Below are 230,686 nucleotides of genomic sequence, written 5' to 3' on the forward strand. Positions count from 1 at the left end.
TTAGTACGCCTTCATGTAGCCAAAATGCTAATTACTCATTCATTCCACGGCTTATTGATCATTCAAGTGATTTGAATTCCTGCGAATAAGTGAGTATTCGAGAGATAATCGTATCTAACTGAGGGAGCACAAGAAGAAAGCCGCCAAAAATGGCAGCTGGAACTTCAACTCTTGCAACCCGTTAGTCAAACAAAAATTTACCAAATTTCATAATATATACCTTGATTATTATGATTAGGTATATCATATTCTTCTCTAAGTAAAATTTCTCGCCTTTCCATATATGTTACATAGCGATTTAAACTCTCAATAAACCCTTTTATATCGTCCTTTAGAATTTCATAATAAGTATAATCCCATTGTTCAATATAGTGGTCTTCAATTTCTTCTAGTCTGCTTTTACCTGCCTCGCTTAAAAGCACTATATATTTATCTTGAACATCATTTACAGTCTTAATAGAAAGGGTACACCAATAAGCCTCCATCACTGAACTATCAGTAATATGAAAGGGACTTATTACTAAATCATCAATATAGTTAAGACGCTTTATAATAATGGGTAGCTGGTTAATTTGTTCTAAAGTGAAATACAAACTATTATCACGCCAATGTCCTCCAGTCAACTTCTCTAACTCAGCTGAACACTGTTTGCCAAAATCCATATTTATTACCTCCAAAACAAAAGTTCCTACTGTAATTTTAGCATCCTCTTGTTCAACTATCCTGCATCCGTTAGCTGAATAAGAAAAAGCCACCAAAATGGCAGCTGGAACTTTAACTCAAGCATCCGTTAGTGAAATAATCCGTTTATGAGTATAAGACCAATGACAATAGCCACAAGAGATAACATAAAAGCAAAACCATTTAGACTATTGGGATTAAAGATCTCAAGAAAATCTAAAATTAAAAATAACACCTTTTTTGATGTTTTGGTTTCATCTTTTTTAAATTCCTTATACCCAGAAATCAATAAGGTTATAGAAGATATAAGACCTATTAATAAGAGAACCACCCCATCCGTTAGCGACATAGAAATTTTATCCTTCTTCCTTCACATCAAATTTTCTTAGGGTTTACTATCTAATTATTAACTTTTCCTGTTGTTAATTAATCTATCCTGCTTCGTTAGCTACATAACAAAATTAAAAACGACCTGCAAAGGCAGATCGCTATTTTAGTCAACTAAAGCACCCGTTACTTTAAGAAGACTGTTCCCATTCTCTTCGTAAAATCCCCATTTTAATGGCATCAAAATATTTACCATCTACCATTCTTGCTTGTCTTATTCTTGCTTCTTCTTTCATTCCCAATTTTTCTGCAACTTTTATCATTCTTACATTTCCTGACCAAGTTGACATACCTAATCGATGTAATCCAGTGGATTTGAATAAGAAATCTATCCAAAGTTTATAAGCCTCAGTACCGTATCCACCGTTCCAGTAATTTTTATCATAAATAACGATACCAGTTTCTAACCAATTAGTGTTTCTATCTACCCAATAAGAACTTACTGTTCCAATTAATTTATCTCCTACAAAGATAATTAGTGAATTAGGAGTGTTGGTGGTAATTTCATAGTTGTTCTCCCAACTTTTTAGAAATTCTTCCTTTGTAATTTTAGGTTCAGGTATATAGGGTCCATTCCATTTCTTCGCCTCTTGTTCCTTTTCTTCAAATTTCCAATAATACAATTCATCAAGATCTTGATGAGTAGCTTCTTTCAAGGCTATTTTTTGTCCAACAATATTAATCATAAAAATTAAGTTTCCTCCTAAAAATCTGTCTCATTCCTATATAAATTTTACCATAGAATCCAAAATACCTTCTTCAACTATCCTGCCCCGTTAGTTTAAGTACATTTTTTCACAATCTATGTAATCGATTTATAATAAATGCCGTATCAGAACTGAAATGGAACGTAAAAAGCTTATTAATTATTACCGTTACAGAAGTTCTGTAACGCTCTCTTTTAGGTGAGATTTGGCATACTAAAAGTATGCATATTTTATTAGAAATACCTAAATAAACAACAAAAAGGGACAACCAAATTGTTGCGATTTGATGTCCCTTTTCTATTGATTTTTTATATTTTATACTCGAAGACAGAACCCGTTAACCTCTGATCCCTTTTTTTCATTCTTATTATCTTTTGCAAATGTGTAAATAAAACATTGAGTATTTACCGTTTCTTCTTCAACCAAACTCCCTATTCAATAAGAAATTTGTGGTCATCGCCAGGCAGTGGAGTTTCTCTTGGTGAGAAAGGGTTCAATGGTGACTTCTTTTGTCACTTCCGGTGCTTCTTGCTCATTTTTGGCGTTCATAATTAAATCCAATGCCACTGTCCCGAGTTTTTCGTAATCATGGTTAATCGAGGTAAGGCTCGGCGTCAAGATATCGGCGACAAACGTATCATCATAGCCTACAAAGGCAAATTTCTTTGGGTCGATCTGTTGATGATTGCACGCAATGAAAGCGCCGGAGGCAATCATATCATTCATACAAATAATCGCCGTTGGCAATTCCTTGTTTTCTAACAGTAGTTTCATCGCCTCTTGTCCGCTTTCTACTGAAAAACCGCTGTAGATCTGCCATTCAGGATGATATATCAGACCATTTTCCATCAGGAGCTGTCTGAACTCTTCAACCTTCATATCGGTTGAGGTGATCCCTTCCATTCCTCCCAGTAAGCCAATGTTTTGGTGGCCGATTTGGACTAAATGCTCCACAATCATCTTCATACCCAACCGCTCATTGGATTTCACTTTATAACAATCAACGCCCGCCATCTCTCCATTGACCATCAAAACAGGGATCTTTTTCATTACCTCCAACACCTCAGCAGCTTCTTCTTGAACGGTTGCTGATTTGTTAATGCGGCCGCCCATCATGATGATCCCTTCGACCTGGCGTTCCGAAAGAACCTTGAGGTAAACCGACTCCATCGTGCTGTCGTTCATGGAATTGCATAAGAAGAGCGTGTAGCCCTTTTTTTGAGCGTATTTTTCCAATTCGATGCAGAAGCTTGAAAAGAATGGATTGGTGATGTCTGGCAAAATCAGCCCGATCATCTTTGTTTCTTTTTTTGACAAACTTCTGGCAATACTGTTTGGCTGGAAATTATATTCCTGTATTTTCGCCAGCACCTTCGCTTTTGTCTTTTTGCTGACGGGATAATTGCCATTTAGGACTCTAGATACGGTCGCCGGAGATACGTTTGTAGCTTCGGCAATATCGTAGATGGTCAACGTCTTTTTATCCAATTGAATCCCTCCCTTCTTTTAAAAAATAAACCCATATATAGAAACGATTTTATCCTAACTATCTTTCTTCTAATTGTAATCGATTTTAATAGAAAAATGGTAGTTGTTAAGGTGAAAGTGGCGGCATGGGAAAAAAAACAGCAATAAAAAGTCATAGTTGAGTACTTCAACATCCTCAACTATGACCCATTGGATTATCTAAATGTAACCGTATAGGTTTCCGTCTGGAGTCCATCCTCCGATTTTACGGTGATTACAGCAGCGTCCTTTTCTTCCGTTACCTGATAAGAGGCAAATAAGTCGTTGGTTACCGCTGTCACTACAGGAGATTTCGAAGCTTTGTCCTTCACATCATACATAAAATGGTCAGATTGGAAACCCTTTAGCGGCTTTCCATCGATTATGATACTCTCAAGCGTTGCATCATCGCCAATGCTTGGTCCAGCCTTCGTGACATCTCCTTTTCCAAATACCTCGATCTCCGAAATCGCAATGCATGTATTCGGCATGGCTTTCATCACCGCACGGATCTTCGATGTAGTCACGGGTGCAAAATTCACCGTTACGTCCTTTTTCGCCTTCACCTCTAATTGGGTACCGTCAATGGCCTTCCAATTGGCTCCATCCCAGTACTCAAGCTGAAGGGATGCTGGTGGTCTCGTACCGCCGCCATCATCATAAAAATGGAAATCGAGCTTGGAAATCGTATCCTCTTGGCCAAAATCGATGGCTACCCAATCTTCAGGCCTCCAGCTGTTTGGATCCCAGTTCGTCCAGCGAACCGAAGAGATATCTCCATCGTTGACATTGGTTACTTTATCATACTGTCCGGTAAAGGAAGCAGTTGCCTTTGGAAACTCCTGCCCAGAGTTCGGAAGGTTTAATGCAACGTTCTGCAATTCTGGTTTGGTGATTTGCACAATGGCCGTTACTTTAACTGGACTGTACGGAATAGAGCCTTTGACAGTAAATTTCCCAAGATTTTCAAACTTACTTGGGTCAATCGGTTCCCAATTCACACTGACGTTTCCTTCAGTACCATTTTCAAGTGTAGCAGGAACAAATGCAGGCAGGGCCGGCGCTTTGCCTGGAACAGTTTTCACTTTAATTGGTTCCACACTTTCTACCTTACTTACGGTTACATTGGCGACTGCTGGAATCTTTGTTCCTTCAACCATGCCCCTTACGGTAAAAATGGTTTCCTTTTCATATTGTACAGGGTCAATCGCATCCCACTTCACCGCTTTTCGCACTCTTTCTCCGTCACCGTAAATCGCTGTTACCTCCTGCGGCATTTCCGGTGCTATTTTTTTCTTTGTGACGACTACATTGGCAGGTTCAATATCTACAATTCCGGCCTTATCGATTTTCCAGCTTTGGTTCTTTCCAGCATTCGCTGACCAGACCCCAACTGCAGCGTTTTCACTTGTTGACGAACCGCCAACTTCCAGTAATTGACCGTTTGCTGCGTTTATTAACGTGTATTGTCGATTGCCGGAGGTGGATAACATCCACTTTTGGCTAGCTGAGTTTTGATCGGCTTGCTCCACAGCTGACCCATTTTCTACCCCCATGACTTTTCCGCTATTGGTGTCGACAATTTTAAATAATTCTTTAGAGCTGTATCCATCGGTGACTTTTTGAATGCTCCACTGCTGGGCCGCTTTATCGCGGTCATACGTTTTTTGAACAATCTTGCCATCCTGAGTGATATCGAGGACCTTGCCGCTATTTTGATTGCTTATTTTGTATTGATCTTTGCTATTTAAGAAGCCAGCTTCCTTGTTGACCCCAGATACACCGGATACGACGAAGGTCGTGATCGATTGTGCTGGAACTTCCGCTGTTAATGTTTCATCTTTTACCTGGATGTCTGCTTTTTTCTGTAAATTATCGGTGGCAGAGGTTGTATATGGTGTTGCTGTTGCCGTCTCTTTCACCGTTTCAAATCCAGATAAGTCAAAGTCGACTGCTTTTTGTTCCGTAGATGAATTGGTATAAACGACAACCACGGAGTCATTTTTCGAATCAATCGCCGCCAGAGTATTATTGTTGTTTGAGTTGATAAACTGGTCGCCAGGACGGATAAATTTACTGTAGTTCCCCATAGCGTAGTATTTCTTATTTTTGTAGATTTTAAAATCGCTGAAATCCTTGGCAGCAAAGTCAACCTGTAGTAGACCCCAGTTGCCATTTTCATGCTCAGGTCTCATGTTTACTTCATCTTCAACTGCTTGCCAAAGCACCCATGCCTCAGGCTCGAGCTGCTGGATATCCGCCTGAATTCTTTCCGAGATGGCAAGTCCTGTCTTGATGTCCTCATGATTCTGACCGCCGACGCTAAGGTCAACCTCCGACATCCACAGTCTTTTATCCGCACCTTTGGCAATATCTCTCGCACCCGTTCTTTCTCCTGTACCGTACGTATGTACATTCAACTGTCCAATATTATTGCGGGTTTGCGAATTATACGCATCCCAATTTGCTCGGAATTTTCCTGGATTGGTTTCGTCCATTGCCGAGACAACTGTATCCAATCCTTTTTCGAACAATTGCTTTTTCACCTCATTAATCATTTTCGCTTGTGATGCCGGGTCCCAGTGTGATCCTTCCTGTCTGCCTTTTGCCCCCCAGTAGTTAGTATTCGGTTCATTTACTGGTGAAAGCGTTTTAAATTGAATGCCTGTTTCTTGCTGTAAATGGTCCACAACTCCCGTTAAATAGCTGGCAAAATTCGTGTATTGATCAGGCTTCAGGTTATCCTTATTTGCATCCCAGTTTCCGGATACGTATCCACTTTGCGTCATAAAGTATGGTGCCGAGTTTGAAAAGGCTTCAAACGTATCAGCGCCTCTAGACTTAGCTGCTTTCAGCCACCATTGCTGGTTGGCATCAGCGCTCCAGTTCCAATGGTTAGGATTTTTGGGGTCCCACCAATTCTTCGGCTCTGTCCAGCCAGCTGTGTTTCCATTGGGCGGACCAAATTCGGACGGCCGATTCCAATAACCAGGGACTGCTCCGCCAAGACGCATGTACGGAGTGGTCTCTGGTGAATCACCACCGCCAATATTATATCGAGCAATATTAAAATTAAGTCCATCCTTGCCATAAAGGGCATCGGCTAATTGATTTTTGACTTCTTCCGGCCAGCCTCCCGTAATATTAGCAAACCATACAAGGGCTGTTCCCCAGCCATCAAATGGTGCCTGTTGATAGCTTGGGTCTAATTTCACCTTCTCTGTTACAGTGTTCGATTGGGATTCTTCGGCGGCAAGTACCTTAGGTGCTGCAGGTGCAAGCAGACTAAGCGTCAGAGCTGTGGCCGAACCGCATGTTAAAATCCGTTTAGCCATTTGTTTAAAATTAGCTTTTACCATAAATGCATCCTCCTTTTACTATTCTTCTAGATTCAAAAAGCTAGATTGATAATCACCTCCTAAAGTTTAATACAGAAACCGGTTTCTTTTGAATGGGAATTAGGTTCCACCTCTTATGAAAACTCAGCTGTGTGGTGTTTTTTTTTAGATAGAAACCGGTTTCTATTTCATCAAAAATAAATGCCTAGGTTTTAGAAATTATGCCTGTTTTTTTGCTTTGCCTTTCTGAAAATAGCTTTGTCGTTTTTACCTAGATGAGATTGTGGAAACCGCTTTCTTTTCGCTCGGTACGTGGGAGGATCATGGGGATGAAAAAAAGTTCTTGCTGTCGATTTGCTTTTCGCTTGAAGAATATCGAAAGCAGAAACCGGTTTCTGTTTGATCTAAATTTAAAGATTGGGAATGTGTTTATTCTGAATACTTTTACAATTTTAAATATAAAATCATAAATGGCTACTGTCAATACGAAAGAGAATTTTTGGTCCATTTTTCCTATATCATATAGGACTAGCGGCCCCGAAGACTTTTCAGCTGGTTTCCTAGGAAAAAAATCAGGTTATTTAAAGTATTACCTGGGTCAGGCAGCAACACGTCCCGATTTCCCATACAAAAAAATAAAACAGAAGATCTCTCCCCTGTTTTCTTAATACATCAATTTTCTTTCCCCTATCTCCTTTAGACCGGCACGGATGAGCAGGAAAACAACTACCCATGAAGCTGCCATTAAAAAAGCTTGTCCATATGGAAACATTCCCGGTATTGGTGTGTCCCATAAAGCATGAATCAAAACCACTAAGATAAAGACGCGTAAAAATTTAAAACGGAATAGCATGTTAAGATTAAATGGTTGGTCTCCTTGTACTCGGCAGAATGCTGCACCAGTCAAAGCAGCCCAAGCAACATGCCCGCCTGGAGCAAAGATCCCTCGCCATAGGATTGTGTTGTAGAGTTTTGCACCATCCCCAGAAAGCAGTGCCCTTAAAGCATACCCAGCTGTTTCGAACGCTGCAAAACCTGCTCCAACTGCTGCACCAATGAGAAGGCCGTTTAGAATATATCTGTATTTTCGGTATCTAACAAAAGTAATGACTGTTATCGCTTTGGCAAGCTCCTCAGCAATTCCAATCGTAATTGGATTGATCATGTTTTTCAGAATATCAAAAAACACGAGCGCGACTAACATGGAGAGAATCCCGCCGATCATCACGACATAAATGACTCGATAAAAAGCAATATTTTGCGGAGCATTCATCTCCCAGAAGAAGGTTAACGTTGTAAAGGGAACAGCAGAAGCACCAACAATAATCAGTCCAGGTATAAAGTTCACATTTCTAAAATAGCTTACACCAATATAAAATCCTACGAAGGCAAGAAGCGCAATGATGAACACCCTTGCAAAAAGCCAAGGTTTTGGCCATGTGTCTTTCACTTCCGAAATTTTAGGTGTGGTAAGCGCAGTTCCAACGATGAACAGCCGTTCCGCTTCTAGTTCACTATGATTACGGAAAACACGCGAAAATAAGTTTTGAAATTTCGGCTCAATCGATCGTTCAAATTTTGGGACCATATCAACATAATGGGCAAACTCATAAAAAAAGCTGTTTTCATCCTCTAGTGTATTATTTTTAAAAAACTTTTCGCCGCAGTTTAAGCAGAACTTCACACCATCTGGATTGGAATAAACACAATGCAGGCATTTCAAAAAACTTCACCCCTCTTGGCTTCATTTCTACTTTATTGTTAATACTATGATGGTCAATTTATTGAAATCTTACATGAACCATTATCATTCTTATTTTAATAATCGATAAACAAATCATGTTGATCATTAACTATGAGGTCTGTTTTCAAGATTTTATGTATTGATGTTGTACAGCAAAAAACATCCTTAAAATAAGGATGCCCAATAATAGGTAAATTAATTGAACACACGTATACACCTGAATTATAGAAGCCACCTTTGCCAATAGAAAAAACAGCACCTAAGAAAGAAGTACTGCTTCATCTCCTCTATCTACTGTTTTTATTCTAATCATTCCTTTGTCGATATTGTACATTATATCCCTTTTTTTAAACGGCTTTTTTATTTGATTGAACCATTGGCAATAGCTCAAGTATTGATTGGCATAGTAATCCTTTCTGGAAGGGCTTAGTGTGTCCTTGTGTTCTTGTCCACATGTATGATCAACGCACCCCTAACTTAATGGTTGTTGGGATCCATGTGGAACGTAAAACGGTGGTACTTTAATCCATCCACGTTTGCGCATTAAATGTTTTAATCTAGCCGCGAAAGCAAATTTTTCTGTTTGAAACTGAATAAACATTAAACCGACATCTGTACGAATTGATTCGGAAGCAGCACCAGCAGCACGCATAATTAAACTAACGATTTTTAAAGATAATTCGTTTGCAATCACATCATCCGTTAATTTAACACCAAGTGGAATACTGTTAGGGTCTGATTTTGGTATATCTGCAGGGGCAGGAGGTAATGTAATTCCTTCCTTAATCATGAAATCATGAAGTCTTTCCCTTTGACTGGTGCCTAATTTCATATCTTCTTCAAGTATTGTTTTTAGTTCATCATCCGTCGTGGTATTTATACCTGCTTGAACAGATACTTTTGCTAAATCAAGTCCAGCTAAGTAAATCCAACATGCCATTACTTCTCCGACATGAAGAGGTTGGTCTTCGTCTTGAACTGTCAGTGATTTCATGGCATCCATGATTGTTTCCATTATATTTACCATGCGACTCCCTCCTAATCTGGTAGTAAACTATATATATTCTTTGTATGGAAAGATTTTTTATTCAGGGGGTACCGCCAACATTATTTCATTAAGTAAAACCTGTGAAAATTTTTCACAGGTTTTTTTGTTTTAAAATGTACTATAGTCTAATACTTCTGGGATGAATTAAGTATATCCCAGGCTTCTGTCAATATATGTTTTAAATCGAAAAGGTTCACTTCTTCAAAAAAAATATCTTTATTGTAAAAGTTATCGATCAGTGAGATTAATTGTTTACACTCCTTGGAATTACGATTAATTACATGTCCTCCTAGTTTAAGCTCGCCTTTCATAATCTGTTTGATTGTGTGAGTGAAATGTAATAACTCATATAATTTTTCAATTTTAATACTTTCGGGCTCCACTTTTTCCTCGTATTTTTGCCTATCTTGCCACTCTTTTAAATTTATTATTTTACCATCGGTCTTTTTTTCCTTATTACTCATTTTTTCACACCTCTGTATAAGTAATTTACAAAAATGACTAATAGTTCAATCTCATTAAAATAGGCAAAACTTTTTACTACTGTATGTACCGGTGCTTTCTTTATGAATAAGTGGAACTAAATGTTCAAGAAATTTTTTAGTGTAAGGAACAAAAAAGGAAGGAGACCACGTTCCCGTCGTCACCTTCCTTTTCACTTCAAATAATAAAGTTGTCTTTTGATATTCTTATCTACTTTTTGAAAAAATGTCTCCAAATCCTTTTTAGCCCCATTCTCTAATAGCTCTGACCTGGCAAGTTAAGTGCACCTGTTACCTGTGCGTTTCAGAGAATATCCCTTTTCTGAGAGCTTTTGATCAGTTTAATCTCTCCATTTTTAGGGATTAATTCACTGATGTTTTCATATTTTTCTTGATTAAGGTCCTCCACTACATATTCCTTAAAGGAGCAGCAAAAGAGTTTACGGGCCACTCTTCCTTTTTCACCAATTAGGTTGAACCATCCTTCTCCAACATAAAATGGGTTCGAAAGTAGGTTATCAATGATATAAGCTATACGTTTATTTTCTTCCCCTGGATTAAATTTTGTTTTTGAAGAAAGAGCAACGATAAAATAGTTTTTATACCTATCTAATTCTAGTAATTGAAGATAGTACTTCCCTCGTTGCTTTTGATTGAAATCCCTCAGGACTGTTTTGATACTTTTTTCGACATCTATCTCAAATTTACTGGCATCTCTCCAGGAAGATAAACGAGAATCAAAAATGGACAGTGTTAGGATATAATTTGCCGCATAATTTTTGGGGTCAAATACTTCATTCTCAACTCCGTTTTTATCCTCCGGTACAACAATAAACTTTTTATAGTCTGCAAAGAAATTTTCAATCATATCATATACCCTCTTTCATACCTTGATAGAATGTTTGAATAAAATGGCTTTACCTGTTTCTATCTGCAGTTAGTTGCATAGTGAAATAAACGTCCAGGAGTGATTTACTCATTTTCTTCTTGTATCACCGTTCTTCTTGCAATCTCTCAAAAAGACTTCTATAAGCAAGTGAATTTTAGTTGTATATATATTCTTTAATTAAAATTAAAAATCCTGCCGATTCTCTCAAAAATCAACATCTTTCACGGTTTTTAATTAAATAGTCCCATTCTAGGATTCACAATTTGTCGTAACAGGTCTTTTGGCCGAGCTGGTAATATCAAAATTGGCAAACAATTAAGTGATTTACTTTTTTTAGCCACCGTATTATGATATAAATGTGATATCACTTTTATATCACTTATATGATAAGGAGGGGTCTTATGAAAGAGAAATCCATATTTAAAATGAATGGTTTTGCAGCGTTGATTATTGCGCTTTTGTGCATTGGTTTTGGTATTTACTTAATTGCTACCGGATCAATTTCGGAGAAAATATCCGGAGGAATAGTCGTAATTTTAGGACTCATTGTTGCAACAAGTTTAACAATTGTTCAACCTAATGAAGCAAAGGTATTAACTTTCTTTGGAACCTATTTAGGTGTCATCCGGGACCAAGGATTATGGGCAACCATCCCCTTTACGTTCAAACGCAGCGTTTCCTTACGTGTGAGAAACTTTAACAGTGAGCGACTAAAAGTAAATGATTTGGAAGGAAATCCAATTGAAATTGCAGCAGTTGTTGTGTATAAAGTAAGGGATGCAGCAAAAGCATTGTATGACGTAGAAAACTATGAAAAGTTCATTCAAATTCAAAGTGAAACCGGTATTCGTCATATTGCAAGCAGATACGCTTATGATTCATTCGGTCATGCCGAAAACACATTTACCCTTCGTCAGAATAGCGATGAAGTCGCAGATGTACTTATGTATGATTTACAAAAAAGACTGGATGTTGCAGGGGTTGACGTCATCGAAGCGAGGATTATGCATCTTGCCTATTCTTCCGAAATCGCTTCTGCCATGCTTCAAAGACAACAAGCTCAAGCTGTTTTATCTGCACGTAAAGTAATTGTCGATGGTGCAGTAGGACTAGTAAAAGCTGCGATTGACCAGCTTGCAGAGCAGGAAATTGTGGACCTCGATGAAGAGAAAAAAGCGCAGATGGTCAATAACTTAATGGTCGCGATTGTATCCGAGAAAGGAACACAGCCCATTATCAATACAGGAAGCATTTATTAAGGTCGTGTTGTAAATGAGTAAAAGAAAATCATTTCCGCTTCGCATCGATCCAAAATTATATGAGGTGCTGGAAAAGTGGGCTGAAGATGAAATTAGAAGCGTAAACGCCCAAATCGAAGTCATATTAAAAGAGGCGGCCAAAAAGGCGGGAAGATTAAAAAAAGAATAGACAAAAAAAGAAAGCCTGTATCTTTGATTATTGTGTAATCATAGATACAGGCTTTCTAAGTTACGATCCCTCGAATTGAAAACAGACAAACTGCACTTGCTGCTCCTGCCAGTTATTAGTGGATTCCTTCGAATAAATAAAGAGGACAAGTAATAGTAACGGGTTCCATTACCTATCGCAAAACGTGAATTTTTACTAAAAATCTATAGTAAAATGTTAATGAAATTGCACAGCTTAATGCGGTGCTTTTTGATTGTGAAAATAATTAGCCCAGTCTCATTTGATTTGAGCTACTTAATACTTTAATTTAGAAGCTTCTTCTACTAAAGCACCCGTTTGTCTAAGTATATTTTTTCACAATCTTGTCAAGCGCGTCAGACCAGCCGTCGTACACGTACTGATCGCCGGGGTGACCGGCGAATCCGCGCAACCAGTCTTCAGGCTTTGATCGCAGGTGGAAAATCATCTCAGTGCGATCGCCGTGTGCGGTGAGGGTTAGGGTCACGACAGGGGAGTTCTCGATGGGATCATCGGGGTAGCCCCAGGTGAAAACGAGCCGTTCGAATGGTACAACATCGAGAAACACACCTCCGGTGGGATACTCCTCGCCGGTCTCGATGTTGACCATCGTGTAGCGGTAGCGTCCGCCTTCGCGAACATCGAAGGAGATGGTCTCCAGGGGTGTCGAAGGCAACCAGTCGGCAAGTTCCTTCTCCTCGGTCCAGGCGCGCCACACGAGCTCTCGGCGGGCATTCAGGGTGCGGGTAATGGTAAAATCCGGTTCAGATGTGGGCATGTTCATTGTTCCTCCTTTGTGGTCATGTCAAATATCTCTCACCATATTTTACCACAGGGTTGAAGATCTTGTTTAACTGTTCTGCCCTTTAGTTGAACAAGAAAAAAGCCTTACTTCTTATTGAAGTAAAGCACCCGATAGTTTAAGTACAATGTTTCACAAACAGTTATTCACTATGGATTTCAAAACAAAAATAACCAAATGCCAAGTCTTCATCAGTAAGCTCCAAGTCAATCTTCGCAGATTCAAATAAACAAGGTAAAATCATATCTAAAAACTTACGGTATCCTTCGAGTAAGGATTTATAAGTTTTGGGGTCATCGTATCTGCACAAGGGGGTAAGAATTTTCCCTGTTTCAAATTCATCGGATGTTACAGTATTAGCATTCCTACCTAAATTTTCTAATATATGAAATTCCTCATCTTGGAGAGTAAACTGTTCCCTACATTCCAAATAGAACATATATTCATCAAATTCACGTTGTAATTTAACCTTTTCATTTAAATAAAATGGTGTGATTCTGAGGTATTCGGTTGTAACTTTGGAACGAATAATTTTATTCAAAAGTAAATACAAATCTGAAATGGTTGGGTAGATACTGTACTTTCCATTACGATAAGAGGTAAATTCATAGACAATTCCATTGATTGTGCCTTCCCTTTTTTCCAACATACAAAGAATCACCTTTTTGTTTGCAAATTTGTAACGCCCATTAAGAAAAAGGAGATTGCCTTTTTACCAATTATTCTTTAACTATTCTGCCCCGTTAGTGGAACAAGAAAAGGCTCTACTCCTTATTGAAGTAATGCGCCCGATTACGGAATAACAATAAATAATATTTTGAGCTATAATCCTAAGATTTTAACCGTAAAAATAAGAAAATATATGAAGATATTTAGCCATACAAAAAATTTAATCATTAAGTTAGCCCATAACTTCCTACGTAAAGCAAAATAGAAGATAATAGAATAAACTAAAAGACTTATGACTATTCGATGTATTGAAACCTTTTCTATTCCCAAGTTGAATAGGTCAATGAATGTACTTATTAGTACAGTGATAATAAATACAAATAGGTAAGCCTTATATCGCTTTTCTCTTCTTTCAGATTCTTCTTTAAATTCATACATTTTGTTAACCTCATCGAATTATCATTTCTTGACTAATCAGTATTTTTATTCAATTAATGCGCCCGATTGCGGAATATTGAAAAATGCGAAAGAGCAAAAATGGCTCTTAGTTATTAAAAGAAAAGCAATAGATAGATAAAGAAATGGTAAACCTTGCAATGGAGATTCCTTAAATATCTCTTTCCTTCCTGTTTATCAATTGCATAAGGAGACGGATAAACATCATTAGAAGAAAGGTGCTTATAAATGTGTATATCCATGTCCATGTATGGTATTTAATTAATTCGGTATATCTTTCAAAAAAAAACTCAATTATCGTTAAAACAGTGGTGTACAAAATACATTGTAGAACAATGTTGAGATATCTTGAACGATAAGTCGTTTGATAAAAGTAAATACAAACAACTGGAAATAGAAGATATTCATAAAGAAGGCTGGAACTAAAATAGTTACTTAAAAATCTCACTGGATATTCGAGCATTTTCTCTTCTACAACAAGAACACCAAAAAACGTTGAAAAACAAGAGGACAATGAAAAAATTAAAATCCAATTTTTGATTGGTGGTTTTCTTAAACTAGAAAACAATAGGGTGATCCCGATTATGAGCAGTGACCACAATATTATTCTTTCCATAGATAAAATAGCCCCCTATCTTTACTTTGCTTATAAATGAGTATAACCAAAGTAAAGATCAAAGATTTTATCAATTGCATAAAACCCATTCAAAAAGACGCTTTCCGGAAAAGCGCCCGATTGCGGAAGATCAAGATATTGATTATAATTGCTGCCTTTAGCTTGTTAAACTAACGCACCCGTTACTTTAAGTGAAACACTTCACAATTTTTAAGAAAAGGTAGTAGTTACCTCATCAAAATTCCTTTCATAAATAAAGGAATATTTATTATTCTCTATTTGAACTAAACTGCTGCCTCAGCACAAAGAAAATTAGCTACCTAGATAGATCCTTTTTATCCATCAGATTCTCCTCCTTCCCTACTACATATGAAGGAAATGACTGGTTAAACTAAAGAAGACGAAATAAACAGAAAGGGGGAAAAAGCTGTGACACGGAAACTTATGGCCTTTTTCCTATTTGCCGTCCTTCTTTTCGCCGGCGGTTTTCAGACAGATGGTCAACCGCCGCCGGACCCCGTCAAGATGGGGATGGAAGAAGGATATTATGAAGGAATCCGTTCGGGGCTTGAAGACCGGCATAATTTCAGGATCTCCCGTGCTTGGCAGCAGATGCCGCGCTCCCAGCTGAGCTTGGACAACAAGAAGGAGATAGCTCGGCCCCTCATTAAAATAGGACTTCTCCGGCAGGTGTACCTCTCTTTTTCCTCTGGTGAGGAATTCTACGCCTACCTTCATGCACATCCGGAAATGAATGCGGTACAGGCGTCCAAGCGGATACTCGGGCAGAGGTTTGTAAGGGCGTACGAAAATAGCTTCCAGAAAGGTTATGAGAAATCCCTCACTGCTCCACCCGAAAAGGCGGCAAGCTACGCGGCCTTATTGAAGGCGAAAAAAAGATAAAGGGGAAAACAAAAAGGGCAACCTCAAGGATGCTCTTTAACCTGCTCTGTTAGTTGCACAAAAAAAGAAGGCCAAAGGAACCTGGGAACACCTTCTTCAAGTATTCTGCCCCGTTAGTGGAAAACAAAAAAAGCTGCCGAAGCAGCCACTGATCTTAAACTCTTGCACCCGTTAGTTGAAGTTCTTAACATATCTACTTTTTCTATTTTGACCATATACCTTGTAATTTTCTATTGATTATTATTTGACCAATATGGTGAGCATCAAATTAGTATATAGAAAAAACAGTCAGCACATACTAAATTTTTCTAATGTGTGTATATGATGACTGAATGATAAGCCTGTTCACTGATGCAACCCGAGAATTGTGATGAGTAAATTTATTTATCTGTTCACTTCAGAACGTTAAGTGCGACCTTGGCAGCTTCTGCGATAAGCGCATTGTCAAAGTTGGCATTCTGTGTATAGCGGCTGGATAGGACTGCGATGACAATGGGAGCTCTATTCGGCGGCCAAACAATCGCAATGTCATTCCGTGTTCCATAGCTTCCTGCCCCGCTCTTATCATCGACTTCCCAACCTGTTGGTGCGCCAGCACGGATCAATGCATCACCAGTGGTATTTCCCCGCATCCAATCTGTCAGGATCTTACGTTTTTCAGTAGGGAGCACGTCGCTGACTGCGAAAGCCTGAAGGCTCGTAGCAAGTGATTTTGGTGTGCTGGTGTCACGTGTATCTCCAGGAACAGCTGAGTTCAAATCCGGCTCGTAGCGATCAACCTGGGTAACGTTATCACCAATCTGCCTCAGTGTTGTTTCAAATCCCTCAGGGCCTCCCAGTTTCTCTAATAAAAGGTTCCCAGCGGTGTTGTCGCTATATCGGACAGCAGCCTCGATAACTTCCCGAAGAGTCATCCCGGTATCTACGTGAAGCTTTGTCACGGGTGAATACGAAACTATGTCCTCGCTGTTGTATGTGACTAACTCGTCGAGTTGATCAATTGAGTAATGCTGCAGCAATGCACCTGCGGCTATAGCTTTGTAAGTAGATGCGTAAGCGAACCGCTCATGAGGCCGATAGGAGACGGATCGATTTGTACCTGTATCGATAGCGTAGACTCCGAGCCGGGCGTCAAATTTGCTCTCGAGTTCTGCAAACTCACGGTGTATATGGGGTGCTGGTGTTTTCGTGACTGCCTTTTCGGGTTTAACAGAAAGGTTATTGGTGGTCATCGACCAGCCGGCGAGGGGTACAATTGCAACCACTAGCACAAGCAGGGCAAATATAAAATTATTCATACTGAAAATATCATGTGTTTTCCTCAAGATCTTAACCTCTTTCTATTAATAATAGATGTTCTGAAAATAGAATAAGCGGGTTTAATCATTATGTTTTGATTAGCACCATCGGCTATTAACCAGCAGATTCTAAAAATTGTGTATTACTTTCGGATTCAATTCCATTATTTATGCAACGAAAAATATATTTCGTTTGCTGCTTGTTTAATCATATTCAATATCATTTTCATGACCTTATGCCGCCCCGAAATGCTAGGGGAGAATTTCCTCCTTCCTCCAATTTGATTACATGTGTAATAATAGATTACACATGTAATACTACACGTGTAGTATTAATTACGTATGTAATACTACACGCGTAATAAAAAGATGTCAATATCATTTTGTAGTTGGCTGTCCATTTTCATTACGGTCAAAATATGCCCGAAAAACCCGCTGGCTGATGATATTAGCTGCACTGTGCGGCGAAGCATAACCATCTCGGTAGGCATTGGGCACAATAACGGCAATGGCAATCTCGGGATTATTGAATGGAGCATAACCAGCAAACGAAAGATTCCAAGTCTTCACTCCATTTTTATAGGATTCCGAGGTCCCGGTTTTACCTGCGGCATTGTACGGTTCGTCTTTAAAATATCCTCTCGCTGTTCCTTTGGAACCATGGGTAACCAGCCAAAAACCTTGTTGAACCCGCTTAATCATCTCCTCACTCATATCCACCTGATTCAGCACTACTGGTTCGATTTCATCGATCACGTTACCCGGTTCTTTGCCATTCTCATTGGGTTCACGAATCTCCTTTACCAATTGAGGCTTCATCCGGTATCCTCCATTGGCAATCGTTGTTATATACTGGGCAATTTGCATCGGTGTATAGGTATCTAATTGTCCGATGGCAATTTGAAAGTAGGTGCTTGTATTGGTTCCTTTAATTCCCGCCGTTTCATTATCAAAATCAATACCGGTCGGGATCCCTAAACCAAATTGGTTAAAATAGTAGCGGATGGTTTCAATTTTTTTCGGATTGATATTCAATGTGCCATTAGGGACATACTTGCCGCCCATAATTTCTATCGCGGTTTTCCACATATATACGTTTGATGAACGCTCTAATGCCTCTAATTCGTTAATTCTGTTCATGACTTGGTAAGAGGAAAAGGTTCCCGACCCTTTAAATCGCATGACTTCATCCAGCTCGATCTCCCCGAAATCCCTCACACCCGTTTGGTATCCGGTTAATACGGTCGCCCCTTTTACAACGGACCCCTGTTCAAATGCATAAGTGAAGGTTCCCGGTGTAAAATCGGTAAACTCCCGGGACTGCCTGTTATAGACTTTGCCTGACGTCGCCAGAATGCGCCCTGTTTTCGGTTCCATTGCCACAACAAAGGCAGTGTCAAGCGTATCCGTATGCGGCTTTTGGATTGCACTGACTAACTCTTCTTGCATAATTTTTTCCACTTGGGCTTGGAACTCCATATCAATGGTCAGAACAATATCCTTGCCGCTCTTACCTTCCGATACAGTCTCTGTACTCACCACATTTCCATTCGTATCTGTCACTGTTTTCACTTTTTCCTTTTGGCCCTGTAAAACTCCATCATAAAGCTCTTCAATATAGCTTTTCCCAACGCGATCATTCAGTTTGTACCCTTTAGACGTATAGTATTCTACTTTATCAGCCGGAAGGCCATCATCTGCACTCGTTACTTCCCCAAGCATATTCCAGAACGTTTCCCCGTATGTGCGGCCTCTCTTCCAATCTGTTGTGATATCCACACCCGGCAGATTTTCCAGATTTTCATTGACCTTCGCATATTCTTCGTCTGTTACATTTTCATTTTTGACCATCGTTCGGGTTAAAGCGATGGCGGAAGAAAGCTTCCGGTAGATGGCTGCCAGGTTTTTGTCCGTTGCCCGGAGATCGCTTTCTGTAAGGCGGTTCAATTTTAATTGATATAAATCTTTGTCATTCAGCTTTTCCTGTTTGTATAATTTCTCCTCCTTCTTTGTGATTAAATCCGTGCCATTGTTATGTACCAACAACCAGATATCTTTCAAATCCCGATCCGTTACTTTATTGATCTCTTTATCATTCATGACGAGAAAGGCATTTAACTTTTTGGCCAGTTCAAGCAATTCGCCCGGCTGCGGATTTTTTGGAGGTGTATAGATAATCGCCTTTTCCGGAATATTGTAGACAACTAACTTATGATTCTTATCAAATATTTTTCCACGCGGAACTGAATAGCTGACGGGTGTCACATCTGTCTGCTCTGCCTGAGCTGCATAGGCTTCCCCTTTGATAATTTGGATAACGCCAAGGCGGAGAATCAGGATAGAAAAAAGAACAAAGACCATGAAAAAGACTCCATTCAGTCTCCATCGGATTGGGTTTTTTACTATATTTTCTTTCTGCCTTTTCTGCTTCAAAACGCATCAGACCTTTCATATTGTGAAGTTTGTGTACAAAATCACTAAAATACTACACTTGTAGTATTTAGTCCAAGAAAGTCCCAAAAAGGAGAGGTAATCCTTTCTGGGGTTACTTATTAATATATTTTTTTATGATGCAGGATCTGCTTGGCAATCTCCGCTGCCTTGCTTCCTTGGGCCTGCCCATCCATATTTTGAATATTAATGGCAAAATAAAAACGATCATCACCTTTATCGACAAAGCCAATAAACCAGCCATTTACATTCTTTCCATTAATCATGCCGGTTCCCGTTTTACCATACAACCGCCCATTCTTTTGCACATCTATTAAAATTGCCTTTTTTACCTTTTTGATATTTTCCGCTTTAAAACCCCATTGATTTTCTTCTAATTGGTATAATAATTGGACTTGTTCAATGGGTGATATTTTTAAGGAAGATTCCATCCAGTAACTATCCAAATTCCCTGAAAGATCCTCATTCCCGTATTTTATCTTATGAAAATAATCTTGCAGTTGCTTTCTTCCTACCTCTCGATCGGAATTCTGGAAATACCAATTCACGGATTTGCTCAAGGCAGTCGCTAAATTTTGATTTTGATTCCATTCTGGATAGGGATAAACTTCCCCATCCCAAACCTGTTTATTGTTATTTGTTGAAATCACATTGGATTCCAATGCAAATAAGGCAGAAAATATTTTATAAGTGCTATCAGGAGATATTCTCTGTTCACTCAACTCTCGATTATAAATTTGATATTGGTTTTTAGAAGGATCAAATAAAACAAAGCTACCCTTATAGCCCTTAAAATAAGAGCCAAGATCTTCATAGACCGCATTCTTCCCGCTAAACTGATACACATCATCTGGGCTCGCAATAACGGAGGTAATAGGAGCAAGGGATAGTACAACAATTCCCAAAACTGCGCAGATGACCTTGCTTTTCCATTTCAATAATGGAGAATCGCTAGAGAAACTTGCAATGCACTGGATTCTTTGTGTGATTTGTTTTTTTGTGCCACCTATACCTGGGGCAAACTGTTCAAGGCTGCGATCATATTTTTTATCTGCAAACCGAATGATGGTATGCCCATATTCAATATATCCACTCTCATCCAAGAGATTTAAAACGGATGCATCACAGGCTAATTCCCGATCGATTCGAATCCTTTTTAAAGCATACCAAACGAACGGGTTAAACCAATAAATTGTACGAAACAACCACATGACGTAATTCACGTACAGATCCTTACTTTTATGATGGTGCAGCTCGTGCAAAAACACGTACTTTAATTCATTTAACGAGAATGCTTCTCGCGTTTTGCTTGGTAAAAAAATATAGGGTTGAAAAATCCCCACCGTGATAGGCGAGGTAATAAGAGAGGTCTCCCGAAGTCTTATGTTTCTTTTCACCCCAACCAAGTCTTTGCACGCTTCTAATAGTTCATTTAACTTTTGGTTATGAACAGCCGCAGCTGACTTTTTCATTCGATAGATTTGATAGTTTGAATAAACAGCAGCTAAAACAAAAAAAAGCACTCCGATGACCCAAACTGTAAAAAATGTTTGGTAGACGAAATCGGGCGTTGACTTATTAACCGATACCGTGAAATCATTTAATAAGCTACTATTTGACGCTTGGGGGGCATCCACTCCGTTAATCATTTCACTCTTCGATGGCGCGTCTCTATGAAAAAAAAGTAAATTTTTAAAATAGCGCGTTCCTTCTCCTAGCCGAAAATCATTCCAAGGTAAAAAGGTAGCAAGGATTGGGATGCAAAGAAAATACCAAATATGATAATGTGCTTTCACCGTCAAATGATTGTTTAATAGTTTTTTGGTGAACAGAATTATGAAAATAAGCAGGGATACCACGATTGTACTAACTAGAATCCGCAGCAGCATGGTATCCATTATTTTTCCCCTTTCTTGTCTCTCATGGATAATATTTTCTTTAATTCCGAAATATCTTCATTCGATAACTTATCATTTTCAATAAAATTTAATAGCATTGAATTTAACGTGCCGCCAAAAAACTGCTGCAGAAATGATTTACTTTTTTGCTCAACAAATTCGTGCTTTTCAACCAGTGAAGTATAAATAAACATTCGGCCAACTTTTCTTGCGTGCAAAGCTTTTTTCTTAACTAGGCGTGCCAGCATGGTATGAATAGTATTTGGTTTCCAATCACTATTATTCGATAATTTCTCCACTACCTCAGGAGTCGAAATCGGCTCAAAGTTCCATATAACCTTCATCACTTCATATTCTGCTTCTGATATTTGTGGAATCTCCTTCATGATAACCCTCCTACTTTTACAACTGTAGTATTTATTATAGCAAGATGGTCCAAAAACATAAAGTAATAGTCGTGACTTCAGCCTATGGTAAATAATCCCCCTGTGTGTTGACGATTTCTTCTAATATCATTCAACTCATTTAGATATAAAAATAGCTAATCTATAAATGATTGATTCATCTGAGTAACCAAACTGCCTGGAGTATTATAACACATCACCTTTAGTGTAATTTTACACAATTGGAACAAGAAAAAAGGCTGACGTATCAAACCTTTGTTTAACTCAAGCACCCCGGTAGTTGAAGAAGCTTTATATTTTGGAAGTCCTACTCTTTTATTACATATCCTAAGAAAATTGCAATTACTATTGAAAGCCAAAACTACGAATAAATTAATTAATTAATAAAATAAGGTCCGTAATCATTGTGCTAAAGATTTACACAGCTAATCTTCGGCTGCAAGGTTCATAAAATATGAATTTTTTTATTTTTTTAAGTCATCCTACTTATATATAGGAGGCGAAATTATGGAAAAACGTCAAGAATCTGTCATCGCCGTCCGTAAGAATGGAGATGACGATATTATTGAATTAAAGTTGTCAAACGGTCAAGTTGTTGATTACAAAGAAGCACAACAGATGGCAAAAACTGGGATGATTGTAAACGTCAATGTTTTCAAGGGTGGCGATGGAGAGGAACATCTTCGGAGCAATCCTGACGGTGATCCGACCAACAACCTTGATAATCTCCCTCAGTTCTGACGGAAATATTAAAAATGAGTCTTTTAGTAACGGGTTCTGTTATGAAGTACAAAATTCCTTTTGGCGGTTAAAATCACGGGAGAATTAACATTAGGATTAACAAGAAAATTAACAAAATAATCGGCATATAAAAATATGCTCAGGGCATATAAACTCTGAGCATTTTTCTATATATTGGCTTATTGAATTATAGCACCTTTTAGTTGAATAAGAAGAATTAACTCAATTGCTTGTTAAAAATACTTTCCCTTTAGTTATTTTAGAAAATTCAACAACATCAATAGCCTTTTTTACATCCGACAAGTCATACTTAGAATCTACCATCATCAAGCGTAACTTTTTATCAGCTATTAGCCTTATTAAATGATTAAAAGTTTCTTGCCATTTATCTGCCGAGACATTTTTATTCCAATTCCGTAAATGAAATATATTCGCATTCACTTTTGCTTGATTTACAATATCTGCCCAGTTTACTTGTATCCCTGATAAAAGACCGATGGTTATAAAGTTCCCATTAGGGTGGACACTAAAAGCCAAGTCGTTTCCAGATGAACCTCCAACGGAATCAATAGCAGCATCTGCACCCCTTCCATTTGTTAATTCCATAACTGTTTCATAAAGCGAAGCTTCAGAGGTATCTATCACATAAGTAGCACCGAGATGAAGTAAATCTTCTGTATATTTATTATTTCTAGTCACTGCAATCAATCGAAAACCTAAAATCTTTGATAATTGAGCAAAAATATGCCCAATAGAAGAACTACATGCGTTAACCAATAAAAAATCATTTGGTCTTAATTTTAAAACTTCCGTACAAACCACCCACGCTGTAACGGGATTAATATACATTTGTGATGCCGTAAAATCATCAATAGAATCAGGTATAGGAACGGCAAATTCTGCTGATGTCTTAACAAATTCTTGCCATGTACCTTCCCCGCGCAAAGGTAAAACTCGTTTACCAATAAGGCTTTTTGAAACGAAAGGACCTACATCTTCTACAATGCCAACTCCTTCATAACCAGGAGTATTAGGTAAAGAAATTCGATGAGAATACGCCCCTCTAATTGGAATTAAATCAGAAGGATTGATAGGTCGTGTCAGCATTCGAACAAGAACTTCATTTTCCTCTGGTGATTCAACACTTTTATATTCAATTTTTAACACATCTTTAGGACTACCGAATTTGTAGAATTTAATACATTTTGCATTCAAAACTATAAGGCTCCTTAATATTGTCATCTATTTTCTAAAACATTATGTGATATAATTTCTTGTTTTCCAAAAAGTGTTGACATTTAACTACCTTGTTCAACTTCTTTAATTAAATAAGAAAAATGCTTTACCACTAAATAAAGTAAAGCAATCAGTCAGTTGAAGAAAAGTACTTCTTTATAAAACGAATAGATGAATTTTACTTAACTTTTTCCTTATCATAGATATCTTCCTGCCATAACTGATAAAGATATAGAATGATGCTAGTATTGTCATTGCCAAAAGGTTTTTGAGTGGAGAGAAACTACTAGTTTCTCTTATCTCTAACTTGTTTAACATTTTAGAAAGACCCATCCCGTAAAAGAGATCGATTATTAAATTAACAATTTAAGTTATAACGCCAATTATTGCACTGCATAAAGCTTCCTGGAGGATATTCAAATTCGCATTCAGAGATAAACTGAAAGTCAAGCTTCCGACAAATTGCATTAGAAGCAGGATTTTCAATCGACGGGAATGCGTGAATGTATTTATATTTGTTCTCACTAGATGCTTCTTCTATTGCTAACTTTACTGCTTTTGTAGCTATTCCTTTCCCTTGATATGAGGGTAGAACACTCCATCCAGTTTCATATACACTTTCACTATTCCAAGTAGTTTGCCAATAACCCACAGAACCTACTGGTTCTAATTCTGGTAACAATATAATGCTGAACATACGTCCTCTATTACCAAGCTCAAGATATCGTTTATGTCGTTTCAAAATATGCTTTTTACTCTCTGGACCTCCAAGATGCTGCATCATTTCTGGAGCGTTTATACGAAAAAGTAAATCAAGGTCATTATCCTCCCAAGGCTTTATCTGAATGCTATGGTTACTTGCTTCCAAATATTCTTCATCCCCTCAATACTTATTATTTACTCTTTCTTTACGAAAGTTAAAAATCCTCTTTTTAATGATATTGTAGTTTAACTAAACTGCTTACGTTAGCTCAATAACAAAAAAGGATCGCCGTAGCAATCCCCGTTCTTTAACTCTTGCACCCGATAGTTTAAGTAGAAACCTTCACAATCTCTTATACATTTTATATAATCCAATCCCTTATATGTATTGTCCTTAAATCTTACTCATTACAAAAAGACGCCTTCTTATTAAAGAAAAGCGCACTTTAATGGAAGAACGAAAATGAAACACGGATGTAAATTAGCTTATTTTCTTGCACTAATTGTCTCTGTTCGTTGAGCTGTATAACCTCGAAAGTTGGCTTGTTTGTTTAAAAAGACTGGGCAAGACGGAATCCAAGGTCTTCTATGCAAAATGTCGGATGGCTACGACGACGACACGAAGCCCCACAACCCCTAGCCTCTTCAGCCCAGCTACCTCCTCGAAAAATTCGGTAGGAGCCGTACACTTGTTCATCATATAAATCCCAACACCACTCCCAAACATTCCCTAACATATCATACAGGCCCCATGCATTCGGTTCCTTTCTTCCTATTTCATGGATTTTGCCTCCTGAATTTTCATTATACCAGGCAATCTTATCAAGCTCTCCGTATCTATAACCAGTAGTCCCTGCTTTACATGCATATTGCCACTCTGCTTCTGAAGGAAGTCGATAGCCGTCTGATTCCCAATCACAAATAATGTTTTCACCATCATTACTTATAGAATAACACTCTTTTAGTCCAGCTTTCTGTGAAAGTAGATTACAAAAAGAAATTGCATCATTCCAAGAAATATTCACAACCGGTTTTAGCTCTCCGTCCAAAGATTTAGGTGATTTATTTGTAATAGCATAGTACAGACTCATAGTGACAGGATACCTGCCAAGAAGAAACGGTCTGATTTCAGCTTTCCATTTGCTTTTTATTCTATCGTCTCTTAAATCTATTTCTCCTCCTGGAATTTTTGCCATTGGATAGTCAATGTAACTCTTTGTTTCATTTGACACTCTACCTTCCTCCTATTGAATTTGATTTTACAAATTTCACCTCGTTTAGAGCCATTAAATCAATACAAAATTACGTTGTTTTTTTTCAGATAACTGCTTCATTAGCTTGAGTACACTTTTTCAAAATCTTCTATATATTTTAACATAAATATCCAATTTTCTTATTGAGTGTTGTTCAAGAAAATGGCCCGATTGCTGAACAAAGTTCAATCTGGACCCTTCCACTAAACTCCTCCGTTACTACAACAAGGAAAAAAGATCACCGCAGCGATCTCCATCTTTAACTCTTGCACCCATTAGCTAAAGAAGAGTTTTTCTTGAAAATAACCCACTTTTCAAATGTTTATGATAAATTAAGTTTAACAATTAATACTCTTGGAAAGGTGGTTAATAAAAGTGGAGAACTTTTATTTGTTTTTGATTATGTGTATTTTTCTCATTATTTTACCTGGTCCTGATACTGCTATTGCTACAAAAAATACCCTCACTGTTGGAAGAACAGGAGGTTTTAAAACTATGTTTGGTACTTGTTGTGCACTACTAATTCATACAATGGCTGCTGTTTTAGGTCTTTCAGCCATTATTGTGAAATCGGCTTTATTATTTTCTGTCTTCAAATACGTAGGTGCTGTGTACCTAGTTTATCTAGGAATCAAGACATTATGGGCACTAAGGTACAAGAAAGAAGCAATAACTACCGAAATAACTGCCGAAAGTAAGTATGAAAGTAAGTCTTGTTTTAAACAAGGTTTCCTTACCAACATCCTAAATCCTAAAGTTGCTATCTTTTTCTTAACCTTCTTGCCTCAGTTTGTGGATTCAGGAAGTAATACTTTTATACCGTTTCTTATAATGGGAATAACTTATACCGTATTAACCGCCGTATGGTTTTTGTTTTATATCTATTTACTTAACCAGATAAGTGCTTTTATGAAAAAACCTAAGACCCAAACGTTTATTGAAGGAATAACAGGTACTATCCTGATAGGTTTTGGTATTAAACTTGCTCTAGAAAAGGCTCATAATTAAGTTGCTTGTTAAGCCCCTTGGATTTTGATCTAGGGGTTTTTTGTTAGAAAAATATCGAATTAATTGGTCTAATCGTTCGGCCATTTTAAGAGGAAAGTGAGACTTCGAGGATATATGGACTATTAAGTGGTAGTTTAAGACAAGTACTTTATAGGAAGTTTTTTAGTCAAAGACCATAAAAAGCAATGCCAAAAATAGCATTGCTTTTCTTGAATTCTTGCACCCCGCTAGTTGCATTAGAAAATTAGTATTTCATACAAATCTCAATAATTACTTTTGCAGTTGATTTAAAATCAATTACATTCTTCTGTGACATATCATTAGTCAATATTGTTTCTCCATCCACGCATCCATATAGGCCTGATCTCAGCGTAGATGAGACAGACCGCAATGGCTGGATTCCGCCACTTGCGCTTTTGCTTACTTTAATATTCACCTTTAATTACAAAATACGAGCCCCGAATTGTTCCAGCTAGTTTAGACTTCTGCCTAGCAAACTTAAACTTCCCTTCTAACTCCTTTGGTACCTCCATTCCCTCGGAAAGCTTAAAACCAACGGCCCGCTTCTTAGGGTCATCAACCGTATACATGACGTTGACCTCAAGACCATCCTCATAAAAGACGTAGGCAAATTTGATATTTTCCACTTGAAAACGCGACGTTTCTAAAGGTTTGGCCGCAAACTCAATATCACGTTCTTCTTTCAAAATTCGGTTCACATAATCAAGGGTCTCCTGGCTTTCGCTAGCTGGTACAACCGTAAATTCATGCTTGTATTTGTTCATAAAGTAACGGGCTTCATTAGCACGTAAACCAGTAAGCGCTTCTACTACAGGTGAAGACTCTAAACCAACCGTAGACACATTTTTAAAATCAACGATATAGGACATTTCCATCTCTCCTTTTCTCTCTTTATTTCCTAACAACAGGAATCCACATTTCACCAAAAACTAAGCCATTCTTCAAGTTGTTTCTTTTGACGATACAAATTTTGGTCAAAAACTTCTACTGTATCTTCCCACACTTTGGTAATAGATATGCCGAACAATATGAGTAGTATTCCCAACAAAAATATCCCTGTTACATATTCGAATTTCTTTATCTTCTGCTCCCTTAACTGGTTCTTTACAAAAATCCTAACTGTATGCTTTCTCTAATAAATATATCAATCTTTCTTTTACTGACTCCCATTCATCATCAATAATACTATAAAATATATTGTCTTGAATGATTCCGTCTGGCTTTACTCTATGTTTACGAAAAGTTCCCTCTTTTGTTGCTCCTATTCGTTCAACAGCTTTTTGAGAACGAAAGTTTTCTCCACTAACTGAAAATTGGACACGATTTACTTTTAATTCTTCAAAACAATACTTAAGTAATAAGAATTTACATTCTGTGTTTACTTTTGTTCTCCAAACTTTTGGTGAAAGCCAAGTCCAACCTATTTCCACATTACGATTTACTTTATCAATACTACAAATTTGAGTTGTCCCTAATACTTGACCTTTCTGTTTATCCTTAACAATAAAAGGTATATGTTTCCCGTCTTTTTTATTATTAACAGCTATCATTAATATTTGCTCTATATCCTCCACTGTGGTAACTTTTCGCCAGGAATATTTCCATACTTCAGGGCTTTTTAAAGCTTCAAATAATTGTTCCTTATGCTTCACCTCGAGAGGATTAAGCGAAATTGAATTTCCTTCTAGAAATATATCTGTTTCAATAATCATAAAATTACTGTCTCCTTTTTAAACAGAATAATCTTGCGTTCATTTGAGTTAGGACGGCACCACAACACATTCCTTCGCAGTGTTTGCAAGGCAAGTTTCATTCCATCACCTCCAATATTTTAATGATTTTTACTTGCGTTCAAACTTGCGGGAACAAAAAAAAAGCCTTTAGAACGGCTTAAAGATAGCTCTTTAAGCGACTGTCTAAAGACTCGAATCTGTATGTCTTATATGTTTGTAAATGCGAAAATTCAAATAGTTCGTACTATAAGTGTACCATTTGATGAAATCTATAGCAATATTTTAAATTTGCTACTATCCAATTTTCGGAAAATAACCTTACCTATTCATAACCTTTTTCAACTCCCATTTAGTTGAACAAGAAAAGGCGGCCCCAAATGACAGCCTTGATCTTAAACAAATGCACCCGTTAGCCATCCATGCAGTGCAAAAACGGCACTGCACCACAGAGAATGAAAATGGTCCGTGCAGACTATACTGTTTTTATGCTGGCGAAGAAGGTCTTTGAACTATGGTGCCTTAGAGCCCATCCGTTAGTCTGACTCCGACGACCACGGTGTACCACCGACTGTCGCGCCCATTAAGGGTAGCACTCATGGGAGATTAATCCTTTTTCTGGTTGTTGCGCCAGCTTTTCCTTATTTTATTTTAAGTAGAAAGGTATTACTATTCGATTTACCAACCACACTCATATTTAATCATTCAAGAGGCTCAGCCTTTTTTTAAAAACTGGTTTTTCTGGGTCTGTTTTTTCATGCCCTTTTTCAGTTTTTATTTTCATGGGAGTAATAGAGTCGTTTATTGAAATTGAAATCAGATAAGGTCAGCATCGCAATAAAATGGATGTTTAAACAATTCAATAATGAAAAAAGGTATCGCTTCCGTTTTGTGGCAGGCGAACTCGCACTTTCGTATAATGAAAATAGATTGAATGCAGTTCAAAAAATAAGATGGTGAAGCTGGTATGAGAATTAATTTATCAGAGAAACAAATCGCGGAAATAAAACGATTAGTTCAAAAAGAACTTTTGATAAAAGGAATCGAACCAACAGATGAATATCTATTTATCCACTGTTTTTCGAAAGTACAGAAAGAAACCGTCTATTATCATCTGTTTAAAGAAAATGATACGTTGATAATCCGCTGCTATGCACGAGTTTTTAACAACTTTGCTCTGAGCGTGATGATCAGAAGCACAGCAAAAAATGTATTTGAATACCTGGTAAATCAAACCGGATTACAAAACACAATTTATATAGAAAACGGTATAGAATTTAAATTTTAAAAAAGAAGGACCTTAAAATTATTTGGCTTTCTAATGGATTTACTGTTTGGGCGTAGGCAGAATTACTTTAAAGTACAATTTTCGCAAAAATAAGGGGGAGAAAAAATAAACGCATTTAAATCACCTCAAAGGGTATTTTCACTTTTTTCCCAAACCCATTGCAAGCAAAGTGTAGGATAAAATACAGGGGTGCACGAGTCATTGTCCCCCTGCAAATTAATATACATTTTCTAATACAAATTTAAGCACTACTTCTGTAAAAAGTTTGTTATATCAATAAAAAATGACTATCAAATTAGCTTACAATTTGATAGTCATTTTTGGTTACATTTTAAATGTTTGCGATAGGAAATGGAACCCTTTAAAGTGATATGGTCTCCCTTTCACCTGCCCTTCTTTTTCAAATAATAAAGACTCCTTTTTATTTCCTTTTCTACTTTTTGAAAAAACATCTCCAAATTCTTGTTCGCTCCACCCTCTAACACCCGCTGACCTGCCAAAGCAAGGGCACCTGTTACCTCTGCTTCCGCTTTACAGATTAATTTCGTCGCTCCTTGTTGATCTTTAAAATAAAGATCAGCTTTACCTGCAATCTCTCCGATTTTCCCTGTTCCTCTCACCTGCAGCCGATATGAGGAAGCTGACTTATTCTCATCGAGTCGAATCTCAAGTGTAAAAAGATCTTGAATCGGACCTATTTTGATGTCCAGTTCCGCGTGGTATAAACCTTTTGACGTTTCTCTAAATGATTTACAGCCTGGGATGGAGTTCCTTAGTACCTTTTCATCCTTTAAATACTTCCATACAATGTTTCGTGGCAATCCGAATGTATAATCGTACTCCATTTTCAAAGTTACTCCCTCCAATTGACCACAGTTTAATAAATGCCGATTACCCTCCCCTTTAACTAATCAATTATTAGTATTCAAAGGGTCGATTTAATATTAATAACAGAATATAAAAAAGTAATCGATATCAATTCCTATGTAACCAAACTGTAAAATAAATCTACTAAATTGTAATACTATTCTATTTTTTCCATTCATAGTAATAGATTTAATCCCATAACTAACTAGGAGGACTAGAAAAATGAAAAAACTTTGTATGGTATTTCTATTACTTGGATCACTATTATTTGCATCCCCTGCCTTTGCCTATACCCTTAAACAAGGGGACACGCACTCGCTGTCTGATCGTTTAAAGGAAAATAAATTAACCCGCCAAGAGTTAGCAGATGTCAAACCGTACAATGATGAACATAATCTGATTTCTGTCCGTCAAACAGCCACTACAAAACCCAATACTACTAATGAATCCAAAAAAGAAGAATCTGTAAAAATAAGTCTCACAGACAATGAAATAGACCTGCTCGCTCGGTTAGTTCGAGCCGAGGCTCAGACGGAACCTTTTGAAGGAAAGATTGCGGTGGCTTGTGTGGTGCTTAATAGAATTGAAAGTAAAAAATTTCCTGACACCATAAAAGAAGTCATTTATGCCCCTGGTCAATTTCAACCTGTTAAAAACGGTGAAATCAATAAGCAGGCTGATGAGGAATCTATTAAAGCTGTAAAGGCAGCATTATCTGAACAACGCCAACTGGCACCAGGAGCTTTATTTTTCTATAATCCCGCTATCGAAACAAGTCGTTGGCTCGATTCAAGAAAAACAACAATGATAATTGGACAACATGTCTTTAAAAAATAGAAAAGAACACATACTATATTTTTGTGAAACATTTCGGCTTTATTGAAAGATTAGCATCCTAAATATCATCTTCCTTATTAAAAAAAATATCATTCACATGTAAATACTATTTTACCAACCCATATATTGCTTACAGGAAATCTTTTAGTAAACAAATCCGATTTGTAGGTGGAAAGAGATTGCATCCCGTTATTTTCATTGGTATAGATTTGTCTTTCATCAGCCTTATGATGGACAAAACTCGATGCCGGAACGGTATATTTGTCTTTCATCAGCCTTATGATGGACAAAACTCGATGCCGGAACAGTAGATTTGTCTTTCATCAGCCTTATGATGGACAAAACTCGATGCCGGAACGGTATATTTGTCTATCATCAGCCTTATGATGGACAAAACTCGATGCCGGAACGGTATATTTGTCTTTCATCAGCCTTATGATGGACAAAACTCGAAGCCGGAACAGTAGATTTGTCTTTCATCAGCCTTATGATGGACAAAACTCGATGCCGGAACAGTAGATTTGTCTTTCATCAGCCTTACGATGGACAAAACTCGATGCCGGAACAGTAGATTTGTCTTTCATCAGCCTTATGATGGACAAAACTCGATGCCGGAACAGTAGATTTGTCTTTCATCAGCCTTACGATGGACAAAACTCGATGCCGGAACGGTAGATTTGTCTTTCATCAGCCTGATGATGGACAAAACTCGATGCCGGAACGGTAGATTTGTCTTTCATCAGCCTGATGATGGACAAAACTCGATGCCGGAACGGTATATTTGTCTTTCATCAGCCTTATGATGGACAAATCTCGCCGCAGGAACCATTGATTTGTCTTTCATCAGCCTTATGATGGACAAATCTCGCCGCAGGAACGGTAAATTTGTCTTTCATCAGCCCTACGATGGACAAACTCCCTGCAAGACCGATAGATTTGTCTTTCATCAGCGTCACGATGGACAAAACTCCCTGCAAGACCGATAGATTTGTCTTTCATCAGCGTCACGATGGACAAAACTCACTGTAGAACCCATAGATTTGTCTTTCATAGGCATCTTGCTGATGGAAACATCTCTTATTCCCTTATTTGTAAAAAAAGATCCCTACTTCCAACTTGGAAATAGGGTCTTATCAAAGATTTTTTTATATGAGTAAACGATTTTTATTGTGACAGCAGCTTCTGAGCGACGATATAGCCTGATCCGCCATTGACTCCGTGTCCTGGCCAGGTTGCGGCCCCGAGCATATACACATTTGGAATAGCTGTCTGATGACCTGGCTGACCTGGTAATGGTCTAAGAAGATAGCTTTGGGCCAAATCGTGGGCGCCGCCGTAGGGATCACCTGGTCCTGAGTTTGGGTTAAACCTGGCAATCGTGTCCGGTGTGACAACATATTTTCCGATTACCGCACTTGGGATGTTTGGAATATGCCTACTTACCACATTTAATACCCGTTCCGTAAACCGCTCAGTTAAATCATGGGTCCAAGATCCATCGCCCACATCGATTAGGTTGGCCGCATCCCCACGCGGACGAATTGGCACTTCCAGCACTTGAACACGCATGATAGCCTTTCCTTTTGGTGCACGCGTTGGATCAAGGTTAGTTGAGCAGTCGACTGTAAAGGTAGGATTCGCCGGGAGCAAATCGGCTGCCCCTTGGGCAATCGCTAGAGTAAATCCGTCCAGACCATCTGTTAGGTGCGGTTGCCCAACACGGTTAAACCGTTTATCAGGCCAGTTTGGCGGTTCACTAAGTGCTAAATGAATTTGGACACATCCCCTGCCATATCGAAACTGTTTTGCTTGTGCACGAAGTGGTGGTGAAATCTCCGTATCAGCCAAGAATGAGAGATAGAGCTGGTCAGGTGTAGTTGAAGCCACGACTGCCTGCTTGGCACGATATTTTTTCCCCTTTGCGGTTCGTACGCCAATCGCTCGACCATTCTCCACTAAGATTCGCTCAACATGAGTATGTGTTAGAATCTCACCGCCTTGATCCTTTATCAGTTGCGATAAGGCCTGAACGAGTTTCTCACTGCCCCCTTCTGGTATCGGCATTCCTCCACCCATCAATGCCATCACTGTCAGTGGTACCCAAATCCCGCTTCCGACTTCATCCGGTGTGCGGCCAAGGTGTGTAACCCAGGAAGCTAGCATCGCCCGCGTCACTGGTGACTTAAGAGAACTGACCGCATTACGGGCGGTTGAAACCAGCGATGCAGCGAAAGGCGAATAGCCCGCCCCGCCGCCATCGTGTAGTAAGCGCTTTAGGATAGGTGCAGCTTCAGAGCTAGAGAGATCCATATTGAATAAACCAAAAACATCGTTGACATATGGATATAACTTTTCAAACATGCCGGCCAGTGCTGCTCCGTCACCAGGTGACAGCCGTTCCGATTCAGCGATGAGCTCTTCAAATGAACTAGGCAGGACGGCCGTTCGTCCGTCTTCCATCGATACACCGGTCGGCAAGTTCGTATTTACATAACGCAGCCCGCGTGCTTCCAGATCTTCTCTTAGATCAGCGTAAGCTGGTCCCGTTGTAAAAAGAGGATGTGCAGCAGCATACACATCATGTTTAAAACCTGGAAGTGTTAACTCTTCAGTGCGCAGAAATCCACCCGGGCGATCATTCTTTTCTAACACAAGAACGGTGCGACCCGCGCGTGTTAAATAGGCAGCAGTTATTAAAGCGTTATGGCCGCTGCCAATAATAATGACATCAAAGTTTTCCATCCTATCTCTCCTTCTATATGATCAAGCCATACATACGTAAAAAGATATTCTGATGTCTGGATACTAAGTACTAAATCTAGTACATTTTTTTAAAATTTTTAAAGCACCTCATACCTTTAGGGAGCTCCATCAAGTGCAATCAATAGAAAAGGGTTACACTCGTCAAAAACGAACGTGTAACCCTTCTTGAAGCTGCGGCTATTCTGTTGTTATCTGAAAAACCATTGGATTTAGATTTTGGTATACACTACTCTAGTCCTTCATTAAACTACCTTACTCAGGTAGCTCTTTGTAAGCTAATTTCATAATGATCTCCTGATGCTGCGGATATTTTCCCAGCAGTTCGTCCTGTGTAAACAATTCAAAGTCTCGAAATTCGAAGCCGGGTGATACCATGCAGCCAACTAGGGACCATGTATCCTTTTCCATAACGGACGATCCAAAGATTGAATTTGTCTTCACTATGATTTGCGGTACCTCACCTTTATCGAGGTCCAAGCCTAACTTCAATTCCTCGTACTCGCCATTTTCATGGATGACATGGATTGTCAGCGAACTACCGCCATGAAAGTACCATAGTTCGTCCGATTTGAGCCGATGGAAATGGGAAACTTCTTCTGACGGTAATAAAAAATATATACTCGTGTAAAGTTTACGTTCCCCTTCAAAATTAACGGATAACTCTTTATCCGTAACCAGTTCATCGGACACAAACGTACTTTTGTAATAACCGCCTTCCGGATGTGGGTTTAGGCCTAGCTTTGACACCCAGTTATGTAAGTCATTTAAAGTCATCTTAATAATCCCTCCCTTCCCCTATAATATTACATCAATCCGAAAGGAATATTTATTTCTCCAACATATAAAAATTTCAGTATCTTTTCTGGATTTCTTGTTTCAGAAATAAAAAAGGGGTACCGTAGCAACCTCCCCCATACCACATTCTCAATTCATCTTATTTCTTAGATATTCCTCGAATATGATTTTTCTTTTTTTAAAATTTAGTGTTTTTCTCATCCAAGAAAAATTTGTAAAGTTTTCCTCCTTGTAGCTGAGTGATAAACTGATTGGCATCTGACTCAGTTCTTCTATGATGTTTCAAAATGCGTCAAATACTGCTAGAAAACAAGATACAGAAACTCAGTTGAAATTATTTTGGGCTGCTGCTTCTCTCGTGCAAGTAACTGCTGAATTGATAGCAACTTTCTATCCCCAAAGCTTGGTCAATCTAATAATTCATCAGCAACATCAAATGTTAACCTAACGAAATAATAGGTTGACATTAATTAAAAATCAATTATAAAATGAATATTGGAAATAACAGATTTTAATTATAATAGGAGATGAATTATGAAAATTTTACACATTACATATGTCGCCTTATTTGTTGCTATTATGGGTGCTCTTGGCGTAGTTCCACCAATTAATCTATCCTTTACTCCTGTACCGATTACACTGCAAACCTTAGGAGTTCTTTTAGCCGGTGGAGTTCTTGGAGCGAGATTGGGAGCATGGAGCATGTCCGTTTTCTTATTGGTTGTAGCAGCAGGATTGCCATTATTGTCTGGCGGACGCGGTGGTTTTAGTGTATTCGTCGGGCCAAGCGCAGGCTATTTGCTAGCTTACCCGCTGACAGCTTTTGCGGTGGGCTATCTAATTTCCCGTTATCATACATTAAAGCTGTATAATATTTTATTAGTTAATCTTACAGTCGGAATTTTTCTCATCTATTTAATAGGGGTTCCGGTCCAAGCATTTATGATGCATATACCAGTTCTTAAAGCAGCTAAGCTATGCCTTATTTATATTCCAGGAGACGTGATCAAGGCCACTATTGCATCCATTTTAGTGTTTAGATTAAAAAAATCTCCAGCGATTCAACGTCAATTAACAAAAGCTAGCTGAGACACAGTATTTGTGTCTCTTTTTTTCTAAAATCACTCTTTAAGAAAGGAGAACATACGTGACTGCTATTATAGAATTCTATCAACAACATGCAAACGAGTTCCCTGAGAAAATTGCCATACAAACCCACTCTGAAAAAATAACCTATCGAACCTGGTCGGAACGAGTCAATCAGACAGCCAACTGGCTTCAATCTCTTTCGTTTCCAAATCATACAGTCGGTATTCTTCTGCCAAATGGGATCCCGTTTCTTCAGCTCTTTACAGGGGCTTCTGCTGCCGGTTGGACAGCGGTTCCATTAGATTTAAAATGGAACCATGCTGAATTAACAGCCCGAATAGGCATTGCTAACCCTTCTATAATCATTACTACAAATGAATTACATAATGAGGTCGTAGAACTTCATACAAATGTGTGGAGTTGGGAGGATTGTCTTTTAGAAATCATTCAATTTCCTACAATTCGTTCTAATTTAGAATTAAGTCATCTTCCTTTTTATATGGGATTCACATCTGGTACAACCGGTAAACCAAAGGCGTTTATTCGCAGCCAAACTTCATGGGCAGCAAGCTTCGATTGTTCACGTCTCGATTTTCATATTACCAAGGAGGATACAGTTTTAATTCCCGGAATCTTGGTTCACTCTCACTTTTTATATGGAGTCATCAGCACCTTGTCGATAGGTGGAACTGTACATTTATTAGAGAAATTTTCTTCTGCCAAAACCGTCTCGCTCATTGATGCGGAGCCGATTACCGTTCTTTATGTCGTTCCGACAATGGTGGCAGCACTTATAAAAGAAGGTCGGAAAATCCGAAAGAAGATAAAATTCCTTTCCTCTGGAGCCAAATGGGAGGAACATTCTAAAACAGAAATACGCAAGCTTTTTCCAAATTTAGAAATGTACGAGTTTTACGGAGCAAGTGAGCTTAGTTTTGTTTCGGTTCTTTCGGATGAAGACTCCAAACGGAAGCCAAATTCGGTTGGGAAGCCTTGTCATAATGTGGAGGTACAAGTACGTCTACTTGATGGAAGGTTGGCAGGAGCAAATGAACCAGGGAAAATTTACGTTCGAAGCAGCTTAATTTTTGCTGGTTATCTTGATGAACGCGGTGATGTTAAACACTTTCTGCAGGATGCAAATGGCTGGATGACTGTAGATGATATGGGTTACCTGGACGAAGAAGGTTACCTCTACATTTCCGGCCGCGAGAAGAACATAATCATCTATGGCGGCATTAATATTTTTCCCGAAGAGATTGAAAGAGTTATTGCTTTTCATCCATTTGTCGATGAGGTGGCTGTGATTGGGTTATACGATTCCTATTGGGGGCAAATCGTGACGGCTGTCGTAAAAGGCAATGCTACTCAAAAAGAATTGAAAAAATTATGCCGAGAACATTTATCCTCCTTTAAAATACCACGAAAATGGGTTTTTGTTGAGGAACTCCCCCATACTGTGAGCGGAAAAATAGCCAGGGCTGGGGTAAAACAATTATTGGAAGGGATGGTGAGCAGCCATTAAGCGGGCCGTAATCGTTAATGCCAAACGTTCTCCTATAGGCAAAAAGAATGGAATCCTCAAAGATTACGCGGTACATGAATTAGCTTCTCCCCTAATACGACAGCTTTCTATTGGTTTTGAGGGAATAGTGGATGATGTCATTTTAGGTAATGTCACAGGTCCTGGTGGAAATGTGGCCAGATTGTCGGCCTTAGAGGCAGGTCTTTCCCTCTCTGTACCAGGGGTCACGCTTGACCGCCAGTGCAGTGCTGGTCTCGAGGCGATTCGAATGGCTTGTTATCTGATACAAGGAGAAGCAGGACGCTGCTATCTTGCAGGCGGAGTGGAAAGTACGAGTGCTTCTCTGTTTCCAGCAAAAGCAAGATTTTCCCCCGATTTTATCGGTGACCCTGATATGTGCAAAGCAGCCGAGTATGTAGCACAAAAATACGGAATCTCAAAAGACGCACAGGATAGATATGCTCTTCTTAGCTACGAACGGAGCTGGGAAGCCTATGAACATGGTCATTTTGAAAAGGAAATCATTCCGTTTGGTCACATTGCCCATGATGAAGAATTTTTTAAAAAAAGGAACATGACGGCCCTACTTAAACGAGCAAAACCGATTTTTACAAATGAAAACGGCACGGTAACGGCAGCAAATAGCTGCGCCATCAATGATGGAGCTGCTGTTGTAACGGTTATGGAAGAGGAATTGGCATTAAGCCTAGGTTTGTTGCCCGTTCTCCGCTTTATAGACAGCCAGGTGGCTGGAGTCCATCCAAATTATCCTGGTGCCGCTCCTATACCGGCAATTAAAAAGCTTTTGGAACGAAACAATCTAAGAATTGAAGAAATTGATTTGATAGAGATAAACGAAGCCTTTGCCTCTAAAATAGTGGGTTGTTCTCAAGAGCTTTCCATCCCATATGAAAAGTTAAATGTGTCAGGAGGAGCGCTTACCATCGGACATCCTTACGGGGCATCCGGTGCGGTTTTAGTGAACAGGCTTTTTTACGAGGTACAACGGAAGAATAATGTAAAATACGTCCTGGCAGCAATCGGAAGCGGCGGCGGAATAGGCGTAGCCGTATTGTTTGAGACAATGGTGAATTAATTGAAAAAGTAGAGAAACAAATAAAAAGGAAGCGAGATGGCTTCCTTTTTTATTTAACCAATTCAATCCGAGCAACGCTTCACAGTGTGTGGAGTGTAATTGACAACACATTGGATGTTGGTGGGTTTATCCATGTCCAACGGCTCAGATTATTAAAACTTACTTAAGCAACAATTGAAGGTTAAAGTCCCAGTTTGAATGAGCTGCGTCTTATTCAGTTATGCCATTTTGCCGAAGTTACAGAAGTTTATTTTCATAGTAGTGTAAAAGCGTCTTTACTTCATACAGAAACGCAATTGTAGTTGAGAACTAAAGGAAGATTTCAGCAAATTGTTCTTCTGAAATTACTTTTATCCCATCTCTTTTTAATAATGCAGAAGTAACTCCCATCCCCTCAATTTTTTTACCATTAAATTCGCCGTTATAAATCTTTGAACTGCCGCAGGATGGGCTATTCTCCTTGAGAACCACTATAGTCGCCGTTATTTCTTTAGCTTTTTCAAGTGTAGCATATGCTCCTTTTATGTAAAGATCCGTAACATCTTTACCTGATTTATCAACTACTTTAGCCTTTCCATCCAGCACATCTTCTCCGTTTCCACCTATTATTTCAGCAGGTACTCTGGGAATTGAAAATCCCCCAAGTAATTCTGGACATATTGTAATAGCTTTATTTTCTTCTACTAGTTTTCTTATTTTATTATTTAAACAATGCGTTCCGTTATATCTCACCTCTAACCCAGCTAAGCAAGAACTCACCAATATCATTTACTAACCCCCTTATATCCTTCTTTTTAAATTTTACCAAATATCACCTTGTTCAACTAACATACCAGTTACTAAAAAAACGTCTCCACTAAATGTAGAAACACACCCGTTAACGCAATGGATCAGAGTTACACATCAATTGTTATCTACGATAAATCATTTCACTATTACCTGGTTTTGAATTAGAAAAAAGAGCTGCCCTCGCAGCCCTTTGTTAAATATAAGCACTTTAATACCCATCCAATTAGGCTCAAAAATCGGTGCTTCACCACAGAGAATGAAAATGTATTGCATCCGTCCATACTGGTTCCCAAACACTTCTATTTCAACGCTACCAAATGTTTTTTTTCTACAGCATACACATCAAGCGCGGCCTGCAATGCTTGTCCACGATTTACGTTTACCCCGTGGCGAATTAAAACGGCTTCTAATGCACCTAGCACTGAAAGAACATTTTCTCTTCGACAGCTATATCCCATCGTTCCAATCCTCCAAATTTTCCCGTGGAGCGGTCCAAAGGAGGAAGCTATTTCAATGCTAAAGGCATCGAGGAGCATTTTTCGAACCGCTTCTCCATCTACACCGCTAGGTATTTCAATACAGGTGACACACGGCAGTTTATGTTCGGCATCACCAAATAGTTTCAAGCCCATTGCCTCGAGCCCTGCGACTAACGCTGATTCGTGATATTTATGGCGGTCAAATCGCTGTTCAAGTCCTTCTGCTAAAACTAGGCGGAGCCCCTCATACAAGGCATAAATCATCGATGTGGCCTCTGTATGATGATTGAGTCTTCTTGGACCCCAATAATCTTGCAGCATGCTTAAATCAAAATAATTGCTGGCAATCGGATGTCTGCTTCGGGAATAGCGCAGGTCCTCCTCTGTCGCTATCCCGCGTTCGACCTTTTTACGAGCAGAAAGGATGCTTTCAATTCGTTCGTTAAATGTGATTGGAGCCATCCCTGATGGAACAGACAAGCATTTTTGGGTACCGCCTATGATGCCATCAATACACCATTCATCGGTTTTAACTTCCACGCCGCCAATCGAGGCGACAGCATCTACCACGAGCAATACATCCATTTCACGGCATGCTAGGCCAATTTCTTGAAGAGGCTGCATTCTTCCTGTGGACGTTTCTCCATGAACTATCGCTAAAATTTTCGGTGCTACTCTTTCTATTTCGTCGATGACCGTTTGCGGATCAAACACTTCCCCCCACGGACATTCCAGTGTATAAACTTCCGCTCCATATCTTTCACAAATCTCTACTAATAAATGACCGAATCTTCCAAAAATCGGGACGAGCACCCGGTCTCCTGGTTCGATGATGCTACAAAGAATCGCTTCATTTCCGGAACGCGAGGTGCCATCGATGGGAAAAGCCCAACGGTTCTTTGTTTGAAATACTTGACGAAGCATTTCCATTACTTGGTTCATGATATCCGTAAAAGCGGGATCAAATTGTCCTAAAATAGGTGTGCTCATGGCACGTAATACCCGGGGGTCGACTTCAACCGGTCCGGGCGTCATAATGGTGCGCATTGGTGTGTGCAGCTCTGAAAATGCCATTTCTAACAACTCCTTAATATGCTAGTTTATATAATACTTCAGTTAATAGGGCGATTCCTGTTTCTAACTCTTCCAAACTGGTAAATTCTTTTGGTGAATGGCTGATTCCATTTTGGCTTGGGACAAATAATAAGGAGGTGGCGCATTCCGTACCAAATACTTGGGCATCATGCCCAGCACCCGAGATCATTTCCTGAAAGCGGTAGTTTTTTCGCTCTGCGATTTCTCGAGCCCAGTCACACATCTCCTCATCCATCTTAACCGGTTTTACATCCATCCATTGAGTGATGGCCACTTCCATATTTAAACTTTCAGAGAATCGTTTAAACTCCGTAAAGATCTCATGGCAATACTGATCCATAATATTTTCCTGATGGTGGCGGATATCCAGGCTAAACTCTACCTCACCAGCAACCACATTCGGCACATTCGGTTTGACGTGTAACCTTCCAACCGTTGCCACTAATTGCGGGTCGGTAGCCTTCGCTTTTTCAGTTAAAAAGGAAATAAAATGGGCCGCTGTACTGACTGCATCCTTCCGATACTGCATCGGAGTCGTCCCCGCGTGATTACTTTCCCCATGGATGTGAATGGTAAAACGGCGTTGTCCGACAATATGGGTCACAATCCCAACCTGATTCTGATTTTTTTCGAGAATCATCCCTTGTTCAATATGAATCTCAACAAACCGTTCGACATCATCCCGAATAGGTGGTGTATAGTTAACGGGATCAAAACCCGCTTGTTTCATTGCTTCTAAAAATGGAATCCCCTCTGAGTCTTTAACCCCTTTGACCAGGTCAAGGGTGTAAGCACCGCTGATATTTCTCGACCCCCAAAAGGTAAGCGGAAAACGGCTTCCCTCTTCTTCACATAAAGAGACCACTTCGATCGTTTTCTTTGGGGAGCCATATGATTGAAACAGCCTTAATACAGCAATGAAACTAGCAATAATTCCATAGGCGCCATCGTATTTCCCGCCATCTACTACCGTATCAATGTGAGAGCCGGTCAAGATTGTCTTCCCGTTTGATTCCGTCCCTGGCAATCTTCCAAATAAATTACCGACACTGTCAAAATACGTATGCAAGTTCGATTGGTCCATAATTTTTTTTAATGCAAGCTGCGCCTCCAGCCAGGATGGTGTATATAAAAGTCTTGTTACTCCCCCATTCTCTGTTTTTCCAATAGTAGCAAGCCATTCAATCATTGCTCCTACCTGACCTTTTTCCAAAAAATGTCTGTCTATTTGAATGGCCACCCACTTCACTCCTCGTCATTGTTAATGTTAGGTTTCCTAATATATAACTGGTTATATTCTTAGTTTACATTCATTACAAATGAACTTCATTGGTGAAATCGTAAAAATTATCTTATTTTTTTATGCAAATTAACTAAATCATGCTAATATATATGAAAAATACACAATTTTCAGTGTTATGTTTCTACCTAAGGAGAGTTTCCCATGAACGTAAATGAAGTCCTAACGATCCCACAATTAGAAGGAATGACCATAACCGCCGGAGAATCGGGAATTTCACGTGAAGTGGAATCAGTCAATATGATGGATGCACCCGATATTATTCACTTCTTAAATCAAAGTGAATTTCTCATCACGACCGCATATCATTTCAAAGATCATCCACACAAACTGACTGAACTGGTTCAAGCCATGGCTGATCAAGGCTGTGCTGGATTAGGAATCAAGACGAAGCGCTATTTAGATAAAGTACCGGATGATGTTATCAAACTAGCAAACGAGTTAGCCTTCCCCATCATTGAACTTCCATTAGAATTATCGCTTGGGGAAATTGTCAATCATACCTTACGAGCTATTCTCGACCAACGGGCAGCTGCATTAACGCTTGCTCTTGAAACCCACAAGCACTTCACCAAAATCATTATGGAAGGTAAAGGGATTGAATTATTACTTCAAGATCTATCTCATGTGATTCATCGGCCGGTTCAATTAATTGATCAGCATTTCAAGCCGATCTATCAACGTAATAAGAACCTAATCTTTCCTTTCCTATTGGATGGTCTCAAGATTCCTTCTCGGATGACCTCGCCTATTTCCCTGTCAGTCCGATCCACTAAACAAACTTGTACCTTATTTCCTGTACACATCAGTGAAAAGAAAAAAGGCTTTCTGATGATTATGGGTGAGATTGAGAAAACCGATCATTTAACCTCATTAACCATTGAACAAGCTACCAATGTCATTTCGTTTGCACTGATGAAGGAACATGCACTAAGACAGCAAGAACGAAGTATTCGCAATGATTTCTTCCTTCATTTTTCAGATGGTACTTTTTCTTCCCAAGAGGAAATCATCGGGCGAGCAGCGGAATTTTCATTAAAAAATGATCAAAAGTATATTTGCACGGTTGGTAAAATTGACAGGGACGATCAGCATGCTACCTATACCGAGCGACTTGAAAAAGCAGATGATATTTATGAGTTTATGGAAGGAGAAATCTTGGATATGACTCCTGTCATTCACTTTTTCACACATGGTGAATCTTGTATTCTTTTATTTGAAGTTCAAGAAACGATCTCAATTCCAGGCACTTATGCAGAATCTGCCTTAATCCAAATACAAGAAAAGGTTTCCAATTACTTTGGAAATACCATTTCTTTTGGTGTTAGTAATGTAAGCCATACTTTTCTTGATGTAAAAAATGCTTACAAAGATGCGGTAGATGCTCTATCACAAGGACAACTTTCGAAGAAAACAGCCTATATCCAAACGTATCATACGAAAGACGTGATGGAATTATTGAGAATGGTACCCCAAGAGGAATTAAAGAATTTTTACACATTTGCTCTAAGCCCCTTTTCAGAGTCAAAATTAGAAGAAGAACAATCACTACTAACCACTTTATCGGTTTACTTAGAAACACACTGTCAAATATCCGAAACTGCCAAACGATTATTCGTTCACCGCAACACGGTCGTTTATCGAATTGAAAAGTGCGAGGAAATTCTCGGCAAAAGCCTAAAGGATTCCGAAACAACGATGCAAATTAGACTTGCCTTAAGGATCAGATCCTTGTTAGAAACATAAACAAAGATTTTTTCAACTCAAGCACTTAGCAGCTTGAGTTTTTTTGTTTTTATACAATTACATAATTCGAAATTTAATTTTTAGCTGCATTGAACACATGCCAGTTTTTAAAACGAGCAAGTTACATGAGAACTATCCTTTAAAATATCTAATGAAAAACAAATGTCCGGAGCTATTCCGTGGGTTTTGTCCTTCATACCGCTCATGAAAGACAATTCTCCAAAGCCTTCGCTGGATTTTGTCCTTCATACCGCTCATGAAAGACAATTCTCCAAAGCCTTCGCTGGATTTTGTCCTTCATACCGCTCATGAAAGACAATTCTCCATTGCCTTCGCTCGTTTTTGTCCTTCATGCCGCTCATGAAAGACAATTCTCCAATGCCATCGATGGATTTTGTCCATCATCCCGCTCATGAAAGACAATTCTCCAAAGCCTTAGCTCGTTTCGTCCTTCATACCGCTCATGAAAGACAATTCTCCAATGCCATCGCTGGATTTTGTCCTTCATACCGCTCATGAAAGACAATTCTCCATTGCCTTCGCTGGATTTTGTCCTTCATATCGCTCATGAAAGACAATTCTCCAATGCCATCGATGGATTTTGTCCTTCATACCGCTCATGAAAGACAATTCTCCAATGCCATCGCTGGATTTTGTCCTTCATACCGCTCATGAAAGACAATTCTCCATTGCCTTCACTGGATTTTGTCCTTCATACCGCACATGAAAGACAATTCTCCAATGCCATCGCTGGATTTTGTTCTTCATACCGCTCATGAAAGACAATTCTCCATAGCCATCGATGGATTTTGTTCTTCATACCGCTAAACAAAAACCCTAGCGCTGCGCCATCCCCTCGTGGAACAGCTCTGCCATATTTTATGTTGCTGTCAGGATCAATTTTTATCGCACCCGCGTGACCCATCGCATCGGTAAAATCATCCAGAACCTCTACTTGCTGACCATTTTCTTGATGCGTATCTATCCGTTTTTTGTCAAAAATACCAAAAAACCTCAACATCTCTTTTCTGTTGAGGTCATTACAAACATACATTTTATCCCTGATTAATAGAATGAATAAATCTCTGCAGACTTCGAATCAGACCTCCATTTCCGAAACGGATAAATTTTTGTTGGTCCTTCACTACTCCACATTCCTTTGTAAAATCTAAAAATTTCAAAATGTAGATTCGACGATAGTGAATATGTTCAATTCCAAATCCATAAAACCACTGATCAATCGTATTATAAACGCCCTTATTTAACCCATATTGTAAATGACACCATTGAAAAAATTGTAAATCTGGCAAGTTAAGATATTCACATTTTTCCAAGTAATTCCGTTTTTGGGGTTTTAAGAGAATCACTTCAGATTGAGGATTATGGCTTTGCATCATAAATATCCTCCTTTTCATTTTTATGGCTGGCCTATCAACAAAACAAAAATAAATCTAGCGATAAAATTAGACAGGATCATGACAAGCCACCCAATGTCCTGTAGCCAATTCCCTAAATAATGGCTGTTGCTCTCGGCAGCGAGCTGTCGCTGCTGGACAACGAGTATGAAATCGGCATCCCGATGGTGGATTTGTTGGAGATGGGATTTCCCCCTGAATCGAAATCCTTTCTCTTAGCCTTGTAGGATCAGCATGGGGAATCGAGTCAATTAACCCTTTTGTATAATGGTGGGCAGGATGCAAGAAAATTTCTTCACTCGTTGCAAGTTCAACCAGTTGGCCCAAATACATCACACCAATGCGATCAGAGATATGACGAACAATATTTAACCCGTGTGCAATAAATAGATAAGTTAAGTCCCTCTCACGCTGTAATTCTTGTAATAAATTGACAATTTGAGCCTGTACAGATACGTCTAAAGCGGAAACAGCTTCATCTGCTAGAACAAACTGAGGATTAAGGGCTATCGCTCTTGCGATAGCGATCCGTTGGCGCTGACCACCTGAAAATTCATGTGGGTATAAATCGTAGCCGTTTTTATTTAATCCCACTACCTCCAATAATTCCTGAACTCTCGCCTTCTTTTCTTTCATGCTAAGTGATTCATGAACTTGAAGGGGTTCTCCGATGATATCGCCCACTTTCCAACGCGGGTTGACTGAACCATACGGATCTTGATAAATGACCTGCATATCCTTCCGCATTTCACGTAATTCTTTTGCACCTAGTTTTGACAAATCGTGTTCTTGAAAAAAAACCTTACCATTTGTTGATTTCTCTAATTGTAAAAGAACACGTCCCAATGTAGACTTTCCGCTTCCCGATTCTCCGACAAGACCAAATGTCTCTCCTTTTTTAATCGTAAAGGACACTTTATCGACCGCTCTGATATAGGAAGTATGTCGATTAAATACACTCTTGCCAATCGGATAATATTTACTTAATTCTTGAATGGTAAACAAAGGTTGACGAGTAGATTCTGATGTGATTTGAACAACCTCTTTTTCTGGCAAAACCTCTGTGCTTTTATCAACCACAGGCTGTTTCCAAGCATCTGTCATGACGAGGGCCTCCGCATGCCAGCATGCTGTTTGGCGATCATTCACTTCTAACAAAGGCGGTGCTTCGACAGAACAGCGCGCGGTTGCGAACGGACAACGTGGATGAAACTGACATCCAGGTGGTAATTGAGATAGACCAGGAATAGACCCCTTAATAGAATAAAGTTTATTACTTCGATCACTATCCATCGTTGTAATCGAGTGCAGCAACCCATTGGTATAGGGATGATGCGGCAGCTCGAACAACTGCTTGACGTTTGCATGCTCCACAATACGTCCCGCATACATCACAATGATTCTGTCTGCCATTTCTGCGGCAACGCCCATATCATGCGTAATTATGAGAATCGACATTCCCAGCTCTTCTTTTAACTCTTGAAGCAGCTTTAGGATTTGGGCTTGAATGGTGACATCAAGTGCTGTCGTTGGTTCATCTGCAATCAATAAATCAGGATCACATGCCAGTGCCATGGCAATCATCGCCCGCTGCAGCATCCCTCCCGACAGCTCATTAGGATACTGTTTCATTCGCAACTCCGCATCTGTAATACCCACCTGTTTCAATAAATAGAGCGCACGCGCTTTGGCTTCCGATTTACTAGTTTGCTTATTTTCAAGGATCGTTTCAATTATCTGGTTTCCAATTGTAAAAACAGGATCAAAAGCAGCCATTGGTTCTTGAAAAATCATCGCCACTTTTTTCCCGCGAATGGACCGAAGCTTTTTTTGAGGCAGATGTGTCAGATCTATCCCATCTACTACAATACTCCCATCCGCTATCTTTCCATTTTCGTAATCAATAAGTCTCATAATCGTTTTTGAAGTCACCGTTTTGCCACTTCCGGATTCACCTACTATACAGACTGTTTCACCATGCTTTATCTGTAAAAACACATCTTGAATGGCTGTAAGGTCTCCATGATTAGTCGTGAAATCCACTTTTAAATTCTGAATATCTAGCAGCTTCTCCATCTTTTATTCTCCTTCATCTCGTTCTGCTTGTTTTCGGATCAAAAATATCCCGAAGTCTATCTCCAATAACATTAACGGAAAGAACAAAAAGAGTAATGGCCAAGCCTGGGAATGTAGAGATCCACCAGCCTACTGTTAAGTAACCTCTACCTTGGGAAAGAAGTGCCCCCCAATCAGGTATTTCTTTAATCACGCCAAGGCCTAGAAAGCTTAATCCTGAACCAACCAAAATCGATGTGCCTAGACCAATTGTCCCCATCACTAAGAGCGGTGACCAAGAATTGGGCAATATATGCCAAAGAAAAATCCGCCATTTAGGCGTCCCAATCGAGCGAGACGCATCCACATACTGACGTTTTTTAATGCTCATCATTTGTCCTCTCATCACCCGTGCATACCCGGGAATAGATGCGGCTGCTACAGCTAAGACAATATTAAACAAGCTTGGTCCGAGAACAGCAGCTATCGCTAAGGCCAAGAGGATACCGGGGATCGTCATCAAGATTTCGATAAACCTCATAAAAATGACATCGATTAAACCACCAAGATATCCAGCGAGAGCACCAATCGCACCGCCAATGAATCCACCCATCACTACTGACGCAGTACCAATCATGAGGGAATCTCTGCTCCCATAAACAACAAGACTAAACACATCTCTCCCAAAATAATCTGTCCCAAACAAGTGGGCTCTGCTAGGGGCGCTTAATATAAGTTCTGTGTTCATAAATGTCGGCGAATACGGTGCAATCCATTTAGGAAATAGGGCACATGCAATAATGAATAACATAGTAAATCCAGAAAAATAGATAAATAGGTTTGATACAGTAAAGTTTGTTTTATAGTTGGCTATATTCCATTTTGGAAGCCTCAACACTGTTTTGGTATTTGTCACTTCTCTCATTTTCAACACCCCTTTTTTGATGGTCATTTTTTACTGAGATCGGCGAACGCGTGGGTCAATAATTGAATATGAAAGATCCACCAATAGATTGATCATCACATAAACAATGGCGCTAAAGAAAACAACCCCTTGAATGACGGGCAGGTCTTTTGCCATTATGGCATCAGCCACAATTCTCCCAATTCCTTGTCTTGAAAATACGGTTTCAATCACGACGGTACCGGCCATCAGTTCCCCGATATTCAAACCGATAATGGTAATGGCCGGAATAAGAGCGTTACGAAGGGCATGACGGTACATGACCGCACGTTCTGATAGACCTTTCGCACGGAGTGTGACAATAAATGGCTCATTTATCACTTCCAGCATGCTGTTTCGCACCATCCGAATAATTAATCCTGCTCCGACAAAACCAAGTGAAAGTGATGGGAGCACGAGCGTTTTCCAACCCTCTGACCCCATCGCAGGAAACCAATTCAATGAGATTGAAAATAGTAGAATGAGTAAGATACCGGACCAAAATGTCGGCATGGAAATCCCAAATAATCCTATTAATCGAGCGATTACATCGATCCACTTATTCTGATAAATAGCTGACAACACCCCGAACCCAACCCCAATGACAATCGAAATGACCGCACTAGCAAAAGTTAAGGCGAGAGTTGCAGGAAAATGTTCTATAATCTTCGGAAGGACTGGTTCGCTATTAATGATCGATTGTCCGAAGTTTCCTTGAAGAATATGGGTAAAATAGTCGATAAATTGCATGTAAAACGGTTGATCGAGCCCCAATTCCTTGCGCAAATTTTCAACCATTTCGGGTGTTGCAACAGAGGGATCAATCATAGAGAGTACTGGATCCCCCGGAAGCAAATAGTTGATGCAAAAGACAAGGATTAAGGAGCCTATAATCGATACAAATGCAGTCGAGATTTTTAAAATCATCTTATTGACTAATGCCACATATATCAGCTCCTCTACTCTTTATTTTCCAATCGTTACATCGTTAAACAATGGATAACCTAATGCATCAAATCCAATTCCATTTACCTTCTTTGATGCAGCAACTGTATATGGGAATACATAAATAGGTAAAATCCATGCCTCTTCGATAATTTTTTGTTGGACTTTTTTATAAATGTCTTCCCGTTTTGCAGGGTCCGATTCTAACGTACCTTGTTCTAATAAGTGATCCAATTCTGGGTTTGAACCTCCACCCAACCCTTTAAATGCCGCTTCCTGTTCTGGAGTTTGTGTATGATAGATGGCTCGCAGCGCATTGGGATCGGAATTTACTTGGCTATTTCCATACAAATCATAGTCCGCGTTTTGATAAACGACTGAAGCAACATCTTTGGTAATATTTATTTCCACTGCAATTCCAATCTCTTTTAATTGTTGTTGAATGATAATGGCGATATCATTTCGTTTCTCACGGTTAGGAGATCCATCAACATAATTCAAGGTCAATCTCTTGCCGTCTTTTACTCGAATCCCATCTGCCCCTTTTTCATAACCAAGTTCATCAAGGAGTTGATTTGCCTTTTTAATATTAGGCTTTACGCTGCCTCCAAGCGATTGATCATATCCAAATATTCCTGGTGACAGTGGTGACCATGCTCTCTGATACGTGTTTAAATACAGTGTTTTAACAATCGCATCCACATCAACAGCGAGCTGCACTGCTTTACGAACCTTGACATCCTTCCATGGTTCTTTTCTTTGGTTGAAGAACAGCGTATACGGGAGCCCAATCGTATTTACTTGCAGCAATTGGGTTCTTGGATCATTTTTTAATGACAGGATATTTTGTGGCGGTACGGTTTCCGCTGCGAGAACTTGCTCACTTTGCACACTGCCAATTCGCGTTGCTTCCTCTGGGATAATTTTAAATGTAATTTTATCTATCTTAGGAGCAGCTTTGTTTTCTACGATGGAAGGAGCCCATTTGTAGTCATTATTTTTCTCCACTTGAATGTCCGCATTTTCTGTCCAACTGACAAATTTATACGGTCCCGTTCCTACTGGATTTTTACCAAACTGATCTCCATATTTCTCTGCTGCTGTTGGTGATACAATCCCTAGTAACCCTTGACTTAGATTACTTAAAAACGATGTAGAAGGGGTGGAAAGATTAATTTTGATCGTATACTCATCAATGACTTCAGATGATTCATAGGGTTGGATTAACGCTAACGCATTGGCCGCTTTTGTTTTTGGATCAATAATTCGGTCATAATTGTATTTCACCGCTTCGGCATTAAATGGTGTCCCATCGTGAAACTTCACATCCTTGCGCAACTTAAAGGTATAGCCTTTTCCATCATCCGATACGGCCCATTCCGTTGCGAGCCACGGTTGAATCGTATTGTCAGGTGCTAGCACTACTAAACTATCAAAAATGGTTCTAAAGGCACGAACAGCTACCGCTAAACCGCTGCGATGAGGATCCAGTGTATCTGGTGAAGTAGCCAAGGCATATGTAAGCTCTCCGCCTATAGGAGCCTTGCCCTCTTTTTCTCCGTTGGTATCTTCGCTGCTGCTCATACTTGCACCACTAGAGCATCCCGCTAATAGGAGGACAAGAACGGATGTAATTGCGAATAATTTAGTCCAATTTGTAAGTATCTTCATTTAGATGTACCTCCATTATTTTTTTATGGTTTCTTTTGCATAGCGATTGATTGGATATGGCAGACCAAGATTTCCGCGTAAGGTATCTGATTCATATTCCGTTCTGAAAAGTCCTCGTTTTTGAAGAATCGGAACAACATGATCGATAAAATCCGTTAAATTGCTAGGGATATTCGTACCGATAATAAATCCGTCCGCACCGCGTCCTTCAAACCATTCTTGAATACGATCCGCTACTATTTCTGGTGTACCAATAAATGGAGTTCTTGGTGTAGCTGATTGTAGTGCAACTTGACGAAGGGTTAGCTTCTTCTCTTTTGCTTCTTGTTTCATTCGATCTGTGCCGCTCTTAAAACTATTACTTCCTAAATCGCCTAATTCAGGAAAGGGTTCATCTAATGGATATTGAGAGAAATCATGGTGCTCAAAGAATCTCCCCAAATAAGCAAGTGCCTTATCGATGGTTACCAGGTTGGCTATTTCTTGATATTTTTGTTCTGCTTCTTCCTCTGTATGACCGATAATCGGTCCAATACCAGGTAAAATGAGAATTTCGTCTGGGTTTCTGCCAAAGGCTGCTGCCCTGCTCTTCACATCTTGATAAAATTTCTGGGCCTCTTCCAACGATGGATGTCCAGTGAACACTGCATCCGCTTCTTTTGCCGCCAGATTTTTTCCATCTTCCGAAGACCCCGCTTGAAAAATAATCGGGCGGCCTTGTTTGGATCGAGCAATATTCAGCGGACCTGACACTGAGAAAAATTCACCTCTATGATTCAATTCATGCAGTTTTTCAGGATCAAAAAACACACCTGTTTCTTTGTCGCGGACAAATGCATCATCTTCCCATGAATCCCACAAGCCTTTCGCGACATCTATATATTCAGCTGCGATTTTATAACGTTTTGGATGGTCTGGATGCTCTTCAATCGTCTTACTAAAGTTTAATGCTGTTTTTTCTAGAGGTGAGGTAACCACATTCCATCCTGCACGTCCTCCACTAATGTGGTCTAATGACGAAAACTGTCGTGCAACGTTGAACGGTTCACTGTAAGAAGTAGACAACGTACCCGCAAGACCAATGCGTGATGTGACAGCCGCAAGAGCCGATAGGATGGTAATAGGTTCAAATCGGTTTAAGAAGTGAGGAATGGAGTGCTTGTTAATATGCAAACCATCCGCAATAAAGACAAAATCAAATTTCCCTTCTTCCGATTTTTGGGCCTGCGCTTTATAAAATTCAAAGTTTACACTTGCGTCCGTTGGAACTTCTGGATGTCTCCATCCTGATATATTGCCTCCTACACCATGAATAATCGTTCCAAATCGTAATTTTCTTTGCTCTGACATTTCCATTTCCCCTTTCAATCTCTTATTCCGAAAACACTTATCTTATTAATCCTATGAATTTAGTTGGGATTATTCAAAAAAATATTCAACGGTTTTGTAAAAATGGAGCTAACGCTTTTTCGAGATAGCTGATCCCCACCTCGGTTACCCCTTGATAAAGGCCGTCTTGACCTATTTCAATTACGGGTACATGACGAATCCCATATTTAACATCCAATATATTGCGGTATTCATCGTGATTAGTTACATCAATGGTTTGAAATTCCACCTGTTTTTCTTCTAAAAATTGTTTAACCTCAGAGCAAAAGTGACAACCTTGTTTTGACCATACAACAACTGATAATGGATTTGACATTACAACTTCCTCCTTAATTTCGTGATTTTATTGGTAAAGCTTTTTCCGAAAATGCTTCGCTTAACAATACGTAAGATTTAAGTCTCTTCTCAAAATTTTGAACTGGCGTTACGATGATGGCTTCTTCCAAATCGTAAATATTTTGGAGGTGAAGCAGTTTTTCACTCACTGTTTCCTTTGTACCATATAGAATGTTTGCTTCCTGTAATTCAATTCGGTAGCTTTCATTCGCCTGTTTGGCAAACAGCTCTGCTTGCTCCTCGCTCCCCACCGTTACGGTCTTGCCACTCTGTAGATGCACTTTTACGATTTTCGAATTAGCTGCCAGTGCCTTTGCTTCCTCCTCTGTGTCCGCCACAATAACAGAGAGTGCAAGAATAAAAGAGATGGGCTGTGATTTTTTTCGTTTCTGCAAATGACTGAACTCATCAAATGCTTCATTAAGGATTCTCTCTTCACTATTAATGAATTGAGCAAATACAAACGAGTATCCTAATTCACCAGCAAGTTTTGCACTTGAGGAACTAGCCCCCAATAAGAAAAGTTCAGGCGGCGTGTTAGGCACAGGCTCTGCTTTAAGTCCATAAAATGGGTCATACGGTTCAATAGTGTCATAGACAAACTTTTTAAGGTCCACCAGTTTTTCCCATAGCTCTTTTGGTTTTTCAGCATATTCCTGCTGAAGTGCTTTGGTGGATAAAGGAAGTCCGCCGGGTGCTTTCCCCAACCCTAGATCCACTCTACCCGGGGATAATGATGCTAATACATTAAAAATTTCGGCTACCTTATATGGACTGTAATGCTGGAGCATCACACCACCTGAGCCAATTCGAATCTGACTTGTTTTTGCGAGAAGATAGGCTATTAACACTTCCGGAGCAGATCCTGCTAATTTCTCTGCATTATGATGTTCAGAAACCCAGAAGCGGTGATATCCCAACTCTTCTGCCTTTTGAGCTAATTCAATTGTATGGTTAAAGGCATCGAAGGCCGTTTCATTTTCAGCAATGACACTTTGATCCAGAATACTAAGTTTCAAACCCAAATGAATCCCCTCCTGGTAAACTTGTTATCTAATAAATCCAAGTTGCTAATGTTGTTAAACAGACGTGCTGAACACCCCTTTCTTAGATAACAGGAAAGGCTTTAATTTATTCAATTCAGCGTCTATTCGTGTTTTAACTTCTACATCAAGTTCATAACGATGATTTTCTAGTTTTTTTACTTGGTTATCTACAATATAGGTCCCTTTTAAAATGTGGGTTGCTCCAAGCGCCGCGAGCACTGGTTTTAGTCCATAATCAAGCATTAGGAGATGTCCGCTCGATCCTCCAATGGCAATCGGCAGGATTGTTTTATTTACCAAACTATTTTGCGGAAGAAGATCCAAATAAGTTTTTAAGACCCCGGAAAAGGATGCTTTATAAACGGGTGTTAAAATCACAATAATAGATGAATCTTCGACTTTTTTATTAGCCTCAATGATTTCTTTACTGTCAAATCTTGCTTGAATTAAATCATCTGCTGGAAGATTACGGATTTGGATAATTTCAGGAGAATGATTGACTCCTTCAAAAAATTCAACAGCATATTCCAATGCCCCATTTAATCTCGTATGTTCAGAAGGACTTCCAGAAATAATCGTTACTTTATTCATCTTCGTTACTCCCTTTCCTATGTGGATTGTTAACCATTTAAAAAGTTTCTAATAAAAATAGACTCTGTTACACTTGCCTGTTGATTTCCGCTCCAGGCGCTTCGCTTTCCGCGGGCGGTCCGGGGAGCCTCCTCGTCGCTGCGCTCCTGCGGGGTCTCCCCTGCCCCGTCCTCCCGCAGGAGTCTTCGCGCCTGGAACGTAGATCAACAGGGTGCCAAAATCAACAATAAGCTTTAACATAGCCTAAAAATAAAGACTCCTGTTTTATTAAACAGGAGCCTTTGGTAGACCAATCGGCGCTTTCTTATTTACATTTGATGGAAACTTGTTTTACTATTTAGCCATTCGGGATCCTATTAGGTACCAACTACTTCATTGGTTTGTTCCCAAATGGTGCTGGGGATCTCTCGTCGCAGCACCGGTGCCACCTCGGCTGCAAACCGATGCAATTGTTCCTGTTGCTCCGATTCCGTTAAGCCATCAACATTTATGCTAAGTACCTGATTTCCATAAGCATGATGGTAGTTTAAGATTTTCTCGATGACTTGCTCTGCACTACCAACTAAGACTGGACCATTGGCAATATTGTCTTCTAGATTTTTAAAAGGCGAGTTATTATGCTTCGCTGCGTCTGTCCCCTGAAAAGCATTGTAGTAAGGCCGGAAGCGGTTGATTGCCTCCTCGGCATTGTTGGCAATATATAGATTACTAGCACCCGATCCAACGATTGCTTTATTGGGATCGTGACCATAGTAAGCCAGCCGATCACGGTAATGATCAATTAACTCTTTATACTTGGCTTGAGGATGAAAAGTATTGGATGAGAAAATAGGATCGCCATATTTTGCGGCCAATTCAGTCGAACGCGTACTTGAAGCGCTCCCATGCCAAATTGGAATGCTTTTTTGATAAGGTCTTGGTTGTGTCGTGACATTGGTAATAGATGTTCGGTAGCGCCCCTCCCAGCTTACATTCTCCTCATTCCATAATCGCTTTAGTAATTCGTATCGTTCAGCAAGCGAATCCCATTGTTCCTCTTCCGTAATTCCGAAGAGGGGATAATGACGTGGGTCGTTGCCTTTCCCTATAATCAACTCTAACCTCCCTCCTGAAAGATGATCTAGTGTCGCAAAGTCCTCTGCCACTCGGATCGGATCTAGAACACTTAGAACTAGTACAGTCGTCAATAATCTTAGGCGTGAAGTTTTTCCAGCAATGGCCGTCAAAACAACTGCCGGTGATGAGGAAAGGAATGGTGGTCCATGACGCTCCCCTACACCAAAGGCATCAAAGCCTAATTTCTCGGCTAAAACTGCTTGATTTACTACATTTTGAAATTTCTGCTGAGCTGTCAATGATACCCCAGTTATCGCATTAGGTTCATTCATCATAAGGGTAAATAATGCAAATTTCACTTCATTAAGACCTCCAAACCAATCTAGTTCACTTCATTTTTAAGCCTGATCTGCATTCTTATATACAAAACCAATGAAAAAGACTCCTGTTAAGAACAGGAGCCTTTGGTAGTCCAATCGGCTTTTAAACTAGTAGGCAACTAAAAGTGTATTCTTATTTCACCTACTGGTTTACTTGGTATTAAAAAAACTATTGAATACACTATAAAACTTAAATAGGGTTTTTGTCAATCCATTACTTTGAATTTTTAGTAACATTTGATATGAAGAGTGGCGTTGGAAGCCTTTTTAAACTCTTTGTACATATTTTGTGCGTTCTTTCGTTTATCCTACCTTTGATTAATTATGGGACTATTGGCATCACTTAATAGAATACAGACATTCGTTAGTCCTTTATCGATAAAACTTCTTTTTTTACCAATAAAAAAGGCATTACTTTACTAATATATTTTTAATAAATACTTCATAAACTAAGTCCACTATGAATGAGGAGTGCATCTAATGAAAAAAATATGGTTCTTTTCTGTTCTTTTATTACTTCCTTTATTTTTTTATCAAACCAATACATTCGCATCGACTAAAAGTCGCGAAGCATATGAAAAAACTGGACATGTTCACTGGGAAGTCAATACAAACGAAAAATTGGTTGCTCTAACTTTTGATGATGGACCTCATCCTGTTTTTACTCCTCAAATCCTGGATATATTAGCTAAATATAATGCAAAAGCTACTTTTTTTGTAGCTGGTAATAAAGTAATAAGATTTCCTGATATTGTAAAACAGGAAGTAAAAGAAGGACACGAAATTGCCAATCACACTTTTCAACATATATACCATAATATTTCGTCAGCAAAACTTTCATCGGAATTAGAAGAAACGGATAAAGTTATTCAGAAGTTCACTGGTTTTAAACCGTCTCTTTATCGTCCCGTAGGAGGGATTTATAATGATTTAATTATTAATACAGCAATAAAAAACCGAAAAGAAGTCGTATTATGGTCATGGAATCAAGATCCTCGTGATTGGGAAAATCCTCCCGCAAATCAAATGTTTAACTATATCACAAAAGGAGTAAAGCCAGGGAATATCATTCTATTTCATGATTGGCATGGTAGTGAATTTACTCAGACATGTCAAACAGTTAAAGCATTAGGTACCATTCTAGACTTTTTACACACGGAGGGATATAAATTTGTAACTGTTTCTGAATTGCTCTATCGCTCGACACAAATCATTCCAGACACTTATGAAATTTATCCTTCCAAGAAAGAAAAAACATCTCACATTGATTTAATGTTTTAAATGCATTTTTTTCGCTTAATAAGTCTATTGTGTAGAGATATACACTTACTTATGCTAAATACCCTTACTTATTCGAGTTCTTCTCTTCCAATAAAAATAAATGATGATGGAAAGGGCCAATAAGAAGGTAATGAAATAAATACTATATGTTGACATATAATTTTCAACGGTGTGCCAATTTTCGCCTAATATTCTTCCTAGTGTGATAAAAGTAAAACTCCATATTAATGCACCCGTATAGGCGTAAACAGTAAATTTTCTAAAGGGAAAGCGATTGACAGCTCCTATATAAGCCGTTAGATGCCGTACCCCGGGAATAAAATACCCAAATAATAAAAGATAAGGTCCGAATTTCCTGAATAATTTCATGGTACTATTCATTTTTTGTTCGGAAATGTGAATTTTCGGACCAAACTTTTCGATTAAAGGCAACCCAAATCGATAACCAATGTAGTAGCTAAGCGAAATCCCCGCCGTTGCCCCAATAAAAGCACTTACTATTGAAATAATATAAGATAATTTACCCTGAAACACATTGTACCCAATATATGTAAGAAGAATCTCATCGGGTAGAGGCAGTCCTACAATACCGCCAATTAAGGCAAATATGATTCCGAAGTACCCATAATGTTCTAGAAGGTAAACAATATGATTCTGCATTTTTTCATCATCCTATTAGGTAATGTCTAACCATCAACTTTGCTTTTACTGAATTAGAAACCAACATTGGTATCCTGTTCATACTTATAGCTATTAAAATGAAATATTTGCACCTTAACCTTTATATTCGTTAAGGAGTCTTTATCTAGATAAAAGCCGTTAGATTTTTTTAATTCCCTATATTCCTTTGGATGTTTTCGATACCACTTTTCACCAACATTTAATAAATCTGTTTTATTTTTAACCCCACTTTTATAAATTTTAGTGAGTTTTCTTTTTATATCGTCTTCCATTAATTTCGTTAATTTCGATTCGGGAATATCTTTGATTTTTTCGATCAAATCTGCTGGTACATACACTTCTAGGGAAAACTTTGGGGTTGTAGTTCCCTTCTTGTATTTTACCTTCATTTTAGGAGTAGCTAGTTTCATTGCAGCTACAAGCTTTCCCTCATCTTCTACTCTTTGATCTAAAGATACCTTTTTTTCTAATAACCAATTAACATAAACAGCGTCCTTGAAAGAAAGGACTTTCTTAAATTTTTGCCGTTGAAAAATGGCATATCCATCGAAAAATACAATGGGGTAATTTCTGTCAGCCTTCCAACTTTGAGAGTCAATTTTTACATTAGGTAGTTTAGCTACCCCCATAGGCTCATAATAGGCTCTTAAAAAATCCATTAATGTCATAGGCTTGATCTCATCTTGATACACTTCGTTCTTTTCCTTTCTAAAAAGAACCGTGTATATTGCCGGATAATTAAATAATGCCTTTATATTAAATACTTCGCTAATATTTTCATCTGTTGTCATGACTCGTAAGGTATGTCGGAGCGAACGATTTCTTCCTATTTCTACTATTACTTCCTTAAAATGATTCCTGACTATTCTTTGACTTAAAACTAGTGTTTCTACGTGGCCAAAAAATAAAGGAGGCTCCGACTTTTTATAAAGGTTACCAACCGCTAAATTTAGTGTTTCTCCAGTTGCTGATGCAATAAAAATCGGGATGGGTTCAATAGGTTTACCTCCTTCTACCTTTGCTACATTCGCGAAATTTAAGGATTGAAGATACGCGATATACTCCTTCTTTTCTTCATCATAGTCCATACCAATTGCCACAACATAGGTTATATCTTGAATATTTTTTAAACCTGAACAACCGGAAAGAATCAGACAACCGGCTAAAAAAGAAATCATCCATTTCCTTTTCATGATTGATTTCCACCCCTTGTTGGATCATCTGGACTGGTTAAGGTTGTTCTTGACTTATAAAATTGCCTTGGAGCCCTAAGGAATGACTTAATCATTCCTTTTAGTTCGATTGGCGAAAGAGAGCCTAGGTATGGAGACCCAAAGGAAGATAGGGTTGAAAAGTAAAAAACCGTTAGAATAAAGCCAATAATGACCCCGAATAATCCAAATAAGGTACCCATTAAGATAATCGTGAATCTTAAGATGGTACAAGCCGTACTTAAAGTTTGATTCACCAACGTAAAAGACGAGATGTAGGTAATGGCCGCTACGACCAGCATGGTCGGTGATGTTAACCCTGCCCGAATCGCAGCATCCCCTACGATTAAGCCACCTAAAACAGCGACGGTTTGCCCAATTGCTCTTGGCAAGCGTACCCCAGCTTCATTAAATAGCTCAAACAAAAATAGAACAATAAACATTTCAAGTGGTGAAGATATGGGCAGCCCAAAACGCGAGATTGTAATAGTCGCAACGAGTAAATAGGGAACCTGTTCAATATTATAGGCAGAAAATGCGATCCATGCACCAGGTAAAAAAGCGGATATGATCAAACCTAACATCCTGATAATTCTTTCTATTGATACATAAGCATAACTTATGTAAGTGTCCTCAGGTGATTTAATCTGCAATAATATATTGACCGGTGCAAAAGAGACTGTAGGATTCCCATCAACTATGAGAGCAAACCGGCCTTGATTCAGCGCCTGAACAATAAAGTCAGGTCTACCCGTATAGTCCGTACTCGGGAAGATGGAATACGGTCTATCACGAACATATGATTCAAGTTCATGAATACTCGTCAAGATATCCAGTTCTACTTTATCTAACCTTTTATGGATTTCATCTAAAACTCGCTGATCAATTAAATCATCTATATACATGAGTACTACTTTTGTTCTACTTCTTTTACCAATCGTATATTTCTCTAAACATAAAGACGAGGTGTTAAGTCTTCGCCTTATTAAGGAGATATTTGTCTTTATATCCTCCACAAAACCATCCTTTGGACCCCTTATTGAGCTCTCAATCGCGGATTCTTCAGGTTGCCGCATAGGAAAGGATCCTGCTTGAATACTTAAAAACGAATCACCGAATAAAAATAAGACATTTCCATCAAAAAGTAAATTTGATAGATCATCTAGGGATTTCAAACTTACATCTTCTGCTTGGAAAAAGGATTTAAGCTTTTTTTTGACAGAATCTTCTTTATCCTCACTGAGTTTAGGTAAAATATTTTGATCTAAATAATGTATATCAATCAGGGTTTCAAAATAGATCATTTCAAACGTGTCCATGATTGTATGGTGCTCACTCAGTCGTAGGTCTTGACTTTTCTTAAATTGATTTTTAAGGTGTTCGGATTTCTCCTTTAGCCTTAGCCTTTCATTACGAAGTGGATTCAAGAGTATTTTTCTTACCATGTTGTTTATCCCTCTTCTTTAAAACTAGAATAATGGCGGCTGATAGCAGGATTTGAAAAAGGAAAAATGCCAAACTAGCCGGCAAAAAGTATTTATAAATAACGTTATAGAAATAATAGGTTTCTACTTTTATGGTCATTAGACCGAACAAAAAGAGATACATGACTCCAACAAGCTTAGGGTTCAGTCTATAATGTTTCTTTTTATGGGTAAAAAATGTACCTAACAGATACATGAATAATCCAATTCGAATCAACGCACCGCTAAGCCATTGATATAAAGCAAAAAAATCTAGATGTGATATATATTCTCCAATGCTTAATATACGCCATTGCTCATAAGCCGGATACCGGAAGTAGATTGATTCAGTAGGTCCAAACTCCATGATTGATGCAGAAAGCGGACCAAAGATTAAGCCTGTTAAGAATGTCAATAAAATAAACAACTGTTTAAATTTAATCGGTTCCTGTGAAAAGGGCTGCAGCAGGATAACTATGTAAATCTCAAGCAGCCCTGACAGAACATATATTCCCCCTCTAATAAGAGGAGAATAGCCGTCTGCAAACACAGGAAGTAATAAACTTGGGTCCTTTAAGCTCGTGTTTGTTAGAGCAATAACTATGCCAAATAGCACAACAAGCGGTAGTAAAAAACCGCTAGATATAGCCATGCTTTTGACCCCAGCAAGTGTGATTAAAAAACAGACAAAAACCAAGAAACCATTAATCATAAAAACAGAAGCATCAGCGAGAAAATATGCTTTTAACCAAATCATTAAATCCCTAAAGGTTACATAAGAGCTGCTGAATAGAAACAGAATGACGGGAATTGTAAATAAAGTTGAAAAAGTCCTTCCAAGACGCTGTCTAATCATAGAAAAGAAACCTTCATTTGGACTGTTTTTTACAATAAAATACACCAGCCATAGAAAGAAAAGAGAAATCGGATATGCCACAATGACACTTAACCAACTGTCTCTTCCAGCTGCTGTGAGTATATTAGGTATAAGCAGGACATGGTTTAGTAAACCTGTCGAAAGGACCAGTAACAAAAATAATTGTCTTGGAAGGAGTATTTTAATTAAGTTTTGTATTATAATCACCGAGCTTTATCATTTTAGGTAATATTGTAACCAAAAATGATGAATATATGTGTCCAAAATGGTCTTCTAAACGGAACATCTCGAAAAGTAAAAAAAGCTCATGTCTCATCAAAAATTTGATGGGACCCTGAGCTTTTTTTACTCTATTCTTTTATTGAAAGCTGTGTTAAACTTGCCTGTTGATTTCCGCTCCAGGCGCGTGCGGTTCGCGGGCGGTCCGGGGAGCCTCCTCGTCGCTGCGCTCCTGCGGGGTCTCCCCTGCCCCGTACTCCCGCAGGAGTCTCGCGCCTTCCGCTCCAATCAACAGGGTGCCAAAATCAACATTAACCTTTAACATAACCTAATGAAAAACAAATTCATCCATTAGATCTTTTAAGACTCTTAAATAATACGAACTGTTACAATACCTTCAATTTGATCGATTTTTTCCAATAAACCAGGAATGATATCGCCGTTCACTTTATTGTCGATGTCGATCATCGTATAGGCGTATTCTCCACGGCTTCGATTAATCATGTCCGCGATATTTAACTGATAGCTCGAGATTGCCAATGTAAGCTGGCCAACCATGTTTGGTACGTTTTTGTGGAATGCCGCCACGCGTCGCTTACCTGTGTAAGGCAGGGATGCGTTTGGAAAATTCACCGAGTTTTTGATATTTCCTGTTTCTAGATAATCCTTTACCTGGCGGGATGCCATAATGGCACAATTTTCCTCAGATTCTTGTGTTGAAGCACCAAGATGTGGGATTGGAACAGCATTTTTCATTTTCAATACATTTTCATTAGGGAAATCTGTCACATACGTACCAACCTGCCCGCTTTCTAGGGCGGCAGCCATATCTGTTTCATTCACAAGCTCACCACGTGAGAAGTTAAAGATATGAACACCTGGCTTCATAATGCTAAAGGTTGCTTCGTTAAACATTCCTTTCGTATCCTCAGTTAATGGAACGTGTACGGTTATATAATCACAATTCGTAAACAACTGTTCAATGGTCATCGCACGCTGAACATTACGTGACAAGTTCCAAGCCGTATCCACAGAGATGAATGGGTCAAATCCAATAACATCCATATCTAAATCAAGTGCATCATTCGCTACAAGCGCACCGATTGCACCTAATCCAATCACACCAAGTGTTTTTCCTTTAATTTCTTTTCCAACGAATTGTTTCTTACCTGCTTCTACAAGCTTTGGTACTTGTTCGCCTTCCCCTGCTAACGACTTGGTCCAGGCCACGCCGGCAAAAAGGTTACGAGATGTTGCCATTAATGAAGTCAGCACCATTTCTTTTACAGCATTCGCATTTGCACCAGGTGTATTAAAAACAACAATCCCCTGCTCTGTACATTTGTCGACCGGAATATTATTAACACCCGCTCCTGCGCGAGCGATCGTCTTTAATTTATTTCCTAGTTCAATAGAATGCATGTTGAAACTACGAACCACAATCGCATCTGGATTGTCACTTTCATTGTCGATCGTGAAATGATCCTGATTAAAAACATTTAACCCGCTTTCTGCAATATTGTTTAACGTTTTAATGGTTTTCATTTTGTCTAGGGTCATTGTGCTCATTGGGTTTTCTCCTCTATTCTTCTGTGATAGTTTTTAAGTTTATTAATTAGCAAATTTTTCATTTTAAAGGTTCTGTTAAACCTGTCTGTTGATTTCCGTTCCAGGCGCTTCGCTTTCCGCGGGCGGTCCGGGGAGCCTCCTCGTCGCTGCGCTCCTGCGGGGTCTCCCCTGCCCCGTCCTCCCGCAGGAGTCTTCGCGCCTGGAACGTAGATCAACAGAGTGCCAAAATCAACAATAAGCTTTAACATAGCCATTTTATAAAAAAATCTTCTATTAAAAAATGCAATTTTATAGTCATATGACTTCCAGCCGGTTCTATCCCCTCCTAATAAACAGAAAGAGGCAAGGAATTATTTCCTTACCTCTGCCCAGGCGAACGGCTGCGACACTATGTGCTCCCTCGCGGTGATCCGCGTTTCGCCAGTTACACATAGCCTTTTTTTATTTCTCTAAAAATAACAAATTTTCTAAGAACATTCAAGCATATTGAACATTTTAAATGTTTATTTTTTTTTATAAAATTTATTGACATCACATCAGATCGAGGTTCTTCTAGTATTTCTTCATATCCTTAATTAGAGCTAAGACCTCGTCCTCTTTTGTCGCCCAAGATGTTACGAGGCGAATCGCCGAATGATCCGCATCCACCTTTCCCCAAATATGAAAGGAATAGTTTTTCTCTAATTCTCTGATTAGTGCATTCGGCAGAATCGGAAAAATTTGGTTTGATGGAGAGTGCGTAAGAAACTGAAAATTAGCCTTACTGATTTCTTCACTAAGAATGGCTGCCATTTGATTGGCATGCGAAGCTAATTCAAAGAACAAATTATCCCTGAACAATTCTAGGAATTGAATACCTATAAGTCTTCCTTTTGCAAGTAGTGCCCCTTTTTGTTTCAGATGGTAGCGAAAATCTTCCTTCAAAGAATCGCGGCAGATGACTAATGCCTCACCAAGAAGTGCCCCATTCTTAGTTCCGCCAATATAGAAGGCATCGACTAGTCCTGGCAGGTCGCTCAACTGAAGGTCGTTTTCCTCCGAACAGAGGGCCGAGCCAAGTCTTGCCCCATCCATGTACAAGATAAGATGGTTCTTTTTACAAAATTCACTTAGTTCCTCTAGTTCTCGCTTGGAATAGATGGTACCAATTTCAGTAGAATTCGATATGTATACAAGCTTCGGTTTGACCATGTGCTCATCTGGATGTCCGTCGAGCACTGCTTGCACGTCTGCAGGAGTTAGTTTCCCGTTCTCTGCTTCAATCGACAGGATTTTATGCCCTGTTGCTTCGATGGCGCCCGTCTCATGACCAAGAATATGACCGGTGCTTGCTGCCATGGCCGCTTCATGCGGTCTTAAAAAAGCAGAAATGGCAATCAGATTGGTTTGTGTTCCGCCTGATAAGAGATGAATATCAACGTCTGACCGTCCGATTTTCTCCTTGATTACTTCAACCGCTTTTCGTGAAAATTGATCCTCTCCATAACCATCCTCTTGAACAAGGTTGGATTCCAATAACGCATTCAAAATTTTAGGATGTGCGCCTTCGCTGTAATCGTTCTTAAAGCTGTACATGATCTTGCCCCCGTTAAATAATTAAAAATTGTCACTTCCATCCTATCGTATCATAATTTTAAATTGTCTAAAAACCTTAAGAAGTTAGACTTCAACAAGAAATACTATATATAAAATCCACACTAACTGTAACAATTGAAACTATTTGATAGAATGACACGTATAGACTATTTGAGGTGAAAAGAATGTACATACAAATAGAGGAACCGACAGAAAAAATTTCGACAGATGCTGTGAAGATGTGGCGAATCTCCAATTCAATTGGGCATGGAATCGCCTTATTCATTATCGCTGTATTAATCATTTGCACAGTGAAGTTTGATTGGTATGGATGGATTGGCATCGTTCTTTATATTCTTGGTGGAATCGGCGTTCTATCTGCTATTTTCTCCATCGTGATTGAACCGGTCTATTTACAATTGACCTGGCGATATAGAATTGATCAGCAATTTGTTCAATTGAAGCATGGAAAATGGCAAGTACAACACACATTAATCCCGATGGAAAAAGTGGAATATGTTCGGACAGAACAAGGTCCAATCATGCGGCGCTATGCTCTATACAACATTGAGATTGGAACCACTACTTCGAGCCATGTCATTCCTGCCATTCCAGCAGAAACAGCACAACATCTAAAATCAGAAATTGCCTCCTTTGCAAAAATACAAGATACAGATGGAGTAGAAGGTGAAAGAACATGAAAAGATATCATCCCGCCGTAATCGTCGTTGAGTTGGTATCGTTTATCAAAAACTGCATTTGGTTCTTTCTCTTTTTATTTGTCATTAAAGCCTCCTCCACTTCCGATTGGGTAATTTGGGGCCGCTATCTCCTGTTACTTGCTACCGTCTGCACCATTCTTACCATTATCTTAAAATGGTTCTTCCACCGCTTTGAATTGGTTGGGGATGCTATTGTCCTTTACGAAGGCATTTTTGTCAAAAAACAACGGACGGTTGGATTGGATCGTATCCATAACCAAACTTCCACCACCTCGTTTGTGCACCGTTGGTTTGGACTTACTTCCCTCACGCTGGAAACAGGGACAAGTGGGGAGAATGCTTCTGTTGAGTTTAAAGTGATTAAAAAAGAAGAAAAAGAACGGATCCTCGCTCACTTGGAACAAAAGCAGGCTTCTATCGAGGCATTAGCTGACAGTGGAGTGGAGAAATCGTCAGAGCGTACGGTACACTTTCGAGCGACTAGAAAAGATTTAATAAAGGCATCCTTTACATCTCTAAGCTTCCTGGCAATCTTTCCACTATTAAGTGCGCTTTATGCCAATCTAGCAGATTTTTTTCAAATTGAGAAAACGACAAAAAATGCCTTTGAATATTTATGGCTCCATTGGTGGATGTTGATTATTCTTTTTGTCCTCGCCCTCGCCTTGTCCGTCGTAATCGGGTTAATCCAAACGACGTGGAAGTATGGAAATTATGTTATCAGTGATGATCGTGAGCGGATTTATATCGAAAAAGGGGTTGGCAATTTTATTAGTTTTTCGATTCAAAAACAAAGGGTTCAAGCCATCATCGTCGAACAAACCATCATTAAACGGATTCTCGGCCTTGCTTCCATCAAGCTTATCAGCGCTGGTGGGTATGATGAAGAAGATCAGGAAACAAGCTCTCTTTATCCATTTATGCCAAAGCAAGAAGCCTATCGAGTTTTACACACCATGCTGCCGGATTACCGGATTGAAGAACATATGGAACGCTTCCCGATCAAAGTCCTTTGGCTTAAGCTTCTCCGTCCGTATTATCTATCCCTTTTGTTCCTAATCGGCCTGTGGGTTTTCAAAAGAGAGTGGTTGTGGGTCACAGCGATTGTCTTTGCCATTTCCGTTTTACTACGTATCCTTGACTACTGGTTCACTAGTTATCTTCGGGATGGGAATACGGTGCAAATAAGAAAAGGCGGATTAACAAATGAAACCTTCGTCACCCACCGCAACCGAATCCAACAGATTACCGTCAAACACACATGGCTGCAGCGAAAATTCGGTGTCGCGACCCTTTTATTCTCAAATAAGGCTAAGCCCGTGCATGAGAGTAAGTTATATGGAGTATCAAAAGGAGAAGCTGAAACCTTCTATATGTGGTACCATAAAAAATCCGGCTCGTTATAACAACGTGCCGGATTTATGTATTTTCATTAAGAACCCAAGAAATATTACTCCTCTAAGCTTAATTGAAGGACAGGGTTAGGAAAAACTTCTGGTACAAACTCTAAATCCTCAGATAATCCAAAAGTGAAATTCTCTATTTCAATCGTATTCGTTTCATTAAAGTTAGAGAACGTACACAATTCTCCTTCTACCACTCTTCCAACAAAATGATAAACCCCTATGTATAACCATATTCCTGCTTATTAATTTTTTGTCGAGTAGATATAGGGCGTAAGCCGTTACTAGTCGTTCGTTTGTTGCATTTATTATAGTAATCCAAATTGTAAGGGTTTTGAAAAAGGTTTATTACATCCTGGTCATTTGTGTTTTACTTATTGTCGCAATTGTTGACGTCAGGCACCAAAATGAGCGTATAGAAATGGATAGCAGTTATTCACTGTATTTATATGGCTACTACACCAATTGGGACAAAGTGGAGGTAATTTAATGGCATTAAAAAAGAAAGACAAGTTCTTTAATCATTTAACTAGCATCTCTTTAAATTTAAAAGAAAGTGCGAACTACTTTGCTGAATTCAAATTGAAAAATGTAAGTGATCTTAAAATTTTTTCCGAAAAAATGAAAGAATTTGAATTAAATGGGGATACCCTTGTTCATGACCTTATTAGTGATCTAAATAATGCTTTTATCACTCCTTTTGAGCGGGAAGATATTTTAGCTCTTTCAATAAGCATGGATGATATTTTGGACGGTTTATACCATACATCTGCACTATTTGAAATGTACTCTATGATTGAAACGGACGAATATATGCTAAAATTTGTTGACGCGATCAAAAATTCTGCAACGGAAATTGATGCAGCTATTGAACTGCTATCAAAAAAGAAATTGCTAAATATAAGAGAACACGCAATTAATATTAAAGACATTGAGTCTTATTGCGACAACATTTTGCGTGAATCCATTAAACAATTGTTTACTTCCCAGAAAGACCCTATCCGAATTATTAAATACAAACAAATCTATGAAGGTTTAGAAGAAATCGCTAACTGCTGTAAAACAGTGGCTAATTCGTTTGAAACAATAATTATGAAGAATGCTTAAAAGATTCATCTAAACAAAAGATATTTATGTCACCTAGTTTATTTCCTTGTTGCACTGCCATGTTATCTCGTATGGACTCCAAAGTATTCATTCCCAAAAAAAAACCCCATTTAGGGGTTAGAGACCGAAGCTTTTCAATTTTGACTTGTCGATAGATTTTTCTTGTTTCATTTCATGTTCTTTACGAAGTCCTCCGGCACTCTGTTCCATATCTCGTTGGATCAAGCGTTTGATATATGTGGCAAACTGAGTGAACTGGTTACAATGTTCTAAAAGCTCACTTTCGAAGGGGTCATCAAGGTTGAAAGGTACTGACTTGACCGTTCGGTTCAGTTTATTCATCAGCAAAGACTGCTTTCCCTAGAGTATAAAATCCGAAAGCGTTGGCATATTGAGGACTGTATGTTTTGGGTCCGTTTGTCCGGAAGTGGACGGGTTTGATTAGCTGGATATTTTTAAAACTCTCTTTCATATATGGGAGAAGATATTCAGCAATTCCTCCGCAAAGAAAGGTAGGCTCACTCAAGTGCCACTTGCCTCGAAGTTCCGCTAGGATGGCTACTGCCATTTGTTTTTCTGTCATATCCGAGTGTGTTTCTGCTCCGAAAGCAAGAGTCCCGCTTTTCCTGTCAATAAAATAGCCATCTTCCACTCTTAAATAGTTCAAGGTACTACTTCCAGTGTCGATGATGTTCGCAATCTCCTCCGGCCTGTCTGCCATGCTGAAGTATGCCCCCGAACCTTCAGGCGCGACTCTTACTTCCTCGATGTAGAACGTTTTCTTTACATTGTTCACCGTGATCGTGTGGACCCCTTCCAGCATTTTCTCAATCTTTTCCCTGTCTTTTTTCACCATTCCACGGATTGGCTGCCCAACCACTACACAGTTCCCTTTCGCTTTTCCATATTGATGAACTGCCACCAGTACCCTGATCTTTGTTTCCTCGTGCGCTTTCGAAATATCTCTCGGCTCTCTTATTGCATGACATTCCCGCCAGGCGATATTCCCCACGAACAGCTTCTCTTCCCCGTACTCGACGATGTAGTCGCCTACTTCCATTTGGTTGCCCAAATGAAGATGGCGGTAAGGTCCAATTGTTGACCTAAACTTAAACACCTCGTCCCTCGTTCTTCCTTTCACTTCGTAGGCGCCGGCATCGACCGCTATAATCCATTTTTGAGTCATTATTCCTTCCCCTTTTAACAATATTGTGGACAGTGCACATATGTCATACATCTAATCTTTTTCAAACCTATTATATGAGCGGAGTACCACATGTGACACACACCTGTCATACATTACTGTTCATTGGAAAAAATTATTTCTTTTATCAAAATAATTTATTATTGAGGTAAGGGTAAAACTAATAAAGCAGGATATCCCTCCATCATGAAAGGCATATGAAAACTATAAAATATTAGAAATTGCTTCTGTCTTTTCTAGTTGATAAACTGATATTATAAAACTCAATGTTTAAGAAGGTGATTTACGATGATGATTAATAAAATTGGAAAAGTTACGGTTTACGTAAATGATCAAGAAGAGGCAAAAGATTTTTGGATACATAAACTCGGTTTTGTCTTAAAAGTAGAACAAGCTATGGGACCAGATGCGTTTTGGATCGAAGTTGGCCCAAGTGAAAACGAATTTACCACTTTAGTACTGTATTCAAAGGCTGCAATGGAACAACATCAACCTTCTAAAGTTGCCCACCCTTCTATTTTATTCAGTACCACTGATATCGAAGCAACTTATGAAAAAATGAAGCAAAATGGTGTAGTAGTTGATGAGATGTTACGATTACCTTTCGGAAACATGTTCAACTTTAAAGATCAAGATGGAAATGATTATTTAATAAGAGAAGATAAATAATTTAGCGACAAACTGGTTTCTCGCATAAATAAAAGACGAGGTATTTTGAATAAATGTCAAAATACCTCGTCTTTTTGCCCTAATTTCTCCTACATCTTTCTAATTTAATAACTTTTGATACTTATTAAAATCCCCAGTTTGACCGATCAGGGTGAACCCGCAGTTTTGATAAAATTGATTTAGCTTTTGATTATGAGCCACGCAATCTAGTCGTAAATATTTGACACAACCAGCAAAATGACCTGCTATCCACTGCAGCGTTTCCATTCCTAATCCATTTCCTTTGTGGTTTAATCCCATTGCCAGGCGGTGTATGTAAATGGAAGGGTCATTACTCTCTCCCCAAATCTCAAGATCCCAGTCACTTTGTTTAGTTGAAGCCGTAAATGTTCCAATTATTTCGTTGTCCCTCTCAAGGACATACGTCTCATTATTAAAAATCGCTCGGTGAATTTCAGCATAGTCCCCGCCTTCTAATAAATAAGACCATTGATTAATCGCGTTAGTTTGAAACCATTTTGCAATCTCTTTTAATAGCTGGCGAATTTGTTCGGTTTCATCACTTCTTGCCAGCCTAATCCGACCATTCAATTCGGTACAACTCCCATCTCCTCATTATTTAATGAAAATAATCATATGTATTTTTGGCTAATAATAAAAAGGTTACAGCGATAAAGAGTGCCCGTACATAACCGCTTCCCCGTTTAATCGCAAATTTCGAACCACAGATAGCCCCAGCCAATTGTGCAAGGCCCATTGGTATCCCATAGGCGTAATTAACTTGTCCTAAAAAGATGAACATCAATAACGCAGATACATTACTGCCAAAGTTTAAAAACTTGGCATTCCCCGCCGCCTTCAAAAAATTAAAACCCATCGTTAAAAAGGCAAATATTAAAAATGAACCCGTTCCTGGACCGATAAAACCATCATAGAAGCCAATCGCAAAGATGACAATCATAAAAATAATAAGATGGTGGGTGGCGAATTTTTTGTGGGTAGAAATACTGCCCCAATCTTTTTTAAAAATCGTATAAATGGCCACCACTGCGAGCATGACGAGCATCAATGGCTTTAGCAATTCGGGATCCATTAAATGTACCGTCCACGCTCCAATCATCGAACCAATAAACGTGAGTGGAAACAGTTTATAGACGGATTTTAAATCAAGCTCTCCTGAACGATAAAACATAATCGTACTCGTTAATGAGCCCATTGTCCCCACAAATTTATTGGTCGCCACTGCAGCAGCTGGCGTCAGACCTGTAAATAATAATGCCGGCAAGGCAATTAGTCCGCCACCGCCGACAACGGAATCGATAAATGCGGCTAGAAAGCCAAAAATAACCAAAATAAATAATAACGTTGGATCTAAATCAAACAGCATTTCATCAGCCTTTCTATTTGCCACCCTTGCCCGAATTTATTTTTCAAAACATAAGTGGACAAACTTCATCATTTTAAATAAATCGATCAACCTTACCATCACCCGAGTCCCGCTTTCCCACTTCTTACTTGCCGGAATGCCTTTAATAATGTGATACTCCCGCAGATATAAATAGTATGCCGTTTTCCTCATTAAATGTCACCTCCCATAAGGAGTCCTTTTTTAATTTTTAAAAATGAAGGTATGTAACAAATCGATAATAATATATTAAAAAGGAGTAATTATTTATTGAAATTCGATAAATAATATATTAAAATCAAATTTCTAATAATTTTAAGTGAGGTGCTTTTTATGAAAAAAGGAACAACATTGTTTTTAAAACTTGCTGTTATTCTTATGGGAATCCCAGTTCTTGCTTTGTGTATTTTTTTGGTGCCTGAGATAGCGAATTTTGCAGCAGAATTGTATCCAGAACATGCTTATATAAAATATTTCGTTTTTATCGATTTGTATGCAGCAGCGATACCTTTTTACTTTGCTCTGTATCAAGCTTTTAAACTTTTAGGCTATATTGACAATCATAAAGCTTTCTCGGAATTGTCTGTAAAGGCTTTAATGAATATAAAAAAATGTGCCATTACAATCAGCAGCCTGTTTGTGTTAGGAATGCCACTTTTCTATCTCGTGGCGGAGGCAGACGATGCCCCAGGTATCATAATACTCGGTATGGTCATGATTTTTGCTTCAATGGTTATCACAGTCTTTGCTGCTGTTCTTCAAATGCTTTTAAAAGAGGCGATTGATATAAAATCGGAAAATGACTTAATAGTCTGAGGTGAAAGCAATGGCAATTATAATCAATATTGATGTGATGCTGGCTAAAAGGAAAATGAGCGTGACTGAACTTTCGGAGAGGGTTGGAATAACGATGGCTAATCTTTCTATATTGAAAAATGGAAAGGCAAAAGCAATTCGATTATCAACTTTAGATGCTATTTGTAAGGCCTTAGAATGTCAACCTGGAGATATTTTAGAATACAAAAGTGACGAAGACACTCATGAATCATAGACAACAAATCTCTTCACTAACGATAAACTTTAGTTTACAAATAAACGCTGTTGAAGTTAGAATCAACAGCGTTTTTTTAGTGAATTCCTTTGAGGTTTTTTATGAGAAAAAAGACGTTTATAGAGGAATCATCTTATATTAGGAATGGCATTTTATTAATTTCCTGTGTAAAGGGAGGAAAAAACTAAATACAATAAAATAAAACGGTATTGACATGAAAAAGCTCCAGCCGTGGGGCTTCATAAATCCTACTTTCCTCATTCCCCATTCAATTAAAGTTGAGATTATTGTAAAAAAAATGACGAGTATCCATTTATTTGTTTTCTTTAAATAGTTTAAATAAATAACTGACAGCGACGAAGGAACTAAGCTGTAGCTTATAAACTCACCTATTCCCGTGATTTTCGGGTGACCAAAATCAACTAGGTCTAACATTTTTCCAATTAAGGAATCAGAAATCCAAGCAAAAAAACCAATTACGCCGAATGTAACATAAAATTCTCTCCAACCGATGTCTTTTTTAGGCATAGAAAGAGCATATAAAAACAAAAGCATCCCTATACTGATTGGAAACCAATTTCCCTGAGCATGTAAATCTAAATTCTTCATCACTGAGCTCAATCTAATCACCTCATATTTACTTTCTCCAACTTTCATATGATTATTTCAAGCTTTGTCCTACATACTCATAGGCATAAACTAAGACTTCCTTCTCCTACAAAAAAAAACCGCCCTCATTCTAGTGTGAGGACGGCTCAAAGATTGAAATTTAGACTAGACCATTATTTTACAAATATCATTTGTAAATTCAACAGGGTCACTGATTGGTAAGCCTTCAATGAGAAGGGCTTGATTGTATAATAACTTGGTATAAAGATCTAATTTATCTTTATCATGTTCAAAGGCTTCTTTTAAGGATTGGAAGACTTCGTGGTTTTTATTTATTTCTAACACCTTGTCCGCCTTGATATTTTGATTATCAGGCATGGCTGCAAGAATTTTTTCCATTTCAATGGAGATATCCCCTTCAGAGGCCAGGCAGACAGGGTGGGACTTCAGTCTTTTTGAAATCCTTATATCCTTCACTTTATCCGATAAAATGTTTTTCATATAGTCAAAGAGTTCCTTGTTTTCCTGCTCATTGGATTCGGAAGCGTCTTTGTTATCTTCCCCATCGATACCTAAATCACCGCTTGAGATCGATTTGAATTCTTTCTCTTTGTAGGTCATTAACATTTTGATCGCGAACTCATCGATATCCTCAGTGAAGTAAAGAATTTCGTATCCTTTTTCTGAAACAAATTCTGCCTGTGGTAATTTTTCAATACGATCAATCGATTCACCAGAAGCGTAATAAATATATTTTTGATCTTCAGGCATTCTTGAAACATATTCATCCAGCGTAACGAGTTTCTTCTCTTTGGATGAGTAGAACATGATCAGGTCTTGTAATAAATCTTTATTGGCACCAAAGTCACTATAAACTCCGTACTTTAACTGACGACCGAAGGATTGATAAAATTCTTCATACTTTTCTCTTTCTTTTCTTTGAAGGCTTAGTAATTCGCTTTTAATGTTTTTGTTAATGTTTTTAGCAATCAGCTTCAATTGGCGATCATGCTGGAGCATTTCCCTTGAAATGTTAAGCGATAAATCCTCGGAATCAACCATTCCTTTTACGAAACTGAAATGGTCAGGCAGCAGGTCCGCACACTTATCCATGATCAGAACCCCGTTAGAATAGAGTTCTAAACCCTTTTCAAATTCTTTCGAATAGAAGTCGAACGGTGTTTTTTCTGGGATATAAAGAATTGCATTGTATCTGATTGAGCCTTCGACACTGATATGAATATGTTTTATAGGCTTGTCAAAACCATAGCGTTTTTCAGAATAGAAGTTCTCGTAATCTTCATCTGTAAGCTCGCTCTTATTTTTCTTCCAAATCGGAATCATACTATTGATAATTTGTTCTTCTTGGTATTCCTCATAGTCGGACTCACTGCTGTCCTTAAGTCTTCTGCTGGTAACATCCATTTTAATTGGGTAACGGATAAAATCAGAGTATTTTTTAATAATTGATTTTAAGCGATATTCTTGTAAATACTCATCATAGTTTTCATCTTCTGTATTTTCTTTAATCTTTAAAATAATTTCAGTACCGACTGTTTCTTTTTCAACAGGCTCTAACGTATATCCATCCGCACCCGTTGATTCCCATTTATAGGCCTCATCACTGCCTAATGCTTTACTAATGACGGTAACGACATCAGCCACCATGAATGCAGCATAAAAACCTACCCCGAACTGACCGATAATGTCATAGCCATCTTTAATTTCGTTTTCCTTTTTAAAGGCAAGGGAACCACTTTTGGCAATCGTCCCAAGATTCGTTTCCAGTTCATCTTTTGTCATACCAATTCCTGTGTCCAGGATCTTCAATGTACGGTTTTCTTGGTCAGGAATCAATTTAATAAAATAGTTGTCCTTGTCGAAACTTAATGAATCGTCCGTTAATGCTTTGTAATAGATTTTATCAATCGCATCACTAGCATTTGATAGTAACTCTCGTAAAAAAACCTCTTTGTGCGTATAAATAGAGTTAATCATCATTTCTAGTAATCGTTTTGATTCTGCTTTAAACTGTTTCTTCGACATAGAAAATTCCCCTTTCCATTCTAAAAATGTGAATAAACGATTTATGTAGGTACTGATTTAGATTGTCAAAAAAGTAAATCAGCACCATATTAGCACTCTAACCACCCGAGTGCTAATACCATATATTTTAATATCATATTTTTAGTTAACGTGTCAATATGTAGGTGATTTTTAATAACACTCTTAGAAAAATTTTAAAATGAGTTGCATTTTAATGAGGGCATGAAAAAAGAAGGATTATTTTGACTTAAGTAAAATAATCCTTCTTTAACAGTGTTTTGTTCAAGTGACATCAATCTTATTACACTTATTTATTTTGATTTCGAATTGCTTCCCTGTCTATTGATTGAGGTGGTTTTTCAAACCATCCATGATCAATCATAATTTTTGCTCCTTCTTCTGCATATGCAGCCACCTTTAGAAGGTATTTTTCATATAGTAGAGCTAAATCTTTACGCAGTGAGGCGGCAATGGCAAGACCGAAGTCCCCAATACCAATAGCACTTTGTGCATTCGTATGAAATAACATCAATTTATCTGAGAATGGTGCTTCCGTACTATTTGTAATAGTTGAATCCCATGTAGAAGGATAAGAGTTGTCATCCTCTTTTAATTTTATCATAAAATCTTCCACCATTTTCTTCCCAAGATCATAACCTTCTTTTAAATAGTCACTTATTTTTTTTGACTGTGCTACTTGACTAAATCCTAAAAGCATCGTTTTACCTACATTTGCCACCTCAATGTTTATGCCACTATGGGCAACTTCTATTGAAAGCAAAGGACGACGGTGACCTATTAGACCTCCAAGAAAGGATTTATCCGTAATATATTCCACTTTTTCTGGATAGGAAAGGTACGGAGAACGGATAAACACGCCTTTTTCCTGCATCATTTTTGTATTTCTGTCATATAGCGTTTCCGTTTGGTCATAAAACAGCTTGAATAAGTTACGAACATCTTCTCTTGAAGAAATTGATTTAGCCAAGCTATATGTATTCAATCCCGTTCGCCCCATATGATGGAGGTAGCGCATATAGGTTACATCCGAAAAGAGTTTTTTTGCCTGTAGGTTTACATCCTGTTTTCCAAAGCCGTTCGGAAGAGGAATCCTTTCTAATGTAAATAATTCTGATATTTGATGGATATGGTCATGCGCAGAATTCAGAGCGAATTCGAGAATCGGTTTAATGTCTTGATCCTCGGTAGTTTGTAAAAAATGAGTAAGAATACAAATAGCCATTGAATCACCAACGTATGTACTCCATAACATTGATATTTCAGCCGATGTTATCTTGGGGTTATGGTGTGCCATTGAGGTTCAACTCCATTAAAAAATTCTTTATAATCTTGTCAAATACTAAAAGTTTAAATTATTTTTTAACTATTAGTTTGTAATACCAAGTCAATATTAGGTAGGCTAGGAAGTATATAGGGATCGAATACCACATACTCCAGCCACGATATTTCATATATCCTGATTTCGTAAATACAAATTCAATCACCGCAGTTATAACTGTCCATACCAATGCATAAACCAGCAGTTTATTAGTTTTCTTAAAGTTTAAAAAAACAACTGCTATGAAAGATGGAACAAACGTGACAAGGGCCCAATCGGTAATTCCAACATCCTTCGCGGGTCCAAAGTCATGGAAATCTAACAAATGCCTATAATAATATGGCTAATCCAGGCAAAGTAACCTACAGTTGGGATAATAATAATGTTTTCTTTTAAAGTTAACCTCTTTGGCATAAATATCATTGTTACTAAAAGTAAAATAATGAGGGCCCAAACAAATACCATGTTATTATCCAACTCCTAAAAAGGATACATAATCTGCATTGTAGTTTAGTTTGTCTTTATCCCAATTATTTATGCTTTTATATAAGTTTAGAGAAGTAGCCCACTTTTATAGATAGGATTGCAATCCCCAAATAACACTTTTTACTTTAATATCTGCTATGCATATAAAAAAATACATGGTAGGTTTTGTTTCCCCATTAATACCCCTGCGAAACTTTATAAAGCCTTTCCGTAAAAACCCAAACCTATTTTGATTTTATCCTCCTATTATTTATCTTACATAAATGACATATTTGTAACGATATTGACATATATTTTATCAATCACATAGGAAGGAGGGTGAACCAATGGATAATCGAATTTTATTGTTTTTTGTCTCGATTTTATCTGGTTTTGCACTTATTAGAGTTCCTTTGGCTGATTCATTTCTTGAAAGCGTTTCCCCAGTTACTGATATCATTGGCATACTAACTGTTCTTGTCTTCTCACTCGTCTTAATTTATAAAGGCGTAAAAGGATTGTTCAGTAAGTAGTTATATTAGGAAAGCACTCTATGGGTGCTTTTCTTTATTTATTAAACTTTGGACATCCTACTTTTATAAATTTTGTTTTTTTGCAAACAATAACCTTGGGATTATTCCAATCAAAAACAATCGAAAGGAGCTATTCTACATGAAAAAAAATACATATTCAAAAGCTGAACCGACTATTGCGGAAGGTACGAATACAGAGGATGAATTAAATAGAGAGGCCACTCAAGAAGAAATTGAAAATGGAGAATCAACAAGTGTGACTGTATTATCTTTGGATGAAAACGATCCTAGTTAAAAGGAATTAGTTTTTTACTATGATCCTAAAAAAGGCTGTGTTATATTTAGCCTAATAAAAAAGCTACCAATTGATGGTAGCTTTTTCCTCTATGCGTACTTAATCCCAGCAAGCCTAATATTGTTACTATCACCTGATCCACATGGCGTTACCGCATATGTCATTTCGCAATTTGGGCAATTCATAATCACTGTTTCTAATCTGAATGATTCCCCACACTCGCAGCTAATTTCGTGCGCAACTGAAAGTGAAAAGTTTTCTTTCCCTTTACTTTTGACATGATCAACAATGTCTTTTCCATCTTTAAAATTTATTGTACAACCGCAGCTCATTAAAAGACCTCCATGGAATTCGTATGTATCTTAAGAGTAGCATAGAAATAAACAAATCCATGTGTCAAAATATCAACATATTCCAGTTGACCTTTAATTAGCCGTTTGTTTTTGTGGATAGACGTTTTGTTTTTTTAGAGATTTAATATGATACATTTTTTTATCTGCAATTTTTATTAATTCATCAAACGATTTTCCCTCACTTGGATAACAAGCAGTACCGATCGAAACACCTATTTCTAACTCATTAGGTGAGATACTTTTTAGATTTTTATGTATTTCTTCCAACATCTCAACCAGACTTTCATTCCGCTTTACACCTGGTGAAATGATCAAAAATTCGTCCCCACCCCATCTGGCCACGATATCCTTATCCCTTATACTTTTTTCCAATTGATGAGCTATATTCTTTATGTACTGATCGCCGACTTTGTGTCCAAATAAATCATTTATGACTTTAAAATCATTGACATCAAGGAGAAGAAGAGTGAAATCTTGCTTTTTCTGTTTCGTTTTTGATTCCATTTTAGAAACAAATGCTTCAACACATCTTCTATTATAAATGCCCGTGAGCGCATCTTTCTCTGAATAAAACTTTGCAATATCATATTGCTTCCCAAACCACCATGCGAGCGTTAACAGGATTGGTAAACCTAAATACTCAATCCAGCTAATGTAGCTATCTCTACTATAATAATAAAGCATATACAGTAAATTAATCATTAAAACAATGGAGAACGCACTCAGCCTACCCTTGATTTTCATAAAACTCATCATCCTTATACTATTCAATTTAAAATAACTACTTGATAAACAGAAACATCTTGATTCACCATTTTTCACTAAAGCTTCACAACAATAAACTGATTTTATCAAATGAAAACGGATACAAAGAAATGATTTCGGTCAACAAATTCCGACATTAAAAACTATTCTGAGCGTATAAGTGTTATTTTAAAAAAGTAAATGCGATGCTACTGAAGTAGAAGCATCGCATTTATCTATTCGTCATCCATCATAGTGTTCTCGTTCTCTTTCTTCTTTCTCAAACATATCATCATTATCCTTTTTTAGCTGTGATTCGCGTGGATATTGTGACGACTTCTCTTTCAAGTTCATTTCCTCCGCAAATTCGGTTAATAAATTGGGTTGCTTTGTCATAATTAGATTACCCTTTCTTAGTGAATTTACTGCTTTGGAACGGGTGTAAAGTCTCATAACATAATAAATGGAGGCATATAACACAACCATTACGATTCCGGCTACCAAACCTACCCCCTGCCCGGGAATAAACGGCATACATACAAGCACGATAATCATGCTAATTAATGCAATCCAAGACGTGTACGGGTAGCCTCGCATTTGGCATATACCTTCGGGAGGACATCCGTTCCGTTTGCGAAAGCGGATATGACTAGCCATAATGACAGCGTAAGTAAAAATTAATGCGAAGCCACCGGTCGTAATCAGCACCAAGTACACTCGAGGAAACAAGAGGCCAAATCCGAGGCCAACAAGCATCGCAAATCCGGAAAATAAAATCCCGCGATACGGTACATCGCTCTTATCCCTCAGCACATTCGGGGCATGACCTTCGTCACCAAGAGACCTGATCATTCTCCCCAGACCGAAAATACAGGCCAACATAGCTGAAAGGATAGCAGAAATTAACACAATATTTATTGCTCTGCCTGCCCAGCCAATCCCCCATCTTTCTAGGGAAGCTACCATGGGACTTACGTTTTCATTCAGAGTAGCTGTCGGAATAAGTGGTAAAAGTACTGCCGCATAAAGGATATACAAACCAACAAGAGAGAACACTGTATATCGAATCGCTTTAGGAATGGTATCACGTGGATTTTCCGCTTCAGTGGCAGCAAGCCCAATAATTTCAAAACCTGCATAGGCAAAAATCACCAGCAGCATACTGCCCGCAATTCCCTTTATTCCACCGGGCATAATTGGCTCAGTCCTCAGCTCCCCAGCGCCAATGGCCGAAGTTCCTGGAAGCACACCTAGGATTAATACGATTGCAGTGATAATGAAAAAAATAATCGCGAATATTTTTATTCCTGAAAGACCACTTGCCAGTTTGCCAATCTTATCAGCGCCTAATAGGTTTAGCAATGTTACACCTATGATGATCGAACTTCCCAGTAAACCAATTGATACATTTGGAAACCACTCACGGATTAAGATGGAAATAGCTGTTGCTTCACTGGACATCGATAGAACTGTCCCCGTCCAGTACAGCCAACCAACTACAAAGCCTGTCCCCTCCCCAAGTTCTCGAGCTGCAAAAGTACTAAAAGACCCTGTCGTTGGATTTGCTACTGTCATTTCAGATAAGGCATAAAGAATTAGATAAACCAATCCCCCCGATAAAATATAGGAAAGTAAAATGGACGGCCCTGCTGCATGAATGGCAACTGATGATCCTAGAAAAAAGGACCCTCCAATTACACTCCCTAAAGCCATCAATGTAAGCTGCCAAGCGGACAATCCTTTGCGCTTTTTCTCCATTGATCTTGTACTCCTATACCATATATTTTGTAATGTGCGATAAAGGTATTATTTACTTGGCTCTACAAAATGATTCTGAATGAAAAAACGAAGTGCTCACCTATACTAAAAAAAACTGTTTGATTTAAAATTTTTTATAAATGCCATAAAGCATGATATTCTGTTCTTAACTATTCAGCAATTTAGACCTTATATGGTAATGGAGGATTAATATGAAAATTGGTGTCATTGGATTGGGTGATATTGCTAAAAAAGCCTACTTACCCGTTCTTGCTGAAAAAGAGGATATTCAATTAGTGCTTTGTACAAGAAATGAGGAAACTCTTGACATCTTAACAAAAAAGTATCGAATTGAAGAAAAGGCTCAAACGGTGAAGGATTTAATCAAAAAAGAGATTGATGCAGCCATAGTCAGTACGGCGACAGAAGCACATTTTGAAATAGCAGAAAAGTTACTAAGAAGTGGGATCAACGTGTATATAGACAAACCCATTTCCATGAACTTTCATGAAACCCAACGAATTGTGAATCTCGCCAAAGAAAGCGGCAAGATTGCGATGGTAGGTTTTAATAGACGATTTATCCCCAAAGTAAAAGAACTTAAGGATCACGGGAAAGCAAACTTGATTATCATGCAAAAGAATCGCTTTGCAGCCCCGGATTATATTAGAAGATTTGTGGTCGAGGATTTTATCCATGTGGTCGATACGCTTAGATTTTTGATGGATACCAAGGTTACAGATATTAAGGTTGAATACCTAAGGAATGGGAAAATGCTGGACCATTTGGTCATTCAGTTGCTTGGCGAAGGATGTACTGCAATCGGGGTCATGAACAGAAATGGCGGAGTAACAGAGGAAATCATTGAATATATGACCGGACACCATAAATATGTCGTCAACAGCCTGGTTGAAACCACTCACTTCCATAATAAAGAAATACGTATTTCCAAATTTGGGGATTGGGAGCCAACCCTTTATAAAAGGGGCTTTTATCAACTTATAGATCATTTCATTAACTGTATTCAAACAAATACGATTCCAAATCCTTCAATTGATGATTCCCTGATTACTCACGAAATTTGCGAAAAAATTGTAAAATACATTGATTCCGATTGTTAAATTACATACGTTCTCTGCAGTTAAGTGGTTTATTTAAAAGTTCATTGAAAATTATGGTGAGTAAAAATGAAAATATATACTAATTTAGATAATGTGACCAGCTACAAATCCTTTAAAGACTTACGGAAATGGCAGAAAGAACGAAAAAAGAAAGTGAAAGATTTATCGGTTAACATTGAACAATTTCCTTCCAAGAAAGTAAGCGAATTACTGGAAAACAAAAGCCTGACGTCCTATACATGGGTTGGTCATTCCACCTTTTTGATCCAACTGAATGGATTGAATATACTTACAGACCCAGTTTGGGCTAGGCGGATGGGGCTGGAAAAAAGATTAACTGAACCAGGCATCTCATTAGCAGAGCTGCCAGAGATTAATGTTGTCGTTATATCCCATGGTCATTACGACCATTTGGACTTCCCTACTTTAAAAAAATTAAAAGGAAACCCGCAATACTTTGTCCCTGCTGGTTTGAAGTCTGTTTTTAACCGAAAGGGCTATCAGAAGGTACGTGAATTAAATTGGTGGGAAAGTGTTGAACATGAAGGAATTACGATTCATTTTGTTCCTGCACAACATTGGACCAGAAGATCACTGACTGATATGAACACTTCCCATTGGGGTGGGTGGATTTTTAGTACGTCCCAAGAAACACTATACTTTGTCGGAGATACCGGATATTTTAGTGGCTTTAAACAAATAGCTGAGCGTTTTGAGACCATTGATACGGTGTTTATGCCAATTGGCGCCTTTGAGCCGGAATGGTTCATGTCCCCTGCTCATATCTCACCAGAAGACAGTGTGAAAGCCTTCATCGAATTAAAAGCAAAAAACTTCGTCCCCATGCATTATGGCACCTATCGGCTAGCCGATGACACCGGGCCGGAAGCATTAGATCGTCTACTCCGAGAATGGGAAAAGCAGCAACTACCTAAGGAACAATTGAAAGTGCTGCTCATTGGGGAAACGGTATTTTAAGTTTATTTGACCATCTTGATGAATCAAATGAGATAACGGTAAGATTAGCGACCTTTATCTTACCGTTATCTCTGTTTAACAGCCCTCTCGGTAACTTAAGCGCCTTCTATCTTACCGTAAGCACTGGATGACAGCCCTCTCGGTAATATAACGACCTTTTATGTTACCGTAAGCCCTGAATAACAGTCCTCTCGGTAACATAACGACCTTTTATGTTACCGTAAGCCCTGGATGACAGCCCTCTCGGTAACATAAGCCCATTTTTTCTTCCCGTAATATCTAAACCCTCGCTATCCCAGTAAATTAAACACATTCAGCTACAATACCAAATTCCCTTCAAATTTTACCTGCACTTCCCCTCGAATACATTCACTTAAACAGGTCACGATAAGTATGTAAGACTTTTTAAAGGAGTGATGATTTGTGGTGAGAAAAAGCTGGGTGACGTTTGTTTTAGCAACTTCATTATTTGGATTAACTGGCTGTGCAAACAACAATAATAATGCGGCCAATGATAATAAAAACAATTTGGGTGTCAACAATGTTAGAAACAATACCATTAATGGTGTGAATGTAAGGAATGTTTCTAATCAAAATTTACGGGTTTCTGCCCGTGCGATTAGGAATGTGGAAAGTTTAAATGAAGTAGATCAAGCAAATGTCATCATTCGTGATAATGATGCATATGTAGCCGTACGATTAGAAGGTACTCAAAATGGGACGCGGGCCCGAGGCGCTTCAACGGGAACGGGTCCAAATATGAATGCCACTTATGGAAATGGTTATAATTCTGGCACGACTGGTACCAATGGCGATGCCAATTTGAATGCAAATACTGGTAATCGTACAAACGCTACCATTACTGGAACGACTGGAACAAGAACAAATGCTCGTATTAATCGTGCCAATGATCTTAATGCACGTGGGACCAATGCACTGAATCAGAAAATTATAAATCAAGTCCGTGCAGCTGATCGCAGTATTGACAATGTCTATATTTCTTACGATACCAATACTTTCGGTCAAATGACCAATTATTCCAATGATATTCGGACTGGAACAAGAGTTGACCTATGGGACGACTTTACCAATTCCGTTAACAGGATGTTTAGATAATTGAATAAAGCTGCCGAGGATGTCTCCGGCAGCTCTTTTTTCATTAGCATTGGCCTAGATACATACACCAGTCTCCGCTCTCAATTCGCTCCATGTTTCCTGTTTGTTTTCCACTTGGCAATACATAGACCAAAGCGCGAAAACTCCCTAAATCTGTTTTAACAAGCTGCTCAATTCGGTCATAGTAGTTCGTTTCCGCTGAGCCCGTATATCCTTCAAGATGGTCTAGTGACTCGAGTTGGATATCGTCAACCTGGTAAAGTTCACCGGACACTCTCCCGCTCAAAACTGTGACTAAAAAGGGATAACCTAGGTTTGAATCATATAGCTCCCCCACGGTCCAACACTCCCTTACGATACAAGAAGCATTCCTTAAAAAGTGATGATTTCTTTGGTTCTTTCTTAATGTTCCATAGACAAAAACTAGCTGTTTATTCACCTAACCTCACTCCTAACACTTTCTACTATACTAATCTGCTGCAACGCCCTTTGTAAATTTCTAGTCTCATTAAACACCTTATTGAGTAAGGAAACGGTGTTATAACATGCTTCAACATCAAGTGTTTCTAATGAGGTATGTTCATTCATGAAACCAGCTGAGAGATTAACACTTTGAATGCCATGTTCAGCCCAGATTCTCGTATCACTGCTGCCGCCGATTGTGGCTTTCCAGCCTTGCAATCCGACCTGTTCGGCTGCTTCTTCAAAAAAGCTTCCGTAATTCTCATGACAAAAACGTTGGTATCCGCCGCATGATGTGACAATGTCACCCGTTCCACGCCGGTCTACGACGATGGACGCATCTACACCCCAGAAGAGGGTTTCATCGATATTCCTTGCACCAATTAATCCACTTTCTTCTTCCACTTTTCAACAGCATTCAAAATAAACCTCCCTCCTTTCTCTAGTAAACTGGAAATCACCTCCTACTAATATTCACTTGTTTTCTTGTTATAATAGAATATTCAAGGAGTGATGGTATGAAAATAGTAAAATATCTATGTGTTTTTGTATTGCTCATCGGCCTTGGTATTACGGCGTGGATTTATTATCCTCAGTACCAAATACACCAAATGAAAAAACACACGGTTGCGGTGAGCAAGAACGCTGACCAAACCTCTTATCTCAATTATTATCGAAATGCCAAAACGTCTCAACTTCACCATTTGGCGATTGGGGATTCTATCATTCGCGGAGTGGGTGCAGGGAAGAATGAGAATTTTGTCAGTCTATTTTCTAGTCAATTGGCAGAACAGACTTCTAAACAAATTGTATCTCAAAACGAAGGAATCAACGGGATTACTAGTAACGAATTAAACAATTTGGTTCAGGAAGGCCGCTTTGATGAAGCAATCAAGCAATCCGACATTATCACGATAAATGTAGGCGGCAATGATATTCTTCGAATCGCAAACGGCCAAGATATTCGGACGGTCCTTCAAAGCTATGACCAAATCCAAACTTCCTTTTCGAAAAATTTGTTGGACATTTCGGCGAAAATAACCCATCTAAATCCCAAAGCTACGATTGTATTTTTAGAATTGTACAATCCATTACCACCTGATAACCAGATGTATGGAGTAGCGGATAAAATGCTGCCAAAATGGAATCTTCATATATATGAAGTTGCGAATAAAGTCCCAGGGTCGATTGTCATTGAAACCACGAAAGTCATTAATGGGAACCATCTGCAAAACCTTTCACCGGATGGTGTCCATCCAAATTTTGCTGGTTATACTGCAATTTCAGAGCAAATGATGTATCAATTTAAACATCAATCAAGGAAAAGTCCTGTTTAAAACCGAAAGAAGTTTCATTCTTTCGGTTTTTTTATCCTATTTTTCTACTACTCTTTGTTATTTAAATGTAATACTCCGATAACACTACTGATAGAATGTTTTGTTACAATTTTTATACATCAAATAGTGCGAACATTTAGAAAATAATAGAGTTAAAAAAGAAAGTAGTGGTGTTAGGTGATCAAAAAGATACTTACCATGGTGTGTTTTGCCATCATGCTTACAGCAGCTGGGATTTCCATACATGAGGTTCAGGCTGAATCGGTAACTGACAAACAAACTCCTCAAACAACCCAACATGAGCAATTATCACTTCAGCGCAATTTTTTAACCATCAATAGCCAATTAAAACGGGTTTCCCAAGCCATACAAGCAAATAATCAAGACTTTGAGAAGATTATATCTGATCGCAAAAAAGCAAAAACTGAAGTCAAGCAACTTGAGAAAGAGATGAACAGCTTAAAAAAGGGTCTGGATAAACGAAAAACGGTTTTAAAGGAACGTGCTCGTTCCTATCAGCAAACGGTTAAGCATGTTGCCTATCTCGATCTTCTTCTGGGGGCAACAAGTCTAAGTAATTTTGTGGAACGTGTTGGAGCAGTCGCTGCCATTGCGGAGGCAGACCAAGATCTTCTTAAACAGCTGGAAACGCAGCAACAGGAATTTGAAAACAAAAAAAGAGCATGGAAAAAAAGGCTCACCGACCTTGCCACTATGAAAAAAAAGCTAGAAACATTAAAGGGTAATCTAAAAAAACAAGAAAATGATTTCGAAATGCTGAAGGAACAGCATCAAAAGGAAACGAGTCAAACAAACATAACTAGATCCTCTAAAAACGATAGTGAATACATAAGAACGGTCATTAACGCTGGAAATAAATATGTTGGTAACTCGGTTTATGTGTTTGGCGGAGGAAGGAATAAATATGATGTTGCTCGTGGAAGATTTGATTGCTCCGGCTTTGTCCACTGGGCCTTTTCACAAGCAGGAATTGAAATCGGCACCTCCACTTCGACCATAAAAGATGATGGCAGACAGGTTTCTCCCCAAAACATTCAACCAGGCGATCTAGTCTTCTTTGATACGTACAAAAAAGATGGACATGTCGGTATCTACCTTGGCGATGGAAAATTTATTGGTTCTCAAAGTTCAACAGGTGTGGCAGTGGCCGACATGACAAAAGGATATTGGAAAAACGCGTTTAAGGGGCGGGTAATCCGGATTTAGGGGTAAGATTGATTCATAAGGAGTTCATGCCGAAAAACGGCTGTATGAACCCCTCATGACAGAAATTATTCTTGCCCAGCTCCCTTAACTAACGGTGCAATTCGATCAATCCGATTGGTCCAAATGCCGCCAGTAAAGTTAGCAGGAAGTCGTTTTAGGTCATTAGCAGAATCAAAGCCTTCAGACCAACCTCCATCCCCTGCGACCACGATGACTCTCGTGTTTACATGATCCATCCGAGTTAAAAATTTGTTCGGCCAGCCCCACAACAAAGAAGCATATTTTTCAGGAATGTGTAATTGGGTATTCTTACATGCAGATGGCATATAGCCTGTCCACCCTACACCTAAATAAGGAAGCAAACAGCTTTGTAGTGTTGCCATCGACATTACGCGCATCTCTGGAAGTTGTTCCTTTAAAGCTTCGATCGGTTGATCATCTCCATAGACTGTAAGCTGTTCCAGTCTTTTTTTCGGTAGTTTTGATAAAAATTGAGCAAGCATCGTGCCCTCTCTAGGGTCAGCGTTTTTAATGTGAATTAACAATGGTTTATTTGCGAAATGCTTCATCACTTCATCTAAAGAAGGCATTAATCCCACCCCTTTTCCTCGGAATGGGAAAGTCTTACCGTTATCTGCCGTATAGCCGTACCCAATATCGACCTTTTTCAATTCTGCCATCGTATAGACTTTGGTCTCACCTTTCACATTTGTCCGGCAGTCAAGCGTCCCATCATGGAATACAGCAAATTGACCATCTTTTGTTGGTTTAATATCTAGTTCGACCAAATCAGCCCCCGCTGCAAAGGCAGCATCCATAGAGGCCAGCGTGTTTTCTAAATAGGGATGTTCGGGTTTATAAATTCGCTCCGCAGTACATGTATCCCACTTAATTCCTTTCATAGAAAAAGTTTGACCAAGGCCGCGGTGTGCCAGCAAGAATGGCTCGCCCTTACGTTCCTTTGTTAATAGAGAACTATTATTAAAGAACATAAAAACAATCAGGAAAAGCAGGAAAAGTCCGAGTCTTTTAAATCCTTTTTTAAATTTCACTTTTTTTCCTCCAGAGGATGTTTAAGGTTTCCTTAACCATAATAAGGGAAATATGAAAACCAGACAATATTCATTCCAACAGCAAAGCAATTATCGAGGCATCAAAAATATGATGCCTCTGTATAAAACTTTATACCCACTTGATATGTGAGGCTAACACCTCTCCACCTTCCTCTGGGTCATATACTTCAAAAAACTTAAAGGTTGGGGGCTCATCTGTTAGATCATGGAGCTTTCCCACTAATTTTGGAAACAAAACTTGATTGGCCCGCTCCGCATCTTCTTTGGTGTCCCAATAGTTTAATGCTCTATATTCTGAAACTGCGTCATCATAAAAATAAACATTGCCTCTAAAGCCTGATAAGGTTCTGCTGATTTTGTCTAATTCATTAGTTATTCGTTCAGCCGTCGCTCTTTGTCCATCTCCTAATTTAAAGTGAACCAACCGTGCATAAAACATCTTATCCCACTCCTCACTTTCGTGTAATTACATGCCTATATATAAATTTATGTAAATAACTTAAGAATGTTAAAAAAGGCTCCTGGATTGGACAAAACACAAAAACACCTTATCCCATTCATTTACTTCTAAATAAATGGGATAAGGTGTTATTTATACTAGAGCAGCGGTTTACCTGCATCCGGAGAAAGATTTGGGTCACCGCCGCCTATGATCATCGCGCTCTCTGTTTGAATATCATTATCTTCTAGATTAGCTGCAACCTTGGCTTTACTGTTTTTATGGTCATTAACAGTATTTTGAAATTCTTGTGGTACATTCTTTTTTTCTTTTTCCATTGTTACACCGCCTTTTTACAGGTAGTTTTCGTAAGTCTGTGTGTAATTATTCTAAATTCTTACCAACACTCGCTCTTTGTTTTTAAAATAAACCCATTCCTTAAATCCAATTTCCTTGAGACGCTGGTGAACGAGATCAAATTCGTCCCCTACTCGATGCGGATCATGGGCATCCGATCCCAACGTTACCTTTACACCATAGTGCAGGGCCATTTCTAACATCTCATCGGACGGATACCAGCCGCCAACGTCTTTTGTTTTTCCAGATGTGTTGATTTCAATCGCGATATCATGTTCTCCTATCACCTTAATGGTATTTTCAACTGCAGCGGTTTGAATGGATGAAAAAGCTGGATAAAACCCTTTCATGGCATCAATATGGCCCAAGATTTGAAACATACCACTTCGCGCTGATTGCTCAATGAGCGAATAATATGTTTCTTTTGTTCTAATTTTTTCTTGTTCCGTTAACCCGTTCCAGCGGTTTTTATTAAAAATACTTACTCCGTCCACGTTATGAACAGAACCAATGATGTAATCAAAAGGATACGGCTCGAAACAGGAACGGTAAATCTCGACGGATTCCGGGAAGAAATCAGACTCTACCCCGAGAAGGACGTCAATTTTATCGCAATAGGTTTGTTTCAGCTGGAGTACCTCCTTAACGTATTCTGGAAACATGCTTTTTGCCATGGCAATTTTGGGATGGAGCTGGTCCACCTCACTGCTAAAGTACGGGGAATGATCGGCAATACCAATAACATGTAATCCTCTTTCAATCGCCGCTTCAATATAATCACGAATTTTCCCCCGTGCATGGCCGCAGCGATCGTGATGCGTATGTAAATCAAATTTTTGGTTCGAATTTAGCATCTCCACATATTTCACCTCCATTATTAATATGTTCATTTAACGAAAAACATTTTATTTTATTAGAGTAAAAAAAAAAGAAAACTCCTTCTATAGTCACGCAAACTATGAAGACGTTTTCTTGTCTGGAGTATTTATATATAAGTTTGGTTGATTGAATTGAGTGGAACCTCACGTTTATTCCGTCTTCTTTTTAACCTTTTTGCTTTTTCTTTTTCATAAAAATGATACACAATGAAATATGAACAAATACCGAGGATTAACCCAAAAATGGTCATTCCTATTAACGTATGGATTCCTCCATGAAGGATACTCACGAGAGTATGAAAATCACCATGAATTAACTTTTGAAAAGAAAAAGACGAATGGCGCCCGTAATGGACCTTCATCGGAAAGAGAAATTTCCCGAGATTCTTTGCAAAAGGTAACAGAATAACCGGCAGCAGCGTTAATTTTCCAATCACATTTCCAATAATGGATGCAGGTAATGAGCCCTTCGCTAAACGGACAATCGGGACAAAAAATATATAAATAAGTGATCCTGTTGACAGAACCAACATTTCCAAGCCTAGGCCAATTGCGAATCCTAATGATACTTTCTTAGCTCCACCAGGAGACCGGAGTAGTTTAGTGATATTTAACTTAAAAGCACGTCCAAATCGTTGAAAAAAATTATACTTTGTTGGTTTAATGCTCATATAGGTATCTCCTTACTAAGATAGATAAGTTTATTATACTCTATATAAGCCATAACTACTATTCTAACAAATTAACAAATTAAACAAATTTAGAGCAGTTTCCCGGAAGAAACCACTCTTCATCAAAATAGGACAGGATTCGTTTATGCTTTTACTTGTTTATTTATATAAACCCATTCCTTCGACAATATTTCTTTGACAGGATCTCTTCTCTTATTTATTGCGGAATAATATGCTTGTTCCCTAATAAACTCTGACAAATAGGCAAGTGATTTTAATTGAGCATACGTTCCCCTCGGTTCGATCTCGATATCAACAATATTGTAACTCCACTCAATCTCTGCTGGGATATGGATCGCATTGATACCCAGTTCAATCGCTGGCTTAATATCGGTTTTGAGTGAATTGCCAATCATCCAGGTATTCTTTGTATCTGTGTTTATTTCGTTTAATACTTGCTGCAGTGCATCTGTGTGTTTATGCTCAAAAATATAGATTTTGTCCTCGAAATAATCCGTTAATCTTAATTGATTAATTTTTCTCCACTGGTTTGCTTCATCTCCTCCTGTAAATAAACATAATTGATGACCGTCTGCTTGTAAGGCATCAAGGATTTCGTACATATATGGAAATGGTTTCACCTTTCTTCGGAAAACGCTTTGACCAATTTTTTCAACTTCATATAATTCAGAACTCTTCATTTTTCTTCCCAATCTTTCGCAAAAATAGCGATAAGTTGCCACTAACGATTGCGTATATAAGGAAGAATGCAAGCCGTTTTTTTCAACACCTTTTATATCAATATCTGATTGCATTTCGAGAATCTCTTGTTTGGTTAGTGATTTAAACCATTTCTTCATCACATTTGCAAATCGGTTTCTAGATTCTACAAAATATTTATTACAGTGTATTAAGGTGTCATCTAAATCCAATATTAAGGTTTGTTGATTCATGAACCAATTCCCCCTTTAATAATGGTTTAAACTAAGTATATGGAATAACATCATTTTCATGTTAAAATAAGCCTTTCCCATTTAAGGATTAGTGCAATAGTATTAGAGGGATTTTGAATCGATATATTCATTTTTTTCAATTTAATTGCAGCATTAAACAAAGTCAGTACCTCAAAAGACAAAAATGTAAATTAATATTGTATAATAAGGAAATTATAGCAAACAGGAGTAGAGATCATTGGAAAAACAAAATTGCAATTATAGATGGGTTGTTTTTGTGTCAGTGTTGTTAACATATTTATTAATTGTCAGTCAAAGAACGGCGCCGGGATTAATTTCCGACCAATTAATGAAAGACTTTAACATTACAGCTTCAACCATTGGATTACTGGCAAGTATTCAATTCTTTGCATATGCCGGTTTACAAATTCCGGTCGGGATTTTGTCCGATCGGTTTGGCCCTAATTTTTTTCTCGTTATTGGTGCGCTGCTTACAGGTTTAGGTACATTAATTTATAGTCTCGCATCAAATGAAGTGGTGTTCCTCTTTGCAAGATTAATGGTTGGTATGGGTGATTCGGCCATCTGGGTTAATTTAGTCTTGATCCTCAGTCAATGGTTTAAAGTGAAAGAATTTGTTGGATTACTAGGCGTGGCCGGTATGGCAGGAAGTTTTGGCTTTTTGTTGGCGACGGTCCCTCTTTCGGCTTGGATTACGATTTCTGGTTGGCGCGCACCTTTTTTTACCACAGGAATCCTGTTAGTGCTATGCAGCGTCCTCCTTTATTTTGTCCTTGTACAAAAACCAAAGAAAATGTCCTGGAAAAGTACAGGTGCTAACAAACCAAAAAAACCACGTGAAAAAACGCTGGTTTTGTTACGGCGGATATTTTCCACCCGTCAAGCTTGGGCCACATTCTTTTGTCACTTTGGTGTTGTTGGTACGTATGTAGGCTTTATTGGTTCTTGGGCCGTTCCTTATGGAATGCATGTATACGGATTGTCTCGTTCTGATGCTAGTCAGCTGATTATGGTTGGGCTTTTCGGGGCCCTTATTGGAGCGCCTTTAACAAGTTGGGTTACCAGTCGAATAGACTCACTCAAACGTCCGTATGTTGTCGTCCACTCCATTGTGGTTCTTTGTTGGGCATCCTTTTTATTATTTGATGGAAAGCCTCCCTTCTATCTAATGACGATTCTTTTCTTTATTATTGGCTTTGGTAATGGAGCATGCTCGTTAACATTTGCGATTGTAAGAAAATCATTTGATCTCAAAGAAGTCGGAGTGGTTTCTGGTTTTGCCAATATGGGCGGATTTTTAAGTGCTGTCCTTTTACCAGGCATTTTTGGAAAAGTATTAGACTATTTCCACGCATCTGAGAGCAGTGTGGGCTATCATTATGGTTTTATGATTCCTGTCCTTTTTTCAATGCTTGGATTAATGGGCGGATTAATTATCGTTGAGCGGCGTCAGGAAGTCAGCCACCGGACACAAGTAAATTAATTAATGCTCAGAAAAAACTAGGAAACTCAGCGGTGAGATTCCTAGTTTTTTATTTCATTCGATTTTATATTCCATGACCCATTCGGTATTTGGCAGGTAGTTAATTAGGAAATGACGGCCTTCCACATTTTTTTTGATTGGATAACGTGGATTTGGAGCAATACTTAATCGTTTGTTATTGATGATGACCGTAATTGTACCTTGTATTACACCCTTTGTTGAAGGTTTCTCATAAACAATTTTCGAAGGAATTCCTTCTATTTTCACGTAATTCTTTTTAATGTACGCAGGTGAATCCGCCCAAAAAGCAGATGCACTGTATAAGGCTAAAGCACCCATCCCGAGAATCCCTAAGCGGTTAACCCAGATAATTGAAGAGCCGATATAGGGTAATTCTTGGACGCGTTTGAAGCCCTTCCAGTCTTTTTTTACTTTTAAGCTAAATAATATAAACGATAACCCGGCACCAGTTAACCCAATCGCGCAGAACGGGAAGATATTCGTATAAATTCCAAGTGGGACCAATAAGAAGAAGGTAATACCGAGTCCTAAAATAAATGGTGCTTTCATATATTACTCTCCTTTTTTAAATTTTTGAAGAAAATAGTTGATAAGCTATTTCCACCTATATTATGTCTATATCAACCCTAAATTACTTCATGTAATTGTTAAGTTTAGATAAAATTTCCACGCCATGTTAAAATAATTTGGGAATGAATAAATATCGGGGGTTTTTTAATGGAAGAGTTTGTTTATTTAATTAAACCGGTTCGGGCTAATTTTATTGGGACCATGACCGATGAGGAAAGCTCCATCATGGCGAAGCATTTTGATTATTTAAAGGGACTATTAGCCGAAGAAAAACTAATCCTGGCTGGTCCTCGTTTAGATGGAGCCCTTGGGATTTGTGTTTTTAGATCTGAATCTTTGGATGCTGCTCAAGTGATTATGGAAAAAGACCCCGCCGTTATTGAGGGTGTTATGAATGCTGAATTACATAAATTTCGAGTATCCCTCCTTCAGGGACGGGATTGATTAACTAATTTATTATAGACAGAAGGGTTTGCTTTGATTCAAATAGCTATTGACGATAAAAGGATTCGATTTAGTGTCACATTGATAACCGCCTTTATCGGTGGTTTTATGTTCACGCTCCTTCATTCACCGATTCCTTGGCTGCTTGGACCCATGGCCGCGGTTTTGATTGGCTCGAGATTCGGAAAGGTTCAGTACTATTGGCCGAGCAGGATTCGAGATATAGGTTTAGTGATCGTTGGATATTCCATCGGCCTCTCGTTCACAAAAGAAGCACTCATGGAAATCGTGGCGAAACTGCCTTCGATGTTGCTGATGACGGTTTTGCTCGTTTGTTTTTGCGCTGGAATAGCATATGTCGTATCCAAACTGTCCGGGGTCGATTATCCTACGGTCTTAATTGGCAGTATTCCAGGCGGGCTTTCACAAATGATTATATTTGCCGAAGAATTAAAAGGAATTAATATTACAACGGTGACCTTTCTACAAGTTGCAAGATTGATTATGATTATTTTCTTTGTTCCCTTTCTTATTGTCGGACCACTTTTTAACAATACTTCCCACACAGCTTCTGGCTTGGTTACTAGTGGTGTTGTCTCCCCTAGCCCACTTTTTCCAACGGTCATTTGGTTTGTTATTATTTGTGTGGCTTGTGCCCTACTGGCTAGAAAACTTAACTTTCCTACGCCCTATTTATTAGGGCCAATCGTAGGAACAGCGGTATTCAATTTGATGGGATTGCATGGGCCGGCCTTACCTCCCACTTTACTGGATGCCTCTCAATTTATGATTGGCGGGTATATTGGGTTGCTATTAAAACCAGAGAAACTCGAGCATAAAACAAAAATTATTACACTTGCGCTTATAAGTGGGATGGTCATGATTTTGGTCTCGATCGGGTTAAGCATGCTGCTCGTTGCATTCTATCATATTAACCATTCGACCAGTTTTTTAGCCTTGGCTCCTGGGGGAATGGACCAAATGGGTATTCTTGCTCATGCCGTCCATGCTGATTTATCGATGGTGACCAGCTATCAGCTCTTCCGCCTCTTTTTTATTTACTTTGCCGTTCCACCGCTTCTTAGATGGATTTTTAAAGTCGGGATGAGAAAGACAGTAAAAACTCCTTAGATTCCATATTCAATTATTTGTATTTAATTGATTACAAGTAGTTAAACTATGAGAAAAACGGAGAATTGAAAATGGAACATAAAATCGCAATCATCACGGATATTCACGGTAATTATTCAGCATTAAAGGCAGTTTTTGATGATATCGACAAGGATACTTTTGCAGAACATATTTATTGTTTGGGGGATTTGGTCGGGATTGGGTATCAAACGAATAAGGTTCTACAGCTGTTAAGTTCACGTCCAGATATTTCTTTTGTCATGGGAAACCACGATGAAGCTATTTTGGATATCATTGCAGGTAGGGAACCTTATAGCAGAGGTAAGGAGAAATTGCATCATCAATGGATTACCGCTCACCTTGATAGGGAGTACATTCCGTTTTTAGCTGAGATTCCGGTCACTTTAGAGGCTGTGTACAATGATAAACATTTGTTGTTTGTCCATTACCATTTGAGTGACCAACATGTGTTTATCCCATTGGATAAAGAACCAACTGAGGCGAAACTCGATGAGCATTACCGAACATCTACTGCAGATATCGTCTGTTTTGGACACCATCACGTCATCCACCACTTTAAATCGAAAGAGCGCCTATATCTCAATCCAAGTTCCTTAGGCTGCAACTATCATCCCTTGGCCAGCTATGCCATCCTAACCATTGGTGATAAGGGAGAAGTTTCCGTTGCTTTTAGAGAAGTACCTTATGACAATAAAGAGTTTTTGTTAGGATTTAAAAGACTAAATGTCCCGGATGGGGACTATATTTTGAAGGGCTTTTTTGGGGATCAGCATTTGAGGTATATGTAGGTATTTAGGTTGAGTAGCTATGAATTATTGAGGGTCGGTTTCGGACAGGAATTGGGAAATTTTAGGTTGCTGCGTCCGAATAGCATCTGTATTCGGACAGAATTTGGCGAATTCATGCCTGTCGTGTCCGAATACCTACTACATTCGGACAACCCTCAGCCATTTCCTGCCTGTCGTGTCCGAACACCCCCTCCATTCGGACAGCATTTAGCGATTTCCTGCTTGTTGCTGTCCGAATAACCACTCCATTCAGACAACACTCAGCCATTTCCTGCTTGTCGTGTCCGAACGGCACCTGCATTCGGGCAACCCTTGGCCATTTTCTGCTTGTTGTGTCCGAATGACACCTGCATTCGGACAACCCTCAGCCATTTCCTGCCTGTCGTGTCCGAATAGGCCACCTATTCGGACTATCTTTGGTATTTTGCTGTTTGTAGTGTCTGAATATCCTCCATTCTGACTTAAAAGAGAACTATAATTTCCTACTTCTTTTTCCAGCCTTAATGATCAAATGAACCTCTGATGCTTCTCCGGAATCAATTTGATTTTCCATCTTTGAGACATCGATATTTGTTTCAATTTTTATACGCTTACTCTCATTTCCTCTTAACCTAACCTTATAAGGGGCATCGTTATTCATCAGAGATAGCCGTGGTGTATCGTCTTCGAAAGCATACTGTTTATAAAATTCTATATTGAACTGGACATCCTTTTTGCTGTAGTTTTCAAATGGAAGTTCACACATCCCATGCAATGTGGTTTCATTCATTTTTTCAAAACTGCATTTACTATGAACTGAGTCATAAGAAATGGCATAGATACCAGATGCCAACGTCTTTTGATATGAAGTGGCTACAAAAGGTGGAGTGAATGTGTAAACTACCGTTGCCACCACTACAAACCGAAAATGAAATTTATTCAACCCTTTCACAAGCAAATATAAACTTACTATCAGAAGAAATAACGAGATCACTCCTATAAAATTGATTCCATTGATTGTACTTACAGGTATTTCAAACACCTCAACCATTGGTTCTCCATAAGGGATTTCATGCGGGAATGGGAATTTCATCGCCATAGACAACAAAAAGGGAATAATAGCAAAATAGATATATTTCTTGTTTTTTACCAAATTTACCACACCGATTCTTCAGAAATTTGCAGAACAAACAACATGTTAAGAAAACCGTATCACTTACTACATTTCAAAAAAACTATGTCTCTCCACACGGCATACTCTCAGAGAAAAATTTTTGTACCATTCAGCTTTCCCCTTTTCTTGGGCCACTTTATGGGCAGAATTTTCCTTCCACACTTTGATGGATTCAACAGAATCCCAATATGAAACTGTAATTCCCAACTGGTCATCTCGGGCACTTTCCACACCTAAGAATCCTTTTTGCTGTGCTGCCAACTCGACCATTTTGTCCGCCATTATTCCGTACCCTTTGTCACCTTTCGTTCTCTCTGAAGCAAAAATAACAGCGTAATAAGGTGGTTCAGGTGTTTTTACAATCCCGCTCATATTTATTTCCTCCTGTCAGTTTATTACTTAAACTATCTTTTCATTAACCTAAATTAGATTAAGCTTTGCAAGTAACCTTCTCTAAAATCATTCTTAGTTCTAGCAAACTATCAATTTTTATATCCGCTTAGCCAATTCGTCTTCTTGGGCAAAGTCAAAATTGCAGCCGATGGCCATTAATCCATTGCTTTTGGCTGCATTAATATCTGATAATCGGTCACCAATAACGGCACCTTTTTCAATCGTGTACTTTTTAATGATGGTTTGGACTAAGTCAGCTTTATTTTGAGATTGTATTTGTTGGATACTAAATGTCTCTGTAACCCATCGATCTAAGTGATAATGTCTTACGATTGCTTGTAAATATTCGATTTGTCCGTTACTTGCTATAAAAATAGAACAACCATTATTTTTCAACAAATTGAAAACTGTCACCACATGCGGATATAGTGCACCATTACCCTCGTTAATATTAGTAATTAATTTCTCATGAAAAAAATCATTCGCTTGTTCTCTTACGATATTTGTGTAGTCCGGTAACAAGGTTTCCCACACTACAGGTAAGGGTACACCCATAATTTCACGGTATTTTTCAATCGGTGTTTCTTTTTCCCATAAATTCAGCATTCTTAAGTGATCAAACGTATGTTTAAGCGATATTTCTAATATTTTGTTTGTTTGAAATAATGTTCCATCCATATCAAAAATCAACGATAGTGACATTCTCTTTCCCCCTTTTTAAATACAATAAAAATATTATTAATTCACATAAGTAAGTTTCATGATGAATAGATTCTTTAATGAGTCGATTTAAAAGGAGGTATTTTATCTTTTGAAAAAAAATACTCGAAACCAACAAACTAATACTGAGAATGAACAAACTGTACAAACACATGTTCACGAATTTACAGCAAGTACGAAGTTAGCAGAAGAGGATGATGATAGGCACAATCATCGTTTCGCTGGTGTGACGAGTGAAGTTATTCCAAAAGGGAATAGTCATATTCATTCGATATTAGTTAATACTGATTTTTTAGATCATCATCATGAAGTTGCCATAACAACAGGACCTGCCATTCCTGTTGGCGATGGAAAACATATCCATTTAATTAAAGGAACCACTACATTGGACGATGGTCATGTACATGAGCTTTTATTTACTACTTTAATAGATAAACCACTAGTGTGAATTGCTAATTTCTAAAAATAAGCTACAATGAATAGAAAAAAGAGAGAATGATAGGTAAAGTGGCCATTAACTTTATCTATCTTTTTTTGAACTTCAAATAACTCTCATTTACTATCGTCCCACTAATTGGAGAAACTCAACCTTTATAATAGCACTCCAACGCATGTAGCATCGATCTCTCCATTTAATAAAAACCACCCTAAAAATGTACCAACGACAGGTTGAAAAAAGAAAAATAGTGATCCAATCCCTGCATCCATTATTTCCAGACCTTTTCCTCCCCTATAACCTATTATTACCATAATTATATATTAGTAGTAAATACTAGAATAATTCTCCTGCCTCACCTCCATCGTCCCTTTTCAAAATTTTTTATTATCAGTAATTGGGGCTATCGTTCACTCATATATTTTATATGAGTATTTGATGATTCACATACCACAGGAAATAGGTGAGATCGACATGTTTGCTGTTCATTTTATTGAAAATAATAACGTTTTATTAACTCAGCTGCTTAACCGAGTGCCAACCGAAGGTGAAGAGTTAAAAATTAAAGGTCGCAAGGCAACGGTATCAAGTGTTAAGAATGTAGATGAACTAAATGTTCATGTTCTAGTAACCGTAGAAGTTGTTAAGAAAAGTAAATTTGTTGTTGATAATACCAAGAAGAAAAAGCGTTAACCAATAAAAAGACCGTACATGTTAGATGTGATCTAATTTGTACGGTCTTTTTTGTTTGCGTTTCTTTTCCCCTATTGCGGAAATTACCGTTAGTCCTGCCTAAATTCACAAGAGAGATACCCATCAAATCAATAATTGCATAAGCTATACAGAATTAATGATAAAGTAGGTGAATTTAATGACTCACGGTCATGGTCAACCACAATCCTCCTTTGTACCTTGGGAACAATGGCATCACCAGCATCCTCATGGTACATGGCAGCAGTGGCATCAACAGCACCCTTATATGCCTTGGCAGCAGTGGCATCACCAATATCCTCACGGTACTCATCATCAATGGCAACAACAACATCCTTGGGTACCTTGGCACCAATGGCATCATCATCATCCTCACGGCACCTGGGAGCAATGGCACCAAATGTACCCACACAGAGAAAAGTAAGAATATAAAGGACAATTTCGAGGTAATAATTCACCTCTTTTTTATCTCTAACATTCTCATTTAAAGTAAGGCTTTGTAAACAGTTAACGACAATTGTTTTTTGTCCATGCATCAAGAAAGACCCTATCACAAGAGATTACGAATGCTGCCTACACCATCATTGAAAATAACGTGGAAGATGGATCGACCGTTTGCTGGGGTCCGATGAAAAAGGAGTTGATTACCGACATGGTAGGTAACCAACTCCTTTTTTGTATTCTAATTATTGATTAATTCCGTACCATAGGAGTTATCGATAGCACATAGCCATTCTCCCTGTGAGTTTTTCTTAAATACATATGTGGCTTTTCTATCCATAGAATATTCAGAATCCTTTTTATCGGCTGTAAGAAGGGTTTGAGAAATAACTAACGCGGTATCTCCAGTTTCTAAAATAACCATTTCCCCCTGTGTGGGAACCACGCTGTTATTGAAATAGTTTGCAATAGCAATGAATGCTTTTTTGATTTCCTCTTTTCCTCGAGCTATCCTTCCAGGCTTGACAACCAAGATGGCATCATCTGTATAGTAATTCATCAGTGTATCAAAATCTTCCTGTTTGATTGCAAGGTCACATTTTTTAATGACCTCTTTTAATTCGTGTTCCATCGACCATTCCTCCCAAACAAATTTATAATTCCATTGTCATAAATACGCTATTGGAGTCCTCAATATAATCTGAAAATGGCTGACAATAGTCGAACCCGAAGCTTATGTATAGTCTTCTTGCTGGCTCAAAAGCATCCATCGATCCCGTTTCCAAACTTAGCCTGTGATAACCACGCTGTTTGGCTACGTCAATAATGTGTTGAAGAATCTGTGATGCCACACCTTTTCTTAGATGGAAGGCAGAAGTTCGCATCGATTTGATTTCTCCATGTTGGCCATCAAGTTCTTTCAATGCCCCACACCCAAGTAAATCCTTTCCTTCCCATGCACTCCAGAAGGTAATCTCTGGTCTCTGTAATTGATCTAGATTTAGTGCATGAATACTTTCTGGCGGTGAATTTCGGGTCATATTGTGAAGATGCTCCCCAATCAATTCTGCTACTTCTGGTCCAGTTAAATCATCTATTTTTATTTCCACAAAATTTCCCCCTTTGCTCCTTATATTGGAAATATATTAAACTATTAACAGGTTTAATGCCAGTAAAACTTTTTCGAAGTTATTGCCCTTCAGCCGGGTTCCGATGGACAAAATTTCCTTTAGTATTTGTAAAATATCCTTCGACTGGACTCCGATAGACAAAATTTCCTTTAGTGTCTGTAAAATGGCCTTCGGCTGGGTTCCAATAGACAAAATTTCTTTGAATATCTGTAAAATGTCCTTCGGCTGGGTTCCGATGGACAAATTAGTCTTAGGGATCGGTAAGATGTCCTTCGGCCTGCCTCCCTCCTTTTTTTCTCAATAAGAACAAATACGACACATTCTATGCGTCGCATTTGTTTTCTAACGATTCAATTTTTTGGATAAAGGATCTCGTCAATGATCCCATATTCTTTCGCTTCCTCGGCACTCATAAAGAAATCCCGGTCCGTATCTTTTGCGACCTTTTCAAGCGGCTGTCCTGTCCGTTCAGAAATAATTTGATTGATGTGCTCTCTTAATTTTAAGATTCTTCGTGCAGAAATTTCGATTTCTGTTGCCTGCCCTTTCGCCCCTCCTAATGGCTGGTGAATCATAATTTCACTATTTGGCAACGCGTAACGTTTTCCCTTTTTCCCAGCCAGAAGTAGCATCGCCCCGAATGAGGCTGCCATTCCTGTGCAGATCGTCCTAACGTCGGGCTGAATGTATTGCATGGTGTCGAAAATGGCAAAACCAGCTGTCGTCAACCCTCCAGGGCTATTTATATAAAGCGAAATTTCTTTATCCGGTCCGTCTGCTGCTAAAAATAATAATTGGGCGACGACACTATTGGCCGTATGCTCGTTAATTTCTTCTCCAATGATAATAATTCGGTCCTTTAACAAACGGGAATAGATATCGTAGGAACGTTCTCCCCGATTAGATTGTTCGATTACATATGGAATGGTACTCATTCCAATCCCTCCTTGAAAGCAATTTGGCTATGCAGCCATACAGAGAGTGCTTGAAGGAGAGAAAGTTGGCTTGGTACGCAATTTACCCGAAACGACTTTAGAAACGCTGCTCATACATGATAGTGAAGGAAGTGATTGAATGAGGAAGGTTGGATCTTGATTTTTCAATGCATCATAAAACAGGTCTGATAGCTGCTCCTTTTCTTCCTCATTCCAAAACAATTCCACTGAATGAAGCGCCCTCTCTTCATTAGCTTTTTCCAGTCGCTTTTTCGCGCGATGAAGATTGGACTTCACAGCCATTTCTGTAGAATCCAATATCGTTGCGATTTCCTTCAGCTGATATTGAAAACCTTCTTTTAACAAAAAGATGATCGCTTGGTTGGGTGTAAAGTTTTTAAGCAGTAACTCAACCGATTCCCATGTTCCATCCAGTGGAGTCATATGTGTATGCATGGCTATTTCGGGATCGGCCTCAACTGTTTCATTTTTTCTTTTACGAAGCATATCGACCCAATGATTATAGGCAATCTTATTTAGCAATGCCGTTGTCATTCTCTGGTGTTGATTCTCATATTTTAACGCCTTTATATAGGTCTCCTGGGCAATATCGTCCCCATCCCATCTACTGCTGGTAAGAAAGTGACAATATCGTCGAAGTTTTGGATAATTTTGAATCCAAAAATCCTCCCCAATCCTCATTTCGTGCTCTATACTTTCTAAGCTATCATGACTAAGCTTGTGTGACATTGATTTCACTCCTTTTGCACTCTCTGCCCTTTAAACGTTTAAGATGGATGAAAAGATACGGGGGCAATAAATTTTCTTTTGTTAGAGTTACTTTATGTTGTTGCTCTTTAATATAAACTTGACCATTTAAGAAATCAAAAGAAAAACATTAATAAAGTTACTATTAAAATTAGGTGTGTTTTATAGGTCAAATTCCCTTCGGTCTCCTAAACTAATTATCCTATGAATCTATTAAATTAAAGCCAAACTCCCATGACAAAATTCCTCTTTTTTACATTATATTTATTTATATATTCGAAATAATCAGAAAATGCTATTATTTTCCTGTACATAAATACAATTGAGGAGGTTGATTTTTTGAGGCAAGTTAAAAGGTCTCTCATCTTTTTGGTAGGTTTATTATTTTTAACAGTTACAACAACCGCTTATGCAGAAAAACCCGGTTTACTAGAGTTTCCTCAATCTGTTGATTCTGAATCCTGGGTCCTCCCTCGTGATATGTCATGGAGTGATTACCGCCCCGATCCAGGAATTGATTGGCAGACATCAGATATTAAGCCGGAAAGAGTTATTAAGGGTGCCTTAATTATTGTCGACTTCCAAGACAGAGAGTTCATTTTAAGCCAGCCAGAGGGATCAGAAATTGCCGGGAACCCGATTGGCACTGGGAATATTCCACGCGATCAGATACCAAAGTTTTGGGAAGACTTCCTCAATAAACCTTCAGCATTGAACAACTATCGTACCGTAAATGAGTATTGGCGAGAGAATTCTTTCGGAAAATGGAAGATTGAGCTCAAAGCGTTCGGTCCATACAAAATGGATGGGAAAGAATACGAATATGGAATGAATGAGTTCGGACAACAAGTAAATATGCCTCCGGGATCTCAGGCGAGAAATCTAAGGAATGAAGCTCTTCAAAAAGCGTCTGCCGATATCGCTGCATCCGGTGAAACGTTTGACTTCAGATTTGTCATCCATGCCGGTTATGATGAATCAGGTGTCTGGCAAGAACTAGGCGAAATGAAGTTTCAAAATCCGGAATCCGTAACCGCTCCCTTTGGTCCAAATGTTACAGGTATGCCTAATTCAGCCAAAACCCGCTATGTCCCATGGACATCTTGGTACGCAGCCAAGAGCATTTGGTCAAGCGCCGGTGGCGGCACCTCCATCCAAGGTGAAAATGATGGAATGGGGACGTTTGCTCACGAATTCGGCCATATTATGACTCTCGGAGATAATTACAATAATCCGTATGGCATTCCTGTTTCTAGGTCTTATTCAGGACCTTGGGAACTAATGAGCCGCGGAAGCTTTAATGGTCCTGGTGGTCCGCACACCCGATGGATGGTTCCATCACCATTAGGTGCATCTGCCCCATCCCATCATATGCTGCGTAATAAAATCAAACAGGGCTTTCTTTCTGAGGATCAGTATCTTAGTCTAAACCGCGACGAATTAGCAACTACAGGCCCAGTATTCACTGACATCCTCGCCCGCGAGGTACCAGCAGGCAGTGAATTTGGCCGTTCTGCCATCCACGGTATTAACATTAGCATGGAGGATCTAACACCAGTAAACTCCTTGAACGACGATTGGCGAGCTGATATGCAGCGTGGTGCAAAATGGTACAATAATTACACAGTCGAGGTAGTTGACCGGGTAGGATATGACTCCTTTGTCCCTGATTCTGGTGTTCTATTAGCCAAAACAAAGAACGCCGAGTCCGCCCCAAATATCTGGGTAGTTGATTCACATAAAGAGGATATAAATCAAGTAGATTTTAAACGGCCTGACGGAACAACAGCAATGATGTCTGTCGGTGATTTTCAACAGCTAGCAGACTCTCTTTTTAAAGCAGGAACTGGTGATGGTGTCGTTAGTGAGTACAAGGATGAAGCAAACCGACTTCACTTCTATATTTTAGGAAAGAAGTATGACAAACAAGGCGCGCTCTCTTACAGAGTAGCTGTAAGGAATATGGATGGTGCTGGTTCGTTTGAACGAGGAGTTGCAGCTGCGATTAGTACAGTAGAACAAGCAGCACCTGGGAGAATCGCTGTCTATAATTTCAATGTGACCAACACTGGAAATGCGACAGATCTTATACGCTTGAACGCCAAAACAGACGCAGGTTGGGAATTAAGGCTTCAGAATAATGTGATTGAGGTAGAAGCAGGTAAAACCGTAACTGTTCCTGTTTTCGTAAAAATCCCTGCAGCAAGTAAAGCTGCCCCTCAGCCAGTTCCAACGAATCTGACGTTTACAAGTACTTCAGAGACTGACACTGCGAAGACCGTTACAGTTAGTCGTCGTGTAGGCCCTGGCGGGGTGAAGTAAACATACCTAAGAAATTCAACATCAAATAAAATGGAAACAAAAAGCTGTCGGAATAACCTGACAGCTTTTGTTTATTTCTTCGCCCCAATGTGGGATTTCCTCGTATTCCAATTTAATTCAGCTTTTTCATCCTTAGAGATAAGACCACAGACTGAGGTCAATTTACGCCTTTGGTTCATATTGCCACTAAGGAAATCTTGTTAAACTGAAAATGTTGAATGGAAAGGGGTAAATAATAAATGAGGAAAAAAGATGAAACACAAAGATTTCGTCTCTGCAGGATCAGTTTTGCTTTATTAAGCAGCCTGCTGGTTTGTTGTATTGTTGGACAGGTGTTTTTGGCGGGCTTAGCTGTATTTGTGAATCCAAGCAATTGGGCATTCCATGAAGGATTTGTGCATTTTTTTGAAGTTATTCCTATTTTAATGCTGGTGGTGTCTTTAGTAGGGAAATTGCCGCGCTGGGCCATTTGGCAAAGTCTTGGACTTTTCGGCCTTATTTTCGTGATGTATTTTACCGCCAATATTACCCCTGTTTTACCATGGGCTGCAGCCGCCCACCCAGTGATTGCAATCATGTTGTTCTGGATGTCGGTTACAATCCATAAAAAAGCATGGCGGATGACATTTAAACCAAAGCATGTTGAAAGCGTTTAACTTCCTTTTAAGACAGATGAGACACTAATCTTCCATTTTGGTGTCTTTTTTGTTTGTAACAAATTAGATGATTTTGATGAAAAATAATGATGGACTATTTTTTTATGCCTGATATAATCCTTATAGGAAACTAATTTATTTTTAAAGGTGGAAATTATGGCGAACACTTGTAGATATGTTGTAAACGCACTTGGTAAAGGTGGAGAAACATATCATACGCTTTGTAAAGATAAACAAGAATTACAAAATTGGATTACTACCAATCAAGAAAAATTAATTATGGAAGAATTAAAGATTACGGATAAAAATCAAACGTTATTCTCTAAATTATTTAACCTAAAAAAACTATATTAATACTTCTACAGGCGTCATTCTTAATTGGATGGCGTCATTATTTTTGTAGATGATTAATAGATTATCAACGTTTCCCCCATGTAAAGTTGGAATTTTTTGTGAATAGGAGTATACCTTATTTATTGTGGGGGTGCTATTTTGAGTGTGAATTAAGGGAAATTAATAACCAACCCGGTTCAAATAACAATAAAAATGATGTCAGGGTTAATAACACTTTTAATTTGACTATTAACCTTGGAGATTCATTAAATTTGTTTGTGCTGATCGGAGGCATTTTTGTTGTTAAGCAACTAATCATAAAGCGTAAAGGAAAAAGTAAAAAAAGGTGATGCTGTTTATACCATCACATAGGAGTTTAAATAATACACGAAAGGACTGACCGTTTGAAGCGGCCAGTCCTTTTGTCTTTGGTGTATTTGGTTGATCTTGACTATATTTATTAACCAGATAGTTACCATAAATGTCCACTCCACACGGACAAAAATCCAAAACTGTCTTTTCATGGTGCCTGACACCAATCCACTACATCACAGCTCTACTGACGAATTTCCGTTTTTGGATGTAGATGAGTCTGATGGAGAGGGCTATTCCTGCGGCGAGCAGGCCGATGGTTAGGCCAAGCCAGTAGCCTCTTGCTCCTAAATTCGTGTAATGGGCTAAGAGATATCCGGCTGGAAGGCAGATGAGCCAATAGGCGATTAAGGTCATGACAAACGCAAGGTTAACATCCTTATACCCTCTTAAGGCTGCTTGCGCCGTCGCCTGAATAGCATCACAAATTTGGAAAAACAGCGCAAAGATTAAAAAGTTGGCAGTTAGATTAATAACATCCGCTTCATTCGAATAAAAACCAGCCACTTGATAGCGAAAAATCACGACGAATAATCCCGTCACAACGGCAATCAAGATTGCCAGATAAATTCCTAACCAGCTGTATTGTTTTGCATCTTTATAACGCCGAGCCCCTACCTCATACCCGACAAGGACCGTTTGTGCCGTAGAAATACTAATTGGGATCATGTACAAAAAGGAAACAATATTTAAAGCCGATTGATAGGCTGCAATCGTAGTAACATTAAATTTACTTAATAGAATCGTAACCACCGCAAACATACTTGTTTCAAAGAATGTGGAAAGCCCCATTGGCACACCAATCTTTAATATTTCCTTACATTTATCCCACGAAAATTCTTTGAAATTAGAGAACACAAGGTACGATGAAAAAGGCTCTTGAGTTCTGACGATAAACACTGTCATCGCCATAATTCCCCAATAGGTTATCGATGTTGCATACCCAGCTCCTGCACCGCCAAGTTCAGGAAAACCCAAGTTTCCAAAAATGAGCACATAGTTCAAAAAGAAATTAGCAGGCAACGACAATAACATGATAATCATAATAACCCTTGTTTTACCGAGTGCATAAATAAATGATCTTAACACATTAAAAATAAATAACGGTAGAATTCCATAACTTAAACCTATTAAATAATGAAAAGCAGTTTTTTGTACTCCTGAATCCATGTTCATTTTATCTAAAATGGGGTCTAACAAAAAGATCCCAAGCAGGATAACCACCAGCGCAATCAAGATGGAGAGATAGATTCCATGCTTTACGACTGATGCCACCTCATTGCTCTTTTTTTCACCAAAGCGTTGCGCGGCAATTGGTGAAACCGCAAGAAGAATTCCGCTGATGCCTGTAAAGATTGGACTCCAAATCGAGGAGCCAATAGCGACACCGGCTAAGGAGGTTGAGTCGTACTTCCCTGACATAATTGTATTGAAAAACACCATCGAAAACATGCCAAGCTGTGTAATCAAGATGGGAATTAACAAGATACATATTTGCTTCGTTTTTTCCTTTATGGTAGAGGTTTGCTTCATAATAGGTTCTCCTTGAGAAATAGGCTGTGTTATATTTGCAAGTTGATTTGCGCTCCAGGCGCTTCGCTTTTCGCGGGCGGCCCGGGGAGCCTCCTCCGCGCTTAGCGCCTGCGGGGTGTCTCCCCAGCCCCGTACTCCCGCAGGAGTCTCGGGCCTACGCACCAATCAACATTGCAAACATATCAACAATAACCTTTAACACAGCCAATAAATAAAAAATCCGAAACTTCATTATACTCTATATTGGTTTAATATTCCTCCATTTTATCGAAAAAAAAGCTGAATTTACTTATCCAGCGTACCATTATTCAGTAAGCAATCGCTCTGCCAAGTCCACTTGGATTATTGTGAACTACTTTCACTTTTGAGCTTTGCATGATTATATGTAATAAATGGCCTGCTCCGCCCCAAACCGCAAAAATGTTTTATCCAATTTCATTCCAACTCTCTCTAGTAATCTACAGGAGAGAATATTACCCGATTGTGTGTCCTCAATCATTCAAAAATAATTTTTACATCAATATAATCAGGTTTCTGAATCACCTTTATATAACATCGTACTGTTTCGATCACATAAATCATCCCTTCCAAAAGGAATTTCTTGAGCTTCCAAATAAGCTAGCGTTGAATATAAAAAATAGGACCTCTTTGAAAGAGATCCTTATTTCTTGACGATTTTTGATGGATTATTGATTTTGTACAAGACAGGAACATCTACTAAGAATTCTTCCTCCACATCTTTTCCTTTTCCAAGTTTCTTGGCCGCTACTTTTCCATCAAATTCAAGTGAATCCCCTATCGCCAGTTCAAACTTTTTGAGTGTCTTACTATGGCTGCACCAAGCTAGGCCGATTTCAAGCGGATTCTCCTCTTGGACAATCTGAACATTTTCGAGGACTACTACTTCATCGTTCTCTTCATTAAACGGATTGTATACGAGCGCGAACTGTTTGACACTGGCCGTGAAATGGACTTTATCAACGGGTAGGTCCAGTTTAGGGGCCTTCACTTTTTTCGGTTTCGGTTCCTTAGCTTTTGACGGTTTGGGTGCTGATTCCGTTTTAACTGGTGGAGCTTCTGGGAAATCCCCTGTTATTATATTTTCATCAGCCGCAAAACCTTCTTTATTGCTTGTCTCAAGTTCAGGAACAGCAGTTTCTTTTTCATCAAAAGTTAATAAGCTTTCTTTACCGAAACTCGATTGCTGCATTTCCTTTAAATATGCTGGGTGGATGCAGGTGAGATTACCGTCTTGAAATTCAACAACAAGCGTGTTAATGTCCATTGCACTCCCATAGGTTTCGTAACCTTTAATCGTCACCGAGCGCTGATAGTTTCGGTCTTTATACCAGAACTCCTTTTTCGCTTCCCGCGCTGAGGATAATCCCCATTCCTTCAACTTCTCCTTATAGTGGTCCATATCACGAAATGTTTCATAATCACCTTTTGGTGGAATATACTTTGTTAATTCTGATTGTTCCAATTGAGGACGCTGGATGATCATCCTGCCACTTCCTTCCGTTATATATGTATTTTCATTATATTTTAAAGTATTACAATAAAAAAGGGAAAAGAGCCTTTTCGCTCCTCCCCTCTATTCTTTTTATGAAAAATAAAAAAGGCTCTGCAAGAGAGCCTTTTCCGTTCACATTTATGTGGTTTATATTATGCTTTACGAACGTTAGTAGCTTGTGGTCCACGTTGACCTTGTTCTACTTCAAATGTAACTGATTGACCTTCGTCTAAAGATTTGAAACCTTCGCCTTGGATAGCAGAGAAATGTACGAATACGTCGTCTCCAGCTTCGCGCTCGATGAATCCAAAACCTTTTTCTGCATTAAACCATTTAACTTTACCTTGTTCCATTTGTGTATCCTCCTGCTGTGTGCTTTGCACACAATAAATTACTATCCTTGCTCAAATCTTCCAGACAAAAAGCAGTTACGCCTTTTATTCCTTACCGACAGACAAAAATAATTCTCTCTAACTATAACAGAAGGTACTTCATAATGCAAATGCATTCAAGGAATTTAATATTCTTTTTGTAAGTATTTGTAAATAAATCACCGCCTTTTTTATCCTTAACCACTCATTAAACATGGATTTACTTCTTATTTGTCAAAGGACATATTTAACAAAAAGTTATGTTAATATATAGTTTGAAAAATTTCAGGTTTTCTGATGTATAATATCTATAGAAATTTAATAAAGATGGTGAAGACACATGCGTACATACAACGAAAAAGTAAGCATCTATCATGGGATGGTGTCGACCATCGCTGTGAACCTAGCAAGTAATTTTTTTCCAATCTTCGCCATTTCTATTCTAGGCGCAAGTAACTATCAGGTGGGGTTGATTAACTCCCTGCCACCGTTGATTGCATTACTCATGACGATTCCAGCGGCGATCATGTTGAATCGTATAGAAAAGCAAAAGGAAACCGTCGCTATGTCTGTTTTATGGGCCAGAGTTTTGTTTTTACCTTTAGTTGGCGTGCTTTTTGTTAACTCGTCCTTTCAAGCTTGGGCTTTTTTAATCATTGTGGCTTTAATGAATGTGCCCGGGACGATTTCAAATATCGGCTGGCAAACCCTCATTAGCGGAATGATCAAAGAAGAGCGCAGAGGGGAGTTTTTCAGTGACCGAAATCGGCTTCTTACGATTGTTGGGATGATTACAACTTTGATTATCGGAATCATTATGAAGAACCAAACTGACAATTCTGTCGCCTATCAGATATTATTTGTCCTGGCGTTTCTATTTGGTTTATTAGAAGTGTTTTTCTTAATGCGGCACAAAGAAACGGCTCAGCCAAAGGCGGATAAGCAGGAAAAGAAATCGTCAATGGATTGGACGATTTTTAAGGATAATGGATACAAGTGGTTTTTAGTCACTGCCTTATGCTTTAACTTTTCATGGCAGATGGCATGGGGATTGTTTAATATCTATCATGTTAAATATGCGCATGCAACCATTCTTTGGATTAGTATTTTTTCCGTGGCAAATCAATTAGCACAAATCTTTACTTTTCCACTTTGGAAACGATGGGCAGAAAGAAAATCGAATACGTTAATGCTTGTGTGGGTTGCAGTCGGCATGGCTGCTGCACCATTTATGACGGTTTTGTCTACTAATCTAGTCTATCTAACTATCGTTCAGACGACCTCAGGGATCTTTGTTTCAGGTACGATGCTGCTGTTGTTCAACCTGTTGCTGGAGAAGTCTCCAAAGGAAAAAAGAACGTATTGCATCACAACCTATAATGTCTTGTTATCTTTCATAGCCTTCCTTTCCCCACAAATCGGCATTTGGCTACTTGAAGTAACCGGCATCCATAAATCCATGGATATCGTATCGATCTTAAGATTCCTAAGCGCGGTCGTTTTCTTCCTGATGTATGTAAATTCCATGAAAAAAAGCAACCCTGTTTTGCAAAAAAGCTAACGATAAACGTCATATCTTTGCAAGCATTTGTTTTGGTGCCATTAGTATGGTGCCTTTTTTTGTGTTGTTTGTTTGGGAATGCTTGGCGTCATTTGTTTTGATGTCATTTGTTTGGTGTCTTTTGTTTGGTGTCAGGCACCACAAGTGGACATTTGTGCTTCTGTGACGGACATGTGGATTAAACCCGGAATTTTGCTGTGATTGTTGTAAATATTAGTGTAGTCGTTTCATATTTTAGAAGGAGTTGTTGATTAAGGGAAGCAGGTGGGTGGATGATTAAAATAGGTCAGCAAACGATTCATTTGGATGATCTCAGTGATGACCTTAAAACGAAGGAACAGAAAGACATCCTTACTAAAATGGTGAAATCTAATGAAATTTTTCAGTATCAATCTGTAAGTCAATTGAAATTTGAACTGCTGTTCCGAACAAAGACACTAAAGGCTGCTCGTGATCTGAATAATAGCAAGGTACAGTTTACGACCTTTGCGTATGCCTTTTGCAATAGAAAGTATTGGAATCGTTTAAGCAATGGCGGTTTTCTCCTTAAACCAAATGTAAGACCCACAGACGCCATTCTTGACATATTAAAAAATGGTTCCCTATATGCCTTTGATTGTTCAACAGGCATCGCGATTGTCCTATATCTGGCGACGCTTTATACGATTGGCAGCAGAAGGTTTGATCAACTCTTTAACGGGCTCTACTTAATGGATTGGCAATTTGATAACAACCTAAAACTCACTCAAAAATATGGGGAAGAATTCATTCCAGGTGACATTGTACATTTCAATAATCCAGATGTAAACCCGAATGAGTCACATTGGCGTGCTGAAAATGTAATCTTTATGGCCGATGACCAATACTACGGGCATGGTGTAGGTATCAAAAAGGCAAACACCATCATTACCTTCCTAAATAAAAAAAGAAAACCCAACCCGCGGATCCCTGCTTATCTCATGAACCTTATTACCAGACCTGTTTTATTGATCTAAAAAAATAGACCGCTGATAATAAAGCATCGGTCTTTTGCCTATCCGAAGATACATTGCGGTCTCACTATAAAAATAATGTCCACCGTAGGTGGACATTATGCTCGTTTTGTCTTTTTGTGGTGCCTGACACCAATTAAAAATTAGTAAATGCATCTTCGGCTTTAATGTTTTCTTTTATGACTTTGTTGTCTTTTAGCCATTGGGCTGTTTTCTCCCATGTTTGTGGGTCTTGGTAGCCGAATGGTTTTTCTTTGGCGTCCATTAATGGGAGAAGGATTTCTAAGCTTTTTGTTTCGACGTCCTTCTCTAATGGGGATGTTTTATCTTCATGATTCATTAATACCGACAGACCCTCTTCGGCATGATCCTGAACGTATTTTTGACCTTTTGTAATTGCTGCCATGAACTTTTTATACACTTCTGGTTTTTCTTTTAATCCCTTTTCACTTGCGACCATCACTAATTCATAATAATCAGGTACGCCAAAGTCCGCGGGGTTTAATGTCCGCATCGGATGTCCCTCTTTTTCGAGCAACAACTTCTCATGGTTAATATAGCCGCCAATCAAGGCATCGTTTTTTTTCATGGCCATTGAAGGGATGAGATCCCAGCCAACATCGACCATTTTTATTTTCTCGGCATCGCCGCCGTCCGCTTTCACCATGGTTTGAACAATTGCCTCATCCAATGGAATCGATGGATAGCCAATTGTTTTACCTGCTAAATCCTTAGGTGATTGAATTGGACCATCGGCAGGAACCATTAATTGATTTAGTGGATGACGTACAATTGCAGCAAACGATTGGACCGGGATATCTTCTCCACGAGCCACGAGTACCTGTGGTTGATAGCTCATGGCCATGTCGATTTGATTAGCAGCCACAAGTTTAAGTGGATCATTTGTATCTGCTGGCATTTGGATATCCACATCTAAGCCCTGGTCTTTAAAGTACCCCTTCTCCTCCGCTACAAACAGAAAGGAATGCACTGCATTTGGATACCAATCGAGCATTAAACTTACTTTTTGAAGCTTTCCTTTTCCGCCAGAAGCTTTTTCTGGACTCTCTTTCCCGCAAGCACTTAATAAAAGTAACACCAGACTTACAATCACTAATACACTTTTTTTCATCAGAAAGTACTTCCTCTCTAGTTGAAACGATTTTTATTTTTTATTACCTGTTTTTCCAATAAACCAATTAGTAAAAATAACACGATACCCAGCATGGATAATAGGAAAATCGATGCGAACACGGCATCAGCCTTTAAATTACCGGACATTCTCCGACTGAAATAACCTAAACCTTCACTGGCACCCAGCCATTCCCCAATTGTCGCACCGACCACGCAATAAACCACAGACATCTTCAATCCTGAAAAAATCGCCGGTAATGCCATGGGTAACTGAATTTTTTTAAAAATCGTCCAGCGGTTGGCGCCCATGGTTAACAGTAAATCACGATATTCATTTCCACCTGTTTTCAGCCCATCATACGTACTAACGACAATGGGAAAGAAGGCAGTTAGAATGGTCACGGCAATTTTACTCCAAATCGAATACCCAAACCACATGATAAAAATCGGTGAAATAGCTATTAGCGGCACCGTTTGGGAGATGACCAGAAACGGGAAAAGGACTTTTTCGATTGACCTCGAAAAATGCATAGCAACGCCCAATAGTAAACCACCGATCACAGACAGTCCAAAACCAATCAGAACTTCCTTTAAAGTTGCGGGTAAATGCTCTCCAAACAACAACTGCTGGTTTTCACGCAATGCTGCCCAAATCGCTGATGGTGCAGGCAAAATAAATGCCGGAACTATTCCTTTCCTGACGATCCATTCCCATCCACTGACAAGAAGGAGGACGACCAGGAAAAACAAACCATACTCTTCCGTCCATTTTTTCATTCTAACTTTCATGGTGAATCAGCCACTCCAATTCTTTTCTCATTGATATAAAATCAGATTGATAGATTAGTTGAGAACTCCTTGGTCGCGGCAGATGGACTTTCAGTTCTTTGATTCCAGCATCTTGGAGCACATAAACTCTGTCGCTCAAAAGAATCGCTTCCTCGAGATCATGTGTAATAAACAAAACCGTCTTTTGTAACTCCCCCCACAGCCCTAATAGCCATTTATGCATATTCCGTTTTGTGAGGGAGTCAAGAGCACCAAACGGTTCATCTAATAAGAGAAGCTCTTTTCCTGACATCAAGGTTCTTAAAAAAGCTACACGCTGCTTCATTCCTCCCGAGAGCTCATTTGGATATGTACGTTCATAATCTGCTAATCCAAATCGCGATAACCACTCTTTTATTTCTGGTAATCTCGCTTGCTTGCGCTCGTTGGTAACCTCTAGTGGTAATAATACATTTTCTAAAACGGTTCTCCATGGTAACAGCAGATCTTTTTGCGGCATGTAGCCAACGCTGCCTAATCTCTTTTTAGTCTTTAGACCATCAAGCAGGATGTCCCCCTGATCTGGTTCAAGTAAACCAGTAATCAATTTAAAAAGGGTGCTTTTTCCTGAACCGCTCGCACCAATAACAGAGACAAATTCTCCTCGCTTCACATTCATTGTAAGTCCTTGAAAAATTGGCTTGGCTTCCGCAAAAGAATAGGAGAGTTCTTGGATTGATAACATCTGCGAGTTAGACAGGCCACTCGCCTCCCTGGTAAACCATATCCCAAAACATATATTCAAACCGAGATGTTGTCAGGAAATGTTCTTCTAAAATCGCTAACTCCCGCTCCGGTTTGCCATCTGCCAATTTATCTAGTAAATCAATCAGCCAGGTTGTTAAGGAACCAAATTCACTAGACGAGTACATTTTCACCCACTCACCATAGAGTAGATGTTCACTAGCACCAGGATAGGTATCTGCTAGCATTTTGCTAATCTCCCAATAGCTCCACATACACGGCAAGAGTGCGGAGATTAATTCCGCAAGTGAACCATTCTGAGCCACATTTAGCATGTACCGTGTATAGGCCAAATTAATCGGCGTTGGTACTGTCTCTTCTAGTTGTTCATCGGTAATGTCAAACCGCTTAGCGTATTGTCGGTGCAGATCCATTTCCCCGTGTAAGGTCTCGTGCAAAAGCTTCGCAAATGCAGCCATCGTCTCCAAATCATTGGCTTTAACAGCCCCGATCGCAAACAGCTTCGAATAGTCAATTAAATACACATAATCCTGTTTCATATAACGGATAAATGATTCGACAGGCAGGTCCCCAGTGCCCATCCCGACAACAAATGGATGTTGATGGGTTTTCTCCCAAATATCACTTACTTTTTCAAAAAGTCTTTGGGTAAATCTCATTTCTTTACTGCTCCTTCCTCGTGTTGCACCACTCAGCGATAAATACAGCTAAAACTTTGGTAAAGTCCAATAATTGACTAACCTCCACCTTCTCATTTACGGCATGGGCATCTTCCAATTTCCCTGGTCCAAAAATGACGGTAGGAATTCCTGCACGTCCAAGCCACCCTGCATCTGTAACAGTGGTGGACATCCCAACAGTTGGCTGGTACGTTAACAATTTTTCAAAGGAGTTGGATAAAACCTTCGTTCCAGGATGGTTAGCATCCATTTCTAATGAAGGAAAAATTTCTCCTCTGTCGACAATCATCGATTTTCCGCCCCAAACAAACTGCGGCGGATTCTCACGAAGCCATGGATCTGCTGCAGCAACGGCCCCAATATACTGTTCGATTTCTTTGATGACCTCTTCATAGTCTTCATTTGGATAAAAATGAACGGTAATCCATAGTGCACAGCGATCAGCCACGAATGCTGCATGCCGCCCTCCCTCTATGACAGCAGGATTAATCGTATTGGTGCCAGGAGGAAATCCTTCATAGCTTTTCGATACAGCCCAATGACGTTCTAATTCTTGAAGCCCAGAAATAATTTTCATCATTTTCTCGATTGCGCTGGCCCCTTGAACACCACCACCCGCATGGATCATTTTCCTCCGGATTCCATCATGATAGGTCTCCTTGCTTTGAATCGTAATCCATCCAGTAATGACACCGCCTTGTCCTTGAATATGTAAATCACTGGTATCAACCACAACAGCATAGTCAGCAGTATACCCTCTCTCCATGCATGCAAGTGTTCCCGCCTCCCCCACTTCTTCTCCAATAACCGACTGAAATTGGAGATCGCCTTGAAGCGAGATACCAAGTTCTTTTAATATTTTAATCGCGATAAGGGATGCTGCGATTCCGCCCTTCATATCAGCGACTCCGCGTCCATAAATAAAACCATTATTACAATATGTTGTAAATGGAGACTCAGTCCACTCTGAATGATCGCCCACTTCTGCCACATCCACATGACCATTTACAATTAAACTATTAAAGTGTGTAGGAAATTCTCCTGGTAAAACACCAACGACATTAGGATCATTCGGATAGACATCCCATTTATCGGTCTTAAATCCCAGGTCTTCTAAATATCCTTTGATAAAATCCTGAATCTCATTTGTATTCCGTGCTGGAGGACTAACTGTTGGGAACGCAATAAGCGCAGTTAACAATTCAATTAGTTCCGCTTTTCTCGCTTCTACTTCTCGTGAAATGATACCATGCAGATCCTCTTTCATTTGGTCACTCCCTTACTATTCATGATTAATTCCGGATCGTTGTCTCATTTTTACTCAAAATCAACACTTTTTTCCTTAAAAAAACAGACAAAATAATATATCCAAGCAGGGCTCCTGCAAACGAGCTAAATATAAATAATGGTATAAATCCAAACACAGTTGCTTTTTGACCAAGTAATAGTGTAGCGATAGGATACGACAGGAGCGCACCTAAAATTCCCGTTCCGACTACTTCTCCGATAAAAGCAAGATATAATTTTCGAGTTTTCCAGAAAAATAGCGAGGCGAGCAATGCTCCGACCATACTGCCAGGAAACGCAAAAAGCGATCCTGTTCCCATTAGGTTTCTAAGCAGGGAAACACCGAAGGCCTGGGCTACAGCATAATAAGGTCCTAATAAAACAGCGGATAAGACATTCATAAAATGCTGAATCGGAAAGACCTTTGTAAATCCAATCGGAATATAGAATAGATTGCTAGAAATGGTCCCAATCGCGATCATCATTGCTGTTAACGTCAGTTTGTGCGTTTTCTTCATGATTCCACCAATCCCTGATAAATCACATTCTGTCTTAATGCCCTTGCCGCTTCCAACGGTGAATCAGCCTGGCTTATGGCTGTAATCAAGGAAACCCCATCTGCCCCTGCGTTCATAACTGAACGTGCATTTTCAATTGTGATTCCGCCGATACCGACAATCGGGGTTTCACAGCCATCTTTTCGAAGTTTTTCAATCAGGGTAGTTCCTCGAGATGGCTTGGCGTCCGCCTTTGTTTTTGTCGGAAAAACAGGTCCAATCCCAAAATAATCCGCTCCAGCTTGTACCGCTGCCATCGCTTCTTCCGTGGAATGAACCGAGACCCCAAGAATTTTGGTGGTGCCGATTTTCTCCCGCACCGCTTTTACCGTTTCATCATCTTGGCCGATATGAACACCATCTGCATCAATCGCCACAGCCAACTCAATATCATCATTCACAATAAAGGGGACTTGATGTTTTCGGCAGATGGTTTGCAGTTCTTTAGCCAGTGCATATTTTTTAGATCCTGTTAATGCACCTTCCCCTTTTTCACGGAATTGAAAAAGCGTAATTCCACCTGAGATCGCCTCATCTAATACTTCAGCAGGTTCTTTCAAACAGTTGGTGCTGCCCATAATAAAATAAACTCGTAAAGCCGCACGGACATCGATCATGACCTTGCCATCTCCTTTGTTAAATTCCTTTTCCCATACGCCCAATGGTTGGTTGGACCATGTCCTTGACCAATTTCTAATTGATCCTCAATCGCCGCCTGTATAAAATCCTTCGCTTTCAAAACGGCGTCATAAACTGAAAACCCTTTGGCCAGTTCGGCGGTTAGTACCGCCGAAAACGTACAACCAGTTCCATGTGTGTTCTTTGTCTGGATTCGTGGACTTGTAAAGGTGTAGAATTCCTTCCCATCAAACAATAAATCAGTCGACACGGACTCGTTTTCGTCGTGACCGCCTTTGATCACTACATTCTTTACTCCCAACTCATGGAGTCTTTTGGCAGCTTCTTTTTTATCTTCATTGGTCTGAATTAACATCCCTGTAAGTACTTCCGCTTCTGGAATATTCGGCGTAATCATCTTGGAACGCGGCAATAAGAATTCTTTCATGGCAGAAATGGCTTCCAGCTGTAACAAGGAAGCGCCGCCTTTTGCAATCATGACAGGGTCGACGACAACATTCTCCCACCCATAAATCTTGAGTTGCTCTGCGACCGCCTCGATGATTTCCGCATTGAACAGCATTCCTGTTTTTACCGCATCCGCACCCATATCTTTGCCAATTGCTTCAATCTGTTTGACAACGGCCTCTGCTGACATGGGGTAAACTGCGTGAACACCTAATGTATTTTGAGCTGTTACAGCGGTTAACGCCGTCATCCCAAACACATCTAATTCCTGAAACGTCTTTAAGTCAGCCTGAATTCCAGCACCGCCGCCGCTATCAGAACCTGCGATCGTTAATGCTTTTTTCATGAAAAATACCCCCTCTTATCGATTCACCTTTTTAAAAGAAGCGTGTAATTGTATATCTTCGGAAGAAACCAAAGTTAATTGGTTTAAAAATTCAATTTGGAAACTACCTGGCCCCTTTTCAGCTGTTTGCCCCGCTGCCTTTTCCGCCGCGATCTCATAGTATGTTAAAGCAGCCACCGAAGCGAGAATCAAATCTTCTTCCACTCCTGCAAATGCCCCAATCACCGATGTAAGCAGACAACCCATCCCAGTCACCTTTGTCATGATAGGGTGACCATTGTAAACAAGATAGGTAGTCTCGCCATTCGAAACAACATCCTCTTTTCCAGTAATGATGACGACGCATTTCCATGTTTGTGCTGCTTTTATCGCAAGGGTAACAATATCCCCGTTAACTGTCACCCCTGCATCGACGCCTTTAATTTCCCACTTTTCACCGAGTACATTGGCAATTTCTGCTGCATTTCCCCGAATCGCTGAAACCTTTACTTCACTCATGATTCTTTGTGCCGTTTCGGTTCGGTAAGCGGTAGCCCCCGCACCAACCGGATCAAAGATAACTGGTACACCGGAGTCATTGGCAGCGTTTCCGGCAATGATCATTGAATCTACCGTTTGTGGATTTAAGGTTCCAATATTCAATACTAGTGAACTCGCAATCTTGGCCATTTCTGCTACTTCCTCCGCTGCATACGCCATAACCGGGGAGGCACCTAAAGCGAGAAGCCCATTAGCGGTAAAATTCGTGACCACAACATTGGTGATATTATGTACAAGCGGGTTTACCTTCCTTACTTTTTCCAACGTTCCAAACAAATTGATTTTTTCCATTTCAATCTCTCCATTTCTTTTAAAAAAAATAAAAAAACCAGATCCAAAAACGGACCTGGTTAGTTAGTAAGAGAAAAATTTATAGATTCACTTGGCTACTTTCCTACGCTGGTATTACCCAGATCAGGTCCGAAGGGTTGAAAATTTATCCATTTTCTCTCAGCCTGTTTACAGGGCACCCCTAGTAGATACAATTCATTATTAAATTAAGTACATCATAGCCCTATGAAACTAGAATGTAAAGAAATTAGTTTTAATTGAGACTTAAGTTGACATAATATCATTATTGTAAATCTATTATTATTAACCATCTTAAAGTTAACATAATATTATTCCTGTTTACTTTTATAAGGGAACGTTACAATAAAAGTTGCCCCTTTTCCTTTTTGAGAATATATTTCTACCTGTCCAGCTAGTTTTTCCAAGCTTCGCTTCACCAAAAATAAACCGATTCCTCGATTTTCACCCTTAGTGGAATATCCTTTTACACATAAGCTATTTCGCTCCTCTTCATCAATACCAGGTCCTGTATCATGGACCTCTAACACGAGGGTTTCATCATAATAGTCGAACCTTAACGTTACTTTTTTAAGTGGACAGTCCGCGACAGCATCTAGTGCATTATCGATTAAATTCCCAAGGATCGTGACCACTTCATGCGTGGTTTCCTGGTGGAGAGGTTCTGGTAAAAATCCTTCCCCAGTAATGATCAATTCACAACCGTTTTCCCTTGCAAAGCTAAGCTTTCCTAAAATAAATCCTGCTAACACAGGATCTTTAAAACGACTGACCACAAATTCCACTTCTGATTGTTGATGATTTACAATTTTGGTAATGTATGACGAGACCATTTGATAATCCTTCATATGGATTAAACCTGAAATAACATGTAGTTTATTCATAAATTCATGTGACTGGGTTCTTAGTGCCTCTGCATATAACTTGACTCCGGTTAATTGTTCAGCTAATTCCTTGATTTCGGTTTTTTCTCGGAAAGTGGCAATTGCTCCAACAATCTTTCCTTTCACGATTACAGGGACACGATTGGTTAAAACGGTGATATGATTGATTTCTTGTTCTTGGTCTAGCAGGGCCTCCCCCGTTACCAGAACTGTCGAAAGCCTTGAATTCGGCATGTAATCATCTATTTTTTTACCTAAAAAAGGACCGTCAACCCCTGCAATTTGAAAAAGCCGAACCCCTTCATTATTAACGAGTGTGGTTATCCCATCCTGGTCAACTGCCAATATCCCTTCCTTGGTTGATTGCAGCATTGCACTTCGTTCTTCTAACAATTTTGCAACCTCACTTGGCTCAAGGCCAAATAAAATGGCTTTGATTTTTCTTGCTAAAAACAGCGCTCCTATCACTCCGACTAAAATACCTACACCGACTCCAATCAGAATGATTTTTCTGCTTTGTGCAATGGCTTGATTTACTTTTTCTAACGAAATTCCAACCGCAACGGCCCCGATTTGTTTATTCTTTTCATCAAATACAGGGACAAACGAGCGTAAAGATAATCCTAATGTCCCTTTTGCAGTCGAAATATGCTCTTTTCCTTTTAACACAGGACCTTCATCACCACCGACAAAATGCAGACCCAAGAGATGACGATTAGGATGTGATTTTCTAAGTCCATTCATGTCCATGACGACGATAAATTCAACATGGGTGGACTGTTTGAGATCATTGGCAAAGGCTTGGATGTCTTTCTCTGCTTTTTTATTCTGCAATCCCTTTATCACAATGGAGGATTGGGCAACAATTCTTGCAATATTCGTGGCTTTCTCTTCTTGGACTTTCCTTGTTTCGTGTGAGATTCTATTGGTAATTAAAATCTCAGTTACGAACAGTGCCATTACAACCACAATACAGACCAGCAGGGTCATCGTCGTTTGTAAACGGAGCTTTAGTTTTGGTTTTCCCATCCTGATTTTCCGGCCCAACATGCTCCCCCCTACTCACATGCCATCGTATTTTTTCAAATTCCATACCGGTTAACTGGTCTCCCGACACCGCCGTAATGGATATGGATCTTTACTTTGCCTTCTTTTTCTAAATAATCAAGATACCTCCGTGCCGTTACACGTGCCATCCCAATGCCTTCTGCTACTTCTTCCGCAGAAACTGGTTCTTTTTCCTGCGCTAAAAATTCCGTAATTTTAGTTAAGGTATTCATATTTAATCCCTTTGGCAGGCTGTCACTTTCAGATTCTTCCTTGTTACTAATAAATAAGAGTTGATCAAGTTCCTCTTGTACTAGGGCTTTCTTTTCTGCTAATTTCAGACGATAGTTTTTATAGTTATCTAGTGATTTTTTTATTCGATCGAAGGTAAATGGCTTCATGATATAATCAAAAGCACCTGTTTGAAGCACCCCATGGATGGTTTCAATATCGCTGGCAGCTGTTATCGCAATCACATCAACGGAAATGGCCTCTGAACGAAGTTCTCTTAGCATCTCCAATCCACCCATATATGGCATGTAAATGTCGATAATGGCAAGGTTGGGCCGGAGTTCATTGACTAATCGCAGTCCCTCCATCCCGTTTGCAGCAACACCGATAATCGAAAACCCTTCTATCCTATCAATAAATTGGCGGTGAACCTCCCGGACCATTGGATCATCTTCAATCAATAATACTTTTAACGGAAACATCCCCTGCTCCCCCTTAGAGTAATGCCTTTTATAATATTATAATGGCCTATTTTATTAAAATAGTAAAATAATTTTAAAATGCTTGTTTAGGGTATTTTTTATAACAAAAGGAACAATAAGACCAATATGACCAAAAGCTTACTATTGTCTGAATTTTCATTTATCATGTGCTTGGGTGGGTTGAAAGCGTTAACAATTTTACTAAACAAAGGGGTGCATGTGGCAATGAAAATTAATTTTAAAAATCTGACCGTCCAAGTATTACTAGGGATCGTACTTGGGATTATCATCGGATTTCTTTTTCCGAAATTCGGTACAGAATTAAAAGTTTTGGCCGATATCTTTATCAAGTTAATTAAAATGGTGATTGCTCCAATTGTATTTTTTACGATTGTCATTGGAATTGGAAACATGGGGGATTTAAAGAAGGTTGGACGTATCGGAGGGAAAGCGCTCCTGTATTTTGAAATTGTTACGACGTTTGCTTTAGCGATCGGTTTACTGCTAGTTAATATCATAAAACCAGGATCTGGGTTTAATACACAATCCGTAAAAGGCGGAGATATTTCACAATTTACTGAGCAGGCAAAAGAAACCAGTCATGGGTTTGTGGAATTTATTTTAGGAATTATTCCAGATAATTTTGTTGGAGCCATGGCGAAGGGTGATCTGCTCCCAATCTTATTCTTTGCTGTTCTTTTCGGGATTGCTCTTGCTTCCTTGGGCCAAAAAGGAAAACCGGTCGTTGCCTTGTTTGAGCAATTTACAGAGATATTTTTTAAGATTGTTAATATCGTGATGAAATTTTCACCGATTGCGGCATCCGGTGCAATGGCCTATACGATTGGTAATTTTGGTCTTGGTTCGTTAGTATCTCTTGGAAAATTAATGGGAAGCGTCTATGCAACGATGTTTCTTTTCATCATATTTGTCCTAGGGGGAATCGCAAAGCTTTATGGATTTAATATTTTAAAATTCATTGCTTATATCAAGGAAGAAATTCTCTTGGTATTAGGGACATCCTCCTCTGAGTCTGCTCTGCCAAGAATGATGGAAAGACTTGAAAAATACGGTTGTTCCAAGTCGGTGGTTGGTCTTGTTGTCCCAACTGGGTATTCGTTTAACTTGGATGGAACCGCGATTTATCTTTCGATGGCTGCACTCTTTATTGCACAGGCTTACAATGTAGATATTACAATTTGGCATCAAATCACCTTGTTAGGAATTTTAATGTTGACATCAAAGGGTGCCGCTGGTGTTACTGGTTCAGGTTTTATTACCCTTGCTGCTACTCTGTCGGCCTTCCCAGTCATTCCGGTCGAAGGGATCGCCTTATTACTAGGTGTCGATCGTTTTATGTCTGAAGCCCGCGCGATTACGAACTTAATCGGAAATGGTGTGGCAACAGTGGTTGTTTCCAAGATGGAAAACGAATTCCATCCTGCCGATGAGCTTGAAACTGCAAAAACTGAAAAATCGATTAGCGCTTAATCTTGGACAAGAATATGGCTTGGAGGATTTCCCTCCAAGCCATTTTTCTATTTTAACAGGTTAATATCTTCCCAGCCATAGGCCAACTCAATTAAGTTTGTACCAACAAAATCAACCGTTTCCCGATCGACAACTTTTCCACCCATCTTTTCGTAGAAATAGCGGGAAGTATTATCCTGAAAGACCCATACAAGCATGGAATGAATATTTTGGTTTAATAAATCAGCGACGACCGCTTTTATGAGTTGTTCTCCTAAACCTTGTTTCTGAAAGTCTTGTAAAATATAAATTGCATACATTTCACCTGCATATTTAGGATATTCCCCTGTTCTTTCTGGACCGCCGTTAGCAAAACCAACGATATGCCCATTATCATCTTCGGCTACAAACACCTGACCATTTGGAATGATTTGTTCCCAAAGACCTGCCCGTTTTTCATAGGTTAAATCATTGATATATTCATTTGGGACAATGTTTGCGTATGTGGTTCTCCAACTATCAACATGCACACTGGCAATACCTGCCACATCTGTTAACATAGCTTTTCTTATTTTCAACGTAATCACCTCGTTATTTGGTGGATTGCTGGTTACAATCAAGGTTTCTTAACTTTTTGCCAGTTCCATTAGCTCTTTCAGCTCATTGGTAAAGCCTTTGACTGCCCGATTTTCAACGACTGTAACAGGAACTCCAAGAAAGCCGTATTTCTTTACTTCCTTTTGGTATTCTGGATTGACGGACAAATCTCTAGTCTCAAACGCAATTCCTTCTTCACTAAGGACTTTTTTGACCATTGTGCACTCGATACAGTCTTTGGTGGTATAGACGATTACTTGTTTGCTCATTGTTTGTTTTCCCCTTTTATTTATGATAATTTATTTTTCTTTTGCAGATGTTAATCGAAAAAAATATGCTCTGCTACCAAGGAATCACCTATATTCATTACTCCAAATGAAAATTTCTTCTGTCTTCTTTTATCGGTAGGCGATCCAGGGTTGAAAAGCAAAATCCCATTTTCGCTCTTTTTAATTGGAATATGGGAATGGCCAAAAATGAGGCAATCCAGTTTCTCGCCTTCAAAGGCAAGAATGGCTCTTTTTTCGGTTGTTTTCCCTTTGCCATGACCATGTGTTATCCCAATTTTAAACCCGCAAACCTCAATAACTCGGTTTTCCGGAAATAAGTCCTTGATTTCATCTCCATCTACATTACCAAATACACCCACAACATTCGCATAGGATTTTAGTTCAATATATACATCAATTGTTTGCAAATCACCGGCATGTATGATTAGATCAGCATGGACTAATTCTTCAATTAATCTAGGAGGCAAGCCCTTCGCTCTTTTGGGCAAATGTGTGTCTGAAAGGACAACAATTTTCATAATCATACTCCATTCTAAGTCCAACTCATAATAATCCGTTTATAATTGATAGAATAATCTTGTGTTCTTCCATAATCTTTCCGAAATTTCTTCTTCTGACAATTTTTTTATATTTGAAATTGACTTAATGGATTCAAGCATCATATTTGGATGTGTCATAGTTTCCAAAAATGGACCTTCAAATGGCCATGGACCATCTGTTTCAATCATCATTTGTTCTAGCGGATATCTTTGAACTAAATGTTGTATCTCTTCATCATAGACAACATCCGGTGTAACCGATATATAATAGCCATTTTCTTTCATTCTTGTCATTGTTTTCTCATCTCCTTTAAACCAATGAAAATGGGCATTTTTGACGGAGTAATTTTCTAAAAGATCACAAACATTTGGCGCGTCCTCATGAACTGCATGGAGGACAATTGGCTTCTCCCATGTTACTGTCTTTTGAATGAAAATCTCTAATAGTTCTAGGTATTGTTCATACTGACTACTGGACACTTTAAGCTTTCTCCTTAAATAATAAGGAAGCCCTACTTCTCCTATGGCAACCATATCGTGTCTGTGTTTATTCATCCAATCCATTAACTCATTCAACTGATTATCTGTTGGAAGTGACTGCTCAGGATGGTAACCAAACGCTGGTCTCACCTTTTGATATTTTCTCGTTAACTCAAGGTTTCTTTTACACGATTCTAAATTAAAAGAAACGGATATCAGCCTATCAATTTGTGGAATAGTTTCCATTAACTGAAAAATTTCATCATCCTTATAATGATCGAGATGTATATGGGCATCAATCATTTTTACCAAATCGTTCACTACCTTCATTTAGACTAGTTTAATTAATAATCTACTTTATTTTAATTAAATTTTCAATTTTCCGACAATAAAACTCGATAATTGTCTGTTCATGCGCTTTCCCAAGCAATAATTTAAGAAGATTTCCATAAATATAGGTCACAATGTCTAATTTATTAAGCTTTTAAAGGTTTTAACAAATTGCAGAATTAGGGAAATATATATTTCCCTTTTTCGACTTTTTATTCTTTTCTATCAGGGAATATTCCAATTTCCCCATTTCATTTCCTCACAAAAAATTGGATTCCTATGCTGATTATTCACTCGAGTATCAGTGCAAATGAATACTCTGTAGTAAACAAGCTATGGAGGTGTAAATATGAATCCGTTAAATAGAAATAATGGTTTAGAAGGACTTTTTTTTCTTTTCGGGTCAACGTTAGTATACAAGACTTCAAGCTCTTATCAAAATATTTACGTTACAGAGCGGAGTCAATACGAAGGAAAACGAGGAAAATTTCGAGCGCTTCAATTTTCTTTAGATGGTATCCAAGGGATAATAAATATGGAGCATCCGCAATCACTGGTCGCTTCATACAGTCGAATCACAGTGGATCTAATAGATCACTATACATCTGATTTTAAAAAAGGATTTATTATTGGTCACGGGATTGGTACCGTCAGCTCTTATTATTCCCATAAACATATGTTAACAGCGGAGATTGATCCGCTAGTCGTAGAGGTATCAAAGATGTACTTTGGACATACGGGAAAGAACGTATTAGTCGGTGATGGACAAGCGCTCTTAAAAAATCAAGAAGCACAATCTCAGGATATCATTTTTTTGGATGCGTACAGCGGCAGTGAAATCCCATCTCACCTAACAACAAAAGAGTTTTTTACTCTTACAAACGAAAAGCTGTCCGACCAAGGAATTCTAATCATAAATTATATTGGGAAGATAAATAATGATAAATTCTTGCATACGCTGTTCGCGAGGATTTCAGAAATCTTTCCTTACGTAAAGGGGTTTGCTACAAATTCTGAGAAAAAAACGAAACAAAATCTATTTCTTGTTGCAAGTCGGCGATTTCTGGAAGACTATTCACCTCAAGAAGGCATCCCTATCCAGATCATGGGTAATTAATTTCAATAACATTTTATTAACGACCTTCTTAGCTATGCCTAGGAGGGTCTTTACTATTCGTAATGGTATGTTTTTCTTCCTGAACAATATTAACACTACATTTTGTTTCAAATGACAAATTAATTTGTAAATCCCAAAAAGTTATTCTTACCTACTAATTTAAGTGGAAGTGACAATTTCTTTTTAAAAATTAATCTTCCTAATTCCGCCTTTCGTAAAATTAGGCGGCCCTTTTTTTATTTTCGAGATATAAGTTTATGCTTGTCCATTATTCTTACATATTATGTTTATTGTAAGAGGCCTCTTATAGACTTTGTAACAAAAAGGGGGGAAAATAAATGACTATGGAACCGAGTTTGTTAACATGCTTAGGAGCAGTGCTTATCATTATTTTAAATGCTGTTGCCTTACTTCTTGCTAATTTACTTCAATTGCCTGATGCTACTAAAGATGCAATTGCAGATTTAATTTGTGAAGCTGCCGAAAATTGTTAATCGATTTCTAACTGACGATTAACAATTAAAAAATCCCTGATGGGTAAGTCACGAACTCTAGAAGATTATTGAACTAATAATCTTCTAGGGTTTTTCCTTTAATGCGAATAATATTTGTTTTGTTTTTTTCTAAAAACTAATAAGGAAATATTTCTTTTCATGATGATATTAACACACTACATTATCTGTAAATAAACATAGGATATTAGGAAATTTCTGAATTTATTATTATTTAAAACTAAAAAGGTGGTTAAATCATGGATGAAAACATGAAAGAAAATAGTGTAAAGAATACGGGTATCAATGTAGACCAGGACTCTCTCCAGAATCTTGCCAGCAATTTCCTAAAAAATCAAAATTCGCTTGATTTGGGGTCATTAATGCAAATGGCAACAACTCTTCTAAAAAACGATTCACTCATGAATTCCGTTACGGAACTTAGTAAAAAAAAGCAAAACTCTAAGCTTCCTGATACAAAAATTACTGAAAAACTGGAGAAAGTCACTAATGATAATAGCGTACAGAATACGGGTAACAATGTAGACAAGGACCCTGTCAACCATCTAATAAAAAATGAAAATTCACTTGATTTGAATTCTATGATGCAACTGGCATCAACTCTTATGAAAAATGAGTCGTTATTGAATTCAGTTACAGAACTTAGTGAAAAAAATATTAACGCTACACTCCCAGTATCTAAAGTTTCGAAAAAACAAAGAAATGTAGAACTGACTTCTTTATCTGAAAAAATGGAGAATATCGCTAATGATATTTCTGGATTAAGACAAGAAAATGCTGAGCTGGCATCTTTGTCTCAAAAACTTGAGAATATCACGAATGATATTTCTGGATTAAGACAAGAAAATGCTGAGCTGGCATCTTTGTCTCAAAAACTTGAGAATATCACAAATGATATTTCAGGATTAAGAAAAGAAAATGCTGAGCTGGCATCTTTGTCTCAAAAACTTGAGAATATCACGAATGATATTTCTGGATTAAGACAAGAAAATGCTGAGTTAGCATCTTTGTCTCAAAAACTTGAGAATATCACGAATGATATTTTAGAATTTAAAAAAGAACTAAAAGACGTGAAAGAACAAAATAGTGAACTTAATAAATTACTCAAAAAAATATTGAAAAACAATAAAAAATAGTCATATTATAATTGAATACATTTAAATTTTTTCGCTTATCCCATTACTAAACAATAAGAACCTTGAGAATATCAGGGTTTTTTTAATTAAGCGTACACTGTCAAATACTTTATTCAAGTTTTAAGATAACTCAAATAAACTTACCATACTTTCTTTTTTGATTACTTCATACACAAGGAAAATGACAATAAAAAAGAAAGTGTCCCCTCCACTTTCCTAAAATTAAATAACATTTAAATTTTTTTTATTCCTTTTGTTTGCTTCGACACTTTTTCTTTTCGTTTTTCTTATTTTGTGAGTCCTTTTTCTTATTTTGTGAGTCGTTTTTCTTCCCATTTTTTTTTGAATCAGTTTTTTCCACTTTTGTTATTTCTATTTCCTCGTCCAGCATAGGCAGTGCTTTTTTTTCATCCGGCTGTAGTAAAATATTTTCATTAATTGGTTCAAGTAATGCTCTTTCTTCTAGAGGGAGTGCCTTTGTTTCAACAAGCTGTTCAATTCTATTGATTCTTTCGAGTAACAGGTCATGCTCTTTTTCAGCTAATCTGCCTTTAGAAGAATAGTATGGGTCCTTTTCCCACCAGTCCATTCCTATTTCTCTGGCCTTGTCTACAGAAGCTATTAGCAGCCTGATTTTAATGGTTAACAAGTCGACGTCTGCTAACGATATTTTAATATCCCCTGCAATAACCACTCCTTTATCAAGTATTTTTTCTAATACCTCAAGCAAATTCGATGATGATTGTGACGGGTGTTGGATGTGCATAATCTCTCTCCTATCAGCCGGTTTAAAGAAGTTTCCCCAATGGGCCAAGTTCTATATTAAGGTCTTCCGTTTCTAAACCAAAAATGATTTTTAATTCTTCCATTTTTTCTTCAAGCCTCATTAAAGTTAACCCTAATTCTTCTAATTGTTCATCGGTAAGAGAATCGCTTTCAACTCTCCGCATTGCCTGCCGCTCCATGAGCTGGCGCAGCAGTTCTATAATGGTTAGCACTAATTTCGCTAATCCTTGCTCTACTTTACTTGAGTCCAGTGGTAATCGTTCCATTTACTATTGACCCCCCACCAATCTTCCGCTCGTACGTTCCAAAGGCACTTTCGATTGATGAAATCAAAAGCTTTAGATCTACAACAATTAAATCAATATTGGCAACCGAGATTAATATTTCTCCTGTTACCACTACGCCCGTATCAATGATTCCATCGAGCAGATCCAATAATGTCATTTCTTTATTTTCAAAGAGATGGTGCCTTTCCATTACAAAATCTCCTTTGCCATTTTCGAAAAATGATAAGGAGGCCATGGTCCAGTTACCTGAAAGGTACAACCCAATGGTTCAAATAATTTTTCCAATTCTATTACTCTACTCATAAACTCTTCCGACTTGGATTGTTCAATTAAGAAATCACAATTGACAATCATCTCCTCTTTTCGTTCGGTTACTTCTCTTCCCCAATTTCTTCGAAGATTTATTTCAGAGACAACAGACGTTACATGTTGTTGGATTTTACTCCACCAATTGGATTGTTCCACCTCTAATTCAGAAGTAATCAAATGTTCTAGCTTTTTTTTCATTAAAAATTGTTTTCCTTTTGGCATCAATGCTAATTTCTCTCTCAAATCTAATACTGCTTCATTATGTTGTAGAATAAAGGACAAGGCTTTTTCATTATTACAAAATACCTTCAAATTCCACTCTTGTTGACTTTTAAGGCTAAGTAGTTTTTGAAAAATCACATCGTATTGAACGTCAAGTAAATTTTCTAAATTACTTTCATTTTGAAAAATAGTACAAAAAGACATCGGGAGGACAGTAAAATGCTGGTGAATAATCGAGATAATTTCATGATGATGAAATGCTTTTTCCTTTAGCCATTCTGCATCTTTTAACTGCTGGTCGATTTGTTCTTGGGAAAAATACTGGGCATTTACCGGGGTGATGACAGCTGCTAATTGATTATTAATTTTCGTGGTGACAATCTTTTGATCAATGCCCAATATTGAGGGTATATCTGACTTTTCTAATTCCTCTGCGAGAATAACCCCATACAAGTATAGGAAATCAGGTCCAACCTTTGTGTGTGACATGGTACCTCCTCCTTAAAAAACTATAAGTCTATTCGTCCAAAAACTCATTTTGTTCACGTTCTTTGGCTATTTTATATCTCCTAATCAATTCCTGTTCCCGTTCAAGATAGGTAATTTCGTCCAATTCCTCCATTTCGAACATCATATGCAATTCTACAAGCTGTTGTTGCAAATACGGAATATCATAGAGCTCTTGGTCCACCTCTTCTTGGATTTTTTCCCCGAGTTTTAGTAACGAACGGATAGGCAATGTAAACAATTTAAAAATCATATTTTCCCTTCTATCCTTAATCGAATATTTACAAAGTTATAGGCTGGCCATGGACCAGAATATTTAAATTCCACTTTTTCCTTCCATAATTCATATAAATCATTAACACGTTGGTCAAATGCATCTTCCTTCTCACGATCTATTAAAAAGGCAGCATTTAAGAGAATCTTTCCTGGTATCGTGTTATTTTGCTTACCTGCTTCGGCCAGCTCCAGTAAAGGGTTATATATTTCCTTCTCCACTTCCCTCTCTAGCTGTAGAACAAAATTTTGCGCCATCTCCCCTAATTGGATTTGATCATAGAATGATGCGGGATTGGAAATATCTTTTTTCCCCGTTTTCCACTCACTTAAAACGGGATCATTTAGCATTTCCTGGTCGATCCAGTCTTGTTTTACAACAACTTTCAATCCTACCTCGATTTTGTTTTCTAAATGAGAAAACAATTTTTCAAATTCATCATGCATGTGTTTCGTTATGAGCTGAACATCCTGCTCGGAATGAAAGACATTTCCAAAGCTCATCGGGATTACACTATATTCCTTCATGATTCTTGAAATAGTTTGCTGATGGGCAAATAAGTTACTGCGCTCTGGCAAAACCTCTCCCTTTACCTTTGATACCACCATGGCAACATTTTGATAGTGAATCGTATACACTTCATTTTCCTGCCCATTTATGTTGACCTTGTCGAATTTCCTAGTTTCTTTTTCCCGGATGGCACAAAAAACATATACTCCACTTTTTTTTGGCATTACTACTCTTCCTTTCTCCGCATTTCCTGCAAAATTAGCTCCTGGACAGCGCTGCGACTTAGTTCTGGAGAAATTTGTTTGACCGGTCTTGTTAATACATCCAAACATAGCGCTTGATATTTTTTATTATCGTAAGTAATCGGGATGTTCCCCTTTTTTGCAACGGTTGCAATCATTAATGATGCTCGTAGACTCGGGCAAAACCCCTTACCAAATGCTCTTAAATTTGAAACTAACCTCACTATTTCCTGAGCTTCCTGTTTGTTTATGCCTGCCTTCAAATGTAGAATTTCGATTTCTGTTTTGGTATCACAGCAATCTAAACTAATCGTAATCAATCGATCCATAAGTGCATCCTGGGTATGAAAAGTTCCAGCATATTCATCAGGATTGCTTGTAAAAATCATTGAAAAGTCAGGATGGCATTTGATGAAAGTTTCTTTCCCTTTCCCATAGACAGGGAGAACCTTTTCCTCTAACAATGATAAAAATATATTATTCGCATCTGGGCGGGAACGTGAAAACTCATCATAAATAACTACATGTCCATTCTTGACTGCCTCAGTGAGCTGACCATTTACCCATAACGGTCTTATTTGTTGTTCACTTTTGTAAACAGTATGGATATAATTATCAATAATTTCCTTCTTGCTTATCCCATGGTATTGACCTAACAAATCTTTGTTCGACAATTCATGATGACCGCGAATAATCGTCACAGGCCTGTTAAATTGTGTGGCAATATATAGTGCTAGGCTAGTTTTTCCAACACCAGATGGTCCAACAAAATGGACAGAGTATCCTGCTTGCATATATTGAATTGTTCTTGTGATGATGTCTTCAAAAAATGCAGTTTTCACAAATCCACCTGTTTCATCTTCCTTGTTTGACTGATTCAACATGTTTCCTCCTGCTCATTGATTATTTTTTCAGCAGAGGAGCCAAGGCTTAGAACTGCCTTGGCTCTTCCTTTACAAACTATTTATAACGCAGCTTCTAATCCAGATTCGTCTCCAAGATGATGTTTATCATGTTTAAGGAGCCCTACCGCTTCTGCATATCTTAACCATGTATCTACACTGGCAATGACAATACGCGCATCGATTGTAAGCAGTTCAATACCAACTAACGAAACACGAGCCCATAGGTCAATAACCACACCTTTATCCAAAATACGGTCAATTACTTCAGCTAGACTTGAAGAGTCCACACTCTTTTGAATGGCAGCCATGTTAATCCCCTCCTTCCATTAGCAGTAACAAAGGGAATCTATTTAGATTATTCACCATTTGTTCCACAGGTGATGGATTGATCTACCTCTTCATTACTGCAAATATTCTTCGTAAAGAACGAATTACAATAGTATATGAGATAACAATATTCTTGGAATGGACAAGTGCTCTATTTGCGAGTCTCATATCCATTTAACTAAAATTGAGGATTTAAACCAAAAAAAGCCAATGTCCACCCGGGGAGGACATTGGCTCAAAAGTGTCTTTTTGTGGTGCCTGACACCAATCTAGTATTATTGTTGATGGGACTTTTTCCCAACTAACGAAACTATCATTCATTATTTATCTCAGCATTACCCCAGTTAAAAAGGTTAAAAAAACGTGCGTGCCGAGTTTGACTGTTGGCTGTACTTGAGTATCTTTTAGTGGATCAAGGCAGACGATGTCCATGGCTTTGACCTTTGGATGACGTCCGGCAACCAGGACTCCTTCGAGCAGTTCCTCTGTTGTCATGCCACCCGGTGTCGAGGCTGGTACTCCTGGGGCATAGGCGACATCAAGCACATCCATATCGACTGTTAAATAAATGGTATCAACCTTTGCTTCCAACTCTTCTAAACATGCTGCAACCGTCTCTTCAATCCCCTTTTTCCTGGTTTCCCGCAGCGTGAAATAATTGACCCCTTGTTCATCGGCATACTTCTTTAAGTCTTTTGTGTTAAAGAATCCATGCAAGCCAATGTTGTACATATTGCTGCCTTCGACCACACCGCTTTCAATCAGATTTCGCATCGGTGTCCCATTAGACGGGCCATTATCGGACATATCTCGTAAATCAAAGTGGGTATCAAACTGGAGAATCCCAATTTTCCCCTCTGGTTTTGCTTGCTTCAAACCTTTGACCATCATCGCTGTTATCGAATGATCTCCGCCAATTGCACAAACTTTGGAAGTACGAAAATGCTGATGGAGAGCAGCAGACGCAGCAATGATATTGTCATGGCAGCGGCGGATATCGGTAACATGCATGGGTACATCACCTGCATCCAGCGCTGTCATGTCCAACAAATCGATATCCTCGTCTAGGTTATAGGTAGTGAAACCCTTCCAAGCGCGTCGGAATGCCTCAGGAAATTCAGAGGCACCTGAAGCGCTAATCGATGAGCGAGACAGTGGAACACCAACAATGACAAAATCGGCGTCCTTGCTTTTTTCAGGGTCAGAGCCAGCTGTCAGCGGCTGAATCCACTCATGCACCTTCACAACTTCTGCCCCATCATCTGGTCTTACCCATGTAAAATTAGGAGGATTCAGATTAGGATAGAGAAAACTCTTCAACTACCTGACCTCCCCTGACAACCACCCTGCCATTTTTCACAACAGTTTCAGTATGATTCACTCCATACGAGTATTGCAGTTTCATATAATTCCCAATATTAAAAATCGTGACGTCCCCTTTTTTGCCAACCTCTAAGCTGCCGATTTCACGTCCGCGATTAATCGCATGTGCAGCATTTATCGTCGTTGCCGTAATGACCTCTGCAGGGGTCATCCCCATTTTTAGACAGCCTAGATTCATAATGAATGGCAGCGATACGGTTGGTGATGAGCCAGGATTACAATCTGTCGACAGGGCTACCGGTACACCTAAATCGACCATTTTACGGCCATTTGCCGATTCCGCCATTAAAAAGTAAGCCGTTCCTGGTAGTAACACACCGACTACCCCTTTTTCAGCCATAGCTTTCATACCCTTTTCAGATGCCTTTAATAAATGATCCGCCGAAATGGCGCCCACCTCGGCAGCCAGCTCCGCTCCTTCATAAGGCTCTATTTCATCTGCATGGATCTTTGGAATCAAGCCATAGCGTCGACCTGCTTCAAGAATCATCTTCGATTGCTCCGGTGTAAACACACCATGTTCACAAAAGACGTCATTGAATTCGGCCAGATCAAGCTCTGCCACCTTTGGAATCATTTCATCAATCAACAAGCGAACAAACTCATCTGGATTTTGTTTGTACTCATTTGGGACAGCGTGAGCACCCATAAATGTTGATACCACATCGATGACATGCTTCTCGTTGAGCTGTTTTGCTACCTCAAGCTGCTTTAGTTCGGTTTCCCATTCCATCCCATAGCCGCTTTTCGCTTCCACGGTTGTAACTCCATGACGCAAGAATTGATTTAATCGCTCATAGCTTTCTTGAAAAAGCTCTTCATGTGTCGCAGACTGTGTCCGTCTAGTCGTTGCATAGATACCGCCGCCGCTATTCATGATTTCCATATAGGTAGCACCTTGCAGGCGCATATTAAACTCATTTTCTCTGCTTCCTGCAAAAACAAGATGGGTATGCGGATCAACAAGTCCTGGTGTAACCAGCTTCCCACTCGCGTCCACTACCTCAGCTTCACTCAAACGCTCGGCATATTTTCGGGCAAGTTCTTCATCGGTTCCTACCGCTTGAATCAATCCTTCCTCAATCCAAACACTACCATTCTCAATAATTCCAAGCTCAGACATCGCGCCCTTTACAAGGGGAGCAACAGAACTCCCCTGTAACGTCACGAGCTGAGAAGCATTTCGGATAAAAATTGGTGCACTCATCACTCTACCATCCTCTCAGTCTTAGTCTTGTTGCAGCATTGGCATTTTGATGCCTTTTTCTTTTGCTGTTTTAATCGCAATCTCATATCCTGCATCGGCATGACGGACTACACCCATGCCAGGGTCCGTTGTTAAAACACGTTCTAATCGTACTTCTGCATCCTTCGTCCCATCCGCAACAATAACCATTCCGGAATGCTGAGAATACCCCATGCCAACGCCGCCGCCATGGTGTAATGAAACCCAGCTCGCACCGCCTACAGCATTAATCATCGCATTTAAAATCGGCCAGTCAGAAACAGCATCGCTTCCATCTCTCATCGCTTCAGTTTCACGGTTTGGTGAAGCAACAGAGCCGGCATCTAAATGGTCCCGGCCAATGACGATTGGTGCGGAAACTTCTCCAGAGGCGACCATATCATTGATAATCTTACCAAAACGTGCACGGTCACCGTATCCTAGCCAGCAAATCCGGGCTGGAAGTCCTTGGAAGCTGATTTTTTCCTGCGCCATTTTCACCCATTTGCAGAGATGCTCATCATCCTTGAATTCTCGAAGCAAGGCTTCATCGATTTTCCGAATATCTTCCGGATCACCAGAAAGTGCCGCCCAGCGGAATGGACCTTTTCCTTCGCAGAATAATGGCCGAATGTACGCTGGAACGAATCCAGGGAAATCAAATGCATTTTCCACACCCTCATCCTTTGCAACCTGGCGAATGTTATTACCGTAATCAAAGGTCACCGCACCTTTATCTTGCATTTGAAGCATCGCCTTCACATGCAACGCCATGCTTTGCTTTGAAAGGTTCACATATTTTGCTGGGTCTGCTTTCCTCAGTGCCGCAGCTTCTTCTAAGGAAAACCCAATTGGTACATATCCATTTAATGGATCATGGGCTGACGTTTGGTCTGTTAATACATCTGGATTAAAGCCTTTTTCAATCATCAATGGCAAGATTTCTGCAGCATTGCCTAGTAATCCAATGGATAAGGCCTTGCCTTCGATTTTTGCCTCCTGCGCTAATTTCAATGCTTCATCTAAATCCTTAGTTTTCACATCAAGATAAGCCGTTTCGATTCGACGGTCAATTCTTGTCTCATCCACATCGATCGCCAAGCAGACCCCATCGTTCATCGTTACTGCCAATGGCTGGGCGCCACCCATTCCGCCAAGGCCGGCAGTCAGTGTAATCGTGTGTTTTAATGTACCGCCGTAAGCTTGGCGAGCAAGTTCAGCAAACGTTTCATAGGTTCCTTGCACAATTCCTTGGCTGCCGATATAGATCCAGCTGCCAGCAGTCATTTGCCCGTACATCATTAAGCCCTTTTTATCTAACTCATGGAAATGCTCCCAATTTGCCCAAGCTGGAACTAGATTGGAGTTGGCTAGAAGCACGCGCGGAGCATCCTTATGCGATTTCCAAACAGCCACAGGTTTACCAGATTGAATCAATAAGGTTTCATCATTCTCCAATTCTAGCAATGTTTTCACAATTGCATCATACGACTCCCAGTTCCGAGCGGCCTTGCCAATCCCGCCGTAAACGACTAGATCCTCTGGTCTTTCGGCCACTTCTTGATCCAGGTTATTCATCAACATACGCAAGGCAGCCTCTTGAATCCAGCCTTTCGCATGTAATTGTGTTCCTTTATAATTTTTTACCACTCTTGATTTCGCCGTGTTCGTTTCCATCCATTCCACTCCCTTTTCATTGTTAATCTATTTTTATTATAAAAAGAAAATCTTCTGAAAAATACGAATGGAACATTAGAAAAGATATAAAATGAATAGGTATTAAAAAAGAATATTTAGGTTGTCCGAGGAATTAATAGTAATTTTTTTAGAAAAAAGCTAATTTTTTTAGACTACAAAAAAAGCTCAGTGTTTAGACTGAGCCTTTCATATCCACTTTCGTCATTCGATATTTTCTAGGTGTAACCCCTGTTACTTCCTTAAACATTCGGCTAAAATAATTAGAATTTTGATAGCCAATCTCAGTTGAAATTTCTTTAATTGGCTTATTGGTTTCAATAAGTAACCGTTTCGCTTCCTTCATTCTTATCGATGTAAGTAATTCCGTAAAGCTAGAGCCTGTTTTCGACATCAGCAAATGGCTGAAATAAGATGAATTTCGGTCCACATAATACGCCACATCCTCAAGCCTGAGATGACGATTGGAAAAATTAGCTTCGATATAAGCGAGCCCTCGTTCAATTGGATCCTGTTTGGAAATTCTCACACTGTTTTGTGCGCCGATAAATAGTTTTTGAATATATAAAATCAGATTTTGAACAGTTCGGTATAAGACTTTATCATACAAAATCGAATTGAAAATATAGCGGTATTCCTGTTCATAGGTTTCATTTTCATCTAAGTAATAAGTCTTCATATATCTTCTTACCTGTGCGAGGATACTCGTCAGTCTGATTCTGACCAACCCTGGGTCAGGATAAGGATCGTTCATTTGCAAAAATTCATCATACAGCCACATCTTTATTTTTTCTAAATCAACGTTTGTCAGCATGTCAACCCAGGTTCGTTGTTCAGGGGGAGCTAAGAAAGGATCCATATGTACCCAATCAGGCGAGTACCTAAATTCAACGACTTGACGGTACCCTTTATAATAGGTCAACTCCAGCATTTTCCTGGTTTGGAGGTATTTTTGATTCAGTGTAATCGATGATGAATGTCCTTTATGCACCACGACTGCAAGCGGCTCGGAAAATTCCTCCTCCCACTTTCTCAAGGCTTTTTGACACTGTTCCGTGAGTTGCTGACCCGTTTCTTTAAATAAAACCACGACCATATCATCCAATGCGAAAATGCCGTGGGCATCTTTAAACGGATATTCTGCTAAGAAAGAATGCAAAGTCCTGATGACGCGGCTACTCTCTGTTTGAAAAGCAGCTAGATGGTAATTTTCTGCTGCCACAGTTTGTGAGATCAACAATGCCTCATAGGAAATATCTTTGTAGACAGGAGAGTGACGAGTACCTATTGCCTGGCTTTTGGCTTTCTGTTTTCGTAAAGCTTTTTGGAAGGCTGTTTTCACTTTGGTTGCAGAAAAAGGCTTAATCATTAAATCTAACGCTTGCATATCGATGGCAAGGCGTGCTTTTTCGAAGGTTCCTTCAGCGGACGTTAATAGTAAAATCGGATCATAGATTTGCATCAGATCACGAAAGTTTGACCAATCTTCCTTGGAAATCATATCAAGCTCTAGTAAGACAACATCTGGTTTCTCCTGTTCAAACCAAACAACAAATTCCTGATAAGTTGAAGCTAGCAATATTTTTGTAACTGGGATGGAGGATGTTTTCAATAACCATTTTAATCCCTCACGTTCGTTTAAATCACGATCGGCAATCAGCCACTTTCCTTCCATCGTCGTATCCCTCTTTCTTTCGATGCTCTTAGTAAAAGTATACATGGTTCACCATTCCACGAAAACCACTTTTATTTTCTGTGTTAGCCATTTATATCTATATAGTATGTTTGATATCGATGCCAAGATGTCGATACTAAAAGGTAATGGAATTTAGAAAAGGAGGAATAAATCCTGTTATCGACAACGTTGACATTTTCAAAACAAGTGGACGCATCCCTGCTTCACTTACCTTTTATCAAAAAAAAGCACGATTCTCATTACCAATTGATTATTGCCCATACTGATTCTGTCATTAGTGATATCTTCATCAATGACAATGAATTGACGTTACAGTATTCAAGTGAGCTGTTGTTGGCGGATTATATGCTGATTCATAAGTTAATCATGCAAATCCAAGACGGAAATCCTGCCGTAATTGATGACTCGAATAGTTTTTTAGGATATTTAGCAAATGGAGAACCAGCCTATATCATCAAAAACTGGGGACCTTGGCTTGAGTACCTAAACAGTTCCAAGAAAAATTGTCAGGACGCATCGAGGTGATGACATGTTAACTGGAAAGATTATTTCTGTTATTTCCGGAAAAGGCGGCGTTGGTAAATCCACTGTGTCGGCGGGCGAAGTGTCCATGAGGTGATCCGAATGGTCAGCAATACAAAACATAGAATCGTTGCCCATAGATACCCGTATAGTGCCATATCAAAATAGCCGAGCTGCTCTGATCCGAAATAGATAGATAAAAACAATACTACTAAAACAATGAAAACATTTCGGGCCGATTTCTTTGAAAATAGAAGTGATTCTTCTTCATATGGGTAATAATTCACGTTTTTCTACTCCTTTAGACTTTATCTGGCGAGTATTTCAGGTTCGCTCCAACGACGCTGTTACCTTACCATTATGTTAAAAGGTAGTATTCTCTAAATCCCCAATCTATTAATAAAAAAGGGAGAACAAAAAGTTCTCCCTTTTACATGCCTATTAGGTTTTATATGGTTACCGGTCCTGTAGATTCCTGATAGATCGATTTGAAAAAATAACTCCAAAGACCAGGCCAATTAACATCGCCATTAAATGAGTAGATGCTGTTGATAAAGACAAAAAATTGATACTCATTCCGTAGTTTTTATTGACTAGACTTAATAGAATTCTTTCAAAAATCGGTTGGTAAATGACGAGATACGGTACAATAACCATTGGAATCGCCCGCCACATGTGACCTACTATGTATTTAGTCAATAGTGTATAAATGATTGCCAACAACAAAGCAAATCCGTACACAAACCAATTTAGATATTGGAGAATTGGGCCAGGCTGATCCAAAACAGCCAAAATATTGAGATATACAATCCATAAAAAAGCAAAAATAATAGAAAGAACCTGTGTTTTCAACAAAAATTTCATAAAACTCCCAGCCTCAAATCATTAATATATTCCTTAACCTTAACCCAAATCCGAAATCATATCCACTTATATATACTTTTGTTGGTGTCAGGCACCACAAAAAGACACTTTTAAGGTTTTGTCCGTCTGGAGTAGACATGGAGGAATTAACTATTATTGTATAATAATTAAAATTTTCTAAAAAAATCCCCACGGTGCCTGACACCATCGAAAGTGACACCATAAAAAGTCAAACAAAAAAGGACAAAAATGGTCGAGTGACTGTTTTTGTCCTTTTTTTGCGATTTTAGCCTACGTTTAGGCCGAAGTCGGTTGCGATACGCGCTAGGCCGCCTTGGTAGCCTGAACCAACGGCTGAGAATTTCCATTCGCCATTGTGTCGGTATAATTCGCCTACAATGATCGCCGTTTCTATCGAGAAATCTTCTCCTAAATCATAGCGAATGATTTCTTGGTTGGTTTCTTCGTTAACAATTCGGCAGAAGGCGTTTGACACCTGTCCAAAATTTTGTCCACGGGCTTCCGCTTCGTGAATGGTTATAACAAAGGATATTTTCTCAATTTGAGCAGGGACAGCGCTAAGATTGACTTTTACTTGCTCATCATCCCCATCACCTTCTCCAGTGCGGTTATCACCAGTATGTACGACAGAACCATTTCCGCCTTCAAGTTGGTTGTAGAAAACAAAATCCTTTTCAGATGTAACTTTTCCATTAGCACCTAATAAAAAGATACTGGCATCCAAATCAAAATCGTGGCCGCCATCATAACGATTTGTATCCCAGCCAAGTCCAACAACGACCTTCGATAAACCAGGATTTGTTTTTGTTAAATCGACCTTTTGCCCTTTTGACAATGATATACCCATAAAAACACCCTTTCTACCTTCATTTTTTATGTCACCTTCTATTTTGATAGAAAGCTAATAACAATTAAACCCTATAGAACCACCAAAATCACCATTCTTCCTTAAGTTTAACAAAAATAAGGAATATTTTTCTACTTTTATTTGAACTCTTCCGATAAAATCACCAGCCTCTGGTTTTTGGCATCGAAAAATGGTTAAAATAAGAAAGTCAAATCTTATTACCGATTGTTTGTGCTATAATGAACTGTTAGCAAAACGGGTGAACCGTTTATTTTAAGCAAGGAGCGATTTTTTTAATGATTAAAATTGAAATGCCTAATCCTGATGTGGTGATTACGAAGAAGAATCAAGTTGGAGAAAAAGTTGAAGCGCCGCTAAGCAGCGTTTATGGATTTACAGATTACAATAAAATCCCAAGAGACAAAGGTGGGATTATTCTTTTTTCAAACGCAAATGACGAATTACTATTTGTGGGTAAAGCTAGGAAATTACGACCTCGCGTAAAAAGACATTTTGAAGATTCAGTTTCGCCGATCAAATTGCACCGGGATGAAGTCTATAAGATTGCGGTATGTATTGTGGAAGATCCGATGGAGAGAGAAATATATGAAACCTATCTTATCAATACTTTACATGCAAAATACAATATTGATAAAGTTTTCTTTAAATAAAAGTAACAAATAGCGAAAAGAGCGGTTTGAAAATTTCATATCCGCTCTTTTCTTTGTTTATTTCCGCCGATTAGCTAATATCTCCATATTTCAAAATCATTTCTTTTTCAATATGACTTGCCCGAATGCCAAACCTCGGTTTAACCAACTCTACCTCTTCACCCAGCAAAATTTTAAGAGCCAAATAAGGGATGTTTATCCCCGATAGGCAACTAAAGTGCATTCCTCCACTCATGCGCGGATTAATTTCCAATAGCTTGGGTATACCGTCGTTATTGTATTTTACTTGAATATTAAAAACATATGGTACCCTAAATTCCTTATGAAAATCGTGTGCCAGTTTAATAAGTTCGGCCTGTTCCACCAGCTCTCTAACTCTTCCATCCCCCTTCATCCGAGGTATGGCGGCATATAGTTTATCATGCGACGATAAACAATCGATACTATATTCTCTTCCTTCTAAAAATTCCAACACCATTAAGTCTGGGAATGTTTCTTGTTGACCTAAAATTTCACATGCATATCTATAAGGGATGCGGTAGCCAGTGCCATGATTAAAAAGCTGGCTAATCGAATCAATTTGGTCTTTAATGACCCGAAATCCGTTCGCCCCTTCACCAATCACTGGTTTAAAACACACGGTATGGCCTTTTTCATTGAGTTTTTCATACGCTGTTTTAAACTCTTCTAGGTTATTCACGACATAATAATCGGGGATCAAAAAATTCGCTGTCCCATTTGAAAAAATTTGATACGTCTCTGCTTTATTATCCATTGTCTCCATCAGGTTGGCGTCTGGACATACTAGTACTTTTACTCCCAACGCTTCAAAATCACCAAGCCGTTTCGAGATTAGGACATTTTCTTTCCGCGGGACAAAAATATCAATCCCATGCTTTCGACAAAACCCAAGACAAAAATCGATATATTCCTCACCAGATATATCTGGCTCGACGAAGGCATAATCACAGTTCTGTAAATAGAGTGCATCCTTATTTGGATGGGTCCCATAAATAATAACTTTTCGCTTATCTTCGTTATCCCGAATCATATCAATGGAATGGGAAACGGTTGTAAACCATCTGTTAAACCAAATCTTCATCTAAATCCTCTTCCTTGTTGTAATAAGACCTCACTCATTATTGTCCTACTTGCAAACTTTTATAAGCAAAATATGACAAAAAATTCACACCCCTGCGTGATTATTCGAATATTAACCCCTCCCTCCCGGTTAAGTGCAATAAAAAAACGTTCTGCCAAAGCAGTAACGTTCACCTAAAAAGTACTACACACTCACCTCAGTAAACCAGTGTCTGTACATTATTTAATTTTGAAGCAAATTCCTTAATCGCTTCATAATCTAAATTCGATTGGTCAATCGTTGCACCGCTCACCTTTTTTACAATTTGTTTTTCAAAGAAGTTCATTTCAGACAATAGAAACTCTCCGCCAAATACCCCCATGGCAGCAGAATTTTTTCGCAATTCTTGCGGGAAGGCATTGGTAAATTGCTCAATCGCTGTCTCACCTACTTGCATGCAGCAGAGGAAAAGTCCTACATCTTTTTCCAAAAGGGTATCAATGTTTTGACTAATAAAATGTTTTATTCTTCTTTGAATGCTACCAACATGAATCGAGCCACCAATGTTGACGGTATCAAAGTTCCGAAGATCAAACTTAACTTTCTCTCGATTCAAATCAACTGTTAAAACTTCACCTTTCAGAATCTCACTTAAAAATCTTACTGCTTTTTCTGTAGTCCCATGGGATGAGCAATACACAATTAAACGTTTCATGTCCTTACCCCTCCTTCAAATTACATCAAAAAACGAGCCACATTGACCACACAGTTGGCCAACTGGAAAGATTCAATTTCATTATAAAACGAAATGAAACCAGCGCATGTAATAATATTGGCAATATTATTACAATTATGGATTTACATTGGACTTTGTGAGATCAATTGAGGTACCAGCTTTTAGAAAATAATTCTATTATTGAAACCAACAACAATATAGGGTTACTCTCGATTTCTTCTGAGAAAATTTACAATACTCTTCTGAAAAAAATTAAAGAAGGCTCCCTTTGAGCCTTCTTCTTATTAGTGGTTTTGCTGTTTTAATCCACCCTTAACCAAATAGACACGTTCAGGGCGTCCCACCGTTCCATATGCTAAATCCGCAGCAATTTTCTCCTCGGCCATGAGATGTTCAAGATATCTTCTCGCTGTTGTCCTACTGACGCCTATTTCTTTGGCAACCAATTCCGCAGTTAATCCGAAATCCACTTTCGACAGAACATCCAGAACTTTATCAAGAGTAAGCGGATCAATTCCCTTCGGCAGGTAAGGTTTATCGCATATGGATCCTTCAATCTCCTTTCGCAGCAGCTTGTCCACCTGCTGCTGAGTGACATGAAGATTTTCATCCCTCAATTCTACTAGCTTTGTATGGAATTCCTGATACCTTTGCAACGATTGTTTGAATCTCTCAAAAACAACAGGCTTTATCATATAATCAAACACACCAATGCTAATGGCCTCTTGAACCTTATGAATCTCTTTTGTGGCGGTTATCATGATAACATCCATTTGTTTCGTTTGCTGCTTTGTTTCCTTCAGTAAATCAATACCATTCATGTCTGGAAAGTACACATCCAACAAGAGAAGGTCTGGCTGTAAGAGATCAATATAGGTTTTTGCCTCTAGATAACTTGCCGCAATACCGACCGTTTGAAAACCAGCAATCTGTTCAATAAATCGTTTTTGAATTTCAGCTATCCGCAAATCATCCTCCACAATTAACACTTCTATATCCCGATTCCGCTTCATTCAAACACCCCTTGTGTTTTGGTATCGCTATTGTAAAAATCGTCCCTTCCCCTTCTTCTGAGGAAAAAGTAATGTATCCCCCTAAGCCCCTAATGGCTTCCTTGACAAGACTTAACCCAATTCCCGCATTGCTTTGGCGGTTTTTCGTAGAAAAGCCAGCTAGGAAAATTTGTTCACTCAGATTCATGTTAATGCCTTTTCCGTTATCTTCAATTTCAATGATCAGTTCTTTTCCTAGGTCTGTTAGAAACAGAGAAACTCTTTTTTCAGCCTTCTCATTTTCTCTCACAGCCTCAAAAGCATTATTTACGAGGTTACCGATAATTGTCACTAACGTATCCCGGCTGATATTCGCTGGGACATCTTTAAAGCTGCTTTCTCGGTCTATTGTAAAATTTATTTTTAGCTCACTGGATAAACTTACCTTTCCTAATATAAATCCAGCAATGATCGGGTCAGGTATTTCCTTCATTAGAAAGCTAATGAACCCTTGTGCTACATCCACTTCCCTTGAAATGAAATCAATTGCTTCTTTATAGGAGCCAAGTTGGATTAAGCCAAGAAGTGTGTATAGCCGGTTGGAATATTCATGTGTCTGTGCCCGTAACCCTTCAGCATATGCTTTCACATGGGACAATTCCTGAATCAATTTGGAAAGTTCTGACTTGTTTCTGAAACTAGCAACAGCTCCAACTACTTCTCCTTTTTTATTAAAAATTGGGATACGATTAACCAAAAATACCTCACCTAAAATGGTAAGCTCCCTATCATATTCCGCATTTCCCGTTCGAACCACTTCGTAAAGATGCGTATTTTCCAGCACCTCTTCTATTTGTTTTCCGCGCAGTAGAACCTCATTAGGAACATGAAGAATTTTATGTGCGGTTTCATTGACCACTGTTATGCACCCATTCGTATCGATTGCTATAATTCCCTCATGGATGGATTCTAATATGGCGTGTTTTTCCTGGTACATCCAAGCGATTTCTTTCGGTTCAAGACCGAAAATCGCTCTCTTAATATTTAAAGAGATTAATAAGGCGGCTAGTAATCCTCCTACTAAAATGATCATCGTTGCGATAAAGATTTTATTTCTTATCTTTGATACTTCTTTTTCGATATCTGTTTGAAGATATCCTACTGAAACGACACCAATTACTTTACCATTACTAATAATCGGGGCTTTTCCCCTTAAGGAGGGACCAAGGGTACCGATAGATTCTGAGATTACCGATTCTCCTTTAAAGACTCGATCATTATCTCCGCCCACCATTTTTTGTCCTATACGGCTAGGATCTGGATGGGAGTAGCGTATTTCCTGTCGATTCCCTACTACAATAAATTCCGCACCAACCTGCTTTCTAATTTTCTCTGTTATAGGTTGAATAATGGCGGAAGGCTTGGAGCTAGCAAAAGCTTTTTGAATATCTGGCATATTCGAGATAGACTGTGCCACAGACAAGGCCTTCGTTCCTTTTTCATCCTTAAGATTGGACTCCATTATATTTGTAAAAGTGATTTCGAAAATCCCGCCAATTAACATGATTACGATCAAAATACCTACCATTAATTTCGTATGTAATCGCATACAAGCACCTCTATATCTATCATATAGAAAAAAACCCCTTAAAAAAAGGAGTCTTTTGTAATAATCTGAAATTTATAAATTTTATCCCTCTTCGTTAACAACCACATTTTTTCCTCTCATCTTCATTAATACCGGTATAACCAACCAAAGAACTGTCATAATTAAGAAACTTAATGAAATAGGTCGTGTGAAAAATGGACCAAAATCGCCATTTGAAATCGTTAAGGCTCGACGCAGATTATTCTCAATCATTGGACCTAGTACAAGTCCTAACACTAATGGAGCAATCGGGTAATCATGTTTGTTTAAGAAGTAGCCGATTATCCCGCAGGCTAGTAATAGTAAAAGGTCATTAATTGAGACTTGTACCGCATAAACGCCGAATATGGAGATAGCGATAATAATAGGAATTAAATATTGCTTAGGGGTTTGAATGATTTTTGCAAACACCTTAACGAGTGGGAGATTGAGAATCAACAGCATAATATTTCCTATAAACATACTAGCAATCAACCCCCACGCTACATGAGGATGATCTTCGAATAATAACGGCCCCGGCTGAACGTTATACATCATTAGTGCCCCCATTAAAATGGCGGTTGTGCCCGATCCAGGTATTCCTAATGTTAATAATGGGATCATTGCTCCGCCAGAGGCTGCATTATTCGCTGATTCTGGTGCAGCCACACCTGCTATCGTTCCAGTTCCAAACTTTGATGGATTTTTAGAAATCTTCTTTTCCAAAATGTACGAGAAAAACGATGCGAGCGTCGCGCCTGCTCCGGGTAAAATCCCGATAAAAAAACCTAGGATCGATCCTCTGGCAATTGGACCCGCAGATTCCTTCAACTCTTCTTTTGAAGGCAATAAATTATTAATTTTTGCCATTTGAGTATCTTCTTCCTCTTTTTCCAAGATGGTCTTGAAAACCTCCCCGAGGGCAAACAAACCTACGGCAATCGTCAAAAATTCAATTCCTTGGTATAACCAGGGAATATCAAAGGTAAAACGGCCAATCCCAGAAACATTATCAATTCCGATAGTGGCAAGCAGTAAGCCGCTTACCGTCATAATTAATGCTTTCGTAACAGACTTTCCTGCCAGCCCGCTAACAGCGCCGAGTCCTAACAGCATAAGCGAGAAATATTCTGCAGGACCAAATTTAAGGGCTAGATTTGACAATGGCTTCGCTAGGGCAATTAAGGCGATTAATGTGACGATTCCTGCCACAAATGACCCAATCGCTGCAATGGACAACGCACTCCCTGCCCGTCCCTTCTTCGCCATTTGATAACCATCTAATGTTGTCACTACCGATGATGACTCTCCCGGTGTATTTAATAGAATAGAAGTTGTGGACCCTCCATACATTGCTCCGTAGTAGACGCCAGCAAGGAGAATGATAGCACTGGTTGCCGCTTGCTCAGGAGGGAGGCCACCCGTTATGGAAGCGGTAACAGGAATAAGCAAAGCAACGCCACTCATCGGACCAATCCCTGGCAACACCCCGACCGCTGTCCCAATTAATACCCCAACAAATGCAAAAATCAAATTATACCAAATAAGTGCCGAACCAAATCCCTCTAACAAATAATCAAGAGTATTCATAAGTATCCCCCTTTCATCCCTAAAAATATGGTGCCTGACACCGTAATCTAATCGCTAAAACCAAATTGGCCACCCAGGAAGTGTTCCTTTTAATACTTCGACAAAGATGATATAGACAATTCCAGAGAAACATCCCGATATTATGAGCGAAGTAAGCCATTTTCCTCGTTCCATTGTTTGAAAACAGATGAATAGGAAGAGAAATGTTGTGATTACATAACCCACCGATTCTAGCGTTAAAATATACAATAATGTGGCTGCCAAGATGATCAAAAAAGGCTTATACTGCAAGTTTTCCTTTTCCTTTTCCTGCTTTTTTCCACTAAAGGTTTCATAAAATAAGCGAATACTTAAGATTACCAGTAAGATCCCAAGAAAAAATGGAAATATATCCGGACCAACCACACTTCCATAAGAAGAGCTGGCAATACTTCTGCTTCCGATCATAAATAGGACTCCAACCGCGAGAAAAAGTATAGCTGCTATGCGATCAAATTTAATGTCCACCCGCAATCCCCCCAATCCGTTCAATATAAAAAAAATTAAAGGGAAGGAGAAAGTGTTCCTTCCCTCTTTGATTACTTCTGCATTCCCAATGCTTCTAATAATTGTTGTACCTGTGATTCTTGATCATCTAAGAACTTTATAAAATCTGCACTGTTTTTATACTCTAATTCCCAGCCCTGCGTCTCGACTTCCTTTTTCCATTCTGCAGATTGAACTAACTTATCAATGGTTTTTTCCCAATAAGTTTTTGCTTCTTTAGACATTTTTTCTGGTCCAAAAACCCCGCGCCAAATCGTAAATTCTGCGTCAACACCTTGTTCCTTCGCTGTGGGAACATCTTTAAAATCACCAGATAAACGTTCGGATGAGGTAATGGCCAGCACTCGAACCTTACCTGCTTTAAGGAATTCTTTTACACTCGATGCATCCGTTCCAATCACATCTGCATTTCCTCCTAGTAATGCGGTAATCGCTTCTCCACCGCCATCATAGGAAACATATTTAATTTTGGTAGGGTCAACCCCGTATTTATAGGCTGGCAGAATGGAAACTAAATGGTCCATTGAGCCCGGCGCGGAGCCTCCTGCAAACGTCAATTTACTAGGATCCTTCTTTACCTCTTCCAAAACCGATTTTAGATCTTTAAATTTGGAATCGGCTTTGACAACTATCGCTCCATAATCTTTTGTTAGTTGTGCTAATGGTGTTGTGTTCTTATAACCGTATGGGCTATTTCCTTCTTTCTTTAAATTGTTGATAATAATCGGCGGCGAATTGACAAACAGCATATCATTATTTTCAACTTGCTGGGTAGCATATTCAGCCATAAAAACAGCACCACCACCGCCTGGCTTATTTTCAACTGTTAATGGTTGGTTAACTAGTTTTGTTTCTCCTAGAACTTTTGTGAACGAACGTGCAGTTAAATCCCAGCCGCCACCTGCTCCAGACGGTGCAACCACGCTAATTGCTTTTGTTGGATAACCCGTTCCTCCCTCTTTCTTACCTGTACTTGCGGTTTCTTTACTGCTGCAAGCCCCCAAACTTAAGGCCAAAGCTCCTGCACACATTACTGCTGAAATTCTTTTCATAGAAAACATTTTATTTCCCCCTTTGTAAACGTTTTCTTAATTTTACAAAAATTCCGCTGGTTTCATAGATTATTCATTTAAAAAGCATTAAAAACTTAACCACCATTTTGTTCATAAAGTTCATGGAATTAATATTTGATTAGCAAAACGTAAACGAACTCCTGCAACTAATGCAGGAGTTCTTGATCTTCATTCATTATTTGAAGACTTTCCTAATAAAGTCCCCTATTTCATTAATAGCCTTCTTCGCCTCAGGTAATCGATCCCCGCTGATCTGCCAAACATGCCACATTTTGTCCCATACTTTAAAGGTGACTTCCACACCTGCCTGTCGTGCTTTTTTCGTGAGTAACTCTGCATCACTTTGCAATATTTCATGATTCCCTGCTTGGATAAATAAGGGCGGGAATCCAGTAAGGTCGGCAAAGACAGGTGAAATAAGCGGATGATCCAGGGGGTTCTCATGCCTCGAATACATTAGTGCGGCATCTCTAACTCCTTGGACCGTTAAATAGGGATCAACCTTTTTGTTTTTTTGATAACTTTCTCCGCTGCTTGTTAAGTCGACCCAAGGTGATAAACAAACAATCGCCCGCGGCAACGGTTCATTTTGATCTCTTAAGACTAAGGTGGCTGCCACACTTAAGCCTCCTCCTGCTGAGTCACCTGCAAAAATAATATTGGAGGGGTCATACCCTTGACGCAACAGCCAGCGGTACACGGTGACGGCATCTTCAATGGCAGCAGGAAAAGGATGTTCCGGTGCGAGACGATATTCTGGAAAAAGAACCTTCACACCAGCCGCTTTACCAATACTAGCTGCAAGTGGCCGATGGGTATTAGCTGAGCAAAATGCATACCCACCGCCATGTAAATAAAGTATGACTTTGTCTGCTGAACTGGTATCGGAAGAAAGCCACTCCGCATACAATCCTTCAATCTCTAGCTGCTGAACCCTGCAGCTGTTCGGTAGTTTTGCTAACTTTCTAGCGACTGTGTCTAGCATTTGCCTTTTTTCATCCATACCCCTATCTGAAATTCCCTTCCTCAACGCACGTTCGACCGAAAGTTTAATACCTTTCTCAAACAAATAACTTCGGAAACTTGCCATCTCCCAACCTCCTTTAAATCCAATTTTTGCTAATATCATTATACTAGAAAAACCTTTTAATAAAATAGTTAGGATTTTATTGTTTTTCGAAAATTTTGTAAAAATTCGTACGAATTCTTCCATTTCCGCCTGCCTGTAGTACAATGGTAGTAACTGGCAGACTTTTACGGAGGTTTTTCTTTTTATGAGTCGATTGACAGACCATTTAATTATCATTTCATTTGATTGCCTTTCAGCTTTAGATTTTCCACTTTTAAAAGAACTCCCACACTTTCAAACCATCTTAAAAAATGGGGCCTATGTCAAACAGGTTACATCCATATATCCATCGGTCACCTACCCTTGTCATACGACAATTGTGACTGGGAATTATCCGAATCGTCATGGTGTGATTAATAATACTCTTTTACAACCTGGGAGAATTTCTCCGGATTGGAATTGGTTCCGGGATTGTATTCGAGGGACCACATTATATGACGAAGTGAAAAAAGCCAATATGACTACTGCCGCCCTCTTGTGGCCCGTAACTGCGAAAGCCAATATTGACTACAATATGCCGGAGATTTTTGCGAATCGCCCCTGGCATAATCAAATTCTTGTTTCGCTGTTGAGCGGCAGTCCCCGCTTTCAATGGGACCTTAATCGAAAATATGGCCATCTCCGTAAAGGCCTAAATCAACCGGAATTAGATGACTTTGTCTTAGCCTCAACGGTCGACACGATTAAAACGAAGAAACCAAATTTATTAATGGTACACTTCACTGATTTAGATACACAGCGCCATTATCATGGGTTTTCATCCGAGGAAGCTATCGCAGCTATAAACCGTCATCATAACAGGCTAGGCAGTATTATCAATGCGTTAAAGGAATCGGGGATCTATGAGAATTCCACGGTGGTGGTATTAGGTGACCATAGTGCACTGGATGAAAATAAGGCAATAAACCTTAATGTTCTTTTCCATGAGCAAGGTCTGATCACCTCAAACGGAAAAGGGAAAATAATTAATTGGAGGGCCTATTGTAAAAGTTGTGATGGGTCAGCATATATTTATATTAAAGATCAACATGATACAGAAACTTTACAGGAAGTAAAGCGAATAGTAGATTCCTTACTTTCAGAGCCAGAAAGCGGAATTGAATCCGCTCTCACTGGAGCACAAGCATCAGAAAAAGGAGCAGATGGTACATGTGCCTTCATGCTTGAGGCCCAAAGAGGGTATTTCTTTTTAGAAGATTTTGAGGGGGAGTTTATCAAAACGATCACGAAGGAGGATGTCATCGCGGATCATAAATACACCTTAGCCTGTCATGGCTATTCACCAGAGAAAGAAAATTATGGAACGATTTTTATGGCAGCAGGAAAAGGGATTCAAGCAGTCGACCTGCCTTCTATCCGTCTCATTGATGAAGGCCCCACATTTGCACGGCTTCTTGGAGTATATTTAGGCCAGACAGATGGAAGGGTTATCGAAGAGATTTTACAAAATTAAAAGGGGGAAAATCTATGAGTCGGATGTCCAAACAAGAAAAGAGCTGGGTATTGTATGATTGGGCAAACTCTGCTTATTCCATTCTAATCACCACAGCTATATTCCCATTATATTTTAAAGCAGCCGCAAAAGAAGCAGGTCTTGCAGCTACCACTTCCACTGCCTATTGGGGCTATGCTAATTCATTTGCCACCCTGCTCATTTCGCTCTGTGCCCCGATTTTGGGAAGTATTGCCGATTTTAAGGGATTAAAGAAACGCTTATTCACCTTTTTCTTTGCATTAGGAATTATCTTTACCTTACTGCTTGCAGTTGTACCAAGCAACCAATGGCTTTTCCTATTAATTTGCTATATGGTCACAGTTATAGGTTTTGGTGGAACAAATATTTTCTACGATGCCTTTCTGGTGGATGTCACGACCGAGGAGCGGATGAATCAAATATCTTCACGTGGCTATGCGATGGGTTATATCGGGAGCACGATCCCTTTTATTATCAGCATTGCTCTTATTTTATTATCTCAACAAAATATTATCCCCTTATCAGTGAGTGTAGCCAGTCAAGCGGCATTCGCGATCACTGCCCTTTGGTGGGGGTTGTTCACGATTCCAATGCTAAAAAATGTCCAGCAGGTTTATTATAAAGAACCGGTGCCAAACCCGATATCTAATAGCTTTAAACAACTGTTAGCAACCATTAAAAAAATTAAATTATACCGTCCTCTGTTTTTGTTTTTAATAGCTTATTTCTTTTACATTGACGGTGTGAATACGATTATTACTATGTCGACAGCCTATGGTTCTGATCTGGGCATAACATCTACTAACCTACTGATTATTTTGTTTGCAACCCAAGTGGTTGCTGCACCGTTTGCCATTTTATATGGGAAACTAGCCGATACATTCAAAGGCAAAACGATGCTGCTCGTGGGAATCTTTGTTTATATTGTTATTTGTACCTACGCGTATTTCTTAAAAACAACACTAGATTTTTGGATCTTAGCCATGCTTGTGGCATCCTCACAAGGTGGAATCCAGGCCCTAAGCCGTTCCTACTTTGCTAAACTCGTTCCAAAGGAAAATGCAAATGAATTCTTCGGATTTTATAGTATTTTTTATAAATTTGCAGCGATTTTAGGTCCATTTCTAGTTGGATTCACCGCACAAATAACCGGAAATACCAACAGCGGTGTGTTTAGTCTAATCCTTCTCTTCATTATTGGAGGCATCATCCTCCTTCGAGTACCGGAATCAACGACACTCTCACAATCGAATTCGATTTCCAAGTAAAAATTACTAGACCTCACAATGAGGTCTAGCTTTTTTATAAAAAATGATGCCTGAACTAATAATCTTCCAAAATTTCTATAATCTGTTACAAACCGATTTTCTTGTAGATTCGTTTATTTATATAAAGTGATCCGCAAATGACTAGGGGGTCTGCCTTTTTTATGCAAAAATTAAGTGATGCCGAATTAATGCTTTTAATTAAAGTAAAGCATCGTCCGGCTTTAGAAGAATTATATGACCGTTATATTAAGCTCGTATACTCCTTCGTTATCAAATCGACGAAGGATCAAGACAAAACGAAAGTGATTGTCCAGGCTGTCTTTACCCGCGTATGGACGTCAGAAACCGGATATGATCCTGAAAAAGGACTATTCGTCAATTGGCTTCTAACGATCACTCGTAATATCACGATTGACCATCATCGCAGGGAAAAAAAGGATAGTCCACTGGTTTCAATCGACCAGGAGCAACTTGAGCAGATTCCGGGATCTCAAGCAAATAATCCGGCTGAGATTTTATCACGAAAGCTCGTGCGCGAACAGATTCAGAAGGCCTACCAATATCTATCAAAAAACCAAATCGAACTGATCCAATGGTTATATTGGGAAGGCTATACTCTCAGTGAAATTGCAGAGATGAAAAAGGAACCAATCGGCACCATCAAAAGCCGGTTGCATCAAACACTCAAAGTCTTGCGGAAACACATTGTCATGGAGATGGGGGAATGAAAAAATGAGTATACATAGCAGCTGTTCATTTTCCAATGAATTAGTCTCTTATTTGATTGGCGAAACATCTGAAGTTGAAAGGATGAAGATAGAAAGTCACCTTTTGAATTGTCCGTCTTGCACGAAAGAAATACAAGAACTGCAGGAGGCGTGGACCATGATCCCTTATGAATTTGAAGATGTGGCGGTACCCGTTGATTTGAAGGATGAAGTAATGAATGCCATTTTCTCATCTGAAAATTCCCAGCCCGTGATAAAAAGAAAGGACAAGACCCAAAAAGTAGTCCGTCGTCTTTATGGATTGGCAGCCGCTGTTCTTCTTATTGGCTTTAGTGGAGTGATTTGGAATAATATTAATCTCAGAAATACAGTAACAGAATTAAGGGAACAAGCTAATATTCCACCTGAAGTCATCCAGGTTTATTCGCTAAAAACAGCAAACCCAACAACAGATGCTGCCCAAGGTCAGGCGATGCTCTACAAGCAAGGCGATAAAAAACAACTCGTTTTCCAGCTTAAAGGGCTGAAGAATACCAAGGGCTCAGAGGCCTATCAGGCCTGGCTCATTGATGATGGTAACAGAAGAAGTGCAGGGACCTTCCATGTCGATGAACAGGGAAATGGATTCCTTACCTACCAGTTGCAAGAAGACATATCTTTTGATGCGATTGGAATCTCACTCGAACCTGATGCTAATGGAACCCAGCCGCGAGGTAAAAAGGTTTTAGGAACATAAATGAAGAAGCCCATGATTCTCGACTTGAGATTTCATGGGCTTTTTACTTAAGTATAATTTGTTTGTTGCTTATTTTTTAAAACTATTGGTAGGAGATGTAATGAACCAGCCGACTGGGGCCGCTCCGACCGGATGGGTTAACGTTCTTCCGTCAATCACGGAGGCTGTATTATTATTAGCAATAGTTCCATCAACTTTGAAATTGTAATAAATACTTCCCTTGTTTACATCCTTATCTTTAAAGCTGAACGTGAGGGGCTTTTTAAAGGAACCAATTATTTCATTTGTCTTCGAATCTATAACTCTAAACGCGAAATTCATAATCACGGTCTCTCCAGCAGGCGCAACCTTTTGGAATGTACTATTATCCCCTTCTAGGACTTGAAAAGTGACGTCGTTGTCGAAAGCACCTTCTGGGATTTGAATTTTAATTCCACTGTGACTAATCTTCGCTGATTCCCCTGCTTCAATCTCCCTCTCTGCCACCACTTTAGAAAATCCCAGTTGTGTAAAATCTGTAGCTGCGAATGCGACTGCACTAAACAAAAACATGGACATAAGTGACATACCAAGTAATACCTTTAATCGTTTTTTCATTTCCATACAACTCCTTCATTCTTATTGGGCTTTCGTTAAAGGAAACGAGTCTAGGTCCCAATCGGTTTGAAGGAAATTCAAATTTATTTATTTATTTATTACTTTTTATAAAATGGACAATTAGCCCACCAATAATGGAACCTACCCCAGCTGCGCCAAACATCATAATATAGAGTCGTTCAACTAAATCAGCCATTCCTTCACCCGGAATAACAGCTAGCTTTAACGCCATAACAATTGCTGCTAAGAAGAAGATTATGGCTGGAATCCAGATAATCCAGCTAGCATCTATTTTCATGAATATAACTGGTAAAATCAGTCCAATAAGAAATATCACAAAGAAGAAAAACATGTGCCCCCCACCCTTCCTTGTAGATAGTATATTCTTAGTTGGAATGGACGTTCTATCGAAGATTTTTATTTCTTCACAAAAAAAGCTGGAATGATACCGCACCAAAGTATCTTTCCAGCTTTAAAATCAAGCTTTATCTAAATCTATATGCAAGCCTTGATACTTGGTTACTAGTAGGTGATGTTGCTGTGACTTCACCTACTCTCGGAATTGTTAAAGATATGCCAGTTCCGCGGTACCTCCACGCACCAAGTGTATCAACTGCAACTTTCGCGATAATCTGGTTAGAGGAAGGATCTCCGAGATAAATAGTCACCGTTACTCCTGGTCCTTTTACATCAGAAGTACCATCAATTCTCCATTCTCCTCCTCGATATTCTGCACCGGTAATCGCAATCCTTTCCGACTTGGTCGTGAGTGTCACTTCTTTTGTATGTGTTGAGCCATCCACACCTTTTACCGTCAATTGAAGTGTGATTGGTTTGAATTCTTTTGGATAATTAAACTTTGGCTTTTTTGTGTCTGCCAAATTAAGCGTTACTTTTGGACCATCAGTCTGCTTCCAACTATACTCTATTGCATTTTTCGATCCACTCGCATCCAGAGTGACTTCCGAGCCCTGCGTAACAGGTAGATTAGGTGCTACAATAATTGCCTCAGGAGCAAGTACTGCATCCTCAACAGTCACTTTAACCGTGCTTGAATCGACATCACCATTTGGTCCTGTAAGCGTTAGTTTAAACTCTAGCGTTCCCATTCCTTGTTCAGCCTTAAACGAAGGTGCTAACGTGTTCGCTTTATCTAATACCACCTCTTTATATCCTGTTGATGAAGAAATAAACTCCCACATTATTTTTTCTGTATCAAAGTCCCCAACAGATTTACTTCCGTCAAGAGTAACCATGTCCCCAGCTTTAACGGTTTGGTCCGCACCAGCATCCGCAATTGGAGGATTTACAGGCGCACCAACTACTTCCACAGGAATAGTTACAGTCCCACCTTTTTTTGATTTTATCGTAATGTATGGTGGAATAAAAGTTGGACTTTCGATGACCAACTTTCCATCAGCAAGTGTTAAATCACCAAACTCTGGAACCGTGAGTTCTGGCTTATTTAAAGTATCACTTGAGGAGGCAGTTATAATAATTTCTTGTGGTTTTAGATCAGAACGATATAAGGCTCTTGGTTCTACGATCGTATCAACAGGCTTAACAATTTTTACACTGTCGGGATTATCCGTTGTGTTGGTTACAGTTAAATCAGGCGGTGTGTCCCCCGTAAAAGTTACTCGGGCAAAGTATTTACCTTGTGTTCCCTTCATTGGGACTGGTTTATCTCCCGCACCTGTAACTTGGAGTGTATATTCCTTATCCTCTTCAGTAAAAGCAAAAACATCAACTGTACCACCAACTTTAGGGTTTCCATCTGCATCTACACTTCGGCTATAAGTTGCGCGTACAACATCTACCCCAGAATTTGTTGCTATTTTCCCACTTAAACTAAATTCATCAGTTTGAATGGTACAATTATTTCCACAATTGTTACCAAGGCCTGGACCTTGAATTTTAAAGTAGTTTTGGCCATTAACACCACCAATTACCTTATGGTTTACGTCCGGGTCGCCCACATAACCATCCGGTGCTGCAGGTGCTACAGCCGGATCCCATCTTAAAAATGTTCCGATACGACTCTTCATTGGCCCTTCAAAAGGATCTTGAACCCCTATGTCTTCTACAAATCTGATTTCTCCACCTTCTGAAGGATCCCTTTCATCTGCAGCTACAGCTGTGAAAGTATCAATTCCATATGGATGTGTAATCGTGTATTTACCTCCAGTAACCAAGCCATCAATTCGGAACCTGACCCTTCCAAATACGATTTGATCTCCTTGTTGAACGATTTCATTGGCCCAAGCTGCTTCAAGTGCAAATGTTGCAACGGCTCTTCCACCGTTTGGAAGGTCTAACTCTGCGCCTGCCAGCTGATAAAAAGCCTCTTCGGGAAAATTCCCTTTCTCAATCGAAAAAGGTTCTGCTGGATTAGGTATTTCCTCGATTGGAAGAGCACACAATGGGTTTTCGAAATCTAAGCATAGTTCATTTCGATTACCTTGTGAATCTCTAAACCACGCAGGATATCCATATTCACCTATTGGTCCAACTTGCTTAAGTTTAGGGATATCTTCCAGAGGTATCCCATATTCTGCATTTGTAAACACAATCCCACTACTCAGCATAATCAATACCGTTAACGCCACAAGGAAAAACCGCTTAATTGCAGATTTTCTCCTCCTTGCCAGATTCGTTTTTGGATGGGTAAATTTTCGAGATTCCATTTTTTGCAGCCCGCCTTTTCCAATAAATTAGTTAAAAGAATGAATTCTATTGGGATTGTTTAATTGACTTTATCCCATCTTTCAATTGGTCTATTAAAACCTGAGAGTTCTATTCCAAGTTTATCTAATTTGATTTTGGAGAATTGAAAGCTGCGTTTAATGCTTTGAACTTCTTCCGTTTTTATCTCAACATTCTCTTCGTAACCTTTTAATGCCTTGTTATCCATATCTTTGGCTTGAACCAATTCATCCTTTTGACCCGTTTTGATTTTCACATTGTTTACATTAACAATTATTTCCTTACTATTAAGGGATTCATTTCCGAATTTATCGACGGCCCTTATTGAATAAACGTAGGTTGAAAACGGAAGTGCTTCTTCTTCTGTAAAGGAGCCACTCCTATTAATCTCCTTATTTACTTTCGTAAAGGCCTTTTCAGGGATTGCTTTTCGGTAGATGTTGAAACCGACAAGGTCTTTATTGTCATATACATCCCAAATAATTGAATTTGCTTTCGTTCCCTTCCTTATATTTATAGGAGCTTTTGGGATCCGGTCTGGTAATGAAAGTAGTTGATTGATAGGTTCGTCATGGACTCGGAGGATACCCCATAATCCTCCTTCTAGGTACCTCCTAAGTTTCATTTCTCGGTAAAGATAATCTCCTGCAGGATTGAAAAATCCTTCCTTTTGAATCGGAATAATATCAAGTGAATCTCCTGGTGTAAGCGAACCTTGGCTACCTACCACTTTGGAATTCGTATCGGTCCATTGATAACGCCATTTATTACTGTGGAGGGTAAATACACTTCCCCTCGAACGGTCAGCTGTTTGCATAACTCGTAGTCTAATAGGATCGCCCATATATGCTTCTGGTATTGGTGTAGAAGGATCGCCATGCACCACTGAACTAAAAAGTAATGATTTATCAGGATTTTCAGCCAGGCGGTGTTTAAAAGGTTCTGAGCTATAATTAATTCCTTTTTCACCACGGTCTTCTAGGTCGATCAATTCTCCCGTATGAGGATCAAACTCACCTGGAGTGGGTTGACTGCCATCTTTTCCAATCGTATAGAGACCATCTGAGAACATCAACGCCTGCTCTCGAAAATCTGGTTTATTCGGGACAATGATATCTGCTAGCGCTCCTGACATGATCGATTCACCAGTTTTAGGGTTTCGGTAGACAGAGTCTTTTGGCTCGATAATCAGTGCTCCGTATCCCCCATGTAAGCGATGACTGCGGATATCTCCATAATCGTATAGAATCGTTCCGCCATGTTCTTTATCTGCATACCATTCATAGGTGATTGTTTCACCTGGACCAATGGTTTGGTCATAATTAAAGCCAATTGCCGCGCCGTCCGACCCTTGAACATCATATTGGACCATTTGCGGATGCAGGCTGACACGGTTTGAGTTTTTCCAATCTACTTCATTTGCCATGAGCAGGTCCGGATCGTTCTTATTTTCTGGCGGGTTAAAGGGCAAGTTATTTCTTAACCTAATTTGGATACATTCGCCTTCATTAGCCCGGATCACCAGAGGCTCCGTTGGTTTTGACCCTTTTTTGATAGCTGAAACATCCTTGGTTAAGGCAAACATCAGTCCATATGGATCATGATCTCCTGCTTTATTGTAGACCATATCCTTCATAAATGCCGTCACATCAAATGTTTTGATTTTTGCTGTGTCTGGACATATATTGCCCATTGAAATCGCTTTTGGCGGCTTTGTTCCTTCTTTTTTCATTTTCATCAATCGATTGGTATCAATCTTTTGCTTTACCTCGACTCGGTCCGACAGCTTTTTAAGGTTCGTATTCTGTTCCCCCCAAACCCTGACAAATCCCCACAATCCGCTCCATAAATCTTCAATCGGCTGTGATGACCAAAGATAATCTCGCTGCCTTATACCAACTGGATTTGGCTGAATATCCATCGTAAACTGTTCTGACATTCCAATTGTTTGTGTCGAGGTCAACTCAGAATCTTGCTGGCCTGATTCTTTTTTCCAGTTTAAACCGTGTAAATTAAAGTTATGCTGTGTTTCATGGGCCCCTTGAATTAAACGGATCTTAATAGGATCGTTTGGATAACTCTCAATGATTGGTGTTTGTGGATCACCGTGGACCCATGAACTAAATACGTAGGCAGGGTCGGCATTGTTCCTTCTAAAAAATGGGGCGTTCGAGTAATTAACGGCTGCATATCCATGTGCCTTATGGGTATTGGCTGGATCTGATTCAAGTGGCAGAATTTTCCCGTTTTTATCCCACATTCGTGCAAAATCATGGTAGACGAGTACTTGCTCACGAAAGTCCGCTTTTCCAGGGATAACAATCATGGCTTCCGTGCCTGATTTAATTTCCAATCCCGTCTTTGGATGGAGCCATTTTGAGCCTTTCGGTTCCACAATTAACGCACCAAAGGTCCCATGAAATCCCTTTTCGCCCGCTGACATATGGTCGTGGAAGAAGATATTTCCTTCTTCATCGGCATACCAGCGGTAGCGAATTTTTCCCCCTGGTTCTGTCCCTTGATTGTAGTTCCAACCAACTGCTGTTCCATCTGACCCCAATGGATCAAAGCCAACGTAATGTATGTGCATCGACAGCGCATTCGGTTCAGCAGCTTGAAATAAATGGTTTTCCAAGGTGACTTCTACACAATCCCCTTCATTGGCACGAATCACCAATGGACGCGGTCTTAACGTTCCATTTAAAATCTTTGCTTCATCTTCTGCGAGGACAAACATCCGTCCTTCTTTGTCATGGTCACCCTCAGTATTGTAAACAATATCTGTTTGGATCCCAACGACGTTATATTTACGAATGGGTGCTGTTTTAGGGCAGCGATCAAAATTAGGTGCTCCCGGGACAAGTGCCCCCAACGCGTCTTTTTCTTTTTCTGTTGCCGGTCGTAGTTCAGGATCTGGAGGCTTTGGAGCACGTTTCCCTTGCTCCCCAGGAATGTAATTCGGGAAGCCCGGGTTTTTAGCTGTCGGTTCGGAAGGTGCTTCTCTGTCCTTTAAGGGCAATAAACTGGGTTGCAGCTTATCATACACCCGTAGAAGTCCCCACATCCCTTGTAAATAATGAGGGAACAAATGGCAATGCCATAAATAATCTCCTGGTGCTCCTTTACCATTTTGGATATAGCCAGCGTCATTTGTCAGTTCAGCAGTTTGTGTACTTCCGATATTAAGAGTTTCTGAATCAACGGTATTTGTCTTTTTGGAATCGCTTTTCCAGCGATGTCCATGAAGATGAAATACATGATTTTCCTCCTGATTCGCCCCTATCACACGAAATTTAACTGGATCTCCAACATAAGCCGGTGTAATCGGCGTGGCTGGATCGCCATAAACCCAGGAGGAATAAAACATGGTTGGGTCTTTCCCATCTTCTGTAAGAGCATTTTCCATTCGTTCATCGAGAGGTTCGGCCCGATAATTAACAGCATATAGCTCTTTCTCCACTGCCGCATTTTGCTCCCCACCGGGTTCTTCCTCTTCAGGATTTCCCCCTTCCTCACCTTCTCCATTGCCTGGTGGCACTTTAGGGGACTGAATTCCGGCAACTGTTTCTACCCCATCATGAAAGAAAAGGGCAAACTCACGATAATCTGGTTGATTAGGTAACTCTATATTGGCATACAAGCCACTCGATAGTTCCTCTCCTGTTTGAGGATCTGTCCACTTAGCCCCGATCGGTTCCACTATCAATGCACCGAACAACCCGTCTCCCATTGTTCCTTTCCCGCCTGTTGGGTCTGTATTGTATGTCAAGTCCGCACCATTGTAAAAGAAGAAAGTCCCTTCCTCTTCCGTATTCCAACGGTACATGATTTCAGCCTTTGGAGCAACAGTAGTATTGTCATTGTAGCCAGCTGCTGTTCCGTCCGATGATTGAACATCATAGCCAACACCATCAATATGAATCGAGGCCTTTTCTGTTAATTTATTACTGAAACGAACCTCAATACAGTCCCCTTTATTCGCCCGAATGGTAAGAGGCTGCAATTCTTTTACTGGTTTACCAGGATTGGCCTCAATTGCTTGTTGGATTTTAGTAACATCCTCTTCTAAGGCATACATCTTGGCAGCCGGCTGGTGGTCACCAAATTTGTTGTAAACCATGTCTACATTAATTGCGGAGACGTCAAATTTACGAACGGGAGCATTTTTTGAGCATTGATTGTTTAAATGAGTGGTTGCATTCGCTAGATTCATATTACTTTTATTTATATTTGTTTTGGTTATTTGCTTTTTTAATTTACTAGCGGACTCTTTATTTGAAGCGTGGTGGTCGATGGTTGCTTTGTTGATACTAGACGTATGAATGGGAATGGGAATGGGAATTTGAATTTGTGCATCTGATTCGATCGTCTTCGCAGCAATCTTATTTACAGCTGGAATTGACCGTTTTTCATTTTCTAACAACTGTGGTGGCTGCGATGATTGGACGATGATAAAAATCGATAGTGATGTAATCGACATTAAAAATAGGAAACTACTACCAAGCAATAAACGAGATCTACTTTTCAAATTTAGCTCCCTTCGCCTACTATACTTTTAAATGTTTCTTGACTACTATTTGGCCGGACTTGCAAAACCTCTTTATACGTAAAGGTATCTTTATCGGAGTTCAATTTTACAGAAAACATCAATCCTAAATAAATGGTGACGATAAAGCAAGTGCCAAAAATAATGGCAAAGGCATGATTCGTCAATTTATAACTAATAAGAATTAGGACTAAAAATAAGAAGGAAATAATAATTAACAGTGCGGATGAAATAGATGGTGCAAGTTCAACTTCCCCTAGAATAAATGTATTTTTTGCCAATAGCCAATTAAGCCATGATGGGTCCGTCGATGCGAATGTCTGTGTGACATCCACTACATGAGGGGGCGGTAATGTCCCTAAAATTCCAGTACAAAAGAAGACGATCAATAATATGAGACTCTCCGCTTTTATCCATGAGCGTGGATCAAAGCTTGATTGTTTGGCAGCTTTTCTTGAAAGAACCCCATTAAGAAAAGCAAACGCCAATACAGGGATAATGCTTATATGTTTAATGAGTAACATCCTTCCATAGGGAACAAGCCAACTGTTTAAATATTGCTGCCGGTCAACTACAACAAACATCATCATAAATCCAGTCAAAGTAATAATGAAAAAGCAGCCAATGGCAAGCGGTGTAAACCACCGTAAAAAGCTGGACCAATTTTCTTTGTCAGACGAAAACCACCCTACATGTAGGATCACTCCCACCCAAACTGTTACTACAAGAAAATGAATAGAATGCGATAGGACTCCTGGCCAGAAGTCTATGGAGGCGACATGACTGGCATTTCCGATAGCAAATATCATCAAAAGTAACCATTGTGCTTGAAAAAATCTAGATCCATCCACATAAATGGTGATCCAGAGAAGGATTGCTAAACTGCAAATAAAAATCCATGCCCTGCCAATCTCAAATTCGGTCAATACCGTTAATGCGGCTGCACCAAAACCATCCCTTCCATTAAAAGAGAGAATTGCTTCTAACAGTGGTGCAAAGGTAAAGAGGATAATCCCAAGCGGACAAAGCAGTAATAATGGCTTACTTTGATGAATCTTTGGTTTTCTCGAATCAGGAATAAATTGGAGGACCACATGCCCAACCAAAATGGAAAAAAGGATATACTGTCCCAATTCAGTAAAAGGAACTATGTAGCTCATCTGAAACATCACTTCTTTCTTAATAGCAGAAAAAATCCAATGACCAAAAGTACTAATAATCCAATAAAAATACCAATAATTAGATTGTTTGATGACTGAGTCTTAGAATCTGCCTTGGTGATTTTTTCTGACTGGTCCTTGTTAATTTGCTGGTCCGTAGTGGTGGATGAACTTTGTTCTTCAGCACCTGAGGCTACCTGAGATTGATTCGTAATCGGTTGATTTTGGGTCTCTTCACCACTTATACCTTGATCTTGAGTGGATATTGGAGGATTTGGGTCCTGACTTACCTGATCTGTTTTAACCTGAAATTGTATTTCACCCGTGACCGGATGGCCATCATGACCCGCAATTTTCCACTGAAGCTGGTACGTGCCATTTCCTAGTGGCTCCTTTACGGACCCAACCATTTTTGCTCCTTGAATTTGTACCTGAATAAGCGGGACCTCCTGCCCATCCCTCAGCAAGCCCATCGTGCTTAATTTTTCAATCGTTCCTTCAAAGGTAAGCGTGAGATCTTTGATATCATCAGTAATAACTTGTCCGTCGCGTGGATTGGATGTCGATAGTTGTGTATGAGCCATCGCGAATGTTGGCATTAATAAGAAAGTCGCTATGAATAATACAATGAGTCTTTTCAAAGACCTGTCACCGTCCAATCTTAAAGCAGGTAAACATAGAATTAGAAACGTTGCCAAATGAATTTATTCACTTGGCAACGACTTTAGTACTATACTCCTATGAAAAACCCCTTATTTTTAGAAAGAAATTAGATTTAAATAGTTTTGAAGAGGATAATTAGTCCTTCTTTCCTTTTTCCTGTTCGAACTCCAAATCAGATAGGGTTTCTCGAGTTGATTTCTTAAATTCCTTTAATGTAGTCCCTACCGCACGCCCTAACTCTGGAAGTTTACTAGGACCGAACACGATTAATGCTAGAGTCAAAATCAAAATTAATCCAGGAACACCAATATTACTAAACATGTAATTTTCCTCCCGTCTCCCACATTCCATCCCCTAAAGCCTCATAAAATGCATAACTATCACTTTACTATTTCACCACAAACGGGATTCTGCCAGTAAATAGAAAAGCATCGCTGAGATGATGTCTGTACTCAACCTGTGCATAGGAATTGATTGGTTTCGTTGTCCTAATTAATACATCACAGCGCTGGGCTGTACTCATCTCGATTGGGGTACCTGCCTTTATGGTATATGGATAGTTATACTTACCAAAGGGAGGTACTCCAAGGGAACGGCCATCATAGGCGTTACAAACAACATCTACAGGGAACACCACTTTGATCTTGACATACGCTGCACAGAGCATCCGGACAAGAATGGTCTGATTTACCTTGGCATTTACGGAAACCTGCATCCCTTCTACTCCGCTATTTAATTCCGGCGGGATCGTCACACCTGAACGGATCGAAGCTGTTCCAGCAACTCGTCCCGGAAAGTATTCACCAGTTACAACGAAGTAGTCAGGATTGTAATCCTGAAAAGCAAAGAAATCGAAACTCCCTTTATCATTACTATGAAAATCATCGTTGACTCCAGGAATATCTCCGCGTTCGGGAAAAGTCTGGTGAGCATTTTCCGCTTGTATCCGCCAAATAGAATCAATGTCGTCGATGACCCAGAGTGCCTCCACATCATAAGGCACGGTCATCGCATGAGGGTCGCCGCTCTCCAGATTACCGCCAACAAATCCAGGAAACTCTGGATAGTTCACTAGGTTGGCGGCTGTACGTCTTGGGTAACCTCCTACATTTTTACCATCCTTTGGATCATAAGCGTCTGGCGGTTCGATAATTAGAAATCCATATAGGCCGAATTCAAAATGCTGGATCGTATTCCTGTGACAATGGTAAAAATAACTGCCAATATGGTTAGGTTGCCATTGATACGTATAGTTACCGATTTCCATAGAGGTATGGCCGACCCCGTCATTAATGGCAGTTGGTTCAATGCCGTGCCAATGAATGGTGTGAGGAGGCTGCCCATGTCCTTCCACTTGACCGTGAAAGATGACTCCACGAGGAACACGAATTGTTGGACCTGGAAACGTACCATTTGCGCCCATGGGTACATCTGGATTTCCAAGAAGAAAGAACTCCATTTTCTTGCCATCCCACGCCTTTAGTTCTGTTCCGTGCATTAAGTGGACCCTTTGCGTATTTGGCGTTTGCATTGTTGCTCCTGGCACGTTTGCAGCAACAAACGCTGGAACCGGATTTGTTGGTACAAGCAGATCCGGGGTAGGTGGACTAGCTTTAGGTGGATCAAACGATTTCACCCAGTCTGCTTCATGACCTGCTACTGACCTGCGCGGGATATGGTACCCAGGTTTTGAAAATGACATATCATTTCTCCTTTTTATTTTCCAATTTTACCTTTGTAGGGAACTTTCTAGAATTATGCTCAGAATGCCCATTGTCTGGACCCGCTGCCGGACCTGTCCTTTCAGGACCATGATAAGTCGGAGCTTCTGGAAAGGTTGTTACTCCACCAGTTGTGTTACGATCACCTATAAAATGGATCCCGCTCATCATTCCAAGTCCGTAGTTACCACCCTGTGCGGATTGGCTTGGCTCAGAGTGGTCATGCATTGGGTAACAGAGAGGAGACATTCTTACCGATATATCAAAATCCCCTGCTTTTGTTCCCTTTTCAGGCAAATAAGTGCCTAACTCTTCAGTTGGCGGCCAAACTGGATGTGGTTGAGACCTAGGAATGGCTGGATTCGCGATTGACATTAACGGCTCATCTGGGAGCCCGATGCCGCGCTTATTAGGAACATCAGGTGGTCGAATAAACGGTACCGCCCATTCAACGATTTCGAGTGGATGAGATGTATAAGTGTCAATCCAATACGGGTTTTTTTGAACCTCGCCGTTAATCCCAGTTACATAGACATGGTTAGCGTGAATATGCAAAGAATGCAAGGACAAACCGGCATTCAAAATTCGGATAATGCATGGTTCTCCTACTCGATGATTTGGTGTAATATAGGGGTTGTGAGCAGAAAACCATCCAGACTGTCCGCTTAATGTATAGAAATCAGGTTTTTTGTTCCTTCCATCTGAACGGAATTTATCGGTCTCAAAGGCCTTAATAAATTGTGATGCCGGATATTCTTTCCCAGGCGGGTAGTTTCCTACCTCTGCAAACAGTCTTGAACTCGCCTCGTGGAGGATCCAAATATACTGACGAAATGCCTGAGTATTAGTGGACGGATCCCCTTCCTCCCAGGCTAAACCTGGAAAGTGAGCACTAGATCCAAAGTCATCAAAGATATGTTGGACTGCTGGTGTTGGATTTGAATAAGGGGTAACTCGATGCCCAGCTTCTGCCTCCTTGGGCATGACAACTAGTGCACCATGGAGACCCATCATTCGGTTCACTGGGGAATTAAGGTTATCATAATATAAAAATGTTCCTGCCTCGATAGGAACAAATTGTTTTGTAATGGTAGCTCCAGGCCTGATCGGACCAGTGTCGACTAGTCCCGGTATGTAAAACGCGTGGGGTTCATCCAGACCATTCGTGACTGTGACCTTCACATTATTTCCCGCAGTCGTAAATATATTGGGGCCAGGCACCTCAGCAGGGAAGTTTTTCTCTTTGTAAAACCAGAAGTAGCACTGAGCTTGGTTAATGACATTATGTGTTGCCATGTCCTTTATTCCATCCGTAATAGTAAAGTTAAGTTCTTGAACTTGTTGTGTTGCAAAAAGCTTATTGCCTGAAATCCAAGAAGGCATCATACTTCCTACGAATAATGTAGCAATTCCGCCCCCAGCATACTTAACAAATTCTCTTCGCTTCATATTTTCCTCCTTAACATTCATCCTTGCTACTAGTACTAAATAACTATTCCAGGATACTTGGGAAAATTCCTAAATAATTTCGATTATATGATTTATGTTCTATAAACCTAATTAAAATAAAAACAGTCAATTTTTCATGTTTTAATAAGGAAAGTAGATAACATTTTCCTAAAAAAGAAACTAAATAAGAATATGCGCTCCTATCAATGTCAAACTTTAGTAGCATATAAAAAGGTAAGGCTGGTTGGGAAAATAGTATTAATTTCCATTAATACTAATTTATTTATCAGAATATTTCAAAATATATTATTCGACGTTTCTTTTGTTATTTCTCCTTTAATAGACCAAATTTCCTATAAAACCAAAAAAAGAACGTACTCTAGGTACATTCTCCGTCGAAAATATGTTATTTTCTCATTGCCATACAACACATTGATAGCAGCTATTATTTTTTCATTAATTTTTGGATGGTGACTAGAACCTCATCTATGACTTCCATATCACCCTCCTGTATTCTTTCAACTACACAGCTCCTCAGATGACCTTCAAGCAAAATTTTGGCAACGCTATTTAAGGCGGATTGGGTGGCTGATATCTGATTAATGACATCATCACAATAGGTATCTTTTTCAATTAGGCCTTTAATGCCGCGGATTTGTCCTTCAATCCGATTTAACCTAGTGACAAGATTATTTTTCACTTTATCGGAATGATGACTCTTTCGATCACTGCCTTCAAGTGAACAGCAAGAATCATCAAAAAGTTCCTCTTCCTTCCCGAAATGATTTGACATCGCTCCGCCTCCTTTTTGAAAATATTATATCATACCTTGAATTAGGAGTTTTAGGTCTACTTTTATGGAGTATTTTTTTACTATCTCAATATTTTTTCCTTATGACCATCACATTTATGCTATTAATTGACAGTAAAACGTGCCCATGCAATACTTGAACTACCTGTCATGTTTTGATGATTAATTCTATAAGGAGAAATCTATGAAACCACGCTATGTATTTAATTTTATTTCGATCATAATTGTTTATACAGCGTTATCTTTGTATATCGGTTGGAACAGTTGGGTGTGGCTGCATTCTGCCTTCGGACTCGAGGAAAAATGGATATATGGTTTTATCGTTGGACTAATTTCTTATTCTTACATTATTGGACATTTCATAAAAAGGATACCTCTATTTAAAATGGTCGGCTCTTATTGGTTTGGGATATTGCAATATGCCATTCTGATCCTGCCACTTTCCAATCTTCTTGCCCTGACTCTCATTCTTACAGGACTTTCGCCATCTTCTGTCGTAAATTGGCTCGGAGGCGTAGTGTTTCTATTTTTTATCTCTCTATTTATCTATGGTATGTATAATGCCTATAGCCCTGTTGTTAAAACTTTTTCAGTTGTGATTCCAAAACAAATAGGCGAACGAAAGCAACTTCATATTGCCATGGCCTCTGATATGCACTTTGGAAGGCTTTCAGGCATTCGTCATGTACGGAGGCTGGTCCGTGAAATGAATGCACTAAAGCCTGATATCATTTTACTGCCAGGCGATATCATTGACGACGATCCCGTGCCATTTACACAAAAGAGAATGGGTGATGTCATGAAGGATTTATCGGCACCATTAGGTGTTTATGGAGTCTTGGGAAATCATGAATATTATGGCGGCGGAATTCCAAAGTTCTTGCAGGAAATGGAACGGATTGGGATTACCATCCTCATGGATCAAGTAATTAAAATTAATGACAGCTTTTATCTTGCCGGACGTAAAGACAAAACGGATCGCCAACGACTGCCGATCAAAACCTTATTAAAAGACGTTGATCCATCCCTGCCAATGATTATGATGGATCATCAGCCTTCTGAAATAACACAAGCCCAGGAAAACCATGTCGACTTGCTATTATCAGGCCACACACACAGAGGGCAAATGGCACCAAATCATCTGATTACCAAAAGAATGTTTGAAAATGATTGGGGCTATCTTCAAAAAGGTCAACTTCATTCCATTGTTTCATCAGGTTTTGGCTTTTGGGGTCCGCCTCTCAGAATTGGCAGTCGTTCTGAAATCATCCAGATTCAAGTTACGTTTTTAAACACTGATGAAATTTCGGAAGCTGGAGATAAATAATACACTATTCCCCAATATTTAACATATGATAAAAGATCATTACCGTATTTAAATATTTTTTAACTTTTCTGATTATTTATTCTAGCTTTATTTCCTTATCTTCATATATAATATTTTCATAACTATTTTGAAGGGTGTTGGTTAATTTGGCAAACAATGCTGAAGTGAAAAAAATCTCTGTTAATTCCACAATTTCATTAAAAGGAATTGTAAAAGCCATTTTCAACGATACCGTTCATGTTCAGATCGGCGGAAAAATTATTACGCTCCCTGCATCAGAACTGCTGCTTGAAAAGCCCGTCCAATAGTTTGTTTTACCTAGCAAATTAAAGCAATCGGAATATACTATTTTACTCAAAGAAAAGCCCCTCAAGTGAAGGGCTTTTTCATTTAATGATTATCACTGCCATTCATTGATAATCGTATCTTGAATGCTCCGAATAACATCTCCTCTACTGATTACACCGACCACATGATGCGATGCATTAACCACAGGAAGTTTTTTAAAGTGATGCTTAGACAAAATGGAGACGACCTTTTTCATTTCATCTTCAGGATGTACAGTTACGATCCCCTTGGTTCTTGCAATCCTGATAATCTCACTATCAGCTAATTCACTAAGTCGGTTCTCGATGTTTTCTTCTGCCACGTATGTCATAAAGGTGAAATAGTCATGAAATCGGCGATCCACAGGACTGATTGCCCGCAAAATATCCCCATCTGTGACAATACCACGTAACACGCCAGCCTCGTCGATAATGGGTATGCCGCCAATTTTTTTATCAACAAATATTGACATAACCTCTTTAATGGAAGCACTCGGGCGAGCCGAAATAACATCCTTCACCATAAAATCCTTTACCTTTACATTGATCATATCGACACCGCTTTCATATTATGAATTTTGGATTCTTCATTCCTGCGTGCTTCGCAATTTTTCTAAAACTTCAGGTGGAAAAACCATCCGGCAAATGACTTTTGAAATTTCTTGAAAATCTGCTTTGTTCCCACGATGGACCTCGTTTCCGTGACAATTCTCGACTAAAACAAATATGGCCCAAGCGACAGCATCTAAATCCAAATCATTCCATGTTAATCCTGTTTCCTCTGCTTGCTTTAAACCCAACAGTATTCTCGCGTAAATTTTCCTTCGTGCATCAGCCAAAAATTCTGCCAGACCTGGGTCTTTCAACATCAATTCAGGCAGGACACGCGAAAGGCCTAACTCATTAAGGCGTTTGTTATGGGCATCTAATAGGGATGCTAATAATGATTCCGGATCCTTCGAAATCCAGCTCGGTTCAGGTGGAAGAAGCTTGTCTAATTTATCTTCAAGTAACGACATTAAAAGTTGGCGTTTATCTGAAAAATACCGATAGAAGGTTCCGGTTGCCACCCCGGCATGAGCTGCAATTTCTTTCGCAGTTGTTTGCTCGTACCCATTAGAAATAAAGAGAGTCCGTCCACTTTCCAAAAGTGCATTTCTTTTTTGCTGTGCCCTCTCCTGTTTTGGGAGAGAAGGAAATTCACCAATTAATAGGTCTTCATGGTCTGGCATTTTATCACCTCATCTATATCATACCACCATTTTTAAATTTGAACCATAGTTCATGTTTTCGTTGACAGACGATTCCAAACATGCGATACTTGAACTACGGTTCATGTTAAGTCACTATTATTGTTTAGCACCCCTTTACAATATAGATGGATCGAAACATGACCGATTTTTTTTATAAAAAAGTCCTAACCATAGCAGGAGTTTATTCATTTTTTTCGAATAATTTATTGTATTATTATATAGATTTCTTGTTCTTATTCTCATCTAATTTTTGAAAGGCGTTGATACGATGGCAAACCAACCTGAATCCAAAAAAATCTCTGTTAATTCAACCATTTCGTTAAAAGGAATTGTGAAGGCCATTTTCAACGATACTATTCATGTTCAAATTGGCGGCAAGATTATTCCTATCCCAACAACAGATTTTATGATTGAAAAATCAGCGAAGTAATTAATTACGTAGAGATTTTCATCATAAAAAAAGCCCATCAAATTTGATGGGCTTTCTTTTTGTAAAATTAGTTGCATCTTTCATTTATTTTCATACTATACAAAAGATATGCATTAGGTTCAAAGATTTCTGTCCTTGTCATATTTGATGCACATGAAAGTTGAGTGGGTTGTGAAATCATTGAATAATACATGTGACTTAGAAAAAGGCCTGCAAACAGTTATCTCTATCCAACGGAACATTGATATTACTACTGCATTTTTATTATTAACCGGTCAAGTAACAGTCGTTAGACTTATTGTAGAACCAGGAGGATTTGCCCTTTCGGTTGGAGGGCCGCTAACTGGATTTGGGCGTTTAGAAGGTAAATCAGGAAATAAGACATTGAGTTTATTATTGGACATTGGGGATATCCTTTTAGCCATACTATTAATTAGTGATCAGATAAATGTGTCAGGTATCTTTTTAGGCCCAGGCAGATTTAGCTTCAATATGAGCGGTCCAATTTTTGGTGTTCCTAAACACGTACCTACATTGCCTGATTTAGAAAAGGTTTTTACACAATTTCGCTGGATTGTTTCTGAACATTTTGGTATCGAACCTGAAATTCTAATCTAATGAAGGAAGGAAGTGTTCATTTTTGTCCCTAACAGACCTCCCAACGTTCGAGCCATCAAAAGGTGAGATTTTTCTGTTTTTATTGTCTATTGCTACCTTCATATTTTTCTTTACACAAATTAAAGAAAGCGATGCCTCTCAATTGAGATAATCGCTTTTTTCTTTTATTTCGTAATTTGAACTGCTTTTTGGTAACATCCACAGGTTACAATATGATCATTCACCATCCCTGTTGCTTGCATGAACGCATAACATATGGTCGAGCCAACAAATTTGAACCCGCGCTTCTTTAAATCCTTACTTAATTTATCACTTATTTCCGTGACGGCAGGAACATCCTTCATTTCTTTAAAGTGGTTTTGGATGGGACTCCCCTTAACAAAGGACCATATGTACTTACTAAATGAACCAAATTCTTCGACAACTTTAAAAAAAGCATGGGCGTTCGTAATGACGGCATTGACTTTAAGCTTATTCCGGACAATCCCTTCATTATTTAACAATTCTTCGATTTTCATTTCATCATAGCTGATAATTTTTTCAGGTTCAAAGTTATCAAAGGCTTTTCGATAGTTCTCCCGTTTCTTTAAGATTGTATACCAACTAAGGCCTGCCTGGGCCCCTTCAAGATTTAAATACTCAAATAGCAACCGATCATCATAAACTGGAACTCCCCATTCATGATCATGATAATCGATATATAATGGATCCTGATTAACCCAACCGCAACGATTCATAACAATACTCCTTACTCCACATCTTATTTCCTTTAGTATTACATATTTTTTCAAAAATAAGAACCTCCCTCATCATAAAGAGAGGCTGATCATAGATGAATTTTACTGTATTGCAAGTTTTTCTCTGTCATCAAAGGTTGAAGGCTGTTCAAGTAATCTATCTTTCCGAAGCTGGGGTTCCGGCAATACCCCAATGAGTTTTCGGCACTTCCGTAACAATCACTCTTATACTCTCTTTTGGTGCATTTAATGTTTCGGAAACGGTATTGGTAATATTTCGGATTACTGCTGCCACCTTTTCTGGCGGTCTTCCTTCCATTAATTGAACATTAATAATGGGCATTGAACTACTCCTCCTCAAATCTTTTATAAATTGCTCTTTCTCTTGTTTCTCTATATAAAACCATTTTCCTCCTAGAAATTGTACAGCAAAGAGCAAAAAAGTACAGCTTGTCCATGAGAGTAAAAATATCACTTTGCGCGCAAAACGATTACTTTATTTTCCGATAAGCCCTTCTTTCCGCATATTCCGAGCAAGGGACACACACTTTTACTATATCCCCCTTATCATTCATATATTTCCGCAACGGACTTACTTTTCTCTTACAAATACTACATTTACTTTTAAATATATTAAAAATAGACACAGTAATCACCTTCATTATTTAGGAATTTACTATATTTTATTTACCTCCTTCCCAATTGGATTCAAATGTTATAAGTTTTTTTCCAAAACTTATAGTAAGATAAGGATAGAAAATATCGTGAAGAGAGGAATCTAACAAGAATGACATATAAAATGATTGTATTAGACCTAGATGATACGTTGTTACAGGACGACCATACGATTTCCCCACGTACAAAGAAAGCGTTAATGGATGTTCAGCAATTGGGTGTTAAAGTGGTATTAGCTTCAGGGCGTCCAACCTATGCCATGTATAAAATTGCTGAAGAATTGCAATTAAAGGAATATGGCAGTTTTATATTATCTTTTAATGGTGCAAAAATAACAAACTGCCAAACTGGTGAAGAACTTTTTAGCAGTACATTAACACCGGAAACAGTTCATCATTTATACGAGTTAAGCCGCCGTGAAAATGTTTGGTTGCATACCTATGTCGGTGATTCCATTGTAACGGAAGCAGGGAATCAATATACCGATATAGAAGGTGAAATTACTGGTCTAGAGATCTTTGAGGTTGACAGTTTCGTTGAATCAATAAAAGAACCAGTTGTTAAAGTGTTAATGCTTGAAGAGGAAACGAAACTTGCCGAAGTGGAACAAAAGCTTCAGCAGGAGTTAGCTGGACAACTAAGCGTGATGCGCTCAAAGCCTTTCTTTTTGGAGTTTACCGAAGCTGGAGTAACGAAAGGAACAAGCCTCCATCAATTGATTGGGAAGCTCGGGATTGAGCGCGAAGAAGTGATTGCCATGGGAGACAGCTATAATGATTTGGCGATGATTGAGTTTGCAGGCCTTGGTGTAGCAATGGGCAATGCTCCAGAAGATATTAAGGATAAAGCTGATTATGTGACTGATACAAATATGAATGATGGAGTAGCCAAGGTCATTGAAAAGTTTGTTTTGAAAACGGCACAGCTAGTGTAAACAAATATATTCACAAAAAAGCTTGGGATGAAACCCAAGCTTTTTTATTTACATCAACAATCACCACTGGTCTAGCCCAATCATGTCCCTTCTTATGTGATTTAAGCATAAACTATTACAATCAAAAACATAAAAAGGCGGAGAGAGGTATGGGATTATTCATTAACAACAGTGATCATCCGGATGTTTACAAAAATAAACGACAGCTGCACACATCGAATCAGGTCGTATCACGACAGGATTTTTTGTCGGAACTAATTAATGAACAACATAAGGCAAATACTGCCCTCGAAAAAGCTTTATCGGAATTAGGGAATCAAACACAGTTGCAAGAAAAAACACAATTCTCCCAATGGAACCATGTTGGCGAACAACTGAACGATTTACGTAATAGGATGGAGCGTTATGAGGATGCTAATCATCAACTTGTCCTTCAAATGAATAAACAGTTGGAATTGCAAATAGAGGTAGTTGAAAAAATCACGAAACAAGAGGAATTTCAAAGCGGAGTTTTACAGCGTTTGGACACTCAAGAAGCACTAATGGACAAAATCTCTAGGCAAATCAATCATATTCGTTCGATTCTGTTTGAACGAACAAATTATTTAGCGACAAAAATAGACGAGGGCTATAAAATCACTTCTTCCTATGTGTATAAGTTGATGTCAGGGTCAGAGCAGCCTTTAACGTTTTTCATGATGAACCATCGGAAAGAAGAAAATCAAACACATAATGAATAAATGATTTTACACAAAAATAAAACACCCCCAGTAGTCGAAGCACATCGACTATGGGGGTGTTATTATTGTTGATTTTAATCATTATGCTACACGTTCATTTGTGTTGGCCGCATTCGCAGATTTTGTTACGAAACTAACTGCGAATGTAACCACTAAATTGATGATTAAAGCAATAACTCCTACGTTTAGGTCTTTTACGAATTGCGGCAACGCAGGGAAAAGTGTCCCAATTGTTGAAGCGCTGATTGTAATGTAGGCAACTGTAAATACCCCCACTGCAATACCGGCAAAAGCACCTGCTTTTGTGACCACGTTCTTTTTAGCTAAGCTGAATACCAATGCTGGGAACAATTGTGTTACAAGGCTGTACCCCATTAATAACAACGTTACAAGAGTATCCCCGCCTTTAAAGGTAAAGTATAGAGCGATAATGGCAACCACTGGTACTAAGTTCTTTGCTAATTTAGATACTTGTTGGTCTGACGCTTTTGGTACAAACACTTTATAAACGTTTTTCGCTAATAAGGTAGCCGCTGACATCATAATCATTGAACCTGGAACGATGGCTGTTAATAATCCAGCAGCACCAATTAATCCGACAACCCATGGATCGAATGTCTGCATGGAAAGTTTTAATAAAGCAAGGTCACCTGCTGGGCCCTCCAACCCTTTCACCTGAAGGATGGCGGCAAAGCCTACAAAAAAGACAAATAATAATACTAACTGATAAAGTGGCATGATAATGGCATTCTTACGAAATACCTTTGAACTTTGTGCAGAATAGATAGAACCAAACGTATGCGGCCACATATAAAAACCAAGAGCCGTTAATAGTACTGTAGAAATAAACCATGATACACTTAAACCAGTTTCTGGTAGAGCAAGGAATCCTGGTTTTGCAGCTTCAATCGCTTCAAACATTGGTTGGAAGCCGCCGTAGTAATGAATTGGTAAATATATCCCCAAGAATACAACAATACCTAAAATCATGATATCCTTAATAACAGCTGTCCAAGCAGAACCGTGAATTCCGGAAAGCATCACGTAAACTGTTACAGAAATTACACCAATCCAGATCGCTGCAGTAGATGAAATCGAACCAGCAGAAGCTTCCGAAACAATGATACCAAGACCTTTTAATTGGAGAACAAGATACGGAATTAGTGCAACAACACCCACTATAGATACAAAAACACCAAGTAATGGGCTTTTATACTTACTAACGAAAAAGTCGGATTGTGACATTAATTTGTTCTCTTTCGCATATTTCCATATTGCTGGAAGCAACCAATAAGACATGATGTATGCTAAACAGCCGTACCCTAAGATATAATAGGTTGGGCCGCCTTTACCGTAAGCCCAGCCACTTCCGCCTAAGAAGGTAAAGGTAGTGTAAATTTCCCCTGCCATTAATAAGAAAACGAAGATGGTACCAAAGCCACGACCACCAACGGACCATTGTTCAAGGCTCATGTCCTTCCCTTTTTGTGCTTGAACCCCAAGGAAGATGGATAAAGCTAAAAATCCGAAAATTATAATAAGTGCTGTATTCATTAGATCTCCTCCTCCTTATTTGTTGGGTCCAATTTAAACACAATCGCCATAATTCCTGAGGTTAATACAACCCAGAGAACAATGTAAAAGAGAACGAAAGGCATCCCGAACACATAGGGAGTGACTTTATTAAAGAACGGAACTCCACCAAGTAACCCAATAAATGGTATGATTGCAAGAAGCTGATGTAATTTCATAGATAAACCCCCAATTTTATAAAATAAATGATGCCTTCTTTCTATTTATATAGCTGAACCTCCGTGAAGTATTTCTTTCTATAGTTTGCACGAAGGTCCTAAATAACGTAATTTTTATCCTAAAAATTTAAAGGTTGCATGTAGGAAAGTTTTTACCCCAATTTCGAGTGCATCTTCATCAATTGTGAAACGTTCGTGATGATGTGGATAAGTAATTCCTTGTTCCTCATTTCCTGCTCCTACATAGAAGTAACAGCCGGGTGCTTTTTCCATAAATGCGGAGAAATCTTCTCCTCCCATATTTGGTCGCATCATATCAAGTGCCTCTTCACCAAATACTTCTCGAACAGTTTCTTCAATCACTGCCGTCACTTCATCATTATTGATGACAGGGCGATAGCCAAACTCATATTTAAAGTCATAGGTTGCTTCATGTGCTTCAGTAATCCCCTTAACGATGCGCTCCATTTTAGCTGGAATCGATTCACGAAGTGTTCGATCAAAACTCCGCACGGTACCCCAAATTTTAACAGAGCCAGGAATCACATTATGAGTGGTTCCTGCAATAAATTGCGTGACGGATATAACCAAACTATCTAGTGGGTCAGTATTCCTTGAGACAATATGCTGGAGGTTTGTGACAACCTGTGCAGCCACAGCAATAGAATCGATGGTTTGGTGTGGCAGTGCGGCATGTCCACCTTTACCATTCACGGTAATCCAGAAAGTGTCTGGTGAAGCCATCATCGGACCGTAAACCACTCCAACTTTGCCTTTTTCAATTGGTGACCAAAGGTGTGTACCAATGACAAGGTCTACCCCGTCCATTACTCCTGCTTCCACCATTTCCTCTGCTCCGCCTGGGAATAACTCTTCCGCATGCTGAAACAAGAAGCGAACTTCCCCTTTTATTTGATCCTTTAAGCCTGAAAGAATTTTTGCTGTTCCAAGCAGCATTGCAGTGTGACCGTCATGGCCGCAAGCATGCATCACTCCAGGATTTTGGGACGCAAATTCGAATGTGTTTTCTTCTTGGATTGGCAAGGCATCCATATCGGCACGAATGGCGAGTGTTTTACCTGGTTCTGCTCCAATTAACCGTGCAACGACACTTGTTTTTGTCGGACGTGAAATCTCTAAGTTTCCAAACGAATGTAAGGTATCATAAATAAATTGAGATGTTTTTTCCTCATGGAAAGATAATTCAGGATTTTGATGCAAATGCCTTCTCCAGGCAATAACTTGCTCTTTTGTTTCTTCTGCTAGTTGATTTAGATTTACTGTTGTAATACTACTCATGCTTGTCATCCCCTATTAATTTGTTGTTACATTCACTTTTTGAACCGCTAGATTTAGGATTGTATGATAAAGAACATTCGCACCGTCTACACAATCCTCTTTTGAACTCCATTCAGCTGGGTCATGACTTATTCCATTTTTGGAACGGATGAATATCATACCCATTGGACATAAGTCCATCAATTGCATCCCATCATGACCTGCACCACTTGGAAGGTAATAGCTTTCTAGACCTAATTTTTCAAAGGCATCTTTGGCTGAATTTTTAACGATGTCAGCACAAGGTGCCGGTGCTACCCTCTGCAGGTCTTCAATTGTTAACTTAACACCTTGGGCCTCACAAATCTGCTCGGCCTGTTCTCTTATCTTCGCCTCTACCTCATCACGAACAACTTCACTAATATCCCGAAGATCTAATGAGAATTCAACCCGGCCTGGAATAATATTGATTCCACCAGGATTCACCTGAACTTGTCCTACAGTTCCGACGGTGGTACCAGTCTTAGCCGCTTCTGCTTCAATGACGAGCATCACTCTTGCTGCCGCTGTTAACGCATCATGCCTGATGGACATCGGGGTTGCTCCTGCATGACCAACTTCACCTTCTAAAATAAACTTGAGCCATAATGGACCGGCTAATCCCGACACAATCCCGGCTGAGAGATTTTGTCCCTCAAGGACTTTTCCTTGTTCAATATGAAGTTCGACATACGCCTTCACCTCTTCGGGCTTAAGAGCTGCTTTTCCGATCGCTTCTGGCTGAAGTCCATTGGCGACAAACGCTTCGGCAATCGAGATTCCTTGCTTGTCCTTATTGAGTAATTCATCCTGAGTCAGTGTTCCAGCCATCCCCCGACTTCCAATCATCCCAAAGCTGAATCTTGCTCCTTCCTCATCAGTAAAAGCAATGACTTCAATTGGATGTTCAGTTTCAATCCCTTTCTCATTCATGACTTGAAGAGCTTCAACAGCTGCCAGTACACCAAGCGGTCCATCAAAATTTCCGCCATTAAAGACAGAATCCACATGTGAACCCGTTAATACCACAGAAGCTTCTGGATTAAATCCTTCCTTCCTGCCGATCAGGTTTCCTACTTCATCCTCACGAACTTGTAAACCTGCTTCTTTCATGAATGTAGCGACAAGGTCTTTGGCCGCTCTTTCTTCCGGAGTGAAAGACAAACGAGTGACACCCTCAGATTCTGTCTTTCCAATTTCACTTAGAAGCTGCAGTCGGTTCCATAATCTTTCTTTATTAATCAATGTTCTACTCCTTTCTGCACATTTCCTAATTGTTTAATGCTTTAATGGAACGGTGCATATTATTTATGTATTTTTAATTATAAAACTTATCAGAATATTTGTTATGTTATTTTCTACAAAATATTTCATAAACAATTTGTGTAAACTCACAAAAAAAAGAACAAAAATTGTTCTATCAACTAATTATTCCTGATAAAAATTACACAAATGGTTGAAAAGTTTGTTACAATAAACAAAAGAAATTGAAATTTTTACATTATTCCAAGATATTAGAATGCGAGGTGCAGTAATGAAAGAGACGCTTAGTCATCGTCAATTGCAGTCATTAATCCACGTTTCCAATGTATTAAACTCTTCTCTTGATATAGATACAATTATTGATTCCATCATGGTCCAAACGGTCTCGGTCATTGAAGCGGCCCACGGGGGTGTTTTATTCATATATGACCCTAGCCAAGATCTGCTCATTCCAAAGTCTGACAGCAACTTTACATCTGAAATTACACGGGTAAGGCTAAAACCAGGTGAATCCATGACCGGATTAGCTTTTTCTGCCCAACAATGCTTGATTTTTCACAACCGAACAGAAGTGGAAAAGGCAACAGCAACACTTTCGAAGACGAATCATGAGCTTATGAATCAATCGATTCCCACGCTCCCTTATTCATCGATTTGTGCCCCAATTTTGTCAAAAGGAGAATGTATAGGAGTAATAACGCTTGATTCATTTGATCCGTCACTTCACTTTATCCCTGAGGATATTAATCTTCTAACTGCGATTGCCCATCAGGCTGCGGTTGCACTGGAGAAAGCAAACCTTTACCGTAAGCAGGAAGAGACGGTGAGACAGCTGGGAGATTTAAATAATACGATTTCCAAACAAAATGAGATGTTATCCCGTTCCGTTGATATCCATAATCAATTAGCTGCACTTGTATTACATGGTGAAGGGCTGGATTCCATCATAACCTATTTGCACGATACAACCGGCCAGACAATTTTGTTATTTGATGATCTTGGCGAATTAATTTCCTCCGCTTATAAAATTAAGCTGTCCGAAGATGAATTAGTTACCATTCGGGAATGGGCCCAGGAGTCGATCAAAACACCTGGAAAAGTCCGTTCATTGCTTGAAAAAAACATGCATGAGGAAAATCAATGTATTACGATCCTTCCGATTGGGGCTAAACCGACACTATATGGATCACTTATTATTGTTTCCCCTGAAAAAATGCGTGACGTTGAGATTGCCGCATTAGAGCATGCTTGTACGGTCATCTCGCTCGAATTGGTAAAGGATCAAGCCATTTTTGAGGCACAGGAAACCATTAACGGGGAATTAATTGATGTTCTTTTTTCCGGAAAAATGGATGGCACCATTCTTCAAAAATTAAAACAGATGGACTTTGATCCCTTAGGGGATTATATGGCTTTGATGATCCGGCTTGATGAAATTGAAAACACTCATAAAAAGAACAGTATCATCCGCCATCTTGTCCAAATGGCCAACCGCGTATTTCTAAAACATCCGTTAAAAGGGATGGCGGTACGAAATCACGATCAAATCATGGTATTGCTAACTTTTCAACAGAAAGCTTCCACCACTTACACACATCAGCGGGTGAAGGAGCTTGTATCAAAATTTCAACAGGAAATTCAAATAAAAAATTGGGGAACCACTGTTTCAATTGGCATCGGCCGAATCCATTCCAGTTTATTAAAGGTGACGAAATCGATGCAGGAAGCAGGTAAATGCTTACAATTCCTTCAAAGCTTTGGAGGGAAAAACCAGGTAATCAGTTATAAAGAACTTGGTGTTCAACGACTGCTGCTTCAAAATACCGAGGAGGAACTCATCGATTTTATTACGGAAGTTCTTGGACCTCTTTTTGAATACGATCAATCTCGAAAAGGAGAGCTCCTCCCTTCGCTATTTGCTTATCTCGACCACAATCAAAATGCGAAAGAAGCAGCAGAATCCATCCATGTTCATACGAACACGCTGATGTATCGATTAAAGCGAATTGAAGAAATTCTGTCCACAAGTTTATCAGACAGCCAACAATTCTTGAATATTCATCTTGCAGTAAGTCTATATCCATTTTTAAAAGAAAAGCTGACGCAACAGGTGTAAACCAATATCCTATATTAAGGCGCCCCTAAGTTTTAAAGGGCGCCTTTATCATTCTCTAACTAATTTTTCTATCGGAAGTTTGCACTGTTTTTTCAAGTTTGGACCAATCAATTGTATTTTCTAGCACAATCGCTAGCAAAATTCCTACAAGTAAGCCGCTCCCTAAAAGTGGACGAACTAGCATCGGCAGCGAAGAAAACATTTCAGAAGGAATATTCATGATTGCAATACCCAGTAACACCGGAGCAGCGATGCGATAAATCGTTCTCTGGTTAAAACGAATTCCATTCAGATTGGTGAGTGCACCGCTAAAAAGTTGCAAATAGGCGACAAATAAAACAGCATCACCGACACTGATCGGCAGAGTAGAAAACAGGTTGCTTAGTTCAGGCACCAAGCCAAGGACAATAAACATCGCTCCCCCTATAATGATGGGTGCCCGCTCAAATATGAGTGTAGACTGTAAAAACCCCAGTGAAGAAATATAGGGAGCATACGGGACCAGACCAAATAGACCTGAAACGATCGAATTTATCCCCGTTAACACAAATGAGCGCTGATACTGATCATTTGTCGTTGCGGTCTTTAAGATGGGCTCGATCCCTTTTATCGAAGCCATAGTATTGGTTGTATTAACTAAGCCAGTGATCACTGCCATAAGAATAAGACCCAAGCTAAAACTAGGTTTCCCCCAGGGAAAGATCTGAAAAAACTCCGTTGATGTACTCACATGAGCAGCAGGCGCAGGGAAAAATACGGCGTGAATCCCCCATCCTGTTACGATACCAATAAGGATGGAAAAGTTCCGAATAACTCCAGGTCCCTTCAAATTAATCCAGACAACGAGAATGATTAACAGGATAGATAGCCCTGCAGTTGGTAGATCAATCTGATCGGATGTTCCCAATCCAAGCATTCCTTTTGTAAAAATAACAATCAACTGGCTCGCTAGTAAAAAGAGTACCGTACTCATAACCACTGGCGTAAACAAGCGCTTTAATACCCTTCCCATCCCTAAAAATCCGAGTATCATAACTAAAGCGCCTGAAAAAATAATACCAAGCGAAAGACCACCACCCAGTTCTGCCAAATTAAGACCGGCCGAAGATGCCGAAGCGCAAATACTTAAGATGGCTCCCCACCACAAGCCAGATTGCCCTTCCATAAGTGGATACTTATGACCAAAAGCAGCTTGTAGGATACAAGCCGCACCTGTATAGACAAATGATCGTTGAAGTGCACTTGCAACCTCTCCAGCTGATAGGTCAAAGGCAACCCCTATTGTTAACGGGATGACGACAGTATTCGCAAACATGAAAAATAACCATTGCAGACCAGCCAAGAACATGGTGGTCGTGAATCTTCGGTTCAACTGTCATCCCTCCTTACTTTAGTGTTCCCTTTAAACAACTGTAATAATAATTCCTAAAATAGTAATCACACAGGCAGTTAGTTTAGCAGGTGTAATGCGTTCTTTAAAATAGTACCATGCCAAGAAAACAGCAAATAATGGTGAGGTGAAAGCTAGTGAAACAACTAGTGTTCCATCTGCAAACTTTAATGCCGTGAACAGACAGACCCATTGGATGATGACGGTAATTCCACGTAAACTAAGATGTTTATGCAGGCTCGGAAACCATACCTTTGGACGGTAAATTAGATAGGTTATCAAAGCAATTCCGCAGGCACGATAAAAGTAAAGTGTCACAGGATTTACCCATCCATGAACAAGTAATTGCTGCGAAGGCACCATACTAACACCGAAAACAACCGCTGAAGCAATCCCCAATAAATTCCCTGCTTTTTTTAACTCAAAAAAGGGAGTTAGCGGGTTCCGTCCTTTCAGATTCAATAAATAGACACCCACCATGATAAACAAAACAGACACAAGCACAAATGGATGAAAACCATACAAGATGGTATTTGGAATAAACGTAAACAATGGCGTTAAAGCCATGTAAACAGAAAGGACGGATACCTCGATTTTCTGCATCGCTTTAAAGAAAAGCAAATTTCCTAACATATCTAACAGGACAACCAAAACCAACAATGAAATCGAAATCACGTTAGCTTTAAATAAATAATGCCAGGGCAATGTTAAACCTAGAAACAACCCTACGTATGCAAAGGATGTAACAATGAAACTATTATTATCCTTCATTTCATCAACAATTCTCTTCGCATAAAGCGCATTCAGTGCATTAAAAAAAGAACTAATCAGTGACAAAAACAGCATGAGACATTTCCTTCCTCCCGCTAAACTTTAAAATAATTTCGATTTTCTAAATATTTAATAGATTACAACAAATTTTTTTCGATGGGAAGAAGGAATTTAATTATTAGAACAATATAATCTAAAACACGGCTTTGAAAGCCAGTGATTTTCCTGTTCAAGCCTTAGTTTTAGCCTATTATGAAAAACCGGATGTTTTTTCCGACTGGATCCTTTTTCAAAGACGACTTTTTAGCTACCTTTTTTAAAGGCTTTTTGATTTATCTGCCACTTTGAACACTTTATCTGCCGCTTTTTCATTTTATCGGCCACTTTACGATTTTATCTGCCACTTTCAGTACTTTATCTGCCATTTTCATTTCCACTGGTTTAATAAAAGAAAAAACCGTCCATGAAAATGTCCATGGACGGTTAATTTTACTACTCACCTTTTGTAAAAATATCAGTTAAAACAGGTACAATTTGCTTTTTCCGAGATACAACACCTTTTAATGTAGCTGTGTTATTCGAAAGTGTTACATTATATGCTTTCTCGACCGCAGCTGTTTTGCTTCCTAAAGCTACACCAACTGAATCATTTGTTAAAATATCTGTAACCACAAACAGGAATAAATCTAAGTTCTTTTCTTCGATAATCTTTGAAATTGCTGCCTCTATTTCTTCTTGGCGCGCAAGAACATCTGCTGTGTCAACAACATTCACTTGAGCGATTTCTACTTTACTTGAACCCATTTCAAATCCTTTTGCATCTAGGCTTAGGAGTTCAGAAATAGATTTATCGCGAACGTCTGCCCCAGCTTTTAGCATATCAAGTCCATAAACATCTGCGTCCACTCCAGCAATTTCTGCTAACTCGCGCGCTGCAGCCACATCTTCTGGTGTACAAGTTGGGGATTTAAATAATAAAGAGTCAGAAATAATCGCAGAAAGCATTAAACCTGCAATTTGTTTACTAATTTCTTTATTGTTTTCTTTATACATTTTATTTAGGATGGTTGCCGTACAACCTACAGGCTCGCAGCGGTAATACAATGGATCGCTCGTTTCAAAGTTCGCAATCCGGTGGTGGTCAATAACTTCTAGAACGCGAACATCAGTGATATCATTGGCACTTTGCTGGCGCTCGTTGTGATCGACTAAAATTACGGAGTTCACTTCACTAGCAACGGCCTCAACCAAACGAGGAACTTCAGCGTTGAAATAGTTAAGCGCATATTCTGTTTCACCATTGATTTGTCCTAAACGAACTGGTTCAACATCCAGTCCTAATTGTTTTTTCAAGTCTGCATACGCAATCGCAGAACAAATGGTATCGGTGTCAGGATTTTTATGTCCGAAAATAAGTACTTTTTCCATTTTATTTCTCCTAATCCTATTATTTTATGTAGGTCAAGCCCAATCGACCTGAGAATGGCCCTAACGAAAATTATATAATAATATGATTTAGGATTCAAAAAATTTTTATTGATTAATTTTTTTCATCATTCGAACTTGTTCAGTTGTTTTGACAAATCCCAGCTCTTGTAAGAATGGAATAACAGGATTTGCTACTGACCAATTTATTGTCAGGAAGGTAACGGACTTCAGATTTTCTCCACCAATTGAAGTCAAAATAGACTTAACGGTCTCTTTTTTAACTTCAGCAACTAATTCCAGTTGATATAGAAAGACTTTTTCCAATTGCCCCTGTTGATTCCATGCCCTTTTATATAATGAGTAACCAAGTGGATTCTGATTTTCGTCATAATAAATCTGCGCTTCCCCTGACCTTACACTTTGCCATTGACATTGCCACGGAAGATCTTTTTTATAAAAATCGTAGGTTGGGAGCTGCTCGGGCCGAACAGATTTGCATGGAATCGTGGCATAGTTTAAATCTAATGTCCCACTTAGATAAACTATGGAATCCGTTATTACAAAGCCGAACCGCTGATATAACCGTATTGCCCTTTCATTTTCCTTAATGGCTTCGAGAGTAGCCACTTCAACTCCCTCTTCAGAATAAACGTTTAAGGCTGCCTCCATTAATAGATTGGAAACACCCTTCCCACGATAATCGGGGGCAATTCCAGTCCCGCCATTCCAAGCTGTCTTTTTCCCGGCGATGATTCGGAATCCATTTAGAACGATCGCAACAGGTTCTTCTCCGTCAAAAGCAACCAACGAATGCTGCAAAGACAATCCTTCATTAACCAAACGGTTATAGAATAGTTCAGGTGTCATTTCTAATCGCACAAAATAGCCTTCAAACCCCCGATTCCAAGCCGTAATCGTATCTTGGATTGTACATTCGGTTAATTTTTTAATAATAAGATTCATAGGTTTCTCCTCCTTCTCTAAAACGCTGATATGCATCTTGGCTTTTCTGTAGTTGAAAATAAACTATTGATTGCATTCAAATAACTTGGATTGGACAACTTTGCTTTTCCAAATAAGTATAATTCTTTAAATGAAACGACTCCCATTAATAAAGACGAAAAATCTGATATATCTAGCGAAAACTTAACATCATAGTCACCATGGTCCATTACTTTTATCCTACCTTGGGTTGAGTGAAGAATTAGGTTACGATTATTCTGAGGCAGCATCGTATCTGTAATCTCTAGTTTTACATTTGCAGTGATATGATTGAAATTATGATGTTTTAACTCTTCAAATATCCCTTTAATATCTATGATTCGGTACATTAAGCCAACACCGGAACTATTACTTTCATGGTAGACACTTGGTATGAGATTATTGGATCCATTACGAGGGTCGTCAATCAAGAAATGGACGCTGTCCTCATGTGTATTCCAAACAATCCTATTTACCTGATCAGCCTGACTATGTAGGAAGGTACTCATTTCTAACAACACTTCAGGTGAATCGAAAACAAACTCTTTCATCACTAAATCATTAAAAACAAAATTTGTCTGACTCCTTTTTTCAAATGAGAACAATAGGTATCCTTTGATTTGATCCTCTTGTTCGAAACCAATGAGTCTATTTTCTGGATTTTTGAACATCCCCTCTAGTTCAGCATCCGTTTTTACAAACATACCATTGGTTTGTTCCGCTATTTTGAAATAACATTCTGCAACTTTTCTTTGTCTTCTATACTCAAAAACCGAAAATTTGATTTACTGGGCCCTTTCGGAAAACTTAGTGGTGAGATACGATACTGATGCATTTTCGGCCCATAACCGAAACCCATTTTCTTATAAAAATCAGGACGAAATGGGTACAGCAATACCATGCTTACTCCCTTTTCCAAGAAGATATTCATGAAGGATTCGATTAATTCTTTTGCGACTTTTTCTTTTTTATGTAATAGGTCAACAGCTACGAGGCCAACACCGCCAACGGGAATTAGTTTTGAAAAAAGATTCATTTTATGGTAATGAACCCGCATACCACCTAATAATTTGTTATTCCGAAATAATCCCATGAAATCCAATGACTCATCATTAAATTGGCGGTCGAGTAACCTTTTAAATGTATCTTCTTTCGCCTCAGAGGATGGATTCATAATCCCGGGATATGCATTAGTAACAATATCTATGTAGTTTCGCATTTCTTGTTCATTCAATTTTCTTATCTCACTCATTGAACTTCCTCCCATATCTATGTCTGATATCTATAAAAATAACAATCTTTCTAAAAATTGTCATTTAAAAACCATTATGAATATGGAAACTTTCATAATGGTTTTTCATCAGTTACTAAACTATTTCACAGTCAAAGGAACGACCTTTTGCCCAATTGCGGCAATCAATTCTTTTGGCATTGGAAAGCTTAATGCAGCGGGGTCCTTCATGACCGCTGGAACCGCCAACTGAAGGGCCTCTTCGCTAATATTGAATTGCTTGAAATCAGAAGGTAATCCAACCTTATACTGAAGCAATTTAATTTTTCCAATCACTTTTGCTAACGCTGTTTGTGGAGTATCACCCTTTACATCCACATTCAAGGCTTGTGCTAATTCAGCAGCCTTTGGCAGATATAAATCTGGAACCATTTCCATGACCACTGGTAAAAATACTGCATTTGCCAGGCCATGCGGGATGCGGTACAAGGCGCCATAGGCGTGGGCCATATTGTGGACAGGAATCGCATTTAGAGCAAAACTGAACGCGGTGATTCCCATTAAGCTTGCCTGTAATAAATCCATACGTGCATCAAGGTTTGACCCATCCGTAACGGCAACCGGCAGATTTTTTTCAATTAGACGAATAGCATGGAGGGCATAAGCGTCAGTTAGACCTGTTGCTTTAGGTGAGACAAGCGCCTCGATCGCATGTGTTAAGGCATCAAACCCTGTAAATGCCGTTATCACCGGCGGGAGTCCAACGGTTAAATCAGGATCCAAGATTGCCATATCGGCATTAATAAATGGATTAATAATATTCGTCTTCATTTGGATATCTTCATTAAAAATAACGGCAATCGGTGAAACCTCTGAACCAGTACCCGCTGTGGTCGGGATCGCAATATGCGGAATTGGCATGTAAGTTGCTTTAGGAAACGACTCATACAATAAGCCGTCGGGAATTGCCTCTTTAATATCCGTTAAACCCTTATGGAGCGCATATTTTACCCCTTTTACGGTATCAAGGACACTGCCTCCGCCAACTGCAAGTAAAGAATCAGCACCGATTTCTCTTGCATAACGAACAGCTTCATTTATGCAGCGGCTTTCCGCATCCTGCTTTATATCTAAAAATTGGCCAACCAATTCTGGACCAGAACCATGTCCTGTCAGCGAAAAAATATCGGCCACTTTTTCAACGATACCTGCCGTCTCTAAACCTCTGTCACTTAAAAGGAGCACACGTTTGGCACCAAGACCTGCAAAAAGACTCGGGACCATCGCCCTAGAGTTTGAACCACTATAAATTCCCGTACGTAACATAAACTGGGATAAAGTTGTTTTCATTTTCATCCTCACCTCTACATTAGTTTTGGCCAAACAGAATTCCATACCATTTGCGTCGCTCTACCTCCATAGACATTGAAGTGTGAACATGCTTTACCCGGGCTCTTCAAAATCTATTTCTGTCTAGCACCAGCCCATAGAGGATCGGGAACAAATGCCCATGAACAGGCCTTCCGATTCTTCTTACAATACACCTAACTCACTTTCTGAAAATCTATAAATCTCTTCGATTTTTTTGCCTTTCGCACGGGCTAAGATCTCCATTCGAACAGAGAGTTGTTTTAACGTAAAGTTCATAGTGTCATCCGGATCCCCTCCAAATGCACTTACCTCCCTTCCTGTGATACCTTCTTGATTCAGCCTAATTGCTAATGGAGTCAGTTCGCCCATCTTGGCAGCCACTAAATCAAAGAGATGTGGATGCTCACAAATCAAGCGCTGCAATAGGAATGTTCCATAGCCGATATGCCTGGACTCATCCTTTTTTAAATTACCGATTCCCTCGAGCAGACCAGGCATGAAACCAGCAGTTTCTAAGGCCGCATAAAAGGAAAAATAGCCGGTCTCTGCTAAAACCCCTTCGACAAACATGTTGTAGACCACCGATGCCTCGGCAATGGCTTCTGGAGATTGGTCGGTGATAAGCCGTTCCATTGTCGAGGGGAGAATTTCATAGAAAATCTTCTGGTAGGTTTCTGTATGAAATTGGGATAGGTCCCCTCGTTCATCAATGGCATTCAATACTAACCGGAAAAATTCAGTATGTTTCGCTTCTTCGTATAAAAAGGTCGTTAAGAACATTTCTTCTTCAAGACGTCCTTCCTTCGCAATGGCCATTATTAATGGAAGCAAGTCCAAAGTAACTGCTTCTTCACCAGCTTGAAATTGAGAAATCAACCGCAAAATATCTGCTTTCTGCTCGGCATTCATCACCTTCCAATCTCTTTGATCCTTACTGAAATCGATATCCGCCGGGTTCCACGTCCCTAACCGCTTTGCTTTTTGGTATAATCGGTACGGGAAAGAATCCTCTAGCAATCCTCGGCTGCTCGTTGTTAAGATGGTTCTTTTTTTCATTTTCTTTCTCCTCCTTTTTTCATTTACGGTTTGATGACAATTTCTGATGCCTGCTTACGAAGATGCGTTTTTAATATTTTCCCGACACCATTCCTGGGTAGTGCCTCTAAAAAAACAATTCTTCGCGGTGTTTTGTTTTTCGCTAAATGGTCTTGGCAATAGATGATTAGTTCTTTCTCGGTTACTTCAGAGTCTGGCTTTTTTACAACACAGGCAACCATCTCTTCACCCATTCGTTCATCCGGTACACCCACAACGGCTGCCTCAAACACTTGTTCATGAGCATTCAATATTTCTTCGACATCACGAGGATACACATTAAAGCCGCCGCGAATAATTAAGTCCTTTTTTCGGTCAACAATATAGACATAGCCCTCGTCATCAATCCGCGCCATATCGCCTGTAAATAACCATGAATTCTTTAAAACTCTATTGGTTTCTTCCATATTTTGATAATAGCCTGGCGTAACATTTTCACCACGGACGATTAGTTCCCCCACATCACCCATTGAAACTTCCTCTCCAGTTTCATCGACAATTTTCACCTCAACCCCTGCAATCGGAATCCCAACAGAGCCTGGTTTTATTTCAATGCCTTTCCGGTGAGCAGTAACTACAGGAGCAGCCTCTGATAACCCATAGCCCTCAAAAACTTTTGCGCCAAATTTTTGTTCAAAAGCATGCATTAGGGCAACTGGCAGCGGAGCAGACCCGGAACCAACAGATTCAAGACTAGAGGTGTTAAATTGGTCAACTCTTGGATAAGATACCATGGCGTGAATCATCGCGGGAACGGCTGAGAATGTCTTCACTTTATACTTTTCAATGGACTTAAATACGGCTTCTAGATCAAAGCTTGAAAAAATAACGATGGAGCTGCCTGTAAGATAACAAATATTCGAGATTGTCAGGCCATACACATGCGCAAGTGGCAGGACTCCAAGTGTGGTACCCCGCTCAGTTTCATTATGTTTTGCCGAATTCTCGGCATTGGAAAATAAGTTTTTATGTGTTAGAAGCACTCCTTTTGGATTTCCGGTCGTACCTGAGGTATACAGAATGACGGCTATATCATCCGCGTTCCATTTTTCATCAAGTTGATTTTTGGCAGGGACGAACGCATCATAAAAGTTTTTCGCCCGATCATCTGAAGGCTGATCCACAACAATCAACAGCGGTTTTTCTGGCAATCCTTCTAGTGACATTTCAACATTACTCCGGACTGTGGAGGAGGTAATTACAGCTTTTGCCCCGGAATTCCGTGCGATGTAGTGAAGTTCCTTCGGATGGAGAGTAAACATAACCGGGACAATCGTCGCTCCCGCTCGGGTAATCCCTTGATAGGAAAAGAGGACCTCAGGACAATTGGGCATACAAACCATTACCCTGTCACCCTTAGCAATAAAAAGTCTTCGCAAGCCACAAGCAAATTGGTTAGCGTAATACTTCGTTTCAACATTTGTGAAGGTCTTTTCTTTGTAAAATAAGAAAGGATATTCACCGAAATCGGCGATATTTGTTTCTAGCAGGTCTTTTAGCTTCACACCATCTGCTCCTTTTTTTAAAATCTAGGCTAGATCGAACGATATATAACAACCGACCCTTTTGGTTCATTGCGTATCTGCTGTCTTTCTTCAAGTAAGTCCAAGTGGCCTTGTATTTGTGATAATCCTAGGAACACCGTTTTCCCATGTAAACGAGGATACATTTCCTTGCAAATTTCATAGATGGTTTTATCACCGCTTGAAAGAATCGATAGAATTTGCTCACACCGTTTTTCCTGTTCTAGTAATCTTGTTTTGATTAGTGACAAATGATCGCTAAATGCCTCACCGTGACCTGGGTAAATCATTTTCAGTGGCAGTCGGCTTACTCTTTCAAGCGAGTTTCGGTATTGCATTAATGGCCGTGGACGAATAACCTCACCAGGATTAGGCGGCTCGATAAAGGCATTCACGGAAAAGGCCTTTAATAAATGATCGCCTGCAAATGTATCGCCTGTTTCCTGGTTCCATAGTAAAATATCAGATTGACTATGTCCGGGAACATAAACCACTTCAAACTCCTTCCCACCTAAGAAAATTCCATCATCCTCAGTTATATATGTAACATTCCTCCAATTTTCCTCTTTAAATGGACGTTCGATGATGTGCTTTAATGGATTGGCACCACAGGTCGTTAAAAACTGATGAAAATATGCCTGTACTCGTTCATACTCTTCTATTCTTGCATTAATGGACCATCTTGCCTGTTCATGGACATAGATTGGCAACTCTATTTCTTCCTGTATGAAAGGGATTGCTCCCGCATGGTCGATATGAATGTGGGTAAGGACAATCTGATCAATATCCTTCAATGTAACTCCGTGCGTATGTAGTTTACTTTTAAGTTGTTGAAATGACGCCTTACCAGGGTTACCTGTGTCGATTAATGTTACTGAATCACCAATTGCCAAAAAGGCATTAACCGTTCCCTCGGCGAAGTGGGTTTCTAATTCAAGCGGAACAATTCTAAACAATCTGTTTCCCCCTCCTTTTTGAAACACTATATAACTATTACTTTTGACAGGAGGATTGACCAAAGCACTATCAAAACTATATTTCTCCATCACACGAAATATGAATACGTTTTTCCTATTAGTCTCAAAATTTTTATTTTTTTCAAAAAATAATTTAAGTAAATGGCCCCCTTGAAAACATACGTAAATGAATTTACGTATAAATAACAAGGGGGTATTCAATTAAAAGCGATTATTTCTTCAGCTTAATAGGGACAATTTTCCCCTCCTCAATAGCTGCCACTTCTAATTCTCCATCAAAACCGCCGCCAGCAAACTTCGTGAAATCATAAATCTTTACATTATCAGGGATATTTTCAACTCCAGCTTGCATTTGCGCTTGGATTTTTTCAGCGTCATCGACGGATCCAGCTGCCTTCATCGCTTCTGCAAAAATATAGGTTGCAATATAATTTAGACCTGCTTCTGAGCCAGGGGTCTCCCCATATTTCTCCTTATATTTTTTTGCAAATTCAGGGATTGCAGGGCTATTTGATTCAACTAACGGCATGACCCCGATAGAACCATTTAGTACATCATAAGAATCGGTAACCGCTTTCATCTCATCGAATTTTGCTTGGTCCATCACAATGAATCCACCCTTAAAGCCTAACTCTCTCGCTTGTTTCGCAACTTTCGCAGTTGGCTCAGAGGCACCGCCTATGAATAGCACATCTGGCTTTTTCTTTAAAGCATTGGTGACGATAGTAAAGAAGTCTGTCTCTTTCGTAAAGTCGATAGAAGAATTATAAACAACCTTTCCACCTTCTTTTTCCCAATGAGACTTTAGTTTGTCAGACCAGTCCTTTCCATATTGTGAAGCTGTTGGCAGGAAGGCAATCTTCTTTCCAAACTTTTCCATTTCATAACTCGTGAAAGGTTCTAAGTATCCATCATAACGAGGGGGAATACGAACGGTCAGATTATTACCTACCTCTGAAACTTTTGGTTCACTCGTATAGGCACCGATGATAAATTTATCTTGTTGGTTGAATACCTGAAGGGCAAATACGCCTCCACTATGAGGTGTAAAAATAATTGGGGTTTTATTTTCCTGAATTAATCGCTTGGCATTGGCTCCTGCCTCATTCGGTAAGTATTTATCGTCTAATGATACGATATTTAGGTTATATTTTTTCCCGGCGACTTCAATCCCGCCTGCACGATTAATCTCCTCGGCAGCCATCTTCACACCGTTTAAGGTTCGCTCCCCATAGAATGCAGCCGGCCCGCTTAATGGTCCAGTATAACCAATGTTAACAGTAGCAGCGCCATCATTTTTACCGCCTGCAGCTGGTTGGGTGTTAGCTGGTTTTTCGGATGTGCTATTACATGCTGCCAAACTAAAAATCATGACAAAGATAAAACCCATCATTAACAGAGACTTGATTCTTTTCATTTAATTTCCCCCTTTTATTTACCTGAATTTTCAGTTACTTTTAGTGATGAATCGACCGTTCATCACCCCTTTTAAAAGCATGGTTTGTCATGCCCCAATGTAAGCTTTTCTTATTCCATCGTTTGCAAATAACTCCTGGGACGTGCCTTGTAATACAATGGAGCCATTTTCAAAAACATAGCCTTTATCAGCTATTTTTAGAGCAGCATTCGCATTTTGTTCTGCTAACAATATGGTCGTTCCCGCTTTATTAATCTTTTGAATCACCGTAAACATTTGCTCTACAATAAGTGGGGCAAGTCCTACAGATGGTTCGTCGAGAAGCATCAGTTTCGGTTTTGACATTAATGCCCTGCCTATAGCTAACATTTGCTGCTGTCCTCCGCTTAGAGAACCCGCTGCATCATTTCTTTTTTCTTTTAAGATAGGAAAAAGTTCGTAAACATGCTCGAGTGACTGTTTGATATCTCCTTTATGCCTGCGATGTATATATGCACCCATACGCAGGTTTTCCTCTACAGACATGGCCGGAAAAAGCTTTCGTCCTTCTGGGCATTGACCGATACCTAATTGGACAATTTGATCAGCTGATCGCTTGTTTAGTTTTTTTCCTTGAAAAATGATCTCTCCAGCTGAGAGCTTGTTTAATCCGCTAATCGTACGAAAGGTGGTGCTTTTTCCAGCGCCATTTGAACCTAATAAGACGACGATTTCCCCTTCGTTTACTTCAATATTCACGTCATGAATGGCGGTAAAGCTTCCATATTTGACAGAGACATCTTTTACATTAAGCAATCGCGCTCCCTCCCAAATAAGCCTTAATAACCATCTCGTTATTACGAATTTCATCAGGGCTTCCTTCAGCAATTTTTTCACCGTAATTCAAAACCATAATTTTATCTGCAATTTTCATGATCATTTGCATCTTGTGCTCGATTAAACACACCGTAATCCCGGAAGAGACCATTTTTTTCATTAACTCGGCGAGGCCTTCTGTTTCATCGGGATTAACCCCTGCTGCTGGTTCATCTAGAAAGACAACTTCAGGATTGGTAGCAAGGGCTAACGCAAAGGCGGTTCGTTTTTTTTCTTCTTGCGTTAAACTGCCAACTAGTTTACTGGCAACATTTTTTAATTCCACAAATTCAAGTACTTCCATTGCTTTTTCGCGGCATTGTGCTTCCTCCGATTTAAGACGTGGTGTCCTAAAGATAGCATCCAGCAAGTTTGATTTTGTCCTTAACCGATGCCCGACTATGACATTGTCTAAAACGGTTGATTTCTCAAACAGATTGGTTGTTTGAAACGTGCGGGCCACTCCCAACTTTGCAATTTTATCGGAAGGTAAGGTGGTAATATCTCGACTATTAAAAATGACTGAACCTGAGGTCGGACGATGAAAGCCGCTAATTAAGTTAAAAAATGTAGATTTCCCTGCCCCATTCGGACCAATGATGGCATTGATTTTCCCTTTTTCGATCGCAAAATCAACATTGTTTACAGCTATTAGTCCTCCAAATCTTTTTGTTAAATTCTTCGTTTCTAAAAAAATCATTTTCACCCCTCCTTTACCTGCTTGTCAGGGTGTATTTCAGCCCTGATTGCGCCATTCCCACTAACTTTTGTCCTGTGAAGTTCCTTTTTCCCCTTAAGCTTTGTATACGTGCTTGAAACAGCACCGACAATTCCGCGCGGGTAAAAAATGACCAACAAGGTTAAAACAGGACCAAAAATGAGCATCCGGTACTCCTGAAAACCCTGAAGTTGCTGTGAGAGCCAAACAATAAGCAGTGTTCCGACAAGCGGTCCACTTAAGGTACCAATCCCGCCAATAAGTAAATAGGTTAGTAAATCAAAGGTAATTGAAATGGATCCAATATCTGGTCCGATAAAGCGGACAAAAGAGGCATAAAGCGCCCCAGACAGACCGGCAAACAGGGTCGATAACACGAAGACAGTTAGTTTGTTTTTCATCGTTGAGATTCCAATCGTCTTCGCTAAATCTTCACTATTACGTATGGCGATATAGGTTCTTCCTGATAAAGAATGCACAATTCGATACATGACAAGAACTACAAGGAGCAAGAAAAACAAGACCAAATAATAATGAGAGATCTCGGATTCAAAATTAATTAGACCAATTCCTGCCGGTGCTGGAATCCCAATCAGCCCCCGTACCCCTTCCGTTAAGCTGTCCCATTTATCGATAATAAGATAAAGGATATATCCTAAGCACAAGGTATAGATGGCGAAAAAATGTTCCTTCGTCCGAAAGGCGATGATGCCCACAACAAGTCCGATTAGACTAGTAATGAATAAGGATAATAGAAAGGCTAGCCAGAAATTCAACTGCACTTTTACCGTTAAGATCCCTAATGAATAGGCTCCTATAGCAAAGAAGCCTGAATGTGCCAATGATAGATAGCCGGTATAACCCGCAAGTAAATTTAGCCCGTAGACACCAATCATCCAAATAAAAGAGAGGGTCATGACATGAACAAAGTAGGTGTTATCAGTCATTAAAGGAAATACGACAGCCAGTAAAATTAAAAATGAAATGGTGTTTCTTTTGTTAATTACCTTTGACATTAATGCTGGCCCCCCTTTGAAAACAAACCGGTTGGCTTTACTGTTAAAATAATGACTAAGAGGACGAAGGCAATAATGTCCTTGTAATCATTTGAAACATAGGTCGCGCCTAAGCTCTCGCTAAATCCTAAAATATACCCTCCGACAATGGCACCAGGAATACTTCCCATACCGCCAAGGATAATGATGACAAACGCTTTTAAAATAACAAGTTGTCCCATTCCTGGGAATACTAGATTAATAGGTGCAGAGAGAGAGCTGGCGATCGCAGCAAGCCCACCAGATATCATAAAGGTAAGCATCGCAACCTTGTTTGTGTTAATCCCAACCAGATTGGCTCCTTCTCGATTTTGGGACATCGCGATAATGGTTGCCCCAGTATAGGTCTTTTTTAAGAAAAGGTATAAAAGGACCATGACAACTAGAGCTGCAACAACGATGAGAATTCGCTGCATCGTAAACGTTAACCCAAGGATCTGGACGACCTCTCCGTAAGGTGTTGGCATTGACTGGTATTCAGCACCCCAATAAAATTGGGCGAAGGCTTCTAAGAATAGTAATATTCCAATTGCAGCAATCTTATCGTGGATGGGCGGCGCTTCCCTAAGCGGATGAAAAACAAACCTTTCCATCAATACACCTATGAGACCAACAACAATAACAGAAACGAAAATGGCAATCCAATAATGTAGTCCAAATTTGGTCATCATCGTTAAGGTTATGTATCCACCCATCATGTATAAGGCTCCATGCGCAAAATTTGGAATGTGCAGAATTCCATAAACGAGTGTTAATCCTAGGGCAACAAGAGCGTATACGCTGCCGATGGTTAAACCATTAAATAACTGTTGTATAAGTATCTCCATAGTCTCCCCCTTTAACCTTTGTCAAAGTAGTCTATTAAAAGGTATGAACAGGGAGCTTCCAATTGGCGCTCCCCTTGTTGAGATAAGTTACTGAACCTTATTTGAGACTTTCACTTTTTCCTCTTCTTGGAGGGTGCGCCATAATATTTTGCCGCTTGACGTCATTGGGAACTGCTTTCTGAACTCAATTTGTCTCGGGTATTTATAAGCAGCCATATGTTGTTTCGACCATTCGATTATTTCCTCTGCACTGACTTTCCCTTCAAAGCCGTCGTTTAAAATAACAAAGGCCTTTACCGTTTCACCCCGTCTTGTATCTGGCACACCTACAACACAAGCCTGTTGAATGGCCGGATGCTTATAGAGGTAAGATTCAACCTCGGTTGGCCAAACCTTATATCCCGAAGCATTGATCATTCGTTTGACACGATCTACGATGAAGAAATAGCCTTCTTCGTCATAGCGGCCGATATCACCAGTTCGAAAGAATTTTTTTCCTTCGATATCAATAAAGGCACTTCTATTTTCATCATCGCGATTAAAGTAGCCAACCATTACCTGCGGACCGTTTACGACAATTTCTCCGACTTCCCCGACACCTAGTTCTTTTCCAGTCGCAGGTTCGATGATTCTAGCATCTACATCAAATGATGGAATGCCAAGGCATTGCATTTTCGGTCGTTCGGCTGGATTGAAATGGGTCTGTGCAATCGTTTCGGAAAGTCCATAGCCTTCCACAAAGCGCAATCCAGTTAGATTAAATAATTTTTCACCAACTGCTTCAGGTAAAGCGGCTCCGCCTCCGGAAATGGAAGTTAACGAGGAAATATCCTCTGCTTTTAGTTTTGGAATAGAAAGGAAATCAACAATCATTGTCGCTATTGTCACCCAATGGGTACAATTTAGTGTTTTTATCATTTCGACTGCAAGGTCTCGATTCCATCGTGTCAGGATGACCATCATGCTCCCGCTGTAGATAGGCATATGCATACTGTGGACCATTCCTGTTACGTGAAAAAGAGGCAAGGACATTAAATGAACAGCATTTGGTGTTGATGATGACCAATGGTATGCACCCACTGTGTTTGCATTGATTGTTCGGTTCGTATGCATGCAGCCTTTTGGCAGACCTGTTGTCCCTGAGGTATACGGTAGACAGGCTAAATCATCGCCCTTGGCAGTATGCTCTGTTGGTGTAAAATTTGTCTGAATCGCCTCGTTCCAAAGATAATGCCCATCATTTGAAAAAGGAACTCGGGCAGCCTCTACCTCTTTCGGCAGCAATCCTTCGAAATCTTCGCCGGCGTAATCGGAGTAGGCGGCAATGACCATATTCTCTAACGAAGTTTTCCCTACCAATGGACGGATTCGGTCATATAGTTCCTGCCCCGCTAAAGCGGTCTTGATTTCACAATCACGTACATAAAATTCTAATTCATCTGCAACTAACATGGGATTGATTGGAACAACCACGGCATTAGCTCGTAAAATCGCATAGTAGCCAATCACAAACTGCGGTGAATTCTGCATAAAAAGTAAAACCTTTTCGCCTTTTTGGACGCCGAGTTTGTGTTGCAGATACCCAGCCAAAGCGTTTACTTCGGTATCAAGCTGCTCGTAGGATAATGTGTTCCCATAGTAGTAAATAGCATCTTGGTCCGGATAGCGGTTTGCACTGACTTTAAGATTGTCATACAGGGAAGTAGATGGAACTTTTAAAGATTTAGAGATTTTTGGCCAAAAATCATAATGAAGAGTCAGCATGGACATCACTCCTTGTTGAATAGAATGGTGGAATTTATTGTAAACGCTGTCATTTTATGAAAACCCTTTTTTCTTTTTTTACTAGGCTCTGTTAAACTTGCCTGTTGATTTCCGCTCCAGGGGCTTGCGGTTCGCGGGAGGTCCGGCGAGCCACCTCGTCGCTGCGCTCCTGCGGGGTATCCCCTGCCCCGTCCTCCCGCAGGAGTCTTCGTGCCTTCCCTCTAATCAACAGGGAGCCAAAATCAACAATAAGCTTTACCATAGCCTTTAACTAAGAAGGAGACAATGTTGCCTCCTTTTCTCTGGGTGTCTAACACTATGAACTATTCTCGTTCAATAATCGTAGCAATCCCTTGCCCGCCGCCGATACAAGCGGTAATCAGCGCGTATTTCCCAGCTGATCGTTTAAGTTCATAGACTGCTTTGGTGACAAGGATGGCACCTGTTGCCCCGAGTGGATGGCCATGGGCGATGGCGCCGCCGTTTACATTCACTTTATTAATATCCATCTCTAGTTCGCGATTACAAGCTAAGACCTGTGCCGCAAATGCTTCATTTATTTCAATAACGTCCATTTCTTTTAACGAATACCCTGATTTTTCGAGTACTTTTTTTACAGCAGGGACAGGTCCGATCCCCATTATGTTCGGGTCTACACCGGCAACAGCATATGCTCGGATCACCGCAAGCGGTGTTAGATTTAATTCCTCTGCTTTTTCTCTTGACATTATCACAAGTGCTGATGCCGCATCATTTAAGCCGGAACTATTACCAGCAGTAACGGTACCGCCTTTTAGAAAAACTGGCTGCAGCTTTGCCAATGCCTCAAAAGTTGTTTGCGGGCGCGGATGTTCATCAATATTAAAAATAACTGGTTCACCCTTTTTTACTGGAATTCTGATTGGAACAATTTGCTCATCGAACCGCCCTTCCTGCATCGCAATCGCCATGCGCTGTTGGCTTTGGAGAGCGAATTGATCCTGCTCTTCTCTAGTAATCTGATATTTTTCCACCAGGTTTTCAGCCGTAATGCCCATTGGCGGGTCCCCAATTTCTTTTGGTGACAACTGTGATTTTCTAAAACTTGGCGGTACAGGGCTAAACGGTTTTTCAGGCCGATCCATCAAATAGGGTGCGCGGCTCATGCTTTCAGTTCCGCCCGCAATATAGATATCGCCATCACCAGCGCGAATCGCTTGAGCGGCTAGATTAATTGCATTAATTCCTGACCCGCACTGCCGGTCAACCGTTACGCCTGGTAACTCTAGTGATAACCCAGTCTGTAGGGCTGTTAATCTAGCAATATTTCCACCGCCTGAAAGAACATTTCCAAAAATAACATCGTCAACCATCTCAGGTTTTATATTTGCGCGTTTAACGGCTTCTTTAATGACCTCTGCACCTAATACATGGGCAGGAACACCAGCAAGAGCACTTCCCTGTCTGCCAATCGCGGTTCTTACAGCTGAAACAATGACTGCATCTCTCTTCATAGCTCTTTCACCTCTTGAATTTGCAATTTTTATTACAAGTTGAACATTTTCATGAAAAATGATCGATGTTTCTGTATCCATAACCCTTATAAGGTCCATTTATTGGTGTAAACGGGATTCTATCAGCGAATTCTTGGATTCTATCAGCGGATTTTTTGGTTCTATCAGCGAATTTTTTGGTTCTATTGGCGAATTTTTTGGTTCTATTGGCGAATTTTTTGGTTCTATTGGCGAATTTTCCAGTTCAATCCGCAAATTCATAATTCTACGAGCAAATCCCCTGTTCAATGGGCGAATACCGTAGTTCTACGAGCGAATTCCTTCGTTTTATGGGCGAATTCTCCACTTCAATGAGCGAATCCCCTACATCGCATGTGAGCCGCCATCGACGACCACGACATCACCTGTTACAAAATCGGAAGCTGGTGCAGCAAGGAATAAGGCAACGCCTTTAAGGTCATTTTCAGAACCAAATTTTCTTAATGGTGTTCCTTCTAGAATTGCTTCTCCCCCTTGATCCAACAACCCTTTTGACATTTTTGTTGGGAAAAATCCTGGGGCAATTGCATTTACATAAATGCCGCTCGGACCCCATTTGACTGCCAAGTCCTTCGTAAAAGTAATCACTGCCCCTTTGCTAGAGTTATAGCCAATCGCATTCATATACTTTGGGTTACTTCCTTTTAACCCAGCCACAGAAGCAATGTTGATTATTTTCCCAGATTTTTGTTGAAGCATTACTTTGCCGACCGCTTGTGACATTAAGAATGTACCAGTTACATTGACATCCATGACCTTTTTCCATGCTTCGAGCGGCATTTCCTCTACTGGAGCGCCCCAAGAGGCACCACTATTGTTGACAAGAATATCAATTCTCCCAAATCGTTCCATTGTCTGTTCGACAACCATCCTAACATCATCCGGGTTGGTAACATCACATTTTAAGGCGAAGGTATCCACTCCTAGTTTTTTCAACCCTTCACTTACTTCCTCACAGGCCTCCAATTTTCTTGAACAAACCACTACATGTGCGCCTGCTTCGGCAAAGCCTTCGGCTATCTGCTGGCCAAGTCCCCTGCCGCCCCCTGTAACAATGGCAACTTTTCCTGTTAAATCAAACAACGCTTTTACATTCATCTATCGTTCCTCCTTTTTAAAAAAAACACAATTCGAGCTCCTTGTCCGTTCTTTTGGTAAACTGCATCCTGCTCTATCACCCAAAATACTAACCGGTTGGTATGTAGATAATCAATATAATATCAAAATTTTCATAATATTCAACATCTAATGATTCGTCAATTTTTTCATTAATATTGTAAAAACATTTTAACTAGATTATTAAAATGACCAATAGTCATTTAAGCTGTCAACTTCCCCACCAATAAAAGGTAGGTTTATTCTATTAACATTAAATTTGATGCCTGTATCTGCGAAAAAACCAGCAGCAATTGGATACTAATATTCATCAAAGTAGTTCAACCATGATCGCCATTCCCTGTCCCCCTCCGACACATAGCGTGGCGATTCCCCTTTTTTCCTCCCATCTTGCCAGTTCATAGATTAAGGTCGTCAATATCTTTGCCCCGGCTGCCCCAAGCTGGTGTCCAAAGGCAATGGCCCCGGCATTTCAATTCACTCGATCGACATCCAAATCAAGCTAGCGAATAACCGCAAGTCCTTGTGAACCAAAGGCCTCATTTTATTCAATCAAGTCAATAATCATTCATCCTATCACCCACTTTTTCTATAAAAATAGTTTAGCTGTATTCCTTTTCTAATTGCGCGGCAATGATATTTTTCTGAATTTCCGACGTTCCCTCATAGATTCTCGTGATTCGGGCATCTCGATAAAAACGCTCGACTGGGTAGTCAGCAATATAGCCAAGCCCGCCGTGTATTTGCACTGCCTTATCGGCGACACGGTTGTACACCTCTGACCCGTAGAGCTTGAGCATAGCAGCTTCTTTAATGACTTTCATCTCTTTATCTACCATCCAGGCGACACGATAGGTAAACGAACGCAGCGCTTCAATTTCAACCGCCATTTCAGCGAGCATATGGCTGACTGCCTGGTTCGTAATGATGGGTTTCCCGAATTGAATCCGTTCCTTCGCATATCTCGTTGACATGTCAAGGAGTTTTTGACAGGATCCCAGATTACGAGACGCGAGTCCAGCCCGGCCATTCGTCAGAATTTTTAATGCATTGAGATAGCCTTGTCCCACTATCCCTAATACATTTTCGACTGGAACTTCACAATCCTCGAAAATTAATTCGGCAGAATGCGAACCCCTCAATCCCATTTTTTTCTCGATTATTCCTATTTTGAGCCCAGGAAAGTCTTTTTCTACAATGAACGAAGTAATTCCCTTCGCGCCCTTTCCTGGATCAGTAGTAGCCATCACGGTAAAAACACTCGCCTCAGTTGCATTCGTTATATAATGCTTCAAACCGTTTAAGATGTATTTATCTCCTTTTCTAACCGCTGATGTCTTCAAATTGGCCGCATTTGAGCCTGCTTCTGGTTCGGTTAAAGCAAATGCTCCAATCTTTTCACCGCTTGCCATGTCAGGAAGATATTTTTTCTTTTGCAATTCATTTCCCAATTCAACAATACCAACAGTTCCAATCCCTGTATGTGCCCCTATTAACGTGGTATAGCCGTTATGAGTCTGGCCAATTTCCTCGTATAAGGCACATTTGCCAAGCATCCCAATCCCAAGCCCGCCATAGTCTTCTGGAATACTTAACCCAAATAATCCTAACTCCTTCGAGAGATCTATAATTCTTTCCGGGATTTGGTTTTCTTCTTCAATTTGCATGGCTACCGCTTCAACTTCTGTTTGAACAAAATCCCTTACAATCTTTTTTAAAAATAGAATATCCTCATCAAATTCAAAGTTCATGGATTCACCTCCTGAATGAAACGTTATTTTATTCTCTGTTAATTTGATAATTTAATAAATAATAAATGGTTTGCAGAACAGGGGTTTCAACCTTTACTTCTCTTCCTTTTTTCACGATATATCCACAGATTGATTCTAATTCCATCGTTTTGCCTTTCAGCCTATCCTGAAGCATGGAAGTTTGATGATCCTTTGCTAATTGTCCTTGTGCCAAAATGGTTTCATAAAAATCTTCTTCCATATCAATCCCCAATCCAACTGCAACAGCTATTGATTCTTTGCAAATTTTTATAGCCAGTTGGTGCAAGCCCTCATCATCATAAATGGCACCAACCCTTGACTCAATCAGAGCTGTTAATGGATTAAAGGTTACATTCCACAATAGCTTGTTCCATTTTATTTTAATAACATTAGGGGATGTGAAGCTTTCTATGTTTGCTTCATTAAAAAATGTTGCTATCTCATCTACCTTATTAGCTAAATTGGCGTCTACTGTCCCGATAATTAATCTTGGAGGTACACCAATCTGCTTTACTACACCCGAGTCTGTAACGCTTGCTTGGATGTAAGCAGCTGCTGAAAGTATTCTCCTTTCACCAAAAATGGAAGAAAGAATTTCTTCATTGTCCACTCCATTTTGAAGCGTCATGATTAGGCAGTTTTCTTTTAAAAACGGCTGAAGATGGATGGCAACATCATTTGTATCTGTCGCTTTTACACAAAATAACAGCAAATCTATATCGGAAAATGCCTCATATTGGTCGGTAAAGATACCATCGATAGTGAATTCTTCCGCTTCACTTTCAATCATTAAGCCTTTTTCCTGCAACCTCTCGAGGCTGTTTCCCCTGGCAAGGAAAACGACATCATTACCGGCCTTCTTTAATAGTCCGCCAAAATAGCCGCCGACCGCTCCAGTTCCTGCAACACCGATTTTCATTCTGCATCCTCCAGGTATGGTGGTATGTTTGGTTCTGAAAAGACTAAACTTCATCTTTTCAGAAAACTAAGTTAATCAAGTAAATCCGGCTGTTCTTTTATAATCCGATTCCATAATGGCTGGAATTGAAACCAGCCAGCCTCTGAAGTTCCCACTGTTTCGTACGTTACACTCGCATTAACATCCTCAATAAGAACAGGTTTCCCTACTGACTCCGCAAGCAACTGAGCCTGGCATGAACGTTCCATTGTGATAAACCACCAAGCCGCTTCATCAACTGATTTCCCGACAGTTAGCAAGCCGTGATTTCGTAATATACACGCTTTACGGTCCCCCAGGGCTTTCCCAATCCGCTTTCCTTCCTCAATATCCAAAACCACGCCAGTGTAGTCATCAAATAATGAATGATCTTTATAAAAGGCACAAGCATCTTGGGTAAGAGGATCGAGCAGACGGCCAAGGGAAGACCATGATTTACCATAAACAGAATGGGCATGTGCAGCGGCAATAACATCTGGGCGTGCTGCATGAATCTGAGAATGGATGGCAAAGGCAGCACGATTTACAGGATAGTTGCCTTCAACAACGTCCCCCTCATGGTTACAGAGAATTAAGTCAGAGGCCTTAATTTGGCTAAAATGCATCCCGAACGGGTAACCCAGAAGTGATCTTTAAACTCCGGATCTCTTGCGGTAATGTAACCTGCCACTCCTTCATCAAAGCCAAATTTTGAAAATAACCGAAACGAGGCAGCTAATCTCTGTTTTAAATGTTCTCGTTCCTCATCCATAGTCGAAAAAACTGGCGGATGATAGCTCAATACCATTTTATTAGTCATGGATTCACTCCTTTTTGTAGTCGTGCTATTTAATGAAAAATAACAATAAACCCAGCACCAAGAAGAGCAGTTCTCCTGATGCCGGGTCATAAATTCACTCATGCTTAGTATTGGTGATACAATACTTCACCTTTTAACACTTCATTCCCTTGTTGATTTACAGCCTGGACCGTAAAGCGCAGGTTTTTATCCTGCTTTTCTTTCAATTTTGCCTTCAGCGTGATCACATCGTTCAAAAATACCATCCCTTTGAAGCGGATTGAATAATCCATCATAAATCCTTCTTCATAATGGGCAGTAAAAAGCTTAGCAAGATTACCCATCGTCCACATCCCATGGGCAATAATACCAGGTAATCCGGCCTTTGTTGCCTCGTCATCAATGGTATGAATGGGGTTAAAATCTCCAGATGCACCTGAATATTTAATGAGATCCATCCTTGAGACTGGCTCCAATTGAATTTCTTTTACAGATTCTCCGACTTGTAACTGTGCAAGTATACTCACTTAACCAACACCTTCCTCACAGCTTCTGATATGACAACCGTTGAGGTTGAACTAAATATCAAAGCGCCTGAAGCATCTTCTCCAAAGCTTTCAAGAACCAAGAACCCCATCTCCCCAAAGTTCCCTTTTTTCTCAAAATAGTTCTTCACTTTGGAAAAGCAGTAAATCTCTTCACCAACCCTTAAGGGCCGTTCGTAATGAAACGTTTGTTCACCATGGATTAAACCTTTATTGGGCAGGTTTAACCCATCGATATCACCATACTCAAATGTCCTCGGAAAGGTTGGTGGTGCAATGTTGGCATGATATCTTGAATTTTTCCCAGTCTCTTCATCGAAGTATATCGGATGGAGGTCCCCAATTGCTTCCGCGAACTTCTTGACGGCTCCTCTTTCAACCACATTTTTAACTTTGTTCGATTGTTTACCTATCTGGTTTTTAAACAATTTATCTTCACCTCATCTATTTAGCATTTTGGTCCGCCAGCAACATAGATAACTTGACCATTCACGAACGATGATTTTTCATCAGCAAAGAAGGCAACGGCATTGGCAATATCTGCCGGCTTTCCACTTCTTCCGACCGGAATTGTAGCTACACTTGCTTGAATAAGCTGCTCAAATGGAATCCCGATTCTAGCTGCCGTTTCCTTTGTCATTTCTGTTTCAATAAATCCTGGTGCAACGGAGTTTGCAGTGATTCCATATCTACCTAACTCAATTGCTAGTGTTTTTGTAAAGCCCTGCAATCCAGCCTTTGCGGCAGCATAATTGGCCTGCCCGCGATTTCCTAGCGCTGAGGTCGATGAAATATTGATAATTCGCCCATATTTATTTTCGACCATATATTTTTGGGCAGCGCGGGCTGCATTAAATGATCCTTTTAAATGTACATCCATTACAGTTTGCCAGTCTGTATCTGTCATTTTAAAAAGCAGGTTATCACGGATGACTCCGGCATTATTAACCAAGATATCGATAGAGCCGTATGTTTCATAGACCTCTTTCATTGCATTTTCAACCTGCTCGACATCGACGACGTTTGCAACTTTGGCATAAACTTCATAACCTTTTTCTTTTAATTCACTGGTCGTTTCACTTAACGCCTCTTCATTTAAATCGATTAAAGCAACCTTTGCACCTTCTTCTGCAAAAAACTCAACAATCCCTTTTCCGATGCCGCGGCTTCCTCCCGTTACAAACGCTACTTTCCCTGAAAATCTATCTGCCATTTCTATTCCTCCTCTAGTTTCATACACTTGTAGAATGCGCTTACATTAAATACGATTAAACATATTGCCCAATCTTGACATGCCCTTTAATAAGATTACGTGCGATAATCATGCGTTGGATCTCATCTGTGCCATCGTAAATTCTCCAAAGCCTAGCTTCACGATACCAGCGCTCAATCGGTAATTCTCTTGTATACCCCATGCCGCCGTGAATTTGAAGGACACGGTCGACGACATTGTTGCCCATATTTGCACCATATAATTTTGCCATCGATGCCAAGTGACGGTTATCTTCGCCGTTATCAAGTGTAAACGCTGCGTTCAACACGAGCCATTTTGCGGCTTCGATTTCAACCGCTGAATCAGCGATTTGCCATTGTATTGCTTGTCTTTCGGCAATTGGTTTCCCAAATGTGACCCTTTCTTTTGCATAATCAATCGCCATTTGCAGCAGGCGTTCGGCCGAACCGACGGCTCTTGCCCCAACGACCCAGCGGGCAAAACCGATCCACTCCAGTCCAAGATTATAGCCTTTGTGTAATTCACCTAGGATATTTTCTTCTGGAACACGAACATTATCGAATACCAAGCCAGCTGGTCCCCATTCTCCCATTGTATGTATATACTCAGATTTCCAGCCCATTTCACGGTCAACAATAAAGCATGTAACCCCTTCTCGCCCTTGTGTTGATTGATGTAGGTCTCTATCAGTAATAGCGATTGCCATAACAAAATCTGCTTCGTTTCCACCCGTAATAAACGTTTTTTCGCCATTTAGTAACCAGTCATTGCCGTCTTTTACTGCCGTCATTTTAATATTTCTAGTGTCGGAGCCAGCACCAGGCTCGGTCATTGCAAAACAAGACTTTTTCTCTCCATTAATTGTAGGAATTAAATATTTTTTCTTTTGTTCTTCATTCCCATAATAAAGAATATTATCTGCACTGCCGCCAAATTGAAACGGAACAAAGGTTTTTGAAACTTCCATTAACACAATTGCCATCATCATTTGTCCAAGGTCTGCCCCGCCGTATTCTTCTGGTGTGTTAATTCCCCAAAACCCGGCTTCTTTAGCCTTTAATTGCAGTTCTTTTAACTTACCAGCAGGAAGACTTGGTTTACCTTCTCGTTCATTTCTTAGAACATCGTTTTCAAGTGGAATGAGTTCTTTTTCTACGAATCTTCTAATCGTTTTTTGAACCATTTTTTGTTCATCCGTCAATCGTAAATACATCACATTCACTCCATTCTTATTCTAAAAATCAAGATTAATGCCGATAATTAATCATATGCTTCACCGAACGAATGAATACCTACCGGTTGGTATGTTACCTTTATTTTATTCCGAACTTTCAGATAATACAAGCTAATCTTTATCTAATTAACAAAAAAATCCCTGCCAACAATAATATTCATTAATAATCAATTCATTCACTATGTAACCAGCTAACTAATATAATAAATTCCTTTCAGATGACTATTTTCCTGTTTTTTTACAAATGATAAAGATGATATTCAATAGAATATCTTCGTTTCCAATCCTTTGATGAGGTGATTTGATGAGCTATAAAGATCATTTAGATCCGCACTCTGAGCTTTTTCATTATGGTACAACGAGAGCGAAGCATACCAAAGCACAGATTAATGGGCAAACGCAAATGGCACAAAATCAAATCATTCTAAGGAGTAATGCCAAGGCCCACCGCTGGTAAGGTTTTGGCAAAGAAACGTAAAATGGCAGGATCAAAAAAATCCTGTCTTTAGAAGAAAAGGCCCTTTCTCGGACTAGTTCGGGAAAAGGCTTTTCTTTTTTCTAAACAATGTGCTATTACAATATTGATAATGTTAGTTCGAAAAGATAATATAAAAGCTATTAGACAATAAAAAACTGGAGTGGTGTTTGACGTGTTTGAGGACTTCAAAATTAGAGATGCAAATATGAGTGATTTAACAGCCATCATAGAAATATACAATACAACAATCGCAAGCAGAATGGTAACAGCTGATCTTGAACCAATCAAAGTAGATAACCGAGTGCATTGGTTTCATGAACATTCACCTTCTTTTCGTCCATTATGGGTCGTAGAAGATCAAGGCCTAATCTGCGCATGGGTTAGTTTTCAATCCTTTTACGGCCGCCCTGCCTATAATGCAACTGCTGAAATTAGTATTTATATCCATCCAGACTTCCGAGGGAGAAAACTGGGTAAATATTTAATCCAAAAAGCATTAGAAGCCTGCCCACGTTTAAACATCAAAACCTTGCTGGGTTTTATTTTTGGCCATAATGAACCTAGTGTAAAGCTTTTTACAAGTTTTGGCTTTGAAAAATGGGCGCACCTTCCAAATGTAGCCGAGTTGGATGGCGTTGAGAGAGATTTAGTCATTCTAGGGAAAAGAATCAAATAAACCATGGAAATATACTTTTACCACTATTGTATTATTCCAAATTAATGGATTTTCTAGTACTATAGACTAATGTACTTTATTTAATGAAAAGAACTGGAGATTTCCATGGAGAAAAAAAAGCTCATTCTCTTTTACCTTATTACGAGTATTATTTGGATATATGGTTCCAATTATTTAATTGAACAATACATGCCTTCTTCAATAGTTGGTGTGGTTGAAAGAGCAAAAGAGATCTTTTATATTTTGGTTACTGGAGGATTTATTTATTTCTTTATTAGTAAAAAAGAGGAATTAACAGCATCCCAGGAAGATCAAGAACGTTTATCGACCTTAATAAATTCGATGGTGGATTTTGTGAACTTTAAGGATGGCGAAGGTCGATGGATTGAAGCCAATGAATTTGGATTACAATTGTTTCAACTTGAGAATGTTGATTATCGAGGGAAAAAGGACTCTGAATTAGCCAATTATACTGACTTTTATGGTGATGCCCTTAGATATTGTGAAATTTCTGATGAAGAGACATGGAATAATCGGGCCATTACCCGAATTGAAGAAGTCCTTCCAGTCCCAGATGGGTCATCAAAAATATTTGACACAATCAAAGTGCCACTTTTTAATACGGATGGCAGTCGACAAGGCCTAGTGATCATCGGACGTGATATTACTGAGAAAAAGGAAATGGCTTTAAAACTGGCAGAAAGTCAGCAACAATATAAATCATTATTCGAATACAGTCCAGATATTGTTTATATGATGGATCTGAGTGGAACCATTACCAATTTAAACTCACAATATGATGTCATTACAGGCTACAATCGAGAAGAAATGATTGAAAAAAATATTAAGAATTTATTACCGAAAAAGTATATTAGATATCTACCTAAATTTATTTCTACCGTTGTCGAAGATATGAAACCAGTCATGTATGAGATAAACATTCCACACGCAAACGGAAACCGGATTATATTACAATGTACCTCCCTTCCAATCATTATTAATGGAAATACAACTGGAATTATTGGTTATGGCAGTGATGTGACCAAATTAAGGGAGACAGAAGAGCGCCTCCGAAGGACTGAAAAGTTATCGATCGTGGGTGAATTATCTGCTAGCGTAGCTCATGAAATTAGGAATCCATTGACCTCCTTAAAAGGGTTTGTTCAGCTTTTACAAGTGGAAGATGAAAAGCACCAATACTTTTATCAGATCATGTTAGACGAATTAAACCGTATTAATCATATTGTCGGTGAGCTTTTGTTATTGGCCAAACCGCAGATATTGAAATATACCAAGGCAGACCTGCAAAAATTATTAAAGGATGTCATCTCACTATTAAGCACGGAAGCAAGTTTATATAATGTTCAAATCGATTCCTCCTTTCCGGAAAAGGAAATCGTCATTGAGTGTGAACCTAATCAGCTCAAGCAATTATTTATTAATATTATTAAGAATTCGATTGAAGCATCACAAAAAGGTGGAACCGTTTCAATTGATTTGGAAAAATCAGAAGGAAATAAGGTATTAATCATCATTAAAGACAATGGCTGCGGTATCTCAAAAGAAAGATTAGAGAAAATTGGTGAACCATTCTACTCATCTAAAGAAAAAGGGACGGGATTAGGATTAACGGTCAGTTTCAAGATTGTTCAATCACACCAAGGCACGATCCAATTCGATAGTCAGAAAAATCACGGGACCTCTGTTCGAATTGCCCTCCCTGTAAAGCAAAATCACACAAAGAATAAACGGCGATTAACCAAGGAAATCATATAAAAAATGTTTAAAGCCCGCGCTATGATGCAGGGCTTTTCTTTTTCTTCCGATTCCGAAAGAATGCAATCATTAATAAAGTAACTGGGATGATAATTTGAAATGGCCAATGTAAATAAAGAGGGACAACAACTAACCCTTCTTTTATATGTTCCGAATAATTTGTGGCAATCGTAACTGATGCAAATAGGACAATCAGTCCTAATGGAAACCCAATCTTGCGTTGATTAGGTATTTGAAAGATATCAGCAGCACCGGCCACAGCAGCATAAAAGTATATCGCAATCTTAAAAAAACCTCCAATTACTAGATAGAGCATAAATAATACATCTAATCGTTCAATAAAATCGGCGATTTGAATTCTCCCCACTGTGGTTAAAAGAGGGAAAGTGGACCGTTGAAAGAGCGCTACACCTAAAACAGAAATATTTACTACCACTGTTATGGTAATATTTATTCCACTTAAGATCATCCCACTTAAACAGACGATTTTTGCCTTCTTTTTATCTCGTAAGAATGGAAGCAGCATAGTAAAAACCACCATTTCTCCAAAGGGAAAGTTAATGGTTTGTGTTAGAAATGTTTTTATGACTGGTTTCAACCCATTTTCTAAAATCGGCTTTAAGTTTCCTAAATGAATCAAACCAGAAAAGACAATTAATAACATACCTAATATCGCTGTCATGTAGACAACCCCAAAGAAAATTTCTCCAACCCGGGCTAATACCTCAAACCCCTTATGGATTGCATAGATAATAGTAACGATCATCAGAGTATTAATCACAAATAAGGGAGTACTATTATAAATAGTTGTCGATAATAACTCTCCAAAATCTCGTAATACCCTTGATGCACAATATAAAAAATAGACAATGTAAAATACCCCAATAACCCGTCCAAGCCATTTCCCAGTGATTTCTTGAACATAACTTGTTAAGGGAAGGTCAGGGTAGTACATAAATAATCGGTAATAAACAAAAAAGACCATTATTCCGCCAGCTAAACCCAACAATATGGCCATCCAAGCATCCTGTTTGGCATCTGAAGCAATTCCAACCAGAATGGCACTGCCCATTTCAAACAAAACAACCAGCACGAACAATTGGGTTGTGCTTATTTTTGCTTTTTCCATGTACTTATGTTCCCCCCCTTAAAAAGGGTTTTTTATTAAAATCTAAGAAAGGTCTGCACCTTTAAACGGGACTTGTTTTTTTCTTTCTATTACGAAAAAAAGCAATGATTAGTAAAATGGAGGGGGTGATAATTTGAAAAGGCCAAGACAAATATACTGGCACAATATCTATCCCCTCCTTTAAAAATTCTGCCATGTTGGATGCAATCGTTATTGAACCAAATAAAATAATAATTCCAATTGGAAATCCAAGCTTACGTTGGTTTTTAAATTGAAAGATATCAGCAGCACCTGCGACTGCAGCATAATAATAAATGGCAATTTTAAAGAAACCAGCAATGACTAAATAGAGCATAAATAATACATCTAAACGTTCAATAAAATCGGCAATTTGGATTCTCCCAATTGTGGATAATAAGGGGAATGTAGAACGATAAAAGAGGTCGACCCCTAAAACTGCAATATTAATTATCGTAGTAATGGTAATATTTATTCCAGCTAATATCATCCCACCCACACAGACGAATTTAGCCTTTTTTTTATCATTTAAAAATGGAAGCAGCATCGTAAAGACAACCATTTCTCCAAAGGGAAAGGTAATGGTTTCTCTTAGAAATGTTTTTAAGACCGGTTTCAACCCATTTTCTAAAATGGGCATTAGGTTCCCTAAATGAATCAAACCAGAAAAGACAATTAACAGCATCCCTAATATCGCCGTAAAGTAGACAATTCCAAAGAATATCTCTCCAACTCGGGCTAATACTTCAAACCCCTTATGGAGGCCATAGATAATCGTAATGATCATCAAAGAATTGATGACAAAAAGCGGCGTACTATTATAAATAGTTGTCGTTAATAACTCTCCAAAATCTCGCAATACCCTTGATGCAATATAAATAAAATAAGTAATATATAAAACCCCAATAAATCTTCCAAGCCATTTACCTACTATTTTTTGAAGATAACTAGTTAATGGCAGGTCAGGATAGTACATATATAATCGGTAATAAATAAAAAAGACACTTATACCGCCAGCTAATCCCAACAATATAGCAATCCAGGCGTCCTGTTTCACTTTTGCTCCGAGTCCAAGTAGAATAGCACTCCCCATCTCAAACAAAACAATCAGGACAAACAATTGGGTTGCACTTATTTTTGCGTTTTCCATGTACTTCCCCCATTTAAAGGGTTATTTATTCATATCTGACCAAAACGGATTCGTCCTAACCCCTTCGCGTCGAACGTAAGAATCTACCTTAACATTCACCTCTATGTCTGCAAAATAATTGTTCCAATCTCCCTTTAGTTTCCTCCAAACGTTAGGATTGGCTTTATGAACAACATCACCAAATCCGAAAATATCGCACTTTAGTCTCTGTGCTTCCTTTACTGTAGACTGTATCTCCTTTTTAATTGCTTTCTCCGTTAACTTTTCAATTTTCCCAATCGTTTTTGGGTCCATCAAGTCAATGGCTGTATTTGCTTCACTAACCCAGCCTTCATTTTCAATTTTTACATTTATTATCGGTCTTCCTTGTTTGAAGGCAGGTGAAACCTTGGTTTTTGAGCGAATAGGGACAACACTGAGGGCATTCTTCTTCCCCTTCCATTTAAGAGTAATATCTGTACTCTTTGCTTTATCCAAGATCCAAATTACCCCGCGAGACTTTCTACTTTCAATCCAATCTATCAATGCACCGTCTTTAAATACTGCTAATCCATCCGCTGAGAGTAAAGCATCAGTCGTCGTTTTTTGTAAATTCTCTGCCTGGTTGGCCTTTTCTTTTTCACCAATTAGGCGATAGCCATTTAAAATAGGCTCTTTTCCGTTTCCGACAATTCCATCAATAATATCATCGATACTTACACTCATATTTTCTCCTTTCATTGCCTCAGTAAATTTGATCTCTTTTGTAATTTTGGTAACAGGCAGTTTATCAAGAATGGTCAAAGTAGTCACTATTTCCTCAGCAGAAGAATCTCTAGCTACCACTATCTCTGTTGTCGTTCTAAATTCTGGATCTCTGGCAAAGGCATCCAACAGATTAAGCATTAAAGTTCTATCTCTCGCTATTTCTTCACTTACAACGACTAAATTGGTATGTGCGTAATATAAACGGCGCGAGACTTTTTTCGTTGCATTTCTGGCTGCCTCCGTAATCGTTCTGCCTTTGCTTTTATAAACGGCGATTGGCAGCCCCTGACCTCCTCCTCCACCTTGTCCTGCTGAAACGTTCCCAGGATTAACTAGTTGAAAGGAGACATGGTATAAATTATCGTCCTCACCACGATCAATTCCGAGTGCCATCACAAAGGCCAAATCCGTGAGCTCCTTCTGATTCCAGCAGGCACTTAAGATAGGCATAGTCAACATTAATACCAACATAACCATCAACCCTTTTTTCATCACTCTTCACCATTATTGGATTGATTTTCCGATTGTGTGGGCGGACCTGGCTTTTGATGTTCCCCGGACCTCTTCATATTTCCTTTACTAATAAACATGGGTCTATTTTTTATAGCCCAGACGGGAAAGCGAACAAATGCATCTTGTTGATTATGAAGGTTAAATGGTGCTAGCGGCATCATGTACGGAATACCAAACGAGCGAAGCGAACATAGATGAATCGTCATGAACATAAGCCCTAACATGATTCCATAAAAACCAAGCATTGTAGCTAATCCCATCAAGACAAAGCGAACTAATCTTGCAGCAATCGCCATAGCAAAAACGGGAGTTGAAAAATTCGCAATTGCTGTGATAGAAACAACAATAACCATTACAGGAGAGACGAACCCTGCTTGTACTGCTGCCTGACCTATTACGAGAGCCCCTACAATCGACACAGCTTGACCAACTGCCCTTGGAAGTCTAAGTCCCGCCTCCCTCAAAATTTCAAACGTAACCTCCATGATTAGTGCCTCTACAAAGGCTGGAAAGGGAACATTTTCACGTTGTGCCGCAATTGCGATAGCCATCGTTGTCGGGATCATCTCTTGATGGAAGGTAGTCGCAGCAATATAAACAGAAGGTCCAATTACGGCTATCAGGAAGGCTAAAATCCTTAAAATTCTTATTCCGGTTGAAATATCAAATCGTGAATAGTAATCATCAGGTGCTTGGAAAAATTGAATAAAAATAGCTGGAACCGTTATAACAAATGGAGTCCCATCGATAATCATAGCGATTCTCCCCTCCAGTAAATGGGATGTTACGACATCCGGTCTTTCTGAATGGTAGGTGGTTGGAAATGTTGTCCAAGTTTGGTCTTCAATTAACTGCTCGACATATCCTGAACCAAGGATGGAATCGATATCAATTCGTTTAAGCCTTTCTCTGACTTCTTCAACAATTTTCTCATTAGCAATGCCTTTTATATACAAAATGGCAACATCAGATTGTGAAACAGCTCCAATTTTCATGGATTCAATCCATAAATTGGGGCTCTTTATTCTACGGCGAATTAACGCTGTATTTGTACGGAGTGTTTCTGTAAACGAATCTTTTGGGCCGCGAATCGATAATTGGGTTGTAGGTTCCGAAATGGCTCGCCTTTCCCATCCTTTTGTCTCGCCACCAATTGCTTTGTTGCACCCTTGTAAAAAGATAAGTGTATCGCCAACCATCAATGTATCATAAACTTGATTCCAATTTTCAACTGTCTTGACACTTCCAAGTGCCATGGTTTTATCCAGCATGAATTGAAATATATCTATTGGTCCTTCGGGTACTTCTGTTTCCATAGCTGTTTCTAAAATATAATCGGCGATTGTTATTGAACTAGCCAATCCGTCAACATAAACTAACGCCCCTTTATGGGCACCAATCTTAAAATCGCGAATGACAATATCGGTACTATTCCCAAGTTCCTCTTTTATTCGTGAGATATTCTCTTGATAATCTCTTAGGATAGGCAAGTCCTCTGGTTTAAGCGGATCTTGTTTCTGCCTATAATTATCGTCCTGTCTCTTTTTTTGTTTATTTTTGAGCATTTTAGACAAAATCGACACAATATCCGCCTCACTTACAAATATTTAAAAACTTTTCTCCCAATACTGGATATATTGCCCACCAAATACCACTTTATCCCATTGAAAGCGGTTTTTATCCAATTCGGCATAACCTTTTTTAGGCGGAATAAGGAACCGGCTTGAAAAGAATAATAAAAAGAATATGATTCCTAAAGGTGTGATGAGTGTGAAGATATTTTTTGTTACGAGCTTTCTTGCGGTTTTCTCTGCAATACTTATTATTTCCTTGGATCTTATCATGGGGGTAAGAGTTTCTGGGATTATATGGAAGGCAATAAACCCTTTTAGGGTTATGGAACCGGCTGAATATGTTATTATTTTTCTATTTATGGCGTTTTTCGTCATCGATACCTTTGGTTCTTATTTAAATAAGAAAAATAAAAAGCAGAATCCAACTAATTAGTGTTTTTACTGGAGGATAACCACTTTACTGGCGGATAGCACTATTTTACTGGCGGATAACTCCAGTTTATTGGCGGATAGCACCAGTTTACTGACGGAAAACTCCACTTTACTGGCGACATCCCCATTTCACCCGTGATCCTGCCCGAACCCCTGGTATTTATCTAAAAACATGATCGGTTAACATTCATCTATACGAAAATAGCTTTAATAAAAAAGTAAGAGCCTTCCTTATAATGGAAGACTCTTGTCTGAATTAGATTTCGATATATTTTTTTCTCTTTTCTTGAACAACCTCATGAATAAAGCACCTACAAATGATAGTCTACTCCACCATCTCCTCTTCCCTTTTATATTTGGCCCATATACATAACGATTCCAAAAATAATAGAAAAATTCCTCTACAATTAGCAATAGGACGAAACATAGTGCGGAAATAGTTATCCAAAACCACATATTAAGGACTCCTTTTCAAACAGATAATGAATCATATTCGAAAAACCTCTTGAAAGTTCTTTCATAATCAAACGCTTTCCAACTGGAACTATCTGTATATTTTTATTTTACCAAAAAATCACTTAATTGTGGACTTTTAGGTAAATGATGTAGTATTTTTATTTTGAGTCACGAAACTTTTTAGGGGGGAATTTAATTTTATGGAATATCGTCGCTTAGGAAGCACTGGTTTAAAGGTTAGTGAAATTAGTTTAGGAAGCTGGCTTACATACGGAGGCTACGTCGAGGAACAAAATGCTGCAGCTTCGATTGATAAAGCATATGAATTAGGTATCAACTTTTTTGATACTGCAAATGTTTATATGCGTGGAGAAGCAGAAATTGTAGTGGGTAAAGCACTGAAGAAATATATACGGGATTCTTATGTATTGGCTACAAAAGTTTTTTGGCCAATGGGTGATGGTCCAAATGATCGAGGATTATCTCGTAAACATGTAATCGAGCAGTGCCATGCTAGTCTTAAACGACTTAACACTGATTATGTGGACATTTATTATTGCCATCGTTTTGACCCACAAACACCACTCGATGAAACTCTACGTGCTCTAGATGATCTTGTACGTCAAGGGAAAGTCTTATATGTCGGTGTGAGTGAGTGGACAGCTGAACAAATTTCCGAAGCCGTTCATCTTGCAGATAAAAAGCTGCTTGATCGGATAGTAGTCAATCAGCCGCAATACAGCATGCTGCAACGTTACATTGAAAAAGAAGTACTGCCTGTAAGTGAAAAACATGGAATTGGCCAGGTTGTCTGGTCACCACTCGCCCAGGGGGTGCTAACTGGTAAATATAAAAAAGGACAACAAGCACCAGCTGGCAGCAGGGCTTCACAGGAAAAATACAGCAATCTTTTTGGATTGTTAACGGATGAGAACCTCGATAAAGTGGAGCTTTTAAAAGAAGTTGCTCAAGACAATGAGCTTTCTCTAGCAAATCTTGCCCTTGCCTGGATTTTGCGGCAGAAGAATGTGGCCAGTGCACTGGTTGGTGCCAGCCGTCCCGAACAATTGGAAGAAAATGTGAAAGCATCAGGTGTAAGGCTAAACGATGAAACCCTTGCAAGGATTGAAGACATTTTAAGATAAAAAAAAGGCCTCTGGTTTTCGTCTCCAGAGGCATTTTTTAATACGATTACATTGTTTTTTCTAAGGTCGGTGCTTTTGTGTTAATAAAAAACTTGTTTCCTGCCAAGAAGAAAATGACACTGCCCAAGGTTGTGATGGCAAGAATCCAAAACATAATTTGTCCTTGAAACTGACTTAGAAGATAACCACCGATAACAGGACCTAAAAAGTTTCCAATCTTGCGGAATTGTGCTGCACCGAAATAGGTGCCACGCAAATGTTCAGGGGCAAGTTGATCAATCATCATGCTGTTGGAAGGAAATATTAAAATTTCACCTATTGTTAACAACACGATTGCCACAATAGCCGTTACCCAGCCATTAACAAAACTGAATGAAACTAATCCTGCCGCCATAAATACGGCTCCGATAACCATAACCTGCATTAACCGGAACTTTTCAGCGATATGGCTTATCGGCATTTGCAGGAAAACAACCATCACAGCATTAATCGTGATCAAGGTAGAAAAAATGACAATGCCATTGTCTACTGTTCCTTCAAGTATTTGCGGTAGGTTGGAGTCAATTTGAACATAGCCCATGTTGACTAAAATAATCCCAATGATTAGATATCTTAATGCTTTATCTGTTCTAATAATCGTAAATGCATCGCCAAAGGAGACAACTTTTTTGCTTTGTACAGTCTGTGGTAAGACAAATTTCTTCATTAAGATTACCAGCACGATGGCATACATCAAATAAGTAGTACCCGTTATAGCAAACGACAATTTTGCTGATGTACTGGCTAAATAGGCGCCAACAAGGGGACCAACGGATGCACCTATATTCATCGCCGTATATCGTAACGAATATACCTTCATTCGCTTTTCCTTATCGGTTAAGTCAGCCATTAAGGCTTGTGAGGTCGGTTCAAAAAATGAGTTACTCAATCCATTTAATGCGTTTAACAAAATAAACCAAACCTGGCCTGTAGCTACAGTAAATCCATAATAAACAAGTGCTACCATAAATAAAGATATGATCATAACAGGTTTCCGCCCAAAACGATCTGATAAATGACCGCCAATAAAACCGCCAACGGTTGCCATTAACGGACTCATCCCAACGGTTAAACCGATGATGATGGGCGACAGATCCATATGCCGAGATAAGTAGATAGATAGAAACGGAAGCGTCATATAAGCTGAGCCTCTTGATAAAACAGTACCGACTAATAAAACCCACACAATTGGATGAAATTGTCCGATATAATTTTTTACTTTTTCCATATAGGTTCAGCCTCTCATAAATTTTTCGGTCAATTTCTAGTAAAACAATTTGCGTGGATATTGTAAAGAATTTTCTTACTGTTTTAACAGAAAAAGCCAGTTCCATTTAAGAACTGACTTCAGTAAATTTAGTTAGGGTCTTTGTAGGTTAACGCTCGTTCACTATCCCCATAGCCCTTTGTGGTTGGATCCTGTACTATGCCTAACATCGATAACAAAACAAAGACTCCATTCACAAAGGTTAATACGCCATTCTGAATGGCATCAGAAAGTTGAAAATCAATGATTCCATAGGAATTTAAACACGCTAATACCATTTGAGCAACGATCATTATTTGAGATATAAATGCGATAACCCAATTCCGATTTCTTAATCGAACTTTCCAGTTGATCATCTTCCCCTGCCCCTTCCTATATGTTAAACACTCTTTCTATTAACATATGCTTGGGCGAGGAAATGGTTGTCCGCGATTATCATGGGTTATTATCTTTTACCACATTAGACCTCTCTTCGCATGGCTTTTAATACATCAACCTTAGTTGCACGCTGCGCTGGGCGTAAGCCTGAAATAATCGTCACAGCGTAACAAATCACGATACAAATAATTGGTAAAACCAGCGGGATATCACTAAAGATTAGGTCTAATTCCGTTTCTTGGCCAAATGCCTGTTTGATAATCAATGGGATCGCAAAATTAACGGTATAGCTAATTCCATATGATACGATCGTGCCAATGAGTGCACCAATTAACCCAATATAACTGCTTTCAAGCAAAAAGATCCGCTTAATTGTTTTCGGGTTCGCTCCAATGGCTTTCATGATTCCAATATCAGGTGCCCGCTCGGTTACCGCCATCGTCATTGTATTGTAAATACCAATAGAAGCAATCAGGATTGCGATTGTCCCAATAAAGATAAGACCTGCCTTCGCAATCATAAACACCATATTTACCTCTTTTAATTCATTTACAACTGAATATGTAGCATAATTCTTATCTTTTAACTGATCAGATATACTTTGGACTGCTTCCATGTTTTTGGAATAAATTTTTACTTCATCATATGCATTTTTATGAACCTCTAGGTCGTCAGATACTTTTTTAGTATTTGCATCCAACATGTACCCTTTTGGTGTCCCCGTAAACTTCTCAATTTCTGTTAACATCTCATCCGAAATAAAGACACTGCTATCTTGGGCCCATTCTTTTGTTGGCTTTTTAGAGATTCCCACTACTTTCAAGGGAATCGTTTTTTCGATTTGTTTCCCCTCTTTAAACTGGCGAATCGTTAATACAATTTCTTTTCCAAGTAAATCACCCTTGTAGAGATACGCTTCTTTAATCTGCCCTTTTTCATCATACAGATCATCGCCAGCATCCTTGTCAGCCAGATTTAATAGGAAATTATAGCCCACGGCCACTTCATTTTTCTCCTTTGGCAGACGTCCCTCCGATAATTCGAAACCAGCTTTTATTTCGGCAGGAAAATTAGCCACAAAGGTTTGTGTTCCAACTTGATAATTTTCAATCGAATAGGTACTTTCTTGCTGCAACATTTTCCTTCTAGTCACTGCTTTCACATCTTTTATCTTTTCAAATATACGAACATCTTTATCATTTAAAGGACGATACACACCTTGATCTTTTGTTTCTTTGCCATGCACATCGATTTGGGTAATGACCCTCCGTTCGGTTATTTCTTTTACCACCGATTTCTGCAGCCCAAACCCTACTGAGGCAAGCACAATTAAAAAGGCACATCCCATTGCCGTTGCTAGAATCGTCATGAAGACTCTCGTTCTATTTTTCTTCATATTTTGACGGACAAAGCGGAATTGATCTCTTAGCTTCATATCGTCACCCCCTCGACAATGCGTCCATCTTTTAATTCAATTTTGTGATGGCCAATTTCGGCGACCTTGTCATCATGGGTGATAATTAAAAATGTGATGCCCATATCCTTATTTAATTCCTTAATAAATGAGAGTAGCTCTTCCTCTGTTTCACTATCAAGGCTCCCTGTCGGCTCATCGGCAAGAATAATCGGAGGATTCACAATTAAGGCCCGGGCGATACTTACCCGCTGCTGCTGTCCGCCTGATAGTTCTCCAGGATAATGATCCTGGTAATCTAGTAATCCCACTTTTTTAAGCATAGCTTCAGTTTTTATTTTTCTATCCTTTTCGTTCACACCTTTTAATATCAATGGCAATTCTACATTTTGAAATGCCGTCATGCTTGGAATCAATTGAAAGCTTTGAAAAATAAAGCCTAGATGATTGATCCGGAAGTCAGCAAATTTCGATTCATTCAAATCTGATACTTTTTCCCCGCTTATCCAAATTTCCCCCTCTTTTGGATGAATGAAACCACTGATTAAATTAAGGAGAGTCGATTTTCCTGACCCGCTTCTGCCCACTATGGTCACAATTTCACCTTTCTCGACGCTAAAAGAAATATCTCTTAGTACTGGAATAATTGTTTGTCGCCCTTTTTTTCCAATCACAAAGTCATGGCTTAAGTTTTTTATTGTTATCATCATATCCTCCTGTTTCCCAATCACTTCACCATAATAGACGAAGCAAACTCATCTGACCCCTACAAAGGAATAAATATTTTTTCACAACTTGTTAGACGCTTATTACGTTTTTTTGGTTACATATGGGAATATTAGTTTCTATATGGGCTTTTACTAGTCTTTTTAATTGATAAAATTTATAATAAAAGAATTGAAAATTACTTTTTGAAAGTAAGGAGATCACATGGAGAAATTACATCCTTATTGGGAAAAGATTGTTCGTTTCTGGAAAAAGAAACATTTAACTCAAATATTATTATTACTCATCCTAGTGGTTGTTTTAGCCACCATCCTTTATTTTGGCTGGATTGCGATGAGAGCAAATGTAGAATCACTAAAACAAGGCCTAAGCCAGCCGACAGTTATATATGATAAAAAAGGGAAACTAGCTAGTAATGTTGCCACTAATCGGACGAAAGGAGTACAAATCAAGGATTTGCCTAAGTATGTCCCTAATGCCGTCGTAGCGATTGAGGATGAACGATTCTATGAGCATGGCGGCTTTGATATAAAGGGGATTGCACGTGCTTTTTTCAGCAACTTGTTTGCAGGCAGGGTAACGGGCGGCGGCAGTACATTAACCCAACAGTTAACGAAGAATGCCCTCTTATCTCCAGAACGAACCTATAAGCGAAAAGCGGAGGAATTATTTTTAGCGGTAAAAATTGAGAAGGTTTACTCCAAAAACGAGATTTTACAGATGTACCTTAATCAGGTTTATTTCGGGAGCGGTGCCTGGGGAATCAGCAACGCTTCCAAAAAATACTTTGATAAAAATATTAAAGACGTTACGATCAGTGAGGCAGCCATGCTTGCCGGTTTACTGCATTCACCCAATTATCTTGACCCTTATAAAAACTATGATTTAGCAATGAAAAGACGAAATACCGTTTTAAGTAAAATGAAAGAACTTGGTATGATCTCTAACTCAGAGTATAAACAAGCTAAAAAAGAAAAGATCCGCCTGCATGATGGCGGCGGAAGCAATGTTGAACGAAAATACCCTTATTATGTGGATGCGGTCCTAAATGAAGCGATCTATAAATATGGGTTGACACAAGAGGAAATCCTTACGAGAGGTTATCGAATTTACACTGCAATGGATCAAAATCTTCAGACTGCTCTTGAAAAGGTGTATAGTGAAGACTATTTGTTCCCGCGCAGTAGAGGCGGAAAGCTTGTCCAAAGTGGCTCTGTTCTAATGGATCCTGCTACAGGAGGGGTTAGTGCTTTAGTTGGCGGCCGCGGCGAGCATGTATTCCGAGGCTTTAACCGGGCAACCCAATTACGGGCACAGCCAGGGTCATCCATCAAACCATTGGCCGTTTATACACCTGCCCTTGAGGAAGGCTACAAATACTCATCCGAGCTTGTTGATAAACCAATCACCTTCGGAAATTATAAACCAGAAAATTTTTCAAAAACATATGAAGGCAAGGTTGAAATGTACAAGGCACTTGAGAAGTCGCTGAATATCCCAGCTGTATGGCTGCTAAATGAAATTGGCTTAAATAAGGGGATCGAGTCATTGAAGAGGTTTGGGATCCCTGTCGAAAAAGAAGATAAAAACCTGGCCATTGCACTAGGCGGGATGAGTAAAGGGGTCTCCCCTCTTCAAATGGCTAACGCCTTTTCTGCTTTCCCAAATGGCGGGAACCGAGAAGATAGCCACTTGATCACTAAAATAGTCGGACCCACTGGAAATGTGATCGCAGAGCATGAAGCAAAAACGACAAAAGTAACTTCCGCAGAGGTAACAGATGAGATGACATCGATGCTCTTAAATGTAGTCGAATCAGGAACTGCTAGGCGCACCCGCATCCCTGGTGTGCAGATTGCTGGAAAAACGGGATCGACTCAATTACCTTATCGTGATATTAGTGGAACCAAGGACCAATGGATGGTTGGATATACGCCAAATCTTGTCGGCGCTATCTGGTTAGGGTTCGACCAAACAGACCGGGAACATTACTTGCCAAGTCCAAGTTCGGCCAATGTGGTGCCGATATTTAAAGAGATAATGAAGGAGTCCATTCCACATCTGCCAAAGGAACAGTTTGAAGTGACTTCGATTAATGATCAACTCAAAGGTGATGTTCCTTTGAAGATAAGCATCAATAACCAAGCGAAGAAAATTAGCAAGGAATTAAATGAAAATGCACAAAAAATCGGAAAAACGATAAAGGAAAATGCTCCAGGTTGGAAAGAAAGTTTCGATAGGGCTTTATATAAGCTTGGTCAGGGAGTTAATTCAATTATAGAAAGAATTCGGCAGTAAAAAATAGCACCAATGCGGTGCTATTTTTTTATCTGCAAGGAGTGGAACAAACTTCCTGTCATTTTTCGTAATGTTTCTTCTTGGTCTGGATGGATAACGGCGATGAAACAAGTGGAGGGGCCAGCTGATTTTAACATATCCACGTTTGTGACGATCATTTCTTGGGTTAGGTCTTCATTTGAGAACAGTTGATTAAGCTCATATAAGATTCCTTTAGAACCAACCGGCCATAGAATGACATCCTGAACCTTGCTGACCTCTTGAAAAATAGATAGAGGGGCAACCTGATCCTGTAGTTCGATCACTTCGTTTCCAACGAGCGGCAATCCAATAACGGCAAAGCTCCACTGATTAGAGTAAGTAATATCAGTCGTTTTAGCAGTTGGCTTTTTGCCGAGAACAACTAATCCAACTGCAGATTGAACGAGTGAAAAGTTACTCTCACTACTCCCGGTTATCCTTACATCCGATAGCCTTAGTTCGAACAGCCCCTTTTCGATTCCCCTAACCAGTTCATCCCATGGTTCATTTCCGCAAAAGTTATGGAGGACGACTGAAATTGGCACCCCACCTGCAGCCATACATTCCATGACGGCGACTCTAAATGCATAATAAGCGACCGTTTCGTAGGAAACTTGAACAAGATCCTGTTCCTTCATCCCAATGGCTCCGCTATTATCACAAGCAATAATGAGGGATTCTCCACCGTTAAAAGGGATTGTAACGATATCCCTCATTGTTTTACATCCCGATTAGGTAATCCCTGCTTGACCAGGGATGATAACCGAGGAATAGTGACCACTGCGACTACAGTATTGATGATAGAACCAATGAGCAGTGAAGGGACAATCCCCAAATAAAAGCCTGTATTCATTAGAAAAATAAAGGGTAACGGTGCAACAAATGAGTTACCAATAATGAAAAACACACTAGCTAAAATCTTCTTGGTTTTATAAAGACGGCCAAACCCCCATACAAGTAGGGCCATTTCAACAGCAATTAAAAAGTGCAGAGGGCCGAGTGGGAATCCACCTATTAATGCTGATAAGAGATGACCAAATGCTCCCACTAACGCACCTGGCCCCGCACCAAACAGGACCGCTGCCAATAGAGCTGGGAATGCATCTAAAGCGACGCTGCCAATAATAGCCGGAATCTTAATCATCGCCCCGACAACAGACAATGCGGTTAACATCGCCAGCCCGCTAATCAATTTACCCTTCATTCTACTTGTCATCCTTACGCTTCACATCCCTGAACACCTTGGCACTGCGGACATATTCTACATCACGGACTTTTAAGCGGAAGTTGATCACGCGTGCCAGCGCAAAGAAATAATCGGAGAGACGGTTTAGGTACATTAATGCTAGTTCAGATGTTTTGGTGTCGGATTTTACCAACTTAACAACCAATCTTTCGGCCCTTCGAGTCACGGTCCTGGCGATATGAATCGATGCTGATGGCTTAGTACCTCCCGGTAAAATAAATCGCTCCAGTTCTGGTGCTTCTGCAATATATTCATCTATTTTCTTTTCTAGGTAATCAATGGCTTCTTGTTGAAGTTTTACTTCTCGCTTTTCAGTCACATTTGCAAGGTCGCCGCCACAATCAAACAGCTCATGTTGGATTTTTTCAAGATCACCAAGCACGTCCTTAAATAAAAGAGGGTCGAGTTCTTGAATAGCCTGACCGACAAAACAATTGACTTCATCTACTGTTCCGTATGCTTCGACTCGGGTATCATCTTTGTCTACCCTTCCTCCGATAATACTTGTTTTTCCTTTGTCACCTGTTCTTGTATAAATTCTCATCGATTTCATTCCCCTTTACTTAATAGTTTGATTTAAGCCATACCAAATCAAGTCAACTTTTTCTGATTTGGCTGCAATATCTTGATATGCCCATCCGGTTACATCCCGCCATCGTCTATTTGCTGCCTCCATAGGAACAATTCCTTTTGATATATCAGTTCCTATGACAATTAACTGGCGCTGCAGCTCAGCTTGTTCCCAATTGAGCCATTCCTCTAAACAATTAACCCATTTCACCCGGCATTTATCAGCATCCATTGTTGCAGTTAACTCTTTTAACCATATTTCAACACCCTCAAGGATCACTACATCCTGGTAGAAATCGATCAAGTTAATCGGGAGAGAGTGGTTATCGTACGCAGATACCCAATGTTTATTCTCATAAACGCTGTAGGTATTCTTTACCCATGCTCTTTTGCCGTTAAAGGCTCCTCCAATAATAAAATGCATCGTTCACCCCTCCTTAGCGATTCCTTCTCAAAAATAAGTTCGTAGCCTTGATCATGCGTTACCTGCCATTCCCAAAATTCTTTCGGCTGAGGGGCAAACCTTGATAAAAGATGGCGGATAACCCCGCCATGGGTAATCACCGCACAGCTTTTTAAGTTTAAGTTAAGAACCTCTTCAATAATCTTAACCCAGGCAGAATCAACCCTTTTGCTGAAGACGTGAAAGGATTCACCGCCCGGTGGAGAATGAATCCATGGATCTATCACCCAGTGGTGATAATGACTATTTTCTCTCAAATCTTCGTACGTTTTCCCTTCCCAACTACCGAAATTCATTTCTCGTAATTCCATGACAAGATGCATGTTGGCAGTTGGAAATAACCATTCTCCTGTACCAACACATCTTTGTAAATCACTAGAATAATAACGTTGGTAGCTTTTTGAAATGACGAGATCCTTTGTTTCATGAGATAAAGGTGAATCGTTCCAGCCCAAATAGGCTTTTCGTTTGTTCTCTTCCGTTATACCATGACGAAATAATGCAATAACCACACGGTCATCCACAGTAGTAACTCAGTCCCTTCTACAGCAGCACCTAAGACATCCCCTGTAATACCTCCAAACCATTTCACAGCTTTCCGGCGAATCAAGAGTAAACAACAGGCTGCCACTAGAATCAATAAACCCATTAGAATTAAAGCTTTATTTACGAAACTGATAAGAATGAAAAGACTAATTAAATAAATAGGATACGGCCATAGCGCTTGAGGTTTTGCCGCATTCTGAAACAGCTTGCCGAGTCCCTCATCTTTGGCGCTCTTAACCGTTAACAACAGAATGCCCATTACACTCTTACTTAAAAATGGAATCATAGCAATCATGAAAAATAGTACATTTTCGACATTGGCTGTACTTTCATACATGAAGAGAAACCGACAGCTTAATAAAACAAGAATGGAAAGAACACCAAATGCCCCTGTCCTTGGATCCTTCATAATTTCCAGCCTTTTCGCTTTGTCTTGATAGGAAAAATATGCATCACTGGCATCCATCCAGCCATCTAGATGAATTCCTCCAGTCAAAACAATCGTCGCCAGCCAGAGTAAGAACGCCGAAGCCAGATGAGAAAAAGGAGTATATTCAAGGCAGAAATAATACACGGCTGCATAAATGATTCCTTGAATCAATCCAACAAGTGGGAAGGCTTGGACTGCCTTTTTAAGATGTTCGTTATCCATGGGTAATACTTTATTGATAGGTATCGCCGTAAAAAATTGAATATTAATGAAGAAACCCTTCCAAAACTTCATGATTTTGAGCCCCATTGATCGATGAGCTTTTTTATTAGCTCCCATTTTAGGTGACTTTTCATCTCATCGGCTAAAAAATCAAATCTTTTATCCTTAAACTCGTTAATCGATCGGATTCCCTCGATCGGCAACCCTTTCTTTTTGCGAATCATGTTTAACCATTGATTTCTCCATTCATCATTATGAAATAGATGGTGAAGATACGTCCCAATGATTTGACCGTCATTTCCGAAATAACCATCCTCTTCCCCAGTAGCAAATGTTAAAAACGGACACACTTTTGTTGGAAATATGGTCTTTCCTAGGTGGATTTCATACCCTTCTAACGGCTGATTAGGTCGCAATCCTGTATCTTTGTGATAATGAGCAATGACACGATTTGTTTCTTTATCCTTATAAAAAGTAGTCGTTGCAGGGATAATGCCTAAACCCTTTACTGTCAAGTTGGGGATACTGGTGTCTGAACCAGCTTCATCTATCATTTCTTGGCCGAGGATTTGATACCCGCCACAAATCCCAACAACAAAACCGCCATTTGCCACATGCGTTTTGATTAGGATATCTAACTGTTTATCTCGTAAATTTTCCAAGTCGCTAATGGTACTTTTTGTACCAGGAATGATGATCGCATCCGGCTGTCCAAATTCATTTGCATGTTTGATCCAGCGAAGAGATACATTTTCTTCAAATAAGAATGGTTCCATATCACTGTAATTTGAAATATAAGGCAGGTGGATGACCGCAATATCGACTATTCCTTTTTGGCGATTAGAAAATTGGGTCCCGATTGATAAGGAATCCTCTCCATCGATCATATGATTCTCCACATATGGCAATACACCTAAAACAGGGATACCTGTTTTTTCTTCCAGCCATTGAACTCCATCTTCAAATAGGGTGAGATCGCCGCGGAATTTATTGATAATCACACCAGCAACTCGTTCCAGTTCGTGAGGTTCCAGTAAATCCAGCGTGCCTACGATACTCACAAACACACCGCCGCGATCAATATCAGCAACCAGGATCACTGGTACATCCGCTAATTCAGCTACCTTCATATTAACAAGTTCTCGGTCCTTTAAATTAATTTCAACTGGGCTGCCAGCTCCTTCGATTACCACCACATCAAAATGAGTGGAAAGGTGTTGAAGTGATTTCTTAATCACTTCTATCCCCTTCTCATAAAAGTGATCCCGATATCCACATCCCGAAAAGGTATCGATTGCTTTTCCTAGATAAACAATTTCTGCTTGCAGATCGGAACGAGGCTTTAGTAGAATTGGATTCATCCAAACGTCTGGTTCAACTCTTGCTGCCTCCGCTTGAATTCCCTGCGCTCTGCCAATCTCTTTTCCGTCTCTAGTGACATAGGAGTTATTAGACATGTTCTGTGACTTAAACGGGACAACTCTTACTCCTTCATTGGCAAGGATTCGGCACAAGGCCGTTACGATAAGACTTTTGCCTACATCGGAAGCTGTCCCCTGAATCATAATTCCTTTCATCGAATTTCTCCCTTCATGACGATGGGAATCCCCGCCTCTACTAAAAACACTTGATCCGCTTCATTGACTAAATACTGATGGATCTGTCCTAACAAACGCCCGTAGGTAATCACCATTTCATTGTCAAGGAATGGTTCATTTAATACTTCATTACTAACAACTATCATAGTCCCTGCACGTTTTTTAATCGAAGTAATCCCGGAGAGAATATGATCTGTAACGGTGAATAAAAATCGCTCATCCCATATTTGCTTAGCAGTAAACAATTCATTATTTAATAGTGTCGTGACACAATCTACTAAAACCACATCTTTCACATGAAACTCCCCAGCAATCTTCCCTATTTGATGTGATTGTTCATACGTTTTCCACTGGCAGGTACCTGCAAAGCGATCGTGTTGGTGTTTTTTAATTCGTTCTTCCATTTCTGAATCTGATGGAACACCCGTTGCTAGATAGTTCAGCCGGCTGTTTGTCTTTCTAGCAACCTCTACTGCTTTCTCCTCAGCAAACCTGCTCTTCCCGCTTCTAACTCCGCCTGTTACAAAGATGAATGAGGATGCCGCCATTGTGCTAGCACCTCCATTAGTTGATTATTTTCTTCATGATCCTTAATTGCAAAACGCAGCCAGCGTCCCTCCAAACCTGGGAAATTAAAGGTATGGCGGGGAATGATACCCTTATGAAGAAGAAACTCAAATAAGGCGAATTGATCTTTTATCTGCGGATCTTGCAATAAATAGAAATTAACAGAAGAAGCAGAAACAACAAATTCATTTTGCTTAAAAAAAGCAAAAAGCCTTTTCCGCTCATAACCAATATATTCTTGTGACTCTTTAATAAAAGATTCATCTTGCATACAAAGTTCTCCAGCCAGTAACGCAATGGTATTGGTACTCCA

The 230,686-nt window shown here is 39.3% G+C and carries 234 protein-coding genes, 3 pseudogenes and 2 riboswitches (1 of these 239 cut by a window edge); of the genes and pseudogenes, 59 read left to right on the forward strand and 178 right to left on the reverse strand.

Annotated elements, in window-relative coordinates; genetic code table 11:
- Positions 1–197: 197 nt before the first annotated feature.
- From KW850_RS03995 to KW850_RS04030, 8 genes are all read right to left on the reverse strand, one after another.
- Positions 198–662, reverse strand: a complete 465-nt coding sequence (locus tag KW850_RS03995) for a hypothetical protein (RefSeq protein ID WP_218346294.1) — start codon at positions 660–662, stop codon at positions 198–200.
- A 537-nt stretch (positions 663–1,199) separates the two neighbouring features.
- Entirely contained in the window at positions 1,200–1,754 is a 555-nt protein-coding gene (locus KW850_RS04000) for a GNAT family N-acetyltransferase (RefSeq protein WP_218346295.1), read from the reverse strand.
- A 474-nt stretch (positions 1,755–2,228) separates the two neighbouring features.
- Positions 2,229–3,263 carry a LacI family DNA-binding transcriptional regulator gene (locus KW850_RS04005; RefSeq protein WP_218346296.1) on the reverse strand — a complete coding sequence of 345 codons (1,035 nt, stop codon included), beginning with the start codon at positions 3,261–3,263 and terminating at the stop codon, positions 2,229–2,231.
- Positions 3,264–3,457: 194 nt separating this feature from the next.
- Positions 3,458–6,640, reverse strand: a complete 3,183-nt coding sequence (locus KW850_RS04010; RefSeq protein ID WP_218346297.1) for a glycoside hydrolase — start codon at positions 6,638–6,640, stop codon at positions 3,458–3,460.
- 643 nt (positions 6,641–7,283) lie between these two features.
- Positions 7,284–8,342 (reverse strand): PrsW family intramembrane metalloprotease, encoded by a 1,059-nt coding sequence (locus KW850_RS04015; RefSeq protein ID WP_218346298.1) that lies wholly within the window; start codon positions 8,340–8,342, stop codon positions 7,284–7,286.
- 493 nt (positions 8,343–8,835) lie between these two features.
- On the reverse strand, positions 8,836–9,390 hold the full coding sequence (locus tag KW850_RS04020; protein ID WP_218346299.1) for a DUF3231 family protein: 555 nt from the start codon (positions 9,388–9,390) through the stop codon (positions 8,836–8,838).
- Positions 9,391–9,536: 146 nt separating this feature from the next.
- Positions 9,537–9,875 (reverse strand): hypothetical protein, encoded by a 339-nt coding sequence (locus KW850_RS04025; protein WP_218346300.1) that lies wholly within the window; start codon positions 9,873–9,875, stop codon positions 9,537–9,539.
- A 322-nt stretch (positions 9,876–10,197) separates the two neighbouring features.
- Positions 10,198–10,761 carry a DEAD/DEAH box helicase family protein gene (locus tag KW850_RS04030; RefSeq protein WP_218346301.1) on the reverse strand — a complete coding sequence of 188 codons (564 nt, stop codon included), beginning with the start codon at positions 10,759–10,761 and terminating at the stop codon, positions 10,198–10,200.
- A gap of 422 nt (positions 10,762–11,183) precedes the next feature.
- Here KW850_RS04030 and KW850_RS04035 point away from each other — a divergent pair, with 422 nt between their 5' ends.
- Together KW850_RS04035 and KW850_RS04040 are read left to right on the forward strand one after the other, a co-directional pair.
- A complete protein-coding gene (locus tag KW850_RS04035) occupies positions 11,184–12,041 on the forward strand; it encodes an SPFH domain-containing protein (protein ID WP_218346302.1) in 858 nt (285 codons plus the stop codon).
- Positions 12,042–12,054: 13 nt separating this feature from the next.
- A complete protein-coding gene (locus KW850_RS04040; RefSeq protein ID WP_098573206.1) occupies positions 12,055–12,210 on the forward strand; it encodes a type II toxin-antitoxin system antitoxin in 156 nt (51 codons plus the stop codon).
- A 340-nt stretch (positions 12,211–12,550) separates the two neighbouring features.
- Here the strand turns inward: KW850_RS04040 and KW850_RS04045 are convergent, their stop codons facing one another.
- The 3 genes from KW850_RS04045 to KW850_RS33115 all read right to left on the reverse strand — a co-directional run bounded on the left by KW850_RS04045 (position 12,551) and on the right by KW850_RS33115 (position 14,771).
- A complete protein-coding gene (locus tag KW850_RS04045) occupies positions 12,551–13,006 on the reverse strand; it encodes an SRPBCC family protein (protein ID WP_218346303.1) in 456 nt (151 codons plus the stop codon).
- 166 nt (positions 13,007–13,172) lie between these two features.
- Entirely contained in the window at positions 13,173–13,679 is a 507-nt protein-coding gene (locus tag KW850_RS04050; RefSeq protein ID WP_218346304.1) for a hypothetical protein, read from the reverse strand.
- A gap of 627 nt (positions 13,680–14,306) precedes the next feature.
- Positions 14,307–14,771, reverse strand: a complete 465-nt coding sequence (locus KW850_RS33115) for a CBO0543 family protein (RefSeq protein ID WP_256358074.1) — start codon at positions 14,769–14,771, stop codon at positions 14,307–14,309.
- A gap of 429 nt (positions 14,772–15,200) precedes the next feature.
- On the opposite strand from KW850_RS33115, the gene KW850_RS04055 reads away from it, so the two are divergent.
- Entirely contained in the window at positions 15,201–15,674 is a 474-nt protein-coding gene (locus KW850_RS04055; RefSeq protein ID WP_218346305.1) for a hypothetical protein, read from the forward strand.
- Between the two features lie 392 nt (positions 15,675–16,066).
- Here KW850_RS04055 and bla read toward each other — a convergent pair whose 3' ends face one another.
- The 4 genes from bla to KW850_RS04075 all read right to left on the reverse strand — a co-directional run bounded on the left by bla (position 16,067) and on the right by KW850_RS04075 (position 21,707).
- Positions 16,067–16,972: a class A beta-lactamase gene (gene bla, locus KW850_RS04060; RefSeq protein ID WP_374226278.1), complete on the reverse strand. Its 906-nt coding sequence runs from the start codon at positions 16,970–16,972 to the stop codon at positions 16,067–16,069.
- 378 nt (positions 16,973–17,350) lie between these two features.
- Positions 17,351–19,333 carry a peptidoglycan D,D-transpeptidase FtsI family protein gene (locus KW850_RS04065; protein ID WP_256358075.1) on the reverse strand — a complete coding sequence of 661 codons (1,983 nt, stop codon included), beginning with the start codon at positions 19,331–19,333 and terminating at the stop codon, positions 17,351–17,353.
- 191 nt (positions 19,334–19,524) lie between these two features.
- Positions 19,525–21,321 carry a BlaR1 family beta-lactam sensor/signal transducer gene (locus KW850_RS04070; RefSeq protein ID WP_218346308.1) on the reverse strand — a complete coding sequence of 599 codons (1,797 nt, stop codon included), beginning with the start codon at positions 21,319–21,321 and terminating at the stop codon, positions 19,525–19,527.
- A complete protein-coding gene (locus KW850_RS04075) occupies positions 21,321–21,707 on the reverse strand; it encodes a BlaI/MecI/CopY family transcriptional regulator (protein ID WP_218346309.1) in 387 nt (128 codons plus the stop codon). Before KW850_RS04075 ends, KW850_RS04070 begins: the two co-directional genes overlap by 1 nt.
- A 525-nt stretch (positions 21,708–22,232) precedes the next feature.
- On the opposite strand from KW850_RS04075, the gene KW850_RS04080 reads away from it, so the two are divergent.
- Positions 22,233–22,466 (forward strand): DUF3892 domain-containing protein, encoded by a 234-nt coding sequence (locus KW850_RS04080; RefSeq protein ID WP_218346310.1) that lies wholly within the window; start codon positions 22,233–22,235, stop codon positions 22,464–22,466.
- Positions 22,467–22,688: 222 nt separating this feature from the next.
- On the opposite strand, the gene KW850_RS04085 is transcribed toward KW850_RS04080, so the two are convergent.
- The 3 genes from KW850_RS04085 to KW850_RS04095 form a co-directional block, all read right to left on the reverse strand.
- Complete coding sequence (locus tag KW850_RS04085; RefSeq protein WP_374226275.1) at positions 22,689–23,708, reverse strand: zinc-dependent alcohol dehydrogenase family protein; 1,020 nt, start codon at positions 23,706–23,708, stop codon at positions 22,689–22,691.
- 352 nt (positions 23,709–24,060) lie between these two features.
- Positions 24,061–24,570, reverse strand: a complete 510-nt coding sequence (locus KW850_RS04090; RefSeq protein WP_218346312.1) for a GNAT family N-acetyltransferase — start codon at positions 24,568–24,570, stop codon at positions 24,061–24,063.
- Between the two features lie 385 nt (positions 24,571–24,955).
- Complete coding sequence (locus KW850_RS04095) at positions 24,956–25,600, reverse strand: formylglycine-generating enzyme family protein (protein ID WP_218346590.1); 645 nt, start codon at positions 25,598–25,600, stop codon at positions 24,956–24,958.
- A 459-nt stretch (positions 25,601–26,059) separates the two neighbouring features.
- Here KW850_RS04095 and KW850_RS04100 point away from each other — a divergent pair, with 459 nt between their 5' ends.
- Positions 26,060–26,665: a LysE family translocator gene (locus KW850_RS04100; protein ID WP_218346591.1), complete on the forward strand. Its 606-nt coding sequence runs from the start codon at positions 26,060–26,062 to the stop codon at positions 26,663–26,665.
- A 425-nt stretch (positions 26,666–27,090) separates the two neighbouring features.
- Here KW850_RS04100 and KW850_RS04105 read toward each other — a convergent pair whose 3' ends face one another.
- Both KW850_RS04105 and KW850_RS04110 read right to left on the reverse strand, forming a co-directional pair.
- On the reverse strand, positions 27,091–27,555 hold the full coding sequence (locus tag KW850_RS04105) for a phage tail protein (RefSeq protein ID WP_218346313.1): 465 nt from the start codon (positions 27,553–27,555) through the stop codon (positions 27,091–27,093).
- A gap of 246 nt (positions 27,556–27,801) precedes the next feature.
- Positions 27,802–28,398: a GNAT family N-acetyltransferase gene (locus KW850_RS04110; protein WP_218346314.1), complete on the reverse strand. Its 597-nt coding sequence runs from the start codon at positions 28,396–28,398 to the stop codon at positions 27,802–27,804.
- Positions 28,399–29,383: 985 nt separating this feature from the next.
- On the opposite strand from KW850_RS04110, the gene KW850_RS04115 reads away from it, so the two are divergent.
- Positions 29,384–29,704, forward strand: coding sequence for a hypothetical protein (locus tag KW850_RS04115; RefSeq protein ID WP_218346315.1), 321 nt, complete (start codon positions 29,384–29,386; stop codon positions 29,702–29,704).
- A gap of 383 nt (positions 29,705–30,087) precedes the next feature.
- On the opposite strand, the gene KW850_RS04120 is transcribed toward KW850_RS04115, so the two are convergent.
- The gene (locus KW850_RS04120) at positions 30,088–30,549 is read right to left on the reverse strand and encodes an SRPBCC family protein (protein ID WP_256358098.1); all 462 of its coding nucleotides are present in this window, start codon (positions 30,547–30,549) and stop codon (positions 30,088–30,090) included.
- Between the two features lie 244 nt (positions 30,550–30,793).
- Between KW850_RS04120 and KW850_RS04125 the strand changes: the two genes are divergently transcribed.
- Positions 30,794–31,408, forward strand: coding sequence for a cell wall hydrolase (locus KW850_RS04125; RefSeq protein ID WP_218346317.1), 615 nt, complete (start codon positions 30,794–30,796; stop codon positions 31,406–31,408).
- Between the two features lie 797 nt (positions 31,409–32,205).
- Here KW850_RS04125 and KW850_RS04130 read toward each other — a convergent pair.
- From KW850_RS04130 to KW850_RS04140, 3 genes are all read right to left on the reverse strand, one after another.
- Positions 32,206–32,364 carry a hypothetical protein gene (locus KW850_RS04130; RefSeq protein WP_218346620.1) on the reverse strand — a complete coding sequence of 53 codons (159 nt, stop codon included), beginning with the start codon at positions 32,362–32,364 and terminating at the stop codon, positions 32,206–32,208.
- A 208-nt stretch (positions 32,365–32,572) separates the two neighbouring features.
- Positions 32,573–34,150 (reverse strand): phytoene desaturase family protein, encoded by a 1,578-nt coding sequence (locus KW850_RS04135; RefSeq protein WP_218346318.1) that lies wholly within the window; start codon positions 34,148–34,150, stop codon positions 32,573–32,575.
- Positions 34,151–34,423: 273 nt separating this feature from the next.
- The gene (locus tag KW850_RS04140; RefSeq protein WP_218346319.1) at positions 34,424–34,945 is read right to left on the reverse strand and encodes a cupin domain-containing protein; all 522 of its coding nucleotides are present in this window, start codon (positions 34,943–34,945) and stop codon (positions 34,424–34,426) included.
- Positions 34,946–35,500: 555 nt separating this feature from the next.
- Here KW850_RS04140 and KW850_RS04145 point away from each other — a divergent pair.
- Genes KW850_RS04145 through KW850_RS04155 form a run of 3 tightly spaced genes read left to right on the forward strand, consistent with a single transcriptional unit; the run spans position 35,501 to position 38,676 of the window.
- Positions 35,501–36,055, forward strand: a complete 555-nt coding sequence (locus tag KW850_RS04145; protein ID WP_218346320.1) for a biotin transporter BioY — start codon at positions 35,501–35,503, stop codon at positions 36,053–36,055.
- A 58-nt stretch (positions 36,056–36,113) separates the two neighbouring features.
- Entirely contained in the window at positions 36,114–37,580 is a 1,467-nt protein-coding gene (locus KW850_RS04150) for an AMP-binding protein (protein WP_308128749.1), read from the forward strand.
- The gene (locus KW850_RS04155) at positions 37,576–38,676 is read left to right on the forward strand and encodes an acetyl-CoA C-acyltransferase (RefSeq protein ID WP_218346593.1); all 1,101 of its coding nucleotides are present in this window, start codon (positions 37,576–37,578) and stop codon (positions 38,674–38,676) included. Before KW850_RS04150 ends, KW850_RS04155 begins: the two co-directional genes overlap by 5 nt.
- A gap of 309 nt (positions 38,677–38,985) precedes the next feature.
- Here the strand turns inward: KW850_RS04155 and KW850_RS04160 are convergent, their stop codons facing one another.
- From KW850_RS04160 to allC, 3 genes are all read right to left on the reverse strand, one after another.
- On the reverse strand, positions 38,986–39,444 hold the full coding sequence (locus KW850_RS04160; protein WP_218346321.1) for a 2-thiouracil desulfurase family protein: 459 nt from the start codon (positions 39,442–39,444) through the stop codon (positions 38,986–38,988).
- A 320-nt stretch (positions 39,445–39,764) separates the two neighbouring features.
- Positions 39,765–41,018: a pyridoxal-phosphate-dependent aminotransferase family protein gene (locus KW850_RS04165; protein WP_218346322.1), complete on the reverse strand. Its 1,254-nt coding sequence runs from the start codon at positions 41,016–41,018 to the stop codon at positions 39,765–39,767.
- 13 nt (positions 41,019–41,031) lie between these two features.
- Positions 41,032–42,228, reverse strand: a complete 1,197-nt coding sequence (allC, locus tag KW850_RS04170) for an allantoate deiminase (protein ID WP_218346594.1) — start codon at positions 42,226–42,228, stop codon at positions 41,032–41,034.
- Positions 42,229–42,483: 255 nt separating this feature from the next.
- On the opposite strand from allC, the gene KW850_RS04175 reads away from it, so the two are divergent.
- Entirely contained in the window at positions 42,484–44,085 is a 1,602-nt protein-coding gene (locus tag KW850_RS04175) for a PucR family transcriptional regulator (protein ID WP_218346323.1), read from the forward strand.
- A 358-nt stretch (positions 44,086–44,443) separates the two neighbouring features.
- Here the strand turns inward: KW850_RS04175 and KW850_RS04180 are convergent, their stop codons facing one another.
- From KW850_RS04180 to KW850_RS04240, 13 genes are all read right to left on the reverse strand, one after another.
- A complete protein-coding gene (locus KW850_RS04180) occupies positions 44,444–44,602 on the reverse strand; it encodes a hypothetical protein (RefSeq protein ID WP_218346324.1) in 159 nt (52 codons plus the stop codon).
- A 195-nt stretch (positions 44,603–44,797) separates the two neighbouring features.
- Positions 44,798–45,106: a hypothetical protein gene (locus KW850_RS04185; RefSeq protein ID WP_218346325.1), complete on the reverse strand. Its 309-nt coding sequence runs from the start codon at positions 45,104–45,106 to the stop codon at positions 44,798–44,800.
- A gap of 34 nt (positions 45,107–45,140) precedes the next feature.
- On the reverse strand, positions 45,141–45,482 hold the full coding sequence (locus KW850_RS04190; RefSeq protein WP_256358076.1) for a hypothetical protein: 342 nt from the start codon (positions 45,480–45,482) through the stop codon (positions 45,141–45,143).
- A 66-nt stretch (positions 45,483–45,548) separates the two neighbouring features.
- On the reverse strand, positions 45,549–47,576 hold the full coding sequence (locus tag KW850_RS04195; RefSeq protein ID WP_218346326.1) for an ABC transporter ATP-binding protein: 2,028 nt from the start codon (positions 47,574–47,576) through the stop codon (positions 45,549–45,551).
- 13 nt (positions 47,577–47,589) lie between these two features.
- Positions 47,590–48,480 carry an ABC transporter permease gene (locus KW850_RS04200; RefSeq protein ID WP_218346327.1) on the reverse strand — a complete coding sequence of 297 codons (891 nt, stop codon included), beginning with the start codon at positions 48,478–48,480 and terminating at the stop codon, positions 47,590–47,592.
- A gap of 30 nt (positions 48,481–48,510) precedes the next feature.
- On the reverse strand, positions 48,511–49,425 hold the full coding sequence (locus KW850_RS04205; protein WP_218346596.1) for an ABC transporter permease: 915 nt from the start codon (positions 49,423–49,425) through the stop codon (positions 48,511–48,513).
- A 39-nt stretch (positions 49,426–49,464) separates the two neighbouring features.
- Entirely contained in the window at positions 49,465–51,114 is a 1,650-nt protein-coding gene (locus tag KW850_RS04210; RefSeq protein ID WP_218346328.1) for an ABC transporter substrate-binding protein, read from the reverse strand.
- A gap of 15 nt (positions 51,115–51,129) precedes the next feature.
- On the reverse strand, positions 51,130–52,464 hold the full coding sequence (locus KW850_RS04215; protein WP_218346329.1) for an LLM class flavin-dependent oxidoreductase: 1,335 nt from the start codon (positions 52,462–52,464) through the stop codon (positions 51,130–51,132).
- 85 nt (positions 52,465–52,549) lie between these two features.
- Complete coding sequence (locus tag KW850_RS04220; RefSeq protein WP_218346330.1) at positions 52,550–52,819, reverse strand: glutaredoxin family protein; 270 nt, start codon at positions 52,817–52,819, stop codon at positions 52,550–52,552.
- 13 nt (positions 52,820–52,832) lie between these two features.
- A complete protein-coding gene (locus tag KW850_RS04225) occupies positions 52,833–53,864 on the reverse strand; it encodes an LLM class flavin-dependent oxidoreductase (protein WP_218346331.1) in 1,032 nt (343 codons plus the stop codon).
- A 54-nt stretch (positions 53,865–53,918) separates the two neighbouring features.
- Positions 53,919–54,476, reverse strand: a complete 558-nt coding sequence (gene ssuE, locus KW850_RS04230; protein ID WP_218346332.1) for an NADPH-dependent FMN reductase — start codon at positions 54,474–54,476, stop codon at positions 53,919–53,921.
- A gap of 48 nt (positions 54,477–54,524) precedes the next feature.
- Positions 54,525–54,716, reverse strand: a complete 192-nt coding sequence (locus tag KW850_RS04235) for a hypothetical protein (RefSeq protein WP_218346333.1) — start codon at positions 54,714–54,716, stop codon at positions 54,525–54,527.
- Positions 54,717–54,832: 116 nt separating this feature from the next.
- Positions 54,833–55,891, reverse strand: coding sequence for an LLM class flavin-dependent oxidoreductase (locus KW850_RS04240; RefSeq protein ID WP_218346334.1), 1,059 nt, complete (start codon positions 55,889–55,891; stop codon positions 54,833–54,835).
- Between the two features lie 501 nt (positions 55,892–56,392).
- Here KW850_RS04240 and KW850_RS04245 point away from each other — a divergent pair.
- Complete coding sequence (locus tag KW850_RS04245; protein ID WP_218346335.1) at positions 56,393–57,193, forward strand: polysaccharide deacetylase family protein; 801 nt, start codon at positions 56,393–56,395, stop codon at positions 57,191–57,193.
- 54 nt (positions 57,194–57,247) lie between these two features.
- Here KW850_RS04245 and KW850_RS04250 read toward each other — a convergent pair whose 3' ends face one another.
- The 7 genes from KW850_RS04250 to KW850_RS04280 form a co-directional block, all read right to left on the reverse strand.
- Positions 57,248–57,853 (reverse strand): DedA family protein, encoded by a 606-nt coding sequence (locus KW850_RS04250; RefSeq protein WP_218346336.1) that lies wholly within the window; start codon positions 57,851–57,853, stop codon positions 57,248–57,250.
- Between the two features lie 53 nt (positions 57,854–57,906).
- Positions 57,907–59,067, reverse strand: coding sequence for a Ger(x)C family spore germination protein (locus KW850_RS04255; protein WP_218346337.1), 1,161 nt, complete (start codon positions 59,065–59,067; stop codon positions 57,907–57,909).
- The gene (locus tag KW850_RS04260; RefSeq protein WP_218346338.1) at positions 59,064–60,530 is read right to left on the reverse strand and encodes a spore germination protein; all 1,467 of its coding nucleotides are present in this window, start codon (positions 60,528–60,530) and stop codon (positions 59,064–59,066) included. Before KW850_RS04260 ends, KW850_RS04255 begins: the two co-directional genes overlap by 4 nt.
- Complete coding sequence (locus KW850_RS04265; RefSeq protein ID WP_308128750.1) at positions 60,496–61,632, reverse strand: GerAB/ArcD/ProY family transporter; 1,137 nt, start codon at positions 61,630–61,632, stop codon at positions 60,496–60,498. The genes KW850_RS04260 and KW850_RS04265 overlap by 35 nt, the downstream gene beginning before the upstream one ends.
- A 381-nt stretch (positions 61,633–62,013) precedes the next feature.
- Positions 62,014–63,213 carry a phosphoglycerate dehydrogenase gene (locus tag KW850_RS04270; RefSeq protein ID WP_218346339.1) on the reverse strand — a complete coding sequence of 400 codons (1,200 nt, stop codon included), beginning with the start codon at positions 63,211–63,213 and terminating at the stop codon, positions 62,014–62,016.
- Positions 63,210–63,467, reverse strand: coding sequence for a hypothetical protein (locus KW850_RS04275; protein WP_218346621.1), 258 nt, complete (start codon positions 63,465–63,467; stop codon positions 63,210–63,212). Before KW850_RS04275 ends, KW850_RS04270 begins: the two co-directional genes overlap by 4 nt.
- Before the next feature lie 105 nt (positions 63,468–63,572).
- Positions 63,573–63,651: riboswitch (ZMP/ZTP riboswitch) on the reverse strand.
- A gap of 114 nt (positions 63,652–63,765) precedes the next feature.
- Positions 63,766–64,788 (reverse strand): threonine aldolase family protein, encoded by a 1,023-nt coding sequence (locus KW850_RS04280; RefSeq protein ID WP_218346340.1) that lies wholly within the window; start codon positions 64,786–64,788, stop codon positions 63,766–63,768.
- A 185-nt stretch (positions 64,789–64,973) separates the two neighbouring features.
- Here KW850_RS04280 and KW850_RS04285 point away from each other — a divergent pair, with 185 nt between their 5' ends.
- The 3 genes from KW850_RS04285 (at position 64,974) to KW850_RS04295 (ending at position 68,020) form a co-directional block, all read left to right on the forward strand.
- Positions 64,974–65,489 (forward strand): PH domain-containing protein, encoded by a 516-nt coding sequence (locus KW850_RS04285; protein WP_218346341.1) that lies wholly within the window; start codon positions 64,974–64,976, stop codon positions 65,487–65,489.
- The gene (locus KW850_RS04290) at positions 65,486–66,916 is read left to right on the forward strand and encodes a PH domain-containing protein (protein ID WP_218346342.1); all 1,431 of its coding nucleotides are present in this window, start codon (positions 65,486–65,488) and stop codon (positions 66,914–66,916) included. Before KW850_RS04285 ends, KW850_RS04290 begins: the two co-directional genes overlap by 4 nt.
- A 486-nt stretch (positions 66,917–67,402) precedes the next feature.
- Positions 67,403–68,020: a DUF47 domain-containing protein gene (locus KW850_RS04295; RefSeq protein ID WP_218346343.1), complete on the forward strand. Its 618-nt coding sequence runs from the start codon at positions 67,403–67,405 to the stop codon at positions 68,018–68,020.
- Between the two features lie 117 nt (positions 68,021–68,137).
- Here the strand turns inward: KW850_RS04295 and KW850_RS04300 are convergent, their stop codons facing one another.
- Positions 68,138–68,362 (reverse strand): hypothetical protein, encoded by a 225-nt coding sequence (locus KW850_RS04300; protein WP_256358101.1) that lies wholly within the window; start codon positions 68,360–68,362, stop codon positions 68,138–68,140.
- The gene (locus KW850_RS04305; RefSeq protein ID WP_218346345.1) at positions 68,355–69,206 is read right to left on the reverse strand and encodes a ParM/StbA family protein; all 852 of its coding nucleotides are present in this window, start codon (positions 69,204–69,206) and stop codon (positions 68,355–68,357) included. Before KW850_RS04305 ends, KW850_RS04300 begins: the two co-directional genes overlap by 8 nt.
- Before the next feature lie 306 nt (positions 69,207–69,512).
- On the opposite strand from KW850_RS04305, the gene KW850_RS04310 reads away from it, so the two are divergent.
- The gene (locus KW850_RS04310; protein ID WP_256358077.1) at positions 69,513–69,893 is read left to right on the forward strand and encodes a VOC family protein; all 381 of its coding nucleotides are present in this window, start codon (positions 69,513–69,515) and stop codon (positions 69,891–69,893) included.
- A 99-nt stretch (positions 69,894–69,992) separates the two neighbouring features.
- On the opposite strand, the gene KW850_RS04315 is transcribed toward KW850_RS04310, so the two are convergent.
- The 3 genes from KW850_RS04315 to KW850_RS04325 are packed head-to-tail and all read right to left on the reverse strand — an operon-like array spanning position 69,993 to position 71,472.
- A complete protein-coding gene (locus KW850_RS04315; RefSeq protein ID WP_218346346.1) occupies positions 69,993–70,484 on the reverse strand; it encodes a GNAT family N-acetyltransferase in 492 nt (163 codons plus the stop codon).
- A 28-nt stretch (positions 70,485–70,512) separates the two neighbouring features.
- Complete coding sequence (locus KW850_RS04320; RefSeq protein WP_218346599.1) at positions 70,513–71,280, reverse strand: TSUP family transporter; 768 nt, start codon at positions 71,278–71,280, stop codon at positions 70,513–70,515.
- 36 nt (positions 71,281–71,316) lie between these two features.
- The gene (locus KW850_RS04325; protein WP_218346347.1) at positions 71,317–71,472 is read right to left on the reverse strand and encodes a hypothetical protein; all 156 of its coding nucleotides are present in this window, start codon (positions 71,470–71,472) and stop codon (positions 71,317–71,319) included.
- A gap of 159 nt (positions 71,473–71,631) precedes the next feature.
- Between KW850_RS04325 and KW850_RS04330 the strand changes: the two genes are divergently transcribed.
- Both KW850_RS04330 and KW850_RS04335 read left to right on the forward strand, forming a co-directional pair.
- Positions 71,632–72,114 carry a DUF2975 domain-containing protein gene (locus KW850_RS04330; RefSeq protein WP_218346348.1) on the forward strand — a complete coding sequence of 161 codons (483 nt, stop codon included), beginning with the start codon at positions 71,632–71,634 and terminating at the stop codon, positions 72,112–72,114.
- 10 nt (positions 72,115–72,124) lie between these two features.
- Positions 72,125–72,349 (forward strand): helix-turn-helix domain-containing protein, encoded by a 225-nt coding sequence (locus KW850_RS04335; protein ID WP_218346349.1) that lies wholly within the window; start codon positions 72,125–72,127, stop codon positions 72,347–72,349.
- A gap of 138 nt (positions 72,350–72,487) precedes the next feature.
- Here the strand turns inward: KW850_RS04335 and KW850_RS04340 are convergent, their stop codons facing one another.
- The 3 genes from KW850_RS04340 to KW850_RS04350 all read right to left on the reverse strand — a co-directional run bounded on the left by KW850_RS04340 (position 72,488) and on the right by KW850_RS04350 (position 76,319).
- Positions 72,488–73,006 carry a CBO0543 family protein gene (locus KW850_RS04340; protein ID WP_256358078.1) on the reverse strand — a complete coding sequence of 173 codons (519 nt, stop codon included), beginning with the start codon at positions 73,004–73,006 and terminating at the stop codon, positions 72,488–72,490.
- A gap of 117 nt (positions 73,007–73,123) precedes the next feature.
- Positions 73,124–75,004 (reverse strand): molecular chaperone HtpG, encoded by a 1,881-nt coding sequence (gene htpG, locus KW850_RS04345; RefSeq protein WP_218346350.1) that lies wholly within the window; start codon positions 75,002–75,004, stop codon positions 73,124–73,126.
- 307 nt (positions 75,005–75,311) lie between these two features.
- Entirely contained in the window at positions 75,312–76,319 is a 1,008-nt protein-coding gene (locus KW850_RS04350; RefSeq protein WP_218346351.1) for a DUF3231 family protein, read from the reverse strand.
- 836 nt (positions 76,320–77,155) lie between these two features.
- Between KW850_RS04350 and KW850_RS04355 the strand changes: the two genes are divergently transcribed.
- Positions 77,156–77,341: a hypothetical protein gene (locus tag KW850_RS04355; protein WP_144549708.1), complete on the forward strand. Its 186-nt coding sequence runs from the start codon at positions 77,156–77,158 to the stop codon at positions 77,339–77,341.
- A gap of 139 nt (positions 77,342–77,480) precedes the next feature.
- Complete coding sequence (locus KW850_RS04360) at positions 77,481–77,636, forward strand: hypothetical protein (protein WP_218346352.1); 156 nt, start codon at positions 77,481–77,483, stop codon at positions 77,634–77,636.
- Positions 77,637–77,725: 89 nt separating this feature from the next.
- Here KW850_RS04360 and KW850_RS04365 read toward each other — a convergent pair whose 3' ends face one another.
- The 3 genes from KW850_RS04365 to KW850_RS04375 all read right to left on the reverse strand — a co-directional run bounded on the left by KW850_RS04365 (position 77,726) and on the right by KW850_RS04375 (position 80,491).
- Entirely contained in the window at positions 77,726–77,968 is a 243-nt protein-coding gene (locus KW850_RS04365) for a hypothetical protein (protein WP_218346353.1), read from the reverse strand.
- 93 nt (positions 77,969–78,061) lie between these two features.
- Positions 78,062–78,733: a GGDEF domain-containing protein gene (locus KW850_RS04370; RefSeq protein WP_218346354.1), complete on the reverse strand. Its 672-nt coding sequence runs from the start codon at positions 78,731–78,733 to the stop codon at positions 78,062–78,064.
- A 243-nt stretch (positions 78,734–78,976) separates the two neighbouring features.
- Positions 78,977–80,491: an amino acid permease gene (locus tag KW850_RS04375; protein ID WP_218346355.1), complete on the reverse strand. Its 1,515-nt coding sequence runs from the start codon at positions 80,489–80,491 to the stop codon at positions 78,977–78,979.
- A 212-nt stretch (positions 80,492–80,703) separates the two neighbouring features.
- On the opposite strand from KW850_RS04375, the gene KW850_RS04380 reads away from it, so the two are divergent.
- The 3 genes from KW850_RS04380 to KW850_RS33995 all read left to right on the forward strand — a co-directional run bounded on the left by KW850_RS04380 (position 80,704) and on the right by KW850_RS33995 (position 83,706).
- Positions 80,704–81,612, forward strand: coding sequence for a Gfo/Idh/MocA family protein (locus tag KW850_RS04380; protein WP_218346356.1), 909 nt, complete (start codon positions 80,704–80,706; stop codon positions 81,610–81,612).
- Between the two features lie 66 nt (positions 81,613–81,678).
- Positions 81,679–82,590, forward strand: coding sequence for an MBL fold metallo-hydrolase (locus tag KW850_RS04385; protein ID WP_218346357.1), 912 nt, complete (start codon positions 81,679–81,681; stop codon positions 82,588–82,590).
- 423 nt (positions 82,591–83,013) lie between these two features.
- A complete protein-coding gene (locus KW850_RS33995) occupies positions 83,014–83,706 on the forward strand; it encodes a YhcN/YlaJ family sporulation lipoprotein (protein WP_218346358.1) in 693 nt (230 codons plus the stop codon).
- Between the two features lie 43 nt (positions 83,707–83,749).
- On the opposite strand, the gene KW850_RS04395 is transcribed toward KW850_RS33995, so the two are convergent.
- Both KW850_RS04395 and KW850_RS04400 read right to left on the reverse strand, forming a co-directional pair.
- Positions 83,750–84,145 carry a gamma-glutamylcyclotransferase family protein gene (locus tag KW850_RS04395; RefSeq protein WP_218346359.1) on the reverse strand — a complete coding sequence of 132 codons (396 nt, stop codon included), beginning with the start codon at positions 84,143–84,145 and terminating at the stop codon, positions 83,750–83,752.
- Positions 84,142–84,573, reverse strand: coding sequence for a hypothetical protein (locus KW850_RS04400; protein ID WP_218346360.1), 432 nt, complete (start codon positions 84,571–84,573; stop codon positions 84,142–84,144). Before KW850_RS04400 ends, KW850_RS04395 begins: the two co-directional genes overlap by 4 nt.
- 113 nt (positions 84,574–84,686) lie before the next feature.
- On the opposite strand from KW850_RS04400, the gene KW850_RS04405 reads away from it, so the two are divergent.
- Together KW850_RS04405 and KW850_RS04410 are read left to right on the forward strand one after the other, a co-directional pair.
- Positions 84,687–85,505: a GDSL-type esterase/lipase family protein gene (locus KW850_RS04405; RefSeq protein ID WP_218346361.1), complete on the forward strand. Its 819-nt coding sequence runs from the start codon at positions 84,687–84,689 to the stop codon at positions 85,503–85,505.
- A 177-nt stretch (positions 85,506–85,682) separates the two neighbouring features.
- The gene (locus KW850_RS04410; protein WP_308128751.1) at positions 85,683–86,732 is read left to right on the forward strand and encodes a C40 family peptidase; all 1,050 of its coding nucleotides are present in this window, start codon (positions 85,683–85,685) and stop codon (positions 86,730–86,732) included.
- Positions 86,733–86,797: 65 nt separating this feature from the next.
- Here the strand turns inward: KW850_RS04410 and KW850_RS04415 are convergent, their stop codons facing one another.
- The 6 genes from KW850_RS04415 to KW850_RS04440 all read right to left on the reverse strand — a co-directional run bounded on the left by KW850_RS04415 (position 86,798) and on the right by KW850_RS04440 (position 91,103).
- Positions 86,798–87,784: a glycerophosphodiester phosphodiesterase family protein gene (locus KW850_RS04415; RefSeq protein ID WP_308128752.1), complete on the reverse strand. Its 987-nt coding sequence runs from the start codon at positions 87,782–87,784 to the stop codon at positions 86,798–86,800.
- Positions 87,785–87,914: 130 nt separating this feature from the next.
- Entirely contained in the window at positions 87,915–88,244 is a 330-nt protein-coding gene (locus KW850_RS04420) for a hypothetical protein (RefSeq protein WP_218346362.1), read from the reverse strand.
- Positions 88,245–88,402: 158 nt separating this feature from the next.
- The gene (locus KW850_RS04425; protein ID WP_218346363.1) at positions 88,403–88,582 is read right to left on the reverse strand and encodes a hypothetical protein; all 180 of its coding nucleotides are present in this window, start codon (positions 88,580–88,582) and stop codon (positions 88,403–88,405) included.
- Positions 88,583–88,633: 51 nt separating this feature from the next.
- Positions 88,634–89,455 carry a histidinol-phosphatase gene (locus tag KW850_RS04430; protein ID WP_218346603.1) on the reverse strand — a complete coding sequence of 274 codons (822 nt, stop codon included), beginning with the start codon at positions 89,453–89,455 and terminating at the stop codon, positions 88,634–88,636.
- A 131-nt stretch (positions 89,456–89,586) separates the two neighbouring features.
- Positions 89,587–90,150 carry a DUF2062 domain-containing protein gene (locus KW850_RS04435; RefSeq protein WP_218346364.1) on the reverse strand — a complete coding sequence of 188 codons (564 nt, stop codon included), beginning with the start codon at positions 90,148–90,150 and terminating at the stop codon, positions 89,587–89,589.
- Between the two features lie 143 nt (positions 90,151–90,293).
- Positions 90,294–91,103 (reverse strand): HAD family hydrolase, encoded by an 810-nt coding sequence (locus KW850_RS04440; RefSeq protein WP_218346365.1) that lies wholly within the window; start codon positions 91,101–91,103, stop codon positions 90,294–90,296.
- Between the two features lie 238 nt (positions 91,104–91,341).
- Between KW850_RS04440 and KW850_RS04445 the strand changes: the two genes are divergently transcribed.
- Positions 91,342–92,607, forward strand: coding sequence for an MFS transporter (locus KW850_RS04445; RefSeq protein WP_218346366.1), 1,266 nt, complete (start codon positions 91,342–91,344; stop codon positions 92,605–92,607).
- Positions 92,608–92,661: 54 nt separating this feature from the next.
- On the opposite strand, the gene KW850_RS04450 is transcribed toward KW850_RS04445, so the two are convergent.
- Positions 92,662–93,177: a hypothetical protein gene (locus tag KW850_RS04450; protein WP_218346367.1), complete on the reverse strand. Its 516-nt coding sequence runs from the start codon at positions 93,175–93,177 to the stop codon at positions 92,662–92,664.
- A gap of 168 nt (positions 93,178–93,345) precedes the next feature.
- On the opposite strand from KW850_RS04450, the gene KW850_RS04455 reads away from it, so the two are divergent.
- The 3 genes from KW850_RS04455 (at position 93,346) to KW850_RS04465 (ending at position 95,582) form a co-directional block, all read left to right on the forward strand.
- The gene (locus KW850_RS04455) at positions 93,346–93,642 is read left to right on the forward strand and encodes a YciI family protein (protein WP_218346368.1); all 297 of its coding nucleotides are present in this window, start codon (positions 93,346–93,348) and stop codon (positions 93,640–93,642) included.
- 33 nt (positions 93,643–93,675) lie between these two features.
- Positions 93,676–94,773: an AbrB family transcriptional regulator gene (locus tag KW850_RS04460; RefSeq protein WP_256358079.1), complete on the forward strand. Its 1,098-nt coding sequence runs from the start codon at positions 93,676–93,678 to the stop codon at positions 94,771–94,773.
- 71 nt (positions 94,774–94,844) lie between these two features.
- On the forward strand, positions 94,845–95,582 hold the full coding sequence (locus KW850_RS04465; protein WP_218346369.1) for a metallophosphoesterase family protein: 738 nt from the start codon (positions 94,845–94,847) through the stop codon (positions 95,580–95,582).
- 112 nt (positions 95,583–95,694) lie between these two features.
- On the opposite strand, the gene KW850_RS04470 is transcribed toward KW850_RS04465, so the two are convergent.
- The 4 genes and pseudogenes from KW850_RS04470 to KW850_RS04485 form a co-directional block, all read right to left on the reverse strand.
- Positions 95,695–95,883 (reverse strand): hypothetical protein, encoded by a 189-nt coding sequence (locus KW850_RS04470; protein ID WP_218346370.1) that lies wholly within the window; start codon positions 95,881–95,883, stop codon positions 95,695–95,697.
- Between the two features lie 171 nt (positions 95,884–96,054).
- Complete coding sequence (locus tag KW850_RS04475; protein WP_218346371.1) at positions 96,055–96,714, reverse strand: hypothetical protein; 660 nt, start codon at positions 96,712–96,714, stop codon at positions 96,055–96,057.
- 66 nt (positions 96,715–96,780) lie between these two features.
- On the reverse strand, positions 96,781–97,107 hold the full coding sequence (locus KW850_RS04480; RefSeq protein ID WP_218346372.1) for an antibiotic biosynthesis monooxygenase family protein: 327 nt from the start codon (positions 97,105–97,107) through the stop codon (positions 96,781–96,783).
- 58 nt (positions 97,108–97,165) lie between these two features.
- Positions 97,166–97,830 (reverse strand): annotated as a pseudogene (locus KW850_RS04485) (HAD hydrolase-like protein).
- 109 nt (positions 97,831–97,939) lie between these two features.
- Between KW850_RS04485 and KW850_RS04490 the strand changes: the two are divergent.
- Together KW850_RS04490 and KW850_RS04495 are read left to right on the forward strand one after the other, a co-directional pair.
- Complete coding sequence (locus KW850_RS04490; protein WP_218346373.1) at positions 97,940–98,296, forward strand: YmaF family protein; 357 nt, start codon at positions 97,940–97,942, stop codon at positions 98,294–98,296.
- 426 nt (positions 98,297–98,722) lie between these two features.
- Positions 98,723–98,977: a hypothetical protein gene (locus KW850_RS04495; protein WP_308128753.1), complete on the forward strand. Its 255-nt coding sequence runs from the start codon at positions 98,723–98,725 to the stop codon at positions 98,975–98,977.
- A 128-nt stretch (positions 98,978–99,105) separates the two neighbouring features.
- On the opposite strand, the gene KW850_RS04500 is transcribed toward KW850_RS04495, so the two are convergent.
- From KW850_RS04500 to KW850_RS04520, 5 genes are all read right to left on the reverse strand, one after another.
- Complete coding sequence (locus KW850_RS04500; protein ID WP_218346374.1) at positions 99,106–99,531, reverse strand: hypothetical protein; 426 nt, start codon at positions 99,529–99,531, stop codon at positions 99,106–99,108.
- A gap of 146 nt (positions 99,532–99,677) precedes the next feature.
- Positions 99,678–100,067, reverse strand: coding sequence for a YybH family protein (locus tag KW850_RS04505; RefSeq protein WP_218346375.1), 390 nt, complete (start codon positions 100,065–100,067; stop codon positions 99,678–99,680).
- Positions 100,068–100,089: 22 nt separating this feature from the next.
- Positions 100,090–100,545, reverse strand: coding sequence for a GNAT family N-acetyltransferase (locus KW850_RS04510; RefSeq protein WP_218346376.1), 456 nt, complete (start codon positions 100,543–100,545; stop codon positions 100,090–100,092).
- 371 nt (positions 100,546–100,916) lie between these two features.
- Positions 100,917–101,501 carry an ATP-dependent Clp endopeptidase proteolytic subunit ClpP gene (clpP, locus tag KW850_RS04515; RefSeq protein WP_218346377.1) on the reverse strand — a complete coding sequence of 195 codons (585 nt, stop codon included), beginning with the start codon at positions 101,499–101,501 and terminating at the stop codon, positions 100,917–100,919.
- A 27-nt stretch (positions 101,502–101,528) separates the two neighbouring features.
- Entirely contained in the window at positions 101,529–102,251 is a 723-nt protein-coding gene (locus tag KW850_RS04520; protein ID WP_218346378.1) for a sigma-70 family RNA polymerase sigma factor, read from the reverse strand.
- A 357-nt stretch (positions 102,252–102,608) separates the two neighbouring features.
- On the opposite strand from KW850_RS04520, the gene KW850_RS04525 reads away from it, so the two are divergent.
- From KW850_RS04525 to KW850_RS04535, 3 genes are all read left to right on the forward strand, one after another.
- Positions 102,609–104,591 carry a M6 family metalloprotease domain-containing protein gene (locus KW850_RS04525; protein WP_218346379.1) on the forward strand — a complete coding sequence of 661 codons (1,983 nt, stop codon included), beginning with the start codon at positions 102,609–102,611 and terminating at the stop codon, positions 104,589–104,591.
- 239 nt (positions 104,592–104,830) lie between these two features.
- Positions 104,831–105,247, forward strand: a complete 417-nt coding sequence (locus tag KW850_RS04530) for a DUF6220 domain-containing protein (RefSeq protein WP_218346380.1) — start codon at positions 104,831–104,833, stop codon at positions 105,245–105,247.
- Positions 105,248–105,403: 156 nt separating this feature from the next.
- Positions 105,404–105,601, forward strand: coding sequence for a hypothetical protein (locus KW850_RS04535; RefSeq protein WP_218346381.1), 198 nt, complete (start codon positions 105,404–105,406; stop codon positions 105,599–105,601).
- Between the two features lie 522 nt (positions 105,602–106,123).
- On the opposite strand, the gene KW850_RS04540 is transcribed toward KW850_RS04535, so the two are convergent.
- From KW850_RS04540 to KW850_RS04550, 3 genes are all read right to left on the reverse strand, one after another.
- On the reverse strand, positions 106,124–107,485 hold the full coding sequence (locus KW850_RS04540) for an MATE family efflux transporter (protein WP_218346382.1): 1,362 nt from the start codon (positions 107,483–107,485) through the stop codon (positions 106,124–106,126).
- Between the two features lie 661 nt (positions 107,486–108,146).
- Positions 108,147–108,989 carry a hypothetical protein gene (locus KW850_RS04545; RefSeq protein WP_218346383.1) on the reverse strand — a complete coding sequence of 281 codons (843 nt, stop codon included), beginning with the start codon at positions 108,987–108,989 and terminating at the stop codon, positions 108,147–108,149.
- A gap of 161 nt (positions 108,990–109,150) precedes the next feature.
- Positions 109,151–109,351 (reverse strand): cold-shock protein, encoded by a 201-nt coding sequence (locus KW850_RS04550; RefSeq protein ID WP_026567057.1) that lies wholly within the window; start codon positions 109,349–109,351, stop codon positions 109,151–109,153.
- A 358-nt stretch (positions 109,352–109,709) separates the two neighbouring features.
- Between KW850_RS04550 and KW850_RS04555 the strand changes: the two genes are divergently transcribed.
- Together KW850_RS04555 and KW850_RS04560 are read left to right on the forward strand one after the other, a co-directional pair.
- Positions 109,710–110,930: an MFS transporter gene (locus KW850_RS04555; RefSeq protein WP_218346384.1), complete on the forward strand. Its 1,221-nt coding sequence runs from the start codon at positions 109,710–109,712 to the stop codon at positions 110,928–110,930.
- A 272-nt stretch (positions 110,931–111,202) separates the two neighbouring features.
- On the forward strand, positions 111,203–111,925 hold the full coding sequence (locus tag KW850_RS04560) for a protein-glutamine gamma-glutamyltransferase (RefSeq protein WP_218346385.1): 723 nt from the start codon (positions 111,203–111,205) through the stop codon (positions 111,923–111,925).
- 133 nt (positions 111,926–112,058) lie between these two features.
- Here KW850_RS04560 and KW850_RS04565 read toward each other — a convergent pair whose 3' ends face one another.
- The 11 genes from KW850_RS04565 to KW850_RS04615 form a co-directional block, all read right to left on the reverse strand.
- On the reverse strand, positions 112,059–113,054 hold the full coding sequence (locus KW850_RS04565) for an ABC transporter substrate-binding protein (RefSeq protein ID WP_218346386.1): 996 nt from the start codon (positions 113,052–113,054) through the stop codon (positions 112,059–112,061).
- A 17-nt stretch (positions 113,055–113,071) separates the two neighbouring features.
- Complete coding sequence (locus KW850_RS04570; protein WP_218346387.1) at positions 113,072–113,845, reverse strand: ABC transporter permease; 774 nt, start codon at positions 113,843–113,845, stop codon at positions 113,072–113,074.
- Positions 113,835–114,569, reverse strand: coding sequence for an ABC transporter ATP-binding protein (locus KW850_RS04575; RefSeq protein WP_218346388.1), 735 nt, complete (start codon positions 114,567–114,569; stop codon positions 113,835–113,837). The genes KW850_RS04570 and KW850_RS04575 overlap by 11 nt, the downstream gene beginning before the upstream one ends.
- Positions 114,570–114,576: 7 nt before the next feature.
- Positions 114,577–115,248, reverse strand: a complete 672-nt coding sequence (tenA, locus tag KW850_RS04580) for a thiaminase II (RefSeq protein ID WP_218346389.1) — start codon at positions 115,246–115,248, stop codon at positions 114,577–114,579.
- Between the two features lie 4 nt (positions 115,249–115,252).
- Positions 115,253–116,536 (reverse strand): acetylornithine deacetylase, encoded by a 1,284-nt coding sequence (locus KW850_RS04585; RefSeq protein ID WP_218346390.1) that lies wholly within the window; start codon positions 116,534–116,536, stop codon positions 115,253–115,255.
- Between the two features lie 25 nt (positions 116,537–116,561).
- Positions 116,562–117,074 carry an energy coupling factor transporter S component ThiW gene (gene thiW, locus KW850_RS04590; protein ID WP_218346391.1) on the reverse strand — a complete coding sequence of 171 codons (513 nt, stop codon included), beginning with the start codon at positions 117,072–117,074 and terminating at the stop codon, positions 116,562–116,564.
- Positions 117,071–117,730, reverse strand: coding sequence for a thiamine phosphate synthase (gene thiE, locus KW850_RS04595; protein WP_218346392.1), 660 nt, complete (start codon positions 117,728–117,730; stop codon positions 117,071–117,073). Before thiE ends, thiW begins: the two co-directional genes overlap by 4 nt.
- Entirely contained in the window at positions 117,727–118,545 is an 819-nt protein-coding gene (gene thiD, locus KW850_RS04600; protein WP_218346393.1) for a bifunctional hydroxymethylpyrimidine kinase/phosphomethylpyrimidine kinase, read from the reverse strand. Before thiD ends, thiE begins: the two co-directional genes overlap by 4 nt.
- Before the next feature lie 15 nt (positions 118,546–118,560).
- Positions 118,561–119,376, reverse strand: a complete 816-nt coding sequence (gene thiM, locus KW850_RS04605) for a hydroxyethylthiazole kinase (protein WP_218346394.1) — start codon at positions 119,374–119,376, stop codon at positions 118,561–118,563.
- Positions 119,377–119,459: 83 nt separating this feature from the next.
- Positions 119,460–119,569, reverse strand: a riboswitch (TPP riboswitch).
- Between the two features lie 136 nt (positions 119,570–119,705).
- Positions 119,706–121,307, reverse strand: a complete 1,602-nt coding sequence (dcuS, locus tag KW850_RS04610) for a DcuS/MalK family sensor histidine kinase (protein ID WP_218346606.1) — start codon at positions 121,305–121,307, stop codon at positions 119,706–119,708.
- Between the two features lie 53 nt (positions 121,308–121,360).
- A complete protein-coding gene (locus KW850_RS04615; RefSeq protein WP_218346395.1) occupies positions 121,361–122,038 on the reverse strand; it encodes a response regulator in 678 nt (225 codons plus the stop codon).
- A gap of 225 nt (positions 122,039–122,263) precedes the next feature.
- Between KW850_RS04615 and KW850_RS04620 the strand changes: the two genes are divergently transcribed.
- Positions 122,264–123,529 (forward strand): dicarboxylate/amino acid:cation symporter, encoded by a 1,266-nt coding sequence (locus KW850_RS04620; protein WP_218346396.1) that lies wholly within the window; start codon positions 122,264–122,266, stop codon positions 123,527–123,529.
- Between the two features lie 47 nt (positions 123,530–123,576).
- Here the strand turns inward: KW850_RS04620 and KW850_RS04625 are convergent, their stop codons facing one another.
- Genes KW850_RS04625 through KW850_RS04640 form a run of 4 tightly spaced genes read right to left on the reverse strand, consistent with a single transcriptional unit; the run spans position 123,577 to position 125,717 of the window.
- Positions 123,577–124,086: a GNAT family N-acetyltransferase gene (locus KW850_RS04625; protein ID WP_256358080.1), complete on the reverse strand. Its 510-nt coding sequence runs from the start codon at positions 124,084–124,086 to the stop codon at positions 123,577–123,579.
- Positions 124,087–124,134: 48 nt separating this feature from the next.
- Entirely contained in the window at positions 124,135–124,374 is a 240-nt protein-coding gene (locus tag KW850_RS04630) for a glutaredoxin family protein (protein WP_218346397.1), read from the reverse strand.
- Positions 124,375–124,424: 50 nt separating this feature from the next.
- Positions 124,425–124,913 carry a metallophosphoesterase family protein gene (locus KW850_RS04635; RefSeq protein WP_218346398.1) on the reverse strand — a complete coding sequence of 163 codons (489 nt, stop codon included), beginning with the start codon at positions 124,911–124,913 and terminating at the stop codon, positions 124,425–124,427.
- 39 nt (positions 124,914–124,952) lie between these two features.
- A complete protein-coding gene (locus KW850_RS04640; protein ID WP_308128757.1) occupies positions 124,953–125,717 on the reverse strand; it encodes a TatD family hydrolase in 765 nt (254 codons plus the stop codon).
- A 376-nt stretch (positions 125,718–126,093) separates the two neighbouring features.
- Here KW850_RS04640 and KW850_RS04645 point away from each other — a divergent pair, with 376 nt between their 5' ends.
- From KW850_RS04645 to KW850_RS04655, 3 genes are all read left to right on the forward strand, one after another.
- Complete coding sequence (locus KW850_RS04645; RefSeq protein ID WP_218346400.1) at positions 126,094–126,861, forward strand: spermidine synthase; 768 nt, start codon at positions 126,094–126,096, stop codon at positions 126,859–126,861.
- A gap of 338 nt (positions 126,862–127,199) precedes the next feature.
- The gene (locus tag KW850_RS04650; protein ID WP_218346401.1) at positions 127,200–127,355 is read left to right on the forward strand and encodes a hypothetical protein; all 156 of its coding nucleotides are present in this window, start codon (positions 127,200–127,202) and stop codon (positions 127,353–127,355) included.
- Positions 127,356–127,612: 257 nt separating this feature from the next.
- Positions 127,613–128,509 (forward strand): hypothetical protein, encoded by an 897-nt coding sequence (locus KW850_RS04655; RefSeq protein ID WP_218346402.1) that lies wholly within the window; start codon positions 127,613–127,615, stop codon positions 128,507–128,509.
- A gap of 475 nt (positions 128,510–128,984) precedes the next feature.
- Here KW850_RS04655 and KW850_RS04660 read toward each other — a convergent pair.
- From KW850_RS04660 to KW850_RS04715, 12 genes and pseudogenes are all read right to left on the reverse strand, one after another.
- Positions 128,985–129,275, reverse strand: a pseudogene (locus KW850_RS04660) (gas vesicle protein); the annotation flags it as partial.
- Positions 129,276–129,297: 22 nt separating this feature from the next.
- Entirely contained in the window at positions 129,298–129,561 is a 264-nt protein-coding gene (locus KW850_RS04665) for a gas vesicle protein K (RefSeq protein ID WP_168243307.1), read from the reverse strand.
- Positions 129,533–129,772, reverse strand: coding sequence for a gas vesicle protein (locus tag KW850_RS04670; RefSeq protein WP_218346403.1), 240 nt, complete (start codon positions 129,770–129,772; stop codon positions 129,533–129,535). The genes KW850_RS04665 and KW850_RS04670 overlap by 29 nt, the downstream gene beginning before the upstream one ends.
- On the reverse strand, positions 129,772–130,602 hold the full coding sequence (locus KW850_RS04675; RefSeq protein WP_218346404.1) for a GvpL/GvpF family gas vesicle protein: 831 nt from the start codon (positions 130,600–130,602) through the stop codon (positions 129,772–129,774). The genes KW850_RS04670 and KW850_RS04675 overlap by 1 nt, the downstream gene beginning before the upstream one ends.
- A gap of 28 nt (positions 130,603–130,630) precedes the next feature.
- On the reverse strand, positions 130,631–130,873 hold the full coding sequence (locus tag KW850_RS04680; protein WP_168243304.1) for a gas vesicle protein GvpG: 243 nt from the start codon (positions 130,871–130,873) through the stop codon (positions 130,631–130,633).
- Positions 130,870–131,628: a GvpL/GvpF family gas vesicle protein gene (locus KW850_RS04685; RefSeq protein ID WP_218346405.1), complete on the reverse strand. Its 759-nt coding sequence runs from the start codon at positions 131,626–131,628 to the stop codon at positions 130,870–130,872. Before KW850_RS04685 ends, KW850_RS04680 begins: the two co-directional genes overlap by 4 nt.
- A gap of 2 nt (positions 131,629–131,630) precedes the next feature.
- Positions 131,631–132,527 (reverse strand): gas vesicle protein GvpN, encoded by an 897-nt coding sequence (gene gvpN / locus KW850_RS04690; RefSeq protein WP_218346406.1) that lies wholly within the window; start codon positions 132,525–132,527, stop codon positions 131,631–131,633.
- Positions 132,528–132,610: 83 nt separating this feature from the next.
- Positions 132,611–132,859: a gas vesicle protein GvpJ gene (gvpJ, locus tag KW850_RS04695; protein ID WP_218346407.1), complete on the reverse strand. Its 249-nt coding sequence runs from the start codon at positions 132,857–132,859 to the stop codon at positions 132,611–132,613.
- Between the two features lie 343 nt (positions 132,860–133,202).
- On the reverse strand, positions 133,203–134,198 hold the full coding sequence (locus KW850_RS04700; RefSeq protein WP_218346408.1) for an agmatinase family protein: 996 nt from the start codon (positions 134,196–134,198) through the stop codon (positions 133,203–133,205).
- On the reverse strand, positions 134,176–135,468 hold the full coding sequence (gene hutI, locus KW850_RS04705) for an imidazolonepropionase (RefSeq protein WP_218346409.1): 1,293 nt from the start codon (positions 135,466–135,468) through the stop codon (positions 134,176–134,178). Before hutI ends, KW850_RS04700 begins: the two co-directional genes overlap by 23 nt.
- A 21-nt stretch (positions 135,469–135,489) precedes the next feature.
- On the reverse strand, positions 135,490–137,163 hold the full coding sequence (gene hutU, locus KW850_RS04710; protein ID WP_218346410.1) for a urocanate hydratase: 1,674 nt from the start codon (positions 137,161–137,163) through the stop codon (positions 135,490–135,492).
- Between the two features lie 193 nt (positions 137,164–137,356).
- Positions 137,357–138,856 (reverse strand): helix-turn-helix domain-containing protein, encoded by a 1,500-nt coding sequence (locus KW850_RS04715; protein WP_218346411.1) that lies wholly within the window; start codon positions 138,854–138,856, stop codon positions 137,357–137,359.
- Positions 138,857–139,045: 189 nt separating this feature from the next.
- Between KW850_RS04715 and KW850_RS04720 the strand changes: the two genes are divergently transcribed.
- Positions 139,046–139,402, forward strand: coding sequence for a hypothetical protein (locus KW850_RS04720; RefSeq protein WP_218346412.1), 357 nt, complete (start codon positions 139,046–139,048; stop codon positions 139,400–139,402).
- A gap of 29 nt (positions 139,403–139,431) precedes the next feature.
- On the opposite strand, the gene KW850_RS04725 is transcribed toward KW850_RS04720, so the two are convergent.
- From KW850_RS04725 to KW850_RS04735, 3 genes are all read right to left on the reverse strand, one after another.
- On the reverse strand, positions 139,432–139,686 hold the full coding sequence (locus KW850_RS04725; RefSeq protein WP_218346413.1) for a hypothetical protein: 255 nt from the start codon (positions 139,684–139,686) through the stop codon (positions 139,432–139,434).
- Positions 139,687–139,855: 169 nt separating this feature from the next.
- Positions 139,856–140,263: a hypothetical protein gene (locus KW850_RS04730; RefSeq protein WP_218346414.1), complete on the reverse strand. Its 408-nt coding sequence runs from the start codon at positions 140,261–140,263 to the stop codon at positions 139,856–139,858.
- Positions 140,264–140,549: 286 nt separating this feature from the next.
- The gene (locus KW850_RS04735; protein WP_218346415.1) at positions 140,550–141,131 is read right to left on the reverse strand and encodes a TerD family protein; all 582 of its coding nucleotides are present in this window, start codon (positions 141,129–141,131) and stop codon (positions 140,550–140,552) included.
- A 296-nt stretch (positions 141,132–141,427) separates the two neighbouring features.
- On the opposite strand from KW850_RS04735, the gene KW850_RS04740 reads away from it, so the two are divergent.
- Positions 141,428–141,802, forward strand: a complete 375-nt coding sequence (locus tag KW850_RS04740; protein WP_218346416.1) for a nucleotide excision repair endonuclease — start codon at positions 141,428–141,430, stop codon at positions 141,800–141,802.
- 70 nt (positions 141,803–141,872) lie between these two features.
- On the opposite strand, the gene KW850_RS04745 is transcribed toward KW850_RS04740, so the two are convergent.
- The 8 genes from KW850_RS04745 to KW850_RS04780 all read right to left on the reverse strand — a co-directional run bounded on the left by KW850_RS04745 (position 141,873) and on the right by KW850_RS04780 (position 150,537).
- A complete protein-coding gene (locus KW850_RS04745; RefSeq protein WP_218346417.1) occupies positions 141,873–142,904 on the reverse strand; it encodes an ATP-grasp domain-containing protein in 1,032 nt (343 codons plus the stop codon).
- 196 nt (positions 142,905–143,100) lie between these two features.
- Entirely contained in the window at positions 143,101–143,598 is a 498-nt protein-coding gene (locus tag KW850_RS04750) for a flavodoxin domain-containing protein (protein ID WP_218346418.1), read from the reverse strand.
- A gap of 305 nt (positions 143,599–143,903) precedes the next feature.
- Positions 143,904–144,632: a response regulator gene (locus KW850_RS04755; protein WP_218346419.1), complete on the reverse strand. Its 729-nt coding sequence runs from the start codon at positions 144,630–144,632 to the stop codon at positions 143,904–143,906.
- Positions 144,589–146,220 (reverse strand): ATP-binding protein, encoded by a 1,632-nt coding sequence (locus KW850_RS04760; protein WP_218346420.1) that lies wholly within the window; start codon positions 146,218–146,220, stop codon positions 144,589–144,591. Before KW850_RS04760 ends, KW850_RS04755 begins: the two co-directional genes overlap by 44 nt.
- An 81-nt stretch (positions 146,221–146,301) precedes the next feature.
- Positions 146,302–147,828 carry a tripartite tricarboxylate transporter permease gene (locus KW850_RS04765; protein ID WP_218346421.1) on the reverse strand — a complete coding sequence of 509 codons (1,527 nt, stop codon included), beginning with the start codon at positions 147,826–147,828 and terminating at the stop codon, positions 146,302–146,304.
- A gap of 54 nt (positions 147,829–147,882) precedes the next feature.
- A complete protein-coding gene (locus tag KW850_RS04770; RefSeq protein WP_218346422.1) occupies positions 147,883–148,335 on the reverse strand; it encodes a tripartite tricarboxylate transporter TctB family protein in 453 nt (150 codons plus the stop codon).
- Between the two features lie 71 nt (positions 148,336–148,406).
- On the reverse strand, positions 148,407–149,435 hold the full coding sequence (locus KW850_RS04775; protein ID WP_218346423.1) for a Bug family tripartite tricarboxylate transporter substrate binding protein: 1,029 nt from the start codon (positions 149,433–149,435) through the stop codon (positions 148,407–148,409).
- 187 nt (positions 149,436–149,622) lie between these two features.
- Positions 149,623–150,537: an alpha/beta hydrolase gene (locus KW850_RS04780; protein ID WP_218346424.1), complete on the reverse strand. Its 915-nt coding sequence runs from the start codon at positions 150,535–150,537 to the stop codon at positions 149,623–149,625.
- Between the two features lie 184 nt (positions 150,538–150,721).
- Between KW850_RS04780 and KW850_RS04785 the strand changes: the two genes are divergently transcribed.
- From KW850_RS04785 to KW850_RS04800, 4 genes are all read left to right on the forward strand, one after another.
- Entirely contained in the window at positions 150,722–152,029 is a 1,308-nt protein-coding gene (locus KW850_RS04785; protein WP_218346425.1) for an alkaline phosphatase family protein, read from the forward strand.
- Between the two features lie 14 nt (positions 152,030–152,043).
- Positions 152,044–153,318: an MFS transporter gene (locus tag KW850_RS04790; protein ID WP_218346426.1), complete on the forward strand. Its 1,275-nt coding sequence runs from the start codon at positions 152,044–152,046 to the stop codon at positions 153,316–153,318.
- Positions 153,319–153,479: 161 nt separating this feature from the next.
- Positions 153,480–154,046, forward strand: coding sequence for an RNA polymerase sigma factor (locus KW850_RS04795; RefSeq protein WP_218346427.1), 567 nt, complete (start codon positions 153,480–153,482; stop codon positions 154,044–154,046).
- Positions 154,047–154,050: 4 nt separating this feature from the next.
- Entirely contained in the window at positions 154,051–154,782 is a 732-nt protein-coding gene (locus KW850_RS04800; RefSeq protein WP_218346428.1) for an anti-sigma factor, read from the forward strand.
- Between the two features lie 69 nt (positions 154,783–154,851).
- Here KW850_RS04800 and KW850_RS04805 read toward each other — a convergent pair whose 3' ends face one another.
- The 10 genes from KW850_RS04805 to KW850_RS04850 all read right to left on the reverse strand — a co-directional run bounded on the left by KW850_RS04805 (position 154,852) and on the right by KW850_RS04850 (position 168,417).
- Positions 154,852–155,379, reverse strand: coding sequence for a hypothetical protein (locus KW850_RS04805; protein ID WP_218346429.1), 528 nt, complete (start codon positions 155,377–155,379; stop codon positions 154,852–154,854).
- Between the two features lie 91 nt (positions 155,380–155,470).
- Positions 155,471–155,731, reverse strand: coding sequence for a hypothetical protein (locus KW850_RS04810; protein ID WP_218346430.1), 261 nt, complete (start codon positions 155,729–155,731; stop codon positions 155,471–155,473).
- A gap of 133 nt (positions 155,732–155,864) precedes the next feature.
- Positions 155,865–158,066 carry a PKD domain-containing protein gene (locus KW850_RS04815; protein ID WP_218346431.1) on the reverse strand — a complete coding sequence of 734 codons (2,202 nt, stop codon included), beginning with the start codon at positions 158,064–158,066 and terminating at the stop codon, positions 155,865–155,867.
- 59 nt (positions 158,067–158,125) lie between these two features.
- Entirely contained in the window at positions 158,126–162,613 is a 4,488-nt protein-coding gene (locus KW850_RS04820; RefSeq protein WP_218346432.1) for a multicopper oxidase domain-containing protein, read from the reverse strand.
- Positions 162,614–162,615: 2 nt separating this feature from the next.
- Positions 162,616–163,791 (reverse strand): copper resistance D family protein, encoded by a 1,176-nt coding sequence (locus tag KW850_RS04825; protein WP_218346433.1) that lies wholly within the window; start codon positions 163,789–163,791, stop codon positions 162,616–162,618.
- 8 nt (positions 163,792–163,799) lie between these two features.
- Positions 163,800–164,432, reverse strand: a complete 633-nt coding sequence (locus KW850_RS04830) for a copper resistance protein CopC (protein ID WP_218346434.1) — start codon at positions 164,430–164,432, stop codon at positions 163,800–163,802.
- A gap of 157 nt (positions 164,433–164,589) precedes the next feature.
- Positions 164,590–164,775 carry a twin-arginine translocase TatA/TatE family subunit gene (gene tatA / locus KW850_RS04835; RefSeq protein WP_218346435.1) on the reverse strand — a complete coding sequence of 62 codons (186 nt, stop codon included), beginning with the start codon at positions 164,773–164,775 and terminating at the stop codon, positions 164,590–164,592.
- A gap of 67 nt (positions 164,776–164,842) precedes the next feature.
- Positions 164,843–166,156 carry a multicopper oxidase domain-containing protein gene (locus KW850_RS04840; protein ID WP_218346436.1) on the reverse strand — a complete coding sequence of 438 codons (1,314 nt, stop codon included), beginning with the start codon at positions 166,154–166,156 and terminating at the stop codon, positions 164,843–164,845.
- A 1-nt stretch (position 166,157) separates the two neighbouring features.
- Positions 166,158–167,624 (reverse strand): multicopper oxidase domain-containing protein, encoded by a 1,467-nt coding sequence (locus tag KW850_RS04845; protein WP_218346437.1) that lies wholly within the window; start codon positions 167,622–167,624, stop codon positions 166,158–166,160.
- A 445-nt stretch (positions 167,625–168,069) separates the two neighbouring features.
- The gene (locus tag KW850_RS04850) at positions 168,070–168,417 is read right to left on the reverse strand and encodes a metal-sensitive transcriptional regulator (RefSeq protein WP_256358082.1); all 348 of its coding nucleotides are present in this window, start codon (positions 168,415–168,417) and stop codon (positions 168,070–168,072) included.
- A gap of 202 nt (positions 168,418–168,619) precedes the next feature.
- Here KW850_RS04850 and KW850_RS04855 point away from each other — a divergent pair, with 202 nt between their 5' ends.
- Entirely contained in the window at positions 168,620–169,762 is a 1,143-nt protein-coding gene (locus KW850_RS04855; protein ID WP_218346438.1) for a metallophosphoesterase, read from the forward strand.
- 146 nt (positions 169,763–169,908) lie between these two features.
- Complete coding sequence (locus KW850_RS04860; protein ID WP_218346439.1) at positions 169,909–170,070, forward strand: hypothetical protein; 162 nt, start codon at positions 169,909–169,911, stop codon at positions 170,068–170,070.
- Between the two features lie 92 nt (positions 170,071–170,162).
- On the opposite strand, the gene KW850_RS04865 is transcribed toward KW850_RS04860, so the two are convergent.
- A complete protein-coding gene (locus tag KW850_RS04865) occupies positions 170,163–170,639 on the reverse strand; it encodes a CBS domain-containing protein (protein WP_218346440.1) in 477 nt (158 codons plus the stop codon).
- Between the two features lie 36 nt (positions 170,640–170,675).
- Complete coding sequence (locus KW850_RS04870; protein WP_218346441.1) at positions 170,676–171,320, reverse strand: TetR/AcrR family transcriptional regulator; 645 nt, start codon at positions 171,318–171,320, stop codon at positions 170,676–170,678.
- Between the two features lie 289 nt (positions 171,321–171,609).
- Here KW850_RS04870 and KW850_RS04875 point away from each other — a divergent pair, with 289 nt between their 5' ends.
- Positions 171,610–171,771, forward strand: a complete 162-nt coding sequence (locus KW850_RS04875; protein ID WP_218346442.1) for a hypothetical protein — start codon at positions 171,610–171,612, stop codon at positions 171,769–171,771.
- A gap of 171 nt (positions 171,772–171,942) precedes the next feature.
- The gene (locus tag KW850_RS04880; protein ID WP_374226276.1) at positions 171,943–172,389 is read left to right on the forward strand and encodes a hypothetical protein; all 447 of its coding nucleotides are present in this window, start codon (positions 171,943–171,945) and stop codon (positions 172,387–172,389) included.
- Positions 172,390–172,553: 164 nt separating this feature from the next.
- On the opposite strand, the gene KW850_RS04885 is transcribed toward KW850_RS04880, so the two are convergent.
- Both KW850_RS04885 and KW850_RS04890 read right to left on the reverse strand, forming a co-directional pair.
- A complete protein-coding gene (locus KW850_RS04885) occupies positions 172,554–173,126 on the reverse strand; it encodes a DNA-3-methyladenine glycosylase I (protein ID WP_218346443.1) in 573 nt (190 codons plus the stop codon).
- Positions 173,127–173,283: 157 nt separating this feature from the next.
- Entirely contained in the window at positions 173,284–173,523 is a 240-nt protein-coding gene (locus KW850_RS04890; RefSeq protein WP_218346610.1) for a 4-oxalocrotonate tautomerase, read from the reverse strand.
- Between the two features lie 390 nt (positions 173,524–173,913).
- On the opposite strand from KW850_RS04890, the gene KW850_RS04895 reads away from it, so the two are divergent.
- Positions 173,914–174,735, forward strand: coding sequence for a Cof-type HAD-IIB family hydrolase (locus KW850_RS04895; protein WP_218346444.1), 822 nt, complete (start codon positions 173,914–173,916; stop codon positions 174,733–174,735).
- A 149-nt stretch (positions 174,736–174,884) separates the two neighbouring features.
- The gene (locus tag KW850_RS04900; RefSeq protein ID WP_218346445.1) at positions 174,885–175,475 is read left to right on the forward strand and encodes a hypothetical protein; all 591 of its coding nucleotides are present in this window, start codon (positions 174,885–174,887) and stop codon (positions 175,473–175,475) included.
- Between the two features lie 81 nt (positions 175,476–175,556).
- Here the strand turns inward: KW850_RS04900 and KW850_RS04905 are convergent, their stop codons facing one another.
- The 4 genes from KW850_RS04905 to KW850_RS04920 form a co-directional block, all read right to left on the reverse strand.
- Entirely contained in the window at positions 175,557–177,029 is a 1,473-nt protein-coding gene (locus KW850_RS04905; RefSeq protein ID WP_218346446.1) for a sodium:solute symporter family protein, read from the reverse strand.
- Positions 177,029–177,226: a DUF3311 domain-containing protein gene (locus KW850_RS04910; protein ID WP_218346447.1), complete on the reverse strand. Its 198-nt coding sequence runs from the start codon at positions 177,224–177,226 to the stop codon at positions 177,029–177,031. The genes KW850_RS04905 and KW850_RS04910 overlap by 1 nt, the downstream gene beginning before the upstream one ends.
- A 114-nt stretch (positions 177,227–177,340) precedes the next feature.
- The gene (locus KW850_RS04915; RefSeq protein WP_218346448.1) at positions 177,341–178,525 is read right to left on the reverse strand and encodes a M20 family metallopeptidase; all 1,185 of its coding nucleotides are present in this window, start codon (positions 178,523–178,525) and stop codon (positions 177,341–177,343) included.
- A 15-nt stretch (positions 178,526–178,540) separates the two neighbouring features.
- A complete protein-coding gene (locus tag KW850_RS04920; RefSeq protein WP_218346449.1) occupies positions 178,541–179,788 on the reverse strand; it encodes a Zn-dependent hydrolase in 1,248 nt (415 codons plus the stop codon).
- Positions 179,789–180,077: 289 nt separating this feature from the next.
- Here KW850_RS04920 and KW850_RS04925 point away from each other — a divergent pair, with 289 nt between their 5' ends.
- Positions 180,078–181,922: a helix-turn-helix domain-containing protein gene (locus tag KW850_RS04925; RefSeq protein WP_218346450.1), complete on the forward strand. Its 1,845-nt coding sequence runs from the start codon at positions 180,078–180,080 to the stop codon at positions 181,920–181,922.
- Positions 181,923–181,977: 55 nt separating this feature from the next.
- Here KW850_RS04925 and KW850_RS04930 read toward each other — a convergent pair whose 3' ends face one another.
- The 26 genes and pseudogenes from KW850_RS04930 to KW850_RS05050 form a co-directional block, all read right to left on the reverse strand.
- On the reverse strand, positions 181,978–183,294 hold the full coding sequence (locus KW850_RS04930) for a uracil/xanthine transporter (protein ID WP_256358085.1): 1,317 nt from the start codon (positions 183,292–183,294) through the stop codon (positions 181,978–181,980).
- A gap of 30 nt (positions 183,295–183,324) precedes the next feature.
- The gene (locus KW850_RS04935; protein ID WP_218346451.1) at positions 183,325–184,158 is read right to left on the reverse strand and encodes a DMT family transporter; all 834 of its coding nucleotides are present in this window, start codon (positions 184,156–184,158) and stop codon (positions 183,325–183,327) included.
- A 417-nt stretch (positions 184,159–184,575) separates the two neighbouring features.
- On the reverse strand, positions 184,576–185,511 hold the full coding sequence (locus KW850_RS04940) for a manganese-dependent inorganic pyrophosphatase (protein ID WP_218346452.1): 936 nt from the start codon (positions 185,509–185,511) through the stop codon (positions 184,576–184,578).
- A 105-nt stretch (positions 185,512–185,616) separates the two neighbouring features.
- A complete protein-coding gene (locus tag KW850_RS04945; protein WP_218346453.1) occupies positions 185,617–186,474 on the reverse strand; it encodes a GNAT family N-acetyltransferase in 858 nt (285 codons plus the stop codon).
- A 17-nt stretch (positions 186,475–186,491) separates the two neighbouring features.
- Entirely contained in the window at positions 186,492–187,196 is a 705-nt protein-coding gene (locus KW850_RS33130; RefSeq protein ID WP_256358086.1) for a GNAT family N-acetyltransferase, read from the reverse strand.
- A gap of 17 nt (positions 187,197–187,213) precedes the next feature.
- Positions 187,214–187,744 (reverse strand): GNAT family N-acetyltransferase, encoded by a 531-nt coding sequence (locus KW850_RS33135; RefSeq protein ID WP_256358087.1) that lies wholly within the window; start codon positions 187,742–187,744, stop codon positions 187,214–187,216.
- Positions 187,745–187,864: 120 nt separating this feature from the next.
- Positions 187,865–189,073 carry an iron-containing alcohol dehydrogenase gene (locus KW850_RS04955; protein WP_218346454.1) on the reverse strand — a complete coding sequence of 403 codons (1,209 nt, stop codon included), beginning with the start codon at positions 189,071–189,073 and terminating at the stop codon, positions 187,865–187,867.
- A 183-nt stretch (positions 189,074–189,256) separates the two neighbouring features.
- Positions 189,257–190,150, reverse strand: coding sequence for a R2-like ligand-binding oxidase (locus tag KW850_RS04960; protein WP_218346455.1), 894 nt, complete (start codon positions 190,148–190,150; stop codon positions 189,257–189,259).
- A 23-nt stretch (positions 190,151–190,173) separates the two neighbouring features.
- Entirely contained in the window at positions 190,174–191,694 is a 1,521-nt protein-coding gene (locus tag KW850_RS04965; RefSeq protein WP_218346456.1) for a class I adenylate-forming enzyme family protein, read from the reverse strand.
- 29 nt (positions 191,695–191,723) lie between these two features.
- Positions 191,724–192,668 (reverse strand): MBL fold metallo-hydrolase, encoded by a 945-nt coding sequence (locus KW850_RS04970; RefSeq protein ID WP_218346457.1) that lies wholly within the window; start codon positions 192,666–192,668, stop codon positions 191,724–191,726.
- Between the two features lie 232 nt (positions 192,669–192,900).
- Positions 192,901–194,106 carry an ABC transporter substrate-binding protein gene (locus KW850_RS04975; RefSeq protein WP_218346458.1) on the reverse strand — a complete coding sequence of 402 codons (1,206 nt, stop codon included), beginning with the start codon at positions 194,104–194,106 and terminating at the stop codon, positions 192,901–192,903.
- Between the two features lie 87 nt (positions 194,107–194,193).
- Positions 194,194–194,901, reverse strand: a complete 708-nt coding sequence (locus KW850_RS04980) for an ABC transporter ATP-binding protein (protein WP_218346459.1) — start codon at positions 194,899–194,901, stop codon at positions 194,194–194,196.
- Positions 194,894–195,661 (reverse strand): ABC transporter ATP-binding protein, encoded by a 768-nt coding sequence (locus KW850_RS04985; RefSeq protein WP_218346460.1) that lies wholly within the window; start codon positions 195,659–195,661, stop codon positions 194,894–194,896. The genes KW850_RS04980 and KW850_RS04985 overlap by 8 nt, the downstream gene beginning before the upstream one ends.
- 2 nt (positions 195,662–195,663) lie before the next feature.
- Complete coding sequence (locus tag KW850_RS04990; RefSeq protein WP_218346461.1) at positions 195,664–196,695, reverse strand: branched-chain amino acid ABC transporter permease; 1,032 nt, start codon at positions 196,693–196,695, stop codon at positions 195,664–195,666.
- Entirely contained in the window at positions 196,695–197,561 is an 867-nt protein-coding gene (locus KW850_RS04995) for a branched-chain amino acid ABC transporter permease (protein ID WP_218346462.1), read from the reverse strand. Before KW850_RS04995 ends, KW850_RS04990 begins: the two co-directional genes overlap by 1 nt.
- Before the next feature lie 87 nt (positions 197,562–197,648).
- Complete coding sequence (locus KW850_RS05000) at positions 197,649–199,325, reverse strand: long-chain fatty acid--CoA ligase (protein WP_218346463.1); 1,677 nt, start codon at positions 199,323–199,325, stop codon at positions 197,649–197,651.
- Between the two features lie 323 nt (positions 199,326–199,648).
- The gene (locus tag KW850_RS05005) at positions 199,649–200,818 is read right to left on the reverse strand and encodes a thiolase family protein (protein ID WP_218346464.1); all 1,170 of its coding nucleotides are present in this window, start codon (positions 200,816–200,818) and stop codon (positions 199,649–199,651) included.
- A gap of 363 nt (positions 200,819–201,181) precedes the next feature.
- Complete coding sequence (locus tag KW850_RS05010) at positions 201,182–201,955, reverse strand: SDR family oxidoreductase (protein ID WP_218346465.1); 774 nt, start codon at positions 201,953–201,955, stop codon at positions 201,182–201,184.
- Between the two features lie 328 nt (positions 201,956–202,283).
- Positions 202,284–202,433, reverse strand: coding sequence for a hypothetical protein (locus tag KW850_RS34000; protein ID WP_374226279.1), 150 nt, complete (start codon positions 202,431–202,433; stop codon positions 202,284–202,286).
- Between the two features lie 142 nt (positions 202,434–202,575).
- Complete coding sequence (locus KW850_RS05020) at positions 202,576–203,724, reverse strand: acyl-CoA dehydrogenase family protein (protein ID WP_218346466.1); 1,149 nt, start codon at positions 203,722–203,724, stop codon at positions 202,576–202,578.
- Positions 203,725–203,752: 28 nt separating this feature from the next.
- Positions 203,753–204,664: a ketopantoate reductase family protein gene (locus KW850_RS05025; protein ID WP_218346467.1), complete on the reverse strand. Its 912-nt coding sequence runs from the start codon at positions 204,662–204,664 to the stop codon at positions 203,753–203,755.
- Positions 204,665–204,735: 71 nt separating this feature from the next.
- A pseudogene (locus tag KW850_RS05030) lies at positions 204,736–205,604 on the reverse strand (class II aldolase/adducin family protein).
- A gap of 2 nt (positions 205,605–205,606) precedes the next feature.
- A complete protein-coding gene (locus KW850_RS05035; protein WP_218346468.1) occupies positions 205,607–206,008 on the reverse strand; it encodes a MaoC/PaaZ C-terminal domain-containing protein in 402 nt (133 codons plus the stop codon).
- On the reverse strand, positions 206,005–206,454 hold the full coding sequence (locus KW850_RS05040; protein ID WP_218346469.1) for a MaoC family dehydratase N-terminal domain-containing protein: 450 nt from the start codon (positions 206,452–206,454) through the stop codon (positions 206,005–206,007). Before KW850_RS05040 ends, KW850_RS05035 begins: the two co-directional genes overlap by 4 nt.
- 20 nt (positions 206,455–206,474) lie before the next feature.
- Positions 206,475–207,239 (reverse strand): 3-oxoacyl-ACP reductase FabG, encoded by a 765-nt coding sequence (gene fabG / locus KW850_RS05045; RefSeq protein ID WP_218346470.1) that lies wholly within the window; start codon positions 207,237–207,239, stop codon positions 206,475–206,477.
- Positions 207,240–207,294: 55 nt separating this feature from the next.
- Complete coding sequence (locus tag KW850_RS05050; protein WP_218346471.1) at positions 207,295–208,473, reverse strand: acyl-CoA dehydrogenase family protein; 1,179 nt, start codon at positions 208,471–208,473, stop codon at positions 207,295–207,297.
- 325 nt (positions 208,474–208,798) lie between these two features.
- On the opposite strand from KW850_RS05050, the gene KW850_RS05055 reads away from it, so the two are divergent.
- From KW850_RS05055 to KW850_RS05065, 3 genes are all read left to right on the forward strand, one after another.
- Positions 208,799–208,951 (forward strand): YpzG family protein, encoded by a 153-nt coding sequence (locus KW850_RS05055; protein ID WP_218346472.1) that lies wholly within the window; start codon positions 208,799–208,801, stop codon positions 208,949–208,951.
- Positions 208,952–209,144: 193 nt separating this feature from the next.
- The gene (locus KW850_RS05060) at positions 209,145–209,648 is read left to right on the forward strand and encodes a GNAT family N-acetyltransferase (protein ID WP_218346473.1); all 504 of its coding nucleotides are present in this window, start codon (positions 209,145–209,147) and stop codon (positions 209,646–209,648) included.
- A gap of 105 nt (positions 209,649–209,753) precedes the next feature.
- Positions 209,754–211,424 carry a PAS domain S-box protein gene (locus tag KW850_RS05065; protein ID WP_218346474.1) on the forward strand — a complete coding sequence of 557 codons (1,671 nt, stop codon included), beginning with the start codon at positions 209,754–209,756 and terminating at the stop codon, positions 211,422–211,424.
- Between the two features lie 19 nt (positions 211,425–211,443).
- Here the strand turns inward: KW850_RS05065 and KW850_RS05070 are convergent, their stop codons facing one another.
- From KW850_RS05070 to KW850_RS05085, 4 genes are all read right to left on the reverse strand, one after another.
- On the reverse strand, positions 211,444–212,553 hold the full coding sequence (locus KW850_RS05070) for a GerAB/ArcD/ProY family transporter (protein ID WP_218346475.1): 1,110 nt from the start codon (positions 212,551–212,553) through the stop codon (positions 211,444–211,446).
- Positions 212,554–212,614: 61 nt separating this feature from the next.
- On the reverse strand, positions 212,615–213,721 hold the full coding sequence (locus KW850_RS05075) for a GerAB/ArcD/ProY family transporter (protein ID WP_218346476.1): 1,107 nt from the start codon (positions 213,719–213,721) through the stop codon (positions 212,615–212,617).
- Between the two features lie 21 nt (positions 213,722–213,742).
- On the reverse strand, positions 213,743–214,960 hold the full coding sequence (locus KW850_RS05080) for a Ger(x)C family spore germination protein (protein ID WP_218346477.1): 1,218 nt from the start codon (positions 214,958–214,960) through the stop codon (positions 213,743–213,745).
- Positions 214,960–216,546, reverse strand: coding sequence for a spore germination protein (locus KW850_RS05085; RefSeq protein ID WP_218346612.1), 1,587 nt, complete (start codon positions 216,544–216,546; stop codon positions 214,960–214,962). The genes KW850_RS05080 and KW850_RS05085 overlap by 1 nt, the downstream gene beginning before the upstream one ends.
- Before the next feature lie 205 nt (positions 216,547–216,751).
- Between KW850_RS05085 and KW850_RS05090 the strand changes: the two genes are divergently transcribed.
- The gene (locus tag KW850_RS05090; protein ID WP_218346478.1) at positions 216,752–216,988 is read left to right on the forward strand and encodes a YczF family membrane protein; all 237 of its coding nucleotides are present in this window, start codon (positions 216,752–216,754) and stop codon (positions 216,986–216,988) included.
- Positions 216,989–217,643: 655 nt separating this feature from the next.
- A complete protein-coding gene (locus KW850_RS05095) occupies positions 217,644–218,588 on the forward strand; it encodes an aldo/keto reductase family protein (protein WP_218346479.1) in 945 nt (314 codons plus the stop codon).
- A 46-nt stretch (positions 218,589–218,634) separates the two neighbouring features.
- Here the strand turns inward: KW850_RS05095 and KW850_RS05100 are convergent, their stop codons facing one another.
- From KW850_RS05100 to KW850_RS05115, 4 genes are all read right to left on the reverse strand, one after another.
- Positions 218,635–219,855 carry an MDR family MFS transporter gene (locus KW850_RS05100; RefSeq protein ID WP_218346480.1) on the reverse strand — a complete coding sequence of 407 codons (1,221 nt, stop codon included), beginning with the start codon at positions 219,853–219,855 and terminating at the stop codon, positions 218,635–218,637.
- A 128-nt stretch (positions 219,856–219,983) separates the two neighbouring features.
- Entirely contained in the window at positions 219,984–220,250 is a 267-nt protein-coding gene (locus KW850_RS05105) for a phage holin (protein ID WP_218346481.1), read from the reverse strand.
- Positions 220,251–220,354: 104 nt separating this feature from the next.
- On the reverse strand, positions 220,355–221,707 hold the full coding sequence (locus tag KW850_RS05110) for an ABC transporter permease (RefSeq protein ID WP_218346482.1): 1,353 nt from the start codon (positions 221,705–221,707) through the stop codon (positions 220,355–220,357).
- Positions 221,704–222,393 (reverse strand): ABC transporter ATP-binding protein, encoded by a 690-nt coding sequence (locus KW850_RS05115; RefSeq protein ID WP_218346483.1) that lies wholly within the window; start codon positions 222,391–222,393, stop codon positions 221,704–221,706. Before KW850_RS05115 ends, KW850_RS05110 begins: the two co-directional genes overlap by 4 nt.
- Before the next feature lie 223 nt (positions 222,394–222,616).
- Between KW850_RS05115 and KW850_RS05120 the strand changes: the two genes are divergently transcribed.
- The gene (locus tag KW850_RS05120; protein ID WP_218346484.1) at positions 222,617–224,710 is read left to right on the forward strand and encodes a transglycosylase domain-containing protein; all 2,094 of its coding nucleotides are present in this window, start codon (positions 222,617–222,619) and stop codon (positions 224,708–224,710) included.
- A gap of 20 nt (positions 224,711–224,730) precedes the next feature.
- Here KW850_RS05120 and KW850_RS05125 read toward each other — a convergent pair whose 3' ends face one another.
- The 9 genes in view from KW850_RS05125 to cobD are tightly spaced (at most 15 nt apart) and all read right to left on the reverse strand, a layout consistent with a single transcriptional unit that may run on beyond the window.
- Entirely contained in the window at positions 224,731–225,447 is a 717-nt protein-coding gene (locus tag KW850_RS05125) for an ATP-binding protein (RefSeq protein ID WP_218346485.1), read from the reverse strand.
- Complete coding sequence (locus KW850_RS05130; RefSeq protein WP_218346486.1) at positions 225,444–225,935, reverse strand: ECF transporter S component; 492 nt, start codon at positions 225,933–225,935, stop codon at positions 225,444–225,446. Before KW850_RS05130 ends, KW850_RS05125 begins: the two co-directional genes overlap by 4 nt.
- Before the next feature lies 1 nt (position 225,936).
- Positions 225,937–226,521 (reverse strand): cob(I)yrinic acid a,c-diamide adenosyltransferase, encoded by a 585-nt coding sequence (locus KW850_RS05135; protein WP_218346487.1) that lies wholly within the window; start codon positions 226,519–226,521, stop codon positions 225,937–225,939.
- A gap of 15 nt (positions 226,522–226,536) precedes the next feature.
- Positions 226,537–226,971, reverse strand: coding sequence for a bifunctional adenosylcobinamide kinase/adenosylcobinamide-phosphate guanylyltransferase (locus KW850_RS05140; RefSeq protein WP_218346488.1), 435 nt, complete (start codon positions 226,969–226,971; stop codon positions 226,537–226,539).
- Entirely contained in the window at positions 226,923–227,522 is a 600-nt protein-coding gene (locus KW850_RS05145) for a histidine phosphatase family protein (RefSeq protein WP_308128756.1), read from the reverse strand. The genes KW850_RS05140 and KW850_RS05145 overlap by 49 nt, the downstream gene beginning before the upstream one ends.
- On the reverse strand, positions 227,492–228,280 hold the full coding sequence (gene cobS / locus KW850_RS05150; RefSeq protein WP_218346490.1) for an adenosylcobinamide-GDP ribazoletransferase: 789 nt from the start codon (positions 228,278–228,280) through the stop codon (positions 227,492–227,494). The genes KW850_RS05145 and cobS overlap by 31 nt, the downstream gene beginning before the upstream one ends.
- Positions 228,277–229,785: a cobyric acid synthase gene (locus tag KW850_RS05155; RefSeq protein WP_218346491.1), complete on the reverse strand. Its 1,509-nt coding sequence runs from the start codon at positions 229,783–229,785 to the stop codon at positions 228,277–228,279. The genes cobS and KW850_RS05155 overlap by 4 nt, the downstream gene beginning before the upstream one ends.
- Positions 229,782–230,354, reverse strand: coding sequence for a bifunctional adenosylcobinamide kinase/adenosylcobinamide-phosphate guanylyltransferase (locus KW850_RS05160; protein WP_218346492.1), 573 nt, complete (start codon positions 230,352–230,354; stop codon positions 229,782–229,784). The genes KW850_RS05155 and KW850_RS05160 overlap by 4 nt, the downstream gene beginning before the upstream one ends.
- Positions 230,327–230,686 carry the final stretch of a threonine-phosphate decarboxylase CobD gene (gene cobD, locus KW850_RS05165; protein WP_218346493.1) on the reverse strand. 726 nt of this gene lie beyond the right edge of the window, so the window shows 360 of its 1,086 coding nt (coding positions 727–1,086); its start codon lies beyond the right edge, outside the window — the gene reads right to left on this strand; its stop codon occupies positions 230,327–230,329. The genes KW850_RS05160 and cobD overlap by 28 nt, the downstream gene beginning before the upstream one ends.

Source organism: Bacillus sp. sid0103 (assembly GCF_019219025.1).

Coding starts and splice junctions, on each gene's coding strand:
- fabG (WP_218346470.1), bottom strand. CDS start 207,239: ATGGCAGATAGATTTTCAGGGAAAGTAGCGTTTGTAACGGGAGGAAGC.
- KW850_RS04380 (WP_218346356.1), top strand. CDS start 80,704: ATGAAAATTGGTGTCATTGGATTGGGTGATATTGCTAAAAAAGCCTAC.
- KW850_RS04655 (WP_218346402.1), top strand. CDS start 127,613: ATGGATGAAAACATGAAAGAAAATAGTGTAAAGAATACGGGTATCAAT.
- KW850_RS04180 (WP_218346324.1), bottom strand. CDS start 44,602: ATGAGCGGTATGAAGGACAAAATCCAGCGATGGCATTGGAGAATTGTC.
- KW850_RS04190 (WP_256358076.1), bottom strand. CDS start 45,482: ATGATGCAAAGCCATAATCCTCAATCTGAAGTGATTCTCTTAAAACCC.
- KW850_RS04620 (WP_218346396.1), top strand. CDS start 122,264: ATGAAAATTAATTTTAAAAATCTGACCGTCCAAGTATTACTAGGGATC.
- KW850_RS04435 (WP_218346364.1), bottom strand. CDS start 90,150: ATGAGCATTAAACCAACAAAGTATAATTTTTTTCAACGATTTGGACGT.
- KW850_RS05025 (WP_218346467.1), bottom strand. CDS start 204,664: ATGAAAATCGGTGTTGCAGGAACTGGAGCGGTCGGCGGCTATTTTGGC.
- KW850_RS04145 (WP_218346320.1), top strand. CDS start 35,501: ATGAAAATTTTACACATTACATATGTCGCCTTATTTGTTGCTATTATG.
- KW850_RS04540 (WP_218346382.1), bottom strand. CDS start 107,485: ATGAAGCAAACCTCTACCATAAAGGAAAAAACGAAGCAAATATGTATC.
- KW850_RS05105 (WP_218346481.1), bottom strand. CDS start 220,250: ATGATCAACTGGAAAGTTCGATTAAGAAATCGGAATTGGGTTATCGCA.
- KW850_RS05130 (WP_218346486.1), bottom strand. CDS start 225,935: ATGAAGGGTAAATTGATTAGCGGGCTGGCGATGTTAACCGCATTGTCT.
- KW850_RS04780 (WP_218346424.1), bottom strand. CDS start 150,537: ATGGCAAGTTTCCGAAGTTATTTGTTTGAGAAAGGTATTAAACTTTCG.
- KW850_RS04615 (WP_218346395.1), bottom strand. CDS start 122,038: ATGTTTCCGTTAAAAGTATTATTGATTGAAGATGATCCAATGGTCCGG.
- KW850_RS04815 (WP_218346431.1), bottom strand. CDS start 158,066: ATGGAATCTCGAAAATTTACCCATCCAAAAACGAATCTGGCAAGGAGG.
- KW850_RS04840 (WP_218346436.1), bottom strand. CDS start 166,156: ATGTCATTTTCAAAACCTGGGTACCATATCCCGCGCAGGTCAGTAGCA.
- KW850_RS04125 (WP_218346317.1), top strand. CDS start 30,794: ATGAAAAAACTTTGTATGGTATTTCTATTACTTGGATCACTATTATTT.
- KW850_RS04215 (WP_218346329.1), bottom strand. CDS start 52,464: ATGTCAGAGCAAAGAAAATTACGATTTGGAACGATTATTCATGGTGTA.
- KW850_RS04260 (WP_218346338.1), bottom strand. CDS start 60,530: ATGGTAAGAAAAATACTCTTGAATCCACTTCGTAATGAAAGGCTAAGG.
- KW850_RS04570 (WP_218346387.1), bottom strand. CDS start 113,845: ATGAAAGTTAGAATGAAAAAATGGACGGAAGAGTATGGTTTGTTTTTC.
- KW850_RS04195 (WP_218346326.1), bottom strand. CDS start 47,576: ATGGAGAAGCTGCTAGATATTCAGAATTTAAAAGTGGATTTCACGACT.
- KW850_RS04945 (WP_218346453.1), bottom strand. CDS start 186,474: ATGAATCTTATTATTAAAAAATTAACCGAATGTACAATCCAAGATACG.
- KW850_RS04140 (WP_218346319.1), bottom strand. CDS start 34,945: ATGACTTTAAATGACTTACATAACTGGGTGTCAAAGCTAGGCCTAAAC.
- KW850_RS04940 (WP_218346452.1), bottom strand. CDS start 185,511: ATGGAAAAAGTACTTATTTTCGGACATAAAAATCCTGACACCGATACC.
- KW850_RS04530 (WP_218346380.1), top strand. CDS start 104,831: ATGAGGAAAAAAGATGAAACACAAAGATTTCGTCTCTGCAGGATCAGT.
- KW850_RS04995 (WP_218346462.1), bottom strand. CDS start 197,561: ATGGAGATACTTATACAACAGTTATTTAATGGTTTAACCATCGGCAGC.
- KW850_RS04875 (WP_218346442.1), top strand. CDS start 171,610: ATGGCAAACCAACCTGAATCCAAAAAAATCTCTGTTAATTCAACCATT.
- ssuE (WP_218346332.1), bottom strand. CDS start 54,476: ATGAATAAAGTAACGATTATTTCTGGAAGTCCTTCTGAACATACGAGA.
- KW850_RS04235 (WP_218346333.1), bottom strand. CDS start 54,716: ATGTTAAAGCTTATTGTTGATTTTGGCACCCTGTTGATCTACGTTCCA.
- KW850_RS04730 (WP_218346414.1), bottom strand. CDS start 140,263: ATGAAATTTTTGTTGAAAACACAGGTTCTTTCTATTATTTTTGCTTTT.
- KW850_RS05100 (WP_218346480.1), bottom strand. CDS start 219,855: ATGGAAAAAGTAAAAAATTATATCGGACAATTTCATCCAATTGTGTGG.
- KW850_RS04385 (WP_218346357.1), top strand. CDS start 81,679: ATGAAAATATATACTAATTTAGATAATGTGACCAGCTACAAATCCTTT.
- KW850_RS04990 (WP_218346461.1), bottom strand. CDS start 196,695: ATGTCAAAGGTAATTAACAAAAGAAACACCATTTCATTTTTAATTTTA.
- KW850_RS04905 (WP_218346446.1), bottom strand. CDS start 177,029: ATGAATACAGCACTTATTATAATTTTCGGATTTTTAGCTTTATCCATC.
- KW850_RS33130 (WP_256358086.1), bottom strand. CDS start 187,196: ATGTTTGTAAAAACGGATGCTGAACTAGAGGGGATGTTCAAAAATCCA.
- KW850_RS04845 (WP_218346437.1), bottom strand. CDS start 167,624: ATGAAGCGAAGAGAATTTGTTAAGTATGCTGGGGGCGGAATTGCTACA.
- KW850_RS04955 (WP_218346454.1), bottom strand. CDS start 189,073: ATGAAAACAACTTTATCCCAGTTTATGTTACGTACGGGAATTTATAGT.
- KW850_RS04035 (WP_218346302.1), top strand. CDS start 11,184: ATGAAAGAGAAATCCATATTTAAAATGAATGGTTTTGCAGCGTTGATT.
- KW850_RS04220 (WP_218346330.1), bottom strand. CDS start 52,819: ATGTCAAATCCATTATCAGTTGTTGTATGGTCAAAACAAGGTTGTCAC.
- KW850_RS04360 (WP_218346352.1), top strand. CDS start 77,481: ATGAAAAAAAATACATATTCAAAAGCTGAACCGACTATTGCGGAAGGT.
- KW850_RS04200 (WP_218346327.1), bottom strand. CDS start 48,480: ATGAGAGAAGTGACAAATACCAAAACAGTGTTGAGGCTTCCAAAATGG.
- KW850_RS05140 (WP_218346488.1), bottom strand. CDS start 226,971: ATGCATTTTATTATTGGAGGAGCCTTTAACGGCAAAAGAGCATGGGTA.
- KW850_RS04210 (WP_218346328.1), bottom strand. CDS start 51,114: ATGAAGATACTTACAAATTGGACTAAATTATTCGCAATTACATCCGTT.
- KW850_RS04555 (WP_218346384.1), top strand. CDS start 109,710: ATGCGTACATACAACGAAAAAGTAAGCATCTATCATGGGATGGTGTCG.
- KW850_RS04675 (WP_218346404.1), bottom strand. CDS start 130,602: ATGTCACACACAAAGGTTGGACCTGATTTCCTATACTTGTATGGGGTT.
- KW850_RS04560 (WP_218346385.1), top strand. CDS start 111,203: ATGATTAAAATAGGTCAGCAAACGATTCATTTGGATGATCTCAGTGAT.
- KW850_RS05000 (WP_218346463.1), bottom strand. CDS start 199,325: ATGCTGACTCTTCATTATGATTTTTGGCCAAAAATCTCTAAATCTTTA.
- KW850_RS04850 (WP_256358082.1), bottom strand. CDS start 168,417: ATGTCAAATCATTTCGGGAAGGAAGAGGAACTTTTTGATGATTCTTGC.
- tatA (WP_218346435.1), bottom strand. CDS start 164,775: ATGTTTAGTAATATTGGTGTTCCTGGATTAATTTTGATTTTGACTCTA.
- KW850_RS04045 (WP_218346303.1), bottom strand. CDS start 13,006: ATGCCCACATCTGAACCGGATTTTACCATTACCCGCACCCTGAATGCC.
- KW850_RS04635 (WP_218346398.1), bottom strand. CDS start 124,913: ATGAAAATTGTTGTCCTTTCAGACACACATTTGCCCAAAAGAGCGAAG.
- thiM (WP_218346394.1), bottom strand. CDS start 119,376: ATGGAAAAAATCAATTTGTTTGGAACGTTGGAAAAAGTAAGGAAGGTA.
- KW850_RS04680 (WP_168243304.1), bottom strand. CDS start 130,873: ATGATTTTTAAATTGTTTACATTGCCTATCCGTTCGTTACTAAAACTC.
- KW850_RS04470 (WP_218346370.1), bottom strand. CDS start 95,883: ATGCAGGTGCCGTTCGGACACGACAAGCAGGAAATGGCTGAGTGTTGT.
- KW850_RS04670 (WP_218346403.1), bottom strand. CDS start 129,772: ATGGAAAGGCACCATCTCTTTGAAAATAAAGAAATGACATTATTGGAT.
- KW850_RS04735 (WP_218346415.1), bottom strand. CDS start 141,131: ATGGGTATATCATTGTCAAAAGGGCAAAAGGTCGATTTAACAAAAACA.
- KW850_RS04855 (WP_218346438.1), top strand. CDS start 168,620: ATGAAACCACGCTATGTATTTAATTTTATTTCGATCATAATTGTTTAT.
- KW850_RS04870 (WP_218346441.1), bottom strand. CDS start 171,320: ATGCCAGACCATGAAGACCTATTAATTGGTGAATTTCCTTCTCTCCCA.
- KW850_RS04535 (WP_218346381.1), top strand. CDS start 105,404: ATGGCGAACACTTGTAGATATGTTGTAAACGCACTTGGTAAAGGTGGA.
- KW850_RS04085 (WP_374226275.1), bottom strand. CDS start 23,708: ATGACAATATTAAGGAGCCTTATAGTTTTGAATGCAAAATGTATTAAA.
- KW850_RS04205 (WP_218346596.1), bottom strand. CDS start 49,425: ATGATTTTAAAAATCTCGACTGCATTTGTATCGATTATAGGCTCCTTA.
- KW850_RS04080 (WP_218346310.1), top strand. CDS start 22,233: ATGGAAAAACGTCAAGAATCTGTCATCGCCGTCCGTAAGAATGGAGAT.
- KW850_RS04340 (WP_256358078.1), bottom strand. CDS start 73,006: ATGAAAGTTGGAGAAAGTAAATATGAGGTGATTAGATTGAGCTCAGTG.
- KW850_RS04420 (WP_218346362.1), bottom strand. CDS start 88,244: ATGTTTTATGCACGGTTGGTTCACTTTAAATTAGGAGATGGACAAAGA.
- KW850_RS04330 (WP_218346348.1), top strand. CDS start 71,632: ATGAAAAAAGGAACAACATTGTTTTTAAAACTTGCTGTTATTCTTATG.
- KW850_RS04405 (WP_218346361.1), top strand. CDS start 84,687: ATGAAAATAGTAAAATATCTATGTGTTTTTGTATTGCTCATCGGCCTT.
- KW850_RS04975 (WP_218346458.1), bottom strand. CDS start 194,106: ATGAAAAGAATCAAGTCTCTGTTAATGATGGGTTTTATCTTTGTCATG.
- KW850_RS04050 (WP_218346304.1), bottom strand. CDS start 13,679: ATGTTGGAAAAAAGGGAAGGCACAATCAATGGAATTGTCTATGAATTT.
- KW850_RS04795 (WP_218346427.1), top strand. CDS start 153,480: ATGCAAAAATTAAGTGATGCCGAATTAATGCTTTTAATTAAAGTAAAG.
- KW850_RS04175 (WP_218346323.1), top strand. CDS start 42,484: ATGAACGTAAATGAAGTCCTAACGATCCCACAATTAGAAGGAATGACC.
- KW850_RS04290 (WP_218346342.1), top strand. CDS start 65,486: ATGAAAAGATATCATCCCGCCGTAATCGTCGTTGAGTTGGTATCGTTT.
- KW850_RS04305 (WP_218346345.1), bottom strand. CDS start 69,206: ATGACTCAAAAATGGATTATAGCGGTCGATGCCGGCGCCTACGAAGTG.
- dcuS (WP_218346606.1), bottom strand. CDS start 121,307: ATGGGAAAACCAAAACTAAAGCTCCGTTTACAAACGACGATGACCCTG.
- KW850_RS04455 (WP_218346368.1), top strand. CDS start 93,346: ATGGAAGAGTTTGTTTATTTAATTAAACCGGTTCGGGCTAATTTTATT.
- KW850_RS04775 (WP_218346423.1), bottom strand. CDS start 149,435: ATGTTTTCTATGAAAAGAATTTCAGCAGTAATGTGTGCAGGAGCTTTG.
- KW850_RS05110 (WP_218346482.1), bottom strand. CDS start 221,707: ATGAAGCTAAGAGATCAATTCCGCTTTGTCCGTCAAAATATGAAGAAA.
- KW850_RS04665 (WP_168243307.1), bottom strand. CDS start 129,561: ATGGAACGATTACCACTGGACTCAAGTAAAGTAGAGCAAGGATTAGCG.
- KW850_RS04300 (WP_256358101.1), bottom strand. CDS start 68,362: ATGAATAAACTGAACCGAACGGTCAAGTCAGTACCTTTCAACCTTGAT.
- KW850_RS04275 (WP_218346621.1), bottom strand. CDS start 63,467: ATGGCTATGTTAAAGCTTATTGTTGATTTTGGCACTCTGTTGATCTAC.
- thiE (WP_218346392.1), bottom strand. CDS start 117,730: ATGATCGATGTCCGTGCGGCTTTACGAGTTTATTTTATTATGGGCAGC.
- KW850_RS04025 (WP_218346300.1), bottom strand. CDS start 9,875: ATGAGTAATAAGGAAAAAAAGACCGATGGTAAAATAATAAATTTAAAA.
- KW850_RS33135 (WP_256358087.1), bottom strand. CDS start 187,744: ATGAGTGAGATAAGAAAATTGAATGAACAAGAAATGCGAAACTACATA.
- KW850_RS04785 (WP_218346425.1), top strand. CDS start 150,722: ATGAGTCGATTGACAGACCATTTAATTATCATTTCATTTGATTGCCTT.
- KW850_RS04285 (WP_218346341.1), top strand. CDS start 64,974: ATGTACATACAAATAGAGGAACCGACAGAAAAAATTTCGACAGATGCT.
- tenA (WP_218346389.1), bottom strand. CDS start 115,248: ATGAGATTTACCCAAAGACTTTTTGAAAAAGTAAGTGATATTTGGGAG.
- cobS (WP_218346490.1), bottom strand. CDS start 228,280: ATGAAGTTTTGGAAGGGTTTCTTCATTAATATTCAATTTTTTACGGCG.
- allC (WP_218346594.1), bottom strand. CDS start 42,228: ATGATTGAATGGCTTGCTACTATTGGAAAAACAGAGAATGGGGGAGTA.
- KW850_RS04270 (WP_218346339.1), bottom strand. CDS start 63,213: ATGAGCACAATGACCCTAGACAAAATGAAAACCATTAAAACGTTAAAC.
- KW850_RS04255 (WP_218346337.1), bottom strand. CDS start 59,067: ATGAAAAGGAAATGGATGATTTCTTTTTTAGCCGGTTGTCTGATTCTT.
- KW850_RS04895 (WP_218346444.1), top strand. CDS start 173,914: ATGACATATAAAATGATTGTATTAGACCTAGATGATACGTTGTTACAG.
- thiD (WP_218346393.1), bottom strand. CDS start 118,545: ATGAAAAAAGCATTAACGATCGCAGGTTCTGATAGCGGCGGCGGTGCT.
- KW850_RS04280 (WP_218346340.1), bottom strand. CDS start 64,788: ATGTACAGCTTTAAGAACGATTACAGCGAAGGCGCACATCCTAAAATT.
- KW850_RS04960 (WP_218346455.1), bottom strand. CDS start 190,150: ATGAAAAAAAGAACCATCTTAACAACGAGCAGCCGAGGATTGCTAGAG.
- hutI (WP_218346409.1), bottom strand. CDS start 135,468: ATGAGTGCACCAATTTTTATCCGAAATGCTTCTCAGCTCGTGACGTTA.
- KW850_RS04715 (WP_218346411.1), bottom strand. CDS start 138,856: ATGGAAGGAAAGTGGCTGATTGCCGATCGTGATTTAAACGAACGTGAG.
- KW850_RS04480 (WP_218346372.1), bottom strand. CDS start 97,107: ATGAGCGGGATTGTAAAAACACCTGAACCACCTTATTACGCTGTTATT.
- KW850_RS04585 (WP_218346390.1), bottom strand. CDS start 116,536: ATGAAAGAGGATCTGCATGGTATCATTTCACGAGAAGTAGAAGCGAGA.
- KW850_RS04935 (WP_218346451.1), bottom strand. CDS start 184,158: ATGCTGTTTTTGTCACTGATTAGTTCTTTTTTTAATGCACTGAATGCG.
- KW850_RS04505 (WP_218346375.1), bottom strand. CDS start 100,067: ATGGAACACGAATTAAAAGAGGTCATTAAAAAATGTGACCTTGCAATC.
- KW850_RS05155 (WP_218346491.1), bottom strand. CDS start 229,785: ATGAAAGGAATTATGATTCAGGGGACAGCTTCCGATGTAGGCAAAAGT.
- KW850_RS04320 (WP_218346599.1), bottom strand. CDS start 71,280: ATGCTGTTTGATTTAGATCCAACGTTATTATTTATTTTGGTTATTTTT.
- KW850_RS04765 (WP_218346421.1), bottom strand. CDS start 147,828: ATGAATACTCTTGATTATTTGTTAGAGGGATTTGGTTCGGCACTTATT.
- KW850_RS04805 (WP_218346429.1), bottom strand. CDS start 155,379: ATGAAAAAACGATTAAAGGTATTACTTGGTATGTCACTTATGTCCATG.
- KW850_RS04910 (WP_218346447.1), bottom strand. CDS start 177,226: ATGAAATTACATCAGCTTCTTGCAATCATACCATTTATTGGGTTACTT.
- KW850_RS05135 (WP_218346487.1), bottom strand. CDS start 226,521: ATGAGAATTTATACAAGAACAGGTGACAAAGGAAAAACAAGTATTATC.
- KW850_RS05065 (WP_218346474.1), top strand. CDS start 209,754: ATGGAGAAAAAAAAGCTCATTCTCTTTTACCTTATTACGAGTATTATT.
- KW850_RS05115 (WP_218346483.1), bottom strand. CDS start 222,393: ATGATAACAATAAAAAACTTAAGCCATGACTTTGTGATTGGAAAAAAA.
- KW850_RS04350 (WP_218346351.1), bottom strand. CDS start 76,319: ATGGCACACCATAACCCCAAGATAACATCGGCTGAAATATCAATGTTA.
- KW850_RS05080 (WP_218346477.1), bottom strand. CDS start 214,960: ATGAAAAAAGGGTTGATGGTTATGTTGGTATTAATGTTGACTATGCCT.
- KW850_RS04335 (WP_218346349.1), top strand. CDS start 72,125: ATGGCAATTATAATCAATATTGATGTGATGCTGGCTAAAAGGAAAATG.
- KW850_RS04100 (WP_218346591.1), top strand. CDS start 26,060: ATGTGTATTTTTCTCATTATTTTACCTGGTCCTGATACTGCTATTGCT.
- KW850_RS05020 (WP_218346466.1), bottom strand. CDS start 203,724: ATGAACTTTGAATTTGATGAGGATATTCTATTTTTAAAAAAGATTGTA.
- KW850_RS04030 (WP_218346301.1), bottom strand. CDS start 10,761: ATGATTGAAAATTTCTTTGCAGACTATAAAAAGTTTATTGTTGTACCG.
- KW850_RS04365 (WP_218346353.1), bottom strand. CDS start 77,968: ATGAGCTGCGGTTGTACAATAAATTTTAAAGATGGAAAAGACATTGTT.
- KW850_RS04355 (WP_144549708.1), top strand. CDS start 77,156: ATGGATAATCGAATTTTATTGTTTTTTGTCTCGATTTTATCTGGTTTT.
- KW850_RS04000 (WP_218346295.1), bottom strand. CDS start 1,754: ATGATTAATATTGTTGGACAAAAAATAGCCTTGAAAGAAGCTACTCAT.
- KW850_RS04375 (WP_218346355.1), bottom strand. CDS start 80,491: ATGGAGAAAAAGCGCAAAGGATTGTCCGCTTGGCAGCTTACATTGATG.
- KW850_RS04760 (WP_218346420.1), bottom strand. CDS start 146,220: ATGCGATTACATACGAAATTAATGGTAGGTATTTTGATCGTAATCATG.
- KW850_RS04810 (WP_218346430.1), bottom strand. CDS start 155,731: ATGTTTTTCTTCTTTGTGATATTTCTTATTGGACTGATTTTACCAGTT.
- KW850_RS04010 (WP_218346297.1), bottom strand. CDS start 6,640: ATGGTAAAAGCTAATTTTAAACAAATGGCTAAACGGATTTTAACATGC.
- KW850_RS05095 (WP_218346479.1), top strand. CDS start 217,644: ATGGAATATCGTCGCTTAGGAAGCACTGGTTTAAAGGTTAGTGAAATT.
- KW850_RS04120 (WP_256358098.1), bottom strand. CDS start 30,549: ATGGAGTACGATTATACATTCGGATTGCCACGAAACATTGTATGGAAG.
- KW850_RS05070 (WP_218346475.1), bottom strand. CDS start 212,553: ATGGAAAAAGCAAAAATAAGCACAACCCAATTGTTCGTGCTGGTTGTT.
- KW850_RS05125 (WP_218346485.1), bottom strand. CDS start 225,447: ATGAGGGATATCGTTACAATCCCTTTTAACGGTGGAGAATCCCTCATT.
- KW850_RS04425 (WP_218346363.1), bottom strand. CDS start 88,582: ATGGAAAAAGAAAAAAAGAATGTACCACAAGAATTTCAAAATACTGTT.
- KW850_RS04325 (WP_218346347.1), bottom strand. CDS start 71,472: ATGAGGAAAACGGCATACTATTTATATCTGCGGGAGTATCACATTATT.
- KW850_RS04790 (WP_218346426.1), top strand. CDS start 152,044: ATGAGTCGGATGTCCAAACAAGAAAAGAGCTGGGTATTGTATGATTGG.
- KW850_RS04310 (WP_256358077.1), top strand. CDS start 69,513: ATGATGATTAATAAAATTGGAAAAGTTACGGTTTACGTAAATGATCAA.
- KW850_RS04440 (WP_218346365.1), bottom strand. CDS start 91,103: ATGAATCAACAAACCTTAATATTGGATTTAGATGACACCTTAATACAC.
- KW850_RS05005 (WP_218346464.1), bottom strand. CDS start 200,818: ATGAAGAGAGATGCAGTCATTGTTTCAGCTGTAAGAACCGCGATTGGC.
- KW850_RS04185 (WP_218346325.1), bottom strand. CDS start 45,106: ATGTTGAGGTTTTTTGGTATTTTTGACAAAAAACGGATAGATACGCAT.
- KW850_RS04135 (WP_218346318.1), bottom strand. CDS start 34,150: ATGGAAAACTTTGATGTCATTATTATTGGCAGCGGCCATAACGCTTTA.
- KW850_RS05085 (WP_218346612.1), bottom strand. CDS start 216,546: ATGCTCAAAAATAAACAAAAAAAGAGACAGGACGATAATTATAGGCAG.
- KW850_RS33115 (WP_256358074.1), bottom strand. CDS start 14,771: ATGGAAAGAATAATATTGTGGTCACTGCTCATAATCGGGATCACCCTA.
- KW850_RS04110 (WP_218346314.1), bottom strand. CDS start 28,398: ATGATTATTGAAACAGATATATTTCTAGAAGGAAATTCAATTTCGCTT.
- KW850_RS04545 (WP_218346383.1), bottom strand. CDS start 108,989: ATGATCATCCAGCGTCCTCAATTGGAACAATCAGAATTAACAAAGTAT.
- KW850_RS04020 (WP_218346299.1), bottom strand. CDS start 9,390: ATGGTAAATATAATGGAAACAATCATGGATGCCATGAAATCACTGACA.
- KW850_RS04105 (WP_218346313.1), bottom strand. CDS start 27,555: ATGTCCTATATCGTTGATTTTAAAAATGTGTCTACGGTTGGTTTAGAG.
- KW850_RS04430 (WP_218346603.1), bottom strand. CDS start 89,455: ATGCTAAATTCGAACCAAAAATTTGATTTACATACGCATCACGATCGC.
- KW850_RS05075 (WP_218346476.1), bottom strand. CDS start 213,721: ATGGAAAACGCAAAAATAAGTGCAACCCAATTGTTTGTCCTGATTGTT.
- KW850_RS04685 (WP_218346405.1), bottom strand. CDS start 131,628: ATGCCAAAAAAAAGTGGAGTATATGTTTTTTGTGCCATCCGGGAAAAA.
- KW850_RS04750 (WP_218346418.1), bottom strand. CDS start 143,598: ATGAAACGTTTAATTGTGTATTGCTCATCCCATGGGACTACAGAAAAA.
- KW850_RS04900 (WP_218346445.1), top strand. CDS start 174,885: ATGGGATTATTCATTAACAACAGTGATCATCCGGATGTTTACAAAAAT.
- KW850_RS04520 (WP_218346378.1), bottom strand. CDS start 102,251: ATGTCACACAAGCTTAGTCATGATAGCTTAGAAAGTATAGAGCACGAA.
- KW850_RS04165 (WP_218346322.1), bottom strand. CDS start 41,018: ATGGCATTTTCAGAGCTGCACACACCAATGCGCACCATTATGACGCCC.
- KW850_RS04495 (WP_308128753.1), top strand. CDS start 98,723: ATGATTCACATACCACAGGAAATAGGTGAGATCGACATGTTTGCTGTT.
- thiW (WP_218346391.1), bottom strand. CDS start 117,074: ATGAAGAAAACGCACAAACTGACGTTAACAGCAATGATGATCGCGATT.
- KW850_RS04295 (WP_218346343.1), top strand. CDS start 67,403: ATGGCATTAAAAAAGAAAGACAAGTTCTTTAATCATTTAACTAGCATC.
- KW850_RS04575 (WP_218346388.1), bottom strand. CDS start 114,569: ATGTTATCAATCCAAGAACTCTCCTATTCTTTTGCGGAAGCCAAGCCA.
- KW850_RS05010 (WP_218346465.1), bottom strand. CDS start 201,955: ATGAATGTAAAAGCGTTGTTTGATTTAACAGGAAAAGTTGCCATTGTT.
- gvpJ (WP_218346407.1), bottom strand. CDS start 132,859: ATGGCTGCCATTCAAAAGAGTGTGGACTCTTCAAGTCTAGCTGAAGTA.
- KW850_RS04500 (WP_218346374.1), bottom strand. CDS start 99,531: ATGCATGGACAAAAAACAATTGTCGTTAACTGTTTACAAAGCCTTACT.
- KW850_RS04645 (WP_218346400.1), top strand. CDS start 126,094: ATGAATCCGTTAAATAGAAATAATGGTTTAGAAGGACTTTTTTTTCTT.
- KW850_RS05120 (WP_218346484.1), top strand. CDS start 222,617: ATGGAGAAATTACATCCTTATTGGGAAAAGATTGTTCGTTTCTGGAAA.
- KW850_RS04250 (WP_218346336.1), bottom strand. CDS start 57,853: ATGCAGAATCATATTGTTTACCTTCTAGAACATTATGGGTACTTCGGA.
- KW850_RS04740 (WP_218346416.1), top strand. CDS start 141,428: ATGATTAAAATTGAAATGCCTAATCCTGATGTGGTGATTACGAAGAAG.
- KW850_RS04465 (WP_218346369.1), top strand. CDS start 94,845: ATGGAACATAAAATCGCAATCATCACGGATATTCACGGTAATTATTCA.
- KW850_RS04755 (WP_218346419.1), bottom strand. CDS start 144,632: ATGAAGCGGAATCGGGATATAGAAGTGTTAATTGTGGAGGATGATTTG.
- KW850_RS04040 (WP_098573206.1), top strand. CDS start 12,055: ATGAGTAAAAGAAAATCATTTCCGCTTCGCATCGATCCAAAATTATAT.
- bla (WP_374226278.1), bottom strand. CDS start 16,972: ATGAATAATTTTATATTTGCCCTGCTTGTGCTAGTGGTTGCAATTGTA.
- KW850_RS04745 (WP_218346417.1), bottom strand. CDS start 142,904: ATGAAGATTTGGTTTAACAGATGGTTTACAACCGTTTCCCATTCCATT.
- KW850_RS04550 (WP_026567057.1), bottom strand. CDS start 109,351: ATGGAACAAGGTAAAGTTAAATGGTTTAATGCAGAAAAAGGTTTTGGA.
- KW850_RS05050 (WP_218346471.1), bottom strand. CDS start 208,473: ATGTATTTACGATTGACGGATGAACAAAAAATGGTTCAAAAAACGATT.
- KW850_RS04630 (WP_218346397.1), bottom strand. CDS start 124,374: ATGAGCAAACAAGTAATCGTCTATACCACCAAAGACTGTATCGAGTGC.
- hutU (WP_218346410.1), bottom strand. CDS start 137,163: ATGGAAACGAACACGGCGAAATCAAGAGTGGTAAAAAATTATAAAGGA.
- KW850_RS04565 (WP_218346386.1), bottom strand. CDS start 113,054: ATGAAAAAAAGTGTATTAGTGATTGTAAGTCTGGTGTTACTTTTATTA.
- KW850_RS05055 (WP_218346472.1), top strand. CDS start 208,799: ATGAGCTATAAAGATCATTTAGATCCGCACTCTGAGCTTTTTCATTAT.
- htpG (WP_218346350.1), bottom strand. CDS start 75,004: ATGTCGAAGAAACAGTTTAAAGCAGAATCAAAACGATTACTAGAAATG.
- KW850_RS04925 (WP_218346450.1), top strand. CDS start 180,078: ATGAAAGAGACGCTTAGTCATCGTCAATTGCAGTCATTAATCCACGTT.
- KW850_RS04075 (WP_218346309.1), bottom strand. CDS start 21,707: ATGAAGGAGATTCCACAAATATCAGAAGCAGAATATGAAGTGATGAAG.
- KW850_RS04065 (WP_256358075.1), bottom strand. CDS start 19,333: ATGGTCTTTGTTCTTTTTTCTATCCTGATTCTCCGCCTTGGCGTTATC.
- KW850_RS04800 (WP_218346428.1), top strand. CDS start 154,051: ATGAGTATACATAGCAGCTGTTCATTTTCCAATGAATTAGTCTCTTAT.
- KW850_RS04095 (WP_218346590.1), bottom strand. CDS start 25,600: ATGGCAAAAATTCCAGGAGGAGAAATAGATTTAAGAGACGATAGAATA.
- KW850_RS04885 (WP_218346443.1), bottom strand. CDS start 173,126: ATGAATCGTTGCGGTTGGGTTAATCAGGATCCATTATATATCGATTAT.
- KW850_RS04650 (WP_218346401.1), top strand. CDS start 127,200: ATGACTATGGAACCGAGTTTGTTAACATGCTTAGGAGCAGTGCTTATC.
- KW850_RS04370 (WP_218346354.1), bottom strand. CDS start 78,733: ATGAAAATCAAGGGTAGGCTGAGTGCGTTCTCCATTGTTTTAATGATT.
- KW850_RS03995 (WP_218346294.1), bottom strand. CDS start 662: ATGGATTTTGGCAAACAGTGTTCAGCTGAGTTAGAGAAGTTGACTGGA.
- KW850_RS04160 (WP_218346321.1), bottom strand. CDS start 39,444: ATGATATTGGTGAGTTCTTGCTTAGCTGGGTTAGAGGTGAGATATAAC.
- KW850_RS05160 (WP_218346492.1), bottom strand. CDS start 230,354: ATGGCGGCATCCTCATTCATCTTTGTAACAGGCGGAGTTAGAAGCGGG.
- KW850_RS04640 (WP_308128757.1), bottom strand. CDS start 125,717: ATGATTGATGCCCATATACATCTCGATCATTATAAGGATGATGAAATT.
- KW850_RS04245 (WP_218346335.1), top strand. CDS start 56,393: ATGAAAAAAATATGGTTCTTTTCTGTTCTTTTATTACTTCCTTTATTT.
- clpP (WP_218346377.1), bottom strand. CDS start 101,501: ATGAGTACCATTCCATATGTAATCGAACAATCTAATCGGGGAGAACGT.
- KW850_RS04450 (WP_218346367.1), bottom strand. CDS start 93,177: ATGAAAGCACCATTTATTTTAGGACTCGGTATTACCTTCTTCTTATTG.
- KW850_RS04115 (WP_218346315.1), top strand. CDS start 29,384: ATGAGAATTAATTTATCAGAGAAACAAATCGCGGAAATAAAACGATTA.
- KW850_RS04985 (WP_218346460.1), bottom strand. CDS start 195,661: ATGATTTTTTTAGAAACGAAGAATTTAACAAAAAGATTTGGAGGACTA.
- KW850_RS04865 (WP_218346440.1), bottom strand. CDS start 170,639: ATGATCAATGTAAAGGTAAAGGATTTTATGGTGAAGGATGTTATTTCG.
- KW850_RS04070 (WP_218346308.1), bottom strand. CDS start 21,321: ATGGATACCATGCTGCTGCGGATTCTAGTTAGTACAATCGTGGTATCC.
- KW850_RS04915 (WP_218346448.1), bottom strand. CDS start 178,525: ATGAGTAGTATTACAACAGTAAATCTAAATCAACTAGCAGAAGAAACA.
- KW850_RS04825 (WP_218346433.1), bottom strand. CDS start 163,791: ATGAGCTACATAGTTCCTTTTACTGAATTGGGACAGTATATCCTTTTT.